This is a genomic window from Selenihalanaerobacter shriftii, assembly GCF_900167185.1.
In the GTDB taxonomy this organism is placed as follows: domain Bacteria; phylum Bacillota; class Halanaerobiia; order Halobacteroidales; family Acetohalobiaceae; genus Selenihalanaerobacter; species Selenihalanaerobacter shriftii.
On sequence record NZ_FUWM01000004.1, the window covers coordinates 1 to 210,663 of the forward strand.

Sequence of the window (210,663 nt, forward strand, 5' to 3'; positions counted from 1 at the left end):
AACTGTTGGTTTTCTTTGCGTAATTTAATTAGTTCTTTTTCTTGATCAGTTCTATTATCTTTTGCTTTAAATGAACCTGAATTCTTATAATTTTTTACCCATTTATGAACAGTTGATCTGGCAATATTATATTCTTTAACTACTTCACTTGGTTTTTTACCATTATTAACTAATGAAACTATTTGTTTTTTGAATTCATCATTATATCTTTTCGGCATGATATACCTCCATATTATTGATTTTATTTTACTATATTATATCATGTCCGAGAAATTTCTGTACAATTAATTATAACCGATCCATAGAGTCTTTTAACATTTCTTTTAAAGTAGGAATCTTTCCCCAGTTACTATATGTCCCTCCATTTGTAAAGTATGCTTTTTTATATGGAAATAACCTTGATATTATTGGCTTATAATATTTATTTATCGCTCTAGAAACTTTATTACTACCATATTCATCATAAAAACCTTCACCATACTTAACTCCACCAGTCTTTACTGTAAATATAAATTCTTTATCTGTTTTTGGATTGCAGTAAGCTATAGTTACATCGTTCTGGTCAATATGTCTTATCTTTTGAATCTCAAATTCTTCGTTATAAGCTTCTTCTAGGTAGTTTATAATCTCCTTTGATAGCTTTGGATAATCCTCCATAGGATAATTCGTTGAAGTATTACACCCACTTACTATTGTTAGTAATAGCAAAATGCTTATTACTAATAACACTTTTTTCTTGGTTTGCATCTTTTTCCTCCTCTTTACTTAAGCTTAAAATCTTAATATAACCACAAAATATTGTAGCTTTATTAAGACTTTAAACTGTGAAAGATTTTAATGATCTTAATTGTTAATTGTCAACTGTTAATTGTCAATTATCACTAGTCTGTGTCTAAATTGTTTCAATGTCTTAAATATAATCTGTTCTCTGCATTTAAAGTATAAGCCAAAAGGGGTAATCAAATTACCCCTTTCAACTTACTTAATTAACCTTACTCTGCAGCCGCATAGCCGCCTTCCATAGTTACTAATTCATTCTTATCCTTTTTCTGCTTAAGGAACAAATCGAATGTACCTATACCTTCAGTGTGACCAAAATTTTCTTCATAGTCGACTATAAAAGCATTAGGTAAAGTAACTTTTCGTACTACCTGATCTCCTGCTATTACCTCTAAAATAGCATTTCGATAAGCATCTGCTTTTTCAGCAGTTACTAAAGACCAATTTGCTACCTTCTGTGTGTCATCTGGTTCTCCTTCTACGGCTGTAATAATCTTGCCTTTTACCTTTAATTCCGTGCCAATATCTGTAGCTTTGGCATTAGAACCATCAGGTGAATCTGACTTATACGATGCCGTCGTAATATTGTCCTTTTCCAACAGAATAGTCTCACTTTGTCCTTCAATAGTTAATCTGAATCCCATGAAAATTCCCCCTTGTTAGGTTTTTTATTTATATCAATACACCTTAAGATGTATTAATATACTTTAATTAACTTAAAGACTTATATTTAAATGAAGTCTTTAATTTAACTGGCATTAGCACTTGTGCTTTTTGTAATATTAACTTCTAAATTCTTCACATTTCCATTGAAAGTAAGATCTAACTGACATGTATTGCTCTCTAAATCTATGTTATAACTTATATCATCACCATCTTGTAATATAGAATTTACATACCCAGCATTATTAACCCAATTACTCTTTTGACTCTTTGGATTATTACTAAAGAACTTAACAATCTTATCTTGTTTAAAGTCGCTGGTTTTAAATCTTAAAATCCTTTCTATATAAGTACTTACTAACGTTTTATAAATTGAATCAAATCCATACTCAGTCATCTCTAAGCTCCTAGCTTTATAAACAGTTAACCTTTTAATTTCTTTTCCATCTAACTGTGCATTTTCTGATGAAAATACAAAACCAAAATCATTTCTATTGATTGAATCCTTAATTGAATTTGTAAATCCAGTTATTTCTTTAGCTAATGTTGTAGCAACTTTTAAGTTGTTATCGCCACTTTCTATATCAAATCTAACTCCTGGATAATTTTTAGATACTTTTTTAAAGTTATCTCTTAAATATTCTGGGCATTGATAAGCTGCAACTATACCAGCTGCTACATAAGAAGCATCTATGTAAACACCTTCTAACCATAATTTTAATATATCTTCCTCTTCTTTAGATAAGATTGCTCCTCCATGCTCTGTCTTAGTCATCTTCCTATCTAAAACTACTCCAGATTTATTCTTTGGTATTACTGTAAAGTTTGGAATACAAGGGATTATATATTCACTATAATCCTGACGAGTTAATTTTTCAGTCTTGTCTATATATTTTTCTACTCCCTTAGTTGCCATATCATTAAATGTTGTCTCTTCATCTGCTTGAAAATTAAAGAATATCTGTATTTTATATTTCTTTGTTGTATCAAGAATAGCTGTTAATGATTCCATTGTCTTTCCTTCTTTTCTTTTGGTCTTATCTGTTCCTTTAAATCTAACTCTTCTAGTCTTTACTTGATTCGATCCTTCTAATTCTATTCCAGGAACTATCCCAAACCAAATTGTTTCAGAAAAGTTATTTTTAGCATTTACAGTATTTAAGAAAGTCTCTAATCTTGGTTTATTATTCGCCTTAACAAGCATATCTACTTTACAGTTACTAACTAATAACTTTGGAGTCATACCTCTATTTTTAGTATCATATTGCTCAAAAAACATTTTTACACCTAAAAGCTTCTCTACCAAAGGCTTAGCAGCCTTTACAAAATCATCTTTTGAGCTTTTATAAAACTCAAGATAATTATTATAATTCGCCACTTCTTTTTCAACATTAATATCTGTTGTTGGAGAAGATATAGGCGCAAAAGTTCTTACTACTAAATCCTTTACATAAGGAGTCGGAGTCTCAGTTATCACCTCATAGTCTTCTTCATATATTTCAATTAAATCATTTGTCTTCTTCTCATTTTGCACCGCCAATGCCGTCTCCTCTTCTTCTGGAGCTTCTAAAATTTTAAGCTCCCCTTGATTATCCATAGTAAGAATTCCAATCTCTATTGCTTCAGCTTCTGATTCTTCTTGACTTTCTCCTAATAAAAGTCTTGTCTTGATATCTTCAATTGCTAAAGGTAACATACCCAATACATTATTATAATTCTGACTTGCTTCTTCAAACTTTATATTTAATTTGTCTCCTAAATCTAATTTTTTAGGATCTTCATCATCAAGTTCTTCATGCTTACCGTATAGATAATTTATCTCCTTTCGCACCTGCTTGATATCTTCCATCACCTTCTTAGGAGAAATCATGTCTAAAATATTCTCAAATTTAAAGTCCACATTCTTACTTCCTTGACTCTTTTTAGTGTCTATTAATGTAAATAGCATCTTTAGAAAATCATTATTCTGATCCAATCCTATTTCTGTTATGCAATTCTCAGGTATTCCTTGTGGTTTTACTGACGTATACATTACCTTCTGATTTGCAGCGTTATAATAGGAATAAATTTTAGGACTAAATTTTTCAAGAAATTCCTCAAAGCTTTCAACTAATAAATGATCATTAATTTCATTTATTTTGTCATCGTCTAAACTTTCTACCCCCTTTACATCTCCTACTAAAGTAATTAAGTCTAATTTTTCAGGATTCACTTCTTCAAAAAGTATTGTCCTATTTGTTTGATTAATAATTTTAATCTCCTCCTTTCGAATTTTAAAATTTAAGTAAAATTATTTAATTCACTTAAATGAATTGTCAATTAAATCCATTTATACCCAATTCCCAATTAGTATAACATACGATTCTCAAAAAATTCTCAAATAACCATGATTACCAACCCATTTTCTAAAAATAATTTCCACAAAATTATTTTATTTAATAGCAAAATGTGTTAATTTAAACTAGATTAGGAAGTGATTATCGTTTTTTCTACATCTTTTTTACTTGTTATACTAAAAAAACTATATTATTTAAAAAAACATAAGTAATAACTTATAATAAAATAATATCTATTATATTTGTATATTTTAGAATATAAAAAGACCTACCACTAATTAGTGGTAGGTCTTAATCTTAATTATCTATTTAATTATTTGCTAATGCCCTAATGAAACTACCTACTCTTTGAATAAATTCATCTTTATTGTCTGAGATTAAATCTAAATTATCTTCTATCTTTTGAATAATAGCACTTCCTACAATAGCTCCATCGGCAAATTGACCAACCTCACTTACATGCTCTGGCTTAGAAATTCCAAAACCAACTGCTACTGGAATGGAGGTTAAGCTTTTAACCTTTTCTACAATTCCTTTAACTTCTTTAGCTACTTCTGTTCTAGCTCCTGTTGTCCCTGACGTCGATACAGCATAAATGAAACCAGAAGAAGCTTCAGCTACCTCTTTTAATCTCTTTTCAGTACTAATAGGAGTTACAAGTAAAATAATATTTAACTCAGTACTATATTCTCGTAATTCTTCATCTTCTCCTAGAGGCAAATCAGGAATAATTACTCCATCTACTCCTACTTCTTCACTCTTATTAACGAATTCTTCAACTCCATAACTAAAAACTGAATTATAGTATCCCATTAAAATTAATGGAATATCACTCTCCAATCTAATCTCCTCTACTAACTCAAAAATATCATTTAAATTAGTACCATGAGTTAAACTTCTTTTACCTGCTTTTTGAATTGTTGGTCCATCTGCTAAAGGAGTTGAGTAAGGAATCCCCAATTCAATAATGTCGGCACCCTTTCTTTCAGCCTCCAGCACTAATTCTTTAGTTAACTCCAGATTAGGATCTCCAGCCATAAGGAAAGGGATAAAAGCGCTCTGCTCCTTTTGTTTTAATCTATTAAAGGTAGCAGCTATCCTACCCATTTAAATTTCAACTCCTATTCTATCAGCTACAGTATATACATCTTTATCTCCACGTCCTGATAAGTTAACAATAATAATCTGATCCTTATCTAATTTCGGTGCTAACTTTTTAACCTGAGCTATAGCATGAGAACTTTCTAATGCAGGAATTATTCCTTCAACTTCCGAAAGTAATTGGAAGGCTTCCACTGCTTCCTCATCTGTAACTGCTACATATTCCGCTCGACCACTATCATTTAAATAACTATGCTCTGGACCAATACCTGGATAATCAAGTCCTGCTGAAATAGAATGTACTGGCATAATCTGCCCACCTTCATCTTGTAAAACATAGCTTTTAAAACCATGTATAATACCTTTATCACCTTTAGTTAAAGTAGCAGCATGTTTATCAGTATCAACACCTAAACCAGCTGCTTCTACTCCTATCATCTTGACATCTTCATCATCTACAAATGGATGGAAAAGTCCAATGGCATTACTTCCTCCCCCAACACAAGCCATTAAATAATCTGGTAGCCTTCCTTCAGCTTCAAGTATCTGATCTCTTGCCTCTTTCCCGATTACTGATTGAAAGTCACGAACCATTGTCGGATAAGGATGAGGGCCAACTGCTGAACCAAGTAAATAGAATGTGTCATCTATTCTTTCTACCCATTTTCTAATTGCAACATCAACCGCATCACTTAACGTAGCTGTTCCTTCAGTAACAGGAGTTACCTTAGCTCCTAACAATCTCATTCTAAATACATTTAAAGACTGTCGCTCCACATCTTCAGCACCCATAAATATCTCACAATCCATACCAAACATGGCAGCCACCGTCGCAGTTGCTACACCGTGTTGTCCAGCCCCGGTTTCAGCAATAACTTTTTCTTTCCCCATTCTATCTGCTAATAAAATTTGTCCTAAAGTATTATTAATCTTATGAGCTCCCATATGGTTAAGATCTTCTCGCTTAAGATAAATTTTAGCTCCACCTAACTTTTCAGTCAATCTCTCAGCATAATATAACGGATTAGCTCTCCCCACATACTGCTTCAAATAATACTCAAATTCTTCTATAAATTCTGGATCATCCTTATACTTTTCATAAGCTTCTTCTAATTCTTCTAAAGCTGGAATCAATAATTCCGGTACATACTGTCCTCCAAATTCACCAAAAACTCCCTTTTTACTTGCCATTGTTATTCCCCCTTATTTTAGTAAATACTTCCTCCACTTTTCCTAAATCCTTTAATCCCGGTGCCCGTTCTACACCGCTGCTAATATCAACTCCATAAGGACTTACCTCTTTAATCGCTGTACTTATATTCTTTGAATTTATTCCACCAGCTAAGATCACCGGCCCTAACTTTTTAGCCTCTAAAGCTAAATTCCAATTAAAAGTTTGACCGGTCCCTCCTAAATGATTTGGATCATAAGTGTCTAATAAATAACCATCTACATTATAGTTACTCAACTTCTCTAAATCTATCTCGTCTTTAATGCGAAAAGCCTTAATTATCTTCTGTTCTTCAAAGCATTGACAATACTGTGGGCTTTCATTACCATGAAACTGTAATGTGTCTAGGCCACAATATTTAGCAATCTCCTTAACCATCATCATCTCTTCATTAGCAAAAACTCCCACTGTATTAATAAAAGGTGGTAACTCATTAATAATCTCTTTTACCTGTGTTGGTTTTACCTGGCGTGGACTATTAGCAAATATAAAACCTAAACTATCAACACCTACCTTTGCAATCTGCTTTGCATCAGCTAGATTAGTAATTCCACAAATTTTAACTCTAGTCATCACCATCAACACTCTTTCCTAATAAACTACATACCTTCTCTTCTAAATTATCACTTCTCATTAACGACTCACCAACCAAAACTCCATCTATACCTGCAGTAATTAACCTTTCAATATCTTCTCTATTAGAAATACCACTTTCACTAATTAAGATTCTATCTTGAGGTACCAATTCTTTTAACTTTAAAGTCTGTTTTATATCAGTTGTGAAGTTCTTTAAGTTTCGGTTATTAATACCAATAATTTCAGCTCCTACTCTCGTAGCAGTCTCCAATTCCTTGGCAGTATGCACCTCTACTAAAGATGCCAATCCTAATCTTTTAGCTAAATCTAATAATTCTCTTAGCTTATTCTCAGTTAATATATTAACTATCAACAATATTGCATCTGCTCCAAAGACTTGTGCTTCATAGACTTGATAAGGATCAATAATAAAATCTTTTCGCAGCAAAGGTAATTCTGTAACTTTTCTTACTGCCTGTAAATAATCTAAACTACCTTGAAAGAACTTTTCATCAGTCAAGACAGAAATAGCTGCTGCTCCTTGTTGACTATATACTGTAGCTATCTCTATTGGATTAAAAGCCTCTTTAATTAACCCTTTAGAAGGCGAAGCCTGCTTAATCTCTGCAATCAAACCCACTTCTGGCGCAACTAAAGCTTCTTTGAAATCTATAATATCATTATGAGGTCTTAATCTTCCCTTTAATTCAGCTAATCCTATTATCTCTCTTCGTTTATTCAATTCTTCTCTAGTGTTAGCAACTATCTTCTTTAAGAACATTTAGAACACTTCTTTTGCTGAGAATGTTCAATTAATTGATTTAATTTAGCTAAAGCTGCTCCAGAATCTATTACTTCAGCTGCCAATTCTATTCCTTCTTCTAAGTTACTCACTTTATCTGTTACTAGGAAGGCAGCAGCACTATTTAATAAAATTATATCTCGTTTAGCTCCAGATTTACCTTTTAGAATATCTAGTGTAATTTGAGCATTCTCTTCAGCCTCTCCACCTTTAATTTCCTCTACTTCTGCAACTTTTAACCCATAATCTCTAGGGTTAATAGTAAAGTCCTCTACTTCTCCCTCTCTTAAATAACTGATCTTTGTCTCGCCTAAAATTGAAATCTCATCTAATCCCCCGGCTCCATGTACTACAAAAGCCTTCTCTACTCCTAAATTTCCTAATACTTTAGCTAATACTGAAGTTAACTTAGGATCATAAACACCTAAGACCTGTCGCTTAGCTCGAGCTGGATTAGTCAATGGACCTAAAATATTAAATATAGTTCTAGCTCCAACTTCTTTTCTAGGTTTAATAGCATGTTTCATAGCCTTATGAAAATTAGGAGCATATAAAAATCCAATACCTATTTCATCTACTAACTCAGCAACTTCTTTAGCTGTTAAATTCAAATTAACCCCTAACGATTCTAAAACATCTGCACTACCACTCTTACTAGAGACTGACCTATTTCCATGTTTAGCCACTGGCACTCCAGCACCAGCAACTACTAAAGCAGAGGTAGTTGAAATATTAAAAGTACCAACGCCATCGCCTCCAGTACCACATGTATCAACCATCATTGGTTGCTGCACTTCAATATTGGTTGCTTTTTGACGCATAACTTGAGCACAACCGGTAATCTCTTCGACTGTCTCTCCTTTCATTCGTAAAGCAGTTATAAAACTGGCTATTTGTGCTTCAGTTGCACTCCCAGTCATCACTAAACCCATAGCCTCTGCTGCTTGTTGTACACTTAAGTTTTCTTCTTCCATCACCTTTTTAATAAAACCTATCATTACTCTCATCTCCTCTCATCCTAATCTCTACTCTTCTCATCTCTACTACTTAGCTAATTCAATAGACCTTAACAAGGCTTGAGCTTTATTCAAAGTCTCTTGATACTCAGCTTCTGGATTAGAATCCGAAACGATTCCAGCTCCAGCCTGAACATAAACATCTTGATCTTTAAAGACCATAGTCCTAATCGTAATACAGCTATCTAGATTTCCATTAAAACTAAAATATCCAATGGCTCCAGCGTATGGACCTCTTTTGGTCGGTTCTAATTCATCTATAATCTCCATAGCTCTAATCTTAGGAGCACCAGAAACCGTACCTGCTGGAAAACAAGATCTTAAAGCATCAAAGTCACTTGCATCTTCTCTTAACTCACCTCTTACATTAGACACTAAATGCATTACATGCGAATACTTCTCTATCTCCATAAACTCATTTACTTCTACACTTCCAAACTTACTTACTCTGCCAACATCATTTCTGCCTAAATCAACTAACATAGTATGTTCTGCTCTTTCCTTCTGATCATTTAACATCTCTTTAGCTAATTGATTATCCTCTTTTGTATTTTTACCTCGAGGTCTAGTCCCAGCAATCGGACGATTCTCCACTACTCCATCATCTACCCTAACTAACATCTCTGGTGAAGAACCAATTAATTTAAGTTTATCAAAGTTTAAATAATACATATACGGTGAAGGATTCACTCTTCTTAAAGTCCGATAAACATCAAAAGCATCAGCTTCTGTTGTTGTCTTTAATCTTTGTGAAAGAACTACCTGAAATATATCCCCAGACTTTATATACTCTTTAGCTCTCTTAACTTTATCCATGAATTCTGCTTTAGTTAAATTAGATTCAATCTTTCTTTCACTTTGATCATTACCATTCTCCTCTTGACAATTATCATCATTACTTCTAGATAATCCATTTTCTAACTTAGCCTTAATTTTCTCTATCTTATTGACTGCTCTTTGGTACTCAACCTCTGGATCATCTTTAATCAAAGTATTAGCAACTATCTTGATCTTATGTTTAACATGATCAAAGATTAAAATAGTATCAGTTAAAGTGAAGATACTATCTGGCACATCTAACCCTGCTTTTGTCGATAACTCTATATCTTCAAAGGAAGTAATTAAATCATAGCCTAAATAACCGACAGCACCCCCAAAGAATCTTGGTAACCCTTCAATTTCTGCTAACTGATATCTTTCTAGTAGCTCTTTTAACTTATCTAAAGGATGCTCAGTAGTATATTCTTTAACTTCCTCACCCTCTTCTATCTGTACAACTCCATCTTGATAACTAAAGACTAAAAATGGTGACCCGCCTATAAAAGAGTAACGTCCTACATTCTCTCCACCTTCTACACTCTCTAATAAATAAGAATATTCACTATCGCCTAATTTCTTAAAAGCAGAAACCGGAGTCTCCATATCAGCTACTACTTCACAATAGATTGGAATTAAATTCCCCTCTTTCGACTTCTTAACAAATTCATCTTTGGTTGGATAATACACTTATATCTCCTGCTCTGAATTACTAGGCAGTAACTTTAAATTTCTAACCAACTTTTGAAAAGTAGGTAGATCTAATGACTGTTCCCCATCGCAGAGGGCTTGCTCTGGATTAGGATGTACCTCAACCATAACTCCATCTGCTCCAGCTATTACTCCGGCTTTAGCTAATGGAGTAACCAATTCACTATGTCCTGTAGCATGACTAGGATCAATAATTATTGGCAAATGACTCAACTGTCTAACTACTGGTACTGCACTAATATCTAGAATATTTCTTGTATACTCTTGAAAACCTCTAATTCCTCTTTCACAAAGGATTACCTGTTGATTCCCATTCCTTAAAATATATTCAGCAGCTAATAGCCATTCCTTAATAGTAGCTGTCATTCCTCTCTTTAAAAGAACCGGCATATCAACTTTACCAACTTCTCTTAATAAGGGATAGTGCTGCATATTTCTTGAACCAATCTGTAAAATATCAGCATATTCAGCGACTAAATCTATATCTCTCACATCCATGACTTCAGTAACTATTAATAACCCAGTCTCTTCTTTAACTTCTGCTAATAATTCTAATCCTTCTTTTCCTAAACCTTGAAAAGAATAAGGTGAAGTCCGTGGTTTAAAAACACCTCCACGCAATATTTCACCTCCGGATTCTTTTACTGTTCTAGCAGTAGTAAATATCTGCTCTCTATCCTCTACAGCACAAGGACCAGCCATAATCACTGGCTTTCCTGCACCAATCTTAACTCTATCAATCTCAACTATACTCTTACTTAGCTCTTCTTTTCTACCAGCTAAAGGATATAAATCTCTAGCAAGTTGACTCATCTCAGCTCAGCTCCTCTCTTCTTATTTCTCATCTCTTACTAAATCTATACTATAAAATCAAAAAAAGCCAGGCTCACTTGAGCCTGGCTTACATTCGTTAGCTAACATTAGGTTAATAATTAGTATTTAGTGATTAAATAATGAATAACTATAATTTCATAATTAATATCTTGACAATTAAATATTAATTATCCAACAATCCATAATTACTCATAATTTAATTATCAATCACTAATACTTAAACTAATTACTAACTCTGCTAAACTCATCTAGGCTCAACTCAACTAAACTCATCTCTATTCTCATATTAAATTTTAAAACTATATCAAATTCTAAACTCTATATCTAAGCTCAACTATCTAATCTAAATACTACATTTTAGCTAAATTCTCTAACTTCAATTAAGTAATCTATATTTAATAATTTAAATTCTTTATTCTCCTGATTCTACCTGTCCATGTTCCGTAATAATCTCTGCTTTACCACGAACTTTAATTGCTGATGTATGCTCAGTAAATTGAGCAATCATCACCTCACCTCGGTCTAACTTTTCTGTATGATGAAATTTTGTTTGCTGTCCTCGGGTTAAACCAATAATTGTTACTCCATTTTCTAGAGCTTTAATCATTATATAATCTTGCTTTCCTTCAATATTCATTATAAGCCCCCTTGATTACAACTTATTACTATTATAATAACTTACTATAATTAAAGTGTCAATAGTATTCTGGAAAATTCTCTATTTTTAATGGCAAAAAGATATTATTTTTCTTCTAATCTTATACTTCTCTTTTATCTAAAAACCAGATAGATAGAAAGCCCAATATGAATCCAACGAACTCCATCACACCGAGTTGATTTGGAATAACAGTTCTAATAGAGCCTAAAATCAATCCTGTTAAAAAGGCCATTAAAAATGAACGCCATTTAGCTAAAAGATAAGATAATAACCAAGAGAATCCTAATAACCCTACACCTACACCTCCACCAAAAGAGAATAAAACTAAAATGTCAAAGTTAATAATTGCTTGTAAAACATTCTGGTATAGACCTAACATAATTAAAAGAGTGCCACCACTAACTCCAGGTAATATCATTGCCACACTACCTATAGCACCACCCCAAAAGAACTTAAACAAAGAAATATCAGCTCTACTAACCACCGAATCAATATCTATTGAATAATGGTAAGCGATTATCAACCCTAAAATAAATAAAATTATAGTCTTTAAATTTAAATCTTCTATCTCTTTAGCAGTTACCTTACTTGAAGTAAGGATCAAACCTAATAAGAAAGCTACTGTAAATCCTGGCTGTAGCTCTAGCAAATTGACTATTACTTTAGAACCACCTATTACTCCAATAATAGCTCCAAATAATATCGGAATTAAAACCGTTAGATTTATCTTCTTAATACCATTTACCAACTGATCATATATTCCCAATATCAAAGCCATTGTTCCACCACTAATCCCTGGTAAAGTATTGGAAATGCCAATAGGTATCCCTTTAATTACTAACTCCCAAAATCGACTCATATATTCACCTCTACTATTAAATATCTTCTCAGATAACAATAATAATCTAATTAAAAAACTTCATCGAAAAATTCCTATCTATCAATCATCGAAAATTTGGTCTTTATATTTATCTTCTAAAAACTTTAATAATTTCTTTTCTTTTTGATAATCACTAATAGGTTTTGCCGGTGAACCGATAACTGTTAACCCTTCTTCTACCTCTCCTTCAAAAGGAACTACTGCACCAGAACCAATAGTAACTCCCGGTTCTATTCGAGCAGTATGAACAATAGCATTAGAACCAACCATTACATTTTTGCCTACTTTACCACCTACGATTGCTCCACTACCTACGAATGTACCATCATCTATTACCGTCGAAATCACCTGTCTATCACTAGGAGACTCTAAATTAGCTCTTTTTCTACCTACATTAAAGATTCTAGCTAAAGGACCAATTCTTATTTTATTTTTAATAGTAATATTGCTTTCTAAATTAGCCGCGGTACCAATCGAAACATTGTCACCAATCTTAACATCGCTTCTGATTGTTACATTTTCTTCAATATTAACATTATTACCAATTTGAACATTATCACCAATAATAGCTCCAGTACCAATATGGCAGTTATCGCCAATAGTAGTTCCTGTTCTAATAATTACTCCAGTACCTACAAATGTATTCTGACCTACTCTAACTCCTTCATGCAAAATAGCATTTCCTACTACTTGACTACCTTTATCTAAAAAGACTCCATCATATAATTCAGCTAAAGAACTAACACTAGCACCTTCTGAAAGAGTTACTTTCCGTACAGCCTTTTTTGCGACCTGATCCCTAAAATTAGATACTGGTAAAATAGTAATGATAGGGTCCATACAAATATTTTTTATTAAATCTAAAGTTTTATCTAACTTCTCCTTAGCAACTATAACTGCAAACTCAACTTTTCTGCCTTCTAACCCTCTAACTACTTTAACGGAATAATGAAGAGCGAATTCTGAAAATTTCTCTCTTAATCTATAACCTAGTGTGCCTCCGACTGTAATTATTACCTGATAATAATCTGCTTTATACTCTTCCACATATTTCCCTCCTATCTGACTATTAGCCCTATCTATTAGATTCATTTTTTGATTACATCTATTAGTTTATGAAATATCTACTTGCTGTTTTTCTTTATGCCGATGAGCTAATCTAGCCGAGGCCGCTGATGCAATTCCAGCTACAATATCATCTAAAAAGGTATTAACGTTTTCCGCACTATTATCTAATTCTTCAATAATTCCTGTCTTCTGCTTATCTAAAAAACCAAAACTAGTAACACCAATAGTCCCATAAATATTAGCAATAGTCATTGCTAAGCTTTCATCAATCCCATATAAAGGTTCATCACGTGTAATAATATTAGACAATGGTTCATCCAAGCTACCTTCTTCTGCTAATTTATCTAAAGCTACACCGGTTAGAATTGTATATTGAACCTCTCGTTTTTCAAATACCTTTTCCACACTAATTACACATTCTTCTAAAGTTAATTGTGGATTATAAGGTGACTGTAAATCATAAGCAATTTGTGCTATATCCTTTATTTGAACACCTCTTTCATTCAATAAATCAATTACTAACTCTTTCATAGTTCTCCCCTCCTTCGTAAAAACAGTAACAGTTGACAGTGTCAGATAATAACCTATTCCCTAATCTATAATTGCAACAACTAGCTTAATAAACTTATTAGCCGATTAGTTATTCACTATTATCAATAGTCTATGCAAATCTATGATAAAACGTAATTCTTTACTCCAGAAATTTTATCTAATTTTTGTTCTAATCTTTGATCCATTCTGACTGAAAATTTTTGAGCAGTAGATAGAAGAACTCTTTTTTGATTAACCTTAAGCACCATATAAACAGGGATATTTCCTTGAAAATCTTGTAATACTTCTGCTAATTTTTGTAATCCTTCTGAATTTATATCAACTATTTCTAAATATAATCGCTCCTTTATAGCTCCTTTTAACTTTTCACCAATCACTTTTACACTTTGTTCATCCTTATCTAACCTACCTTTAACTAAAAGAAATTCATTTAGACTTAATAACTCCTGAAATTGATTATATTTTTTAGGAAAGACTACTACTTCTACCTGACCTAATCTATCCTCAAGCTCTACAAAAGCCATTCTATTTCCATTCTTAGTTACAATCTGATTCAAATCACTAATGGTTCCAGCTACAATAACTTCTTCCCTATCATCGACTTCTTTAATATCTAAAGTAGAAAGAGGTTCATACTTTTGTAATAAACCCTGATATCTATCTATAGGATGACCAGATATATATAATCCTAAATACTCTTTCTCCATAGCTAATAACTCATCTTGACTATACTCAGGCTTCTCAGGTAATTCAAATCGTTTAGCAATAAATTCATCCTCACCTAAAAAGTCTGTAAAAGATTGTTGCCCGTTATCTTTTTCTTTTTGAATCCGCCGAAATTGTTCATATAAATCATCTAAAACTGTTAATAATTGAGATCGATAAGCATCAAAAGAGTCAAAAGCTCCAGCCTTAACCAAGCTTTCAATTACTCGTTGATTCACCTTACCTAAGGAAACCTTTTCATAAAAATCTATTATTGACTCAAAATATCCTAACTCTTCTCTAGCTTTAATTATCTCTTCAATTGCTTTCTCTCCCACATTCTTAACCGCTTCTAATCCAAATCTAATTTTTCCATCAACTACTGTGAACCTTACATCACTCTCATTTACATCAGGAGGCAAAACTTCAATCTCAATTCGCTTACATTCTTCAATATAACGAGCAATTTTATCACTATTACCCATTATGCTACTTAATAAAGCTGCCATAAATTCTACTGGATAATAATTTTTAAGATATGCTGTCTGATAAGAAACTAATGCATATGCAGCACTATGGGATTTATTAAATCCATAACCACCAAAATACTCCATTAAATCAAATAATTCATTGGCTAATTCTTCAGAATAACCATTTTCAATAGCTCCATCAATAAACTTCTGTCTATGTTTCCTTAATAATTCTGGCTTCTTTTTACCCATACCTCGTCGCAAAATATCAGCTTCACCAAGACTATATCCAGCTATTTCATTAGCAATTTTCATAACCTGTTCCTGATATAAGATAACTCCATAAGTTTTTTCTAAAATAGGCTGTAAATCTGGATGTGGATATTCTATTTCTGCTTCCCCGTGTCGCCGTTTAACAAAATCATCTACCATTCCACTTCCTAAAGGTCCCGGTCTTCCTAAAGCCAATAATGCAATTAAATCTTCAAATCTAGTTGGCTGCAAATCAACAATCAATCTTTGAAAAAGATTAGATTCAATTTGAAATAGTCCTTCGGTATTCCCTGTCTGTAATAATTCATAAGCTTTAATATCATCTATAGGAAATTCTGCTAAATCTAAATCCAATCCTTGAGTTCGTTTAATAATATCTAAAGCATTATTTATTACTGTTAATGTTCTTAAACCTAAAAAGTCCATCTTCAGCAAGCCAATCTCTTCTAAATTCTCCATTGGATATTGGGTGGTTACCTCACCTTTATTCTGTTGTAAAGGTGTATAAGCCGTTAATTCTTCCTTAGAAATAACTACTCCCGCCGCATGGGTAGAAGCATGCCGAGGGAGACCTTCTAATCTTCTTGCGTAATCTATTAATTGTTTAATCTCATTCTTACTCTGATATAATTCCTGTAATTCATCCGAAGAGTTCAATGCTCCTTCTAAGTCAGATCCAAAAGGAATTAATTTAGCTATTCTATCAACTTCTCCATAGGGTAAATCTAAGACTCTCCCTACATCTCTAATTACTGCCCTAGCTGCCATGGTTCCAAAAGTAATTATTTGAGCTACTTTATCTTGACCATACTTTTTTGTTACATAATTAATCACTTCATCTCGACGTTGATAACAAAAATCAATATCTATATCTGGCATGCTAACTCTAGCTGGATTAAGAAACCTTTCAAAAATCAATCCATATTCTAAAGGATCTAAATCTGTAATACCTAATAAATAAGAAACTAAACTTCCAGCCGCACTTCCTCGACCGGGTCCAACCATGATGCCTTCTTCTTTAGCATACTTAACAAAATCCCATACAATTAAGAAATAGGCTGGATACCCCATTTCTTCAATAATACTTAATTCATAATCTAGACGTTCTTTAACTTCTTGAGTTAACTCTCCGTATCGATCTCGAGCTCCAGCCAAACAAAGTTGTCGTAAATACGAAGTAATACTTTCCTCAACTGGCACCCCATAATGAGGTAAATAGATTTGATCAAAATCTAATTCCACATTACACCGCTGAGCAATATCTAATGTATTTTCAATAGCTTCAGGAATTTCTGAAAAGATTTCTGCCATCTCTTCACTATTCTTTAAATAAAATTGGTCATTAGGAAATTCCATTCTATCTTCATCATTTAAATTCTTCCCTGTTTGAATGCAAAGTAACACATCATGTACTTGAGCATCATCTTGATTAAGATAATGGACATCATTAGTAGCTATTAACGGTACCTCTAATTGCTTACTTAATTCAATTAAAGAATGATTTAAAATTTTTTCTTCTCTTAACCCTTGATCCTGCATCTCTAAATAAAAATTATCCTTACCAAAAATCTTTTGATAAGAAATTATATGATTTTTAACCTGTTCCTGTTGTTCATTTAATACTCCTTTAGCTACTTTTCCTGCTAAACAACCACTTAAACAGATTAAACCATCACTATACTTTTGTAATAATTCCTGATCAACTCGAGGTTTATAATAGAAACCTTCTAAATACCCTAAAGATGTTAACTTTAATAAATTTCTATATCCCTGATTATTTTTAGCTAGTAAAACAAGATGATAAGGATTATCATCCTTTTTCGGTTCTCGATTAAATCTACTTCTAGGAGCTACATAGACTTCTGAACCTATAATAGGTTTAATCCCAGCATCTTTTGCCGCCTTATAAAATTCTATTGCTCCATACATACATCCATGATCAGTAATAGCTAAGGCTGGCATTCCATAATCAACAGCCTTTTGTACTAATTCCTCAATTCTAGCTGCGCCATCTAAAAGACTATATTCTGTATGCACATGTAGATGGACAAAATTAGCCACTAACCAGCCCTCCCCTAAATCACACAATTATAAATATTATTTGCAATTTAACATTATATATCACTAATATCTATTCCTAACCTTCATTTAAGTCATACTTAAACCTCATATACCTACTTACTCTGCTTATATAATTATTCGAGTTAACCCTCTTAAATTCCTGCTTACATTAATTAGAAAGACTTATGTTCTAAATCTAAACTTTTATAAATATATATTACTAATAATTTGAGCAGGTGATATTATGCAAAGAATAATTATAGTCTTTTTTACTGCCTTAGGTGTTTTATTAGGTGGTGCATTAATTGGTGGTATCGGCGGTACATTAACTCATCAATCCCCAGTTAAAATTATGCTTAAACTAACCGAAGATATTAAATTATGGGCTGTAGCTACCGCAATTGGAGGTACCTTCTCTAATCTTAGAATTTTAGAAGGAGGTTTTGTAGAAGGTAAATTATCTCTAGTTGCCAAACAACTAATAATCCTAGTAGCAGCCTTTTTAGGAGCCCAATTAGGAATTTGGATTATTAATATCCTCACCGGAGGGCGATAAATATGGGGTTTAGATTCTTAAGTCTAACTAAAACCGACTTCTTTCGGTTATTATCAGCATTCTTATTAGGAATGATTTTAGGAGCACTAACTTTAAATTTAGTTACTGCTCAATATATAGATGACTTAATTTATGAAAATAAAGAATTAAATAATAGAATTAAAAGTAAAGACAATGAATTAAAAAAATTAGAAGAAAGTTTAACAAATAGAAAATGGAGGGTTGTTCAACGAATTAAAATCTTAGTAGAAACTGAAGAAAATAAACATGTAAAACAAGAGTTAGAATTAGAAATATATGAATTATTAAAAAGTATTATCGGCCGCCAAATGAGTAAAGTCGATGGAACTTTAATTAGTAATACAATTGACGACCGAATAATAGTCATTGAAGATGAAAATTATCAAATTAACTTAATCTGGTTACTATTACAAGAAGAAACCGTTGTTAAAATCAAAGCTATTCATTCTTAGTACCTAAAAATTCTGAAATTCTATCTAAAGCTATAGTCAATTCTTCCAAAGAAGTAGCATATGACAACCTTAAATAATTAGGCGCTCCAAAAGCAGAACCAGGCACCACCGCCACTTCTGCTTCGGTTAATAAAGCCTTAACTAATTTTTGATCATCTGTAATTTGAATGCCATTTATTTCTTCTCCAATTAATTTTGTAGCATTCACAAAGAGATAAAATGCTCCCTTTGGTATTTCTACTGATAAACCATTAATCTGATTAATTCTACTTACAACATAATCTCTTCTTTCTTGAAAAGCTTCCACCATTTGCTCTACAGGTTTTTGACTACCTATCAATGCTGCAACACTTGCCTTTTGAGCAATTGAATTAGGATTAGAAGTACTATGACTCTGCAACTTAGACATGGCATCTACTATTTCTTTATTAGCCGCCGTATAACCAATCCGCCACCCAGTCATAGCATAAGCTTTAGAAACACCATTTATTAAGATAGTTAAATCTTTGATTTTAGAATTAAGGCTAGCTATGCTAACTGGTTTTTCATCATAATATATCTGATTATAAATTTCATCAGCAATAATATAAATATTATTTTCCACAGCAATTTCAGCTATCTTCTCTAATTCTTCTTTATTATAAACAGCCCCTGTAGGATTAGAAGGTGTATTCAAGATTAGACCTCTAGTCTTATCAGTAATTAAACGTGATAAATCTTCTGGTCTTAATTTGAAATCATTTTCCTCCATTGTTTCTAAAATTACAGGTTTCCCTCCTGCTAAGTTAATCAGTTGCGGATAACTCACCCAATAAGGTGCAGGCAGAATAATTTCATCTCCTTCATCACTGATTGACTGGAGTGTATTATATAATGAATGTTTTGCTCCCGAGGAAACTATAATTTCTTCAGATTTATATTTTAAATTATTATTCTCTTCTAACTTCTCACAAATAGCCTCTTTTAACTCTAAAATCCCAGAACTAACTGTATAATTAGTAAACCCTTCTTCAATGGCTTTAATTGCTACTTCTTTAATGTGATCTGGTGTATCAAAGTCCGGTTCGCCAGCACCTAAACCAATAATATCAATCCCTTGTCTTTTTAATTCTTTGGCTTTAGAACTAATTGCTAAAGTTGGTGATGCATCTACTTCTCTTACTCGCTCTGCTAAGTACATTTATTTCCCCCCCTGGATTAATCAACATTATTAACCAATAGTCTTCCTGCCTTCAAAAGAAAAAAACTAAACTAATTTATGAAATTTGTTCAGAATCAAGATATAATAGATCTTTCTCAAACTGAGCATCATAAAGTCTTTTATAGACTCCATCTTGCTTTAATAATTCCTGATGGGTACCGACTTCTTTAATTTCCCCATCCTTAATTACTACTATCTTATCTGCTTTAATTATAGTTGACAATCTATGGGCAATTACAAAAGTAGTGCGATTTAAGTAAAGGTTTTCTAAAGCATTCTGTATCAAATTCTCTGACTCAGAATCTAAAGATGAGGTGGCCTCATCTAAAATTAAAATTTTAGGATCTTTTAATAAAACCATAGCAATAGCTATTCTTTGCTTTTGACCTCCTGAAAGTTTAACTCCCTTTTCACCAATTTGAGTCTCATATTCTTTAGAAAATTTGGTGATAAATTCATGAGCATTAGCTGCTTTAGCTGCTGCTGTTATATATTCATCACTCGCATCTTGACAACCATAAATTAAGTTTTCTTTAATTGTTCCACTAAATAAAATTGGGTCTTGTAATACAATTCCCATCTGTTCTCGTAAAGACTTTAAAGTAAATTCACAAATATCTCTACCATCAATCTCGATCTTACCAGAATTAACATCATAAAATCTAAGCAAAAGATTAACAATACTAGTCTTGCCTGCTCCACTAGGTCCAACTAATGCCACCATTTCACCTGAATTTACTCCTAAGTTAATATCATGTAATACTTCTTCATCAGATGCATAACTAAAATTGACATCATCAAAAACAATTCTTCCTCGACACTCAGTTATCTCTCTAGCATCAGGATTCTCTTTAACACCTATCTCAGTGTCTAATATCTCAAAGATCCTTTCTAGACTAGCCATCCCTTGCTGAATGATATTATTAAGCATAGTTAAGCGAACAATTGGCCTAAATAACATCTGAGTATATGTTAAAAAGGTTGCCAACTGCCCAACTGTGAGAGAATTATTAATCACTTCTGTTCCTCCATACCATAGAATAATTAAAATTGATAATCGGGAAGTAAAGTTAATGCTAGTATCTAATTTAGCATATAGACTACCTCGTTTAATATTTAAACGTTTATTCTCTCTAGCCTCTTCCATGAATTTATCTAGTTCATGTTCTTCATTAACAAAAGCTTTAACTATCTTAATTGCAGAAATAGATTCTTGTAAAACCCCACTCATACTTGCAAATTTTTGTTGAATCTTTTTATTTATTTCTCTTAGCCTACGACCTAATCTAGTAGTTATAAATAACATAATCGGAAATAAAGAGATTGTTAATAAAGTTAACCTCCAATTCATTAAAAATAAAAAGATAATAACTCCAATTATAGTTAATGATTGTTGAATTAATCTAGAAGAACCTGCTACTATCATTCTCTGTAAATCCTTAACATCATTAGTAACACGAGAAGCTACTTTTCCAGTTAAATTCTTTTCATAAAAATCTAATGATAATTTTTGTAAATGATTATGCAACTCTCCCCTAATTCTTAATAAAATCTTTTGGGAAATATTAAAAATTGCTCTAACTCGGTATAAATTTAATAAGCCCTTGATTATCAATAAACCAAGTGTACCAAAAATGATTAAATTCAACAAAGTAAAATCTTGCTGCGGCACTACTTTATCAATTACTAGCCTAATCATTTGTGGAATAATAGTAGAAATTATTGCTACTATTATCATGACGAAGACAACTTTAATTAATCCCTTTTTTTCCACCTTAAGATATTCATTAAAGAACCTTTTAAAGTCCTCCATACTATACGCTCCTTTTTACTTCTTTTGAGCCTTAATCCTTTGTTTAGAGTTCAAAATTTTCTTCCTAATCCTAATATTATCTGGGGTTATTTCCACATACTCATCATCAGTAATATATTCTAACGACTGCTCTAAACTTAAATCAGTAGGAGGTATTAATTGAATTGCTTCATCGGCAGAACCTGCTCGCATATTAGTTAATTTCTTTTCCTTACAGATATTAATATTTAAATCGTTCTCTCGAGCGTTGGCTCCAATAATCATTCCTTCATATACTTTAGTTCCTACATCAACAAAGATAGTTCCTCTTTCTTGAGCATTAAAAATACCAAATCTAGTCACTGTTCCGTCTTTATCAGCTAATAAAGAACCATGTTGTCGCCCAGGAATATCACCTTTATATGGAGCATAATGAGAAAAAGTATGATTGATTATCCCTTCTCCCTTAGTCAAAGTTAAAAATTCTGACCTAAAACCAATTAATCCTCGAGCTGGAATTTCAAACTCCAACCGAATTCTTTTTGAACTAAGGTGAGTCATATTCTGCATTTCACCTTTTCTTTGACCTATTTCCTCCATGATATTTCCCATGAATTTCTCTGGGATATCTATTAATAGCTCTTCAGTTGGCTCTAATTTTTGACCATCTTCCTCTTTCATTATTACTTGTGGTTTAGAAACCTGAAATTCATATCCTTCTCTGCGCATGGTCTCAATTAAAATTGATAAATGCAATTCACCTCTACCGGAAACCTGCCATGTATCTGGACTGTCAGTTTCTTGCACATTTAAGGCTACATTACTTTCTAACTCTTTGGATAATCTCCTCTTTAAATGACGAGATGTTAAGTAATCCCCCTCTAATCCTGCAAAAGGGCTGTCATTAGTAGTAAAATTCATAGTAACTGTCGGCTCTTCAATTTCAATGACCGGTAAAGGCTCTGGATCATTTACATCAGCAATTGTTTCACCAATATTTATCTCCTCTAAACCTGCAATAGCAACTATATCTCCTACTTTAGCTTCTTGAACCTCTTCTTTACCTAAACCATAATATTTATACAGAGTACTTATTCGGTCTCGAACGATACTCCCATCTGATCTACAAATAGATACTTCTCCTCCATTCTTTATCTTACCACGAGCAATTCTACCTACTGCTAACCTCCCTACATAATCATTATATTCAATTGTAGTCACCATCATCTGTAGTTTTGCCTCTATTTTTCCTTTAGGACCTGGTATTTCAGTAATTATTTCCTTAAATAAAGGATCTAATTTTTTTTCCTTCAACTTCCAATTCTTTTTTAGCAATCCCTTCTAGGGCTGATGCATAGATTACTGGAAATTCTAATTGTTCTTCTGAAGCCCCTAATTCAATAAATAAATCCAACACTTCATCTACTGCTTCATAAGCTCTAGAATTACTACGGTCTATTTTATTAATTACTACTATAGGTTTTAAATCTAAAGATAAAGCTTTTCGAAGAACAAACTTAGTTTGAGGCATAGGGCCCTCAAAAGCATCTACTACTAAAAGAACACCATCTACCATTTTTAGTATTCTCTCTACTTCTCCACCAAAGTCAGCATGTCCCGGGGTATCAACTATATTAATTCTAACTCCATCATATTCAACAGCAGTATTTTTAGATAAAATAGTAATACCTCGTTCTCTTTCTAAATCATTAGAATCCATTACTCTATTTTTTAACTGCTTTTGCTCATGAAAAATTCCACTCTGTTTTAACATCCCATCAACTAATGTCGTCTTTCCGTGGTCAACATGAGCTATAATTGCTATATTCCTAATACCTTCTCTAATATCCAATTCAATCATACACTCCTTTTATAGCTATTAAAAAGATTAACTTTAAATTTTTATTAATTTCATATTGCGATCTTTAAATGCAGCAATCTCTTTATAGCCTATATCTTTTATTAAATTTTTAGCCATATTTAAATTCTCCCCTACTCGCTTTGGAGAGTGAGCATCTGAACTTAATGTTACTGGAATTCCTAAATCGTAAGCTTTTTCTAATAATGCCCGACTAGGATACATCTTCCCAATCGGTTTATTAAGCCCATTTGTATTCACTTCAATACAAAGATTATTATCTGCAATTGTCTGCAAAGCTAATTCAGCATACTCTATAACATCTCGTCTCGGATGATAGTCAAAAACTTTAATTAAATCTAAATGTCCAATAATATCAAACAAATCAGAACCTGCTGCTTGATTAATAATTGAAAAGTACTTTGCATATAATTGATCAATATTCCAATTATCATATTCATTAGTATAATCTGGATGATCAAACATCCAATCATCAATATAATGTATAGAGCCTATTACATAATCTAAATCAAGTTTATTTAAAAAATTAAATATAGCTCCTTCATTACCAGGGGTATAATCCATCTCAATCCCAACTAACAAATCAACTTCTGAAAATTCTTCATTAATAATGCGAATATTATCAAACTTAAAATCTTTATGATAACGATTATGATCAGCTATCCCTAACTTCTTAACTCCTCTCTCTTTAGCCGACTTAGCAAATTTTCTTAGATTTTCTTTCGAATGATCTGCATCATCATGTCCAATTGGATGAGTATGATAATCTACTAACATCTTCTTCCCCCTAACTAATCTATTAATCTGCAAATAACTTAACCTTTAAGTCTCTCTGTCGAGGACTATCAAAATCACAAAAATTGCACAAATGCCATCTTGTAGGTCACTTTTTCTAACTAAAGCTTCAATTTTATTAGTTATGTCTATCATTGCCGTTCTTTCATTACTCATAATGGCTAACTCATACATCATTATATAACACCTCGTTACTATTTTAAACCAAAGTTCTAACTATTAATTCTTAATATAATATATTATTCCTGCACATTTAAAATTTTAACCCTTTTAAAGCTATAAATATACTAATTTCAATCAATTACTATAATTTTACAGGCACATTATGAATCCATCAACATAAACTTTAAGTATAATATGATAAATATACTAAATATTCGGAATGTAAATAATATTTATAATTTTCAGAAAATTCTTGACATTTTGAAAATTATGTATTATACTCTTTTATAACACCAATATCCTATTCTGTATTTTATTAACATTTGAGGAGGTGATAATTAAAAAGGTTTTTAGAGGTCGAATTTTAAGGAGTTTATGATTCTAATTCTTAAAGGAGGTTATAATATGGTTGATCATACTGCTGAAGAAATGTCTAATAATGATATTACTGAAGTAAGTCTTGATATAGACAATATATTATTAGCTACTGATGGTTCAAAATATTCAGTTAAAGCAACTAAAACCGCTATTGCTCTTGCTAAGTTAGTCAATGCCAAAGTTACTGCTACCTTTGTAGATACTGGCAAGGAAGATGCCTGGTTACCAGAAGAAAATTTACAAGAAGAAGTACAATTAGGCGTCCATCCAAGTGAAGCTGGCTTAGAAATAGCTAAAAAATTCGGGAAAAAAAATGGAGTTGAAGTAAGTACTACAGTATTAAAAGGTGGCGTAACTAAAGAAATAGTCTACTACGCTCGAAATCATGATATAGACTTAATAATAATTGGTGAGTCAGGTAGAACCGGATTAGCTAGAATTGCTTTAGGTAGTGTAGCTGAAAGCGTAACTAAAGCTTCTGATGTCCCTGTCTTAGTCAGTAAGTAGAAACTTTTAATAAGGAGGAGTTGATTATAATGGCAAATAGTGAAAAGAATGATATGTATGGAAAAGTCATTACTAAAGATGACTTAGAAGAGAGACCAAAAGTTGATAAGCTTATTAAGAAACAATGGAATCTTAGTTTCTCATTATCATTTATCGTGCTGTTTATTTCATTCATGATTCCTGTTTTAAATAAATATGCACCAAGTTTTATGGCAACTAAAGTTTTAGGCTTTAATCTCTATTACTTTGTTACTGCCTTTGCTATTTATCCATTTGTTTGGGCAATTACGATTTATTATACTAAGAAGTCAATTAGAATGGAAAAAGAAGAGCTAGTTGAGGTACTGGAACGTGGAAAAGACTTAGAGGAGGGGTTATAAATGGCTGAAATACCAATTATAGCAGTACTATTAGTGATTGGTTTGTTGGCTGTAGTCGTTGGCATTACTATCTTTTCGACCCGTTTTACTAGAACAACTTCTGATTTTTATGTAGCCGGTGAAGAAATCAGTGTTTTCCAAAATGCTTCTGCTATTTCTGGTGATTACTTGAGTGCAGCATCATTTTTAGGAGTTGCAGGTGCAGTTTTTCTAAACGGATTTGACGGTATTCTCTATGCATATGGTTTCTTCTTAGGTTATGTACTTCTATTAATGTTTATTGCCGGTCAATTAAAGAAGTTTGGAGAATATACTATACCAGACTTTGTTGAAGGCCGCTTTCATACAAAAACTGGTAGATTAATTGCCATTGTCTGTGTTATTATGATTTCCTTATTCTATGCTGCACCCCAAATGTTAGGTGTAGGAAATGTCTTAGGCTTATTATTAGGTATACCCTATACAGCAGCAGTTATAGGTGCAGGAGTCGTAATTACCCTCTACGTAGCATTTGGAGGTATGAAAGGAACTACTTTAAATCAGGTTATACAGTTTTGGGTACTATTCACAGCTATGGGATTACTAACAGTTATTGCCTTTGGTAAAGGCTTTAGTTATTCTGAAATTTTGCAGACTCTATCTACCCGAAGCGGAGAGATTACACTACCAGGCGGAATTACCCAAATGTTTAATGGAGCTGAATGGACTTCGCCAAATGGGTGGCTTAGCTTTAAGGACACTATGTCATTGTTAATTGCCCTTTGCTTTGGTACAGCTGGATTACCACATATTTTAGTTAGATTCTATACAAACCCTTCTGGTGCTAAAGCAAAATGGACAGTAATTGGAGTTTTAATATTAATTGGTTCATTCTATATTATTTCTCCATATGTTGGTACTGCTATGAGATATATCATGGTAGAAAAAAGTCATTTGTTAAAAGAGTATATGGCTAATGCGTTAGCCAAAAATGGTAAAAATCTAGCAGTTCCTATTAGTGCCTTTATCTTTGGCGGCCAGACATTATTAGGAATTACAATAGCAGGTGCAGTAGCTGCCGTACTATCAACAGTAAGTGGATTGCTTATGTCTTTAACTTCTGCTTTAGGTCATGACTTATATACAAGTTTAATCAATCCTGATGCATCTGAAGAACAGCAAGTTAAAGTAGCAAAAGGCTCTACATTAATCATGGGAGCTATTGTAACTACTCTAGGTGTCGCTGTTCAAGGTCAACAGATTGCTGTTTTAGTAGGATTAGCATTTGCTCTTGCAGCTAGTACTTTCTTCCCTATTTTAGCTTTAGGAATCTGGTGGAAAAGAGCAACTACTAAAGGCGCTATTGCAGGAATGCTTACAGGATTATTAAGTTCATTTATCTTAATTTTCCTTAAAGATGCATTCCCACCTATATTACAGTTTAATAATCCAGCTATGCTTACTATGGCCTTAGCTATCGTAGTTAATGTAGGTGTCTCTTTAGTAGATGGTAAGATTCCAGCAGATGTAAATGACTTTATGGAGTTAGTCCATGGTCCAGAAGAAGAAGCTGCTTAAAACTATATCTGTTAAACCCATCTAATTATATAGATTTGCCCCTTTTTTTAAAGTTGCCCCCTTTTTTATTAATCAGGCACCATAAGAAGTGGATGCAGTAGCACCTGATAATAAAAAATGTGGGGCTTTTTTTATTTGTTTAATCTCCCCTATCTTAACCCTTCCAATCCTAATAAAATAATAATTATTATGTCTAATATAAATAATTATTTAAACTTTATGAATATTATTTTCACTTAACATATATATTTTTTATAACAATATAAAATTCATATTACTCCTCTTCTCTCTATTTTACTTTTATTACCTCGATACCAAATATAATAATAAATAGGATTATCATGCTATTTTGTTTAACTTTTATAAATATTTAGAAAATTTAAACAAGTTTGCAGGAAAAATAAATACTATATAGAAATAATTTGAAGAAGAAACAATAAGAAAGGAGGTGAGTCAAATTAAAAATAAAATTGCAAATCCAGCTCCTTTAGGATTAGCAGGCTTTGCATTAACCACATTCGTACTCAGTTTTTACAATGCTGGAATTTTTCCAGCAGAAAGTAAAGCTATTGTCTTTCCACTAGCTTTATTCTATGGAGGCTTAGCTCAATTTATGGCTGGAATGTGGGAATTTAAAACAGGCAATACTTTTGGTGCTACTGCATTTACTTCTTATGGTGCCTGGTGGATGTTTTTTGCTTTACTTGAGTATTCTCTTACTTTAGGCTGGATAGAATTAGGTTCTCATGGAGCTACTGCTATAGGCTTAGTCTTAGCTGCTTGGGCATTCTTTACATTCTACCTATGGATAGCTACTTTTAAAATCAATAAAGCGACTTGGTTAATATTTTTAACCTTATGGGTTACATTTGCTTTACTTGCCCTGGGTGAACTAGTATCACCTCAGTTTGGGATCGCAGGTGGTTATCTAGGATTAGTATGTGCTTCAATAGCCTGGTATACTTCTGCAGCTGAAGTAATCAATGAAGTATCTGGTGAAGCAGTATTACCAATTGGGAATATTGTTACTAGTAATCAAGAATCTGCAGTTGGTGAAGAGACTGTAAATGCCTCGTAATAATTTATAAAAACATAAAACACTCCTTCTTATCCATTTAAATAAAAAAATATATTTAAAGAAGGAGTGTTTTTATATCATTTAAGTTACTAATTAATAAAGAATGTTGAAATTGAAGATACTTATTTAAATTTTATGAATATTGTTTCTAAATAACCTATATAATTCTTATAACATCATATTTTTTCACTAACACTACTATTTATCAAATATTTTAAATAATAACATTTATAATTTAAGGAGGTGATACTATGGTTGATCATACTGCTGAAGAATTAACTAATGAAGATATTACTATGGTGGATTTGAATATAAATAAAATATTATTAGCAACTGATGGTTCAAACTATTCAATAAAGGCAACTAAGTCTGCTGTCTCTCTAGCTAAAATATTCGATGCTGAAATTGATGCTGTCTTTGTAGACACTGGCAGACAAAAAGCACAGTTACCAGAAGAAAACTTAAGCGATAAAGTAACTTTAGGAATAGATCCTACTGAAGCTGGACTAACAGCAGCTAAAAAGTTTGGTGATGAAAACAATGTGAAAATAAATACAAAGGTATTAAGAGGTGGAGTTACTAAGCAAATAGTGAAGTATTCTAAAAACAATAAAATTGATTTAATTGTCTTAGGTGAATCTGGAAGGACTGGCTTAAAGAGAATTGCTCTAGGTAGTGTAGCTTTAAGTGTAACTAAAGCTGCTGATGTCCCTGTTTATGTAGCTAAATAAAATCTAATAAGGCCCTTCCTCAAATTGAAGAAGGGCTTTTTATTTTAATTATTCTTATCTGCTACTTTCATTTTTTCATTCTTCTTAACACTATATCGCTCATCCCGAGTATACATCTGTCTATCTACATAAGGAGTATGTAATAGTCTCTGTGATCTTTCACTATGAGGTTCACCTAAATACTCATCATATAACTGCTTAATATATGGATTTTCATGAGCAACTCTATGTTCCTTCTCTTCATCTGCCTTAAATAACCCTTCAGCACGTTTAACTCTATCACTGAACATCCTCATCCATTTATCTCTTCCAGAATATATCGGTTGTCCACCTCCACCAACACATCCTCCAGCAGGACAAGCCATTACTTCTACAAAATCATAATCAGCTTCTCCACTCATAATTTTATGAATTAATTTTCTAGCATTACTTGTACCTCTAGCTACTGCTACTTTAAGGCTTTTACCATCTTTTAAATCAATCTCAGCTTCTCTAAAATCATCGCTTCTTACACTTTCTAATTTAAAATCCTTTAATCTTTCTCCTGTGATCTTTTCGTAAGCAGTTCTTAATGCAGCTTCCATTACACCACCAGTTGAACCAAAAATTACTCCGGCTCCAGTTGCATATCCCATTGGATTATCATATTCTTCTTCTGGTAAGTTCGTAATATCTAATCCTACTTGTTTTATCATCTCGCCTAATTCACGAGTAGTCAACACAGCATCTACATCTCTAAAACCACTGGAATCCATCTCTGGTCTTTGTGATTCATATTTCTTAGCTACACAAGGCATAGTTGAAACACAGAAGATATCTTCAGGATCTATCCCAGCTCTTTCAGCATAATAAGATTTAGTTAAAGCTCCAAAAACTTGTTGTGGTGATTTACAACTAGAAAGATTATCTATCATAGACGGATAGTAAGTTTCACAGAACTTAACCCATCCTGGACAACAAGATGTGAATTGAGGTAAGTCTTTACCACTTTCTAATCGTTCCATCAATTCATAACTCTCTTCCATCACAACTACATCTGCTCCAAAACAGTCATCAAAAACTTTATCAAAACCTATTCGTCTTAAAGCAGTCACCAACTGTCCAGTAACTAAGCTTCCTATCTCCATTCCAAACATTTCTCCAATAGTTACTCTTATTGAAGGTGCTGTCTGAATCACCACATGTTTAGACTCATCTGCTAGGGCATCCCATACTTTCTGAGAATCATTCTGCTCATGTAAAGCACCAGTCGGGCAGACCATAATACACTGACCACATGTAATACATGGAGTATCCATTAAACTTTCATTATATGCTGGAGCAGCAACAGCTTTAAATCCTCTATCTATTACATCATAAATATGTACTTCTTGAATCTCACTACAAACACTTATACATCTTCTACATAGAATACATTTGCTCGGCTCACGAACCAGTGATGGTGAAAGGTCATCTACTGGAAATTCATTCCTTGCCCCATCAAAATCTATATCTCTAATACCATACTGTTTAGCTAAAGATTGTAATTCACAATTTTGATTAGCAGCACAGGTTAAACAATCGAAAGGATGGTCTGATAAAAAGAGCTCTAATACCTTCTTTCTTGCTTCTATAACCTGTGGAGTATTCGTTTTAACTTCTAACCCTTCACTAACCTTATATATACAAGCAGGTTGAAGTTTTTCTTCTCCTTTAATCTCTACCATACATACTCTACATGCACCTGGTTCATTTAAATCTTTCAAATAACAAAGTGTTGGTATATCAATATCAAGCTTGGCAGCAGCATCTATTATTGTTGCTCCCTCTTCTACTTCTACCTCTTGACCGTCAATCTTTACAGTAATCAACTTTTGACCTCCTCTCTAAACTTACCCTCTAGCAATTGCATCAAATGGACATTCTTCTTCACAAATCCCACAATCCTTACACTCTTCAGGATCTATCGTATAACCTTCCTCTTTACTTCCTTCTATGGTTGCGGCTGGACATTTTTTAGCACATAATCCACATGCTTTACATTTCTCCTCATCAATTGTGTAATCTAGTAAAGCTTCACATACACCGGCTGGACATCTCTTATCGAAAACATGAGCTTCATATTCCTCTCTAAAATAATTAAGAGTACTTAAAATAGGGTTAGGAGCTGATTGTCCCAAACCACACAAAGATGTTTTCTTAACTTCAACAGATAAAGCTTCTAATTTATCAAGAATATTAGACTCTGCTTCACCTTCAACTATTTTATTTAACATCTCTAATAATCTTTTGGTTCCGACTCGACCTGGTGTACACTTCCCACACGCTTCGTCTTGAGTAAAATCTAAATAATATCTAGCAACGTCAACCATACAAGTGTCTTCATCCATAACAATCAAACCACCAGAACCCATCATGGAACCAACTTCTATTAAAGTGTCATAATCTACAGAGATATCTAAATTTTCTTTAGGAATACATCCTCCAGATGGTCCACCTGTTTGAGCAGCTTTAAACTCTTTGCCTCCGGGGATTCCACCTCCTAATTCGAAGATGATTTCTCGTAAAGTAGTCCCCATAGGCACTTCGATTAATCCAGTATTATAAATGTCTCCTGCTAAAGCAAAGACCTTGGTTCCTGTGCTTTCTTCTGCACCTATATGGCTAAACCATTTACCTCCATTTAAAATTATTTGTGGAACATTTGCTAAAGTTTCAACATTATTAATTAAAGTCGGTTGATTCCATAATCCCTGATTAGCAGGATAAGGAGGCTTAGATCGAGGATCTCCCCTATCTCCTTGTACTGAATGAATTAAAGCTGTCTCTTCACCACAAACAAATGCTCCTGCTCCAACTCTAATCTCTAAATTAAAATTAAAACCTGTATCAAATATGTTTTTACCTAATAATCCTAATTTATTAGCTTCTTTAATGGCTTTTTCTAACCTTTCAACTGCTAATGGATATTCGGCTCTTATATAAACATAACCTTGCTCTGCTCCTATAACATAAGCTGCAATTGCTAATCCTTCAATTACACTATGAGGATCACCTTCTAATATACTTCTATCCATAAATGCTCCAGGATCACCTTCATCTGCATTACAAATTACATATTTAGGATTTCCTTCAGCTTTACGAGTAAACTCCCATTTAAGGCCAGTAGGAAAACCTCCCCCACCTCTACCTCTTAATTTTGAAGTCTTTACCTCTTCAATTATCTCTTGTGGGTTCATGTGAGTTAAAGCTTCCCCTAAAGCTCTATAACCATCTCTAGCAATATACTCTTCTATTTCATACGGTTCAATAAATCCACAGTTTTTTAAAGCAAGTCGTTGCTGGTATTTATAAAAACCCATATTTTCATACTCTGGAATTTTGCGTCCTGTATCTGGTTCTTCATAAAGTAAATCATCTATAATTTCACCATTAATTAAATGTTCCTGTACAATCTGCTGCACATCCTCTGGTTCCACCTGACAGTAGAAGATTCCCGTTGGAGCATCTTCTTGATAAATAACTACTATCGGGCCCTTTTCACAAAAGCCAAAGCATCCGGTTTTAGTTAGTTTAGTCTCTTCTTCTAAATTATTGTCTGCTAGCTGGTCTACCAAATTTTGATAAATATCTTCACTACCAGAAGAAAAGCAGCTAGTTCCTCCACAGACCAACATTTCTGTTTTGAGTGCCATCTTATTCCTCCTTCTATCGGTATTGATTTAGTAGATCAGAAACTTTATCTGGCTCTATTCTACCATGAACATCATCTCCTACAACAACTACTGGTGCCATTCCACATGCTCCTATACAGCGAGCAGTTTCTAAAGTGAATAAATTGTCTTCAGTCGTCTCTCCAGGCTCTATCTTTAATTCATCTTTTATTCTTTTTAAAACTTCTTCTGCACCTTTTACATAACATGCAGTTCCTGTACAGATTTCTATTGTATACTTTCCACGAGGAGTAGTAGAGAATAATGAATAGAAACTTACTACACTATAGACCTTACTAAAAGGAATATCTAACCCTGTAGCCACCCTAATCTGTATTTCCCGTGGTAGATATCCAACTATCTTTTGAACTTTATGTAAAACATTGATTAAAATTCCTTCTTCACCTTGATTTTCTTCTATAATCTTATCTATTTGATTCAATTCTTCATCACTTAATTTTGATTCTTCTGTCTTCTTATCTATTTGTTCTTCTGTAGTTGCCACTACTTCCACCTCCTTTTATGGTCAATGAATATTATCTCCACAATGAAACATTTTATACTATTTTACTTTTGAATAGTTATTAAATATAGAAAAACGCCAGTACTAATTTATAGTACTGACGCTCTGTTTAAATATTTAATATTTTATTTTTAATTACATTCTGAACATAAACCAAAAAACTCCATCCTATGATAGTCAATATCACATTCCATCTTCTCTTCAATACCTTGATTAATTTCAACATGAATCGGTTCATCAACATCTAAAACCCTACCGCATTTTAAACATGTAAAGTGATAATGATTCTCTGGATTACCATCAAATCTGCTATATGAGCTACCGTAATTCAGCTCCATAATCTTCCCCATCTCTTTTAATACATTTAGATTTCTATATACTGTTCCTAGACTAATATTGGGGATTTCTTCTTTAACTTGCTCATAAATCCAATCTGCAGTTGGGTGAGATGTAGTACTTCTTAAAACGTCTAATATCTTCTTTCTCTGCTTTGTCATTCTTCTTTTAGGTTTAGATTCATCCATATTTATCCACCTTTTTTATACTTATTCTTATAATTAATAATAGTAATAATTATTAATTAAATTATATCAGTTAATCTTTTAAGTGTCAAAAACTTAATATTTCTATTAATCATTTTATATTAATTTTTAAATATTTTTTTATTTAAAAGGAATTTTAAGTATTGACCAAGAATTATTTATTGTTGATGACTTAATTATTTTGTAATGTTACATATTTAACAGTATTAGATATTGAGTTTTTGATATAATAAAAATAAGCATTTATTGTAATGAATGTTTTTGGGAGGAGGTGACTGATTATAATGAAAGAACAAGTTGAAGCTGCATTAGATAAAGTTAGACCATCTTTACAGGCTGATGGTGGAGATGTTGAATTAGTTGAAATTGATGGTGGAGTTGTGAAAGTAAGATTAACTGGAGCTTGCGGTGGTTGCCCAATGTCTCAAATGACTCTTAAGAATGGTATTGAAAGAGTGCTTAAAGAAGAAGTTCCAGAAGTAGAATCTGTAGAATCTGTAGAATAATAAATCTTAAATAAATTATAGACCTTACTGATTTTTCAGTAAGGTCATCTCATTTTTTAAAAAATAATTTAATTTTTTTAAGTTTTCCCTTGACTCTAATCAAAAAATGATTTATAATTTATATTGTCGCTGTTGAAAAACAGTAGAAATTTGTCGGAGCGTGGCGCAGCCTGGTAGCGCACCTGGTTTGGGACCAGGGGGTCGAAGGTTCAAATCCTTTCGCTCCGACCATCTTTTTTAATAGTTGACAATTGACAGTTGATAATTAACAGTTACAAATGAGTTATAACGTTTGCATTAAAAGTAACTGTCAACTGTAAACTAAATATGGAGGGATGCCCGAGTTGGCCAAAGGGAGCAGACTGTAAATCTGCCGGCGATGCCTTCAGAGGTTCAAATCCTCTTCCCTCCACCATTTTATAACTATCAAGCTTTTATTTGATAGTATTTTTTATTTTATACATCCTAAAATTATTTAAATCGCTTTCTCTCTTAATTTATATTTTTGTACTTTTCCACTGGCCGTCAATGGATATTCATCTACAATCTTTATCTGTTTAGGTAATTTATGCCAAGAAATCTGATCTTTAAAGTAGTCAAAGAGTTCTTGAGAAGTTATTTCTTCTCCATCCTTTAATTGAACATAGGCCATTACTTCTTCACCATACTTTTCATCAGGAATTCCTACTACTTGCACATCTTTAACTTTAGAATACTGTCGCATAAACTCCTCAACTTCTCGCGGATATACATTCTCGCCTCCACGAATAATCATATCAGTAAGACGCCCTATAATCTCAAAATACCCATCTCGATCCATAATTGCTAAATCTCCTGTATGCAGCCAACCATCTTCATCGATAGTTTCCTTGGTAGCTTCAGGCATCTTATAATATCCTTTCATCACATGGAAACCACGAGTACACAATTCTCCTTCAACCCCTGGCCCCACCTCATGACCTGTCTCTGGATCAACAATTTTAACTTCTACATTAGGTAAAGGTTTACCAACAGTAGTAACTCTTTTTTCAATTGGGTCATTAACTCTAGTTTGTGTAATTACTGGTGAAGATTCCGTCTGACCATAGGCAATAGTAATATCATCTGCTCCCATTTCATAAATCACTTGTTTCATAACTGACATCGGACAACTAGAGCCTGCCATAATTCCTGTCCTTAAAGAGCTAAGATCATATTTCTCAAAATTAGGATCTTCTAATTCAGCAATAAACATTGTTGGCACTCCATGAACTGCCGTGCATTTCTCAGTTTCAATAGCATTTAAAACCGGCTCTGGTTTAAATTTAACTATTGGTACCATAGTTGCTCCTTTAGTTACACAGGTTAATGTTCCTAATACACAACCAAAACAATGGAAGAATGGTACTGGAATACATAAACGATCTTCATGAGTAAAGTTCATGCTTTCAGCTATATAATTAGCATCAGCTATAATATTAGCATGAGTAAGCATAACTCCTTTTGGAAATCCAGTAGTTCCTGAAGTATACTGCATATTAATTACATCATCAGGGTCAAGAGTAGCTTGGCGCTTTTTTAAATCAAAATCACTAACTTCTTTACCCATCTCCATAATATCATCCCAATGATACATACCAGCTGGCGCTTCTCCCTCCCCGATATAGATTACATGCTTAAGGTGAGGAAACTTTTCTGAATTTAACCCTCCTGGTTTAGAATTCTTTAATTCTGGACAAATTTCATATAAAATCTCTGAATAACTAGTTCTCATTCCTTCTGATAAGATTAAAGTTTTAGTATCAGAATGCTTTAAAAGATATTCCAATTCAGCAGCACGGTAATTTGTATTCACCGTAACTAAAACTCCTCCCATCTTACCGGTAGCAAATTGAGTAATCAACCATTCTGGGCGATTATTTGCCCAAACAGCTACATGATCACCTACCTCAATACCAAGTTCCATAAATCCTTTTGCAGCTTGGTTACATACATCTCTAAACTGTCGATAATTATACCTAATTCCTTCCTCTACATAAACCACAGCATCATTATCTCCGTACTTAGCTACTTGCTGATCTAACAATTCTCCAATAGTCATTTTTAATTCTTTATTCATAATTTTAATAATCCTCCTCGCTAATCCACTTCTCTCTAATTAAAATTAATTATTAAATTACTAAAAGTACTATAAATATAAAAACCCTTCCATCTCTAATCAATAGAGACGAAAGGTTATTTCGCGTTACCACTCTAATTATTCTACCATAATTAAACTAAGATAGAATCACTCTAACCTATTAACGAAAGGTATCCGATTAATCCTACTTCACTTCAGATTAACAACTCCAGGGTGAGTTCAAAAGTGCAGATGTCATCTCGCACCAACCGATGACTCTCTTAAAATCTGCCTTCTTCTTACTATTCCCTTTCTATGTCTTTAGACTTTTATTTAATTATATAGACCATAAAATATAAAAATCCTTCCATCTCTAATCAATAGAGACGAAAGGCTATTTCGCGTTACCACTCTAATTATTCTATCTTAATTAAACTAAGATAGAATCACTCTAACCTATTAACGGAAGGTATCCGGTTAAGCCTACTTCACTTCAGATTAACAACTCCAGGGTGAGTTCAAAAGTGCAGATATCATCTCGCACCAACCGATGACTCTCTTAAAATCTGCCTTCTTCTTACTAATCCCCTTCTATGTTTTCTATATTATATTTTAAATTTGTTAATATGAATTGTAGCATATTACTAAAGAATAGTCAAGGGTTTTCTGATTATTCTTTGAATTTATTTTTTAGATCCTTTTTTAGGTCGTAAATGTAATGGTAAGATATCTCTTTTATCTAAAACAATCTTATAATCATAAGCTGCTTGACTAAATTTTTGCTCTGCTTGATCAAGAGACATCCCCATTAAATTAACTTCTCTTAAATCACCTTCACCTATTTCTAATCGAATAAGATTATGTAAATAATGTACTGCTTGCTGCCTAAAGCCTAATAAACGAGCTCCTACTACATCCGTTGCCACCGGATCAGTTCCTGTTACTACTAAATCAGCATTAACAGGTTTTCCATTAGAAGGACCAGTACCTACCATGCCTTGATCGCCACTTAAAATTGTGAGATCAATAGGAATTAACTCTCCCATAGCAGTAATAAATTCATGTAAATATTCATGAATCCCTTTGCCAGCTTTCGGAAAGCCATGAAGTTCTGCTGGTGGCCACGCTAAAGCAATATTCTTAATTCCTAAAGAAACTGTTGCTTCTTCATGATGTTTAATTTGAGTATAAGAAATTAAAAAATCAGTTTCAATTAATAATTTATTTAGCTTTATATTATTAATTTTAGGATGATCTATTTCAAATTCTTCATAAGGTCCATAATTTAAATCAACAAACTCTATTCCTTCTTCATCAATAACCTGTTGATACCCTGTCTGCTTTATTACTTTAGTTGTTTCGGTTCCTCCTGATCCAGTAGCAACTACAATTCGAGCTGGTGACTCTTCTTTAATATATTGAATTAACTGCCGCAATGATTCAGGACCTATTACTGTTCCTGTCTCTGGAGTATTGGTATTGACCCAATTAGGGGTAATAGTCACTGTATCGTCTTGATTTATCTTCTGATTAATATTTAAGTCATCTAACAAATTTCGAATTACATCTCCTTCTAATCCTTCTCCAATGGCGACTTTACTTTCTTTTATTCTCCGTTCCCTTAACATAAAATAAATCCCTCCAGTTTAAGATAAATTAAGTAGTAATTAATTTAACCCAATCTGGAGGGAGAAATTCTAATTTTAATTTTTAACTTACCATTACTTGTATTAAGGCAATAATAATCATAACCGCCCCTGGAATGGCTGTAAGTAGATATACAGATTTAAATCTTGATTCAAAGTATTCCTTAGTTAATGCTAAACAAAGATGAATTGGTGATATTAAGTAACCAACAAAAGCAGTAGTAAATAATAAAGTGATATAAGCTCCTATAGCTTCAGGAGGCATAACCGGCATAAAGATTGGAATTAAAATTCCCATAGCTGCCATAGTCATTCCTGTTAGATATCCAGTAATTAACCCTAATACTGTTATCATTAAACTCAAAGGTAATCCTGTACTAGTTAAGAAATCTGCTACTCCATTAACAGCTCCACTACCTTCAACTACAGCTTTAAAAGCCATTACTCCAATAATTAAAACTGGCATCTTATAATTTACACCTTTAACCAAAAAGTCTTTAAGTCTTTTACTATATTCTTTTACAAAATTACCATCAGGCATGTTCTTACTAACTGCTATAAGTACGCCAGCAATAGTAGCTAAATAAAACGGTACTTTAAAAACAATAGCTAAAATTATAATAGTCAAAATAGGCAAAAAACTTATTAAAAACGTACTAAGATCTTGCATAGTATTATTTCTACCTTCTTTATTCTCTTCATTCTCCTGATGTGAACTATTAAAGAAGGCAAAATAAGCAGCAACCACTCCTCCTAACATAACTAAAGCATTATATTTAATAATAAAAATTTTCTCTACACTGAACATATCAGCCGTTAAGATCAATGCTCCATAAAGCGGATAAACAAACAAAAGAATATGTCTAAAGAATAAATTAATGGCTGTCTTGCGCCCTTTATCTAAGTCAATTCTATCTCCACTTTCATTCACCATTGGGGCCGAAAGAATAGCTCCTCCTGGAACTGCTAATGTTCCTATCAAAGCTGGTAGTAACATACTTAATATCTTACCATCCTTTACAAGAGAAATTAAAGCATCTATCATATTATTAAGATCCCCGGTCTCTTTTAAAATATAACCTAAACCACTAACCACCGTAACTACAATTATTAACTGCAATGCTACAGGTTCAACTACTGAATCGAATATGGTTATGCCTATCATCTTAATGCTCATTCCTGAGAATAAACCAGCAACTATTGATCCAATAATTAGGGATAATCCCATATTAACTTTTCTAGAATTTAATATTAAAATTGCTACAAATCCTAATAATACTCCTACTAACTCCACTATATCAACTCCTCTTTTTTATAAACTATAACTTATATCATTTATCCTTCATTTTATATATTATTTAGTCAAATGTCAACAATTATTTAAATATGTAATTCTATTCCATGTTGATTTTGTAACTCTTTTAAATCTTCTACAACTCCTTTAGTTAATGGGATTCCTTCTTGTAATCTATCTTTCTTTTTATATTCTTCAAGTTCTCCAGGTAAAAAGACTTCTTTAAATCTAATCCCTGGTTGTATTTTTTTAATTTCTCTAATCATTTGATCTACTTGACTCTTAAAAATATCAATAGAAATAAAGTCTGCTGGATTTATCACCCCTACAAAATGTCCTACCTTCTGTGGTTCTTCAAAATTATTATATAATGACTTAATCTGAGAGCTAAAACCCCCACCAGCTAAAATACCACTTAATACCTCTACTAAAATAGCCAAACTATATCCCTTAGCCCCACTCATAGGTAAGACTGCACCTTCTAGTGCCTCTTTTGGATTAGTAGTAGATTCTCCCTCAGAGTTTACTGCCCAATCTTCTGGAATATCTTCACCTTCTTTAGCAGCCAAAATAATATTTCCTCGGGCTACTTTACTGGTTGCTAAATCAATTATAATCGGCAGCTCTTGTTTAGTAGGGATTGCAGCAGAAATAGGGTTAGTTCCAAAGAATGGTTCTCCTCCACCGTAAGGCACCATATTCGGCTGTGAATTAGTAAAAGCTAAACCTATCATGTCATGTGCTAAAGCCTGCTTGGCATAGTAAGCAGCTGCCCCAAAATGATTGCTATCTTTAATAGCAACAAAGCCTGCTCCATTTGGACCTGCTATTTCAATCGCTTTCTTCATTCCTATGGTTCCATTAATCTGTCCTGGTCCGTTATCTCCGGACAAAATACCGGTTCCAAATGACTGTCTTACAAATTTAGGCCTCGGAGATGAATTCATTATACCTTTCTCTAAACGTTTAACATAAATAGGTAGTCGAGAAATCCCATGGGTATCTATTCCTCGTAAACTAGCATACATTAATGAATCAGCAAAAGTTTTAGCATTCTCCTCTGTAAGACCAACTTCTTGCAAAATACTTTCTGCAAATTCTCTTAAACCTCTAACATCAAGTTTAACAACCGACTCCTCACTTGTTTCATTCAAAACCTTTTACCTCCTTTCATCATATAATATTTATTTGTAATTACTTATTATTATAAATATGAGTATCATTTGGTTAATAGTAAAATAAATATTTCTCTAACTCAATAATAAAACAGCCAGTATACTTTATAAAGTATACTGGCTGTTTTAAAACCATATTAAATTCAGTTTTTAAAATATTAATTATTTATTTTCTAATTCAAACCTTTTGATCATATGATTAAAATATTATACTGAATTATTATTTTCTTTTCCATAATAACAAATTATTTTCTATACTTGATTCTAGTTTATCTCTATTATATAAAGAGCTAAGATAAGCCATAGTAGCTGTCTTCATTAAAAAATATTGTTGATTCCTTTCTAATTTGATTTTTAAATGAGTCACTAACTCTTTTAAAATATTCTCTGTTGTCTGTTTATCAACTAAAACTTCTAAAATATATTCTTCTACCTCTTCAATAACTTCTAAATTAGCCTCAACTAGTTCATCAATATTATCTATAGGCTTACCATGGGATGGAATATATGATTCATAATCACTATTTTTAAGAAAACTTAAAGTTTCTTTTTGACTATCTATATCAGTATAAAAAGGAATCTTATGTTTTCTTAAAACAGCTTTAGAAAAAATAGAATCTGCACAGAATAAAACATCCTCAATTTCAATACCAATTTGATTAGGAGAATGTCCTGACAATGGAATTGATTTCAGATTGGTATTGCCTATAGTTAATCTCTCTTTATCTCCATCCAGAATATTATCTACCTGTGAAGGTTTTGCCATCAAAAATTTGTTTTTTAGCTCTTCAATAGGACTGGCTCCTGAAAAAAGATAAAGAGGTTCTAAATAAGGTGCTTGTATAATGCCTGCTTCTATTTGAGGAGCATAAATTTCAACTCCTGTCTCTTCTTTTATATATGCATTACCACCACAATGATCAGCATGAGAATGTGTATTAATTATGGCTTGCACTTCAAATCCTTCCTTTTCTAGAATCTTTAATACTCTCTTTCCTACACTGTCATCAACACCGCTATCTATTAAGACTACACCTGTATCTGCCTCTATAACTCCTAAATTAGTCGGACTTGCTATATAGTTTACTCGTTCTTTAACTTGTTTTAATTCCATATTCTCACCTCATTATCATAATTTAAAAATTAACTGAAAACTACTTCTATTATTTATCAATACTAAAAAATTACCCTGAACCGAATTAAGATCCGATTCAGGGGAGATTTTACTCTGTCAAATAACAACTTACAATCTCTCCAAAGTAAAAAGTATGATAATCCTTTTTAGGATACCATTCTTCATCATAATCAAAATCTAATTTTGCTGCATCCATAACCTGCTTAAATTTAATCTCACATTCATAATGCAAATTACAACCACTAATAACTGGAGTATCTACTTTTTGACCTGCTAATGTATTTAAGTTGCATTCACTAAACTTATCATAATCTCTACCTGATTTAGTGCCACAGAATTTTAATTCCTCTTCCATTCCTTCATTTAAAGGAATACTAACCGTAAATTCATCTGCCTTTTCAATTAATTGAAAAGTATAACGAGACTTCCTAACCATTACCATCAAGATTGGTTTTCCCCAGATGTAACCAATACTCCCCCAACCAATTGTCATTGTATTGAGATCATCTGCAGACTTAACAGTTAGAAAGGCTCCTTTAGTTAAAGATTCTGTAGCCTCTTTAATATACTCATCATATGCAACTTTTTGCAAAAGAAAGCCTCCTTTACTCTCCATGTTTTTCTGCTAAAATTTCACCACCAACTCCAACATTATCAGCTTCCATCTCTTTAATCAATACTACAAATGCTTCTTCTGGTAACTCTATAACATTACTAGCAGTCTTAGTGAATGATTCAATTAACTCTTTCTTTTGTTCTTTAGTTAATTCAGGTCCATCTACAGTAATAATTGGCATATAAAATCACCTCCCATTATAATAATACTATTTCATTACTAATAAATAATTAACAATTTTTAATTATTTTCTATACTTTTACTAATAAAACCTGCAAAATAATATTTAAAAATAAAAAAGCCTAACTACTTTAAAATAGCTAGGCGGTAAATTTTAACCTTTATCCTTGGTTATTCTCGTCTTCAGTATTATTTGCATCATTACCATTCTCTTGGTTATCTAAACCATCAACAGTAATTTCACCATCTTCAGAAATGTTATGACAGTTGATACAATTCTTATCGTAATCTTCTGTATAATGTTCTCCTTCTATAAGGTGTGATTTATGAATTACAGTTTTAAAAGCAAGTTCTCCACTGGCATGACACTGCAAGCATTCTTCTAAACTACTGGCTTCCACATCAGGGTGTCCTTCAATATCTTTAATCTGATTTTGCAAATTATATTCTCCTTGATGACATCCAGCAGTACAACCACCTTCAGAGTTGTCCTGAGTTACTAATTGTAATTTCTCTTCTAATTCTGCTATTCTTTCCTGATTCTGTTGATTATTCTGCTGAGCTTCTGCTTGGTCTCCTGCCTGATCCTGAGTATTATCTTCAGTAGTATTCGGGTCATTTGTGTTTTGAGGCGATGCACAACCTACTACCGCAAATGCTAACATCGTTATTATAATAGCTATTACCAAACCTCGACTTAATAACTTATGACTCATTAATTTATCCCCCTTTAATTTAACTTTATTTAATCATTAGTCTGTAACAATTAGTGCTAAAGTATTCAACAAGGACATAAATTAATATATTAATTTTTTTATTGTATATAAGTCTTTATAGAGAGAATATAAAAAGTGACACTACCTGCTATTAATGTCAATAAAATCTTTACAAATAATTTAGGAATTATAAATATAACTGTTATTCCCATACTTATCCACAACATAGAAATAGCCAAAATTTTCGCTTTTAAAGGTATCCCTTTCCCTTCACGGTAATCCTTAATAAATCTGCCCAATAGTTTATTACTTAAAAGCCAATTATAAAATCTTTCTGAGCTTCTCGCATAGCATATAGCAGCAAGTAATAAAAAAGGAGTAGTAGGGATAACAGGTAATATTACTCCTATTATGCCAAGCAATACAGAAATACTTCCTATAATAATCAATAGAATTCTAACAAAATTCTTCATCGTCTCTCCTCTCACCTTAAGTTAAATCCCTAAACTCCAGTTGTCTTAAAGATTCATATAAAACAACACAGACTGAATTAGCTAAATTTAAGGAACGGGCATCTCCTATCATAGGAATTCTAATACAATTCTCACTATAATGTTCAGTAATTACATCAGGTAATCCAGCTGTTTCCTTCCCAAATACCAAAAAATCGTCTTCTTTATATTTTATCTCTGTATGAAATTTAGTAGCAAACTTAGTAGCAAAGTAAAAATTATGATCTGGATACTTCTCTTCTAACTCTTCAAAACTATCATAATAATGTACATCTAACATATCCCAATAATCTAACCCTGCTCTTCTTAAAGATTTCTCATCAGTAGAAAAGCCTAGAGGTCGAATTAAATGTAATGAAGCACCAGTGCACGCACAAGTCCTAGCAATATTACCGGTATTTGGTGGAATCTCTGGTTGATAAAGCACTATATTCACTAACCTTTACCTCCCTAATAATACAGTTCATTTAATTTTTTAAAATTAAATTTTATTCAATAATTGACCTGTTTCTTCTTCAGTATATACTTTGATTCCATTTCTTTTAAATAAAGCAGCTGTTATTCCGTCACCTTCTTTTAACTTTCCATCAAAATTACCAGAATATATTTGACAGCTACCACAAGAAGGACTTCTAGCCTTAAGCAGAGCTAGGTTAACTCCATTCATCTTAGCCTGTTGCAATGCTTGATATGCACCTTCAATAAAATCACTAGTTAAATCTCTTCCATGCTTATCTATTACTTTAGCCTGCCCATCTAATACATCATTTCCATCCCCTTCTTGAATCTCAGCTGGTGGGCGCGGAATAGGCAACTGTGCTAAACTTTCTGGGCAAATAGGAATCACCTGTATATTTTCAAATAACTTTAGTGCCTCTTCATTTTCATTGTTTTCGCCATTATATTTACAATCAAATCCTAATAAACAAGAACTAACTAAGAGCATAATTATACCCCTTTCAAAATTTACTCTCCACGGTTCTCCTCTTTAATCATTGTTGGTTTCCGTAAATCATTACACCCACATTCTTGTTTGGAGTCTATATCTCTTAAAGAATTTAATAAAATGTTTCCGATTACCTCCCCTTCATTATGAAAGAGATCACTTAATTCATCGTGAGTCCAATCTTCTACAATACCTTCAGCATAATTCACCACCAAATAAACTGCAGCATAACAAGCACCAATCTCTCTAGCTAAATAAACTTCTGGACACATAGTCTGACCTACAACATCAGCCCCAGCCTGCTTATACATCTGAATTTCAGCCGGACTTTCAAAATGTCGTCCTTCAGTAACTACATAATTCCCTCTATTAAATGCTCTACCAATAGTATTATCCTTAGATGCACCATATAGGGCTTGATGCAGGTCAGGACAGACGGCTTGCCTCATCATTAATAAATAACCTTGATTTAAATCTACATCTTTTCTTAAAGATTGATCTATATAATCAGTAGGGACAATTACATCTCTTGGTTCTAAAAGATGATTAATTGCTCCTACTCCACCTTCCGCAAATATTTTCTTGACTCCCGCCTGCATAAAGACCCAAAATATCTGTTGTGATGACTCACTACGACTTAAATCTTCTTGCCATTTTCTCCAACCATGCATCTTACAAGTAAGAACACGCTTTTCTCCTAATTGGAATAGTTTAAACTCCGGGCTCTTTCCATATGGAGTATCAAATATTAATCCTTTTTCTAGAATTTCAACATCATCAGCAGATAAGTCTTCAGGAAATCTTAAAGAGTAAGTACTAGAACCACCAATAATTGCATAATTAGCTTTTGGAATATTTTTAGCCATAATTAACACCTCTTTTTGTATATTGCTTAATCAATATAACTCTATACTTAATATTTTATATTCTATACTCATTTATTCCTTCCTTTAAAAATTATCAAATAATCAAACTTTTATTCACTGCTTTAGCTACTTTCTCTAAATCATCTATTAATAAAGCAAAATCACTTATAGTTAATGATTGCTCTCCATCACAAAGAGCTTCTGCTGGGTTAGGATGCATTTCTACAATAATACCATCAGCCCCTACACTAATCCCGGCTTTAGCTAAAGGGTTAACTAAGCTCCTTTTTCCTGTTCCATGACTTGGATCTATAATTACTGGTAAATTGGTCAACTCCTTTACTAAAGCAATTGCATTTAAATCTAAAGTATTTCGTGTAGCTGTCTCAAATGTTCTAATTCCTCTTTCACAGAGTATAACATCTGGATTACCATGAGAAATGATATATTCAGCTGATAATAACCATTCTTTAATAGTTGCTGCATAACCTCTTTTTAACATCACTGGTGTATCAACTTTTCCTAATTTCTTTAATAAACCATAATTCTGCATATTTCGAGAACCAATTTGCAGAATATCAGCATAATTATCTACTAACTCAATAGCTTCCGAATCTATTACCTCAGTAATTATTTTAAGTCCTTTTTTTTCTCGAGCTTCAGCTAATAACTTTAGCCCTTCTTCACCTAAACCTTGGAAACTATATGGTGAGGTGCGTGGTTTAAAGGCTCCACCTCTTAGTATTTGACCTCCATTCTTTTTAACTTCTTCTGCTGCCTTAAGTATCTGTTCTCTACTTTCCACTGCACAAGGTCCAGCCATTACTACTAATTCATTACTACCGATTTTTAACTCTCCTATCTTAACTTCTCCTTTATGATTCTTAACTTTTAAATCTTTTAACATTATTTATCCCTCCAATTTTAATATTTTTGATTTAATAATATAAAAAGCCTACCTTGTTCCTCGTTAGGACGAAACAAGATAGGCTAAATTTCGTGATACCACCCTAATTAGTTACGTAAAATTATAATGTAACTCACTAGTTTTAATTAACGGTCATTCCACCGATATAACTTACTGAATTTCAGTTATACAGCTCCAGAGCGAAATTTTAACTAAAGGTCTTTAGAGATGCTTACAGCCGATGACATCTCCTCTCTTAAAAGGATTTCCTTTAATCTACTTAACTCTTTCATAGCCTTTAAACCATATTTAATTTTAGAATAAATAAAAAAAGCTCTTCATTTCTGAATTCAGAAACGAAGAGCTTATTATTCGCGTTACCATTCTGATTAATTAATTATAGGTTATAGATAACCCTGCAATTAATTCACCTTACTTAAGATACGGGGGTAGACTACCCTTAATATCTCATCCCCTAGATAACGGAAGAATTCCGGCTGAGTCTACTTATATTTCAACTAGCAACTCCAGAGAGAACTTCAGCATTAAACTTTAGGCTAAGCTCCCACTAACCTTAGCTCGCTTTACTATCATTTAAAACCTACTTTTCTCCTTCATAGTCTTTTCTTTATCATATTTTTAATTATTATAACAGTTATCTACTATACTGTCAATAGAATAATATGGAATATTATAAATTATTACTTTAAAAGTTTATTAGCATCTTCTATAGCCTCAGTTGATTCTAATTGTTCATTAGAGCTCTCAACTTGATTATTAATATCTTCTAATAATATCTCTTTAGCTTCTATAATTCTACTTACATTCTCTTTTAATTGGTAAGAAGCTTCTGCTACTTCATCAGTTTGACTAGCAACTTCTTCAGTCGTAGCTGAAATTTCTTCTGTTGAAGCAGTCATCTCTTGATTTCCGGCTGCCTGTTCTTCTATCACCTTTACAATATTATTTACTGTTTCAGTTATCTCTTTGACTTCACTTTCTATTAAATTAAAAATACCTTGCACGTTATCATAAGTTTCTGCTTTCCTTTTATCCTGTTTGCCAACCATAATAGCTATGGTGGAATCGGCTGATTCTTTTATACCAGAAATAACTTTCTTTATATTTTCAGCAGTTTCTGCACTCATTTCAGCTAACTCACGTACCTCTTCTGCTACTACTGCAAAGCCTTGTCCTTTTTCTCCAGCTCTAGCTGCTTCTATAGCAGCATTTAAAGCTAATAAATTTGTCTGTTCAGTTATATCCATGATTCTACTAGACATTTCACTAATATCTTCTATTTTATTATTAAGAGCAAATATAGATTCTACACCTTGCTCTACTATATTATGTCCTTGCTCTACCCTACTACTAGCTTTTTCAACCTTATCATGCACTCCAGAAATCGAATCTAAGATATTCTGTGATTTACTAGATAGCTCTTCAACTGTACTTGAAATATTAACAATTGAACTTGAAACTTGATTAATAGCAGTCGCAACTTCATCAGTATTTTCATCCATAATTTCAACAAATTCAGAAGCATCATTTATAGAACTCTCTACTTCTTTAGCAGAATCTAACATTTCGTCTGTTCTTTCTTTCGATTTTTGGGCTTCATCCACAGCTGAATTAGTAGCATCCTTTATCTTGTTTACTACTGTATTTAAATTTTTATTAAGTATTAATCCTATTAATATTCCTATTAAGCCACATACTAAGCTAAATATAATTGTCTTCTGTTTAATAACTTGAACCTGTTTAGAGACATTGTCTATCTCTTGATTAACTTTATTCCAAGTCTTAGCTCCATTTTGTTTAGTCAATTCAGTAATTTTATTTCCTAATTTATTCATCTTATCATAATATTTAGGGTCATTACTTAAAGTATAATTTAAAAGAGCAGTCTCGTAATCTTTCCTTACTTTTAAGATATTATCCAATGCAGTTGTTAAATCTTTATCTTCAACTAACTCCTTCTCTTTTTTAACTAAGCTTTCTAATTCTTTAAGATTTTCTTTTACTACTTTTAATTCACCTTCTCCTACTAACCACTTATATATCCCTAATCTAGTCTCTACTGTCTTTTGTTCAATAGGAGCATTATTCTTAGCAATCGGAATTGCCCTCTCTTTAATATAAAAGACATCTTCTTGTATGCTACTTGTATTAAGATATACTAAATAACCATTAGCTACTATTGCAATGACAATAATTAAAAAAGCAAACTGCATTTTACGTGTAGCGCTGATATTAAAGGATTTCACATATCCTCCTCCTTTGTTGTTTTAATTTTTTTCTATCTTCTGCATATTACTTTATAATCATTATAATTAAGAGCCTCAACTTATACTGATCAAGTCAAGACTCTAATTATTAATTCTTTAAACTATTTTTGAATAGGTAAATTTGATTCTTCCCAACCTTCTATTCCCATAACTAAATCTTTAGCATTATATCCTAACACTTGTAATGCTTCTGTAACATAAGCTGCTCTAATCCCAGTCTTACAATAAGCCACTATTAATGTTTCTTTATTAGGTAACTGATCTAGGTTATCCATTACTGAACGAATAGGAATATTTACAGCTGTGGGAATATGTCCACTTTTATATTCCGCCGGCTCCCTTACATCTAATACAAATATATCCTTACCTGTCTTCAACTTGAAATTTACACCTCTAGCAAAAATTACATCAAAATCTTCAGGAATATTATTAAGATAATTTGTTAATTCTTTCTTCACCTGAGGTGAAGCAGCACTTGCCATACTTGAAAACGTGAAAATCATAACTATCACAAGAGTGACTAAAATTAATCTTTTTTTATGCACATCTTACACCTCCTTTCAAGTTCAACATTAAACAATTTATTTTAAAAACAAACATTTCTAGCTTCAATTTCTGATTTATTATTTTTATTTATGTTAATTTATTAATATTGTTCATAATATTATATATATTGAGTAAATATAACAAAAAAGCCTTCTTTCTTAAGAAAAAAATTTAAAAATATTTAATTAAAAGAATACAGGGAGTTGTAATTATCATGTAGAATAAATAAATATAAGAATAATACTCACAAAGGAGGAAGTTTATGTTCAATAATGCAAGTTTAAAAATCATATTGGTTGCTTTGTTATTAATTACTATTGGAAGTTTATCGATTTATAGTCCTATTATTCAAGCAGGAGATATTGGAGAGCAATTTTTAAAATTATTTGGGGTAGGTTTTGTAGTAGATAAATTTGCTAAACCACTCAATAGTTTTATTAATACACTCACCTTAAATAACGGAGTACAAATTAAGAATGCAACTAAAGTAGTTCCTATTGTTACTGTTGGTTCCGGCTCATATGTAGGAGCTGTTCAAGTCTCTGGACCATCTGAACAAGTTGCTAAGGTGAAAGCAGTTGCGCAACTAGAAGGTGATTTTAAAGATGGATCCTTTCGAATTAAGGCTTTAGTGCCAGTCAATACTAAGAATCCATTAAATCAAATAGATAGAATAGAAGGAGTAGGAATCACAGCATTAATAGATATTGGAATTTAAAGTACAAAAAGTCAACATGTTATCCACACTTCTAAATTAAATATAGTTTCCTATATAAAAAGAAAGTCAATAGGCAACCTGCTATATAAGCAATTAACTTATATAGCAGGTAGAAAATACTCAGGAACATGTTGACTACTTTTATTGATTGCAAAGTTTATTCTGTAACCTCTTCTATGCATTCATAAATTATATCTAACATATCTTGTAATTCTTTCTTTGTGCTACATAAAGATGGCATAAAGACTACTACACTACCTAAAGTTCGAATAATCATTCTTTTTTCTCTAGCCTTCATACAAACTTTAGCCCCTATTTTTTTCTGCCAGTCATATGGTTCTTTAGTTACTTTATCTTTAACTAACTCTATACCTATCATTAAACCTCTCTGTCGCAGATCACCTACATGATCTAATGCACCAAATTCCTCTAGCTTGTCTGCAACCTCTTTTATTTTAGGCTGAATCTTACCAATTACATCTTCATGTTCACAAGCGAACATCTTTCCGGTTCTACCAAAACTAACGGCTCAATTATTAAAGCAGCTATCTCATTATGATTCTCCTTTAATATATCTTCTAACAAACCTGTACTTAATTCCATGGGATCACGTTCATTTCCAATCATGATCGGGATAATTGCACTCTGACTAGGTACTAATTTATATCCTAAATCTGTTAAACCTGTTTTTAATAATCTGATATTTCCCCATAATTCCTCCAAAATTTCGCAATTATTTCCCAGGTAATCTAACGAGGCAAGACTCGCTGCTATAGTTCCAGGTGATAAAACTGTAGAATAAATAAATGTTCTTGCCTTTAAGATTAAAATGTTCAACTGTACCGGCTCCTTCTTTACCTAATACTCCAATACCATGAGCATCACCTACTGCTGTGGTAAGCACTCCTACATTAGCCATGTAACCGGTATTAAAGATAATTGCTGCTTCAGCACCTTTAAATTCTGCTACATTAGTTGCGGGTTTTATAAAGAATACCCGACCGCATTTTTACTCTCCTTACTTATTAAATTAATCCTAAGTCTTTAATCATTTGAATATCCTCTGTTGCTTCTCGGCCTTTAGTAGTTAAATAGTTACCAATTAATAATCCATTCACTCCTGCTAATACTCCTAGAGACTGTAAATCTCTTAAATTATCTTCACGACCTCCACCATATCTAATTAACTTATCCGGCAAAATAAATCTAAATATGGCTATAGTCTTTAAAATTTCTAATGGTTCCAATCTTTCATTATCTTCTAGAGGAGTTCCTTCTACTGGATTAAGAATATTAATCGGTACAGAATCTACGTCCAGCCTTTTTAATTCAAAAGCCATTTCAATTCTATCTGCAAAACTCTCACCTAAACCGATAATTCCACCACAACAGATTTCTAATCCTACTTCTTTGACATTAGCAACAGTCTCTACTCGTTCTTGATAATTATGAGTTGTACATATTTCTGAAAAATAACTCCGTGATGTTTCTAGATTATGATGATACCTATTTAATCCTGAACCTGCTAATTCTTCAGCTGCCTTCTTACTTAATGTTCCTAATGAAAGACAGACTTTTAAATCCGTCTCTTGATTCAATCGTTTAATTACTTTAATTAATTTCTGTACTTCACCGTCACTTATTACACCTTTACCACTAGTAACTATCCCAAAATGGTCTGCTCCCTGCTCTTCCTTCTTTTTAGCCTTTTCTATTATCTCATCCTCAAGTAACATTGAATAATCTGTTACCTCTACGTCATAATGAGCAGATTGAGCACAGAACTTACAATCCTCAGAACAGCTTCCGGATTTAGCATTAACAATAGAACAAAAGTCTATCTCTCCATCGGTAAATTTATCAGTTATCTTTTTAGACATGACAATTAAATCTAATATCTGGTTATCATTTACTTTACTTAACTCTTTTGCTTCTTCTACCGTTATATCTTCGCCCACCATTACTTTATCAAAGATTTCTTCTATTCTCTCCATATTATTAAACACTCCTCCTAAAGTTATGTTAACTATTTAATTAAATTGGTTGACAATAAAATTAAAAAATAATTGCAAATCAAAAGTTAATACTATTATATAAATAATTCCAGAGTATGTCAACCCAATATTAAAATGCGTTAACGCAAATTTGTACCTCTTCTTTAGTTAACAATTAACAATCAGTTTATAATTAAATCCTAATGCTACCTAGTTAATCGATTAATTGCTTTCTCTAACTCTCCAATTACTTCTTGGTCTTTCTCCTTATCCAAAGCCTTCTTTAATGCTTCTACTGCAATAACCTCACCTATCTCTCCTAATGCCCAAGCAGAGTGAGCTCTAACAATCGGCTTAGGGTCATTTAAACCTTCTATTAAATGAGGTACTGCTTTATCATCTTTTAAGTTACCTAAAATCACAGCAGCATTACGTTGAATGGACCGCTTACCCCGCCAATTCATAGGAGTAGGCATGAATTTTTCTTTATATTCTTTATTTGTTAATTTTAATAAAGATGGTAGATGAGGATAAGCTTCTATAGTCTGTGGTAAAAATTCTGGATGATTCCCGCTTTTTACTTCTTGATTATGGCAACAGACTTCTTGACAAGTATCACATCCCCATAATCTAGTCCCTATCTTCTTCCTATCCTTTTCATCAAGATAACCTTTACTTAAAGTAATGTAGCCTAAACATCTATTACTATCTAATGTATAATCATCTTTAAGTGCTCCCGTAGGACAGGATTCAATACATTCCCTACATTCTCCACATTCTTTCTCTAATTCAGAATCTATCTCTAATTCTAAGTTAGTAATAACTCCGCCTATAAAGATCCAAGAACCGTATTCTGGATTAATGATACTACAATTCTTCCCTTGCCAGCCAATTCCTGAACGCCGAGCTAAGGCTCGATCAACTGTCGGTCCAGTATCTACAAATTTTTTAGCTTGCACTTGATCTGATTTAGTATGTAAAAAATCTATTAATTGATCCAACTTATCTCCTAATACTCTATGATAATCTTGGCCCCAAGCAAATCTAGATAACTTGCCTCTTAAGCCTGAATTGGATTGCTCATCATCTTCTAATTCTACTTTATATGAAATAGCACAGACAATAACTGTCTTAGCTTTAGATATTACTTGCTTAGGGTCAGTAATTAATTCTAAATCATCATGAACAAATTTAGAAAGATACCCTTGCTCTTTTGCTTTCTTTAAGAATTCTCTAATTTCTAAAAAAGGCTCTGTATCTGTAATTCTAATATCATCTATCCCAATCTCTTTAGCATGTCTCTTAATTTCTTCTGTTAATGTCATCTTACCCCTCAATTCTACACCTATAATTCTATCTTCTACTCTATATCTTAGTTCCTTTCGGTGGTGTGAATCTCCTTTTGGATAATTCGTTATCAAGCATTAAAAGTCCTTGACTATCTTCAACTATTCTCTGCACCTTCTTCAATAAATTCTTTGCTTTATGCTCTTCTTCCACTTGTTCATCAACAAACCATTTTAAGAAACTGGCAGTAGCATATTCATGTTCATTTTGTGCACACTTTATCATCTTATATATCCGCTCAGTCATATATTCTTCATGGTCTACGACAGCCTTAAATGCTTCTTCAATAGACTCAAATTTACCTTTAGGCTGCTCAAAGGTACGGATTTGGATTTCTTCCCCTATCTTATCTATAAAATCAAAGTACTTCATGGCATGAAATCTTTCTTCTTTAGCTTGCTCTAAAAAAAAATGAGCAATGCCATCTAAGTCTTCCTTCCTAAAATAGGCAGCCAAGGCTATATAATAATGACTTGAATAAAACTCATACTTTAATTGTTCATTTAATTCATCAACTAATTTTTTCGATAACATATTTTATCTTCCCTCCTAATACACTATTTTTGAATTAATTATGTAAAAATCTTAAATTCACTCTTAATAATACTTTTCCCATCATCCTCAATTACTATTACAGTTCTATGGACTATATTGTAGAATCTGATTGGATAAAAAGGTATTAACCATTTAATCATGAATATAAAAAATACAGATAAAGTTCCATATAATTGCAAGGGAGGGCTAATGTAAGATGAATATTACTCAAGTAGATACTAACGAAAAACTAATTATCTTAGCAGGTACTCTAATCGATGGTACTGGCGAGGAACCGCAAGATAGCCAGGCAATAATTATTGAAGACCAACTAATTCAAAATATCATTCCCCAGAATAGATTAAATAATTACCCTAATATTAATGAGTATCAACAAATCGATTTAAATGATTTAACTATATTACCGGGATTGATTGACTCCCACGTTCATTTAGCTTTAGATGGAATAGATTTTAAGAAGACTACTGAAGAATGGGATTCACCAGCTAAAGTACAGAGTAGAATTGAAAAAGAATTAGCAAATACTTTAAACCATGGCATAGTGGCTATTAGAGACGGCGGTGATAAAGCAAAGATAGGTTTAGAAAGTAAGAAAAAAGTAAATCAAAATGAAATTGCAGGACCACAGATTATTGCCACTGGGCAGGCTGCATATAAGAAAGGCAATTATGGCTCGTTCTTAGGTCCTGGCATTAACTGTCGCAAGGGTATTCAATCAGAAATTAGTAGGCTTACTCAACTAGATATTGATCAATTAAAAGTATTGGTTTCAGGAATAGTCAGCTTTAGTGACTATGGCAAAGTAGGAGATGTTCAGTTTACTAACAAAGAATTAAAATATATAGTTGATTTAACACATCACTTAGGATTAGAAGTAATGGCTCATTCCAGCTCTAATGAAGCTGTAGAAGTCTCTATTGAAGCAGGAGTAGATACTTTAGAGCATGGTTATTTTCTAAGTGAAGAGTCATTAAAAAGATTAGCTGAAAAAGAAATCCCTTGGATTCCAACTGTTGTACCGGTTGCTAATCAATTAAAAGTGCCACAAGATTATTCAGAAGATGGATTAGATGTTATCAAACGCACTTATGAATTACAGTTGGAGATGATAGATAAAGCCGCAGAATTAGGGGTTAAACTAGGAATCGGTACTGATGCTGGAGCCTATCAAGTTCGCCATGGACTCTCTTATTATAGAGAGTTAGAATTATTTAATCAGACATCCCTAAGCCCTTTAGAAATCATTAAAGCAGCTACCTATAATAATGCTGAAATAATAGAGTTAAATGATGAATTAGGTAGTATAGAAATAGGAAAAAGAGCAAGCTTAATCGGGGTTAAGGATAATCCTTTAGAAAATTTATCTACTTTAAAGAAACCAGAAAGAGTTATTTATAGTCCAAATAATCAACAGGTTAAAAATGAGGAATTGCATGCATAGAACAAATATAACCCCTCAGAATTCTGAGGGGTTATTCTAATAACTTATTTTGTACTAAAAGTCTTACAATCTGTGTCCTGATGTCCATCATTTTGAATCTCAATTTTACCTGCATCACAAGCCTTCTGCTTATTATAAATACATTCTGTTACTTCACATCCTACTTTAGCCACTATTTCTCACCTCCAATTAGATATTCATCCGTTGAAAGTCACCGCAATTAGTATCATCGGTACCGTCTTTTGGTAACTCACCTTTAGTTACAGTAATCCCTTCTAATTTACATTTGTTAGGCTTACCATGATTATCACAGTTCTCAGCGTAACAGATAATTTCTGTCATGTTACCTCCTCCTTTACTTATACTTATCTTTCTTATATTATTCTTCAATTATATCTTTATATGCATTAAGTTCCTGAATAATTAAATGAAAGTTTAATGTTTTTTAATCAAATTTTGAACATGATTAATTGGTATAAGCCACTTTAAAATGGAGCAGACTGGAATAAATAAAAAATATAGTTAAGGCTGTTTTATGTTTGACCAGCGAGAGTTTAAAATAGCCCATATTTTCCTTTATGTAAGTCATCACGGAATTTGTGGGCGTTATCAATTAATTATGTGATAACCTTATTTTTCAAAAACTAAAAAGAGACCTTTAAAGCAGGCCTCTTTACATCCCAATTAATTATTCATCTTTGTCGGTCTTAGATTCTAATACCTCAAACTCTTTTTCAAGCTTTGTTAGCTCTTTCTTACCTTGATAAATACTAATCTCAGCTGTATATTTACCTGGAGTTAATTTCTTAGCTATTCCAGTGATTCGCTGATTCTTAAGCGGTAGAATCTCCTCTGTGCCTTCTGGCAAATTAAGTTTAACTCGTTCTACAAATTTATCTTCATTATCTTTAATTATCATCTTTGCTTCTGGACTACAGAATATATTTCCATTATTGAATAAATCTAAAGAAAGTAATTCTCCTTCCTTTATGGAACTAGTATGTAAACTTCTAGCTTGCACAGCATAACTATGATCTTTACCAACTACAATTGAAACTGGAACCTGCTTCTTAGTTAAAAGCTTCTTTGTCTCTGAATCATAGGCTTTTAAATTAATATTAGAATGATAACTACCATCTTCTACATTCCTAGGCACTGCTGTAGTCAATATTGCTCTACCTTTTCCTCTTCCTCGGAGAGTAAACTGTCTTCTACCTCGTAATTTTAACCATTCTAAAGCAGAATATTTATACTTCGATTCTACCTCACTACCGTCTACTACTACGACAGTATTTTCACCAATCTCACTATTCAATCTAATAATTTCACTCTTCCGCTGTCCTGGTTTAAGTTTTAAATTCAATTTCTTAGGCTCTACAGTGAAAGCACCGATTTCATCAGCACCTGGAAAATTGAAGTCTCCCTCTTTTATATCTAGCTGTTTAGACTTAATAATCTGACCATGGTCACCATATCTAAAGAAGACTCTTAAAGTATATTCACCAGATGTCAATCGTTTAGTAATCTCTCCTAAATAATCTACTTTGCTACCTGGGTGCATTCTAGTCTGACTATTTTTACGACTAGACTTACTCTCTAAAGTTATTCTTTCTACTAAGCGGCGCTTAGAATCACGAATAGTAGCTTCACCTAGGACTAAATAGTCCCAGGCTGATGGATTCTTTAGTCTTGCTTTGACAATTGGCTCTCCTTCTTTTCCAGAAGTCAGCTTTAAATCCTTTAGCTTTGCATCTGATCGTAACCCAGGCCTGTCTACTCTAATATTAAGGCGAACTGCATAACGAACCATAAATCTAATTCCATTCTTTTTCTGAGTAGTTTTTTGTGGTTCTACCATGATTACTACTGTATGAGAGCCTCCAGCATTAAAAGGTACTTTTACTCTACCAGAAACAGTTTGTTGCTGACCAGGATAAATTTTTACTTCATCATTCTCTAACTCTACCCACTTAGCAGCTAAAAAAGATTCTGTATCAGATTTTTGATAAGTAAGACTACCGTTAGTAAGTTGTACTGGCTGATATAATGAAAGTTTAACTAATTCTTCACTACCACTAGGAGTAAGATTTAAGGTGAATTCTTTAATATCACCAGGTTGCATACTCAAATCAATTACTAAAGGTTTTACACCAACAGCTAAGCCATTTTGAGTAAATATTAAAATAGTAATAATTATAATTATTATTTTTAGCATTAAAACATGCTCTGATTTTTCTTTCAATTTCATATAAACTGAACTAATATCCATAATTATCTCCCCCTACCTTATAGCCTATAATTATCTTAACTCTATTATGTTATTTACTTATCATATAAAGCTATAAATAAAATTTTGTTTGAGTTAATTATTATTCATTATAATCTTAAAAACTTACATAAATTGTTAGTTAAAATATTGTCATATATTTTATTAATAATACAAATTAATATTATTACTAACTATTCAGCTATTAATTTAAATACTAATGCTAAATGTAAACCTTTACATTAAACTTAAAAGCTAATAATGTCATTAGTTAAATTATATCTTATTTGAATTTTAATTTATTCACTTGCTGATAATATCATTTATATTAAAAGAAAGGCGAGATTTTAGTCTCGCCTTCTTAATATATCTAATATTTATAAAGTTTGTGGAGCTGCTACTGTCAATTGAAGATTAAATTCTTTGTCACCATCTGTTGCCTCTAATTCCCACCAGTCTTTATCTGTGAACCATTGAGCACCTAAATAAAGAGTATAATTATTGTTACCTGCATCAGAATTTAATTTACTAGTCCAACCATCACCATCATTTGCTCCAGACTTTACAAAAGAGTCATTTCCATTTTGAAAGTTTTGATTCTCATCAGCAAATGTCATATATGGTGAGACTATAGTATCTCCTCTATCGCCACCAGTCCATACTTTACCTTCAGGAACCATTCCTTGAAGTAACGAAGTCAACCCTTCTGTTGCAGTTATAGTTACAGGAGTATTAGACTTAACATTAAACGGAAAGAAATGACTTGGTCCATCACCATTATTATCTACATTCGGAGCTAAAAAAGTAAAATTATAACTAGCCTCATCAAAACCAATCTCTGCATATTCCTCAACTGTTAAGTCAACTCCAAGTACACTTTTATCTAACTGTTCAGCCGCCATAGAAACCACACTCATACCAAATACCAACATCATCGCTAATCCGAAAATCATTAATTTTTTCATTAATTTTCTCCTCCTCATTGGTTATAAATTACTCGCGGCCGGGTTCACCATTGGCTCCCTGCTACCCTATTGGTGACCAGTTAAAGGATAACACTTCTTCGCCTCCTCGATCGCTCGTTTTACTCTTGGCCGGTTTCATCACTAGCTCACTATCACTCCATTGATGACCAGTTAAGGAATGACAAGTCTTAGCTTCCAATGAGTAAGAAGTTTATACGTTCTTATATTTTATGTCCTTACCAACACGACCTGATATTAAAACAGTCCCTTTACTACTCCCCTTTAAGCAAATATCACCTCCTAATTAATATTACCTCGTAATTATTGAGAATAAAGACTCCTTACTAATTACGAAAACCTATTAAACTTTTAATATCAAAAATTTTAAATATAATTATCTATTTGTCAGTGTAAAATTGATCTTCCCTTTATATGTACCAGCAGTATGCTTCCAACCTACTTTTACCTTCAAAGAAATATCTGTATTAATCCCTCGTCTGTAATTGCTACCATTAATTATCATTTTTTCGTCCATTTTATTATAAGAATATTCTGAATCTCCTAATGCTAACAGAATATTTTTAGGCAAAATCTTGGCCTCATCATCACTATCACCTTGATAAATTAAAGGTTCAGTATTTATATTAAGAAGCCAATTATGATGATTTGCTTCAACTTTTAGCCTTGCCTTCTCCTCTGGTTTATAGATTCCAGGCCCGCTAGTAGCATTAATTTCAACATTATCTGGATATACACTCACATTTGTATAAGACCTTATATGTACTATGACTCTAATTGCCGGTGACTTTCCTGATTCTAGCCATCCTTTATAGGTCCCACTCGGTACCTTCCACCAGGCTTCCTTAGCTAACTTGAATTTAACTGTTGACTTTAAGTCATCATCATCTAAGAATTTAATAAAGTTATCTAAGGCATGATAATCAGACCATCCTGACATTTTGGCACGCAAATATTTAGGCGAAATTGAATTTCCCCTATTGTCTTGGAGCTCATTAACGATATAATATATTGATTTTGAATCAAATTTTCTCTCCTTCCTTCTTTCAAATCTTATCTTATGATTAGCACTGATATCAGCAGTCGGCTTAGTCTTAACATCAAATCTGATCTGTTGAGAAGTAACTCTAATATCTGCTGCTGCATTAACTGGTGATGTGCAAAGGATATACATTCCCAAAAAGAATAGTATCAAAAGCAATTTTACTTTATCTTTTTTAAATACAGAATTCATTAATATCCCTATTAACATTATGTTATTCCCCACTTACTTATTAAAATTATTTTGTTCTTTAACTAAATACTTCCATTAATTTTAGTTATACCACTATCTAATCATTTATAATGTGGATTATAAATTTGTGATTCACTGCACAATTGTATTATATTTACAATTATAGCATATAGTGTTAATTAATTCAATGCAATTAGAAAATAAATCCTAAATAAATTCTTTCGTCTTCTTCTATTTCTTCCCACAGTATCTGCATATCTAAGTTTGAAGACACTCTATATGTTATGCTAGCTTCAGCTGATTTATTACTCTCCATATTGATGTTTTTATACCAAATATTCCAGCTTGGTTGTCTAAGCTTTACCACCGTTTCTATGTATGAAAGAGATGTCTCTATGTTAGATTTACTATATATAATAGGTAAATAATGTACTTTAAAATCAATATTATTCTTCCAAGTTACTTGATCAGCAATTCCTAAATATAAATGAGGATCTGATTCCCCAATCCCTTTATTCTTTATATGACTAGCTAAGAATAATCCACTCTGATTCATAGAAAAATCTATCCCGGCTTTATATCTAAATTCACCATCATAATAATTAAGATCTGCACAGGCAAGATTACCATTTGGCATCCATTCTTTATACTTTAATCTTCCTCCTTGATCGCTAAAATAAACTCCCATTCTTTTATATGGTTTATTAACTTTAGTCTCTCTAGAGAATAATTTATTCATTCCTTTAATATTCCCCATAGAAAGCAAAGGAGATTTCTTTGATAAATCTTTTTGCGATATGACCTTAGTAGTTACATAAACAGCGAAATACTCCTTATGTTTAGTTGTGTCACTCTGTATTTCATTCGCCAAAATAGCTACAGGAGCTTTTGCAGATTCTCCTATCCAATTATTAAACTCTTCTTCGATTATTACTCCTGATTTACCTTTATACTTTAGCGTTCCTTCAGTAAGCACCTGATAATCATTCAGTCTAATTCTATTTGGCTTTAATTTAATTTCAAGAAATACATTTTCCTGTTCATAATCATTCTCTTCATCAGCCTTAATTATTTTTTCTTTTAACCTCACAGCTACTGGATTCTTACCTAGTGTTGTTAAGCTTGAATTATATCTTACCTTTGCTCTTTCTATATCTAATCCTCCTGTAATCTCAACAGCAGAGTTATCCTTTACTGCTTTTAAAACAGTATCACTGGTCATAATCTTCCATTCTTGATCTTTAGTTTTATCTGAATCAGTCGTTTTAAGACTAGCTTCAATATTATTTAACACTTTAGAATCTAATTCTATAAAATTAAGAGTATATTCAATAAGTGGTTCCTTTGCAGAATTAGCTTTAATCGGTGAGCGTAAGTCTTCAAGAGCTTCAACATTCAAATTAGCCATAAACAAACTTGAAATAAGTACAATGACGATTAGAAATTTTCGCAAACTAAATTCCTCCCTCTCCTACTTAATCACAGGAGTTACAAATACTAATAATTCTCTATCAGTCTTGCGCTCTTTCTTATTCTTAAAGAACCACCTTACAAGCGGTACATCTCCTAATACTGGCACTTTTTTATCTTGTGAATAATCGTTCTGCATAGTCATACCGGCTACAACAGCTGTCTGTCCACTTTTAAGCCTAAGAGTAGTAGAAACAGAGTTCTTCTTAACAAGAATATCTGGCCGAACCTCATTCACAAAATGACTAATCTGTGGAGTAATATTAAGTACTATCTTGTCTTCTCCTATAATATCAGCAGTTGCCCTTAATTTAACTCCTACTTCGATCTCTTCAGTTCGAGATGTAATATCATCATCCTCTGGAGTAATTAAGAGTGTTTCTTGGTCTCCTACAAATAATTCTGCAGTCTCTCCATCAGCTACTAAGACTCGAGGGTTTGCTTTAATTTTAGCTTTCTCTTCTTCTTCTAAAACCCTTAGTTCAGTCAATAATTTTCCATAATGATCAGTTTCTAGTACTAATAAATCATCTACTGAGTCATATTTACCTCTTTTAATACCTTGTTCTCCCTTATTATAGCTTAACAATTTAGTACCTATTTCTTTTACTTTTTTAGAATCAATTTCAGTAACAACTACCTTAATCTCAACTTGCTGTTGAGGCTTGTCTATTGCATCAATCAACTCATATATTCGTTTTTGTTCTCTGACAGGTGCATGAATTGTTAATACATTGCTCCTAGGACTTCCTTTAACATAGGATTTTAAAAATGAAGGTAAGATATCAAATACCTCTCTAACTGTTATATGTTTTAATTTTACTACTTTAATCTCACTTAAATCTTTAAATGTTGGATTCTTAGGAGTAGGTAATCCAACAAGATAGAAGTCATCTATCTTACGAAAGGTATATCCTCCTCCAATTAAAATTCTACGTAATGCTTTTTTGAGTGGTACCTCCTGCAAATCTGCAGTTACTACTCCATTCACAGTCTGATCAGGAATAATATCTACTCCAGTCTGTAAAGATATTTCATTTAAAGCTTCTCGTAAATCAGTTTCAAATAGAACCATGGTTACTAAAGGTTCTTTTTTCTTCTCTTTAGCATCCACACTTCCATTAATCTGCATCACAGGTATTATCATTAATAAGAAAATAACTAAAATGATAACTTGATTCTTTTGTATCTTCATATTATCCTCCTTATTCAGTCTAACGACATAATTTTATCATACGATAACTTAATCAATATTATAACATTACTTGCAATTTTTTACAATACGATTTACTAAAATAACTTGTGTTTTTTATTCTAAAATTATACCTTGACAAATAATATTAATTATGTTAAACTAAATTAGTTACATATCTTAAGGAGGAATTATTTTTATGAAAAAAGGAACTGTTAAGTGGTTTGATTCAGAAAAAGGTTATGGCTTTATTGAAGTACCGGGAGAAGACGATGTATTTGTACACTTCTCTGCAATTGAAGATGAAGGATTCAAGACTTTAGAAGAAGATCAAGAAGTAGAGTTTGATGTTGTAGAGGGAGATAGAGGACCTCAAGCTGAAAACGTAGTTAAGTTATAATCGTCTATTATTGCATAAGCAAATAATATAGATTATTCCTAAAAAGAGCCATTCGTTTAAACGAATGGCTCTTTTTTTATTTTCCTATTAAATCTTAGTCTAAATAATTTAAACTTTATAACTAAAAATTGCATTTATGAAGACTACTAATTTAGGGCAAATTAGTGATAGCAAGGAAAGAGAGGTGATAAAATGACAGTAGGTCAGAACCTACATCAAAGTTTAACTGCCTTAGAATCAGAAAAGGCTAATATGGAAAGTTATGCACTACAAACTCAAGATCAGATGGCCCAACAAATGTTTAATAATTGTGCTAATCAGCTTGACCAAGTAGTACAAGACTTAAAGAACCGAACTAATTATGTAGAAGGTGAAGAACCACAATTTAAAGTAAAACAACAACAGAATCAACAACAAAGCTAATTATCCTTTCATCAATAACTCCTCTCCTCTAAAACAAAAAGCAGTATAGAAGACATCCCCTAATCTTCTATACTGCCTTTATACTCATTAATTAAATTGACTACTTCTTATATAAAAACGATGAGCATAATAAACTAACCCAATTACACCTAATCCATAAATCATCATTACACCATATCCTAATCTTATTCCTAATAAATCATTAAGCATCCCCGTTAACCAATTAGCCAATATTATATTACCTAAACTTCCTGCAGTTAAGGTAGCTCCAATAATAACTGATAAATTCTCCTCAAAGATATCAAACATTGCTGCTTGTATGGTAGGAAAATTCATAGAAATAAAGAATCCAGTTATGGAAAAGAAGATAGCAAATGAATCTGGACCAATTAGCCCCAAAAAAATAGAGATAACAGTCGCCAATGTCGTTCCCATTACAAATTTTAAATAAGAGAACCTTTCTACAATTAAACTGGCTATTAATCTACCTAAAGTAAAAAGAATAAAGAAAACTGATAAATAAAAACTAATTTCCGATTTAGTTCTAAATTGAACATCATCTAAATAGACACCTAACCAACTAGAAAGACCAATTTCTAGTCCTACACTCAAGCCAAATGCTAACATGAAAATAATTACTCGTTTATCTTTTAAAACTGTTTTTAACTGTGTTTTCTTTGTATCCAAAGATTTTTTAGGATCTGGAAACTTACATACTAATGTAAATAAGAAGAGTAAAAAGATAAAAATTACTCCAAATGAATATGTAGCCTCCCAACCAAAACTAAATTCAAACACTATTCTTGCATAAATAGGTGCTAAAAAGCCGCCTATTCCAAAAAAGAGATGAAAAACATTCATCATCTTCCCTTTATTCTTAGTAAAAATCCTAGAAACTAAAGTATTAGAGCTTACATTTAATGTTCCCATACCAAAACCCATAATTACCATTGCTATACTCAATAAAGAATATTCATTAATAAAACTTACCATTATTAAAGCCATACTACTAAAAAAGAAACCTACAAAGAAGTTCCGTTTTAAACCAATCTTTTGGATTAAAAAACCTCCAATTGAAGTCGATAATATACTACCGAAAGCATAACTCGATAGAATAAATCCTAATTGAGAATAGTTAATATTATAATCATCTTGAATTAAAGGATTAACAACTCCTTTTAAGTTAATAATTATTCCAAAAACTAAAATAATAGCAAATGCATATCCTGTTAAAATTTTGCGGTCTTTTACCTCTTCCATTACTACTTCCTCCAGTCTAACTAAATACTTTGTAGATATTTGTTGCCACATACACTAATATACACTATCTAATTCAAAATTAAAAGAAATATCTTAAATTTCAAAAACACCATTGATATTTTTTGAACATATTGGTGAATAATGGTATAATAAATATAAGAAAGGGGGTATTCAAATTGGGACAAATATTTATAATCGCTAACCAAAAAGGAGGGGTAGGCAAAACCACCACTTCTTTAAATTTAGGTGCTGCTTTATCAGAACTTGGTAAAGAAGTACTTCTAATTGATCTAGACCCCCAAGGCGGTTTGACATTACATTGTGACTATGAACCCGATGAATTAGAAACTTCTATTTATGATGCTTTAAAAGATGAAGAGGTAACTGATGAAACTATCTTAGAAACTGAATTTGGCGCAGACCTTCTACCTGCTAATGTTGACTTAGCTGTTATTGAAATGGAATTAATTAATTCAGTAGCTAGAGAAAGACGCTTAACTGCTATCTTAAATCCTATTCGTGATAATTATGATATAGTAATTATAGATGGTCAACCATCTTTAGGTTTATTAACCCTAAACTCAATGACTGCCGCCGATCAAATAATTATTCCTATTGCCTGTGAATACTTAGCATTACGAGGGGTAGATGGTCTTATGAAAATGATCAAAAAAGTCCAAGGTCAATTAAATAGTAAACTAAGTATTAACGGTGTGCTACCAACTATGTTTGATCGGAGAACTAACCATACCGAAGCAATATTAAAACAGATTAAGACAAGATTTGAACCGGAAATTAAAGTATATGATCATACAGTTTATAGAAGTATTCGATTTGCTGAAGCCGCTGAAGAAAGAGAGCCTATTATCTATTATGCCAAAAATATTCCTGGGGCTGATGCCTACCGCAACCTAGGTAGAGAATTAATTAGAAACGGTAATATATAAGAAGCGGATTAGAGTTAAACCTAATCCGCCTCTTGATCATTATTGCATTCAAATATCTATTTACTCTTTAATTAACTTTAATGGTACTGGAGTAAATTCTTTAACTTCTTTATCATTAGCTACTTTTTTAGCAGTTTCAACAGCCATCTCACCCATTAAACCTGGTTTTTGAGCAATAGTTGCTGCTAATTTACCTTCTTTAACTGCTTTTCTAGCATCGTCGATAGCATCAAATCCAACTACTGTAATCTCATCTAACCTACCTGCTGCTTCAATAGCTTGAATAGCTCCTAAAGCCATAGAATCATTATGAGCAAAGACTGCATCAATATCACGATTTGCTTGTAAGATATTCTCCATAACAGTCATGCCTTTAGCTCTATTAAAGTCAGCTGCCTGACTAGCTATAACTTCAATATTCTCATATTTATCTACACCTTGGTTAAATCCTTTACCTCTATCACGAGCAGCTGATGTTCCTGGAATACCTTCTAATTCTACTACTTTTCCAGCTTTATCTAAGTCTTTAGCAACAAACTCTGCTGCCATTTCACCACCAGCTACGTTATCAGAAGCAATGTGAGAAATAACCTTACCACCATTAGCACCTCTATCTACTGTTATTACTGGAATATTAGCTTCATTAGCAGATTCAATAGCTGATATTACTGCATCTCCATCTACTGGATTAACTATTAATACATCTACTTGCTTCATGATTAAATCTTCAATACTACTTAATTGCTTAGCAGCATCATCTTGAGCATCTACTACTAATAATTTAATTCCTAATTCCTTAGCTTTCTTTTCTGCACCTTCCTTTAGATCAACAAAGAATGGATTATTCTGTGTTGAAACAGCAAATCCTACTTTTAAGCTATCTCCTTGATCTGCTCCTTGCTCTGGAGTATTTCCTTGACACCCCACTAAACCTATAGCCAATACCATAATTAAACCTAAAATTACTAACTTGTTCTTTAACATAAGTATCCTCCTTTAAGTATTTAATATTTAATAAATCTTAAAATTAATATGTTCTAATCCTTATTTAAAATTTCACCTCCTTAAAATACTATTTATTCTGTTGACTCCTACGATCTAAAAAGACAGCAATTAAAATTACTGCTCCTTTAGCCACTAACTGATAAAATGAAGAAACATTTAATAAATTTAATCCATTATTTAAGACACCGATAATTAAAGCACCAATAATTGTTCCAATGATTCCACCTTGTCCACCAGCAAGACTAGTTCCACCTAAAACTACAGCTGCTATGGCATCTAATTCATAACCTGACCCTGCTGTAGGTTGTGCAGAATTCAATCGTGCTGTTAAGATTACTCCACTAACTGCAGCTAAGAAACCACTAATAGCATAAACACCCGTTTTAACAACATCTGTATTAATTCCAGATAACTTTGCAGCCTCTTCATTTCCACCAATAGCATAAACATATCTTCCATAAGGAACTTTAGTTAAAATAATATAAGCAATTAATAATGCTAAAGCCATAATTATTACTGGAATCGGGATAGATGCTAAATAACCTGAACCTATAAATCTAAAAGTTTTATCAAATCCAGAAATAGGTCTACCCCCAGAATAGATTAAAGTTAAACCTCGAGCTATGGTCATCATACCTAAAGTCACTATAAAAGCTGGCATATCTGCTTTTGCAACCATTAGTCCATTTAATAGACCTAGTAAAGTTCCAACTAAAATTCCACCTATAATTGCTATAATCACACTAGATCCACCAGATAATAAGCCGCCTGTAACAGCAGCACTTAAAGCTAATACAGAACCTACTGATAAATCTATACCACCTGTTAAAATTACAAAAGTCATACCTAACGCCAAAATGGCATTAATAGAAACCTGTCTAGCTACATTTATTAAGTTATGAGTAGTTAAAAAATAATCACTAGCAAAAGACAGTGCTATTACTAAGCCAATTAAGCCTATACCAGATTTGAATTTATTAATAATGTCCATAGTTTTATTCCAGTGGGACTTGGCTGCTTTATTCTCCATATTGAACTCCTCCTGTTGCTAGTTTCATTACTTTTTCTTGATCAGCTTCTTTAGCTGCTATTTCTCCAGTAAGTCGATGTTCATGCATTACTAATATTCTATGGCTTAAATTTAGAATCTCTGGTAATTCAGATGATATTAAAATTACAGCTACACCTTGTTGAATTAACCGACTAATTAATTCATAAATCTCTTTTTTAGCTCCTACATCTATTCCTCGAGTAGGTTCATCTAAGATAACAATTTCGGGTTCAGTAGTTAATAATTTAGCTATTGCAACCTTCTGTTGATTACCCCCACTTAAATTTCTAACCTGCTGTTTAGCATGAGGAGTTTTAATCCTTAAATCCTGAATATAATTATTAGCCATCTGCTTTTCTTTCTTCTTATTTATAAATCCAATTTCTAAAAGATCATTGAGTACAGATAATGAAGTATTTTCTTGTACTGATAAGGATAATACTAAACCTTCTCCTTTACGATCCTCACTTAAATAGTAAATACCTGATTCAATAGCCTCTTTAGGTGATCGAATCTCTACTTTTTCACCTCTAAGATATATATCACCTTTTTGAATATTAAATAATCCGTATAAACTTTTAGCTAATTCTGTTCTTCCAGCCCCCATTAGACCAGCCACACCTATAACTTCTCCTTTATAAAGCTCAAACGAAACATTATCTACTTTCCCCGGAACGGTTAAGTCTTTAACTTCCAATATCTTATCAGATCTGTTTTCTTTTATTTCTGGAAATCTATCTTCAATCTTTCTTCCTACCATCATCTTAATTAATTCATCCTCATCAGTCTCATCAATCTTTACTTCTCCAGCATTTACTCCATCTCGTAAAACAGTTACTCTATCACAGATTTCAAAGATTTCTTCCATTCTATGAGAAATATAAACAATAGCAATTCCTTCTGCTCTCAATCTATCAATTAAATCAAATAATATATCTATTTCTTTTGGAGTTAGAGATGAAGTAGGCTCATCCATTACTAAAATATTAGCATCTTGAGATAAAGCTTTAGCTATCTCTACCATCTGCTGATTACCAATATTCAAATTTTTGATTTTACTTTTAGGATTAATATCTACTCCTAGTCTATCTATTATCTCTTTTGTATTTTGAATTAAACATTTAGTATCAACAAATAATCCTTTTACAGGCTCTCTTCCTAAGAATATATTTTCAGCTATTGTCAAATAAGGAACTAACTCTAATTCTTGATGAATTATTGCTAAACCCGCTTTTTGTGCTTCCTTAGGATTATCAAATTTAACCTCATTTCCTTTCAAATATATGGTGCCGGAATCGTTTTCATAGATACCATTTAGCACCTTCATCAATGTTGACTTACCAGCTCCATTTTCACCTAATAACGCATGGACTTCTCCTTTATAAAGCCTTAGATCAACATTATCAAGAGCTTTAACCCCTGGAAATGTTTTAGTGATTCCCTCCATTTCTAGGATTAATTCTTTCTTTCTCATTAAAAATCAACTCCAGATATTAGAATAATATTTGCATATGGAGTAGTCTCACCAGTTCTCACTATTCCTTTAGATTCTTCTGATTTTTTCTTGAATTTTTCATGATTATAGTACTCAACTGGAATATCATCTAAAATATCTAAAGTCTTTCTATAGAGTTTAGGACTTACTTCCTTCATTTCTTTAGCTACAATAGCTTTTTCAACTACTAATTCTTCTAATGTTACTTTTAAAGTGTCAAGAAACTTAGGAATTCCTTGAGTTAAAGCTAAGTCAATACGGTTAGCATCTGATGAAATAGGCAAGCCTGCATCACAAATCACTAATTTATCTGTATGTCCCATTTCAGCTACTAGTTTCGATAGGTTATTGTTTAAAATACCTTCTTTCTTCACTATTCAAGTCCCCTTTCTTGCTTAAATTCTTCTACATCTTCTATTGTTGGTAGAGAACTTTGGGCTCCTAATTTAGTTACTACTAAAGCTGCAACTTGATTTCCAAATTTAATCGCTTTTTCTTCACTCCAACCTTGCTGCAATCCATAAGCAAAGGCACCAGCAAATGAATCACCGGCTGCTGTAGTATCTACAGCTTCAACTTCAATGGCTTTATAATGCTCTTGTCGTCCTTTAGTATAAAGTATAATTCCATTCTTGCCTCTAGTAAGTAAGATAGTCCCTACTCCCCAATCTAAAAGCTGGTCAACTTGTTCTTGAGTAGTTGTTAAATTATAATCCTGTAATAATAACTCTAACTCACCTTCATTAGGCAATAAGTAGTCAATCTGTTCATAAATATCTTCTGGCAATTCCTGTGCCGGTGCTGGGTCCAATATTACTGTCGTTTGATATTGATGAGCAAGTTCTATAGTATGGACTATTGTTTTTAAAGGAATTTCCATCTGCAATAAAATAGCTTCTACCTCTTTAATCTCATCTTCTAATTTATCAATCATACTTGAAGATAATTTACTGTTAGCTCCAGAAACTACTATAATTCGATTATCCCCATCTTCTTCTACAGTTATAGCCGCTATACCAGTATTCTCTTCAACTCTAAATACATTATCCACATTTACTCCACCGGTCTTTAAGCTACTTAATAATTCATCTCCAAAATTATCATTTCCACAAGCTCCAATAAAACTAACACTTCCACCTAATTTACCAACTGCTAAAGCTTGGTTAGCTCCTTTTCCACCGGGAATTTGATCAAAATCCTTACCGATAATTGTCTCACCTTTATCCGGATAACGTCCTGTTTGGACTACTAAATCCATATTCATACTACCTATTACTAAAATATCACCATTAGACATTATCACTACACTCCCTTGTAGAATCTCTTTCAATCAATTTAGGTTGTAAGATTTCATCTTTCTTATCTATATTTTTTCGTTCTAACTCATCAATTAAAATTTCTGCTGCTTTCTTACCTAATTCATATTTAGGTTGTACCATAGTAGTTAAACCAGGTCTAATAACCGATGCAATATCAATATCATCATGACCCACAATCGAAATATCTTCCGGAATCTCTAATCCTAAATCATAAGCAGCACCATAAGCTCCAATAGCCATTAAGTCATTAGCTGCAAATATAGCAGTCGGTTGTGGTGGTTCTTTTAATAAAGATTTCATTAAATTATATCCAGATTCTTTACTATAATCCCCTTCTAAAATCCATTCTTCTTTATATGAAATTTCAGAACCATTAATTGCTTTTTTGAAACCTTTTAATCTATCTTGAGCCGTTTTAGTTCCAAGATCACCAGTAATATGAACTATTTGAGTATGACCTAACTGGATTAAATGTTCAGTTGCATTATAAGCAGATAGAACATTATCAATAGTTACTGATGGTAATTCAGAGTTGGGAACCTTTCTATCTATCTGAACTACAGGAAAATCATCTTCTTCCAATTTTTTTAATTCTTCCTTGTTTTCAATCGATAATGATAATAAGATACCATCAACTTGCTTACTCTTCATTAGTTTAATAGCTTCTTTTTCTGCTAAATGGTCATTATCAGTATTACAAAAAATAACTGAATAATCCATTTCTTTTGCTTTATCCTCTATACCTCTTGCTACTTCTGGAAAAAATGGATTACTGATATCAGGTATAATTAAACCAATAGTATATGTTTTCTGTAATACTAATCCTCTAGCAACACCGCTAGGCTTATAGCCTAATCTATCTATAACTTCTTTTACCTTCTCTTTAGTCTTAGAACTTACATCAGGTTTATCATTTAGTACTCTAGAAACTGTTGTAATTGAAACTCCTGATTCTTTTGCAATATCTTTAATTGTAACTCCCAATCGATTCACTCCTCATAACTACTAATTATATCTATTTAAATCAATACCTGAAAACGGTAACGAAAGCGCTTTCATATATATTATAAAATATTCTGAAAAATTAATCAAGGTAAATTCAAATATTTTTTAAAAGTTAAAATGATTTTTTAAATACAAAAAAGGCTCCTATTTATAAATAGGAGCCTTTTTATACTTAATATATAAGGGGTTTATATAATAAGGGTAAGGATTAATAAATTATATAAAGGGGAGGAGGCTATTAATTACCAGCCACCACGCATCATACCGGGTCCATATCTACCTCGCATGCCTGGTCCATAACCGCCCATCATACCTGGACCACCGCAAGGCATTCCAGATCCTCTATAGCCTGGATTACCATAGCCCGCATTACTATACTCTTTCATAGCTTCTAATCTGTTTAACATATAATCTGCTTGCTTTTGAGTAATAGCTCCTTGATCTAACTGTTGTTGGATATATTCCTTTTGAGCTTCATATTGTGCTTCATAGTCTCCATTTCCATTACCAAACCAACCGCCAAAGCCATAAGCCATAGCCATTGTTCCTAAAGAAAATACCAATGCTAGTGCTAACACTACTATTATTGTCTTCTTCATCTATATCACTCCTTTCTCATTTTATTTACCCTTCCGGGGTAAGCTATCTAACTCTTAATTATATTGTATAAGGAGAATATGAAAATATAATGAAGAAAATATGAAAAGTATATGAAATAACTCCTAAGGGGTACTTAGGATAAAATTATGCAGATTATTAATAACAACTTTTAATTATATGAATATAATATTTTAAAAGTTATAAAGGAGGTTATCAGAGTATGGGCAATGTTAAACAAGATAAACTTGAATTAAATCAAGTTAATGAAGAAGTTATAATTCACCAACAACCAGATGAAGTACCTCGAACCAGCTTACCACAAATTGGAGCACCGGCACCTGAATTTACAGCTATGTCTACCTTTGGTGAAGTATCACTGAGTGATTATAGAGGAGATTGGCTAGTCCTTTTTGCTCATCCCGGCGACTTTACTCCTGTCTGAACGACTGAATTTATTGCCTTTGCAGAGGCATACGATGAGTTTCAAGAGTTAGATGCTGAATTACTCGGCTTAAGCGTTGGTTCTATACCAACTCACCTAGCTTGGGTAGAAGATATTTATGAAAATACTGGAGTAAAAATCCCTTTTCCAGTTATTGCAGATGTTAATATGAGAATATCTGAACTTTATGGAATGATTTCTGAAGCAGAAAGTGCTACTTCTACTGTAAGACCAGTATTTATTATTGACCCTCAAGGCATATTACGAGCTATTATCTACTATCCTTTAGAATTAGGTAGATCCATTCCAGAAATACTAAGAGCAGTCAAAGGTCTCCAAACAGCAGACCGCTATGAAGCAGGTATACCTGCTAATTGGCAGCCTGGAGAACCTGTTGTTTTACCACCACCTTCAACTTATGATCAGCTTAGAGATAGAGTAGAAAATCCACCACCAGGTGTAGACTGTCTAACTTGGTATCTGTGTTACAGAGACCTTAATAATAGGAATAATAATAGAAGTAGAAATAGAAGTAGAGAGTAAATATGATTCACAGCTAAAAAAGCTCCATAAATATGGAGCTTTTTACTCTTTTAGATTTTGAATTTTTATTATCTTCTGATTTAATATGTATTAAATTAGTATTAGTAAAGTTTTATTTTGACTATATATTAAAATCTATAATTAATATTTAACCCTTTTAATTTATACAATATATAATTCTATCTTTACTTCCTAATCTTCTTACCTGAATATGTAAATTGATCTCGGTCCATATCCACATAATTTCCTCTTATATCATCTTCCTTGATTATACCTATTTTATTCCCACAATTCTTACAGAATAATTTATTATCTTTAATTTCTCCATCATATATTCTTTTAATTTTACTTTCCCAACATCTCAATACTTTTCCCTTACCTATCTTTTTATACTTAATTATCTTTGATTTACATTTGCCACATTTTATAGTTAAAATTAAAATCACCTCACTACTAAGGTCATACTTCTAAATTAAAATAATAACACTTACCCTTTAATCCGATTACATGGGTTTGGACAGTCTTTACATAATCTCTTATTACTCTTTAATTTAGACTCTCCTTTTATTTTTTTGATTAAATCCATCGCTTTCTTTATATCTGTTTCATCTCCTTTAATAGCCAAGGTTACTGCTCCATTCGAGTCTCCTATTCCCCCTGCAGCTATCTGTATCGCCTCTACTCCAAATAATATTTCTAAAGTTTCTAACTCAGTAATAATCTTTCCATAAGTCACTGGAATTAATCCCGTCTTCATTCCTAATGAATAATCAACTTTATCTATGCCAACCATTTTACTGGCCACTTCAACTGATGATATCCTCTTCTCTAAACCAACTGGTATGAGCAAAGATGATCCTCTAGCAACCAATATCCCTAACGCTCTTCCGATCGTTCCACCTTTTCGCTCTCCTGCTAACACTCCTGCTACTCCTTTATCATCAAAAGCATTAGCACCTTTAATAAAAATATCTTTATCAGTAAAATGTTCCATAAATTCAAGCCAATTCTGATCAGTTCTTTTCCCATTTTGTAAAGTAACAGGATTAATTCTCTTATTACTAGGAGTAACACAAGCAGCGCCTTTATCAACAATCCCTGCAGTATAATTTTCTTTTTCAAATTCATCTTCCACTAATTCCTCTGCTATATAACCGTTAGTAGTACCTCCAGCTATTATAACTTTACTACCATTCATAGCTTGTTGTACTTCTGATAGTTCTGCAATTCCTTTAGCAATTAATCGTTTTGATTCTGGTACTTTTAATGTAAATGTAGCTAACATTGATCTCCCTCCCAATATATAATGATATACCAATATTTTGTTCTATTCATTATATATAACTTATCAATAAATTGCAAAAAATTATAATAGATAGGGTAATTAATCTTCAATAACAATTTATTACTTATAATAACTATACTAACGCTAGTATAAAAATTTCTAACTTAGAAAAAATAAAAAAGATATATCAAAATAAATGGGAGGTGATTATAATGTCTAACATTAAATGTGCGATAGAAGAATGTCAATACAATGAAAGTGACTTATGCCAAGCTTCTACAATTCAAGTAAAAGCAGGAATGCAAGATCATGTAATCAGCACTTCGGATGACACTACATGCAAAACTTTCACCCCTAAAACAAATTTAAGTTAAATAATAATTATTCAAAGACTCCTGGTTTATTGCCAGGAGTCTCAACCTATAATCTTCATAATTTTTTTAATTTATAAATAGCAAATAAAATTGGTGGTAAAATTAATACATACATTATAGCAAAATAATTAGCTATACTACTATATTCAAAAACTTGCACAATATTTTGTGGAACTAACCCTAAAAAGTAAGGTGGAACCAAAGCCAAAGCAATTAAGAATTTTGGTTCTTTAAATTTTAATAAATTGGCTAAACCTAATCCTGCACCTACATAAACTGTAATCATAGTAGTAGTAAAACCTATTATAAACCACATAGCTACAAATGCTGAAATTAATCTTTCCGCAAAAGGTAATTGTATTTCTCGTATTAATGTCAAAGTAGGAAAAAGCATATTCTCTAATGGTGCTGCTCCAAAATATGATATGGCTAATATTATTGTTAATGAATATAATGCTATTACAAATACAATTGCTAATGAACTAATTTTAAAACATTCTTCTTTAGCTTTTTTATTTAATAATGGAAATATTATATATATGATTTCAACACCAATTAATGCAAATAAACCTGGTCCAAAGATAGCTTGTTTAAATAATTTTGTAATTGGAGTAGTATATAATATAGGTCTTAGTCTGCCATAATCCATATTGCCTCCTACTATATGTCCTCCTAACAAAAAAAGGAAAATTATTAATCCTGCAGGGGTTATTAATTGATTTAATCTAGCTATTGGTTCAATTCCATGTCTAGCAATATATAATAATAATGCTAATACAGTTACATAAATTATCTCTGTTGGAGTTCTTTCCAATAATAAAGGTTTAAGACCAAGAGCAAAAATAGGTAATACTGCACTTGTAATTAATAAGAAATAAATAAGTAAGCCTAAAGACAACAATTTCCCTATGAATTTACCGACAATCTTATCAATATAATCGATAAAAGTATCTTCAGGAAATGCTTGTCCAAGCTTAACTATGAAATACGTATCAATTATTACAATGGTACCTCCGATTAAGGGAACAATCCAACCATCTTGACTAACTCCTTTAATAGCAGTTCGAGGTAAAGTAACAATTCCAACCCCTATTAATACTCCAACTACTAACATGAACAATTGATATCTATCTATTCTATCATTAGTAATATCTAACATACTAACCTCCAATTTCATATCTATTATTACTTTATTATTAGTTATATTAAACAGTTATATTCTAAAACTATTATCTAGTTTATCCATTAACCACTATAAGTCATATATAATTGCCTTCCTCCTAAGTTCTATTTTTTAAATACCCTCCAGCATTTCTGTTTCTCTAGATAAATCTAATTCCAGAACTTTATCTACTATATTTTCATGTATATTAAATTGGTAATTGTTAACAACTATTTTCTATATTAAAAAGGTATTTAGCTATATTGTATATAAGTATAAACTAAAACCATAAAGATATTTATCATATTAAATTACAATAAATATGGAGGAAAATCAATGCGATTAATTAATGTGAAAAAATTAAAATCAGACATGGTATTAGCCAAACCAATAGTAATAAATGATAGAACATTATTAAACACAGGCCATAAAAACTTAGATAAATACAAAAATAAATTACTGAATTTTGGAATTAATCATGTTTATATTGATGATGAGTACTCAAAGGATATTGAAATTAATAATGTTATTTCTGATAAAACAAGAAACAAAAGCAAAAAAGCTATTAAAAGTGCAATGTCTAAAGTATCATTAAATAAGAAGTTTAATAGCGAAGAAATTAAAGATAATATTCGTTGTATGACAGAAGAAATAACAAATGACAACAGTATATTAACTAACTTAACAGATATTAAAACAATCGATGATTATACATTTGCACATTCAATAAATGTTAGTGTCATATCTTTAATGATTGGAAAAGCACTTCAATATAATCAAGATGAATTAGAAAAACTAGGTATTGGTGCTATATTACATGATATCGGCAAAGTGGCAATTTCTAAATCTATTTTAACAAAACCAGGAAAAATCACAGATGAAGAATTTAATCAAATAAAAAAACATCCAAAGCTTGGATATGATAAGTTAGGAGAATATTATGATATTACAGCTAGATCAAGAGTTGCAGTTTTAAGTCATCATGAAAGAATAGACGGCAGTGGTTATCCAAACAACAGAGAAGGCAATGATATATATGAATTCGCTCGGATTGTTGCTGTTGCAGATGTTTTTGATGCTTTAACTAGTCATAGATGTTATCGCAATAGATGGCCCGTTCATAAAGCAACTGATTTCATCATAGCGCAAACTAATACTCATTTTGATAAGAAAATTGTTGAAGCATTTTTAAGAAATGTTGCAATATACCCTAATGGAACTATTGTCTTATTAAGCAATGGTGAAAAAGGTATAGTTACTAGCCAGAATGGATCTTTTCCTCAAAGACCTAATATTAAAGTATTTAAAAATAAAGTTGGAAAAAATTGTTCTAAAAAAATAAACTTAATGGAAAAGTTAAATATAACCATAATTGAAACAGAGGAATAAAAAAATATTTTTCACAACTAATACTTAAAAACGTTTAATCTAATACTTATAATAATACTGTGATCAATATAGTAATTATAGTAAGTTGACTAGCAAAGATTAAACAACCAACTAATAATGCTTTAGGTCCTTGCTTAATTAAACTAGAAATTCTAATCTTTAATCCAATTCCAGCCATGGCAATAGTCAATAATATCTTACTTAAATCTTTTAAATACTTAACAACTGTTCCAGGTAGAATCTGTAATGTACCAATTATACTTAAAATAAAAAAGCCAATAATAAATGAGGGAATTTTAGCTTTACCTTTAGCTTCAGTCTTTTCATTCCCCATAAATAAGCTTAAAAATAATACCACTGGCCCTAATACTAAAATTCTTCCCATCTTAACAATAGTAGCTATCTTACCTACTGCATCACTTACAGAGAAACCAGCTGCAACCACTTGACCTGTAGCCTGTAGAGTACTACCAATCATCAATCCACTAGTCAGTTCATCCAACTTTAAAACGTAAGTTGTTATAAAAGGTAAAATAAATATCCCAAAAGTCCCTAATAAATTAACTACACTTACAGAAAGTCCAATCTCTTCTTCATCTTCACTTACAATAGGCGCTGCAGCTGCAATAGCTGAAGAACCACAGATTCCATTTCCTACTCCTAATAATAAACTAAATGATTTCGAAAGCCCTAATAATCTTCCTAATATAAAACCTATACTTACTGTACTAATAACCATAGTAACAATGATTAAAATTGATGAAAAACCTAACTGACTTAATACATCTAACTCTAATTTAAGCCCCATTAACATAATAGCTACAGCTAAAAGCTTTTTTTCAGCATATCTAATCCCTAAGTCATACTTATCATCTAATTTAAAAATATTTCCAATTATGAAGCCTAAAATAATCGCTAAAGTAACCCCACCTAAATTGGGAATCCAATTAGACAGATACCTTCCTAACATACCAATAATAACTGCTAAGACTAATCCTGGAGTTTTATCTTTAAAATTTACCATATTCTCTAGTCATCCTCTCTTATTAGGTATCTATCTATATTTTACTACTTATCACTACATTAGTAAAATAATATGATTTTATTAAGTATATAAGTAAATAGTTATGTATAGTATAAAAAAGACCTTTCTGTTAAGAAAGGCCTCCATTTAATACATTTCTTACTTATACATTTCAAAATAATCATTAACTGTTGGGAACTTACCTAACACAGCTGCCATAGCTGCTACATGAGCACTACCTAAATAAGTTTGAGAATCAGCTGGGCCGATTCGGGACTGATAATTACGAGTTGTAGTCGTTAAAGCAGTTGCACCAGAACCGATTCGACGCTTATTACCCATACATAATCCACAACCAGGCATAGTAATTGTTGCACCTGCAGCAGTCAACTTAGCTAAACTGCCATCCTGAGCTAACTCATTATAAATATCTCTGGAAGCTGGACAGACTACAAAGTTAACTTCATGTGGAACATGATGTCCTTCTACAATTCTAGCTGCTGCTCTAATACTTTCTAAGTCTCCTCCTACACAGCTACCGATAAAGACTTCATCTAACTCAGTACCAGCTACCTCTGCTAACGGGGCTACATTATCAGGATGATGCGGTTTAGCTACCAACGGTTCATCCACTTCACCTAATGGAATTTCAATTGTAGCTGCATATTCAGCCCCCTTATCAGCCTTTGGTAATACTGGATCTGATAAAAACTCTTCTATAGTATTAATAGTATCCTTAACCGATGGAGACTCCTCAACATCTGGTCGTGACTTTAAATATTCTAAGTTATCTTTAATAGTCTCTAAAGTAGTCTGATCAGATGGTACTGTACCTGCAGAAGCACTTCTTTCTGCTACAGCATTTGTTAATATATATCTTTCATTAGAATTTAAAAATTCTACACCTTCCATTTCAATGATTCGTCCATTATATATATCTTTACCTATAGTCTTTTCCGCATAAAGAACCAAAGTAGAAACTAAGTCCCGAGCTGTAATTCCTTCCTTCGGTTCTCCTTTAAAGACTACCCTTACTGACTCATCCATAGTTAAGTCCTGTTTACCATACTTCATAGCCCCAGCTACAATGTCCGATGCAGCAGGAAAAGAGACTCCTCTAGGAGTTCTAGTATGTGAATCTCCACCTACAACTACATCTGCAGGCAGTATAAAACGATTACCGATAGTATGGATAATACCTTCACCTGGTTCTAAGCAGACTCCACCCCGTTCAGTTACAAATTCATCAATAAACTTATGTCTATTTCTGTCTTCACTAGATGGACATTCACCTGTATGACAAAGTGATTGTACTACTGCTTCAGCCCCAAAATCTCCACCAGCCATAGATTGATATTCATCAAGAGTCATTGGGCCTGTCGTGTCTTGAGAATAAACAGCTCTAACTGCTACTGTAGCTGTCTCGCCTGGTAGAATAGTCTCTTTCCCATCTAATCTATTTAACCCTACAATTTTTTGTGCTAAAGTTTGCGGTGGATTTTCATCTTCTTGCTTAGCTCCTACTGGTAATTTGTTTTCATCAAAATCTATATTATTCTCTTTACAATATTGGGCAGCCCATTCTTGTAGTTCATTACCTGCATCAAAGTAAGTCATTCCTCCAGCAGCTATTTTATTTAATTTAAATTGAATCGGTAATTTAATATCTAATTCTTCTTCATCATTAATAATTAATTTTTCATTAGCTACATCTACTCTCAATTGATCTCCCTCTTTGATCGGATCGGTGTCACATTCAACCGGTAAGATACCAGAAGCCACTAATGAATTCTTAAAGATTGGGGCAAAGCTTTTTGCTACTACTACGCCGCCGGCTTTCATTTCTGGCTCACCTGTAACCGGTTCACCTAATACTTGTAACATAGTATAAGTAGCCGATTTTCGCGAAGAACCTTCTCCCAAAGCTGCACCTGCTACAAAGATAATATTATCATCTTCAATCTTTAATTCTTCTAAACGCTCTAAAAAATCTTCCTCATCTTCTCTACCATCCATAATAAATTGAGCGTGGCGTGGGTGATCTGTTCTACTATCAGCATTCTTAGAAGGACTTAAATGTCCAGTAGTAATATTGTTTCCTACTTTAATTGTAATTCCTTCATATATATCTTCTAAATCCCAACCTTGAGCAAACTTTCGTTCTGCCCAACTTTTAATAATATCTCGAGCTGCTTCATTATTAACAGCTAACTGGGCAACTTCTTTAAATTCAGACTCATTTACTAATACTGTTCCCTCTAAAACATCAGTCACTTTTTTAACAAATAAGTCTTCTGTTAATATATCTATTAGCTCAATAGTAGCTGCGCCACCTTTCATTTCTGCTAATAAATCTAAAGCTTCTTCTGGACTTAAATATTCTGATTCAAGCTCCCCTTTAACAACTTTAGCTAATCCTTTAGCTTTTTGATAAGAAGAAGGGAAAGTACCTCTTTTTACTTCTTCAGAAATTAACCTCAAAATTAACTCGTCCACTTGCTCTGTTTCAAAAACAATAAATTCTTCTTGATTTAAATTTCCAATTTCTAATCCAGCCATTAATCCTTCAACTTCTTTAGCTGTTAATGGTCTCGGTGGTAAATCATATGTCCTCTTTCTCTCTATTGCTTTCATTTTATAATTTTCTAAGATCTCGATTAGCTCAACTTTCTTCATACCTTATTACTCTCCTCCTCATGTACTATATTCATGTTATAATTATACATTACTTATTGAACTTTTACAAACCAAAAATAATATATAAAAGCCCGCCTTGTTTTTAAGACGGGCTTTTATAGTTATTAGAAAAATCAATAGTTAAATTTTAAGTATAATTAATTGGTAATAAATATATTGAACTTATTATCATTCTGCTTTATCTCTACTATCTCATAATTAGTTTCTTGACACCAAGACTTGATATCATTTCTAAAGTCTGGACCATCAACCACCACTTCTAAAATATCATCTTCTTTCAACTCTTTTGCCTTTTTCTCTAACTTCTTACCTATATCTAAACACTGCTCTCCACAAAGATTTAAAGTAATAATATCACCTACAGGTTCTCCAGTCTCATCAGTAACAATTTGACCATGTTCTACTTTATCTTTTAAACCACTTTCAGACCTTGCTTCTTTATCTTGATGAATCTCTGTATAAAGTCTATATCCTCCACTTAGATTTTTTACCTTATCAAACCCATTCTGTAATAAAATCCGAGACGCTATATAGGAACGTAACCCACTTCCACAATAAAGAATTAACTCTTTATCTTTAGGTAATTCATCTAATCTATTTCGAAATTCACTAAGAGGAATATTTATACTATTTTCAATACCTGCCATATCTTCAATAGACCCCATTCTATTCTCTGACGCTGACCTAGTATCTACTAATAGTTTGTCCTGCCAATCCAACTCATCTAACTCCCACCAATGGATAATATCTGTTATTTCTTTAAGAAGGTTACCAGCAACAAAACCAGCCATATTTACTGGATCTTTAGCTGAAGAATATGGCGGTGCATATGCTAACTCTAATTCTTGCAAGTCAAATACTGTCTTCTTAAATCTAAGTACTGTCGCTAAAACATCAATTCTTTTATCTACACCATCTAAACCAACAATCTGTGCTCCTAGTAATTCACCATCTTCTGGCTTAAATAAAACCTTTACAAACATTCTTAATCCGCCAGGATAATAACCAGCATGAGAACGAGAAATTGTAATAGAGGCTTGATAATCAATGCCTTCCTGTTGTAAACTCTCTTCATTCTTCCCAGTCGAAGCCACAGTACAATCAAAGACTTTCGCCACTGAACTACCTTGTGTTCCTGTAAACTTCTCTTTACGTCCTGCTAAATTATTAGCTACTATTCTACCTTGTTTATTAGCTGGTCCTGCCAAAGGTATATGAGTCCTATTTCCAGTAACATAATCTTTAACCTCAATAGCATCACCTAAAGCATATATATTCTCATCAGAGGTCTTCATATATTCATCAACTAAAATAGCACCGGTTTCACCTAACTCTAAATCTGCTTTTTCAGCTAATTCTACATTCGGCTTAACTCCAATGGCCATAATAATCATATCAGCGTCTAACTGCTTACCACTTTCTAAAACAACATCAGTCACATTACCTTTATCTTCAAAAGATTTTACTCCATCTTCTAAATAGAGTTTGATTCCTTGCTCTCGCATATGATTATGAAGAATAGATGCCATATCATAATCAATAGGTCCCATTACCTGGTCAGCTGCTTCTACTAAAGAAACATCTAAACCTTGATCATGTAAATTTTCTACCATTTCTATTCCAATGAATCCACCGCCAATTACTACGGCTTTCTCTGGATTTTTCTCATCTAAATACCCCTTAATCTCATCTGTATCTGGAATATTACGCAAAGTAAAAATCCGCTCATCCTCAATCCCTGGAATAGGTGGTTTGATCGGTTCTGCTCCTGGAGATAAAACCAGGTAATCATAATCCTCGACGTACTCTTCGTTATTAGTTAAATCTTTCACTTTAATCTCCTGTTTATTAGGATTAATATCAATTACTTCATTCTCTACTCTAACATCTATATTGAACCTATTTCCCATCTTCTTTGGAGTCTGTACTAATAATTTATCTCTTTTTTCAATGGTACCACCAATATAATATGGTAGTCCACAATTAGCAAAAGAGATATATTCTCCTCTTTCAAACATAATGATTTCTGCATCTTCATCCATTCTTCGTAGTCTAGCAGCTGTACTTGCTCCACCAGCTACACCACCAACTATTAATATTTTATTACTCATACATTCTTCCTCCTTTTCCATACTATAAATCATATCTTAAAATTTATTATTTACCATTTAAATAATATTATTATTCAAATAATGATTCTATTATTCTTTTAGCATCTTCATTAACTACTGAATAATTAACTTGAACCCCTTCTCTTTCACCCTTTATAATTCCTGCGCTCCTTAATTTAGCCAAATGTTGTGAAACTGTAGACTGTGGCATCTCCATACAATTTTGCAAATTAGAAACATTACTGCTTCCTATATTCAATAATCCCTTTACAATACATAATCTTGCTGGATGAGATAAAGCCTTTAAAATTTTTGTCTTCCTTTTCAACTCCTCCATATTAACCTTAATCTCTTGATATTTTGCCACTGATTCCCCTCCTAGCTTAATTCATATTATTATATAATAAACTCATTTTAATTAATCCCTTTATCTAAATATTAAAATATTTACATGCTTTTGTCAAGATTAATAAGATATATTTTCCATTAAACATATTTAAATTAATATATAATTAGGTCGTCCCCATTAATTGAGAACGACCTAAGTTTAAGGTGATAAACTATTTACTCTTTAGATAAACAAGTTCATATTTGAACCTTCAGCTTCATTAAGATAAGTTGCAACTCCTCCTAGGTCTACACCATCAATTAATTCTTCTTTTTTAATTCCTAATACATCCATAGACATTTGGCAAGCTACTAAATTAACTCCTGATAATTTAGCTTGACCAATTAATGCTTCTAAAGAATCTACATTCTTATTTTCCATTACTTTTCTCATCATTTTACGTCCCATACCCATCATATTCATCTTAGAAAGCCCTAATCTTTTACTTCCTCGTGGCATCATAGAACTGAACATTTTATCCATAAATCCTTTTTCTACATCTACATATTCATCTTTTCGTAGTACATTCAAGCCCCAAAAAGTGAAGAACATCGTTACCTCTTTGCCCATAGAAGCGGCACCATTAGCAATAATGAACGAAGCCAATACTCTATCTAAATCATCACTAAAGACTACCATTGTTTTATTATCTCCTACAGCCTTACCTAAGGATTCAGCTACTTCATTCTTCTCTCCTGCTTCTCCACCTTTTTTAATGAAAGCAATGAATTTATTTCCTTCTGTATCTAACTTTAATAAAGTATTACCTGTTGACTCACACCATGATTCAATGTCAGCACTGAAAGCTGGGTCAGTAGCTGATGCTTCTAAAATATCACCAGGATCTAATTCCTCCATTTTACGATAGACCTGCATAATCGGTCCTGGACATTGTAATCCACAAGCATCCACTTTAAATGTCTCTACATCACCTAAAGGTTCACCTGTCTCATCAGTTTCTATATCTCCATTCTCTCTAGCGATTAACTCATCTTTTCCTCTTTCCACATGCTCATTTTTTTGTTGCGATTCCTTCCCTTTAGTAGCCGAACCACTAGCAGAACCTGTAACATTACTAGGGTCATCTTTTCTAAACTCTTTGTCTTTTTGCACTTGTTTATATAATCGATAGCCACCACTTAAATTTCGTATGTCCTTAAATCCATTCTGTAATAAAATTCGAGTTGCTATATAGCCTCGTAAGCCTACTTGACAATATACAATAATTTCTTTGTCCTTTGGAATCTCATTTAATCTATCTCTTAAATCATTTAATGGAATATTTGTTGAACCATCAATTGCTCCTAAGTCATTCTCAACTTCTGTTCTAATATCCAACAAAAATGTATTATTTTCATCTAACTCATCTATTTCTGACCAATGAATAATATCCATTTCTCCATTAAGAATATTACCAGCAGTAAAACCAGCCATATTTACTGGATCTTTAGCCGAAGAATAAGGTGGAGCATATGCTAACTCTAATTCTTGTAAGTCAAATACTGTCTTTTTGAATCTAAGTGCTGTCGCTAAAACATCAATTCTCTTATCTACACCGTCTCGACCAACAATCTGTGCTCCTAATACTTCACCATCTTCTGGCTTAAATAAAATCTTTACGGTCATTGGAATAGCACCTGGATAATAACCTGCATGAGATTTAGACATTGTAAATGAAACTTCATAATCAATTCCTTCTTGTTCTAAGCTCTTTTCATTCTTCCCAGTCGAAGCCACAGTTAAATCAAAAATTTTAGCTACTGAGCTACCTTGCGTTCCTGTAAATTTATCTTTACGACCAGTTAAGTTATTAGCCACTATTCTACCTTGTTTATTAGCCGGTCCTGCTAGAGGAATATGAGTCTTATTTCCAGTTACATAATCTTTAACCTCAACAGCATCACCTAAAGCATATATATTTTCCTCTGATGTCTTCATATATTCATCAACTAAAATAGCACCAGTCTCACCTAGTTCTAAGCCCGCTTTTTTGGCTAATTCTACACTTGGTTTAACTCCAATAGCCATAATAATCATATCTGCTTCTAATTCTTTACCACTTTCTAAAATGACATCAGTCATATTATCGTTATCTTCAAAAGCCTTTACTCCATCTTCTAAGTAAAGCTTAACTTCTTTTTGACGCATATGATTATGAAGAATAGATGCCATTTCATAATCAATAGGTCCCATTACCTGGTCAGCTGCTTCTACTAAAGAAACATCTAAACCTTGATCATGTAAATTTTCCACCATTTCTAGGCCAATGAATCCACCACCAATTACTACTGCTTTCTCTGGATTCTTATCATCTAAATACTTTTTAATTGCATCTGTGTCTGGAATATTACGCAATGTGAAAATCCGCTCATTCTCAATCCCTGGAATAGATGGTTTAATCGGTTCAGCCCCTGGAGATAAGACCAAATAATCATAATCCTCGACATACTCTTCATCATTAGATAAATCTTTCACTTTAATTTCCTGTTCACTAGGATTAATATCAATTACTTCATTCTTTACTTTAATATCTATATTAAATCTAGCCCCCATCTTATCTGGAGTCTGTACTAATAATTTATCTCGTTCCTCAATAGTTCCCCCAATGTAATATGGTAATCCACAATTAGCAAAAGAGATATATTCTCCTCTTTCAAACATAATGATTTCTGCATCTTCATCCATTCTTCGTAGTCTAGCCGCTGTACTTGCTCCACCGGCTACACCACCAATTATTAATATCTTGTTAGACATTCTTCTGCCTCCTCTAAATTAACGAATTTAGTATAGTATAGGTCAATGAATTATAAAATTAATTATTTAATTATCTAAATCACTTATTAAAATAAAGCTTTAATTATTCATTTCCTCCCAATCCCTTTATATATTTATATATTATAATACTTAAATCTATTTGTCAAGATTTAAGTATCCATGTCGAAAAACTTTTTTACTTCTCTCCCTCTAACTTAGAGATAAGTGACTTAGGCAAACCTGCCTTACCATCTAAGAATTCAATCCCTAATAAGCGTCCTTCTCCATCAAAATCTAGAACTTTATCTTCAACTTTAATTGAATACTCCACTTCTCCTTCACAAATTTCTGCTAAATAAATATACCCTAAATCAGCTTCTTGATCATAAGTAACTTTTACTTTAAATTCTATTTCCATCATTATTAAGTTGCCTCCTAAATAAAAAAATATTATTTAAAACTTAAAAAAGGTCTAGGAATATCTTCCCAGACCTTTATATTACCTAATATTTAATTTTTCATTAATAACTACTTTAAGTATAATATTATATTATACTTACATTAGTTGCTTGTAGTCCTCGATCCCCATCTACTACATCAAACTCTACTTGTTGTCCTTCTTCTAAAGACTTAAATCCATCAGCTTCAATAGCTGAATAATGTACAAAAACATCATCTTCATCTGGTACTTCAATAAATCCATACCCTTTTTCATTACTAAACCACTTAACTGTTCCTGTTTTCATAAAACTTAATTCCTCCTAATTCTTTACCCTTACTGGGCATCTTTATATTTTATATAATGCAATCTTAGTGTACACATTATAAAATATAGTTATACATGCATAACTTAAGAATTTTTAACTATTTTGGCTACCGATTCAATATGATAGGTCTGGGGAAACATATCAACCGGCTGGATTACTTCTACTTTATAATCATCAGCAGTTAAAAACTTTAAATCTCTAGCTAAACTACTTGGATTACACGAAACATAGATAATCTTTTCAGGAGCTAATTCTAAAAATGCCTCTAAAACCTCTTGATGACATCCTTTTCGCGGGGGATCAACCACTACTACTTCTGGAGCTAAACCTTCTGCTCTCAATTTAGGTAAAACTTCTCTTACTTTACCTACTTCAAAATTACAATTATCTATTTGATTTAATTTAGCATTCTCTTTAGCATCTTTAATAGCTTGACTAACAACTTCAATGCCATATACTTCCTTAGCATCTTGAGCTAAATATAGTGAAATCGAACCTATTCCACAATAAGCATCAACTACCCTTTCTTCTTCAGTTAAATCTGCATACTTTAATACTTGGTCATAAAGTCTTTTAGCCTGTAAAGTATTAACTTGAAAGAAAGACTCAGCAGATATCTTATATCTAATATTACCTATGTAATCTATTATTTTATTTTTTCCTGCTAATAAACAAGTCTTATCTCCTAAAATAACATTAGTCTTTTGTTGATTAATATTTTGTTGAATACTAATTAATTCAGAAATCTCAGACATTAACTTCTGACTTATCTCCTGCTCATAAGGTAATCTGTCTCCATTTGTTACAAATACCAACATAGCTTGATTAGTACAGACTCCTACTCTTACAACTAAATGTCTTAATAATCCTTTATTAGTCTTTTCATTATAAATAGTAATCTCATAATCCTCAATTAATTCAATACTCTTCTTAATTATTCTATTTATCAACTGATGTTGAATCAAACATTCACTCATATCAATAATCTGATGACTACCTGCAGCATAAAAGCCAGTTATCACCTCTTCATCTTTTAACCCTAAAGGAAACTGGGCCTTATTTCGATAAAAATAAGGATTCTCCATCCCTATTACTGGTTTAATCTGCACCTCCTGTAAGTGCCCAATCCTTTCTACGGCATCCCTAACTATCTCTTGCTTATATTCTAATTGAGCTGGATAATTAATATGTTGTAGTTGACAACCACCACAAGCACTACTAACTTCACATTTTCCCGTTATTCTCTCATCAGCTGGCTCAATAATTTCAATAATCTTTGCTCGTGCATAATTTTTCTTAACTTTTGTAATTTCTATCTTAACCTTCTCTCCAGGAACCCCTTCTGAAATAAAAATAGCAAAACCATCTTTTCTACCTACTACATCACCACCATAAGCTAAATTTTCTAGTTCAATTATTACTTGTTCGCCTATTTTAACTGGTTTAGATTTGGACACTACCTACCCTCTCCTTTATTCTATTCCTAATTCTTCAAATAAATCTAGAGCATTCTTACCTAAAATTTTTACCCGTTCCATTAAACTTAAATCTAACTTTGATAACTGTCTCATCTCTTGTAAAGGGGATTTAATTGGAAAGTCTGATCCAAATAAAACCTTATCTATACCATGTCCTTTAATTATTTCTGTTGCTTCACTTGAAGATAAGAAGTCTAAAGCACTAGAAGTGTCAATATAAATATCTTTTCCAAATAGATATTTTTTAACCTCATTCCACATTTGATAACCACCTAAATGAGCAGCAATCACCCTTAAATCAGGAAAATCTTTTATAACCTGAGCAATCTTTTTAGGTGTACTATAATCACCATCTGGATCATCCACATCATCACCAACATGGAATAGGACTAAAAAATCACTTCCAATAGCTTCATAAATATCATATGCCTCTTCCGACAGAATATCAAACTGTTGAAAATCAGGATGTAACTTGATACCTTTAATTCCTGTTTCTTTAAGCCGAGCTAATTCTGACTTATAGCCTATAAACCTAGGATGAATCGTTCCAAACTTAATTAAATTATCATTATCGATCTGTAGTAACCAATTATTTACTGTTTTTACCTGTGCTGGCACAATCGCTGCTGTATGTAAGACTGCTTTATATAAATTTGCTTCTTCAACTTTTTTTACTAAACTATCTAAAGTTGCTGTATTACTTATCTCTAATTTATAATGATTTTCTAACTGTTCTATAGCTTTATCAGCAATTTCTTCTGGAAAAGCATGAGTGTGAAAATCTATTACTTTCATCTCCTCGACTCCTCTCCTAGTTAACTTTATATTATTAAATCATAACATTTTTAATTCTGATAATAATTTAAGCCCATTCTTAGTTAAAATTCTCCACTTATCCTCTAAACTTAAATCTAAATTTAAAATATTATTTATTTCTTCTCTTGGTGCTTTCATAGGATAATCTGAACCAAATAAAATCTTTTCTACACCATGAGCTTCTATTAGCTCACTACCTCTTTCTAATGAAATATATTGAAAGACACTAGAAGTGTCTAAATAAATATCTTTACCAATAATATGTTTTTCTGCTTCATCCCACATCCTATATCCACCTAAATGGCCTGCTATTACTTCTAATTCTGGAAAATCTTTTATAACCTGAGCCATCTTTTTAGGAGTACTATAATTATCTTCAGTAGGGTAAACATCATCGCCTACATGAAAAAGGACCAAAAATTCATCTCCAATTATCTCATATAAGTCATACATCTTCTTATCTGTTAAATCAAATTTTTGAAAATCTGGATGAAGCTTTATCCCTCTTATCTTTAATTCTTTTAATCTGTCTAATTCCCTTCTTATTTCGGGATATTCTGGATGTATTGTCCCAAATTTTATTATCTTTGAAGAGCTTACGTTTGCAACCCAATTATTAACTGACTCTACCTGATTAGCATTAGTTGCAGAAGCATGTAAAATCATTCTATATACATTAGCCTGTTCTGCTCTTACTAAAAGGTTATCTAAAGTTCCAGTATTATTTATATTTAGATTATAATGTGTTTCTAGCTGCTCTATTGCCTTCGCTGCTACTTTTTTAGGAAAAGCATGAGCATGAAAATCAATTATTTGCATAATTAATTTCTCCCTTCTCAATCTCAAATAGATCTATAAAATACTAACCCACAAATTAAAGCTAGCACTATCTAATAATTATTAGATAGTGCTAGCATAATTTTCATATTATGTTACAATTAATTTATATTTGTAGTATATTTAGAGTTTGTCTATTATTGCTTCTGTGATTTCAGTTGTACTAGCTTGACCACCTAAATCTCCAGTTAATATTTCACCTTCAGCTAAAACTTCAGCTACAGCTTTTTCAACATTATCAGCAGCCTCAGTTTCTTCTAAATGACGTAACATCAAAACCCCAGATAATAATAGAGCAACCGGATTAGCTTTATTCTCCCCTGCTATATCTGGAGCACTACCATGCACCGCCTCAAAGACAGCTATCTCATCACCGAGATTAGCTCCAGGAGTTAGTCCTAAACCACCGATCAGTCCAGCACAGAGGTCTGAGACTACATCTCCATATAGGTTAGGAAGCACTAATACATCATACTTCTCTGGATATTGTACTAACTGCATACACATATTATCCACAATACGGTCATCAAATTCTACTTCTGGATAGTCTTCAGCTACTTCTCTAGCAACTTCTAAGAAAAGACCATCACTTAACTTCATAATATTGGCTTTATGCACAGCAGTTACTTTCTCGCGATTATGTTTTTTAGCATATTCAAAAGCAGCCTTAACAATCCGCTTTGAAGCCTTTCTAGTAACTACTTTAATACTTTCTGCTGCATCATCTCCAACCATATGCTCAATACCAGCATATAATCCTTCTGTATTTTCTCTAAAAACTACTAAATCAATATCTTTAAACTTAGTAGGCGCTCCTTCAAAAGCTTTAGCTGGACGCAAATTAGTATATAAATCTAACTTTTTTCTAATAGCCACATTAACACTTCTAAAACCACTTCCGACGGGAGTAGTAATTGGGCCTTTTAATGCTACCTTATTCTTACGAATAGTATCTAAAACCTCATCAGGTAATGGAGTTCCATATTCATCCATTACTCCTTCTCCAGCATTTATTTCTTCCCACTTAATCTCTACTCCAGCAGCTTTTATAATTTCTTGTACTGCTTTTGAAACTTCAGGTCCGATTCCATCCCCTGGAATCAATGTTACAGTATGCATTATAATTCCTCCTCGACTTATCAATAGGTTGTATGAAAATTAGGAAGTCTTTTCTTGCTTCCACTCTTCTCCTACTTCTTCTTTATAATCTTCATAAATATATATCAATTCTTTATCAAATAAAGCCCTCTTATACTGCACAGCAGACTCTCTGACTCGTGATAAAACCTCTTCTGCTTCTTTATCCGTTAATTTAATACCATACTCTCTAAATTTATTAACGATAGCCTTCTTCCCAGAGTGTTTACCGATAATAATTTGTCTTTCTAAACCTACCTCTTCCGGAGTAAATACTTCATAAGTAGATGCATTCTTTAATACTCCATCAGCATGAATTCCAGATTCATGAGCAAACATATTAGTACCCACGATTGCCTTCCATGCTGGCAAGTCCCGAGCAGATGCTCGAGCAACATATTCAGAAAGTTGTCTAAAGTCTTCAGTAGTAAACTCCATCTTTACATCATATAAGTATTTTAAAGCCATAACTACTTCTTCTAAAGCAGCGTTTCCGGCCCTTTCACCTAAACCATTAACTGTAACTCCAAGGTAATTTGCTCCTGCTCTAACTCCAGCTAAACCATTAGCTGCTGCTAAACCGAAGTCATTATGAGTATGCATCTCTATGTCTATACCTACTTCATCAATGATATATTTAACTCGGTCGTGAATATCGAATGGTTCCATAATTCCTACAGTGTCACAATATCTTAATCTATCTGCTCCTGCTTCTTTAGCCTCTTTGGCAAACTTAATTAAGAACTCTCTATCACTCCGTGAAGCATCCTCAGCATTAACTGATACATATAGGTTATTCTTTTTAGCAAATTCTACTGCTTTTACCATATTAGAAAGCACCCAGTCTTTATCCTGCTTTAACTTATGCTCAATATGAATATCTGAAGTAGAAATTGAAATAGCTACTGCGTCTGCTCCACAATCTAAAGAAGCCTTAACATCAGAAACTACTGCCCGATTCCACGCCATAATACTAGCATCTAGTTCAGCATTGACTATTGTTTTAATGGATTCTTTTTCATCTCCACCCATTACAGGAATTCCAGCCTCAATCTGATCTACACCAATTTGATCTAACAATTTAGCAATCCTAATTTTTTCTCGATTTGCAAATACAACACCTGCAGTCTGTTCTCCATCACGTAAAGTAGTATCAACTATTTTTATTCCTTCCATCTAATCACTCCTCTTCTCTTCTTCTTAATTACTATACATTAAAGTGTATAATATTACAAAGATGGTATAAAGAAAGACTCTAAAGTATAATCTTTAGAGTCAATTTAAAACAAATTATATAACTAATTTATTTTAGCTCTGTACTCTTTAATTTTCTACCCCCATCAATACCCATACTTAATACATCCTATAGCTATATTATACAATCTAACTGGCTTTTTGTCAACCCTTATTACCTTTCCTAAGACCATCTCCCAACTTACAAATAATAAAAGTATTATTTGTATCATGATTTTTTATCCTAAATTATAAATATTAAGATTTTTATATAAATACAAAATAACCCTCTTAATCGTTATAATTAAGAGGGCTAAAATAGAATTAATTTAATTTTTCTCTTAACATTTCATTTGTTAATTGAGGATCAGCTTTACCTCTAGTCTCTTTCATAATCTGACCTACTAAATAACCGATAGCTTGATCTTTTCCACCTTGATAATCAGCTACTGCATCAGGATTTTCCTCTATTACTTTATCAACAATATTTCCTAATTCATCTTCATTACTAATCTGCTTTAATCCTTTTTCTTCCACAATAGTATCAGGAGCTTTACCTGTATTGAACATTTCTTCAAATACAGTTTTAGCTATTTTACTTGATATAGTATCGTCATCTAATAGCTTTAACATATTTGCTAAACCATCTGGATCTACTTTAGCTTCATCTATTTCTATGTCTTCTTCATTTAATAAACGCATTAAGTCTCCCATAATCCAATTACTAACACTCTTTGGATCATCATGCTTTTCTACTGTAGCTTCAAAGAAATCAGCAACCGATTTAGAATCAATTAAAACTTCAGCATCATATTCTGGTAGCCCAAATTCTGCTACAAATCTCTTTCTACGAACTGCTGGTAATTCTGGAATAGTCTCAGCAATATCTTCTAACCAAGCTTTATCCACTTCCATCGGAACTAAATCTGGTTCCGGAAAGTAACGATAATCATGAGCTTCCTCTTTACCTCTCATTGAGAATGTCCTCTCCTGATTAGCATCCCACATTCTAGTCTCTTGGACTACTTCTTCTCCAGAATCTAAAACCTTCTCTTGCCGCTTAATCTCATACTTTAGACCTTTTTCTATAGCCTTAAAAGAGTTCATATTCTTTAATTCTGTCTTAGTTCCTAACTCTTTAGCACCTTTTGGTTTGATAGAAGCATTCGCATCACACCTTAAAGAACCTTCGGCCATATTACAATTAGAGACCTCTAAATATTCCAAAATACTTTTTAATTTCTTAAGGTAAGCAATAGCTTGAGCAGGTGAATGAATATCTGGTTCTGTTACAATCTCAATTAAAGGAGTCCCTACTCTATTATAATCAACTAAACTATCTCCTGAATCTGAATGTACTAACTTTCCAGCATCTTCTTCCATATGAATGCGATTAATGCTAATTCTGACTGCTTCCTCATTATTCTCAGTCTCTACATCTATATATCCATCTGTACATAAAGGTAAATCAAATTGGGAAACCTGGTATGCCTTTGGTAAATCAGGATAAAAATAATTTTTACGATCAAATTTACTAAAAGTAGCAATATCACAGTTTAAAGCTAAGCCTGCTTTAACTGCATAATCTACAGCTTTCTTATTTAAAACTGGTAATACTCCTGGCAAACCTAAACAGACTGGGCAAGTGTGCACATTAGGTTCTGCCCCAAATTCATTACTACAACTACAGAAAATCTTAGTATCTGTATCTAATTGGGCATGTACCTCTAACCCAATAGTAATATCATAATCTTCTAGCATTCTCTACACCTCCACAATTAAATTACAGTTCTGGCCGCTGTCGGTGAAAATCTGTATTCTGTTCAAAAGCATAAGCTACTTGAATTAATTTTTCTTCAGCAAAATGATTACCTAAGAATTGTAGTCCAATAGGTAAACCTTCACTATCAAATCCACAAGGAATTGAAATACCTGGAATTCCAGCTAGATTTGCTGGGATTGTACATAAATCAGACATATACATCTGTAATGGATCATCACTCTTCTCTCCAATCTTAAATGCTGTTGATGGAGAAGTTGGTGAAATTATAACATCATAATCTTCGAATACTTTTTCAAAATCATCCTTAATTAATGTTCTAACCTTCTGTGCCTTAAGATAATAAGCATCATAATATCCAGAACTTAGAGCATAAGTTCCTAGCATAATTCTACGCTTAACCTCATCTCCAAACCCTTCACTACGAGTCTTCTTAAACATATCAATTAATCCATCAGCATTTTCAGAGCGATAACCATATCTAACTCCGTCATAACGAGCTAAATTTGAACTAGCCTCTGCTGGTGCTATTAAATAATAAGTCGGCAAAGCATACTCTGTATGTGGTAAAGAAACTTCCTCACAAGTAGCTCCTAATTCCTCTAATTTTTCAATAGCTGCTTCTACTGCTTCCTTCACCTCAGCATCTATTCCCTCACCAAAGTATTCTTTAGGAATTCCAATCTTCATTTCAGATACATCATCGACTAAAGCTTCAGTAAAGTCCGGTACTTCTCTATCAACCGAAGTGGAATCATGTGGGCCATGACCACAAATATAATTTAAAGCTAAAGCACAATCCGTCACATCTTTAGAAAATGGTCCAATTTGGTCTAATGAAGAAGCAAAAGCTACTAATCCATATCTAGACACAAATCCATAAGTAGGTTTCATTCCTACTACACCACATAACGCAGCTGGCTGTCTAATTGAACCACCAGTATCAGACCCTAAAGAGATAAGGGCTTCTCCGGCAGCAACCGCTGCTGCTGACCCTCCACTAGAACCTCCTGGTACTCTCTCTAAATCCCAAGGATTCTTAGTAGTAAAGAAACCAGAGTTCTCAGTAGAAGAACCCATAGCAAATTCATCTAAATTCGTCTTGCCAATCATAATAGTATCAGCATTATCTAATTTTTCAACTACTGTTGCATTATAAGGCGGCTTAAAGTTATGTAAGATATTTGAAGAACAAGTAGTCTTTATTCCTTCAGTACACATATTATCTTTAATAGCTACTGGTATTCCTGCTAAAGGACTTATTTCTTCACCATTAGCAAGCATTTCATCTACCTTTTTAGCTTTGTCCAATGCTACTTCTTTAGTTAAAGTCATATAAGCTTGTACATCATCTTCTATTTCTTCAATTCGTTCATAAATAGCTTCTACTACCTCTTGTGCGCTTGCTTCACCAGCTTTTAACTTCTCATGCAATTCATGAGCAGTTAATTCATAAAATTTCATTCCAGTCCCTCCTTAACCGATTTACTCTCCAGTTTCTATAACCTTAGGTACTTTAAATGACCCATCTTTCTTTTCTGGAGCATTCTCTAAAGCAATATCCCGATCTAATGACTCTTCTACAACATCTTCTCTAAAAACATTCTTAATCGGCAAAGCATGAGCTGTTGGTTCAACACCTTCAGTATCCAACTCATTTAGCTTGTCCGCATAATCTAAAATATCATTTAATTGATCTGTCATTTTTTCTTCTTCTTCTGTTGATAATTCTAACCTAGCTAACATAGCTACCTTCTCTACTGTAGCCTGGTCAATCTTCATTAACTTCACCACCCTTTCATATATACATCTAGATACCTTTTATCATTATAACATAGCCTGGGAATTGAAGCAACAATCTCTAATAATGGTTAATATAAAGTTAGTATATACAGTTATAAAGGAAATAATTACAAATAAAATGGTCAACATACCCTAATCTCACAAGATATATTGACCATCTAATTATATATTATTGGCTTATTGAGTAATTTATCTTCATATAATAAGTTTAAAGAAGTAATATTATTATATATTGGTTACTTTATCGTCTATATTATCTACTAAATCTTCACTGTCTTTAGCAATCTGTTCTAACATATCCTGTAAATGTGATACTGATTCTGCTACTTCTTCAAACTTAGAATTTATCTCTTCAGTAGAAGCCCAAATTTCTTCAGTAGAAGCACTTGTTTCCTCTGTCTTACTGGCTTGGTCTTCACTTGTTTCAATTACATCATCCATATTTTCAGTAATTAAGTTTGAAGCTTCAGAGATTGAATCAAAAATATCAACAATACTATTCTCATCAGATTCTTCAGTACCTATAGTAATTTCACGCATATTATGTGTAGCACCTTTTACTCCATTAATTATATCTTGGATTTTTTGCGTTGAGGTCGCACTCCTTTCAGCTAACTCTCTAATTTCATCAGCCACTACTGCAAAACCTCTACCTTGTTCTCCAGCCCGTGCTGCCTCAATTGCAGCATTTAAAGCTAATAGATTCGTCTGCTCAGTAATCTCCATAATTGTATTGGAAATTTCGCCAATCTGTTCAACTTTATTTTCTAAATTCTTCATGGATTCAATCGCATCATCTAAAATCCTATTACCATATTCAATCTTTTGATCTGTATTCTTAATTTCAGAAAATGTTTTTTCTCCTGCTGAATATATATCATGGGAACGATCAGATAATTCTTCAATAGTAGTAGAAACCTCTCCAATGACTTTACTGACCTCACCTATTGAATCTCTAGATTGATTAGTATTCTGATTAACTTGCGTCACACTCGCAGTTGCTTCTTGTAAGACTGTCTCTAAATGTTCAGCATTTTCATAAATATCTTTGATGATTTGACGAATAGTACTCAACATATAATTATAAGACTCACCTAATTCACCTATCTCATCTTCACTGTCAATTTCAATCTTCTGTGAGAAGTCTCCAGCTGCTACTGTCTGGCTAACTTCTACTAAATCTAGAATTGGTCCTGTAATTCTCTTAGCAAAGAAATTAATAATTAAACCAGCAATCAATAATAAGATGATACTAATCATAATCACCCTATTTCTAGATTCATTCATAGCTGCTGCAGTTTCATTGAAATCAAGACCTATCCTTAAAGCCATTCCATTATACGGAACTATTATTTCATAAATGTAATCATTCTTTAATTCCAATAACTGAGTCTTATATTCTCCATTTTTAATTACTTGCCCTAGCATACCTTGATTCTTTTTAACATAATTCTTTAATTCTGCCTTGAATTTTTTATAATTACTGCTACTCTCCGTTATTTGTAAGTTCTTATCTATAATTGTTATGTAAGAGATTGCTTCTTGGCTACTGACTTGGTCTATAATCTTTTGTAAACCTATTTTCTCATTCAGAGTAGTTAAAACACTAGCATCCATCCCTACTTGAACTATACCTGGTTTATCTAATCTACCGACTCCAACAAACTTAAATAAAGTATTATCTACATCACGAACCATAGCTTTTTGAGCTACCACTTTATCTGGATTATCTAATATCGCTCTAAATGGATAAGCTTGTGCCTCTGGATCATCTGGAAAAGTAAACCCTAATCCGTCTGTAAAATTAGTTAAAGTTACTGTTCCATTGCCATCAGTAATCCAAAATTCATCAATCCCAGTCTCTTTAGATAATTTAATTAGATCTTGATTATTAATATCACCTGCTGCTACTAAATTAGCTAATAATTTAGCTTCAGCTATCATATCTTGTTCTAATACATTTTCAGCTTGTTTATAAGCAGTTTCAGCATTCATACTACTAGTCTTAATTATATCTGCTAATACTTCACCTTGCCTTCTAAAATTAGCCATCGTTTCTGTATGGTTTTTATAAATAAGATAGCCAGAAATAGTTGTTACTACTAAGACTAAAATCACCATCATTAAAGCTACTAATTTAAATCTTAAATTAGAACGTAACTTCTCAACTAAATTCATACTTATTATCTCTCCTTACTTGATAAATAAAATTAATAAAACCCTACCCTCAATTAATAAAAGAGGGATAGGGTTAATCCACTTATAAACCTATCATCCCCTCCGGCAGTCTGACAATCATAGCATATATTATACCGTAGATTCAAGACTTTGCGACCTTACCTTTCGATAAGCGTGCTATTTTACCAGGGATATTTTAATTTATGTAAATTATATTTACTACTCATATGTAGTATTATTATACATATAGTCTAATTTTGTAGTAATTTGCCTTGTAATCTTAATTATATCAGTTGTCTCAAATACTGTCAAGGTAACATAAATTATCTTGATTAAATTATAATCCATTATATATAATAAAAAGAGGTAGCAATTAATCATTTTGTAATTTATTAATAAAGTTGCAAGGGGAAACTACAAAAAAGGGGGAGTTGCTACCTCTTTAAATTTATCATCTATTAAATTAATTTTAAGGGGTTAAAATTATTAATCAATGGTTATTTATTTCTACTTACTTATTTTCTGTTTTCTTATAAGGGATTCGTTTAGACGGTTCGAACTGACTTTTTGCCTCTTTTAAAATTTCTTCATACATACCAATGTTTCTATCTTCTAAATGATCAAAGATCATAGGGGATTTAGTACCGAAACTTACATTCTTAATAGGATCATTATCTAATTCGACAGCAATAATTTCTTCAACGCCTCGGGCTTGAGCTAATTTCTGTGCGATTGGACTTACAATCATACTATGACCAAAGTTATAATTATTACCAGCGTCAGGTCCGACAGCATTTACACCAATCATATATACATGATTGTCATATGCTCTAGCTTTATTTGTCATTTCCCAAATATCAAAGCTTCTTAATAAGGCTGATGGTCTAAGAATTACTTCTGCTCCTCTAACAGCTAACAATCTACTTAATTCTGGGAAATCACCATCATAACAAAGGATCATTCCAATCTTACCTAATTCAGTATCATATACTTTTGCCTCTCCACCCGGAGTAGCCCAGCCGCCTCCAGCTAATCTTTCTGTAGGGAAAGGATGAGTCTTACGATAAACTCCTACTACTTCGCCATCAGGTCCAATTAGAGCTGACGAATTATAAACAACACCTGGTTCTTCACCACATTCATAAGTTGGTAAAACAACATAAACTCCATGTTTTTTAGCAGCTTCTGCTACTGGATCAGTTACTTTACCTGGAATAGGACTTACTAATTCATATAACTCATCAGCTGACATAGCAGGATCAAATCCTGTAGTTATACTCTCAGGAAAAACGATCAATTCAGCTTCATATTCATCTACAGCTTTATCTATCCATTTAACAACCTTATTTAAATTAGCTTCTACATCATTAGGTTTAACAGCGATTTGTACACCTGCTGCTACAAAATTTTTCATATCTATTCACTCCTTAAATTATGCTATCTGATTAACAGCATCTTTATCAGCACAGATTTGTGTTCCAGTCTTACCTTCAATAGCTTCTAAAGCTTGGTCTAAAGAAGTAATAATAGCTCTCTCTCCACCATTCTTCACAAAGTCCACTACAGCTTGTACTTTAGGTCCCATGCTACCAGTACCAAAATGACCTTCTGCTTGGTATTCTTCCATCTCGGCGATAGTTAGTATACCTAAATTCTCTTGTTGTGGAGTACCAAAATTAATTGCTACATTTGGTACATCAGTTAAAATCATCAAAATATCAGCATCTACCTCTTCAGCTAATTTACGAGTAGCCAAGTCTTTATCAATAACTGCTTCAACACCAGATAGTTGTTCGTTCTCATCTTCAACTACTGGAATTCCTCCACCTCCAGAAGCTACAACAACATTGTCATTAGCAATTAATTCTTTGATAGATTCTGTTTCTACAATCTTTTGTGGTACAGGGGAAGCAACAACTTTTCTCCAGCCTCGTCCACTATCTTCTATCCAGTTTTCATCCTTTTCTTCCATAGCCTTTTTAGCTTCTTCTTCAGAATAAAAAGGACCAACTGGCTTAGTAGGATTTGCAAAAGCCTCATCGTCTTCATTAACAACTACCTGAGTTACTGTAGTAAGCACATTCTTATTAATATCTAATTCTCTAAAAACATTTCCTAAAGATTGTTGTACCATATAACCAATTTGTCCCTGAGTCTGTGCCCCACAAATTTCTAAAGGCATAGGTGGTACTTCATCACTACCAGCTTCATGCTGAATTAAAAGACTACCTACTTGCGGACCATTACCATGACTAACTACAACCTCATAGCCACTATCAATTAACTTAGCTATCTGTTCACAAGCATTCTTAACATTAGCTAACTGTTCATCAGCAGTGCCTTCCTGTCCAGCCTGTAAAATTGCGTTTCCTCCTAATGCTACTGCCACTCTCTTCTCCATTATTCAATCACCTTTCCAATTTATGATTTAATATTCTCAAAATTAATAGCCAAAATATATAATCTATTATTTAATTCAAAAGTTAAGTTTAAAAGAGACCAAGGAGGACTGAACTAAAAGATGTAATCCACCTTGGCCTTTTTTAATAGGACTCTAATTTATAGAATATCTTAATTGATTCTTACTCCATTCCGTCAAAAGCAACTACACGAGAAATACTAGATTCACCGTCTACCATTCTCCAAGGGAAACATCCAATAGTAGTTCTTTGATTTAATAATTCATCAATTTCTCCACCCATGTTCTCAACATGAATGATTCCTTCTGGGAATAATTTAGTGTGCATTAACTGACGACCTTCATCAGGGAAAATTTCAGTTAACGGCTTACCAAGCTTTTCTTCACACTCTTCAGCTAAGTCTGGTCTTAACTTACGAATAACTGTATTCATTGGGTGATCTGCAGAACCACAATCAACACCAACCCACTTAATTTCTTTCTCCATACACCATTCAGCAAATTCCATGTTAGGTCCAGGATGCTTGCACATATAAGCTTCTTCATCAGCTTCTTCCTTATTATATGCATAATGATGGTATCCTGTATGGATAATTAAAATATCACCTGTCTTAACTTCTACTCTTTCTTCGATCATTTCTGGAGTATAAATTCCATACTCTCCTACAGCATCGCTAACGTCAACTACTGCTGCTGGTCCAACTAAATCTTCTAAAGGAATACTAGCAATATCTCTACCAGCAGTCCAGAAATGGCGCTCTCCGTCTAAGTGAGTACCAACATGGTTACTAGTTCTAATAATTTGACCATTTACCCTTTCAGTAGATAGTCTTTTGAAATACTTCATTTCAAATGGTTCATAAGTTGGCCAAGGTGGTGTAGAAGTACTTAATGGTTGAGTTAAATCATACATTTTCATTATAAATCGCCCCTTTTAAATTTTTTAGTTTTTATTTATAGATTATTAGGGGAAGATCCTAAAATCTATCCCCTAATCTAATCCGCATAGTAATTAAACCACTTCTATCTTTGGTCTATCTCCATCTAAAAGTTCATCAATAACTTCTTCATTATGCTCTCCTAATTCAGGAGCCCGTGGCTTAGAATCTTCTTCAGGTAAATTAGTCATCTTAATTGGATTACCAGCTACTGCCATGTCTTCTTCATACCCATCTAAGTCAAGTAACATATTCCTAGCTTGTACTTGTGGATAATCGAATAACTTATCAACAGTATTAATAGGGCTAGTCGGTACTCCATGATTATCAATTATCTCTACCCATTCATCAACAGTCTTTTTAGCTAACTCTTCACCTAAGACTTCATTTAATTCCTCGATGTTATCTGATCTATCAGCATTAGTCTTAAAGCGAGAATCATCTATTAAATCTTCACGGCCAATTGCTTCACATAACTTGCCCCATAGAGTATCATTCCCAGCTGCAATTACAAACCAACCATCCTTAGCTTCGAAAGCCTGGAAAGGAGTAATAGATGGATGACGTGCTCCTAATGGCTTTGGTGCTTCACCGCTCACCATATACCGAGCAATTGCATTTTCTAAAATAGCAACCTGACCATCTAACATAGCTACATCTACTTTTTGACCTTCACCAGTTGTATTTCTCTGATGTAAAGCAGATACAATACCTGTAGCAGTAAACATTCCAGCTACTATATCACCAACAGATACTCCAACTCTAACCGGTGATCCATCTGGTTCTCCAGTAATGCTCATTACACCACTAGCAGCTTGAACGATCATATCATATGCTGCTTTTTTAGAATCTGGACCACTATGACCAAATCCTGAAGTGGCAGCATAGATTATTTCGGGATTAATCTCTTTTAAAGTTTCATATCCTAATCCTAGCTTCTCCATAGTTCCAGGTCGAAAGTTCTCAGTTACAACATCAACCTTTTCTACTAACCGTTTAAATATTTCTATATCTTTCTCATTTTTTAGATTCAAAGATATACTTCTTTTACCACTATTTAAACTAGCAAAGTAAGCACTCTCCTCACCGTCTTCAAAGAATGGCCCAAAACTTCTAGCATCATCTCCAACGCCTGGGCGTTCAACTTTAATTACATCGGCTCCTAAGTTTGCTAGCATCATTGTACAATATGGTCCTGCTAGCACTCGAGTTAAATCTAAAACCTTAACTCCCTCTAATGGCTTACTCATTACTTACACCTCCCGAGTATTATATTAATTTAAAATTAACCTCTATATTTCTTAGCAAAAGCTCTTAAAGCATCTTCAAAACAGTTCTTCGGAGGATCTACTAAACCAGCACCAACCTGTCCAACTCCTGGATCCTTATGAGCAATTCCAGTATTAATTGTTGGTAGGATTCCAGTTTCTACAACCTTACGAACATCAATTCCTGTAGCTGTTCCTCTAAAGCCCATACTTGGAATAGTGAATGTATCATTTTCCTCTACACTAATTTCATACATAGACTTAGTGAAGTTAACTGCATCTTCAGGTGTGCCGCCTACAAAACCAACGATTGCTGGTGCAGCCGCCATAGCGAATCCACCAATTGCAGCAGTTTCAGAAATTGTACTGTCTCCAATATCTGGGTTAGCATCGTCAGTGCTATAACCTGGGAAGAATAATCCATCAATTACCTGAGCTTCTCCTGTAAACCATTCTTCTTCTAGTCCACTAATTCTAATTCCGAATTCAACACCATTTCTAGCCATAGCAGTAATAATTGTACTTCCTTCAATACCATGAGCTGCATCCATAGTAGCCTTGCATGCTGGCATTGAAATATTTAAATAAAAGTGTTCATTATCTGCCATGAAGTTAATCATATCTTTAATAGTATCGTTATCTATATCAGTTTGTAATAAATATGGAGTGATCTCTCTAATGAATAATGCACTACCAGCTTTATTACGGTTGTGACACTCATCACCCATATGAATAGCTTGAGAAGTCATATTTTTAACGTTAATTCCGTCTTCCATTAAACTTAAAGCTTCTTTAAGTGCAGGAGCTAAAGTATTTTCAATCCACTTTAACTTTTCAATTACTTCTTCACTATAGGCACCATATCTTAATACTTTACCTAAACCTTCGTTAATTGTACAGAATGCTTTATTTCCTTGATCTTGATTTTCAACAACATATACTGGCATAGAAGCAGAAGTAACTCCAGCCATCGGTCCTACAGCTTGGTGGTGGTGGCAAGGATCAAAAGTAATCTCACCAGAACCAGCTAATTCAACTGCTTCATCTTCGTCTTCAGCTAATCCTTCATAAATCAATGCTCCAATTACAGCACCTTTCATTGGTCCACACATATTTTCCCATTCTACCGGTGGTCCAGCGTGAAGGATAGTCTTTTTAGTCATTTCTGGAATTACATCCCCAGCTGTCTTAATATCAACTAATACAGGTTCTGCATTTTGCATTCTTTCAACTGCTTTTGCATTTGCTTCTTTAATACTAATACTCATTAATATAACCTCCTTGAAATTTACAGTTTAATTTAAATTTATATTTTAAAAATTTAGTCTCAAAAAGAATTAATCCATTAATGAATCTAATAGTGAAGCTAGTTCAGTATCTCCCCCTGCTGGAGGTTCCCAATCCATCTGAACTACATCAACACCTTCTTCTTTTAAACTTTCTGCGAAAGAATCTAAACCAATATTAATAACTTTTAATTTCTGGTTAAAAAGTTCTAAAATCTTCTCTTCCACAACCTTCACCACCTTTCTTAGGAGAAATGAATATATAGTTAATTTAGTTAATTTCCTGAACAATTTTAGCTGCTAATCTAGCTGCCTGTGCATTACTAGGCATTACAATAGCGCCAACTTCTTCTAACTTTGCCGTCTGTTCTTCTAAATCTTGTGGGTCATTTGCTGTTCCACAAACAGATACAATTGTAGTTAAGTGTCCACCGCGAGCTTCAGCTTTTTCTTTAGCTTCTTTAATAGCTTCTGCTAATTCTCCAGCTGGATTCTCATGAGAACCATAACCTAACACAACATCTGCTAATAAGATGGCCATTTCTTCATCTTCAGCCTCTACTTCTACTCTTTCTACTCGAGTAAATGGTTCAATCATAGGATGAGGTCTGCCTTGAGTAAACTCATCTTCTCCTAAGTCAAGAGCAGTATTTTCTTGACTCTTAGTATTATCTTCAAGTACCCATTCAGGCTTTAAAGGAATGTTAGAATAAAGTGCATCCAATTCATCTGCTAAGATTAACATCGATTCATCACATAATGTTCCACCTGTATAAAGTCCTCTTAAATATTTCTGTGCATCACTATATTTTGCAGTCTCTTCTTCAACAATCTTAGCTACTTCTTCTTCTGGAATAGTGAATTCTTTAGCTTCATACTCTTCACCTTCACTTAAAGCTACTGCTTTTAATGCAGCTTCCTCTAAATTACTGCTATAAATAGCTTTAGTATCAGCAAATAAATCTTCATTTCCACCTAAGAAGTTCACTACAACTGGCTTATCAATTTCATCAACCTCTGCTAAAATCTTTTTAACAACTTCATCAGCAGGTGGTTTAGAAACTAATACAATAACTTCAGTACTATCGTCAGCAGCTAATGCTTTTAATCCTTTTAGCATCTCTCTACCGCCAACTTCTGTGGATAAGTCTCTTCCTCCAGTACCAATTACTTGAGAAACTCCTAATCCACTTTTATCGATTATTGTACTAACTTCTTGAGCTCCTGTTCCGGAAGCTGCTACTAAACCAATATTACCTTCACTAACTACATTAGAGAATGCTAAAGGTTTATTATTAATAACAGCAGTACCACAATCAGGCCCCATAAGTAGTAATCCTTTTTCAGCTGCCAATTCTTTTAGTTCAATCTCTTCTTCTACTGGAACATTGTCACTAAATAACATTACATGTAAACCTTTATTTAATGCCTTTTCTGCTTCTTTCTTAGCGTAATCTCCTGGTACAGAGACAATAGCTAAGTTAGCACCTGGCATAGCATCTAAAGCTGAATCTAAAGTACGTGGTCTATAATCTTCATCTCCACCTGCACTTGCTTTAGCTTCTAATGCTTCTGTAACAGAATTCAATGCTTCCTCTGCAAGTTCATCTGTATCAGCTTCAATAGCAACCACCATATCCTTTGGTGAAGCATTATCAGCCTCTTCAGTTAAAAGCCCTACATTTTCTAATAATTCTTTGTTATGAGGAGTAGCCATTACTACTACTGCCTCAGTCATTCCTTCCATACCCTTGATATCTTTAGAAATTGACATCAAAGTTACAGAATCATAATAATTATTTTCATCAATTACAACTTTTTTAGCCATTTAACTTCCTCCTTATCTTCGTTAAAAGAATAATTTATTTGTAATTACCATCTAACATATTTAATAAAATATATCCCCCAGTTAAAATACCTGTTGCTATATCAGTTCCAGATGTACTACCTCGGGATAAAAGCTGTAATGTACTACAAAAAACCTCTTCATCCCCACCCAAAAATAAAGCATTAATTAAACTCAAAATAACTTCTGAAACCTTTCCTTCAAGGATATATTTTAAAGTTGACTTACTAACTAATGTTGTCCTACTTTCAGCTGCATCTAACAATCTATTCTTTAATTCTAAATCAATATAATCTATATTTATCCTTGCTTCAATAATCTGTAGCATAGTATAAAAACCAACTAAGAAATCATCTCCAGCCGGAGTTAGTCCTGGACCTAATCCTATTAAATCTTGTGAACTTTTAATTATCTGTTCTTTATTGTTATCCAAAGTAGCTTGAATTAAATTGGTTATTATAGGAAAGGCTTTTCTTGAAACTGGATTCAATGATTTATTTAGTTTCTGCTGATTCATTTCCTCTGGTACTATTACCTGTGGTAATAACGCGCCAATTTCACCTACGCCAGCAGTCTCTCCTTCTCTAGAGAGAATCTCTATAAAGAATTGGAGATTTTCTTTGAACTTAGATATATTTTCAATAAAAGAATCAAATTTTAAGTTACCATCCCAAGTTTTACTTCCATCTACTTCTATTTGAAATCGTTTCCTTTTAAATTTAATAACTTTAGGAGTCAACTTCACTTCTTCTCTAGGCTTAATTCCAAAACTTGTTAAGTCAAGCATTTGAGAAGATTCTAATACTAAATTATTTGGTGCATTTGAATTAATAGTAGATATAGAAACTAATTCTCCAGTTTCTAACTCTAAATTAACCACTTTTTTAAAAACACTTTCTACTTGCGCCAACAAAGCTTGATGAGTTACTAATTTTCTTTTGAAATCTGAACCAATCCTTAAGCTTTGTAGTCTCATTATAATCTTCCCTACTAAATTATTTTTTATTCGATAGCTTATACTATTCTATGACATACTCTGAAAAGTTTCGACACTTTTCAGATGCCTCTATATAATATATTCTATCTTACTACCTTGACTCCCTTTATAAACAAATTATGATCATCAATCAAATATATTGTTGATATTTCACAATGAGACTCTTGTAAACTACTATTATATGTAATATCAAATATAAATAATAATAATATAATTATTTATTATCTTCTTCAGTATCTAATTTCTACTATTTTTCGACATTTGCCTTTGTGAAGATACTATAAAAATATTCTATGTAATTATGTATATTTTATAAATTGCGGTTTTTTTAATTTATTTATAATTCAATAACTACAATTACTAAATAAAAAAGCTGTCCCTAAAAACATCTAGAGACAACTCTATAAACAATATTATATCCAATTATAACTATATCTCCTTAACCAGCTAAAATTTTATTTAAATTCCTTCTTTATTAAAATTCATTAACTTTAAACCTATCTCTAAATTAAGCCTTTGCTCTCTATCATCTAAATCCACATCCATTATCTTTTGAATACGCTCTACTCTATATAAAACACTATTGTAATGTAAAAATAAATTGTCAGCCATCTTCTTGAGATTACCATTACAAATAAAATACTGTTCTAAAGTATCAACAAATTCTGTATTATTCTTTTGATCATATTCAACTAATGAACGAATAGTATCACTTATAAATGAGTCAATCTCATCTGATTCAAGATTATATAATAATCTATAAATTCCTAAATCATCAAAGAAAACAATATTACTATCTCGTTTAATAACATTAACTACTTTAAGAACACTTTTAGCTTCTTCATAGCTATCTTGTAAACGCTTTATATCATCATAATAATTCCCTACTCCTACTATTAATTCTTGTTTAACTAACCTATCCGTTATCCTTAGTAGCTCTTGCACAAATTCTGTAATTTGATCCTGTAATTTTTCTAAAGTTGTCTGCTGCTCTTCTACAGTTTTATCTACATCTATATCCACAGGATATAATAGAATGATGTTTGATCCTCTATCTCCTAAGATCACTTCAGGATACTTGTTTTTTAAATATAAATTTAGCTCTGATAAAACTGTAGACTTTAATTCCTGAAAAGTTTTCTGACAATTATTAATCGATCTTTGATTTGCTGTTAAGTCAAATAATATCACTGTATAATTCTTATTTAAATCCCAACCGATTGAATTTGCTCGTTCCATAACTGTTATCCGTGAATCAAATTTACCAGAAGTGATATCATATAATAATTCATTACGATATTTTCGTTCAACTTCAAAAATTGCTTGTTGATTAACCATTTCTAAAGCAGCTACAGTTGCAGAGCGCTCTATGGCCATTAAATCTACTTTTTTTAATTTTTGATTTACTTCCCAAACAAAAATATGACCTCTTAATTTACGTCCTCCCATAATAGGAATTGACATCTGATATAAATCATTATCATTCATCTCAATTTCTGTTCTTTTAAAACGCCCTACTAATTTATCTTTTTTGATTAATTCCTTATCTAAATAATTACTGCCAAGTTCATCACCTTTAGGTATAATATCAGAAAGATTCATTTTCTCTTCTTTACATGGTGAAAAAGATAAAATTTTAAATTTAGGATCAACAATTGCAACAGGACTATTAATTAATTGGGATAAAGTACCTGTTATCTCAGATATTCCTCCACCATCCAAAACTACATCCATTAAATGACTATGCATATCAAAGGACATCTTTAAAAAACTGGCCTGTTCATTCAAAATTTCACTTAAAACAGTCTCCATTATTTCTGAAAACGAAACTTCATAAGGTAATTCCAATAAAGGAAAACCTAATTCATCAGCTTGTTTAACCATCATTTCTGGTATTTCTTCTATATACCGCCCAGGTTTAATTCCTAAACCAGCTAAGTTACTATCATCCAATTTTGGAATAAGAGTAGATAATAATTTAAAATCATCTCGCATTGAATAAGTTGTCGTAATCAAAAACTCGCCTTCTTTAACCCAATCTAAAATATCTGGAACTTCCATTACATTAATATACTTAATAGTATTATCAAGACCTTGTTGACCTGCTATTACTTTAACATCTTTTAATGGGTTTAATTCTAAAGCTTCTCTAACTGTAATCCCTATCTCTTTTGGCATATCTATTCCCTCCTCTGATCCTTAAAAATAGAATTAATCTTTGAATTCGATTAAATTTTTCGACAATTTTTTACTTGACCCTTAGTTTATTATATTTTACTATGAATATCAATAATCCTTTGTAATAATTGTACAAAGATATCTTTTTTTATTTTAAACAAAGAATAATATAATTATATATTAATTTATTTTTAAAATTAATTCCTGCTTAAAAAATAATAATACCTGCCTATATAGGCAGGTATTATTAAAAAAGAGGGAGAGAAAACTTTTATTTTCTTGTATGTTATTCATTTCACAATTAATTATACCATGCTTCATATAATTTGTAAATATATATTTAAGATAAAACATCCCCTTACTTAATAAATTATTAAGCAAGAGGATGTATAGAATATATCTTTATTACTTTAAGGCATTATAATTATGAATTAAGCAAGACCTCTTTCTTCATCAGTACCAGGAACAACATTATCTAAAACTAAAGTTATAATTGCTGTTACTGCCATACCAGTGCTTCCAATAGTATTAACAACTTCAGCTATTACTTTAGCATTTGGAAGCTCTAATGGATTATTGCCAAAGTAAACTGGAAGACTTAGGCCCATGAATAATGCAAAACCAACGATCATTTGGTTTCTTTGAGAATTCATGTCTGCTTTCATTAAAGTACTAAGACCTACTGCAGCAATTAAACCAAATAATGCGCAATAAACTCCACCTACTACTGGACTTGGAATGGTAGCTACTAAAGCACCTACCTTAGCAAATAACCCTAAGCCAATTAAAAGGATAGCTGCTACAATTGCTACATATCTACTTGCTACTTTAGTAAGTCCTACTCAACCAATATTTTCAGTATAACTACTATTAGCAAATCCACCAAATAATCCAGCTAAAAAACAACCGATACCTTCAGAACCAATTCCTTTATTAATCTGCTTAGTAGTCGGTTTTGGTGCACCTGACACATCAGCCATAGAGAAGTAATCTCCAAAAGATTCAATTGTTGATGCTAAATATGCAGCAAACATCGCTAAGATATAAGATATCTTAAACTTTGGTACTCCCCACGGAAGAATTAAAGTTTTAATATCTCTAAACCATGGTGCATTCCTCACTGGAGCAAAGTCTACATAGCCAGGTGCTCCTGCTTCTATAATCCCTGTTAAAGACCCCGCTAATGCTACAAGATACCCAATAACTACTGCAATTAAAATTGGGAATAAGCTAAGTTTTTTGTTCTTACTCATTAAAGAGAAATATAATACAGTAACAATCACTATAATAGAAATTGCCCAGTTTCCTCCAGCTTGTGGTGCTCCTGCTTCATATAATCCTAAACCGATTAACGTAATAGTCGGTCCAATCACTATTGGACTAATGAACTTTCTTAGGAGTCCCATTAAACCAGAATAACCTATAATTGCCTCAACTACAGCCCCGGCCATAATAGCTCCAGAAATATAAGCCATAGTCCCTGGTCCACCAGCATCAGTTGACGCAATTATCGCTAAACATGGAGCAATAAACGAGAAAGATGTTCCTTGAATAATTGGTAAACCTGTACCAATACTAACTTGAAGTAAAGTTGCTACACCAGCTGCAATAAAACAAGCACTAACTAAAACAGCCATCTGCACCGGATTCATACCTAATTGAGGCCCTAATAATAATGGTACAGCTACTGTTGCTCCAAACATTGTTAAGATTGTTTGAAGACTTAATCCTAATGCTTTAGAAAAAGGTTTTGGCACATCATCTAAACCATAAATAATTCCCTTTTTATTAGTATTTTCATCTGCTTGTACTGCCATTTTAATATAACCCCCTCTTGGTTGTTGGTTAATATGTTTCCTTAAAGTTAAATCAGATTATTCTTTTGCAACTTTTATGCTTCAAATCCTCCTTTCATTATAAATAAATTTTATAATTACAAAATTTATTAAACCCTTTATTTACTAAAATTTATTTTTTAAAATTTTCCGACAACTTTTACATAACAATTGATTAGGGTTATTGCTCCCTGATTTAAATAATATTACTAAATCAAGGAGCAATTAACTTTATTTATAAGAAACTTTAATTACTTCCTTCTTTTTCTTTTAATGCATTTAAAATCTTTTCTGGAGTAATTGGTAAGTCTTTGATTCTAATACCAATCGCATCATAAACTGCATTAGCAATAGCAGGGGCAGCCGGAATCATTGCTGGTTCAGCCACTCCACGGGCTCCAAACGGACCATGCTCTAATGCATTCTCTACTATATTAGTTTCGATATTTGGTATATCCATAGCAGTTGGAATCTTATAGTCAACAAAAGATTTGTTTAGAAGCTTACCTCCATCATATACAAACTCTTCAAATAGAGCTGTACCAAAACCTTGGACTAATCCACCCTCTAACTGTCCTTCTACTAATTCTGGATTGATTGCCGTACCTACATCGAAAGTAGAAATCATATTTAATACTTCCACTTGACCTGTCTTTGTGTCTACTTCAACTTCAGCAGCATGACAACCATAAGTCCAGTGATTTACAGTTCTACCTTGACCATTTTCATCAAGATTACTCACATCTTCTGGAATATATACGCCACGACCGATTACCTGTCCACCTCTACCGCTTCCATCTGCATACTGTAGACCAATAGCATATTTACTAATTGGAGCTTGTTTGTCAGTATTCTCTGGATCAGTAGTATCAAAGATAATACAATCTTCCATGTCTAAATCATCTATATCTACTCCTAAGTCCTCAGATGCATAATCAAATAATTGCTCTCTAGCATCTTCAGCAGCATTGATGATAGCATTTCCTACTGAGAATGTAGTTCTACTACCTACTGTCTGCCACTCATAAGGAGTATAATCAGTATTTGGAGTTGAAACATTAATAGCATCTATAGAAACTCCTAATGCATCGGCAGCCATCTGAGCTAAAGCAGTATAAGCTCCCTGACCGATATCAGTAGCAGTGATTAATAAGTTAATAGAACCATCTGCTAAAACCTGAATAAGTGCACTAGATGCTGCATTTGGAGGTGTAGAAGGTCCTTTATAACCTCCAGCAATACCTTTTCCTCTAATTTTATTAGGATTTTCTGTATCCTCTGTTTCATCTAACTTAATCTGTTCAGCAGTTAATTCTAAAGTTTCACTATATCCTACATTTGATAATTCTTCACCAGTTACATTCTTAGAACCATCTTTAAGAGCATTCTTCAATCTCATTTCTAAAGGAGTAAAACCTAAATCTTCAGCAATATTCTCTATATGCTGTTCAATACCCCAGTGAATCTCACACATACCAAAACCACGATAAGCACCTGTCACTGGTCTATTAGTATAAACACAATAGGAGTCACCTTTTACATTTGGGATCTCATAAGGACCGGCACAAGAATAACCTCCAGTCTTACTTACGTTTACTGTATAATCGTTATATGCTCCACCATCCCAAATATACTCTATCTCTTGAGCAATGATATCTCCATCTTCTTTTACGCCTGTTTTATATCTAGCAACAAGCCCTGGTCGAGCGGTTGCACATTCAAACTCTTCAGCACGAGTATAAGTGATCTTTACCGGGCGACCTGGTACCGATTTAGATAAAGCTACAGCAATTGGAGTCTCTGGATTTAAACCAGCTTTACCACCAAATCCACCACCAATCGGTACAGAATCAACTCTAATTTGATTTAGTGGTTTTTCAAAAACTACTCCCACTAATTCTCGTAAAGCATCTGGTGACTGCGCACTAGACCAGATATTTAATTTTCCATTTAATTGAGATTGAGCAACACTAACGTGAGTCTCAATTGGAACGTGTTGTACCATTGGTACTTCAAACTCTTCTTCATAAATGTGATCAGCCTCTTTAAAAGCTTTATCAGTATTCCCTTTTCTTAACTTAAAATGATTACTGATATTACTATCCTTAACCGGATGGATAAAGTCAGCATGACCATAATCATTAATATTTTCATGGATTAAAAGATCTTTTTCTTCCAGTGATTCTTTTGGATCAACAAGAGATGGTAATTCTTCATATTTTACTTCAATTGATTGTAATGCTCTCTGAGCAGTCTCTAATGTTTCAGCAGCTACTGCAGCCACTGCATCACCAATAAACCTTACTTTATCTATAGCTAATACAGTTCTATCTCCAATATATAACCCTGTTACATTTGGGAAATCCTTTCCTGTAATTACTGCTTTAACTCCTGGTAGAGCTTCTGCTCTAGAAGTATCAATACTTATAATTTTAGCATGCTCATAAGGACTTCTTAATACTTTTCCGTATAACATATTGCTCATCTTTAAATCATCTGTATATTTAGCTGAACCAGTTACCTTTTCAATTCCATCTTTTCGCTTAACATTTGTTCCTACTACTTTCCCCATAACTATGCCACCCTCCTTACTGAAATTTAATTAATTTTCTCTGCAACAGCTTTAATAGCTTCTATAATCTTTGTATATCCTGTGCAACGACACAAGTTTCCAGCAATAGCTTCTCTAATTTCAAAATCTGTTGGATTAGGATTTCTTCTTAACAATGCCTCAGTAGACATAATCATACCTGGCGTACAATATCCACATTGTAAGGCAGAATATTCAATAAATGTTTCTTGGATTACACTAAGCCCACTTCCACTAGCTAAGCCTTCAATAGTTTCAATCTCTTTGCCATCTGCTTCTACTGCAAACATCATGCAAGCATTAACTGCTTTGCCGTCAAGAAGAACTGTACAAGCACCACATTCTCCTTCTGCACAACCTTCTTTAGCACCAGTTAAATCCATATCTTCTCTAATAAAAGTTAATAATGTTTGGTTTGGTGCAACTTCATACTCCCTAACTTCACCATTAACAGTAAACTTTATCTTTTGCTTCATAATCAATTTCCCTCCTCAAATTGAAAGGTTAATTTATCCTAATTTATCTACAACTTCTTCAATTCCTCTTTTAGTCTGAACCTCTATCATATTCTCTCGATATTCTTTAGTTCCTCTTAAGTCAGTAATTGGAGAAACTAATTCTGCCGCTTTCTTAGCAGCTTCATCAATTATTTCATCAGTAATTTCATCAGTATTTAAGATTTCTTCAACTTCAGTTGATCTAAATGGTGTAGGAGCTACAGCACCTAAAGCTACCTTAAAGTTATAACCTGAATCATCTTTTTGTCCAACTACAGCTACACCTATAATAGCTAAGTCTACAGCTTTTCTACGAGAATGTTTTACATACTTACCAGCTTGATTGACTTTAGGTTTGCAAATTTGAATTTCTGTTACAATTTCACCATCTTCTAAAATAGTCTGTCCCGGTCCTACAAAGAAATCTTCTGCTGTTACACTTCTACAGCCTGTTACGCCTACAATCTTAATCTCAGCATCTAAAGCTAATAAAGAAGTAAGCGTGTCCGCGGATGGAGAAGCATTACAAACATTACCTCCAATAGTAGCTCTATTTCTAATCTGATACGAACCTACAGTACGAGCTGCATTAGCTAAAATTTCCCAATGCTCTCTTACTACTCCAGATTCAGCTATCATATTCAATTTAGTAGCTGCACCTATTCTTAACACTTCTTTTCCTTCATCATAAGTTATCTTGTCAATTCCCTCTAATGCCTTAATATCAACGACATGCTTTGGTTCTAAACCTTTTTCCTGCATAGCAACAATTAAATCAGTCCCACCTGCTAATACTTTAGCATTTTCACCATGAGCCTTTAAAAGCGAACATACTTCTTCAACACTCACGGGTTTAAAGTACTCAAAATTCTTGATCATTTCTAGGCACCTCCTAGCTTTTTTCTTCAATTTAATTGGTTTTTTATAATAGCAACAATTCAATTATTTAAATAACTATTAAAATAATTGAACATTTATTAAAGCTATTACTCCTACTTTTAATCAATTCAAATTACTTATGTTTGTGATGTGAATTGATTAAATTTCACACAACAAATGAACTAAATTTCAGACAATTGATACATAAATCTTTAACAATAATAATTAAACAAAACTCTCAAACCAATTTTGTGATTTATCTACATCAATTGTCATTATCCGTTCCTCAGTATCAAAATTCGTCTTAAATCCACTCAATGCCTTTGTAATTATACCCTAAAAATAAAATAATCAATTTATTGTATATTACTAAATCACTTATTATACTATCATATTCGACAAAATTCTACAATGGAAATTATTTATTTTCCAAAAGAACACGCAGGATAACGACAGACATCACATTGTAAACATAACCCACCATGCGCCATTTCAATAATATCTTCTCTCATTACCCGTTCTTTAGTTAAGATTCTAGGAAACACCAAATCAAAAACTGTAGATTTATTATACATACCACAAGCCGGGATTCCTAAAATTGGTATTTCATCAAGGTAAGCTAACATAAACATAGAACCTGGTAGTACTGGTGCCCCATAAGTCTCTATTTTAGCCCCTGTCTTTTTAATTCCTACTGGTGTTACATCATCAGGATCTACAGACATACCGCCACCAGTAACTACCACATCTGCCCCTTTTTCAATTAAATCAAAAATCTCTTCTTTAATTAATTCTGGATCATCTGGGGCATAATTAACCCCTAAAACACCTGCATTTAAATCATTAATTTTTTGTCTAAAAACAGGAGCAAATTTGTCTTCTATTTCACCAGAATAGACTTCACTTCCAGTAATTATGATACCTACCTTTAACTGATGAAAAGAATTAACTGACATTATATCTCCTGTGATTTTTTCACAAGCAGCCTCAACCTGATCAATCTTTTTAGATTCGATAACTAAAGGATTTATTCTTGTCCCAGCAAGATTCTGTCCCTCTTCAACAGTTGTATTATTATGCAGAGTAGCTAAAATAAGATCATCAAAACTATTTATTTCTCTTAAAGCTTCTTCATTAACTTTAAGTACCCCAGCATTTTTAGCTACCAAATTCATCTTCCCTTCACTAGGGCCAACGAGTTTAATATTTTCTCCCTGTACTGCTTTAGCAATCCGCTCAGCTGCCTCTTCCTCATGACATTGATCTTCTCCAAGTTCAAAAGAATAAATATGATTCTTACCCATACTCTTTAACACTGGAATATCTTCTTCCTTAATTATATGACCTTTCTCAAACTTAACTCCCTTAAATTCACCAGGAATTATTTGAGTCATATCATGTCCTAAAACCATGCCTACTGCCTCTTTAACCGGTACCTTCTTCATTAGACCACCTCATTTTCATCTTAAAATAATTTTTTAAAAATTCTATTACCCTCTGCTTAAAGATAAAATTGACGTTACCACTGCTCCACCAATAGCTCGAGCTTTATCAGAAATAGTATAACAATTATCTTTAATACTTCTAGGGTCTACATCACCTAATTTAACTCCTTCTTTAACCTTAATACCTGATTTTAATAAACCTCTAATTACTCCATTAATCTTAGATTCTATAACCATGTCTCCTACGTAACCAAATATCTCTCCTACTGATATCTCATCTCCAATCTTTCTAGGCGAAGTAAATTTACCATTATCTGGGCTTTTGAACACTCTCTTCTTACTATAGCCTTTTATTTTTCCAGGAAGTCCAGTATTAGGTTTAGTTTGTCCTTTATAAATAATTCTACCCAAATCATGCCCTCTAGCTGTCTCAATTACTGCATCGACATCCTTTTTAGCTGTAAATCCTGGACCTAAACCAATAACAATTTCAGCATCATTAATCTGAGTACCTAAATTCTTTTTAGCCATAATAGCATCTACTACAACATCTGGCTTAAAATAATTAATTATTTCAGCTTTAGGATCCACAATAACTGGAACCTGACTTCTTTCAAGAATCTTTTCTATTTTATCAAAATCTTCTGTTTTTTTCGCTATGATATTCTCTACCTTATATTCACCTTGATAAACTGCTTCAGCTAAAGAGACTGTTCTTCTAACTACTAAAGGTTCTTCAACTTCAGTAGCTACTACCTGAAACCCAGCTTGGTATAGATTGTAAATCACACCAGTAGCTAAATCACCAGCTCCTCTAACCACTACTTTAGTATCTGATAACACTCTTATCAACTCCTATTAAAATTCTCAACTATTCATAGTATTTAACAATTTTTCATAATCTTCTTCAGTATCAATATCAAAAACAACCCCTTGGTCTTTTACTTCTATCCCTCTACTCTGAGTGCGATATTTATGAAGTAAAGGCCTAGCCCCTTGGTCTCCATCCATCTCTAACATATCTATCTTCAATTTCGAATCAAAAATAACTGGGTTACCTCTTTGTCCTTTATATTCTGGCCAAACAATCAATTCTTTTCCATATTTAAATTCAGTAATTAATTGATTAAGGGTATTTACTTCAACTAATGGTTGATCTCCTAGCATACAGAGAATTCCTGTGCAATCTTCCTCAATAGAATTTAAACCTCTAACCAAGGAAGTACTCTGGCCTGCTTTATAGTATGGATTATAAACTATTTTAATATTTAGGCTGGTCAATAAAGGCCTTATTTCATCATCATAATGACCAAGCACAACTACTATTTCATCAACATTAGCCATTATAAGATTATCAACAACTCTCTCTATAATTGTTTCTTCACCTAAAGATAATAACTGTTTAGGCCTACCTAACCTAGTCGACATACCGGCTGCTAAAACTATGGCTGAAATCATGATTTCACAACCTTAACTACTGGTTTTTTAGATTTAACTGCAGTCAAAACTACTTTTTCTATTCCTGCTTTAACTAAACGCTTTGCCATTTTCAATGCAAAATCATATCTAAGTGGAGTATCAACTTGGTTAATTAAAGGAATTACTCTATAATTTTGTTGTTGATTTAATAAAGAATAACCAGAATCGTTTAATAAGATTTCAACTATGATTTCAACAGTTATAGGCTGACCTAAATGGAGTTGAGGGTTAATCTTTCTTAATAGAGAGGCACGATGCAAATTTTGAGGGGTTAAATCTTTTCCAACTATTCTACTACCAATAACCGGTAGTAATAAATCAGTTTTGGAAGGAAGAATAGGTTCTTGTTGGTTGGGAATCTTAAAATCTTTACAAGCGGCTCCATCTGCTTCTACAATAATAGTTGTATCTAAATCTGTTAATCTATTAATCCAATCAGGGTCTATCCCTGATAACTTACCATTACTAGTAAGTTCTTTAGCAATTGTTACTAAAGATGCTTCTTCTCTATTTATTTTATCTATTAAAACGGTTAAATCTCTACCGATAATTAACTTTTCAGTCTCAGTAGAGCTTGGTTTCAAAATTTTAGTTGTAGTTGTTGTAATTATTTTATCTTGAGATCTTTGCTTTAATTCTTGAGCTAGTCTAAACATAGTGGAAGTTTTTCCACCTGCACCTACTAGAGAAATTATATCTCCAGCTTCTACTTCTAAAACTTTAGTTAACATAGAATCAATCCTTAATCCAATTTAAAATCTAATTTAGATTAAACTTGAATTGCCTCAATAAAGACTTCCATCCTTCCACCACAAACCATGCCTTCTTCAGCAGCTACATCATTAGATAACTTATTAGTATGGACTAAAGAATCCAATTGACCATTAATGATATCCAAGGCTTTTTGTCTTACTTCAGCTTCACCACATCCACCACCAATAGTTCCTACTGTACGACCATCTGGTAAGACAACCATCTTAGAACCTGCTTTTCTTGGAGTAGAACCACTGGTATCAATAATAGTTGCTAAAGCTAAAGTGTCATGTCCTCCTTGATAATCTGCTAAAAGCTCTATAGCTTCTTCACCAATTAGAGTATTACTTTGATCTCCAGTTCGTCTAATCTTAATTATTTCAGCTAGGATACTAATCCCAATTTCCTCTGGAGTTTCAGAGCCTATATCTAACCCAATTGGAGCATTAATTTGGTCTATTTCATTTCCACTATAGTCCTCTTCTTTTAATCTATTGAATATAGAGTATACTCTTCTCTTACTTCCTAACATTCCTATATATTTAGCTTTGGATTTGATTACTTGTTTTAAACAAGTATAATCATGTTGATGTCCTCTAGTGGCGATTACAATATAGTCTGCTTCATTAATTTCTATTTCAGCTGATACATTTTCAAAAGCAGTACAAATTACTCTCTTAACCTCTGGAAAAAGTTTTTGATTAGCAAATGATGGACGATCATCAACCACTATTAATTTAAAATCTAACTTCTTAGCGAATTCATATAAAGACTGTCCAACATGCCCACCACCAAATAATATTAATCGGGGATTAGGGAGATAAGGTTCGACTACAAATTCTATACTCCCTTTACTCTCTTCTAGTTCTAGATCAAGATTTTCAATTTGACCACTCTCTAAAGAACTTGAAGTATAGTCTGTTAATTTATCTAATTCATCATTAGATAAAGCGTCAGTAGGTAAATTAGTTAAATAATTACCGTTATCTTTAACTAATAATTTATTACCTACTAATTTAGAATCTGAAGCTTTAGTAATAGTACTTAAAGCTACTCTCTCCTTCGCTTCCACACTAGTTAATAATTCCTTAAAAATATTAACTGTCATAACCTTATCCCCCTATTTTAATAATCTATTTAAAGCCTAATACAACTTAACTCATTTTCATTATACAATATTTCGCGACAAATTCAAACAATAAATGAAAATCATTTGCTAAGCATTACTATCCTACTAAAGATAATAATACTCCTGCCGCTACTGCTGAACCAATTACTCCAGCCACATTAGGCCCCATAGCATGCATTAATAGAAAGTTTTTTGGATTTTCTTCTTGACCAACAGTCTGTACTACTCGAGCTGCCATAGGTACAGCAGAAACTCCAGCTGAACCAATTAATGGGTTCACTTCACCATTAGTTAATTTAGACATTAGTTTACCGAATAGTGTTCCTGTAGCAGTTCCAACTGAAAAAGCAACTAATCCTAAAACAATAATCTGAATAGTGTCAACTGTTAAGAATTTATCAGCACTAGCTGTAGCACCTACTGTTAAACCTAAAAAGATAGTTACAATATTAGTTAATGAATTTTGAGCTGTATCTAAAATACGATCTACAACTCCACTTTCTTTCATTAAGTTACCAAACATTAACATTCCTAATAATGGTATAGCTGATGGTAAGAATAACCCTACTAAAGCAATTACAATTATTGGGAAAACAATTTTCTCTGTTTGAGTAACTTTTCTTAACTGTTTCATTTCAATCTTTCGTTCTTCTTCAGTAGTTAAAGCCTTCATAATTGGCGGTTGAATAATCGGTACTAAAGCCATATATGAATATGCTGCAATTGCTATCGGTCCTAATAAATGTGGCGCTAATTTAGATGTTAAGAAGATAGCTGTAGGTCCATCTGCACCACCAATAATTCCAATAGAACCTGCTTCTGGAAGTGTAAATCCTAAAGCAATCGCTCCTAGTAATGTTCCAAAGATTCCAAATTGAGCCGCTGCTCCTAAAAGTAATGTTTTAGGGTTAGCTAAAGCCGGCCCAAAATCAGTCATAGCTCCTACCCCCATAAAGATTAAAGGAGGATATATCCCTAACTTAACACCATAATAAAGATAATATAGTAATCCACCTTTCTCCATTAACCCACCTAAAGGTAAATTAACCATTAATAATCCAAAACTCATAGGCACTAAGAGAAGAGGTTCATATTCTTTCTTGATAGCTAAATAGAATAAAATTCCTGCAACTATAATCATAATTGCTTGTTTATAACCTAAATTGGCATATCCTGTTGAACTTAAAAATTGTAATATTTTAGCTCCCAATTTCTCTTCCTCCTTTCTTAGTTAATTACTACCATTGCGTCTCCTTCGTTAACTGATTCTCCTTCTTTAACTTCAATAGAACTAACTGTTCCACTTACATTAGCTTGAATTTTATTTTCCATCTTCATAGCTTCTAAGATCAATACTACATCTTCAGAGTTAACTGTGTCTCCCTCACTAACTAAAACTTCCGTTACTACTCCTGGTAACGGTGCTGTTATATCACCAGAGCCACCCGCAGATTGTGATTCTTGTTTAGGCTGTGTAGGTGCAGAGTTAGTCTTTGGCTGAGTAGTCGTTTTGGCCTTAACTGGCTCAGTCTTTGTAATCTTTCTTTCTCCACCTTCCATTTCTTCAACCTCTACTTCATATTCTTCGTTATCTACTACTATTTTAAATTTACGCATTCTTTAGAGCACCTCCGCTATTATAATTTCTTAATCTATTCTGTCTCTTTAATTTTACATTACTTATTTTTCTACTCTTAGCTACATTTGACTGGTTTGCTAATAAACTTTGTCTACCACTTAGCTTCCAATTAGTTCCTGCTGGTTTAATAGATGTAATAACATAATCGCTCTCCTCTGCCATTAAATAGGAAGTAACAGCAGCACTAATAGCAGCTACCTTAGCTGCAGTAAGTCCTTTTGTAGATTCTGCTTCATTACTTACTGTTTCATTTTTGGTAACCTCTGCATTAGCCTCTACTTCCTCATCTTCATTCTTCTTTTTAAAAAAATAACCTGTCTCCTCATGAAAAAGCTTTTCAATAACTTTAATTACTACACCTAGAGCACTTAATGTGAATATCACTGCCAACATTCCTATTAAGCTTATCTCTAATCCTGTTCCAAAATTTTCCATCTTTCTCCCCCCTCTTATTTCTTAAAAATTAGTTTACAAAAATTTATTGAGTAATTAAATTAGCCTTTTAAGATTAATTGATAACTAACTTTTTAGAAAATAGAAAACTTTAATATCACGCATCTAACATAATACCAAAAATAATCAAACTTTGATATGGAAAGTTTAGTTATTAATTCCCTATCTTACTATAATGGCATGTTACCATGTTTTCTTTCAGGCCTATCAACCCTTTTACTACGCAACATCTGTAAAGCATTAGCTAATTTTATAGTAGTTTCTTCAAATTTAATTACATCATTAACAATTCCTCTTTGAGCTGCTACATAAGGATTAGCAAACTTATCTCGATATTCTGCAACCTTTTGCTCTAATAATTCCTCAGAATTCTCTGCGTTATTAATCTCTTTACGATAAATAATATTTGCAGCACCACTTGGTCCCATAACTGCTATTTCAGCTGTAGGCCAAGCAAATACTAAGTCTGCATCCATAGACTTACTACACATTGCAATATATCCTCCACCATAAGCTTTTCTTGTTACTAGAGTAACCTTTGGCACTGTAGCCTCTGTATAAGCATATAACATTTTAGCACCATGACGGATAATTCCATTATACTCTTGAGAAATTCCTGGCAAGAATCCTGGCACATCAACTAATGTAATCAATGGTATATTATAAGAATCACACATTCTGATAAATCTAGCAGCTTTATCTGATGCATTAATATCAAGACATCCTGCTTTATACTTAGGTTGATTGGCTATGATTCCCACTGATTGTCCATTAATTCTAGCTAAACCAACTACGATATTTTTAGCATAATCTGCTTGAACTTCAAAGAAAGTACCCGCATCAATAATCTCATTAATAACTTCTTTCATATCATAAGCTTCATTTGGATTTCCTGGTACAATATCTTCTAGTTGAGTATTCTTTTGTAAATCAGCAACATACCCTTCTATTTCAGGTGGTTCTTCCATGTTATTAGCTGGTAAATAACTTAATAACTCTCTAATTTGCATTAAGCATTCTTCTTCATTCTGAGTTGCAAAATGAGCTACACCACTTAATTGACCATGTGCTCCAACACCACCTAAGTCTTCTGCAGAAACTTCTTCACCTGTTACTGATTTAATTACACTAGGTCCAGTTAAAAACATCTTACTTGTATTTTCAACCATAAAGATAAAATCAGTTAAAGCCGGTGAATAAACAGCACCTCCAGCACAAGGACCTAAAATCACTGAAATTTGTGGCACAACTCCTGACATAAGAGCATTTCGCTTAAATATCTCACCAAAACCATTTAATGCCTCTACTCCTTCTTGAATTCTAGCTCCTCCAGAATCATTTAGAGCAATAAAAGGAGCTCCCATTTCCTTAGCCATATCCATCACTTTACAGATTTTCTCTGCATGAGCCGCTCCTAATGAACCTCCCATTACTGTGAAATCCTGAGCAAAAAGATATACTAATCTGCCATCAATAGTTCCATATCCAGTCACAACTCCATCTCCAACAGCTTTTTTACCTTCCATACCATGCTCTGCATAACGCGGTTCTACAAAAGGATTAATTTCAACAAAACTATTATCATCTAGTAAAAAATCAATCCTTTCTCTAGCTGTCATTTTACCTTTCTTATGTTGTTTCTTTATCCGTTCTGGTCCTCCGCCTTGACGAGCTTCCTCTTTTCTCTTTTGTAATTCATCTAATTTTTCCTTATTTCCCATTACTCTATCACTCCTAAACTAATAGTTTTAATATCTAGAGTTTAACAATTGTTTCTAATCTTACTTACACTTATTCTTCACAATTTGTTATAAGATTTATACTTATTACCTCTACATTTAACGACAATATATTTACATCTGTTATGTAATACTTTCTTCTCTAAGACAGTCCTTTCCTCTGTTATTTATTTATGAAGCATTGTATGATCTTTTGTAGTATTTACCCAAAATAAAAAACCGTCTATTTCTGGCATGCCACTTAAACCAGAAAAGACGGCTAAAATTTTAAAGTTAATCTACTTTAAACCACTAATCCTTCTACCTTTATATCAACCCTTAATACTGTTACTCCAGTACTATCTTCAAGTAATTTTTTAATATTTAATTGTAATTCATGGGCTACCTCATGTAACATTAAACCATATTCCAGAATTAATCTAATTGAAATTTCAGTACCAGCTTCATTCTGATTAACTTTAATTTTTTTTATTCTATCAACACGCAGATCTTGTTCTAATGTATATTCTACCAAGTCAGTCATAACTCGATCAGCAATTAATAACTTACCATAATAGCTAAATTTAGGTCTAACTATAGTCTTCTCCGCTGTAATTTCATCATTCTTATTAGAAAATAATAATTCTAAAGATTCCATTAAGTAACCAGAAAAGTTAGGCTTAACTTCGACATTAGGCACAGGTATCACATGCTTCCCTTCCTTTTGCCGTTGCTGCTTAGCCATCTCCATTTCTTCAGGTGAAGCAATATCCTCAATTCTAATTATTTCCGTAGGATCTACTAAATCTAAAGCCTCAATAATTCTATAAATCATTTTATCAGAAGTACCTAAGATTAATATACTAGGCACATCAGAACTATGAATGATACTCTTAATTTCTCTAGCATGCTCTTCTTCTATAAAAATAGCTCTTTTTACAGCTTTAATCTTGTTATCTTCCTGTTTAGCAGATTTTCCACCTATCACTTTACTACCTTTAATTAAAAGTCCATCGTCTATAATGTAATCTATATTATTACCATACGCTACCATCCGCGCTCGATGACTCTTACCAGTTCCACTCGAACCTACTAATGCATATACATCCATTCTCCCACCTCAGATAATTAATAAATATTACTCTTTACTTATTATATCTCGGTTCTGTTACATAATTCATTAAAACAAACCAACCAGCAGCCATTGCACTTCCAGCTAAAGTAAATGCCGTAAAGTAACCAAATAGATCAACTAATAAACCACCAGACATTGTAATTATAGTTACTGCTATTCCTGCTAATGAATTAGTTACTCCTACATAAGTAGAGACTTCTTCTTGAGGACAAAATTCAGGGATAATATTTAATAAAGAGATTCTATTAGCACCTAAAGCAAATCCACTAAATACGAATACTAAATAAAAGAAGGTAACATTCTTAGCTAAAATAGCTGTAACTATGGCTAAAATATTCAACACAGCTCCCCATTCTAAGACTATTTTATGACCTTTTTTATCACCTACCCAACCCCAAAATAGATATGCAAGAGCTTGAGAAGATAATAGAATTGTTGTAAAGTAACCAACAATTTTATCACTAACTCCTAGAAGATCAATTCCTGCTGCCGTATATAAACCATTTGCCATCCAGAAAAATTGAATCAAGATATTTGCTATTAAATAATTACGATAATTATCATCTTGTTTAATTAATTTCGGTAATGCACTAAAGTATTCCTTCAAACTCTTTTTCTCATTATTTATTGGATAAACCGGTTCTTTAGAACCCCAAACAAAAGTATAAGAAATAGTCGTTCCTATAAATGCAAGTCCAAATAAATAAACAAAATTTAAAGGAAAAGCATACTCTTTTAATATCCATCCAGCTGCCAGTGCTCCTAAAATCCCTAATATTCTACCTATAAAACTTCTAGTGCCAAAGAATTTGCCCCGCTTATCAGTTGGTATTATCTTAGAGATAAAACCAAACCAAATTGGTGTAAAGAAACCAGAAGAAAACGCATAGATAGTAAAGAAAATAAAGAAACCTATTAATAACATAGTTTCTGATTGATCAGCCAGAAAAAAAGTGCTTAAAGCCATCCCTAACCAAGCAATACGTTGTAAACTTCCTATAAGTAATACATACTTTTTCTTCTTTTTCTTACCTTCTACTAACTTTGCAGAAATAATTTGAGGAATATAGTTTCCTAAACGATCAATTCCAACAATTAAACTAACTAAAAAAGTTACGTTAGTTAACTTTTTAATAAACAACGGTAAAATTGTCTGCATGGAAACAAAACTTTTTCCGAAAGCAAAGAAAGCTCCATCTAGCGTATTTAAAGTAAAGTTTCTTTTAAAATTCTGCTCTACTTTTTGATTAAATTCTTTTAAGTCTTCATCTGATGCCTGTCCTGCATTATCCTGTCGTGCCATTTTTAACTACTGCCTCCATTCTTTATAATATGCTCTAACTATTTTAAAATTATTATTACTTCATATTTCTTCACTATATCCTTCATGCCTTTGTTGAATGTTTACAATTAACCCTCGGTTATATACTAATTTAGTTACATACAGGAGGATGTGGTTAAAAATATAGTTATTCTATTATTAAACTAATTCACCTAGCCTAAAAATCAAGGCTAGGTGAAGAATTTTAAGCAAGACTGGTTACAATGTTATGTGAAATTCTTAATTCCATTTGTGATTAATCTACACTTATCTCTAACTTTTCTAGAAATCATGGCTTAAATTCAGTTCAGCATAATCATTGTTGTCAAATTGACCAAAAGTAGTATCTTCATCTCCATTAAATATCTTATAATTAAATGTAATACTTGTATTATCTTCTACCACAAATTCTATTTCATTATTTAACATATAATCGTGATCTTCTAAATTATAAACAAAGCTCACTTCTGGTAATATTGTTTCATATTTAAATGAATCTGACACTTTAAAAACTAGCATATTAGTAAAATAGTCTCCATCTTCATCATACTCAATATCTAATGGATTATCTTCTATCTTATCATCATCTAAGATTAATTCACTCTTTAATTGAGCATTTACATTTATATTATGTAAAGGTAAATCCCTATCTCCACCAATTAGCCAAGCAATTTTATTATTATGCACCTCTGGATTGTCGCCATCAGTGTCATCAGTTAAGTAATAAGCTAATTCAGCTCGTGAATTAATCCCAGCAATTACTGAACTAAACTCTGTTCCAAATACATCTACTTCATCATAATGTGGATCTATTTCTTTTAATTGGACCTGAATAGTATTTGCACTATCCACTGTGGGGCTCATTAATTCTTGCTTAATTGCTGCTATTGCCTGGTTATTCATACTTGGAGTTCGTAACCTTCCATGATAATAGGAAACCCCATAATCATAACCGCTTTTAGAATTAGTATATCTAATTCCAAATTGACCGTCATCTGAATCATTATATTCCGGCATTTCCACTGCTTCTTTCACTTGTGATTCCGTAGCAAATGGAGACTTTATTAATGTTGATTTCAACACCATCATACCAGCCATATCACTTGTAACCCAATCGCCTTCATTAGGAATTTGATTAGGTCCAAACTCTGGAGTATAAACTACTTCTAAGGTGCCCAAACCTAGATAATAATTTAATTTTATCATCTCTTCACCTAATTTACGATCTAAGTAATCCTGGTTTACAAAATCTATTAAGTCTTCACCATTTAAGTTGTCTACAACATGTAATTTATCACCTTTACCCCAAACAACTTTCTTCTTCCCTAGCTCAATCTCATGTGTATCGTAATAAAATCTAACAAAAGCTTCTTCAACAATGTCAGAAGCATCACCATCATCACTAAAATTAAACTTACCCTCAAAATCATAATTAGCAGCTTCATATCCTAAATCTAATTCTAATGCTGCTGATTTATCAGTATCATCTTCATGGATGAAATCTCTATAATCTAATTCTATAGTCCCACCTATATCCCAAGTTGAACTACTACCAAAACTATTACTATTTTCTCCAAATGAACTCTCAAACCCAGCATCACTGAAACTACTCTCTTCTGTAGAAGAACTATTACCTTCATCAAAAGCACTTTCAGCCGCTAAAATATTTGTTGAAAAGACTAAGGTCATAAGTAATACTAATACCCCAACCATTACTCGCTTACTCATAATCCCCCTCCTCTCTCAATAAAAAGTAACTCATAGCTTTAACCCTGATCCTAACACTGTCACTGCCACAGACATTCATAACTAACATTCTTATCTTCCAGTTTTTAAGAATCTTTGTGTGAATCTAGCAGAAGATATTCTCTTGTTATACTCTATATAAGGATTTCCTGACTTATTGCGTTTAATATATAACCTTGTAGAATGACCTGTCTCTTTATCCTCCATAATAGTACTGAATATAGTCCAAATTCCATTTACCTTCTTAATATTCTGCTTTACTTTAAGTAACTTTTGAACCTCTCCTGTCTGCTTACTGTACATTTCAATTTTAACTGGTATAGAATGTTTCTTTGTTATCCAAGAAATTCTTTTAGCATATTGGGAAGCTTCCATATCTTTAGGAACTGACTTTACTACATAACATTCATACTTTCCTAATTTCTCTGTTCGTAATAATTTATGATCATCCTCTGCTACCTCTCTAGTCTCCATATCATCATAAGTAAAATCAGATCCCATAAAAGAACTATCTCCTTCAGAAGATGAAATTCTTCTTACTCGACCTAATGCCGGCAAGTATATCCATTTGTCATCATCACGATTAGCATTCTCTATTTGTAAAAATCTCGTACCTTTTACTGCTGCTGGTGCCTTAAATTCCATAACTGTCTTCATTAAATCTTTTTCTTGATTATAAATCTCACCCCAAACTTCAATAACTCTTCTTTTAACCTCTCCATCCTTTTCTATTAAATCCATACCCATTAAAGCATGCATTGAATCTCCTGTAGCTCTATCATCTACTTTCTGCATTACCTCTTTTCCGTTCATCGCCAATACATTCATACTCATACTTAAAACTAAAATCAATACTAATCCCACAGTTATCTTCTTCATAACTAAATTACCTCCTTTTATTTATAAACTCTCAATTTAATTAACCACTATAATTAGTATCATTTACACTATTACCAAATCCACCTTGCTTCGTCACAAACTTAGGTTGGAATAAATTAAGCAATACTGGTAAAACTGTCATAGAAGCAAGAGAGGATGTAACCATAGTTACACTTACTAATAACCCTAAATTAACCAGCGGTATAAAGTTAGAAAATAGAAGTACAGCAAATCCAGCTGCTACAGAAATCGCATTAAAGATAATAGCTTTCCCAGCTGTAGTTAAAGTATTGTGAGTCACTACTGTTAAATCATTACTTCTTTTCCTTTCATAACTATAAGCTGATAAAAAGTGAACAGTATAGTCAACTCCAATTCCAATAGCTATCGAGGCAACCATTGAAGTTCCTACATCCAGCTTAATTCCTGCAAAACCCATAATTCCAAAGTTAATCAGCAATGAAAATGCTAACGGAATTATACCAAATATCCCCGCTACAAATGACCTATAAGAAATTGTTACAATTAAGAAGACAATTACCAAAGAAACTATTATACTTAATATCTGACTTGAAACTATTAAATTATTAACAGCCAATGACATATTCACATGACCTGCTACTGAAGTTTTATAACCTTCTGGGAAATTAGTCTCTACATATTGGTTAATATCTTTTTGAATCTTTTTAGCCACTATATTGCTTCCAGTCTTTAATTGTAACATCATTCTAGCCTTAGATGGCTCTAATTGATCATTAATATAATCATCTAGGCTTCCTGAATATAATAACAGATATTGAGAAACTAAATTCTTTAAACCTTTCTTTGTTTTGGCTGGATATTTAGTCGGATCATATGGTACCTCGTTATATGCCTCTCCTTTATAATTCAACTCTTTATTTATAGACTGTACTAATTCTTCTCCAGTTAAATTCAATCTTTTTGCTTTTACTAATGACTTATTTAATAAAGTAATTAAATCCTTCTCTGATATATTACGGTTAGAAGGAGCTTTTTCAAAACTACCCTGTTGATTAGTATTAGCTTCATTCTTTTTATTAGAGTTTATAGTGCTTTCTTGCCCAAAGTCACTTGTGGTCTCCTTACCAAAACTACTTGTAGTCTCTTCTCCAAAGTTACTTGTAGTCTCCTCATCAAAGTTACTCGTAGTTTCCTTTCCAAAATCACTTGTACTCTCTTCTCCAAAGCTGCCAGTAGTCTCATTACCAAAGTTACTTGTAGTTTCATTACTAATCACTGAATCCTGTTTAGAATCTTCCATTTCTTCTTGAGGATAATGCATAACTTTATTCATACGTTTAATAAAATTAGCAAAAGAAGTTACCTTCCCTACTTCTTTATGATTCCTCTTTAAATAACCACCTAAATCATCCATAGCTTTTAATACATCTGGATCAGTTAAACTACCTTTACCTTTACCTTTACCTTCTCCTTCAACTAAAACATTAAGTATATTGGTACCACTAAAATGATTATTAATAAATTTATCAGCTTTTCTAATATCTGTAGTCTCTTTAAACATTTCCACCATTATACTATCAGTTACTATCTGCGACATTCCTACTGCTGAAAGAATAATAATTACTAATATTAATGTCAAAAAGCCGATCCTATTCTGAGCCAGATAATCATATAAACTAGTTGTAATCTTATTTAATATACTTTCTTTATCTGTAGAATTCTTACTATAGCTTGATTTCTTATGTCTTACAATAAGTATAGCAGGTATTAAAGTAATCGCTACTATTAATGCTGTAGCAACTCCAATAGCAGTAAAAATACCAAAATCTCTAATAGGAACTATATTACTCGTAGCTAATGAACCAAATCCTGCTATTGTTGTAATTCCTGCTAAAAATACAGGCTTCCCTACTTTACTAACAGTCTCTAATACTATCTCTGTATGCTCTATCTCTGTTAATTCTGCTTCTTTCCGACTTCGAATATCGTCATAATAATGACTAATTATATGTATACCATAAGTGCTACCAACAGCTACTAACAATACTGGTATAACTGTTGAGACCATTGTTAAGTTTATGCCTAACATAGCCATAATTCCTAAAGACCAGACTGTACTTATTAATACAGTCATTATCGGCATAACTACTCCACCTATGTTTTTAAATGAAAGAAATAATGCGATTAATACTACAAGTATAACGAAAGGAATTAATCTCTTCACATCACTCTGCATATTCTTCCCCATCAACACATTAACTGCTGGGGTTCCTGCCACATACATTTCTAAATTACTCTTTTTATATTTCTTTAATTTATCTTTAACTTTAAAATAGACTGCTTCTTTTTCCTTGATAGTAAGTCCTGGATTCAATTTAATCATGAGTTGAGTAGCCTTAAAATCACTTGAATAAAAGTTATTTTTATAAAGGTCCCAAGAAATCAATTTTCTCTTTAAATCAAATAACTTCTGTCTATTTTCAGGAACTTTCTTAGCTAATTCAGCAACTTTCATTCCTTCTGAAGTTCCATCAATGTAATCAGTATTTGTAATAGAATCGATTTCATCTACATGCTTTATCATTTCAAATTCATCTGTCATCTTTTTAACTAAAGCTACATTCTCTTTTGTAAAAATAGTACCCCGCTTTACATTAATAGCCACTACTATTCTATCTGAACTACCATAAATCTTCTCCATCTCATCATTAGCAACCCTAGCCGGATGGTCTTGAGGTAAAAATATCTCAAATTCATTATTTATCTTTAGCTTAGGAAGTTGAGTAGCAAAAAATCCAGTTATGATCAGGATTACTAATATAACTATCCAAGAATGTTTAAAAATTTTCCTCATATGTTCCCCTCCTCGTACTCATTAGCTTCTTTCTTATTCATTCTTAACCTTATTAAACATCTTCTCTAAATTCTTTAAAATAACATCTACTTCTTTCTCTGGTATATCTTCTGTAATTAAAGTAAACCAACTCTGATATGTATTGCTAATTATTGATTTTATACTATTAGCTTTATCATTAAGATGTACTATGTATACTCTCTTATCTTCTGATGATTTCTTTCTTATAATGTAATCTTTATCAACAAGCTGCTTAATGACCCTAGAAATTGTTGCTTTATCTAATCCCATATCTATTGCTATTTCATCTTGATTAATTCCATCTCCTTCACTATATAAATACATAAGTAAGCTAGCTTCACTGCTATTTAAATTATAGCTCGTCAATCTCTCTGAAATATATTTTCTATTATGTTTATATATCTTCGATAACCACTTACCAATAGGATAATTCAAACTCATACTTCCACCTCTTTAAATTTCGTTGTTATTGCAACTATTATTCTAACATATAAATCTTACATATTCAACTGTTTTTTCCCTTATATGGATACTTATCAAAAAAACAAAGTAGAATGATTAGTATATGTTAACCTAGGCATTCTACCTTCTAATAATTTCTTATAAATTTATTTTGCTTTTCTATACTTATTAATTTATTATATTTAATATTATTCTAAATCAATTGATTCTAATATTTCAGTAAACTCTTCATCATTAAGAATTTGAGTGCCTAATTCCTGCGCTTTATCAAGTTTAGAACCAGCACGCTCACCAGCGATTAAAATATCCGTATTGCCACTTACACTACTAGTTACCTTACCACCTAATACTTTAACTTTATCCTTAGCTTCACTACGCGTCAGATCTGGTAATGATCCAGTAATAACTACTGTCTTATCTACAAAGATATTTTCTTCTTGGTTATCATCTAATATTTCTATACTATCATGAGTTGGCTCTAGACCAGCATCTAACATGCGTTGAATACTATTCCGTACATTTTCATCTTTAAAGAAATCAACTATCCCTTTAGCTACAACCTCACCAACCCCATTTATTTCTAACAAATCTTCTCTCTCAACCAACATTATTTGATCTAAAGATTGGAATTCATCTGCCAATAACTCAGCAGTATTCTTACCTACATTAGGAATTCCTATTCCATAAATAAATGACCCTAAATTAACATCCTTACTCGCCTCTATAGCATCTAATAAATTCTGTGCTTTCTTTTCACCAAACCTGTCTAGTTCTAATAATTCATCATAATTTAAATAATAGAGATCAGCTATATCCCTTAAATCTAACTCTTCGTACAATAGAGATGCTGTTTTATCACTAAAGGTTTCAACTTCCATAGCATCACGGCTAGCAAAATGAGACAACCTAGAAACTAATTGGGGTTTACAAGAAAGAGAATTGGGACAGAAAAGATGTACTCCTTCTTGAACTAATTCACTACCACAGGTCGGACACTCTTCTGGTTTAATAATCGGTTCTACATTATTCTCTTCTTCATCTTCTTCTATTTCTACTCTCCCCATAATCTCAGGAATAACATCATTAGAACGCCGCAGCCATACTCTACAACCTTTAGCTACATCTTTACGTTGAATATCATCCCAATTATTTAAAGTAGCCTTCTGAATCGTAGCTCCTTCAATGTCTACCGGTTCCAAAATAGCTACTGGAGTTAATTTTCCAGTTCTTCCAACTTGCCATTTAATATCTTTAAGCGTAGTAGTCACTTCTTTAGCCGCAAATTTATAAGCTATAGCCCATCGCGGTGCTTTAGCTGTATATCCTAGAACTTCTCTAGTATATAAATCATTAATCTTAACTACCATACCATCTATTAAGTAATCCAATTCTTCTAAATCATTTTCAACTCGTTCCATCTCCTCTATGACATCTTCAATCTTATTAAAGGTTTTAACATAATCATTGACCATAAATTTATTATCACGCAAAAATTTCAAAACCTCTAGATGATTATCAAACTCTACCCCCTCATAATAGCCTATATTATAAAAGAAAGCATCTAGATTACGTTTAGCAGTTACTTTAGGGTCTAAATTTCTTAATGCTCCAGCTGCTGCATTTCGGGCATTTTTAAGAGGAGTCTCTGCTTCTTCATTATATTCTTCTAATACCGATAATCGCATAATTCCTTCCCCTTGTACTTCTAGCCTTCCTGCTTGGAATGGAATCGTTAAAGGAATAGTCTTAATTGTCTTTACTTGCTCTAAAATACCCTCACCGACTTCACCATTACCTCGAGTAGCGGCTTGAACTAATTCACCATTATCATATGTAAGATTAATTGTTAAACCATCAAATTTATACTCAACAACATATTCAGGCTTAGGTAAGATTTCTTCTGCATTTTCTGCATTATAATTGGCAACTAGCTTCTTTACTCTACGATCCCAATCCCGTAATTCCTCTCCACTCTGCGCTTTATCTAAACTCCATAATTTAGCAAGATGTCGATGTGATTCAAATCCATCTAAAGGTTTACCACCAATTCTTTGAGTTGGAGAATTCGGTAATCTTTCACCAGTCTCTTCTTCCAATTCTACCAATCTATCATAAAGTCTATCATATTCTTTATCACTAATTAATGGCTGATCTAAAACATAATAATGATAATTATATTCATTTAATTTCTCAACCAGTTCTTTCATTTCTTCTAACAATCTTTTTTGATCTTCCATCTTAATCACCTCTTAAAATATTGTAACATTAATTAAAGAGGTTGTCTAGATAACTAACTTACTTATAAACCCCTCTCAATAAGCTGCATCAAAAATTGCAACAACTTCTTCTTCAGTTGCCTTTCTTGGATTAGTTAAACTAGTAGTGTCTTTTAAAGCATTTTCTGCTAACAACTCAAAGTCCTCTGGTCGCACCTCTGTTTTTAAGTCTCTTAACCGCTGAGGGATATCAATATCTGTAGATAAAGTAATAATTGCATCAATAGCCTTATTAGCAGCTTCTCTAACTGATAAACCTGTAATATTCTCCCCCATTGCTTCTGCAATATTAGCTAATCTTTGAGGATCTGCAATTAAATTGAATCTTTCTACATGCGGAAGTAAAATAGCATTACAAACTCCATGAGTTAAATCATAAAATCCACCTAATTGATGTGACATAGCATGTACTAAACCAAGTGAAGCATTATTAAATGCCATCCCTGCTAAGAATTGAGCATATGCCATCTTATCTCTAGCTTCTAATCTCTCACCATTCGCTACTGCTTGTCTTAAATTCTGCGATATTAATTTAATAGACATTAAAGCTGCGGCATCAGTCAATGGTGAAGCAGAAGTGGACATATATGCTTCAATAGCATGAGTTAAAGCATCCATTCCTGTCTCTGCTGTCAATGCCGGCGGTTTCTTCATCATTAAAAGCGGATCATTAATAGCTACATTTGGAGTTAGCTTCCAATCAACAATAGACATCTTAACATATCTTTCTTCATCAGTGATAATGCAAAAATGTGTCATTTCACTAGCAGTTCCAGCAGTGGTATTTACAGATACTAAAGGCATTGTAGGTTCTGTTGCTTGATTAGTGCCTTCATAATGATTAATTATACCTCCATTGGTAGCAACTAAAGAAATAGCTTTTGCACAATCATGAGCGCTTCCTCCCCCTATAGATACTAGAATATCACACTCCTTTATCTCTAATATATCTAATCCATCTTCTACATTTTCAACCGTTGGATTAGGTTTAACTCCATCAAAAATTTCGGTTTCTATATTAGCAGCTTTAATATAATCTACCACTTGATTTACAATCCCAATTTTAATCAATTTTTTATCTGTTACAATTAAAGCTTTTGAACCTTTTAATTCTTTTATCTGTTCTCCTATTCTTTCAACTGCCCTTACTCCCATTAAAGTAACTGGTGGCATATAATATTCATAAACTTTCTCCGTTGCAGAATCTTTCTCTGTTGCAGAAACTTTCTTCATTACAGACACCTCCTCTTTTTATTTTATGAATTTACTTATTATATATACAAACTAAAAAATAACTAATTACTATTTTGCATTAATGATATAATATGATATTATTATATATAATAACTAATTACTTATGAGGTGTATATAATGACTTTGAGAGCTCTAGAAATTTTTATAACTGTTTGTGAAACTGGTAGTATGTCAGCTGCAGCTAGAAAATTATATATGACTCAACCAGCTATTAGCCAGACTATTTTAGGATTAGAAGATAAGCTTAATGTAAGACTCTTTGACCGAATAAAGAAAAGACTTATCTTAACTCATGCCGGTGAAATTTTTCTAAGATATAGCAAAAGAATTGTAAATCTGATCAATGAAGCTGAAAATGCCATGACAGATATTGCAAATCTCAAACTAGGTCAACTTCGGATTGGAGCTAGTATGACCATAGGAACATACTTACTCCCTGATATCATTAGTGCATTTAATAAAAAACATCAAGATGTCGAACTACCTTTTATAATCGATAATACAAAAATTATAAGAAAAATGATCCTTAATAATGAAATAGATATTGCTTTTATTGAAGGACCGATCAATTCAAATGATATTATTATTGAACCTTTCTTTGATGATGAACTATATCTAGTATGTTCTATAAGACATGAGTGGGCTAATAAAGACTCAATTTCTTCAGAAAAAATCAGGAATGAATCTTTTATTATGAGGGAAAAAGGGAGTGGAACTAGGGAGGTTATCGAAAATACTTTAAAACAATTTAATCTTTCATATGAAATAAAACATGTATTGAATAATATAGATGCAATTAAAAAAGCTATAGAAGCTAATATGGGTATTTCAATTCTACCTAAAATAGCAATTAAAAAAGAAATTGTTGAAGGAAAATTAGCGAAAATAAAATTAGATAATATCAAATTCAAAAGAAAATTCAAAATAATATATCATAAAGATAAATATCACTCACCACTTTTTAACAAATTTATAGATTACATAAAATCATCCACACAAAACTTCAAATAAATTATTTAAAAACATAAAATAAAAAGAGCTCCTGTTAATTAACAGGGGCTCTTTTGTTTACTCGTCATCTGAATCAGTAATTGCTTTAGCCTCTGTTTCAACTTCTTTCGTTGCTGATTTAAATTCACTAATAGCTTTCCCAAGTGTATTTCCTATCTCAGGTAATTTACTAGGACCAAAAATCACCAAAGAAATAATTAAAATCAGAATTAATTCTGTAGGTCCTAATCCAAACATATTTGTGGCCTCCTAGTCTAATTAAAATTATTTATGAGCATCTTCATGACAATCTGTACAATCCATCTTACCTCTTGTATTTTCTAACATACTGCCCTTAGTATGACAATTCATACATGCTTTAGCTTCTGCTGGAATCTCATATGTTGGAGCAAAACTGCCAGCTAATTGTGCATTAAGTAATTCAGCTGCTTTAGCTGCTACATCTCCAGCTAATCTACCACAACGATCAGCTCTTTCCTTAGAAAAAGCTTTTTTACCTGATTCTTCACACCAATTAGTAACTGAAGCGTGACATAAAGGAGATCCGGCCACACTCTGCGTCTGGTCAGAGCTTTTCTTTCTCGGTAAAGGCGTCTCACTATACCAACCAAATAATTCACTTACTAAGCCCATTGTAGTTTTCCTTCTACCATATACTAATGAAATAGCTGCTCCACCGCCATTCGGTGCTCCACAAAGTGTAGCCCAACCTGCTCCTCCACCGGCTCCAAACCATAAAACTTGAGAAGGAACATTACTAAACGGCTCACCTAATTCTTCAGTTATAGCTCTAAAAGTAGACTCACCACAATGATTCCCTTCATGATAATAAGCTGTTGCTTTTTTTCTTATCTTTTCAACATCTAATTTTTCAGTAAAATACTGCTTCCAAGGATATTCTGGTAAACTCCCAGCTTCTGCTTCCTTACTTGATAAGCCTAATCCTGCAGTCATAGCCATAGCCCCTGCTGCAAACCCACCTGCATTAGCTAAAAACTTTCTTCTTGACATGTTCTGCTTTTCTTCTGTCATAACTTACCCCTCCTATTTTTATTAAGCTATAGTAAAAATTTAAACAATTAACATTATTACTTAGATAGTAGTGATTTCTTCTATCACTCCTTTCTAATTTATTTAACTTTTTAAGTACTATTTTTCACAAATGTTTCAATAAATCAAGTCACATATAACGAAATAACCTCTCCTCTAATTAAACACTTAAAATTTCTTTCTTTTATATAATTCTATTTCTATTATCTTCCATCTATTAATCACTCTTTAGCAACACTCTATAACCATAAGTTATAACTAGTAGCATAAAAAAGGCTAGAGGGAATCCCTCTAGCCTTTTTGTTTTATTGAATTTAGATTTTAGTTTCACTTATTCTTTATACAATCTTGCTCCTATTTATTATTAGGGGATAGGACCAAAATTAACTGGGGTATAACATGTCAGTTTAATTAAAAATTATTACTCATGTGGATTATCATGACACTCTAAACAATCCATCTTACCTCTTGTGTTCTCTAACATACTATCTTTAGTATGACAGCCCATACATTCTTGAGCTTCTTCTGGAATTTCATATACAGGTGCAAAGTTACCTTTAAGCTGAGCATTAAGTAATTCTGCTGCTTTAGCTGCTACATCACCAGCTAATCTACCACAACGAGCAGCTCTTTCTTCAGAGAAAGCTTTCTTACCAGATGCTTCACACCAATTAGTAACCGAAGCATGGCAAATTGGAGTACCAGCTACACTTTTTGCCTGATCACTACTCTCTTTTCTAGGTAAAGGTGTTTCACTATACCAGCCAAATAATTCACTTACTAAGCCCATTGTAGTCTTACTTCTACCAAATATTAATGAAAAAGCTGCACCAGAACCATTTACTGTTCCACAAAGTGTAGCCCAGCCTGCTCCTCCACCTGCTCCAAACCACATAACTTGCGAAGGAACATTACTAAATGGTTCACCTAATTCTTCAATTATTGCTCTAAAAGTAGACTCACCACAATGATTTCCTTGACCATAATATTTTGTTGCTTTTCTTCTTATCTTTTCAACATCTAACTTCTCAGTAAAATACTGCTTCCAAGGATATTCTGGTAAACTCCCAGCTTCTGCTTCCTTACTTGATAAGCCTAATCCTGCACCCATAGCCATAGCTCCTGCTGCAAAACCTCCTGCATTAGCTAAAAACTTCCGTCTGGACATATTCTTCTTTTCTTCTGTCATAACTTACCCCTCCTATTTTTTATTTAACCCTTATTGATTATAACCTTACTTCTTTTAACTATAAAGTAAATATTTAATAGCTTTCTCCTATCTACAATTCCACCTCCTTTTTTAACTCCACTCTTAATTGTGAAAGTGTATGCTTTCACTAAGTTTATGAATTAAAAAAAATTATTCTTCAGAATCCTCAATAGATTTAACTCCACTCTCTATCTCTTTGGTAGCTGATTTAAATTCCTTAACTCCATTACCTATGGCTTGTCCAATTTCTGGTAGTTTACTAGGCCCAAAAATTACTAAAGCTATGACTAAAATTAAAATTAATTCTGTAGGTCCTAATCCAAACATATTTATCCCCCCTTTTAAATATATCAAGTTAAAACTTATTTCCCTTTAACTATCCAGGCTCAATGATACCATAAATACTAATTTTAAATAAATATATGCGATTAATGACTAATAATTACTGTCTATACTTAATAACTTATATATATATTGATTTTCTCCTCTATTCTAGTTATTACTATCTATTATGATGGTATAACTAAATATTATTTCTTATTTATTATACTGATATAACTAAAATAAATATGAATAAACGTAAAAAAAGCTAGAGGCATATATGCCTCTAGCTTTAATATGTACTATTGTTTATGATTGATCTTCAGTATCTTCAATGGATTTAACTCCATTCTCTATCTCTTTGGTAGCTGATTTAAATTCCTTAACTCCATTACCTATAGCTTGTCCAATCTCTGGTAATTTGCTAGGTCCAAAGATTACTAAAGCTATAACTAAAATTAAAATTAATTCTGTAGGTCCTAATCCAAACATATGTTATTCCTCCTAATCTATTAGTCTAACATATGAGCATCTTCATGGCACGACTCACAGTCCATCTTACCGTGTGTAAATCCACCCGCTTCAAAGTCACTCTTCATGCTGTGACAACCAGTACATTTCTCTGCTACACCTGGTAAAGCATATTCTCGATTAAATTTGCCATCAATAAGCTTAGCATTTAATAATTCTGCTGTTTTAGCTGCTACATCACCAGCAAGTCTAGCGCAACGCTTTCCTCTTGCTTTAGAACCAGTAGCATTTCCTGATTTTCTAGACCATTTAGTGACAGAAACGTGACAAAGTGGAGAACCAGATACACTCTTTGTCTGTCCGCTATTCTTCTTAAATGGTAAAGGTTCAGTACTATACCAAGCCATTAATTCATCTAATAAACCTACTGTATCCTTCTTAGATCTTCCTAATATTAATGAAACGACCGCAGATGTACCAAGTAATGTTCCGCAAGTAGTTCCCCATAATGATACACCACCAAGTCCAAACCACATAGTCTGTGTAGGAATTTCATTAAAAGGGAAACCTAATGCTTCAGTTAATGCAGCAAATGTAGACTCACCACAGTGCATCCCTGTTAGATAATTTTTATATGCTTTTTCTCTAATAGCTTCTGGATCTAATTTTTTGTAATATTCTCTCCATGAACCATTATACTCTGGTAATCCTTCTAATCCATCTGATGCATTTGCATCTGATAAATTTACCCCTGCTGTTAATGCCATTGCTCCTGCTGCAACTCCACCTGCTTTAGCTAGAAAATCTCTTCTAGACACTTTTTCTTCTGACATTATTTATACACCCCTTAATTTTAAATATTATATTCCTCTTAATCCTATCCCCTTATTACTCAATTTCACTTATAACAACCTTAGGATTATAGTTAGCTTTCTTTCTAACCACCTCCTTTCATTATAAAAAAATGAATTTCACTATGAAATAATGGTCTTAGTGAAAATAAGCAAATATATTTTTTATTATCTATTTAACGTTGAATATTGCTCTATAGATAATAATATGTTAAATTGTTTTTAACCAATACTAAATATCATGTACTTAATAATTTAGATATAAATCAAAATTCTCCTTTATCTTTTACAAAAAAAATATTAATTTTACTAAATAACCAATATGTACTAATTATTAAATACTCACAACTAATTATTAATTAATATCTACCTTAAATAAAAAAAGCAGACCTTGATAAAAGTCTGCTTTAAACAAAAATATTAAATTATAAATTCCAAGAATAATATACTTATATTATAAAAGTTCTAATAATCTTGCTTCCAATATAAACCCCTATTATTAAAAACAAAGTAAAGATCCACCCATGCAAAGACATCGATGCTATTCCTGTAAGCATAGAACCAATATTACAGCCTCCAGCTATTCGTGCACCATACCCCATCAAAATTCCACCAAATAGTGCAGTTAATCCCTGCTTCCATTTATAAATCGGTCGTATTCTAAATTGATTTGCTAATAAAATAGATAGAAGAGCACCTGCTACAATACCTAAATTCAGAATTGCACCTTGATATTTCAGTAAATAAGATATAATTTCTTGTCCTTGTAAAGTATTACTTATATAAGACCACTGCAAAACATCTATCCCAACTACCTCTAAACCCTTAGCTCCAAGTAAAGTAAAAGTTGTAGTAACACCCCATGGCTTATCATTCAAAACAAAGATTATAATATTTAATATAGCTAACAGAATGCCACCTAACCAGTAAGGCCAATTATTATTTAATAAAGAAAAGTTTTCATCATCTAACTTCATTATCTTATATCTCCTCTATACTTTCAACTTTTAGTTACCTTTAGTTACCTTTAGTTCCCAAATGCCTGGTGCTAATTCATCTACTTCAAAAATATAATCTTTTTCTTCACACCAATCCATAAGATTTCTTACAGCTTGAGTATGATCAACTTTAATAAATAATCTACTACCATCATCTAAATTTTTAACTTTATCTTCTGTCTTTAATAAAGGTACTGGACATACTTCCCCTAATAATTCTAAAGATATTTTTTCACCCATTCATATTCACCTCTAAATATTATTATTTATACTTATCTAACCACTTTGTATAAAGATAAATTAAAACTAAAAATATTAGTTGTAAAATTATTGCTTTAAACCATCCTAAATACTTTGGAAAAAAAACGGGTTCCATTATAAGCTGACTTCTCCACCAGTCCAGATGTCCAACAGCAATAGTACTACCAATAATTAAGCCAACAATCACTAATATAAACGTGACTGTTCCTTCACCCATTTTTACTAAACTGCTACATGCACACCCTCCAGCTAAAGACATTCCTAAGCCAAATAATAATCCACCAACTACTGTAAATATTCCCCAAGGTAATATTCTACCTATTATTTGATGATAATTAGTAAAAAATAAGTATTGATGTACTGCAAATCCTACAGTAGAAATTCCTAATAAAATAATTATTGCCTTTACTAATTTGGTATCCTTAAATAATATTAAGTTCAAAAAACCCCCAGCAAAACAAAAATTAGCCCGCTGAAGAACAAAGCCTATTAACAAACCAATAATCCAAAATAAACCTATTCTTACAGATAACTGAAGAAGATTCAGCTCAATTACTACTGCTATAATTAAAATAATCATAAATCCAATTAACTGCTCTTTCTTATTTTTATCCATATTTATCCCTTCTTTATATTAATATGAAATAATAAGCAGGAATATTAATGCTTTTAGTTGAAAAAGTTACTTAGATGAACTTTAATATAAATAAAATCTTAAAATAAAAGGTGATCTAAATGAAAATTTATCAATTCAAAATTTTTAATACAGTAACTCAAGTCAAAAGTTTTTCTAAAGCTGCTAATCTATTATATTTAAGCCAACCTGCTATCAGCAAACATATTAAATCAATGGAAGAATATTACGGAACAAGACTATTTAATAGAACAAGTCAAGGTGTTAATCTAACTAAAGCAGGTAGAACAGTTTATGAATATGGTAAAAAACTCTTAGAAACCCATGATAATTTAGAAAAAGAAATAGATAAACACCTAAATCTAGAAAATCTAAATTTAATAGTTGGAGCAAGTGTAACTCCTGGTGAATATTTACTCCCATGTACGATTTGGACTTTTAAAGATAAACACCCAAAAATTGATATTCAATTAAAAGTTAACCACACAGAAGAAATAATTCAAGAAGTACTAAATAATAAAGTTAGTATAGGCATTGTAGAAGGTGAAGTCCCACCTGAAACTAACTTAAATACTAAAAAAATCATGTATGATGAATTAAAATTTATAGCATCACCACTAAAATTTAAAAAAGATATTATCTCATTAGAAGAATTAAAAGAATCACCTTTAATCTTGCTTAATGAAAGCTTTGGTATTAGACAAAAATTTAATCAATTTATAGATTCAAACAATCTAAAAATAGATGACTTAAATATTATTACTGAAATGGATAGTATAACAGCTATAAAATCAGCAGTAGAATCTGGATTAGGAGTATCAATTGTTTCTCACTCATCCATCAAAAAAGAAATTTATCAAGATATAATAAAAACATTCGATATTAATAATACTTCAAAAGATAAACTAAGAGTCAAATTTAAATTAATTCACCAAAACCAAACAGATCAACCAAATATCATTACCCGCTTCATTACATTTTTAAGTATTCAAAATGAACAAATCTTCTGTTAGTAGTATAAAATTCATCACATAATAAAGTACTATTATTTATATATTTTTATATTTAAATGAATTTTCCTCTTTTCTAACCTAAATTTACAAATATAATCCTAAAATTATTTAATTTTTAAAGATTAAAAAGGCTACTTTATTCATGAATAAAGTAGCCTTAATGTTTTATAATGCTTTATAATGCCTTATATTCTTTTAATCCTATTAATTAGTTAACATCTTAGATAGGATTGGAATTATCTGCTTTTTCCTGGACATAACTCCAGTTAAATATACACCTATCTCTCTATCCTCACTAACAAAACTGCGTTTAACTAAAGATCCAGCCTGCTTGTTAAATAATAATAGACTGCCTTCATTTAAAATATCAGTTACCATTAAAAAGATATAATTCAAACTTTTTTCTTCCTTTAACTTCTGTAAAGCAGTTAGAATCTGCATATCTTGTTTCTTAAATTCTTCTAAATCCATAATTTCAATTTGACCTACACCAATCTTAACTTCATTGAAAGCATATTCTTTAAAATCATTTAAAATCAATTCTCTAGGTTCTAATTTATTTAGGACCGAACCTGCTTTAAAGATTGATCTACCAATTTTTTCTATATCCTCATCAATAATTTCTGCTAAATTATTAGCTACTTCTCTATCAACCAAAGTACAAGTCGGAGATCTAAAGATAACTGTATCTGACAGAATCGCTGCTAATAAAATCCCTGCTATCTCCTCTGACAATGCAATTCCATATTCAGAATAAAGTTTAGCAACTATAGTAGCTGTACTACCTACTGGTTCATTTCTAACTAAAATAGGCTCTAAAGTCTCTAAATCACCTAATCGATGATGATCAATAACCTCTAATAAAGTTGCCTCCGCAATACCTTCAACAGCCTGACTCTTTTCATTATGATCGACTAAAATAACTTCCTTAGTCTCTAAGTCGATTAAGTTTCGAGCGGAAACTAAACCTAACAATCTATTCTGTCGGTCAATTACTGGATAACTTCGATGGGCAGAATTAAGAATATCTTCCCTAACATTATCTACTAATTCATTAGGATAAAAGCTCTCGACTTCTATACTCATCACTTTAGAAACAGGAATACTCATATTAATCAATCTAGCCGCTGCAAAAGTATCATGAGGGACCTTAATAATTGTAATCTCTTTTTTAGTAGCCAAATCCTTAATTTCAGTCTTTACTTCTAAATCGCCTGTAACTATTAAACAAGAGATATCAGCTTCTAAAGCAACACGTTGTGCTTTAACTCGATTACCTAATAAGACTATATCTCCTGAACTAATATAACTCCGCATGGTTTCAGCATCCATAGCCCCGGTAATGATATTACCGGTTACTTCTGCACTTATATCTTGTTGGTCAATAATTACTTCTCCTTCTAAAGTATGAATTATATTCTCTAAAGAAGTCGGTACCTCTCGTAATGACTCAACGGCTAACTCCTCTAAATATCTATGGGCAATATCGCCTGCTGTTACTATTCCTAATAATTCATTTATTTCATTAATAACCGGAACTACTTTAATCTCTTCCTGTTCTAATAATTCTCCTACTTCTTTAATAGGTGTATTAGGAGCAACCGTTTTTAAATTATTTCGGTTCATAATATCACTGACTCTAGTATATACATCTGTTACTAATTCTGGTGCTTGCACATTAAAATAATCTAACACAAATTTCGTCTCAGGATTTATTCCTCCACACCTAGCAGCAGCAACTTTTTCTCCTAATTCCTGTTTGAATTTAGCATAGGCAATAGCCGAACAGATTGAATCAGTATCTGGATTCTGATGACCAATGACTATTTTCTCTTTTGACATTCTACTACTCACTCTCCTGCTGTAATTATTGATCTTTATTTAATCATTAATTAACTTTCTTTAAAGGAGCATAAGCAACCAATAGCTTTTTAATACCTTCGTTTGGAAAGGCAATAGCCACCTGTTCATCTGCACCACTTCTATCAATACTTACTACCCTGCCAATACCCCATTTGGAATGCTTTACTTGATCCCCTACAGAATATTCGCCATTATTGTCATCACTACTTTTAGTACTAGTATTTTTAGTCTTCATTTCTTTAGATTTAGTACCTGAATCACACAACTTTTTAGGGAGTTCTTCTAAAAATCTGGATGGCGGTTTATAAGAACTTCTACCATAAATCTTTCTAGAGGAAGCATGGGTTAAATATAATTTCTGCTCTGCTCTAGTAATTCCTACATAACAAAGTCTTCTTTCTTCTTCAATATCTGCCGTAGATTCTAAAGAACGAGAATGGGGGAAAATACCTTCTTCCATACCACTTAAAAATACTACTGGAAATTCCAAACCTTTTGCACTATGTAAAGTCATCATTACTACGGCAGCAGCATCTTCATCTAAAGTATCTAAATCTGAAATTAAAGCTACTTCTTCTAAGAAGCCACCTAGACTAGCATCCTCATTCTTCTCTACATATTCTTCTATAACAGTAAATAATTCTTTAATATTCTCGATTCGATTCCGAGCTTGATCAGTTCCTTCTTTCCTTAAATCTTCTAAATAACCAATTTCCGTTAATAACTCCTCTGCTAACTCTAAAGCATTAATCTCATCTGCTCGCTGTCTTAAATAAGAAATCATCTCTCCAAACTTCTGTACTTTCCCAGTAAATCTGCTACTAATAGAATTAATCTCATCAACTCTTTGTACCGAATCATATAAACTACAGTCTTTCTGCTCAGCAAAATTACTTAGTCGTTCAAGTGTCGTTGCCCCTATACCTCTTTTAGGTACATTAATTATTCTCTGTAGACTAATATTATCAGCTGGATTATATAGTAACCTTAAATAACCCAAAATATCTTTAATCTCTTTACGATCATAGAATTTTAAGCCACCTACAATTCGATATGGGATTCCTTCTTTCATAAAGATTTCTTCTAAAACACGAGATTGAGCATTAGTCCGATAGAGAACAGTGAAATCATCATAGCTTAAATTTTCTTTAGCAATTCTCTGCATAATTTCTTTGCTAATATATACTGCCTCTTCCTTTCCTGTATAGGCTCGATGAATAGTTATTGCATCTCCAGAATCATTATCAGTCCATAATTTTTTAGGCTTTCTTCCTTGATTATTACGAACCACTTGAAAAGCTGCATCTAATATCTTCTTAGTAGAACGATAATTTTGCTCTAATTTAATTACTTTAGTGTCAGGATAATCCTTTTCAAAGTTTAAAATATTACTAATATCCGCTCCTCTAAATCCATAAATCCCTTGGTCATCATCTCCTACTACACAGATGTTTTGATGTTTCTTAGCCAATAAATTTATTAATTTATATTGAGCATGATTAACATCTTGATACTCATCAACTAATATATATTGAAGTCTTTCTCGATAATAATCTAATACTAATTCATAATCTCTAAATAACTCCACTGTTTTCATGATTAAGTCATCAAAATCTAAAGCATTATTATCCTTTAATCGTTGTTGATACTTTTCATAAGCATCTCCAATAATTCGTTCAAAATAACTACCCACTCGTTCTTGATAAGTCTTTACATCTATTAATTCATTCTTAGCATCACTAATTTGATTTAAGACAGAACGAGGCTCAAACTGTTTAGTATCTAAATTTAACTCATTCTTAATAATATCCTTAATCAATGCTCGCTGATCTGTAGTATCATAAATAACAAAATTTGAATTATAACCTAGTTTACCAATTTCTCTTCTTAAGATGCGTACTGCAATCGAATGAAAAGTACTCATCCAAACTTCTCTACTATCCTGAGAGATTAACTCTTCTATCCGTTCTTTCATCTCAGTAGCTGCCTTATTAGTAAAAGTAACTGCTAAAATATTATAAGGGTCTACCCCAATTTCTTGAATTAAATAAGCAATCCGTCTTGTTAATACTCTTGTCTTTCCACTACCTGCCCCGGCTAAAACCAATAAAGGTCCATCTACATGTTTTACTGCTTCCTCTTGTTGAGGATTTAAGTCAGATAAAATATTCATTCTAAAGTCCTCCTTTTAACTGATATAATTATAACTAATAATCAAGAATATGTCTAATCTATTTAGTTCTATTTTGGAGTATTCTTTCATAAATTTATTTAATAGAAGAAAGGAGTTTATAACATGAAAAGAATTATTTTAATCTTATTTGTTATTGCATTCTGTAGCGGCATCTCTATTAGCCTTATCTTTGCTCCTAAATCTGCAACTCAACCTGAAAATCTTAAAATTCCTGATCTAACTTTAAAAACTAATACTGGTAAGAAGATTAATCTTAGCAAAAATATAAATACTAAGACCATCCTTCTTTTCTGGCTACCTAAGTCTCTAAGTTGTCAAAAACAGCTGCAAACTCTTCAGAAAATTCAAAATGAATATTCTGATTCAGTCTTAATCTATGGAGTTTCTATTGGTACTATTGAAAAAGAAGCAGTTGAAGAAATAAAAATAGAGAATAGTATCACCTATCCTCTATTAATTGATAAAGATGCCAAATTATCAGAAGAATTATTAATCAGTGCTATCCCTACTTTAATTTTCATCAATAACCAAGGAATAATGGTTGAAAAGCATGTCGGCTTAATGGATATACCTGAGTTAAAAAAGAATTTGAACTCTATAGCACAGCAACCTAATAAATAATTTTTAACTAAACCAAGTATAAAATTTTAACCCTATATACAGCGCTGCCCCTCCTACCATATAAAGCCATCCTACTACTTGAGCAAATCTTTTCTCTCGTTCTAAATCATCTTCATCTAAATTATGAGTTTCATAAAAAGCAGAATAAGCCCCAATGCTAACTACTAACACAGCTGGCAAAGGGGTATAAACACTGACTAAATATTCTACGAAAAACTTTAAGTAATTTGATACTACTGACAAATCAATCACCTTCTTTACTTTACTTAACTAATCCTATTCTTCTAATCTTAACTTCTGGTTCAACTCTTACTTTAACACCTGCAAACTCTTTATGCCAATTCTTTTTAACCTTCTTCCAAACTTTAGGTTCATGACGGCGTAATTGTTCTCCAAATCCAAAAAAATCTGTTTGAAATTCTTGCTGTGCCTTATCAATCACTTGCATAGTATTTTTTTTAATATGTTCTTCTATATTCTTTTCTAGCTTTTTAATATATTGATCATTCATAAGATTAACCTTACTTTGTATTTCTACTATATTACCTTCAAGTTTAATTTCAACTTTGAAAGTAATCTTTTCTTTCTTTACAATAGGCTTTATTCTTATATTAAGGCCGTTAGATTCATAAACAGCTTTATTCCCTTCTTTAAGACCAGGAATAATTATTTCTCCCTGCCCAGTAGCATTTTTAACTCGTAAAGCAGATTGAGTTTCTAACTCCCCTAACCACCCTACCATCTTCTCACCTCTAAAAATAGCACTTCCACATACCTTAACATCCTTTTCCCCTGTGACTATCCTAGGTACTAATGAACCAGCTCCAGTATGTATATTAATCATAAATTCCCCTAAAGTAATTGGACTAACTCTCGAACATTTAACTTTATTCTCTACAATCATGGATATGTAAGAACTCGTGACCTGTTCAACCGGAGTATTAAGTGCTAAAATTTCTTCAACATTCTCTGGACAAACAAAAACATTTACTCTTCTTTGTACTTCATTGTCTCTTTCAAAAAAATCTAATAAATCTTGTACACCTTCTCTGGCCAAAGATTCTTTTATAATCATACTCTTTAAATGCCCTAAATAGACTCGACGATTAGAACGAGAGGCAAACTGTTGGCAAGCTTCTAAAACAGTGTCAGCATTGGTACTTACAATCCAAGTCGGTTCACCATTACCTCCACCTTCACCTCCAACTAAATTACGTACAATAGGGGCTTCAATAGTAACTTTTAATTGATCTTGTCTTCTTTCTGCTCTTGTTATCACCTCTCTAAATGACGGTTTTGCTATCTCTTCTACCTTATCTTGAATTTCTTTATCATTAGGTCGAATTATTCCTTCATCTCTTAATTTCTTTCTTGCCTTCTCCTCTAAATCATTTAACACCTCTTCTATAGATTTAGGTTGACTTATTCCTACTCCAAAAACAAATAATCTTTCTTCTATTTCTGTTCGGTCCCAACATCCTGTTACTATAGTAGTTAATAAGATTATTATTATTCCAAGTAATATATACTTATATATTTGCCTCATCTTTAACCCCTCACTTTAATCATTATCCTCTTCTCCCCATTTATTATTTTCCCGTTCTATATCCTGTCGATTAGGGTCTTGAGGAGCTAATTCCTTAGGTCTTGTGGTCATTAAATGGGTTGGTGCCCTAATAAAATCATCCTTCCAATCAGAGAATCTATAAGGAGCTAATGGACTTAAATAAGGGACACCAAAACTCTTTAAAGTAACTAAATGAATTAATATAGCTAAAACTCCTAACATCATACCATAAAGTCCAAGTACAGCAGCTAAAATCATAAATCCAAATCTTATAAATCTTATGGACAATGAAACATTATAACTAGGAGTTATAAATGAAGCAATAGCCGTAATCGCCACTACAATAACCATAATTGGACTAGCGACCTTAGCCGAAACTGCTGCCTGTCCAATTACTAATCCCCCAACAATACCTATAGTCTGTCCAATAGGCCCTGGTAATCTAATACCAGCTTCTCTTAATAATTCAATAGTTACTTCCATAACTCCCGCCTCTATAAAAGCAGGAAAAGGTACCCCCTCTCTAGTTGCTGCAACGCTCATCATCAATTCAGTAGGAATCATCCCTGGATGAAACGAGGTTAAAGCTATAAAAAGTGCTGGTGCTAAAGCAGATATAAAAATAGAAGTAAATCTTAAAATACGAATAGCGCTCATTACTAACCAACGCTCATTATAATCCTCTGGTGATTGATATAATTGACTAAAAGTAACCGGAACTAGTAAGACCATAGGTGTATTGTCGACTAAAATTGCTACTCTACCTTCTAATAAAGATCCAACCACCTTGTCTGGCCGTTCTGTAACTTGAATCTGCGGGAAAGGAGAATAATGGCTATCTTCTATTAGTTGCTCTATATAACCAGTTTCTAAAATTTGATCAATATCTATAGTATCTAAACGGGCCTTCACTTCATTAATAATTTCTTTATTAGCTATCCCTTTTACATAAGCTAAAGCTACATCTGTCTTAGTCCTCCTGCCAATTTTAGTAGATTGAATCTTTAAATTAGGGTCTCTAATTCTCCTTCTTATTAAGACTGTATTCATCCTAATAGTTTCAGTGAAACCATCTCTAGGTCCCCGAATGACTGACTCAGTTGCAGGCTCTTGAATTCCCCTACTTGGCCAACCTCTAGCACTAATAATTAAAGCTTGATCATCACCATCAAAGAAAAGAGCTGTCTCACCTGATAATATAGATAATACTACATCATCGAAATTTTCTGCTTTACTCACTGATTCAGCAGAAAGCACAAAGCTTTCAACAGTCTGAGCCAAATTGCTTTTATTAATCTCTACATCCGGATCTGTCTCTCTAATTCTATGCATTAATGGAGTTAAGACTTGCTCATTAAGAAGAGCCTTACTAATCATTCCATCTACATAAACCATTAAAGCTTTTAAATCACTTCTTCCGGCAATATTAAATTCCTTAATGGTAATATCACCATTATCACCTAATAAGTTATCTAAATACTCTTTATTTTTATCTAATTTCTTATGTAATTTAGGTGCTGGATCGGCTTCTTTTTCAGTTATATCACGATTAAATAAGCTTTTAAATTGATCCTTTATATCCTTCCACATCTAAGCCCCTCCATCTAATATAATAGTAGTTTAATTTAAAATATAGCCTAAAATTAGTATGCATAATCCACCAAAAAATATGCAAAAAAAGAACCCTTTCAGTAATAAACCGAAAGGGTTAAACTATATTTATCTTAAATTATTTATTTAAAAGGTCTCTACCAATAACTACTCCTGAAGCAGAAGCTTGGATTAATCCTCGAGTAATACCAGCACCATCTCCAGCTACATATAAATTTTCAACCTTGGTTTCTAAAGAATCATCAACCTTTAACCTAGAAGAATAGAACTTAACTTCTACTCCATATAATAAAGTATGACGGGAATATATACCTGGAGCAACCTTGTCTAACGCCTCTAACATCTCTACAATGGCCGTCATATGTCGATAAGGCAATACTAAGCTTAAATCTCCTGGCGTAGCTTCTTTAAAAGTTGGCTCTACTAAACCACGCTGTATTCTACTCTCTGTAGATCTTCGTCCACTTAAAAAATCACCTAACCTTTGGACTAAGATTCCTCCGCCTAGCAAATTAGCTAATTTAGCTATATCTTTACCATAAGTAATCGGTTCTTTAAACGGTTCAGTAAAACTTTTACTAACTAAAAGTGCAAAGTTAGTATTTTCTGTTTTTATTTCAGCATGACTATGTCCGTTAACTGTAATTAAACCGTTATTATTTTCATTTACTACTTCACCATTTGGACACATACAAAAAGTTCTAACTTTATCATCAAAAGTAGGAGTATGATAAATGAATTTAGATTCATAAATTACATCTGTCAAGTTTTCTAAAACTGCTGCAGGCACCTCTACTCTAACACCAATATCTACAGGATTAATGGCCATATTTATATCTAACTTTTCAGCTTCTTTGCTTAACCATTCAGAGTTTTCTCTTCCTGGTGCTACTACTACTGCTCCTGCTTGAATTTGCTGTCCGTTTTTTAGCTTAACCCCTGTAGCCTTACCATTATTGACCAATAAATCAGTTACTCTAACTCCAATCTGGACTTCTACTCCATTATCTATAAGATACTCTTTCATCTTAGATAACACTTTTCTACTATACCCCGTTCCTAAGTGTCTAATCCTAGATGGAACAAACTTCAACTCCGCTTGAATAGCTTGATGATTAATCTCATCTAAAACTTCTGGAGAAGCTCCATATACTTTTTCTGGGGCACCAAACTTTAAATATTCTTCATCTACATAGCTAATTAACTCTGATAACCTATCTTTTCCTATATAATCTGCTAAATTACCTCCTACATTTGTAGATAAAGTTAATTTACCATCACTAAAAGCTCCAGCTCCCCCCCAGCCACAAACAATAGAACAATTATTACAAGAGATACAATTTAAATCCTTATCTTTAGCTGGACAACTGCGTTTATCGATATCTTCTCCTTTTTCCAAAATTAAAATATCTAAATCTGCTTCTTCCTTGATTACTTCTAAAGCAGTAAAAATCCCAGCTGGACCAGCTCCTACAATAATTAGATCATAACTTTCTAGTAAATCTGCCATCAATTCCACTCCTTTTAGTTAAATTGATTCACTCCCTTGGCTATTATTCTAGTCAAACCTTAAAACTCCTTCATATTTTAAGGTTTAAATGGTGACATACTATTAGCTCTTTTAATCAACTTAACTAGATATATATATAACATTAATACAGTGATAGCAACACCGCCCATGGATATAAAATTCCCTACTACTAAAAAATCATAAATCCCATGCAGTAAAGCAACTTGAATTAAACCAATCGAAATCAGTCTAATCTCTGAACCTCTTCCCATTTTAGCTAAACCTAAATAGTATCCCGCTATCCCCGAAAATGATGCGTGAACTAATGTAGTTATAAATGCTCGTACAACTCCTACCTTATATCCAAATACAACTGTATAAAGCAAATTTTCAACTACTGCAAATCCTAACCCTGCACTAATTGAATAAATAATACCATCCATTACTTCATTAAATTCTTCAGATTTATATAATCCATACCAAACAACAATAAGTTTAAAAAATTCTTCAGTTAACCCAACCACTACAGTTGTTAATATAAATAACTTAATTAAACTAGCACTATTATTTATCTGATTAGCAAAAGGTAGTTCAATTAATCCAACAGGTATTACTGCTAAAGCTCCATACATAAATGCCTTAATAATTAATCCTACAGGCTCTGGTTCATATTTATCTTGGCGATAAAAGAAATAAACCCATAATATCCCTGGTACTAAAGAGACTAATAGTAATAAAAGAACTCTAATATTGCTCCACCTCTCTTGAGATAAAAATATAACGGCAATATTGCCGTTATATTTTTATCTATTCTATTTCTGATTTTAAAGTGTCATCATTATTATCCACATGCTCCTCACTAACATCTTCAACTTTATAATCTATTCCTGATTCAAAAATCACTTGATCTCCCGAGTTTAAAGAATAATATTCTGATCGCTTAACTCCATTAACCATAATTCTTTCAGTATATTCTGGCGGTATATCTAATACTCTTTTTAAACTACCAATAGTCATATTATCTCTTAAAATCATATCTACTGTTGTATCCTGATTTTGTACGTTAGCAAGATCATTAATTGCTAATTCAATTCTCATATTTATCCACTCCTCTTTTATCTGCTATATCTGCTATAATAATTTTAATTAGTCTTATTATATCCAGATATCCAAAAAATATTTCAGCTATTCTTAAATAAGCATCTAAAGAGTGGAACTATATCATATGAAATTATTCGCTAACTACCAACTTTCTCCGACGATTTTTAATCTGTTGTTGCAAAACAAAATTAGAGATTTGATCCTCTACTTTACTGCTTAATATATCAAACTTAATCCCTATTTCATACTCATCGCCCTTTTTTAGTACTCTTACTACTTCTCCTAAAATTTCAAAATCATTTTCGTTTAATCTAAATCTCAAATCTATAACTAATTCTTCTAATAATTTAATATCTGATTTAAAACAAATTCCTCCACCACTAATATCTATCATCTGTCCATGCCCTTTCTTATCTTCTAAATGAGTTAAATTTTCACCTTGATAACTTACTGGACTAAATTCAATCTCTGTTTGATATTCTACCCGTACAAATTGTCTTCGTTGATAATTTTGAATTTTGTTAGGTAATTTTAATTTAATTAAAGGCATCTCTACACTCACAATTTCAGTATTAAAATAATAAATTCCTTGAGCATTATCTATGTAAACCATCTGAACCAATTTACCACTTGTTAAGTCTAAGTCATTTGATAATTGAACTATTAATCTTTCATTTTTAATTTCAAGGATTTGACATCTAATAGTATCAGATAAATCACTAAAATCAACAGCTGGTTTTCTAAAATTTAATTTTTTATTTACCAAGTGGTTGATATCCATATGTCTCCACATCCTTTTAAGCAGATTGCCTTATTAATCATTCTATCATAAAATTACATAATTTTCAATATATGAAAATCATGCCCGCTCACCTATATTTTTATCACTCATGCTTTTTTTACTTATATTTTTATCACTTATACTTTCTTCACTATCTTTTACTCTATCCCAAGCCGTTTCATGTAAATAATAAATCAAAATCTTAGCAATTATTTCTAACGAAGCTACTGAACCAGCTATCTCCATTTCACCAGTCAAAAAATATACAATTGAAACAGTAGTGAATGACGCTGTAATTCGCCAAGTAATACTCTTTAACACTCTTCTTAACTTATTACTCATTCCTAATTACCTCCAACTTTTATCAGTTTACAGTTGACGGTTGACAGTTAATTCATTATTGTCACTATTAACTTTCTTCTGATCTTTTATTTTCTCTTGAAATTCAATACCGTCTTCTATCAAACCTTCAATTACAAATTCTCTTAATTCAAAAACTCTTTAAACAGGTTTTTCATCCAGCTTAAAAACCAAAGCTCCTTACAGGCAAAGCCTGACGTGAATAATTTCTGCTGTAAACCTATGATATCCTCTGCTTTTAATTCGGATGTCTTTTCTGGGTTTCACTGTCAACTGTTATCTGTAAACTGTCAACTAATTTTAAAACCTTTTCTACTGATTCTGCTACTGTTAACTCTTCTGTATCTATCACTACATCTGGATCCTCTGGTTCTTCGTACGGTGAAGAAATCCCAGTAAAATTCTCTATCTCACCTTGCTTAGCTTTCTCATACAACCCTTTCGGATCTCTTTTAACACAAACTTCTATATTAGCTTTAACATATATCTCTATAAAATTCTCTTCTCCTATCTTCTTCTTAGCAAAGTCTCGCATACTTTTAAATGGCGAGATAAAAGAAGCCAATGTAATTAAACCAGCATCTTTAAATAAAGTTGCTACTTCAGTTATCCTGCGAATATTCTCATCTCTATCTTCTTTAATAAATCCAAGATCAGAGTTTAATCCATATCTAATATTATCACCGTCTAATCTATAAAGCACTTTACCTTGTTTAATTAATTCCTTTTCTACTTCTACAGCGATAGTCGATTTACCTGACCCAGAAAGCCCCGTAAACCAAACTACTAACCCCTGCTGTCCAATGTTCCTACACCTATCTTCATATGTCACTTCACCTTCATGCCAAATTATATTATTTTCTGATACCCAGTTTTCTTCATCTTCTAAAGCATTTTGAATTATTCCTCCACCGGCTATTTCATAATTATCTATTATAACAAACCTACTGGTTTCAGCTATCTCATTGATTAAATCAAAAGCTATTGCTTTCTCTAATTTTAATATGCATTCAGCCACATCATGTCTTTCTATTTCATTCTTATCTTCATTTTGACTTAGCTTAGAAGCATCAATCACTCTTACTACTTTTTCTATTTTAGCCTTTACTTTAGTGGTTCCTAATTTCAAATAATAATCTTTCTGTTTTTTCATTGAGTTCTTGCCTAACCAGAAGAGATTTACTTTAATTCTAGAAGTAGCTTGAGGTCTAGATTGGCCAGCTAAAGTAGCTACCTCCCCTCTTGTAATATATATCTGTTCTTCTAAAGTAAATCCCGTGGCATATCCTACACTAACACTTTCCTTAGGATCTTCATTAAATGCTTCAATTGATTTCACTTTACCTCTCTTCCCTGAGGGATAAAATACAATTTCATCTCCAATCTTTATCTGTCCAGACTCTATTGTTCCAGCTATAATTCGTCGATCATCTCCACCTTTGGTAAATTTATAAATATCTTGTATAGGCATTCTAAATGGTTTATCTCCTGGAAGTTTCTCGCCATTAAAGCTATCTAAAACTTCTAATATCGTCTCTCCTTGATACCACTTTGTTCTCTTAGATAAATTTGCTATATTGTCTCCTCTCATACCACTAACAGGAATAAAAGAAATCGGTTTTATATTTATCTGATGTAAAAATTCAGTATATTCTTCTACTATTTCTTGAAATATTTGTTGATTATAGCCAACCAAATCCATCTTATTAATTAAAACAGCAACCTGTTTAATTCCTAACATAGATAACATATATCCATGTCGTCTTGAATTCTCCCTAACACCTTCATCGGCATCTATGACTAATAAAGAGGCTTCAGCTCTAGCAGCTCCTGTAACCATGTTTTTCAGAAATTCAATATGTCCAGGAGCATCAATAATAATATATCTCCGCTTATCAGTCTCAAAAAAACACCTAGCTGAATCTATAGTAATTCCTTGAGACTGTTCATCTTTTAAAGCATCTAACAAAAATGCATACTCAAATGGCTTAGAATTACGTCGACAAGTCTCCTTTACTTGCTGTAATTTACCTTCTGGTAATGAATCAGTGTCGGCTAATAATCTGCCAATAATTGTACTCTTCCCATGATCTACATGACCAGCAATCACTATGCTTAAATCTTCCTTTTGCCTTTCTAACACTTTAGCCATTAGCAACTCTCTCCTCTATTATTTTTAGTATTCAGTGTCAGGTAACAGTGTCAGAAATCATGATGCTGACACAGACACTGTTAACTGCTTATTGTTACATGTAGCCTTCTTTACGAAGTTCTTCTAGTCCTCAGTCAGCCTAAAAATCGAAGCTGGCTATGGTGTAACAATATCATTTCTCTTTCATGTATTTGACTGTTTATTTTTACATATATCCCTCTTTACGAAGTTCTTCTAATCCTCCGCCATCCTCTTTGTCCTGTTCTCTACCTGCTCTTTCTGCTATATTAGCAAATTTACCAAACTTTAATTCTTTAACTATCTCATCTACTGTACTAGCTGTAGATTTAACAGGTTTAGTACAAGGATAGCAACCTAAAGACCTATATCTCGTTCCATCTCCTTGATCAAAGTACAATGAAACTACAGGTATTCTCTCCCGTTTAATATACTCCCAAATATCTAATTCCGTCCAATCTAATAATGGATGGATTCTGACATGAGTTTCTGGAGCAAAATCTGTTTTATATTGCTTCCAAAATTCAGGAGGTTGATCACCGATATCCCAATCATTATTTTGATCTCTCGGTGAAAAGTATCTTTCTTTAGAACGAGTACCTTCCTCATCAGCTCTTACTCCAACGATTACCCCAGTATAAGGTTCTTTGTTCTCATCACTTTCATACTGCCCTGTATTGTGATTCATCCTATATCTAGTCCATTTACCATTTAAAGTATTTTTCAAACCTGCTGTCTTCAATTTTCTGCAACAATCTAATCTAGTAGTATTATCATCAGGAAAAGTCTGCTTCTTCATTAATGCCTTTTCATTTTGACCATAAATCATATCCAACTCCCATTTTCTAGCTAATCGATCCCTATGTTCAATCATTTCTGGTATTTTATAATTAGTGTCTATATGTACCAATGGAATAGGTACATGACCAAAGAACGCTTTTCTAGCTAGCCACAATAAAACCGTACTATCCTTACCAATAGACCATAACATACATAAATTTTTAAATTCACTGTATGCCTCTCGTAGAATATGAATACTTTTAGTTTCTAACTTATCTAAATGATCCACATTTATACCTCCTTTACATTTTTGACACTTATAACAAGCCACTTATAAGTATTATAATAATTCCCTTATATCATTATGTCTAAATGCGCCAATATATGATAAGATGGTATCCTCTATTATACTTATGCAGGAGAGATTAAATTGTGAATAAAAAAAGCAGATTATGATTAATCATAATCTGCTTAACTAGGTAATGTTTTTAATTTTAAGTTTATTAATTAATTATTTAATTCAGTAATACTAGAATCATCACCACAAATAGGACATCTCGGATTAGCTTTAAGTTCTACTTTTCTAAACGAAGCATGTAGAGCATCATATATTAATAATTTACTGAACAGAAGCTCACCAATACCCAACAAGTATTTTATAGCCTCTGTAGCTTGTAAAGTACCAATAGTACCAGCAACTGCTCCCAATACCCCTATCTCCTTATCCGCAGAAATCCTACCTTGTTTAGAAGATTCAGGGAAAATACAACGATAACATGGCCCCTTCCCAGGAATAATCACCATAACTTGTCCTTCAAACCCCAAAACTCCTGCCTCTATTAATGGAATATTATTCGATACACACGCATCATTTATTAAATATCTACTTGCAAAATTATCAACACAATTAATCACAATATCATATCTCATAACTAAATCTTCTACATTATCTGTCTTTAAAGAAGCCTGATAAGTAATAATATCTAAATTGGGATTTAAAGCTTTTAAACTCTTCTCAGCTGAATCAACTTTAAAACTACCTATATTACTAGTGCTATGTAGAATTTGTCTTTGTAAATTACTAAGCTCTATCTCATCAAAATCAATAATTCCAATACACCCTATCCCAACAGCAGCCAAATAGTAAGCTACTGGTGAACCTAAACCTCCAGCCCCTACTATTAAAACACTTGATTCTTTTAATTTCTGTTGACCTTCCTGACCTATTTCATCTAAGATAATATGTCTATCATATCTCTGTAATTCCTCACTACTAAGATCATAGTTAGACATTATAACCCTCCTACATAAATTATTAACTCAAACTCTTACTGTTAATATACTTAACAGTAAATATATTATATAATACTCATTAAAATTAACCAATACATTTTTTAAATAGATTTTTACTACTATTAACATATTATCCACAACTTAAAAAAATATAGCTTCATTTAAATAAGAAACCCCTCTTCTATTAAGAAGAGGGGCTAAATAATTCTAAAAAGTTGCAACAATAGATCCTTTATATTTCTCTTGAATGAACTTCTTAACTGGTTTAGAAGTTAAGGCATCAGCCAATTTATTTAGTGCTTCATTATCTTTATCTTCCATTTTAACTGCTAATACATTAGCATATGGTGACTCACTACCCTCCATAATAATTGCATCTTTAGTAGGTACTAAATCAGCTTCTAAAGCGTAGTTAGTATTGATTACAGCTGCTGTTACATCAGGTAATACTCGTGGCAATTGAGCAGCTGCTATTTCTTCAAACTTTAAGTTCTTAGGATTTTCCACAATATCCACTGGAGTTGCCTTTAAACCAGCATCCTTATCTAACTTTATTAAGCCATGTTCAGCTAATAAGAGTAACGAACGACCTTCATTAGTAACATCATTAGGTAAAGCAATAGTTGCTCCATCTTCAATCTCATCTAAAGAACTAATCTTTTTTGAATAAAGTCCCATTGGTTCAATATGAACCTTAGCTATATAAGTAAGATCTAAATCTCTTTCTTCTTTAAAATCATTTAGATAAGGTACATGTTGAAAGAAATTAGCATCTATACTACCGTCAGCTAAAGCAATATTAGGTGTTACATAATCAGTAAATTCTTTTATTTCTAATTCAATACCTTCCTTAGCTAATATTGGTTTAATTTTTTCTAATATTTCAGTATGAGGTACTGGAGTTGCTCCCACAGTTAATGTTGTCTTCTCTGCTCCTACTTCTTTTTGCGCACCTTGATTACCACCACAACCTGCTGCCAAACCAACTACAACTAATAATACAATTGAAATTAAAAATTTCTTATTCCTAAACATTAATACTCACTCCTCATTACTTAATTATTTTAATTTATATATTTGAAATTAGATATTTTAAATTAATCAGTTTGTTAAGCTGACTTATCTAACCTTCCTGCTAATAAGTTTCCAGTTGATTGAATTAACTGGACTAAAACAACTAAGATAACTACTGTCTGTAACATAATATCTCCTTGAAAACGCTGGTAACCATATCTAACGGCTATATCTCCTAATCCACCACCACCAATTGCTCCTACAATTGCTGAGTAACCGATTAAACTAATAACCGCCAAAGTTAAGCCTAAAATTAATGAAGGTAAAGCTTCTGGGATTAAAACCTTACTAATAATCTCCCAAGGAGTAGCTCCCATAGATTCTGCAGCCTCTATTACTCCTGAATCGACTTCTTTTAAAGCATTTTCCACAATTCGCCCTATAAACGGTATAGCTGCTACTGCTAAAGGTACAATAGCGGCGGTAGTTCCGATAGAAGTTCCTACTACGAGTCTAGTAAAAGGAATAATAGCTACCATTAAAATAATAAATGGAATCGAACGGGCAATATTTATAATTGAACCTAAAACAAAATTAATTTTCTTATTCTCTAAAATATTATCTGGTTCTGTAACAACTACACTAACCCCTAGAGGCATTCCAAAAATACTGGCAATAGTCATAGAAACTATAACCATATATAATGTTTCCTGCAACCCTCCCCACAACAAATCTAAATTACTAGCTAATTGCTCTAACAGACTCATCACTTCTAACCACCTCCACTTGTAAACCTTCTTCATGTAAATAATTAACCGCTTGCTTTATTTGAAAATTATTTCCTGTTAATTCGATTAAGAGAATGCCAAAAGAAGTCTCTTGAATTTTATCAATATTTCCATATAGAATATTAGCATCTATGTCAAATTCTTTAATAATTGTAGAAAAAGTAGGCTCTTTTACTACCTCACCAACAAAAGAAACTTTGATTAGCTTACCTGATTTTGATTCTAACACACTACTTCTTTGATAAAACTCTTCAGGAATATCAGCATTAATTACACTCTGCACAAATCGTTTTGTAGTTTCATGCTTAGGATCAGTGAAGACTTGAATAGTCTCCCCCTCTTCAATAATATAACCTTTTTCTAAAACTGCAACCCTATCACAAATCTGCTTTATAACTTCCATTTCATGAGTGATTAATACAATAGTAATTCCTAACTTTTCATTAATATCTTTTAATAAATCTAAAATAGAATCTGTAGTCTCAGGATCTAATGATGAAGTTGCCTCATCACATAATAATAATTTAGGTTCGTTGGCTAAAGCCCTAGCTACTCCCACTCTCTGTTGTTGACCTCCACTTAACTGTGCAGGATAATTATTAGCTTTATCAGCTAACCCTACTAAATCTAATAATTCATTAACTTTATTTTTAATATCTGACTTACTAACACCTGCTAATTCTAATGGAAAAGCCACATTATCTGCAACTGTCCTACTCTGCAAAAGATTAAAACCTTGAAATATCATACCAATCTTTTTCCTAGCTTGTCGCAATTCTTTAGTATTTAATTTTGTTAAATCTTGACCATTTACAATCACTTGACCTTCTGTAGGTTCTTCTAATAAATTCAAGCATCTAATGAAACTGCTTTTCCCAGCTCCACTAGGACCGATAATTCCAAAAATATCTCCTGACTTAATTTCAAAATTAACATTCTTTAATGCAACTACTTGCCCTTCTTCACTACTATATACTTTACTCAAACCTTTAATCTTAATCATCATTATCACCTTTCTCATTTCACTACTATTTAAAATAATATTCTCTGAATTAAAAAAACCTCTTCTCAAAGAGAAGAGGTTGATTATTCTAACCACTCTTCTCATCTTCCAGCATTTTTGCTGCAGGATTTGGCACCGCTATAGTATTGCGAACTTATACTACCGGTTGCCGGGCTTCATCGGGCCAGTCCCTCCACCTCTCTTGATAAGAGTCTATTATTAAGTTACTAACATAATATCATGGCCTAAAAGTTTTGTCAAGAATCATTTGCAAAATTTGATTATAAATTATTCTTCTTTAAAAAAGATCAGTGCTTAAATATCTTTCACCTGTATCTGGAGCAATAACTACTACCTTCTGCTTACTATCCAATTCATCTGCTACTTTTAAAGCTGCAGCCACAGCTGCTCCAGAAGAAATACCGGCTAAAACCCCTTCCTTTTGGGCTAAACTTCGAGCTGTCTTCTTTGCTTCCTCATCAGTTATCTTCATAGCATCATCTATAAGATTAGTATTTAACACATCTGGAATAAATCCAGCACCAATCCCTTGAATTCCATGAGGACCAGGGTCTTCACCAGCAATAACTGCAGATGTCTTAGGTTCTACTGCATAAACTTTAATATCTTCTAATTCTTCTTTTAATACTTCTCCTACTCCTGTTATTGTTCCTCCAGTACCTACTCCAGCTACAAATGCATCAATATCTCTATCCATAGCTTCCAAAATTTCTTGAGCAGTATTATTACGATGAATTTCAGGATTAGCAGAATTATTAAATTGTTGTGGCATAAAGTATTCATCATGTTCTGCTACTAATTCTTCTGCTTTTCGAATAGCTCCAGGCATTCCTTCAGACCCAGGAGTTAACACCAATTTAGCTCCATAAGCACTAAGTAAGTTTCTGCGTTCTTGACTCATTGACTCAGGCATAGTTAAAATAACATTATATCCTTTTGCATTTCCAGCCAAAGCAAGCCCTATACCTGTATTACCGCTAGTCGGTTCCACAATAGTCCCGCCAGAATTTAATTTGCCAGATGCTTCTGCAGATTCAATCATACTTAAACCTATTCTATCTTTAATACTTCCTCCTGGGTTAAAAGATTCTAATTTTACATAAATATCAGCACTATTTTCCGGTACAATTCTATTCAACTTTACTATCGGAGTATCACCTATTAATTCTGTTATATCTTCTACTTTTTTCATGATTATACCCTCCTAATTTTAATTCCAACTAAGCCACTAGGTTTATGTGTATTCATGATTTTACCAGAACTTAGATTACTTGTCAAGAAACTTTATAAAGAGTCTAAAGGAAGTTGAAATCGTTTAGTTGGAATAACTTCAAAAATGACTCTATAATCTGAACCTAACCTCTTCTTAACCCTCTTCTCTATTAATCTAAAAAAGTACTCATCTGTCCCTTTAGGGGTATAAATAAATAACTCTACTGTCTTACCCTGAACTCCTATTTCTAACAAATTCGTTTCTAATTCATCACCAAAGCTTTCTCTATATACTTTGCGTACAATATCTTCAGGTTGTTCCTTAATCATACGTTGATAAGTCATCCAAGATAGCGGCAAGCTTAAAATAATAGTTACCACTATAATTATTATTAAGCTCTTTTTAATTAATTTTTGGGCTTTAAATTCATACCATATCTGTGGTTTCAACCCTTTAAAATAAAAAATCCCCATGATAGCAAGAATTAAAGCTAAATAATTACCAACTAAAAGTAAAGTAGCACCTCCTACCATGGTCAAATTCCCTAGCGAAATCCCAATTCCCATAGTACACATTACTGGAATTAAAGCTGCTGCAATTACCACCCCAACAATCTGAGCCCTAACTCCTGAAATTAAGGAGTAAGCACCTGCACTACCTGCTGCTAAAGCAACCAAGAGATCAGCTACTGTTGGAAACATTCTGCCTTTTAATGCCGAGTTAATAGCTACATTAGGTACTATACTTCCCATTATAAGTCCGACCACTACTGCTATTAAGAGTACCGTTGATTCCGATATTATTCCTTTAACTATTAATTTAAAATTACCTAATACAATCCCCATAGAAATAGCCACAATCGGTCCAAAGACTGGCGCAATAATCATCGAACCTACAATGACAGGGATATTATTTAAAATCAAACCTAATGAAGCTATTATTGCTGCCATTATTGCTAAAAAAATAAAATGATCATTTACTGTTGAATTGTTTTGAGCATATGTCACTAAAGATTCTCGATTAGCCTTAAAAGAAGACTCTTTTTCTTTTGCTTTATTTCTAGGAATTACTGTATCTGGTGTGAAGATAATCATACTTCTATCCTCATTTTCATCAAAGTTAAATTTTTCAGTAAGATTATCTAAGACTGTATCAGCATTCCCATATAACAAACTTATGATTAGTAAATCACCAGTTTCCGACGAAATTAATTTGTAATCTTCAATATCTATACCTAAATTATTTAATAGTTTGACTGCTTCTTTTCCTTCTTCTGACTGGAAGGTGGCCTGAACTATTTGCATAAAAAAACCTCCCTATATCAAGCTACTAAATCATTCTTTAGTATGGTTAATTAGGGAGAAATTTATCAATCCTACTCAGTTTTATCTAGCCTATCTAAAATCAATTTATAACCTCCTGGGCCATAATTCAAACATCTCTTTACTCTACTTATAGTAGCCGTACTAGCTCCTGTCATGTCAGCAATTTTATCATAAGTAGCACCTTGATTTAACATTTTAGCTACTTCTAATCTCTGTCCTAATGCTTTAATCTCATTAACTGTAAATATATCTTCGAAGAATTTATAAGCCTCTTCTATTGTGTCTAAAGCTAAAATGGCTGTAAATAGCTGATCAGTAAATTCATCCTTTAAATGTGAATTCACATAAATCCCCCCTAAAATATAATTCTTTATCTACATTATAACGGATTTTATAAAAGAATGTCAACACTTTAAAGCATTAAAGTATATAGAAGTAAATTATCGCGCACAATCTTCTACCTCATCTCGAATTAAATCAATAGCATGGGGTAAAGCTGATAAGACAACCTCTAAACATTCATTAACAGCTTTGGGACTACCTGGAAGATTAATAATTAAAGTTTTATCAGCTATTCCAGCTATAGCCCTAGATAACATCGCTCTGTTTGTAACTTTTAAACTTTCCATCCGCATTGCCTCAGCTATACCAGGTACCTCTTTATCAATTAACTCCAATGTAGCATCTGGAGTTACATCCCTAGGTCCAAGTCCTGTGCCACCAGTAGTCAAGAGTAGTTCAACACCTTCTTGAGTCATCATTTCTAACATCTTGCATTTTAATAACTCTTTTTCATCAGGTACAATTTGATAACTAACTACTTTACCATCTATCTCTGCTACCATATCTTGAATCACCTGACCACTTTTATCTTCTCTTTCTCCTTTAGAACCTTTATCACTAGCAGTAATTACTCCTACCTTAATCATTTTGTATCACCTCAATTGAGTCACCAGGCTCTATTTTACCACCTTTAATTACCTTCGCAAAAATTCCTTCTTTAGGCATTACACAGTCCCCAGCCTGATGATAAATAGCACAACGATCATGACACTCCTTACCGTGTTGAGTAATCTCTAAAACTACTCTATCACCTATTCTTATCTGACTACCCAGTTTCAGTGCCAATAAATCTATTCCTTTAGTGGTAATATTCTCTGCAAAATCTCCAGCACTAACATCTAACCCTTTTTCAAGCATCTTGTCTATACTTTCTTGAGCTAAAAGACTAACTTGGCGATGCCAATCTCCAGCATGAGCATCTCCTACTATTCCGTGTTCCTCTTTTAAAATAGCTGAATCTACATTATTTTTCTGTTCACCTTTATTTTCACTAATAGAAATCGCAAAAACTTTTGCCATCATCCTCACTCCTTATTTTTCAATCTCTCTTACAAAGTCACCACTTTGTCCACCAGATTTTTTAAGTAATCGAATCTCTTGGATTTCCATAGCTTTATCTACTGACTTACACATATCATAAATAGTTAAAGCTGCTGTAGAAACTGCCGTTAAAGCCTCCATTTCTACTCCTGTTTGAGAGTTAATTTTAACCTCAGCTATGATTCGAATATAATTATTGTCTTCATTAACCTCAAAATCCAAATCAACTCCAGTTATATTTAAAGGATGACACATAGGAATAATCTCACTGGTTTTTTTAGCATTCATAATCCCAGCAATCTGAGCTACTCCTAACACATCACCCTTTTTAATCTTTGCTTGTTGAATTCTATTAATAGTTGTCGAAGATGTATAGACTTTCCCTTCAGCAACAGCTTTTCTCTCTGTTGATACCTTATTACTTACATCTACCATTCTGGCTCTACCAGATTCATTAAAATGAGTAAACTCTGCTTTTTCTTTACCCATATATTATCCTCCTATCTGTGACATCTGTCTTTGATTAAGATCAAAATCATCATCTGCATTAATTCCTAATCCTTTTTCAGGTTTAGCAAATATAGCATCTCTAATTATATCTTTTAATTCCTTTTGTGTTACCCCATTTCGCAATTCTTTTTTAATATTAAGCTCATTATCAGAATGTAAACAAGGTTTTAAAAAACCATCTGCTGTTAATCTAATTCTATTACATTCACTACAATAATGATCTGAAATCGGACTAATAAATCCAATCTTCCCTTTAGCATTAGGGAATTGATAATACTTAGCTGGACCATTCCCCTTGATTTCACTAGTCGAAATTAAATTATCTAACTTAATTAATCTTTCTTTAATATCAGAAATAGAGATATATTTTTCTTCTGCCCAATTATAACTTTCCCCTAAGGGCATTAATTCTATAAATCTAACTATTAATTGATTATCTAACGTTAATTTAGCAAAATCCTCTATTTCATTATCATTAATTCCTTTAATTGGTACTACATTTAATTTTAATGGAGTTAGACCTACCCTCTGTGCTTCCTCAATACCCAAAAGCACTTGGGATAGTTCTGAACTAGAACGACTTATCTCATTAAATTTCTCATCCTTTAAAGTGTCTAAACTAATATTAACTCTATCTAATCCAGCCTTTACTAAATCTTCAGCATACTTAGCCAATAGAACCCCATTAGTAGTTAAAGACAAATCCTCTATGCCTAATCCCTTAATTTCTCTAATGAAATTTACCAATCCTTTTCTTACTAATGGTTCTCCTCCTGTTAGTCTAACTTTCTTCACTCCCAATTCATTAGCTGACTTAATTATTTTATATAATTCCTCATACCGTAAAATTTCTTTATGGTTCTTTAAGTCTATTCCGCCTTCAGGCATACAATAGAAACAACGTAAATTACAACGATCGGTAACTGATACTCGTAGATAATTTATCTTTCTTTTATATTTATCTTGCATTAGTCAGCACCTACTTCCTATATATAATTTCACCTGTTTTTTCAATATCATAACCAGCTATTACTGTTAGTCTATCTTTAAACTCTGTAGATTTAATTACTTCTAATAATAATTGGAACTTATCTGTTTTAAATTCAAACTCAGTTATTACTAAATCTATATTTGCTCTGCCTAAAGGAATAAAACCTAAACCAAATAAATTAGCTACTCCTTGGCTAACGATTCCTACGTCTACCATTTCTTCTTTAATTAAATTAGCAACACCTAATCCAGTATTCTCTGTTCTTTTGTATCCATCTATAAGTTTATCATTGATATTTATTTTTTGCAATTTATTGTCGAATAATTCCCTCTCTATCGTCTCTTTTGGCCTATTTATAAATAATATATTATCTTGAACTAAATCTTCTAAAGAATTAAACCTTTCGCCATTATTAGTTTTAAAAGCTAATCCTAAGTTAGCTTTTATTAAATTAATAATTATAATTTGTTGTATTTCATTTGTGATTATTTCTCTATTCTTCCCCTCCTTATCACAAATTGATTTAAAAATAGACAGATTAGTTGACTGCTCTTTTAAAGCATCTAGACTGGAACTATTATCTAATTGTTTAAGATGAAGTTCTAACTTATCTTGTGATAATTTAGCCTGATCTTTTAATAGATCAAAAACAATCCCTTTCTCACCAGTCAACAATAAATTTTTCTTATAATCTACTTCTCCTTTTATTTCTACATTTACATTTGTATTCTTCCTCAATCCCTGACTTAAAACCGGTACTCTAATAAATCCATCAGACTTCATAACTGAATTAATCACTCCAGCTCCTCTTGAAAGAGGAACTGCTTTTAATACTTCATTTATTTCCGTTAATTTTACTCTTATAAATTCTTCTTGTCCTAATTTAGAAACTAAATTTTGTGTTAATTCTGCCTCTATTGTCAACGGTTGATTAACAGGAAGACCTAAAAATTTGTTGACTAATGGTTTAACAAATAATAAAGAACCTAAATAAGCAGAAACTGGATATCCTGGAATTCCTACAACTATTTTTTCATCAACTATTCCTGTCATTAACGGCTTACCAGGTTTAATGGCTACCCCATGAAAGAGCAACTCACCTAAATCTTCAATTATACGTGAAGTATAATCTTCACTTCCAGCTGAAGAACCAGCAATAATTAAGACTAAATCATACTTTTGACTTAAATATTTAACCTCTTCTCTAATTAAATTAAAGTCATCCTTTACTTTATCAATTCTAATAGGCTTTCCGCCCCATTTTCTAATTTGATTAGCTATCACTCTAGAATTGTATTCAATAATCTTACCAGACTTTAATTGACTGCCAGGCTCTATTAACTCAGAACCTGTTGGCAAAATAGCTACTTCTGGCTGCTTTTTGACTTCTATTTCAGTTATCCCTGCTCCTAAAAGTCCACCAATCTCAGCTGGATCTATCTGAGTATTAGCTGATAATATTAATTCAGAAGCAATAATATCTTCACCTATATTTCTAACATGCTGCCACGGAGTAGCCGCTTTGGTAATCTCTATAGTAGATGCGTTAATTTGATTTACATCTTCAATCATAATAACTCCATTACATTCCTTTGGAATAGGATCACCAGTATCTACAAAAAAAGCATCTTCCCCAATAATTAATTCCTTAGAGTTTCTATCACTGACTCCAAAGGTAACCTCGACATCAACAGCTACTCCATCCATAGCTGAGGCATAATAATGAGGAGAAGCGTTTTGAGCAAAAACAGCCTTAGCATTAACTCTGCCTAAAGCTTCTTCTACAGGTATCACCTCTGTTATAGTTTCTGACATCTGATAATTATTATCAAAATTATCTAAAACTTTTTCCAAAGCTTCATCTAAAGGAATCTTATCTAAATAAATATTTCTTTTCTGCATATTAGCCTCTCACCTCTTTTGGACAATCACTTAAATAACTCTACTTCTACAACTTCACCTACTGATAATCCTTCACGGGATAAAGGTATTTTCACTAATCCATCCGCTTCTACCATAGTCATTATCAAACTCGATCCACCACGAACTGGAATAGCTAATAAATTACCATCCTTCTCCTTTAATTTAACTCGCAAATAATCTTCTCTTCCTGGAGCTGAACTAAGGTTTTGATTGAATTTGGCCTTAACTTTAATTTTATCATCTATAATCCCCAGACCTTCTTCAATATATGGTGCTACAAATTTCTTAAAGATAACCATAACTGAAACAGGATGTCCTGGTAAACCATAAATTGGAGTATCCTCTAGCATAGTAAAAATCGTAGGTTTCCCAGGTTTAACAGCCACCCCATGAATTAATACTCCATTGCTACCTAATTCATCTAAAACTTCATAAGTTACATCCCTAGTTCCAACTGAACTTCCACCAGAAATAAGTATAAAATCCACTTCATTTCTCAACTTTTCGATAGCCGCTTTAAGACTTTGATAATCATCTTTAATAATTCTGGTTGTAACCGGAACAGCACCAATTTGTTCAATCAATGAACTCAAAGAATAAGTATTAATGTCTCTGGTCTGTCCCAACTTTAGTTTTTCATCTAATCTAATCAATTCATCGCCAGTAGAGATAATCCCCACTTTTAGCTTTTTATATACTTCTACTTGCTTAATACCTAATCCAGCTAAAGCACCTATATCTTGCGAGCGTAATTGATGATTTTTAGGTAATACTCTCTGACCTGCTTCAATATCACTGCCCTTATATATGATATTCTCACCAGGTGAAACAGAACTGTAAATTTTAACCCGATTATCTTTAAGTTCAGTATCTTCTACCATTATCACTGCATTGGCTCCTGAGGGCATCATCCCTCCAGTTGAGATATTAGCAGCCTGTCCACTTTCTATCGTAACAGTTGGCTCCTTCCCCATCTCTACTTTTCCAATTAGCTCTAAAGACTGTGGTTTCTCTTCACTAACACCAAATGTATCTTGACCCTGAAGAGCATAACCATCCATAATCGACTTAGTAAATGCAGGCAAATCTTCGGGAGCCATAACATCTTCAGCAAGTACACGATTCAAACTTTCAGTAACATCTATATTCTCTTTTGCTTTATAAATACCAATCTTCTTTTGAATAATCTTATGTGCTTCTATAGAAGTAATTAAATTAAAAAAATCCATAACAAAACTCCCTTCTATCTAAATAATACTTAATAAAACCTTAAAATTCAAGATAACCAAACTCACCTATCTACATTTAATATATTACTAAAAACAGCCTAATTGACAATCTATTAATTTAATATTCAATTGGTTAATAACTTTCCCTACTTCTTTATTTGTAACCCCTAAATCCTTAGCAATTTTTTGTGCTACTACACATTTTAAAGAATTATTAACCACCTTTTCTTTAACCTTCTCTTCAATTAAATTGATTACTTTTTTTGAAGACAAAATACTCCCCCTCTCAAAAATATACTTCCTCTAGTTATATAATTATTTCACGATTTAACAGTAAATCCCTTGTAATTTATGAAGAAGATAATCAATATAATTTATTCCATATAATATCATTAAGGGGTAACACATAATGTGCTACCCCTTAAATCTATCTATTAACTTCATAAATTAACTATACTTTTAATAAATTTATTCTTAAATATTAAGCTTCACCATTAATTATTTTCTCAACATCATCATAGATATTTCCTGGCATATCCATATGAGAAGTGAAAGCACCATAACCTGCATCCCAGAAGTATAACTCCATTCTCCACATTTGACCAAACTGAGAAACTTTAATAATGTCACCATCTTGATAAACTAAAACTGGAATAGGAAATGCTCCTGCATGATCAATACCTGGAAACTTATTCTTATCTGATTTTGCTCTTGACATAGAATCAATCTCTATAGCTTCTACCTCGGTTCCTGGTTGAGTGATTCCATAAAATCTAGCATTTTCTCCAATATCAATACTACATATTAATCTCCAGTTTAAACCATTGTTCTTGATATTAGCCTCTAACTCCTTACACGCTTTATTAAAGGCTGCTGCTGCGTCACCATCAATTGCTATCTCTTTATTAGCATGTAAACTCTCTTTAAAGTTTCTCCACTTAGTCATTGCTTTAGCCATTCCATCACCATTATATCCATCTAAATCATCACCATCTCTAATAGGACCAATCTTTTCTATAGCTACTTTCCCATTAACTCCTTTAATAATATTAATTAAGTTATCCTTAACTTCAACTGCTTTCTTTACTAAAGCTTCTTTATTTTCAATTTCTGCTGGTTCACCTAAGAAAACTCTTGCTGTAGTCTCAGGATTAACAAGATTAATATTAACTTTTCCTTTAGCTTCGTATACATTTACCTTTAACACTGCTGCTGGCATACTAGAAGCTGGCGCTTGTTTTGCAATTAAATCTGTATATTCGGGAGCATTTATAACATATGTACGTGCTTTTTGTTGGAAACCATCTTTACTTGAAGATTTCATATCCCATTTTCCTACTATTTTATAGCTACTGTTTGTCATAGCTTTTTCAAAGTTAGCAGTAGCAGTTGCTAAGTCATCATTAGTCTCCAATACCTTAACATACATTGCCAAATCTTCAGCAGCTGCTACATTACTAACCAAAGCCACTAAAGTAAACATCATTACTAATAAAATAACCCTTCTATCCAAACTTTTTAACATTAATACTAACCCCCCTAAAGTTTCATATGACTATTTAAGCAATTTGCCTTATACTACTCTTCATTACATAATTAAATATATCCCTCCTTCCTAAATTTAAAATAAATTTAGAAGATTAAGTAGAATAATTGGAGATAATATATTTCCTTCAATTAATTGTGAAAAACATCCTTTTCACAATTAACCCCCTACCCTTCGGAGTGGGCAATTTAATTATACACTATATTCCAGTTACTGTCAAATACATTTTGCTAATATAGTCATTATATGGAAGAAAATTATATGCTCCTATTATAAACAAAAAATCCTTTTTCAAATGAAAAGAGGCCACTTTTTCAGTGGCCTCCGATATCGTGGTGATTTTTTTATATACTTTATTTACATATATATATATCGTGCTAAAAATAATAATGCTAATATATAGATTACTGGGTGAATTTCATCAGATTTACCTGCAATTAATTTAACAATCGGGTAAATAATAATTCCAGCAGCAATTCCTTCAGCGATACTGAAAGCGAAAGGCATCATAATAATTGTCATGAAAGCAGGAAATGCTTCAGTAAAATCATCAAAATCTATATCAGTAATAGCTCCCATCATTAATACTCCAACAATAATTAAAGCAGGAGCAGTAGCTGCAGACGGTACTAACAATACTAATGGAGAAATTATTAATGAAGCTAGAAAAAGAATTGCCACCGTCACAGCAGTTAATCCTGTTCTCCCACCCTCCATTATACCAGCAGTACTTTCAACATAAGTAGTTACTGTACTAGTTCCTAAAATCGAACCAAAAGTAGTTCCTAATGAATCAGCCATTAATGCTTTACCAACTCGAGGTAAATTACCATCTTCATCTAACATGCCTGCCCGAGCGCCAGTTCCTACTAAAGTACCAATAGTATCAAATAAGTCAACAAATGTAAAAGCTAGGATTACATTTAGAATACCGAAATTCTTTAATTCTGGCAGTCCCTTTTTAAAAGCACCAAAAGTTTCTAGATTAATATGTAAATCAAATGGAGAAAAACCTTCTTTAATCTCTACAATTCCCATTGGAATTCCAATTATAGTAGTAATTATAATACCAATTAAAATAGCTCCTTTAATTCTCCTTGCCATTAAAATACCAATAATGGCTAATCCAATCAGAGCTAGAAGTGTATCTGGAGCAGCTAATTTTTCAGTTAAACCAATTAAAGTTGCTTCATTAGAAACAATAATATTAGCATTTTTTAAACCAATTAAGGCTATAAATAACCCAATACCAGCACTAACTGCCTTCTTTAAAGAAATAGGAATAGCATTAACTATAGCAGTTCTAATCCCGGTAATAGTAATTGCAATAAAGAAAATACCAGAAATAAAGACAGCAGCCAGGGCCGCTTGCCAACTTAAACCCATTCCCAATACTACTGTGTAAGCAAAGAAAGCATTTAATCCCATACCTGGTGCTAACGCAAATGGATAATTAGCATATAACCCCATAATCAAAGTAGCAAATGCCGCAGAAATAACTGTAGCAGCCATTACAGCCTCAAAAGGCATTCCGGCATCTTTAAGGATAAGTGGATTCACAATAATAATATAAGCCATAGTCATAAATGTCGTTAATCCTGCTAAAATTTCAGTCTTAACTGTAGTATTATTTTCCTTTAACTTAAAAAATCTTTCTAAAAAACCTCCAGTATCTAGATCTTGTTTTTTACTTTCCATAAAATAATTCTCCTCCTAATTCATTGATCATATTTTTATTATATTGTGATTATACGTATATTATAGCATTATTCCTCTGAAACGTCAATGTATATCCTAATATTTTAAACTTTATCATTGATAATGTTCGTGTTTACTCCCATTCAATGGTTGCTGGAGGTTTAGAAGTTATATCGTAAACCACTCTATTTACTTCCTCAACTTCATTAGTTATTCTAGTTGATATTTCTGCTAATACTTCATGAGGAATTCTTGCCCAGTCAGCCGTCATCGCATCTTTACTCTTGACTGCTCTTAAACCAATAGTATAACTATAGGTTCTTCCATCACCCATAACACCTACACTACGCATTGACGGTAAAACTGCAAAATACTGCCAAATTTCTCGATCCAAATCAGCCTTTTTAATCTCTTCCCGTAAAATTGCATCAGCTTCTTGTAAGACTTCTACTTTCTCTACAGACACTTCTCTTAAAACTCTAATACCTAAACCAGGACCAGGAAAAGGTTGACGCCAAACAATCTCTTCTGGTAACCCTAATTCCTCTCCTACTTCTCTAACTTCATCTTTAAAGATATTATGCAACGGTTCAATTAATTCAAATTCCATATCTTCTGGCAGACCACCTACATTATGATGGCTCTTAATTGTAGCTGAATCATCTGTTCCTCCACTTTCAATCACATCAGAATAAATTGTCCCTTGAACTAAGTATTTAGCATTTCCTAAACGTTGAGCTTCTTCTTCAAACACCTTAATAAATTCATTACCAATTACCTTTCTCTTTTCTTCAGGATCAGCTACTCCAACTAATTTGTTAAAGAATCTATCTTTAGCATCAACATATACTAAGTTCATATCAAATTCTTCACCAAAAGTTTCTTGTACCTCTTGAGCTTCTCCTTTTCTTAATAATCCATGATCAACAAAGATACATGTCAACTGTTCACCAATAGCTTGATCAACTAAAGTAGCAGCTACTGAAGAATCAACCCCTCCAGATAAACCACAGATTACCTCTGCATCCCCTACTTCATTCTTTATCTGTAATATCTGATCTTCTATAAAATTAGTGGTTGTCCAATTGCCAACACAATCACAGACTTGAAATAAAAAGTTTTTAATTATCTCATTACCACGAGGTGTATGTACTACTTCAGGATGAAACTGAACTCCATAAAGGTTACGTTCAAGATTACCAATAGCTGCTACTGGAGAATTATCAGTATGTCCAATCACACTAAATCCTTTTGGCAGTTTAGTTACTCGATCTCCATGACTCATCCAACATTCTATAGCACTTCCTAATCCAGCTAACAATTTCTCCTCTTGATCTATAATTAATTCTGCTTTACCATATTCTCTATGATCAGCAGATTCAACCTGACCTTCTGATAATAAGTGACTCATTAGCTGCATCCCATAACAAATGCCTAAAACAGGAACTCCTAAATCAAATATTTCTTGATCAACATAAGGAGCATCCTCACTATATACACTAGCTGGGCCACCGGAAAGAATAATTCCCTGTGGATCTAATTCCTTAATCTTTTTAATTGAAGTACTATATGGTAATAACTCAGAATAAACATTATGCTCTCTTACCCTTCTAGCAATCAATTGACTATATTGTCCTCCAAAATCTAAAACTATAACTAATTCTTCTTCATTTTTTCTAACCATTTAATTCCCTCCTAGCAATTATTATAATTCGAACTATAGATAAAAATATTCATAAATAAAAAAATCCCAAATTATAATTTGGGATAGTAACTATAATTTGGAAAGATAGAAATATATATAGTTATCATGCTACCCCGTAGTCGGCCAGTTTTCGGCTAGCCGGTAGAAACTATCAAGCCTTATTCTTGAAATTATACGCGATTTTTTGATAATATTATTTAGTTCTATTGGTAGTATAAATTAGATCTTAATCATTGTCAAGTTAATCAAGTCTTTCTGTTAATAAAAACAAAAAGACTCCCCTTGAAAAACTCAAGAGGAGTCTTTAAAAATCTATTAATTATTTGGACGAATGAATTACATCATTCCTGGCATTCCACCGCCCATTCCACCCATACCGCCTGGCATTCCGCCACCAGCAGGAGCTCCACCATCATCATCTTCATCATCACTTGCTACTAAAGTTTCAGTAGTCAATAACATTGCAGCAGCACTAGCAGCATTCTGAATAGCAGAACGAGCTACCTTAGCTGGATCTACAATTCCACTTTCAATCATATTTACAAACTCACCATTATAGGCATCAAAACCAATACCTAAATCTTTAGACTTAGCTTTTTCTACAATTACAGAACCTTCATACCCAGAATTATCAGCAATTAATCTGATTGGAGCTTCCAATGCACGACGAACAATATCTGCACCTGTAGCTTCATCTCCTTCTAAGTCTAAATCTTCTAATGCAGGTAGAATATCAATTAATAATGTTCCACCTCCAGAAACTATTCCTTCTTCAACTGCAGCACGAGTAGCATTTAATGCATCCTCCATGCGTAACTTCTTCTCTTTTAACTCAGTTTCAGTAGCAGCACCAACCTTAATTACTGCAACTCCACCAGCTAATTTAGCTAATCTTTCTTCTAATTTTTCTCTATCAAAATCAGAACTTGTATTTTCAATTTGACGACGAATCTGATCTACACGCTGCTTAATATTAGTCTCATCTCCAGCTCCGTCAACAATAGTAGTATCATCTTTAGTGATAGTTATATTTCTTGCTTGCCCTAACATATCAAGAGTTGTATTTTCTAATTGTAAACCTTTCTCTTCAGTAACTACTGTTCCACCAGTTAACACAGCAATATCTTCTAACATTGATTTGCGACGATCTCCAAATCCTGGTGCTTTAACAGATACACATTCAAAAGTTCCTCGAATCTTATTTACAACTAATGTAGCTAAAGCTTCACCTTCTACATCTTCACCAATAATTAATAATTTTTTGCCTTGCTGTGCTACTTTTTCTAATAAAGGTAGAATATCTTGAATACTACTAATCTTTTGATCAGTTAATAAGATATATGGGTCATCTAAGTTAGCTTTCATTTCTTCAGTGTCAGTTACCATATATGGAGATAAGTATCCTCTATCAAACTGCATACCTTCAACTACTTCTAAGCTAGTACCCATAGTTCTAGACTCTTCAACAGAGATAACTCCGTCTTTGCCTACCTTTTCCATAGCATCCGCAATTAATTCACCTACTTCTTTATCAGCAGCAGAAATAGCAGCTACTTGAGCAATTGATTCTCTATCTTCAATAGATTTACTTACATTTTGAATCTCTTCTACAGCTTTATTTACTGCCTTTTCAATTCCTTTTTTAAGAATCATTGGGTTAGCACCAGCAGCTACATTCTTCATTCCTTCTTTAATAATTGCTTGAGCTAAGACTGTTGCAGTAGTAGTTCCATCTCCAGCAACATCATTAGTCTTAGTTGCAACTTCTTTTACAGTTTGAGCTCCCATATCTTCAAAACGATCTTTAACCTCAATCTCTTTAGCAATAGTTACACCGTCATTAGTAATTAATGGAGCACCAAACCCTTGCTCTAAAACAACATTACGACCTTTTGGTCCTAATGTAACTTTAACAGCATCAGCTAATGCATTCACACCATCTTCTAAAGCTCTTCTTGCCTCTTCACCAAACTTTAGTTTTTTTGCCATTATGTACATAACCTCCTTAATATTTTACTCAACCGATTATATTTTTACCTTGTTTACAATAAACGCACAAGGACATTACTCAATTACAGCTAAAACATCTTTCTCGCTAATTACTAAATATTCTTCACCTTCAAATTCAATCTCTGTTCCGGCATACTTACCATAGATCACTCGATCTCCAGTAGTTACATCTAAGTCTACTCTATCACCATTATCTAACTTCTTACCCTCACCTACAGCAACAATCTCACCTTCCTGCGGCTTTTCTTTGGCACTCTCAGGTAATACAATACCACTCTCAGTAGTTTCTTCTTTTTCTTCCAACGCTTTCATAACTACTCGATCACCTAAAGGTTTAATTCCCATTGCCAAGACCTCCTTTATGTATTTAAAGTTTTTATTATTAGCACTCACTCTTATCGAGTGCTAATCATTCCATTAATAATAATACATAAGTCTCCACCTAAAATCAAGTTGTATTTAAGGTTATTAAAGCTAATTACTGTGTATTATATTAAATTAGCTACTAATTACTTCGATTATCTCACTGAATATCCTTTTTTATCTGGAGGTATATTAAAAACATCTCAGATAAATCATATTATAAAAGTAATTTCCTCTCCTCACTATATAGTTTTTATTGACATTAACTGCAAAATCATATATTATTGTTAGCAAAATTACTAATTTATATTCATAATCATTAAAAAAATTAAATGGAGGTGCACTTTAATGAAGCAAAAAGAAGAAAACAATCGAATTGTCATTACAGTTTTAGGAGAAGATAAAGTGGGAATTGTTGCTAAAATGACTACTGTATTAGCTGATTATGAAGCAAACATAATTGATATTAGCCAAACTCTACTTCAAGATTTATTTTCTATGATTATGTTAGTTGATATCTCTGATATAGATATCTCTCTTGAAGAGCTTCAAGCTAAATTAGAAGCAGCAGGTAAAGAATTAGAACTAGAGGTTATGGCCCAACATGAAGATATTTTCCGATACATGCATCGAGTTTAATTTAGAGTGTTAGTGATAGTTTCTAACTGTCTTTACTGTCACTGACCACTGGCACTGGCAACTGAACAAAAAAAGGAGAGAAAATTATGCTTATTAATCCTAATGAAATCATCGAAACAATTAAAATGATTAAAATGGAGAATTTCGATATTAGAACCGTTACTATGGGAATTAACCTTAGAGATTGTGCTGATAAAGATATTAACAAATTAAATCAAAATATATACAATAAGATAACTACTTATGCGAAAGATTTAGTAGGAACAGTAGAAAAGATGGAAGTTAAGTATGGAGTTCCTATTGTAAATAAAAGAATTTCAGTTACGCCTATTTCTATTGTAGCAGCAGCCTGTGAAGAAAAAGATTATAGTAGTATAGCTAAGACCATGGATAAAGCTGCTAAAGAAGTTGGAGTAGACTTTATTGGCGGTTTCTCTGGATTGGTACATAAGGGCTATACTAAAGGAGAACAGAACTTAATTAAATCGATTCCCAAGGCATTAAGTCAAACAGATAGAGTCTGTTCTTCTATCAATGTAGCTACAACTAATGCTGGGATTAATATGGATGCTGTATTAGAAATGGGAGAAGTAATAAAAGAAACTGCAGAATTGACTAAAGATAATGATGCAATCGGTTGTGCCAAATTGGTCGTCTTCGCTAATGTTCCAGAAGATAATCCTTTCATGGCAGGAGCTTTTCATGGGGTAGGTGAGCCAGAAGCAGTAATTAATGTAGGAGTTAGTGGGCCAGGAGTTGTTAAGAATGCAGTAGATGTCATTCCTGATGTTAATTTCGATAAATTAGCTACAACTATTAAACAAACTGCTTTTAAAATCACTAGAATGGGAGAGTTAATCGGAAATAAAGTTTCGGAAGCTTTGGATATTCCTTTTGGAATTGTTGATCTTTCCTTAGCTCCTACTCCTGCTATCGGTGATAGTATAGCTAATATCTTAGAAAGTATGGGTTTAGAAAGATGTGGTACTCATGGAACTACTGCAGCTTTAGCCCTTTTAAATGATGCCGTTAAAAAAGGTGGGGCTATGGCTTCTTCTCATGTTGGAGGATTAAGTGGAGCATTTATCCCTGTAAGTGAAGACCAAGGCATGATAGAAGCTGCTGAAGTCGGCGCCTTAAGTCTAAGCAAACTAGAAGCCATGACTTCAGTCTGTTCAGTAGGATTAGATATGATTGCTGTCCCAGGTTCCACTACTAAAGAAACCTTAGCAGCAATTATTGCAGACGAAATGGCAATCGGTATGATTAATAAGAAAACAACAGCTGTAAGAATCATTCCTGTTCCAGGTAAGGATGTAGGTGATGACGTAGAATTTGGGGGGTTATTAGGTAGAGCACCTATTATGGATGTTAATCAGTTTAGCTCTAATAAGTTTGTACAACGTGGAGGTAGAATTCCTGCACCTATCCAAGCATTAAACAACTAATAAATTATAACTTAATTAAAGTATCTTAGTCAGCCAATATTGACTGGCTAAGATACTTTAAACTAAAGTTACTAAACAGTTAACTACTTCTTCTAAATTTTCATAATGCTTCCCAACTAAATCATATCCCCAATTATTAAATGGATTTTCAGGGAGTAAAATCAGATCAGCACTTTTAATTTCTGAAACATTTCCATTAAAAGCTACTAAAAAATCATCTACTACTAGTAACCCGGCAGCCATAATGCTTCCGCCAAAATACCTATTCTTAACTGATATAACTTTAATGTCAACTTCAGCTAATATGCCATCTAAAAACTCATCAATCCCTAAATCAACCACATTTTTAGCTAGTTTAGAAGTGAAAATTAGAACTTTATTAGCTGAACTTTTTGTAATTATTTCTTTTACCTTATTTAATCTACTTAAAGAAATATCATAATCTAAAACTATACCTGAACTTTCATTAGCCTGTTTATTTAATTCAGTTTCTTTTATTTCCCCATCCCTCTCATATTTAATCTCTGGAAAGCCAGATTTTAATAATCTATTAAATGCCTCTACTCTCGTCTTTACTTCGGTTTGATTAATACTTAGAATCTGATCACCTTTTCTTAATCCAGCATTAGCAGCCGATGAGTCAGTAATTACTCCTTGCAAGTTAACATTTAAGTCTTGGATCAACGGTGGCTCAACTGTAATAGGCACTTTATACTTTTGATTTAATTGATCAATATAATCAATTAAATCCGTCCATAAATTCAAATCAAACTGTAACTTAGCCGGTGTCAGCTTAGTATATCCAGGTAAAAATATTCTTACTGTTTTAGCTTGATTATCATCCAAAAATTTAATTGCTTCTTCAATATCATCCCAATTGCTAATCATAGGCATAGCCACAATACTACCATGATAAGGTATTTTAAATTTGGCTAAATTACGAACTCCTTCTAAAACTATCTCTCCACTCTTATCAGCCATTAATCTTTTCCTTAAAACTGGATTGGCACTATTTAAAGAAAGATTTAGTTCTATTAAATCTAAATTATCTATTAATTTAATCTTATCTAAATCCAAATAAGAACCATTAGTAGTAATTTGAATTACTGTTTGGGGAAAACGTTTTCGTAAATAAGTTAAAATCTGTATAATATTAGGATTACTAAAAGGCTCTCCTTCTATAATTCTAGTAATAGATTCTCCAATTACTATCTTTTGTTCAGGGTTTAAAAAATCAGATATTCCCTTAATTTGTTCTAAAGTTCGATGACCACAATTAAAGACTTCAATCCCAGCTGGATTATATTGGTGACTACAAAAAAGGCAATTAAAGTTACAAGCCGAGGTAACTGGCAATATATTTCTTTCTTGAGCTGATAAAATAATTAATTGTTCAGATGAATACTCCATCTAGTTCCCTCCCTACCTTCTACTTCAACTTTAAATTAGGTTCAGCATTTAGACTATATTCTGTTCTATCCCCTTGCTGCCAACGGTAATATCCTACACTGGCAATCATAGCAGCATTATCTGTACATAATTTAGGTGGAGGAAAATAGAGATCTACCTTTAAATCATCTAATTTTGTCTTTAGTTCAGCTCTTAATTGATGATTAGAAGCAACGCCTCCGGCTAAAATTACATCCTTAACTCCAGTCTCTTTAACGGCTTTAACTACCTTCGTAACTAGAATATCTACTACTGCTTGTTGGAAACTAGCTGCTAAATTAACTTCATCTATCTCTTCACCACGCTGCTTTTGATTATTAATATAATTTAAAACTGCTGTCTTAAGTCCACTAAAACTAAAATCATAATTACTAGCATTAATCAAAGGTCTAGGTAACTCAATTGCCGTACTATCTCCATCCTTAGCTAACTTATCTATAATTGGACCACCTGGATAACCTAATTCCAAAACCCTAGCTACCTTATCAAAAGCTTCTCCTGCAGCATCATCTCTTGTTCTACCTAGAATTTCATATTCGCCTAAACCTTTAAAATATAATAAATCAGTATGTCCCCCAGATACAGTCAGACATACTAATGGTGGTTTCAAATTTTGATAAGCAATAAAATTAGAATAGATATGACCTTCAATATGATTAATAGCTATTAAAGGAATATGTTGAGAATATGCTATTCCTTTAGCTGCAGCTATCCCTACTAATAACCCCCCTACTAACCCAGGACCATAGGTCACAGCCACTGCAGAAAGATCTTCAAACTCAATATCTGCTTCTATTAAAGCCTCTTCAATAACTGGATTTATTAATTCTATATGTTTTCTAGAAGCTATTTCTGGTACTACACCACCGAATTTTCGATGCCAATCTACTTGCGAAGCAATAATATTCGATAATATCTTTCTACCATCTTTAACTACTGCCACTGATGTCTCATCACATGATGATTCAATTCCTAAAATCAAACCATTCTCCATATTAATCTAACCCCTTAATCCTTCATTGATTTAGAATCTTCCACATAATCACTGCATCTTCTTTATTATCTTGATAATAATTCTTTCTAACCCCTGCTTCTATAAAACCATAATCTTTATATAATTCCCGACCAGGATGATTAGAAACTCTAACCTCTAAAGTAATTTTATCTAGCCCTTGATTTGCAAATTTAACAAAAAGTTCAGATAACATAAGTCTAGCTATTCCTTTTCGTCGATAGGTAGATTCAACTGCTAAAGTGGTAATATGAGCTTCATTTAAAATAATCCAAACCCCTACATAGCCTAATACATCCTCTTTTCTCTTCGCTACTAAATACTCAGCATACTGATTTTCTATTAATTCTTTTTTAAAAGCAGCAATAGACCAGGGGGAGCTAAAGGACTCCTTTTCAATCTCTAAAACCTGGTCTAAATCTGCCACTTGCATAGGCTCTATAATTAATTTCATGATTCTTTCTTAACCTTTCTCTCCCAATCGATTTCAGCTTGAGCTCTTTTAAGATAGTTAGGGCTTATATCCATAAGTTCATGCTGAGATCCTGCTTTTAATTTAAGCGATCCTATTCTACCTAAGACTGCACCTCTAGGTAAATCATAATGATTGGGAATAAATATTGCTTGCTCTCCTAATATCTCTTCAATAGTCTCTTGATATACTTTAGTAGCTGGTCCTATAAATATTACTTTATTACTTAATTCCTGCAAAATAATTTTAGCTAGTTCCTTAACTTCTAACATCTGATCTTTACTTGCTTTCTTCTTTAATCCTAATTTATCAACTTCATGATACAAAGCAGTATAAACTCGATTTCTTCTAGCATCTATTATCGGACATATATATTCATCAATATATACCAATTCATTAGCTAAGATATCTAATGTTGAAAGACTTATAATTGGAATTTCTAATGACTGAGCTAGACTCTTAGCCGTAGCTAATCCAATCCGAATCCCTGTAAAAGATCCAGGCCCAATCCCAACTACTATTCCATCTAAATCATCTACCGTTACACCTACATCATCCATCAAACTAATAATTTGAGGCATAAGCCGCTGAGAATGTGTTTTAGCTAAGTTTAAATTATATTCAGCTACTAAACCCTCATCATTATGTATACTAATAGCTCCTACTGATGTGGAACTATCTAGAGCTAAAATCAACATTCTCTTTCAACTCCGTAACTAATCCAATATATTTATTAGCCTGTGGAATAATCTTAATCTTCCTTGAATTTTCTTCCCCTTTAATTGTTATGTTAAGATAATTATCTGGCATTAATGAGCCAGACTTATCTGGCCACTCAATGATTGTAATTCCATCTCCATATAGATACTCTTCAAAGCCAATATCATATAATTCTCTATAATCAGATATCCGATATAGATCTATATGATAAGCTGGTAATTCACCTTGATACTCATTAACTAAAGTATATGTAGGGCTTGTTACTTCTTCATTTACACCTATCCCTTTTAATATCCCTTTAGCTAAGTAAGTCTTCCCGGCACCTAAATCTCCTTGTAAACAGATTATATCACCATTTGCAAGTAATTCTCCAAGCTTTTCTCCTAGTTCAACTGTCTCTTCTGGACTCGCGGTTGATAAAGTTAACATTTTGCCCACTCCTTTTATCCAGATAAACTTATTTTTATATTAATCACTTAATTTATCTTTTATACAAAATTAATTGCTTATTTAACATGTTTTAAAGATTTGACCACTAATAAAGTAATTAGAATAGCCACAATTATCTCTGGTAAACCATGCCCCAATGCTATTACCTTTGCTTGTGCCATTGGTAAAAGACCTCTCCAAGCTGCTAAACCTAATACCCCAATAGTATTAGTTAAAGTACCAATAGCAGCAGCTATCCCAATAGCTATTGATTCTTTAGTAGAGAATAGTTTATAGCTATAACCGGCTAAAATACCAATTAAAACCCGAGGTATGATTGCAACTAAAGGATCAGCGACAAATGGACTAGCTTGCCTTAGGAAACTAGATAGACCAAAAATCAAGCCAACTAAACTCCCTACTAGAGGCCCCTCTACAATAGCCCCAATAATTACTGGTATATGCATAGTAGTTGCAGCTACACCAAGTGGGGTAGGTACTAATCCTAGAGGCGTCTGTCCTAATACAATAGATATAGCACTCAAGGTCCCTACAATTGTAATTGTACGTGTTTCTACCTTCATTATTATTCTTAACCTCCATATAATCATCTAAAACTTACTCTTTACCTCTAATTCACACCTTCACATAAAGCCTTCATTTCTTTTAAAATGTCTGCTTTATTTTGTTGGAAATAATCATTATCAAAATTATTAATTATATTTTTTACTTCTTGATAATTTTGCATTACACTCTGTATTAAACCTAGATTAAAATAAGCATCACCATAATAAGAATTCTTTTCTAATGCCATCTGGTACATTTCTACTGCTGATTTCAACTTGCCTTTTTGCCTCAACTGATCCCCTTGGATTTTATACTTTTGACCATAAACTTCAGAATTATTCTCTTCTGCTTTTATCCTTTGTAATTCATTAATTACTCTACTAGCTTTATTTACTAGACTACTTAATTTTTGATCTGGATTAAACCTTTTGATATACTCAATATCTGCCTCAGCCTTATCAAATTCTTCGGTAATAATATGAGCAATAGCTAAATTATAAACTACTTCCAAATTTCCAGCATTCTTTTCTTTAGCTTTTTGCCATAATTCAATAGCCTCCCCTAACTTTCCATTCTTTAATTTTAATACTCCAAGATCTCTATAAACCCAAGAGTATTGGTATAACTTTAACGCCTGATTATACTCATCCATAGCTAACTCATAATTATCCTGTTCTTTATATAGCTTAGCTAATTTAGCATGAAGTTCTGCAACTAATTTTTTAGTCCAACTATCTATTGAATTACTAAATTCCTGAATACCTTGTTGATAAGTTGCTACAGCTAAATTATCTAGATTGTATTTAGTAAATAGACTACCTAATTTAATATAATCATTTAACTTTAGAGATTTAGTTTCTAGAATTCGCCCCCAAATTTCAAGAGCTTTATCCTTCTTTCCAACCTCCCAATATGATTTACCTAACTTAACCTTAAGAGCAAACTGCTCAGACTTTAATTTTAAAGCTATATTATAATTCTGGATAGCTTTTTTATAATCTTGCCAGCGATAATAGAAATCCGCTATTTTTTCATAGTTTAACCAACTCTTATCAATTCTAATGGTTACTTTATATAATTCCTCTGCTAATCTATGTTTTCCAATTGCTTCATAACATTCAGCTAATTTAATATACCCCCAAATATCTTTAGGAGCTACTTGAATAGCCTTCTGATATCTATGAGCTGCTTTATTATACTTTTTAGATTCTAAGTATAAATTACCAGAATAAATTTGGTATTCAGGCTTGTTAGGATTCAATTTAATTAACTTGTTTAAAGTATTCTGTGCGTTTCTTAACATTGTTTCTGTAAAAGAAGAACGTCTATATGTCCAGAATAACCTTTCTAAATATTGCTCATTAGTAGGTTCTAAACTAACTGCTCTTTCTAAAGAATTTCTTGCCTTACTTATTTGCTGCAGTTGCAAGTTCAATTCTCCTAACATAAAATGTAGTTCACTATTTTGATAATCTAAGATTAATGCTTCGTTAACCATATCTATAGATTCCTTATACTTTCCTTGTTCACGATAAATTTCTGCTAATTTTTTATAATACTTTATCTTCTTTTTAATTTTAATGGCATCTAATAACGTATTAATTGCCTTATCAGTTTCTAAAACCTGATAATAAAGTTTAGCCAATTTATATCTGCTTTCTGTATCCTTATGATTTTTATCTATAATCTTCTTCAACTTATCTATTTCTTGCCTAGCCTGATAAGCAAAACCTATAGAAAAATCACTATTATTTAAACCACTATTTACTACCCAATTCTGATAATTAATTTCTAAAAGTTTTTTACCATTATTATCTTCTACTACAATTAAATTAGGCAACCAAACATCCTCTACTAGCTCTCTATACCCATTATAATTAATAGTAGCCACTAATTGATTAGCTCCATTAAATATTTCAATTCTATTAATAAGCATTTTTTCTTTATCTATCCATAAAACCTGTTTCGAAAACACATTACTTAATTCTAATAAATATATTGACCTATTATGTAATTTAGCTTCACCAAGCAACTTTAACTTATAAAGATCTTCTAAATTTGCTAAAGGCTCTAAATAATCCCTCTGCCCACTTAATAATAATCCATTCTGTAATAAAGAATAGTCTGGCGGCAAATAAATCCATGGTAAAGCATTTAATAAACGACCTTCCTCAGTACCTTGAACTTTACCAAAAGTATAAGAATTATCTGTTAAAGACCTTTGTTGATTCTTCATTAAATTCGTTTGATAAGTAACTTCTTTTTTCTCCAAAAATACTTTTGACACTAAAGCACCTTTAAAATCCTTAATTCGATCAAAATAACTTACCACTTCTTTAATTATTTCCTCAGCTGTTTTCCCTTTAGCATTATTTCGATATTCAAATGATAGATCTTCATTAGATACTTGATATGTCTGATCAATTGAATTCTCAGCCAAAGTCGCTAAACTAAATGTTACACAGATTAGCAAAATAGTAATTAAGATTAGTAAATTCCGCCGCAAATTTGACACCTTCCTTACTTAAGTTAAAGATCTCTTAACTATTTATTCTATATTGAAATATCTTCTCCTTTATTACTATAATAATTTAATATTATTTCAATAAAAGTAATTACCCCTAACTTTAATGCAGCTTCATCAAAGTCGAATTTGGGATTGTGGCCAGGATAAGCCCGATCAGGAAATTTACCAGCACCTAATCGATAGAATACACCTGGTACCTGTTGACAATAATAAGCAAAATCCTCTGCCCCCATAGAAGTTTTATCTACTCTTTTAATCTTTTCAATTCCTGGAATCAAACCAAAGATATCTTCCAACTTATTTGACGCACTTCTATTATTAATTAATACTGGATAGCCAAATTCATAATCTAAATTATAATCTGCACCATGGCTAATAGTAATACCTTTAATTATTTGTTCAATCTGAGATGGTAATTCTTCACGAAGCTTAGGATCAGTAGTTCTTACTGTCCCTTTTAATCTTACCCGATCGGCAATTACATTATGTCTATATCCCCCCTCAATCTTTCCTAGAGAAATAACCGCAGCATCTTGGGGGTCTAACTTCCTACTAACTATGGTCTGCAATGAGGTAACTATCTCTGAAGCAACTACTATGGCATCTACTGTTTGATGAGGAGCGGCTCCATGCCCACCTTCCCCTATAACAAGCAAATCTATTTGGTCTGCAGCTGCTGCAAAAGGACCACTTTTAATATCTATTGTCCCCGTAGGAGAATTAGTATTTAAATGTAAACCAAATATACTATCTACTCCTTCTAAAACACCTGCCTGAATCATAGGCAAAGCTCCTCCTGGCCCTTCTTCAGCTGGTTGAAAGATAAACCGCACATTTGTTCTTAATAATTCTCGAAATTGGTCTAACACCACCGCTGCTCCTAATAACATAGCAACATGACCGTCATGACCACAAGCATGCATAACTCCTTCAATCTGCGATGCATAATCTGTATCATTCTGTTCTTGAATGGGCAAAGCATCCATATCCGCTCTTAAAGCAATAGTCGGTAAATTGTCACTAATATGTAAATCTGCTATAACTCCTGTTTTTGCAACCTCTGTTCTTAATTCTAAATTAGTTTCCCTTAAGACATTAATTATCTTTACAGCCGTTTTATATTCTTCAAAACCTAACTCCGGTTCTTGATGAATAGCTCTTCTCCAAATTATTAAATCATTCTCTAAATTATTAATAGCACTTTGAATCTTATCATTCATAATACCCCCCCTTTTTACTAATTAATAAATAACTAAAAAAAAGCTATTAATCTGCTCAAGATTAATAGCCGCCCCAATAATACTATCTAGTTATAAATCTATTAAACCAACACTAATCTCTAATGCTTGATTTACTTCACTAACTATTTCTTCATCTAAGTGTGTAATCTGTCGTTGTAATCTTTTCTTATCAATCGTTCTAATCTGTTCCAGAAGAATCACCGAATCTTTCTCTAAATTATACTTACTTGCATCTATTGCCACATGAGTCGGTAATTTAGCTTTATCAATTTTAGAAGTAATGGCTGCTACTATTACTGTTGGACTATACTTATTGCCAATGTCATTTTGGATTATTAATACTGGTCTCACTCCACCTTGTTCTGAGCCAACCACTGGATTCAAATCCGCATAAAAGACATCTCCTCTTTTAATAGCCACGGTTATTCACACTCCGCTATACTGGCTTCATATTTCTTGAAATCCTTATTTTCTATCTCTATATTATCTTCTGCTAATTTTAAATTAATCTCGCCCATCTTTAAGTATCCTTGTTTCATTGATCTTCTAATCTCGTTTTTTCTTAATTCTGTAATATATAGCTTCATGGCTTCCCTTACAAATTCACTACGATTTTGATTCTTCTTTTGAGCAACTCCATCTACCTCTTCCAACAAGCTATCTGGCAAACTAATCATTACCCTTTTTAGATTAGTCAAATCTAAAGCACCTCCAGCAAATATAACTTAATTAATAGTAGTATATGTGAGCGAAATCAATAATGTTAAATATAATTTATTGAAAACTTTATATATTTTATTCATCATTAGTTTCTACAACTTAGACCATAATATTCATTTGCTTTAATGTATATAAGTTCTTTTGAAAAAAATCATTTATGAAAATGGAGTAAAAGAGACGTATTTAATACGTCTCTTTTCTGTAATTAAACAATCATTCTTTCTTTATACCATTTCATAAGCTTCTTTTTCTGCCTTTAAGCCTTCTTCTGCTAACCTTAAATTAATCTTACCCATTTGAAAATAGCCTTTTTTCATTTTTATCTTTAAATCCTCTTTACTATCTTTGTCTGAATTAGCATTTTTATCTAGCCTTAAAGTTTGACAATTAATCATTTAGTAATCCCACCTCTTAAAGATAGTAACAAATATAATAACATGTAATATAATTATATCCTACTTCTAATATGAATGTCAATAGAAGGTAACCATTTATATACTCAAAACTATGAAGTAATTTATGGTAGGATTACTAATTTATTAAAAACTACAACTCATAATAGTAACAATGCTTCCTTACATATTCTATTAAATTTTTATAAATTTCATTAGATCCAATAGTAACTGAATCTCCAACCATAATTAACTTTCGTTTAGCTCTAGTTAAAGAGACATTTAACCTCCGTAAATCCCTTAAAAATCCAATGTTGCCATATTGATTACTTCTTACAAATGATAAAATCACTAATTCTTTCTCTCTGCCTTGAAAACCATCTACAGTATTTACTTCTAACTCATTTAAGTCTACTTTCTTATTAATTAATTCCACTTGATCTTTATATGGAGCAATCACTGCCATATCTTGCAAACTTAAATTGAGTTTGGTAGCCTCCTCTACAATTTCAACAATTAAATCAGCCTCAATAGGGTTTTCAAATGAATTAGAGTCATTTTTAGAACGTTCTGGAGCCTTCATTCCTTTAGTATCAAAAAATACAACCGGTTCATCAAAAATCAACGCCTTTTCTGCTGGTCTATCTCCTTTTATTTGTAGTATATCTAAATCAACTAAAGTATGATCCTCCACTTTTGAAGTGCTTTCTAAAAAACCATCATAAAATTCACTATTAGAAAACTCCATAATCGAATTATTCATTCGATATTGTACTTTTAACATTTGCTTGATTCCATCATCATATAAAGCAATTAATCTCTCAAATAAAGAACGATTTAAGCCATCTTGTTTTGCTTTTTTACTAAGAATTGTCGGCGGTAATTGCTTATGATCTCCAGCTAAAATAACCCTTTTAGCTTTAGTTAATGGGATCAAGACTGCTGGTTCAGTAGCTTGTGTAGCCTCATCAACAACTAAAAGATCGAACTTAAATTCATCTAATACTTCAGCTCCAGCAGTAGAATTAGTAGTACAAACTACATCAGCATTACTTAATAATTCTTTTATCGCCTCATCTTCTAATTCTTCAATCATTTCAAATAATTCATCTATTTTCTCTTGAATTTTTAACCATTCTGCCATCTCTTCTATCTTATTAGCAGATACTCCTCTAAAGCTAGAATTATCTTTAGCTTTATTTAAAATCTGTTGATCACTCATACCTCTTCTCCAGCGACCACTAGGATGAGTTAAGTCATCCTGTTTATCTAATAAATCATAAGCTTCACTTCTTAATTCAGCCGCTTCTTTATACTTAGGGTGATTTTCAATAAGATAATCCAAAGTATGTTCTCTTAAAACTGGAGTTACTCGAACTGGATGACCTACTCGAACTACATTAACATTCTCTCGCACCAATCTTTCTACTAAATTATCAACTGCTGTATTTGAATCAGCCGTTGCTAAGATATTCTTTTCCGGTGCAATAGCTTGTCTAATAATTTCAATAGTTGTCATCGTCTTTCCTGTACCTGGAGGACCATGAATCAAAAAGAAGTCTTTGGCTTTTAGTGCTTGTCTAACAGCTTCTCTTTGTGAGTCATTTAATGCTTGATTCTTAAATTCTATCTCTTCTTCAATATCTGTAAACTCTATATTATCTATGCCTAAGAATTTATCACGTAATTCTGCTAATCTCCCTGAATTATCTTCTATTTGTGAAGTCGCATCTAACATTCTTTGAAAAGTAATATCATTTACATATAAATCAGCTCTTAATCCCTCATCATAGACAAACTTAGTAACCGGTTGTTCAAATACAACTGTAATAGAATATTTAGTCTTTCCAGCTACTGTTCCAGTAGGATTATCATCCCTCAAAGGTTGATTCTTACTTAGCATTACTAAATCGCCAATATTTATTTCATTGTCCGGCAATTCTTCACCACGATGTTGCCTCATAAATTTAACTAATCTTTTGCCTCCAAAAACTTCACCTTCATCTCTACCTCGCAAATGAAGAATTGCTCTACCTTTTTGCTCTCTTTCATAACCAGTTAAATTCTTAATCTCTAATTCATGTCGCCTCATTTCAGCCTTACGTTCCATTTGAATTAACCGTTTGAATTTAGACACATAATCATTAATCTTCTTGATCTTATCTCTAGCGCCATCATTAACATAAACTTTAACAGTAATTCCCGCTACTTGATTCTGATCCATCATTTCTACGACTTTATCAACTATATCATCTTCTACTTCAACTACCGCTCTTCCATCTATAAAATCTATTTTTCCAATTTTATTTCCATCCATCTTTACCTCATTAGTAAAAGCACCTACAATATCTCCAGGCCCTACGTATTGAGGTAAATTTTCAACAACTATATTAACCATATAAAATATCACCTCCAAAAATAGCACCCTGGACAGGGTGCTATTCATCCACTAAAAATTATATCAAAAAGCCTTTAGATAGTCAAAACCTTATATTAACTTTATTACATTATCTACCAAACTTTTTATCCCAGTGTCAATATTAGAAATAGATTCAGCTAACATATACGCTGGAGTAGTAACGATTTTTAAATCTTCATCAACTACTACTTCACTTACTTTTGATTCAATATGAACAGCATTCAATTCCTCTTGAATATACTGTGCAACTTCACAATCCTTTCCGACAGTCAATCTAGGTGTATAATCTGTATCAACTAAAGCTCTCGCTACTACTAATGGAGAGATACAGATAGCTCCTACTGGTTTACCTAAATCAATCATTTCTTCTATTAAATTTTGAACTTGAGGATTAATTTTACAATTTTCTTGAATAAAAGCATAATTAGTCAAATTTTTAATAGCACCAGCCCCGCCTGGTAAAATTATAGCATCTAACTCATTTTTATTTACTGTATCTAAAGATTGAATATCACCACGAGTAATCCTGGCAGCCTCTACTAACAGATCCCTATTTTCTCGTTCTATCTCTTCTTGATTAAGATGATCAATCACCTGTGACTGCAGTATATTGGGCGCCAATGGAATTATTTCTTGTCCAGCCTTATCTAGATGTAATAAAGTTAAAACGGCTTCATGAATTTCTGAACCATCATGAACACCACAACCACTTAATACCACACCAACTTTCGCCACTTTACTTACCTCCTTCTTTAGCTAATACATCTACTAAATCAGCCCTACTCACAATCCCTACTAACTTTTCTCCATCTAAAACCGGAACCCGATTAATGCCTTCTTCAACCATTATAGTAGCTATCTCTTCTATAGATATATCTGAATCAACTGTAATAGCCTCTTTACTCATTATATCTTCTACTCTAGTCCCTATCATCTTCGTAAACTCTTCTTCAAAATTCTTTAAACTTTCTAAATAAATAACACTATCTAATAAATATATATAATCTGGAAAATGCAACTTCTTATCGCGTACAATTAAATCCTGTTCCGAAACAACTCCTACTAATTTTTCATTATCATCAACTACTGGTAAACCACTAATTTCATTTTCACTCAAAATCCTAGCTACATCTTTAATTGTTTCCTTAGGATGAACAGTAATCACACCTTCAGTCATTACATCTTTTGCTAACATATTTTATCACTCCTCTAAGTATTTAAAAGCATTTGAAAGTCCCTTAATCAAGTCTCCTGCTAATAAAGTATATGTAGTCTCTTCTTCTAACTTTAAATCTCCAGTTAATCCATGTAAAAAAACTCCTAATGTAGCTGCTTGATCTGCACTTAATCCTTGAGCGATTAATCCAGTAATTATCCCAGTTAATACATCACCACTACCAGCAGTAGCCATACCTGAATTACCATTTGAATTAATATATACTCTTCCTTTCGCGGTAGCTACTACTGTAGCTGCCCCTTTTAATACTAATGTCACGTTTAAGTCTTGAGCTGTTTGAAGAGTCACCTGTACGCGATTTGCTTGAATTTCATCAATTGACTTCCCAGTTAATCTAGCCATTTCACCAGGATGAGGTGTTAAAACTGTTGGTTTACTTCTATTTGTCAGTATTCCTAAATCTTCAATTACATTTAAACCATCCGCATCTATTACTAGCGGGATTTCTATCTTGTTTAGCATATCATGGATGATATAACTTATTTCTTCGCTTTGTGATAAGCCTGGGCCTACTGCCATAACATCTGCTGCTTTAGATAATTCCATAATCTTAGTTAATGAATTCAAACTCAAACAACATTCTCTATTTTCAGTTAAAGGTACAGTCATTACTTCTGTTAATTTTGTCTCTAAAATTGAATTTAGACTCTCAGGCATACCTAAAGTCACAATACCAGCTCCAGATTTTAAAGTGGCTAAACCACTTAATTTAGCTGCCCCAGTCATTCCCTTAGAACCTGCAATTACTACAGCATGACCAAAAGTACCTTTATGCCCAAAACAATTCCTTCTTGGTAATAGCTGTTGAGCTAAATTAGGAGTAATTAATTCCTTATTAATATGTTCAGATTCTATAACTTCTTCTGGTATACTAATATCGGCTACCTCTAATTCCCCAACATAGTTACGACCAGGATAGAGTAATAAGCCTAATTTCGGCAACGCAAAAGTAACTGTTCTATCTGCTTTAACAGCTATTCCATGTGCTTGACCGGTATCAGCATTTAGCCCAGATGGAATATCTATAGCTAAAACTTGTGAAGTAGAATTATTAATTATACTAATTAAGTCTGGGGCTAACCCTCTTAATTCACCTTCAATACCAGTTCCCAATACACCGTCTATTATCAGATCAACATTTTTACATTTTTTGTTAAATCTTTTTAAATCTGATTTATTCTTTAATTCTACTATTTTAAAATCTAGCTTATGTAAAACACTTAAATTAATCTTAGCATCTCCACTTACATCTTGGACATCCCCTAATAAGTAAACTTTTACCTTAATTCCTATATTACTTAATAAACGAGCGACTACAAAGCCGTCACCACCATTATTCCCTTTTCCTGCTACTACTATTACCTGAGGGTCTGAAATATTAGACAATATATCTACAGCTGCATCTGTAACTGCTTGACCAGCATTCTCCATTAAAACTACACCAGGAATTCCTACTTCTTCTATAGTTATTCTATCTAATTCCTGCATTTCACTAGCAGTAACTAATCGCATCATACCCCTCCTAAAATATCTATTAAACTGTTTTTGAAGCCATTGCTTGAGCCACAGCATATTCGTCCGTATGAGAAAGACTGATTAATAATTTTTTAATACCTAAACTCTGGGCTATTTTTTTAGCTTTATCATGTAATTTAACTTCCGGTTTTCCTAATTCATCTTTGATTATCTCAATATCTGTCCACTTCATATTTCTTAATCCTGTGCCTAATGCTTTTACTATAGCTTCTTTGGCTGCAAATCGAGCTGCAAAATGGATTGCTGCATTATTACTTTTTAAACAATAATCTACTTCCCCATCTGTAAAAATCTTTTCTTTAAAACGTTCATCATGTTTTTTCAAACTTTGTTCAATTCTCTTTACTTCTACTATATCTACACCTATGCCATAAATCATCTTAATTACTCCTCTTTATAAATTTACTCTACTGCCTACTCATCAATAGTTTCTAATACTAATAATTATTATGCTAACTAATTTATTAATTAATTCTTTAAATATAGAATGAATCCTTTTTATATTACTAAAAAATGGGTATAAAAATAAAAAAACCTACGATCTAAAATTTAGACCGTAGGTTAGTTAACCTTATTCTACTGTCACACTCTTAGCTAGATTCCGAGGTTGGTCTACATCACAACCTCTTTCTACAGCTACATGATAAGCTAATAATTGTAAAGGAACTACTGTTAAAATAGAAGTTAATAATTCTTCAGTTGTTGGGATTTCAATAGTATGATCTAAAGATTTAAAAACTTCATCTTCATCAGATAATACTATCCCTGTTACCGAAGCTTCTCTAGCCTGCACCTCTTTAATATTACTTAACATTTTATCCACAACAGAATTTTGAGTCGCTAAAGCTATGACCGGAACTCCTTCTTCAATTAATGCTAAAGTCCCATGCTTTAATTCTCCTGCTGCATAAGATTCAGCATGAATATAAGAAATTTCTTTTAACTTTAAAGCACCTTCTAAAGCCACTGCATAATCTAGGCTACGACCAATAAAGAAAGCATTTTCATATTCAGCATAATCACTAGCAAATCTCTTAATCTCACTTTCACTATCTTTAATAATCTGAGCCACTTGATTAGGTAGTTGTTTTAAAGCTTTAATTAATCTTTTAATCTCTTCCTCAGATATAGTCTCTTTAAGTTGAGCTAAATAGATTGTTAAGAGATAAAAAACTATTAACATATTAATATAAGCCTTAGTAGAAGCCACAGCAATTTCTGGGCCAGCATGAATATAAATTACTTCATCTGCCTCTCGTGGAATCGTACTACCAACCACATTACTAATTGCTATTACCTTAGCCCCTCTATCCTGTGCCTCTCTTAAAGCCGCCAACGTGTCCGCCGTTTCTCCTGATTGACTAACAACTATTACTAAAGTCTTATCATTGACTAATGGATTTCTATATCTAAATTCAGAAGCAATATCTACTTCAACTGGAATCCTAACTAGATCTTCAATTAAATATTTAGCAACTAAACCTGAATGATAAGCTGTACCACAAGCCACAATATAGATTCGTTCATAATTATTAATTTCATCTGCTGCAAGATTCAATTCATCTAAAATTACTTGACTATTACCATTACTTAACCTACCACTAATTGCTCTTCGTAAGGACTCTGGTTGTTCATGAATCTCTTTTAACATGAAATGATCATACCCAGCTTTTTCAGCCATACCAGGATCCCAATCAACTGTGAAAATTTCTTTATTAATTAATTCTCCATTAACAGTTAATACCTTTACTCCTTCTTTAGTAATAACTGCCATCTCCTCATCATCTAAGATATAAACCTGATTAGTATGCTTTAAAATAGCTGGAATATCAGAAGCAACAAAATACTCACCATGTTTTAGCCCAACAATTAAGGGACTATCCTGCCTAACAGCCACTAACTTTTCTGGTTCATTAGCCGTTAAAGCTACAAAAGCATAAGAACCTTCCAATTCCTCTATTACCTCTTGAATCGTTCTTCCTAAATCACCATTATAATACTCCTCGATTAAGTGAACAATTACTTCTGTATCAGTCTCTGATCTAAATTGATGTCCCTGACTTTGTAATCGCTCCTTTAAAGATAAATAATTCTCAATAATACCATTATGAACCACTACAAATTTCCCATTACAGCTAGTGTGCGGATGAGAATTTGGGATTGAAGGTTTACCATGAGTTGCCCAACGAGTATGTCCAATCCCAATCTTCCCTTTAGGATCTTCCTTAGCAACTAATTCTTCTAAGTTTTCTAACTTTCCTACTTGCTTATATATATTAATATCCCCTTCATGATAAAGTGCAATACCTGCTGAATCATAACCACGATATTCTAATTTATTTAAACCATCCGTCAAAATAGAACTTGCCGTTTCTTCTCCTATATAACCGACAATTCCACACATATATGGTTAAGCCTCCATATTCTATTTATTATTTGTTAGTTTAACTCCCGTTACTCCTATGGTCTCCTATAGGGTTTAAACAGTTAATTAAGGTAGCTAACTCTACCTAGAGGCATCCGCCGAAAACTCGATCACCTCTTCCTCGTCAACTTAGATTTAACTAAGTTCGGGCGCTATAATTATTAATTGACAATTAAAAAATTCACATAACCTCATAATCAATTTATCAACTAATTCAATTCTTCCCTAATTACATCTGCTATTTCATTTGCTAATTCTTCTAACTGTGCCTTCTCTTTTCCTTCTACCATAACTCTAATGACAGGTTCTGTACCTGATGCTCTAACGAAGACACGACCATCATTGCCTAGCTGAGCTTCTACTTCTTTGATAACAGTTTGAATCTCTTGATTAGTCTCCCACTCTCCCTTCTTTTTTACTTTTACATTTACTAATAACTGTGGGAAAGGTCTCATTACTTTAGCTAATTCTGATAATGATTTTTCAGTTTCAACCATAACCTTAATTAACTGAAGAGCTGTCATTATACCATCACCGGTAGTATTATAATCTAGGAAGATAATATGACCTGATTTCTCCCCTCCTAATTTATAACCTTGATCTAACATCTCAGCTAATACATATCGATCTCCATTCCTAGTAGTTACTACTTTTCCACCTAATTCAGTTAAGGATTCATGCAAACCTAAGTTACTATATTTAGTAGCTACTATAGTTTCTTTCGGTAACTCACCTTTTTCAATCAAATGTCGACCACAAATAGCCATAATTAGGTCACCATCTATTATATTTCCATTTTCATCAGTAGCAATAGTACGGTCAGCATCACCGTCATGAGCGATTCCTAAATCAGCTTGTTGCTCTATAACTATCTTCTGTAATCGCTCTGGATGAGTAGAACCACTATTAACATTAATATTAGTACCATCAGGTTCATGATTTAATGCTACAACATCCGCCCCTAATTCTTCTAATACCTTTGGAGCTAATTCTGAAGCAGCTCCATTAGCAGTATCTACAACTACTTTCATTCCAGAAAAGTCTATATTTATTATTTCCTTAGCATATTCTAAATAAGATACTAAAGGATCAAGCAATTCTTTAACTCTTCCAACCTCTAATCCAGTTGGTTGTGGTAATCTGTCTAACTTATTAAATATTATTTCTTCAATTTCATCTTCTATTTGATCTGAAAGTTTAAATCCATCATTCTTAAAGAACTTAATCCCATTATCAGCTACAGGATTATGTGAAGCCGAAATCATAATTCCACCATCAACATCTGATTTTTTTGTTAAATAAGATACCACTGGTGTAGGTACAACTCCTACTTTTAAAACATCAGCACCTATAGAATTAATTCCAGCTATTAAAGCTGCTTCTAACATGTCTCCTGAAATCCTAGTATCTTTTCCAATTAAGATAGTAGGCCGCTTAATATCTTTAGTTAATCTATAAGTACCTGCTTTTCCTAATTTATAAACTAATTCGGGAGTTAATTTTTGATTAGCAACTCCTCTTACTCCATCAGTTCCAAATAATCTTCCCATCCTTTCACCCCTTTTTAATATACCACACTTTATTATATGTTAATTTAAACACAAATGTCAATTCCAAAAGATAACAAACTAATAATCTATTTTGTAATTGTATTAACTAGGCTCCCAATCCCTTCAATTTTAACTTCTATTTTATCACTCAGCTTTACTTCACCTACTCCTGGTGGAGTTCCAGTAGCAATTACATCACCAGGGTTTAAGGTCATAATCTGTGAAATAAAGCTAATAATCTCTTTTATGCTAAAGATCATTTGAGATGTATTAGAATCCTGCTTAAGTGAATCATTTTGATATAACTGAATCTTTAATTCATTAGGGTTTATATCATTTACAATAACTGGCCCTAATGGTGAAAAAGTATCAAAAGACTTAGCCCTAGTCCATTGCCCATCCTTAGTCTGTAAATCTCTTGCTGTTACATCATTAAAACAAGTATAACCTAATATGTAATCTTCTACTTCTTCAATAGTTAAATCTTTAGCTTCTTTTTTCATAACTACAGCTATTTCTGCCTCATAATCTACTTGACTACTCATCTGTGGATAATTAATTTCATCCTCCGGTCCAATTACTGAAGTAGACGGTTTCATAAATATTACAGGTTCTTCTGGTAATTCCATATTAAGCTCTTTGGCATGATCTAAATAATTCAAACCTACACAAATTATTTTACTAGGTTGACAAGGAGTTAATAATTCTACATTTGCTAAATCATAATACTCCTCAGTTAATTCATAATCTGTCTTAATATCACCTTGAATAGCTCTTATTTTATCATTTTCATTTAAAATTCCCAATTGAATTTTTGCATCCTTTCTAAATCTAACAAACTTCACGCTTCTCACCTGCTTTCCATTTATTAGTATTGGAAACTAATAAGTGTATTAATCACTAACTAATGAACAGTTGTTATTTTATCTATATATTTTCATGCCTTTTAAATTTGCAAACTTGTCCAATCTAAAGTTCAAAGCTGACTGTGAACTTATGCAAATTTATATCTTTTAGTTTGAAAGCTTAGTACTTGGTTACATTTAGTATAATTTTACTATATTTAGATTGAAAATTAAAGATAATTCAATAGAAATTAATAAAAACATTAAAAAAGCAGAGTATTTTACCCTGCTTCTTTTTCATATTATTATTTAAATTGCAATTTCATATATACATTAATTGTTTTCCTTGAGCTTGATCCCATATTCTATGCTGTCTCTTACAGCCTGTAAAAATCAACAGGCTGACGTGAATGAGATTTATCTGCTATCCTCTAAATATATACTTTAATTGTCTCCTTTTAGCTTGATCCCATATTCAATGCTATCTACGAGAGCCTGCCAACTTGCTTCAATGATATTAGTGGAAGCACCAACAGTTCCCCAGCTCTCATGACCGTCACTCGATTCTATTAATACTCTAACCTTAGCAGCAGTTCCATCATTACCATCTAGTACCCGTACTTTATAATCGATTAAATGAATTTCTTCTAAAACAGGATAAAACTCTATTAAAGCTTTTCTTAAAGCACTATCTAAAGCATTAACTGGACCACCGCCTTCGGCTGCTGTATGAACCATTTGATTATTAACTTTAACTTTAATAGTTGCTTCTGAATTAGGAGTTAATCCTTCGGTTTTTTCTGTAATTATTCTACATCCTTCTAATTCAAATAATTTTTGATAAGTCCCCATTGCCTTTTTCATTAAAATTTCAAAGGAAGCCTCTGCCCCTTCAAATTGATAGCCTTGGTGTTCTAATGTTTTAATCTTATCTAATACTTGAGTGATTTCTTCAGTATCTTTATCTAACTCAATCCCAAACTCTTGAGCTTTGTAAATTAAGTTGCTCTTACCAGATAATTCTGAAACTAATACTTTACGAGAGTTACCAACTATTTCTGGTTTTAGATGTTCATAAGTTTCAGGATTTCGCATTAGTGCACTAACATGAATACCACCTTTATGTGCAAAAGCACTATCTCCTACATAAGGCTTATGTGCTGGTGGATTTAGATTAGCCACTTCACTAATATATCTTGATACTTCTGTCAATTTAGCTAATTGCTCATCAGTAACAACATCAATTCCTTTTTTTAATTTCAAATTTGGTATTAGAGAACTCAAATTAGCATTTCCACAACGTTCTCCATAACCATTTATAGTTCCTTGCACTTGACTAACACCAGTCTGTAATGCTACTAAAGAATTAGCCACTGCCACATCAGAATCATTATGAGCATGAATTCCTAATGGTAAATCAACTTTAGACTTAACTTCTTCAATTATTTCCTTAAGTTTTAAAGGCAAGGTTCCACCATTAGTATCACAAAGAATTATTGTGTCGGCACCACCATCAACTGCAGCTTGTAAAGTCTTTAAAGTATATTCTTTATTATTAAGATAAGCATCGAAAAAGTGTTCTGCATCATAAAATACAGTTAGTCCTTGCTCTTTAAGATAACTAATAGTATCTTCAATCATTGCTAAATTCTCATCCAAGGTGGTTTCTAAAGCATCTGTCACATGTAAATCCCAACTCTTACCGAATATTGTAACAATTTCAACACCTGATGCCACAATGGCCTTAACATTAGCATCATCTTTTACTTCAACTCCAGGTTTTCTAGTACTACCAAAGGCTGTTATCTTAGCATTCTTTAATGAAAGTTCCTGTACCTTTTGAAAATAATCTATATCCTTAGGATTAGAACCTGGCCATCCTCCTTCTATATAATCCACACCTAAATCATCTAAGCGTTCAGTAACCTTTAATTTATCATCTGTTGAATAAGATATTCCTTCTCTTTGTGTCCCGTCACGTAAGGTTGTATCATATAATTTAACCATATTAACACCTCTCTTCCCACAACAAAATCTAACATAATCGTCATAATAAACTGAAAAATAATGTTCATACCCAGCCTACAATAAGGCTAGATATTATATGCAAAATTAATCTTTATTCATAACTTATAATAAATTACTGATATAATCTCCAGCTTCAGCAGTCGATAAATCGCCACCCATATCAGCAGTTACTTTATTATCTTCTAAAGCCTGTTTAATAGCATCTTCAATTCTAGCTGCCTCTTCTGAATGACCTAAAACTTCAACCATCATTTGAGCTGCTAAAATAGCTGCTATTGGATTAGCAATATTTTGCCCAGCAATATCTGGAGCTGAACCATGAACAGGTTCAAACATAGAAACACCATCAGGATTGATATTACCAGAAACCGCCAATCCCATGCCACCTTGTAATTCAGCACCTAAATCAGTAATTATATCTCCAAACATATTACAAGTAACTACTACATCAAAGTCCTCCGGATTACGCACCATCTTCATTGTCATAGCATCTACTAACATATGATCAGGCTCTACATCTGAATACTCTGGTGCTACATCATCAAATGCTCTCTGCCAAAGACTATGGGCATAAGTTAAAACATTCCTTTTATCGCAAACAGTTAACTTCTTAGCTTCATCTCTCTGTTGAGTATATTCAAATGCATATCTAATAACTCGTTCTACTCCTTTGCGAGTGTTAACCATCTCTTGAGTAGCTACTTCATCTGGGGTATCCTTCTTTAAAACTCCTCCAAATCCAGCATAAAGCCCTTCTGTGTTTTCTCTAACTACTACAAAATTAATATCTTCACCTTGTGTATCTTTAAGCGGAGTAAACTTCTCATCCAATAACTTAATAGGCCTTAGATTAACATACTGATCAAAAGAGAAACGTAAATCAAGTAAGATTCCTTTTTCTAAAACTCCAGGCTCTACTCGTGGATCACCAACTGCTCCTAGATAAATAGCATCAAAATCTGCTAATTCTTCTTTAACTTCATCAGTTACTAACTCTCCTGTCTCTAAGTAGTGATCTGCACCTAAATTAAAATCTTCAAACTTAAAATCTAAATCAGAACTATCTGCCAAGGCCTTTAAGACTTTAACTCCTTCTGTTGTTACTTCAGGACCGATTCCATCACCAGGAATTACTGCTATTTTATACATTATTTCTCCACCTTCTTTGCAACATATTTAATTAATCCACCAGATTCTATGATCTCTTGCATAAATTCAGGAAAAGGTTCTGCCTGATAAACCTCATCTTTAGTTAAATTCTTAATCTCACCAGATTCAACCTCTACTTCTACTTGGTCTCCCTCTTCAATACCTTCTACAGCATCTTCAGATTCTAAAATAGGAAGACCAATATTAATTGAATTCCTATAAAAAATTCGGGCAAATGATTTAGCAATTACACAAGAAACTCCAGATGCTTTGATTGCCAAGGGAGCATGTTCTCTAGAGCTACCACATCCAAAGTTCTTCTCAGCTACTATTACATCTCCTTCTGTCATCTTATCTACAAAATCTTCATCCAAATCTTCTAAGCAATACTTTGCCAATTCAGATGGATCAGAAGTATTTAAATAACGAGCTGGAATAATTACATCTGTGTCTATATCATCTCCATATTTCCATGTCTGACCTTTCAATTTCATCTACATTACCTCCTCAGGACTTACAATTTTACCTTTAAGTGCTGATGCTGCTGCTACTGCTGGATTAGAAAGATAAACTTCACTTTCTGGATGACCCATTCTTCCTACAAAGTTTCGATTAGTAGTAGCAATAGCTCTTTCACCTTTAGCTAATATCCCCATATGTCCTCCTAAGCAAGGACCACAAGTTGGAGTACTAACTGCCGCTCCAGCATCAATAAGGATTTCAATTAATCCTTCTTTCATAGCCTGCTTATAAATCTCTTGTGTTCCTGGGAAGATAATTAACCTTACATTATCTGCTTTTCTTTTACCCTCTAATACTTTAGCTGCTAACCTTAAATCTTCTATTCTACCATTAGTACATGAACCAATTACTGCTTGATCTATCTCAATATCCCCTACTTCACTGATTCCTCTTGTATTTTCAGGTAAATGTGGAAAAGCTACCTGTGGTTCTATTTTACTAACATCATACTCAATTACTTCATCATATTCGGCATCTTCATCACTCTTATATAATTTATAATCTCGTTGCGCCCTTTCTTCTACATAATCAATTGTAGTTTGATCTGGCTCAATTAAACCACATTTTCCTCCTGCTTCAATAGCCATATTCGACATAGTAAATCTATGATCCATAGATAAATTTTCAATTATTTCTCCAGTAAACTCCATAGCTTTATAAAGAGCGCCATCTACTCCGATATCTCCAATAGTATAAAGAATTAAATCTTTACCTCCAACCCACTCATTCAATTCACCTTCATACACGAACTTAATGGTTTCTGGCACCTTAAACCAAGCTTCACCAGTAGCCATACCAGCAGCCATATCCGTACTACCTACACCAGTAGCAAAAGCTCCCAATGCACCATAAGTACAAGTATGAGAGTCAGCTCCAATTACTACATCCCCTGGTAATACTAACCCTTTTTCAGGTAGAAGGCAATGCTCAATTCCCATCTCACCAATTTCAAAATAATTAACAATCTCTTTATCATGAGCAAATTCTCTAATAAATTTACACTGTTCAGCTGAATTAATATCTTTATTTGGAGCAAAATGATCTGGGACAATTACTACACGTTCCTGATCAAAAACTCCATCTACTCCTATCTTATCAAACTCTTTAATGGCCACAGGAGTAGTTACATCATTACCTAATACAATATCTAACTTAGCATTTATTAATTCACCTGGCTTAACCTTCTCTTTGCCAGCATGGTCAGCCAAAATCTTTTCTACGATTGTCATCCCCATTAAGCATCACCCTTACTTTCTATTAATTCTTTATTTTCATATAGAATCTTATTGACTGCATTCATATACGCTTTAGCACTAGCTTCAATCACATCTATACTAACCCCTCGCCCAATAAATAAATCATCTTTATATTTTAATTTAACTATTACTTCTCCTAATGCATCCTTACCACTGGTAATCGCATCTATTGCATAACTTTCTAAATTACAATCTAAACCTGTAATTCGGTCAATAGTTCTATAAATAACATCGATTGGTCCACCTTCACAATAAGCTGACTCAGTAATGACATCATCATTCAGCTTTACTCTTACAGTAGCTGTTGGAAATACTTGATTCCCATTAGTAACCTGAATCGCTATTAATTCATAAGCCTGCGGAATAGTATGGATCTCATCTTCTACCAAAGCTTCTAAATCTCTATCCGTAATTTTTTTCTTTTTATCTGCTAATTCTTTAAATCGCTTAAACGTCCTATTTAGATTTTCTCCTTCTAACTTATAGCCTAATTCTGTTAACCTCTCCTTAAAAGCATGGCGACCTGAATGCTTACCTAAAACTATCTTATTCTCACTCAAACCGATTATTTGAGCGTCCATGATTTCATAAGTTGTTCTCTCTTTTATAACACCATCCTGATGGATACCTGCTTCATGTGCAAAAGCATTCTTTCCTACAATAGCTTTATTAGGCTGTACTGACATTCCAGTAAGAGAACTAACTAATTTACTAGTCTTATAAATCTCTTTTAAAGTAATATCTGATAATTCATCATAATAATCTTGTCTAGTATTTAACGCCATTACTACTTCTTCTAAAGCAGTATTCCCAGCTCTTTCACCTATACCATTAACAGCACATTCTACCTGCTCAGCTCCATTTTCTACAGCAGCTAATGAATTAGCTACTGCCATACCTAAGTCATTATGGCAATGAACACTAATAGTTACCTCATTTATATTAGACACATTTTCTCTTATATACTTAATTAATTTTCCGAATTCCTGAGGAGTAGCATATCCTACAGTATCTGGTATATTTATTACTGTTGCTCCTGCTTCTATCACAGCTGTAAAGAGCTTACAAAGAAAATCTTTATCACTTCGAAATGCATCTTCAGCAGAAAATTCTATATCCTTCACATACCCCTTAGCATATTCCACAGCTTCTACTGCTGATTCTAATACTTCCTCTGGAGTCTTTTTAAGTTTATACTCCATATGAATATCTGAAGTAGCTATAAATGTATGAATTCTCGGCTTATCAGAAAACTTCAATGCCTCCCAAGCTCGATCAATATCTCGTTTAGTAGCTCGAGCCAGCCCAGTAATAACTGGCCCTTCTACTTCCTTAGCTATAGCTCTCACCGCTGCAAAATCCCCATCTGAAGCTATAGGAAATCCTGCTTCTATTACATCAACATTTAATTTAGCTAACTGATGAGCAATCTCTAATTTTTCTTCAATATTTAAGCTAACACCTGGAGATTGCTCTCCGTCTCTTAATGTCGTATCAAATATCTTAACTTTACCCATTAACGATCCCTCCGGAACCCTATTTATTTATCATTACTCTTCAATCCATTCCATCATATCTCTTAATTTCTTACCAACTTTTTCAATCTTATGATTAGCATCTATCTCTTTTCTCTTTAAATAAGCTGGACGGCCTACTTGATTTTCTAATAACCATCTCTTAGCAAACTCACCATTCTGAATATTATTTAATAAATCTTTCATAGCTGATCTAGATTCTTCATTAATAACCTTCTTTCCAGCAATTAAGTCACCATACTCTGCTGTATCCGAAATAGAATCTCTCATTGTTGCAATTCCACCTTCATACATTAAGTCAACGATTAATTTCAATTCATGTAAACATTCAAAATATGCTATCTCTGGTTGATACCCGGCTTCAACTAAGGTATCAAATCCAGCTCGAACTAATTCAGTTGCTCCTCCACAAAGTACTGCTTGTTCACCGAAGAGATCCGTTTCTGTTTCTTCTTTGAATGTCGTTTCAATTACACCGGCACGAGTTCCACCAACACCTTTAGCATGTGCTAAAGCCAATTCTTTTGCATTTCCAGTTGCATCTTGATATACAGCAATTAAACAAGGTACCCCTGCTCCTTCAGCGTAGACTCTTCTAACTAAATGTCCTGGACCTTTAGGAGCAACCATATAAACATCTACATTTTCTGGTGGAACAACTTGATCAAAATGAATATTAAATCCATGAGAGAAGACTAGTGTATTGCCTTCTTCTAAATGTGGTTCTACATCATTATAGTATACTTGTTTCTGTACTTCATCTGGTAATAAAATTTGAATTACATCTGCTTCTTTTGCTACTTCTTCAGCTGATTTTGGATTAAATCCATCCTCTACAGCTTGCTCATAATTAGCAGTACCTTCTAATTCTGAAACAACAACATCTAATCCAGCATCTCTCATATTCTGTGCCTGAGCATGACCTTGACTACCATACCCAATTACCGCAATCTTCTTTCCTTCTAAATAACTTAAGTCTGCATCTTTCTCATAATACATTTTCATTAAAATCATCTCCCTAAATTTATTTTATCGCATAAATTGGATTTTTATTATATATAAGTCACCTTAAAAACGTAGATAATTATACTCCTCAATAGGTTCAATTGATAACTCCTACTTTTCTCATTTAGCCTAAAGTTCAAGGCTGACTGTGATATTATGTTATCTCTTACTTTTATAGAAGTATTTGTGCTTATTGATATTATTACTCTCTATTGATAGCCTCTATTTCTCTCATCCAGTCTAAAACCCAGACTGGCTGTGAATTAAGATATCCTTTATCCCTGTAGAAATCTTTATGCTTATTGATAATTTTGATTTTCAATTGATATCTTCTACTTCTCTCCTCTAGCCATGGCTATCTTACCGGTTCGTACTAATTCTAAAATACCAAAAGGTCTTAATAACTCTTCAATAGCATTTACCTTTTCCTCATTACCAGTAACTTCAACTACTATTGAGTCAGAGGCTACATCTACTATCTTACCCCTAAAGATATCTACTACCTGCATTATTTCAGATCTAGTATTTGAACCTGCCTTTACTTTTATTAATGCTAAATCTCTATCTATAGATGGATCTTTAGTAATATCACTTACCTTATAAACATCTATTAATTTATTTAATTGTTTAGTTACCTGTTCTAAGACTTGGTTAGTACCTGCTACTACAATAGTAATTCTTGAAACTGTAGGGTCATCAGTGGTACCTACTGATAGACTATCTATATTAAATCCCCTTCTACTGAAAAGACTTGCAATCCTAGCTAAAACTCCTGACTTATTAGCAACTAATACTGAAACTGTATGTTTCATTATTCATCCCCTCCTACTAACATATTATCGATTCTTCCTCCAGGAGGCACCATTGGAAATACATTGTTTTCTTTTTCAATTATAAAGTCTAAAACAACAGGTTTATCACTAGCTATAGCCTTTTCTAAAGCTGGTTTGATCTCTTCAACTTTAGCTACTCTAATTCCTAAAGCTCCAAACGACTCAGCTAACTTAACAAAATCAGGCACCATCTCCGGACAATCTTCTCCAGGCGATGAACAATCATCAGGACAACTCTTTCTCTTCTTTAAACAAGTAGCTGAATAACGTTGTTCATAGAACATTTCCTGCCATTGTCTAACCATTCCTAAATAATTATTATTTAGAATAGCTATATTGACTGGTAATTCATAATGTACAGCAGTAGCTAACTCTTGTAGATTCATTTGAAAACTACCATCACCAGCTATGCAGAAAGTAGTCTCCTCTGGATGACCTAACTGTACTCCTAAAACTGCTGGGAAACCATATCCCATTGTTCCTAAACCTCCAGATGACATAAAGCTCCTCGGTTTAGTGTATTTATAATATTGTGCAGCCCACATTTGGTTCTGTCCTACTTCAGTAGTAATAAAAGCTTCTCCATTTGTCAATTCATCGATTTGATTAATTATCTTTTTAGGAGTCAAAATATCGTCATCTGAATCTTGTTCTATAATTGACTCTTCTTTCCATTTTTTTACTCTTCCTAACCAATCTTTATTTTCTTGTTCATCGACCTTTTTATTCAATTCATTTAATACTTGTTTAACATCACCTACTATCGGAATATCTACTAATACTCTTTTAGATATCTCAGCAGGATCAATATCGATATGAATAATCTTTGCATCCTCAGCAAAAGTTTCTAATTTACCAGTGACTCGGTCATCAAATCTAGACCCAATAGCAATTAATAAGTCTGATTCAGAAACTGCATGATTAGCCTGTTCAGTCCCATGCATCCCCAACATTCCTAAAGATAATTCATTGGTTTCAGGAAAAGCCCCTAGTCCCATTAAAGTTGTAGTTGTAGGAATCTGAGCTTTCTTAGCTAATTCCTGTAACTTTTCAGCAGCTCCACTGGCAATTGCTCCTCCTCCAGCATAGATTACTGGTTTTTCAGCTTCATTAATTAATTCTGCTGCTTCTTTAATTTGTAAATCATGTCCAGTATAATTTGGTTTATAACCTGTTAAGTTAACTTCTTTTGGATATTCAAACTCCATTTTTTCAATCTGAATATCCTTTGGCAGATCAATTAAAACTGGACCTGGCCTTCCTGTAGTTGCAATATGAAAAGCTTCTTTAATAATTCGTGGTAACTCCTCTAAATCCTGTACTAAATAATTATGTTTAGTAATTGGTAAGGTTATTCCCGTTATATCTGCCTCTTGAAAGGCATCAGTTCCTAACATATTAGTAGGAACCTGTCCGGTAAAAGCAACTATTGGTACTGAATCCATATAAGCAGTTGCCAATCCCGTTACTAAATTAGTTCCACCTGGACCAGAAGTAGCAATACAAACTCCAGGTTTCCCAGTACTTCGAGCATATCCATCAGCAGCATGAATTGCACCTTGCTCATGTCTAGTTAAAATGTGCTCAACATCTGCCTTATATAATTCATCATAGATAGGTAAGACAGCGCCACCTGGATAACCAAAAATCTTCTCTACTTTTTCTTCTAATAAAGACTTAACAAATATCTTTGCTCCTGTAAATTGCATTTTAAATTTCACCCCTTTTAAAGAATGTATTAATTATTTTTGAAATTTATACTAGCTTATTTAAGCTAGTATAAATATAAAAAACCCTGGACCTAAGTAGTCCAGAGCTTTAATTCTAAAGGGAAAAGTAACTATAAGTTACTTAAATAGTTAATTATATCTATAATTAACCTATTATTAACTAAATTTTGGTATAGTATCCCTTAATATGCTACTTAGCTTCTGACTACTCGTATTTTTAGTATTTATTAATACTCTACTCTTATCAAAATTTCTAATAACTGAATTCTACTCATCTACTTATTTACACTTCTTAACTACTTATCTGTTTCAAACTTACCTATACTAATTAATCTAATACTAAAGAATCTAACTCAACTAAAAAAACCTCTCATCCAGATTAACATTCTCAATTAATCGGGACGAGAGGTTATACTCCTCACGTGGTACCACCCTAATACACTATTATTTTACAATAATAGCCTCAATAAGTACTTACCTACTCAAAAGAATGAGTACGTTCCATACTCCAGCACATGATAACGGGTACTGTAATACCGGTATAACCTACTTGACATAAATTTCAGCTCTACAACTCCAAGGAGATATTCAACAGTTTATTCTATCCTGGCTCTCACCAAATCCAGTTCGCTGTAAATAGAATTTAAACTATTTACTGATCCTCTTCATCGTCTTTAATTCTTCAGGGTATCTTTAATTTTATGTATTATCTAGTATAAATCATATCTAATACATTGTCAAGAATTTTTTAAAATTAATCATACCCTTTCAGTTATACAGTTTAAGGGCGAGAAAAATAATTGATTTAATCTCGGTTCTCAGCTCTCCCGATTCTCTGTAATTTAATCAACTATTTTATTCCCTATCATTACTTTTAAAATTATTTATTGCTTCATTGTAAAATTAACTTGAACTAATAAAAAATTAATAAAAAAATGCCCATAGTGGACCAAACTGTAATATAATTAAATCACCACAAAATAAAAACATTACAGGAGGGTGCACACTATGGACTACTTAAATAATACACCAAAATCTCGAAAAAATAAACACCTAAATGCTTATGAGCGTGGTCAAATTGCATTATTACATTCCGAAGGAATGTCTGCTTATGCTATTGCAAAACGCTTAGGTAGAGCTTCTAATACGATTAGAAACGAGTTAAAGCGTGGCACAGTTTCTCAAATTAAAG

Annotated in this window: 195 protein-coding genes, 2 tRNA genes, 2 pseudogenes, 4 riboswitches and 5 other annotated features; of the genes and pseudogenes, 24 read left to right on the forward strand and 175 right to left on the reverse strand. The window is 32.6% G+C overall.

The features are described from left to right. From B5D41_RS01375 to B5D41_RS01450, 16 genes are all read right to left on the reverse strand, one after another. The coding region (locus B5D41_RS01375) for a transposase (RefSeq protein WP_143555632.1) at nt 1-218 on the reverse strand (218 nt) is incomplete at its 3' end. 70 nt (nt 219-288) lie between these two features. After that, entirely contained in the window at nt 289-747 is a 459-nt protein-coding gene (locus B5D41_RS01380) for a hypothetical protein (RefSeq protein WP_078808814.1), read from the reverse strand. A gap of 245 nt (nt 748-992) precedes the next feature. Then, nucleotides 993-1,424, reverse strand: a complete 432-nt coding sequence (locus B5D41_RS01385; protein ID WP_078808815.1) for a membrane-associated protease 1 — start codon at nt 1,422-1,424, stop codon at nt 993-995. A 104-nt stretch (nt 1,425-1,528) separates the two neighbouring features. After that, on the reverse strand, nt 1,529-3,700 hold the full coding sequence (locus tag B5D41_RS01390) for a transcriptional regulator (RefSeq protein ID WP_078808816.1): 2,172 nt from the start codon (nt 3,698-3,700) through the stop codon (nt 1,529-1,531). 388 nt (nt 3,701-4,088) lie between these two features. Beyond that, entirely contained in the window at nt 4,089-4,886 is a 798-nt protein-coding gene (trpA, locus tag B5D41_RS01395; RefSeq protein ID WP_078808817.1) for a tryptophan synthase subunit alpha, read from the reverse strand. Continuing rightward, nucleotides 4,887-6,071 (reverse strand): tryptophan synthase subunit beta, encoded by a 1,185-nt coding sequence (gene trpB / locus B5D41_RS01400; protein WP_078808818.1) that lies wholly within the window; start codon nt 6,069-6,071, stop codon nt 4,887-4,889. Continuing rightward, the gene (locus B5D41_RS01405) at nt 6,061-6,684 is read right to left on the reverse strand and encodes a phosphoribosylanthranilate isomerase (RefSeq protein WP_143555633.1); all 624 of its coding nucleotides are present in this window, start codon (nt 6,682-6,684) and stop codon (nt 6,061-6,063) included. Before B5D41_RS01405 ends, trpB begins: the two co-directional genes overlap by 11 nt. Continuing rightward, a complete protein-coding gene (gene trpC / locus B5D41_RS01410; RefSeq protein ID WP_078808820.1) occupies nt 6,677-7,468 on the reverse strand; it encodes an indole-3-glycerol phosphate synthase TrpC in 792 nt (263 codons plus the stop codon). The genes B5D41_RS01405 and trpC overlap by 8 nt, the downstream gene beginning before the upstream one ends. Further along, nucleotides 7,459-8,487 (reverse strand): anthranilate phosphoribosyltransferase, encoded by a 1,029-nt coding sequence (gene trpD, locus B5D41_RS01415; RefSeq protein ID WP_078808821.1) that lies wholly within the window; start codon nt 8,485-8,487, stop codon nt 7,459-7,461. Before trpD ends, trpC begins: the two co-directional genes overlap by 10 nt. A gap of 45 nt (nt 8,488-8,532) precedes the next feature. After that, entirely contained in the window at nt 8,533-10,011 is a 1,479-nt protein-coding gene (gene trpE, locus B5D41_RS01420; protein ID WP_078808822.1) for an anthranilate synthase component I, read from the reverse strand. Continuing rightward, nucleotides 10,012-10,845, reverse strand: coding sequence for a 3-deoxy-7-phosphoheptulonate synthase (gene aroF / locus B5D41_RS01425; protein ID WP_078808823.1), 834 nt, complete (start codon nt 10,843-10,845; stop codon nt 10,012-10,014). 433 nt (nt 10,846-11,278) lie between these two features. Continuing rightward, the gene (gene mtrB, locus B5D41_RS01430) at nt 11,279-11,503 is read right to left on the reverse strand and encodes a trp RNA-binding attenuation protein MtrB (RefSeq protein WP_078808824.1); all 225 of its coding nucleotides are present in this window, start codon (nt 11,501-11,503) and stop codon (nt 11,279-11,281) included. A 121-nt stretch (nt 11,504-11,624) separates the two neighbouring features. Beyond that, on the reverse strand, nt 11,625-12,383 hold the full coding sequence (locus B5D41_RS01435) for a DUF368 domain-containing protein (protein ID WP_078808825.1): 759 nt from the start codon (nt 12,381-12,383) through the stop codon (nt 11,625-11,627). Between the two features lie 81 nt (nt 12,384-12,464). Further along, a complete protein-coding gene (locus B5D41_RS01440) occupies nt 12,465-13,451 on the reverse strand; it encodes a DapH/DapD/GlmU-related protein (protein ID WP_078808826.1) in 987 nt (328 codons plus the stop codon). 66 nt (nt 13,452-13,517) lie between these two features. Further along, on the reverse strand, nt 13,518-14,003 hold the full coding sequence (locus B5D41_RS01445; protein WP_078808827.1) for a phosphatidylglycerophosphatase A family protein: 486 nt from the start codon (nt 14,001-14,003) through the stop codon (nt 13,518-13,520). 140 nt (nt 14,004-14,143) lie between these two features. Further along, nucleotides 14,144-17,533 carry a DNA polymerase III subunit alpha gene (locus B5D41_RS01450; protein ID WP_078808828.1) on the reverse strand — a complete coding sequence of 1,130 codons (3,390 nt, stop codon included), beginning with the start codon at nt 17,531-17,533 and terminating at the stop codon, nt 14,144-14,146. A gap of 244 nt (nt 17,534-17,777) precedes the next feature. On the opposite strand from B5D41_RS01450, the gene B5D41_RS01455 reads away from it, so the two are divergent. Both B5D41_RS01455 and B5D41_RS01460 read left to right on the forward strand, forming a co-directional pair. Beyond that, nucleotides 17,778-18,089: a YtrH family sporulation protein gene (locus tag B5D41_RS01455; protein WP_078808829.1), complete on the forward strand. Its 312-nt coding sequence runs from the start codon at nt 17,778-17,780 to the stop codon at nt 18,087-18,089. A gap of 2 nt (nt 18,090-18,091) precedes the next feature. Then, nucleotides 18,092-18,562: a sporulation membrane protein YtrI gene (locus tag B5D41_RS01460; protein WP_078808830.1), complete on the forward strand. Its 471-nt coding sequence runs from the start codon at nt 18,092-18,094 to the stop codon at nt 18,560-18,562. Here the strand turns inward: B5D41_RS01460 and B5D41_RS01465 are convergent. The 4 genes and pseudogenes from B5D41_RS01465 to B5D41_RS01480 all read right to left on the reverse strand — a co-directional run bounded on the left by B5D41_RS01465 (nt 18,549) and on the right by B5D41_RS01480 (nt 24,211). Then, nucleotides 18,549-19,742 (reverse strand): pyridoxal phosphate-dependent aminotransferase, encoded by a 1,194-nt coding sequence (locus B5D41_RS01465; RefSeq protein ID WP_078808831.1) that lies wholly within the window; start codon nt 19,740-19,742, stop codon nt 18,549-18,551. The genes B5D41_RS01460 and B5D41_RS01465 overlap by 14 nt on opposite strands. A gap of 76 nt (nt 19,743-19,818) precedes the next feature. Further along, nucleotides 19,819-21,576 (reverse strand): ABC transporter ATP-binding protein, encoded by a 1,758-nt coding sequence (locus tag B5D41_RS01470; RefSeq protein WP_078808832.1) that lies wholly within the window; start codon nt 21,574-21,576, stop codon nt 19,819-19,821. Between the two features lie 15 nt (nt 21,577-21,591). Continuing rightward, nucleotides 21,592-23,416 (reverse strand): annotated as a pseudogene (gene typA / locus B5D41_RS01475) (translational GTPase TypA). Between the two features lie 33 nt (nt 23,417-23,449). Continuing rightward, nucleotides 23,450-24,211 carry a histidinol-phosphatase HisJ family protein gene (locus tag B5D41_RS01480; protein ID WP_078808833.1) on the reverse strand — a complete coding sequence of 254 codons (762 nt, stop codon included), beginning with the start codon at nt 24,209-24,211 and terminating at the stop codon, nt 23,450-23,452. A 585-nt stretch (nt 24,212-24,796) separates the two neighbouring features. Between B5D41_RS01480 and B5D41_RS01485 the strand changes: the two genes are divergently transcribed. The 5 genes from B5D41_RS01485 (at nt 24,797) to B5D41_RS01505 (ending at nt 29,022) form a co-directional block, all read left to right on the forward strand. Beyond that, complete coding sequence (locus tag B5D41_RS01485) at nt 24,797-25,276, forward strand: universal stress protein (protein ID WP_159442865.1); 480 nt, start codon at nt 24,797-24,799, stop codon at nt 25,274-25,276. Nucleotides 25,277-25,305: 29 nt separating this feature from the next. Further along, entirely contained in the window at nt 25,306-25,656 is a 351-nt protein-coding gene (locus tag B5D41_RS01490; protein WP_078808835.1) for a DUF485 domain-containing protein, read from the forward strand. Next, nucleotides 25,657-27,213, forward strand: coding sequence for a solute symporter family protein (locus B5D41_RS01495; protein WP_078808836.1), 1,557 nt, complete (start codon nt 25,657-25,659; stop codon nt 27,211-27,213). Nucleotides 27,214-27,661: 448 nt separating this feature from the next. Next, on the forward strand, nt 27,662-28,291 hold the full coding sequence (locus tag B5D41_RS01500) for an acetate uptake transporter (protein ID WP_234983863.1): 630 nt from the start codon (nt 27,662-27,664) through the stop codon (nt 28,289-28,291). A 251-nt stretch (nt 28,292-28,542) separates the two neighbouring features. Further along, nucleotides 28,543-29,022: a universal stress protein gene (locus B5D41_RS01505; RefSeq protein WP_078808837.1), complete on the forward strand. Its 480-nt coding sequence runs from the start codon at nt 28,543-28,545 to the stop codon at nt 29,020-29,022. Nucleotides 29,023-29,066: 44 nt separating this feature from the next. Here B5D41_RS01505 and B5D41_RS01510 read toward each other — a convergent pair whose 3' ends face one another. The 4 genes from B5D41_RS01510 to B5D41_RS01525 form a co-directional block, all read right to left on the reverse strand. Beyond that, on the reverse strand, nt 29,067-30,872 hold the full coding sequence (locus tag B5D41_RS01510; RefSeq protein ID WP_078808838.1) for an NADH-dependent [FeFe] hydrogenase, group A6: 1,806 nt from the start codon (nt 30,870-30,872) through the stop codon (nt 29,067-29,069). Nucleotides 30,873-30,893: 21 nt separating this feature from the next. Then, complete coding sequence (nuoF, locus tag B5D41_RS01515; RefSeq protein WP_078808839.1) at nt 30,894-32,696, reverse strand: NADH-quinone oxidoreductase subunit NuoF; 1,803 nt, start codon at nt 32,694-32,696, stop codon at nt 30,894-30,896. Nucleotides 32,697-32,709: 13 nt separating this feature from the next. Beyond that, nucleotides 32,710-33,219 (reverse strand): NADH-quinone oxidoreductase subunit NuoE, encoded by a 510-nt coding sequence (gene nuoE / locus B5D41_RS01520; RefSeq protein WP_234983864.1) that lies wholly within the window; start codon nt 33,217-33,219, stop codon nt 32,710-32,712. 149 nt (nt 33,220-33,368) lie between these two features. Beyond that, the gene (locus B5D41_RS01525) at nt 33,369-33,761 is read right to left on the reverse strand and encodes a Fur family transcriptional regulator (protein ID WP_078808840.1); all 393 of its coding nucleotides are present in this window, start codon (nt 33,759-33,761) and stop codon (nt 33,369-33,371) included. A 302-nt stretch (nt 33,762-34,063) separates the two neighbouring features. Here B5D41_RS01525 and B5D41_RS01530 point away from each other — a divergent pair, with 302 nt between their 5' ends. The 3 genes from B5D41_RS01530 to B5D41_RS01540 all read left to right on the forward strand — a co-directional run bounded on the left by B5D41_RS01530 (nt 34,064) and on the right by B5D41_RS01540 (nt 34,700). Beyond that, a complete protein-coding gene (locus tag B5D41_RS01530) occupies nt 34,064-34,285 on the forward strand; it encodes a NifU family protein (protein WP_078808841.1) in 222 nt (73 codons plus the stop codon). Between the two features lie 154 nt (nt 34,286-34,439). Beyond that, nucleotides 34,440-34,516: transfer RNA gene (locus tag B5D41_RS01535), tRNA-Pro, on the forward strand. A gap of 98 nt (nt 34,517-34,614) precedes the next feature. Further along, nucleotides 34,615-34,700: transfer RNA gene (locus B5D41_RS01540), tRNA-Tyr, on the forward strand. Between the two features lie 60 nt (nt 34,701-34,760). On the opposite strand, the gene B5D41_RS01545 is transcribed toward B5D41_RS01540, so the two are convergent. The 15 genes from B5D41_RS01545 to B5D41_RS01615 form a co-directional block, all read right to left on the reverse strand. Next, nucleotides 34,761-36,383, reverse strand: a complete 1,623-nt coding sequence (locus tag B5D41_RS01545) for an AMP-binding protein (protein ID WP_078808842.1) — start codon at nt 36,381-36,383, stop codon at nt 34,761-34,763. Nucleotides 36,384-36,484: 101 nt separating this feature from the next. Continuing rightward, nucleotides 36,485-36,708: a binding site (T-box leader), on the reverse strand. A gap of 54 nt (nt 36,709-36,762) precedes the next feature. Next, nucleotides 36,763-36,986, reverse strand: a binding site (T-box leader). A gap of 80 nt (nt 36,987-37,066) precedes the next feature. Next, complete coding sequence (locus B5D41_RS01550) at nt 37,067-38,011, reverse strand: DUF362 domain-containing protein (protein WP_078808843.1); 945 nt, start codon at nt 38,009-38,011, stop codon at nt 37,067-37,069. 82 nt (nt 38,012-38,093) lie between these two features. Beyond that, on the reverse strand, nt 38,094-39,323 hold the full coding sequence (locus B5D41_RS01555; protein WP_078808844.1) for a DUF401 family protein: 1,230 nt from the start codon (nt 39,321-39,323) through the stop codon (nt 38,094-38,096). An 86-nt stretch (nt 39,324-39,409) separates the two neighbouring features. After that, nucleotides 39,410-40,477, reverse strand: coding sequence for an Ldh family oxidoreductase (locus B5D41_RS01560; protein ID WP_078808845.1), 1,068 nt, complete (start codon nt 40,475-40,477; stop codon nt 39,410-39,412). Nucleotides 40,478-40,718: 241 nt separating this feature from the next. Next, the gene (locus tag B5D41_RS01565; RefSeq protein ID WP_078808846.1) at nt 40,719-41,612 is read right to left on the reverse strand and encodes an MBL fold metallo-hydrolase; all 894 of its coding nucleotides are present in this window, start codon (nt 41,610-41,612) and stop codon (nt 40,719-40,721) included. Nucleotides 41,613-41,721: 109 nt separating this feature from the next. After that, nucleotides 41,722-42,225 (reverse strand): flavin reductase family protein, encoded by a 504-nt coding sequence (locus B5D41_RS01570; RefSeq protein WP_200806393.1) that lies wholly within the window; start codon nt 42,223-42,225, stop codon nt 41,722-41,724. Between the two features lie 13 nt (nt 42,226-42,238). Then, the gene (gene dmpI / locus B5D41_RS01575; RefSeq protein ID WP_078808848.1) at nt 42,239-42,430 is read right to left on the reverse strand and encodes a 4-oxalocrotonate tautomerase DmpI; all 192 of its coding nucleotides are present in this window, start codon (nt 42,428-42,430) and stop codon (nt 42,239-42,241) included. 160 nt (nt 42,431-42,590) lie between these two features. Continuing rightward, on the reverse strand, nt 42,591-43,145 hold the full coding sequence (locus tag B5D41_RS01580; protein WP_078808849.1) for a hypothetical protein: 555 nt from the start codon (nt 43,143-43,145) through the stop codon (nt 42,591-42,593). A gap of 98 nt (nt 43,146-43,243) precedes the next feature. Next, nucleotides 43,244-43,618, reverse strand: coding sequence for a YbaN family protein (locus B5D41_RS01585; RefSeq protein WP_078808850.1), 375 nt, complete (start codon nt 43,616-43,618; stop codon nt 43,244-43,246). A gap of 16 nt (nt 43,619-43,634) precedes the next feature. Beyond that, the gene (trmL, locus tag B5D41_RS01590) at nt 43,635-44,093 is read right to left on the reverse strand and encodes a tRNA (uridine(34)/cytosine(34)/5-carboxymethylaminomethyluridine(34)-2'-O)-methyltransferase TrmL (protein WP_078808851.1); all 459 of its coding nucleotides are present in this window, start codon (nt 44,091-44,093) and stop codon (nt 43,635-43,637) included. Nucleotides 44,094-44,138: 45 nt separating this feature from the next. Continuing rightward, nucleotides 44,139-44,603 carry a 2-thiouracil desulfurase family protein gene (locus tag B5D41_RS01595; RefSeq protein ID WP_078808852.1) on the reverse strand — a complete coding sequence of 155 codons (465 nt, stop codon included), beginning with the start codon at nt 44,601-44,603 and terminating at the stop codon, nt 44,139-44,141. 20 nt (nt 44,604-44,623) lie between these two features. Next, on the reverse strand, nt 44,624-45,469 hold the full coding sequence (locus B5D41_RS01600; protein WP_078808853.1) for an MTAP family purine nucleoside phosphorylase: 846 nt from the start codon (nt 45,467-45,469) through the stop codon (nt 44,624-44,626). Nucleotides 45,470-45,563: 94 nt separating this feature from the next. After that, complete coding sequence (gene aroF, locus B5D41_RS01605) at nt 45,564-46,376, reverse strand: 3-deoxy-7-phosphoheptulonate synthase (protein WP_078808854.1); 813 nt, start codon at nt 46,374-46,376, stop codon at nt 45,564-45,566. Between the two features lie 61 nt (nt 46,377-46,437). Continuing rightward, nucleotides 46,438-46,678: a binding site (T-box leader), on the reverse strand. 47 nt (nt 46,679-46,725) lie between these two features. Continuing rightward, nucleotides 46,726-47,003: a binding site (T-box leader), on the reverse strand. A gap of 74 nt (nt 47,004-47,077) precedes the next feature. Then, on the reverse strand, nt 47,078-48,643 hold the full coding sequence (locus tag B5D41_RS01610) for a methyl-accepting chemotaxis protein (RefSeq protein WP_078808855.1): 1,566 nt from the start codon (nt 48,641-48,643) through the stop codon (nt 47,078-47,080). Between the two features lie 122 nt (nt 48,644-48,765). Continuing rightward, nucleotides 48,766-49,209, reverse strand: a complete 444-nt coding sequence (locus B5D41_RS01615) for a rhodanese-like domain-containing protein (protein ID WP_078808856.1) — start codon at nt 49,207-49,209, stop codon at nt 48,766-48,768. A gap of 263 nt (nt 49,210-49,472) precedes the next feature. Between B5D41_RS01615 and B5D41_RS01620 the strand changes: the two genes are divergently transcribed. After that, a complete protein-coding gene (locus B5D41_RS01620; RefSeq protein WP_078808857.1) occupies nt 49,473-49,928 on the forward strand; it encodes a hypothetical protein in 456 nt (151 codons plus the stop codon). 157 nt (nt 49,929-50,085) lie between these two features. Here B5D41_RS01620 and B5D41_RS01625 read toward each other — a convergent pair whose 3' ends face one another. From B5D41_RS01625 to B5D41_RS01645, 5 genes are all read right to left on the reverse strand, one after another. Further along, nucleotides 50,086-50,430, reverse strand: coding sequence for an aminotransferase class III-fold pyridoxal phosphate-dependent enzyme (locus B5D41_RS01625; RefSeq protein ID WP_078808858.1), 345 nt, complete (start codon nt 50,428-50,430; stop codon nt 50,086-50,088). Beyond that, a complete protein-coding gene (locus B5D41_RS01630) occupies nt 50,403-50,765 on the reverse strand; it encodes an aminotransferase class I/II-fold pyridoxal phosphate-dependent enzyme (protein ID WP_078808859.1) in 363 nt (120 codons plus the stop codon). Before B5D41_RS01630 ends, B5D41_RS01625 begins: the two co-directional genes overlap by 28 nt. Before the next feature lie 188 nt (nt 50,766-50,953). After that, entirely contained in the window at nt 50,954-51,922 is a 969-nt protein-coding gene (gene bioB / locus B5D41_RS01635; protein ID WP_078808860.1) for a biotin synthase BioB, read from the reverse strand. A gap of 206 nt (nt 51,923-52,128) precedes the next feature. Beyond that, nucleotides 52,129-53,247, reverse strand: coding sequence for a tRNA epoxyqueuosine(34) reductase QueG (gene queG, locus B5D41_RS01640; RefSeq protein ID WP_078808861.1), 1,119 nt, complete (start codon nt 53,245-53,247; stop codon nt 52,129-52,131). 40 nt (nt 53,248-53,287) lie between these two features. Beyond that, nucleotides 53,288-53,803: a ferritin gene (locus tag B5D41_RS01645; protein WP_078808862.1), complete on the reverse strand. Its 516-nt coding sequence runs from the start codon at nt 53,801-53,803 to the stop codon at nt 53,288-53,290. A gap of 217 nt (nt 53,804-54,020) precedes the next feature. Between B5D41_RS01645 and B5D41_RS01650 the strand changes: the two genes are divergently transcribed. Next, entirely contained in the window at nt 54,021-55,265 is a 1,245-nt protein-coding gene (locus B5D41_RS01650; RefSeq protein WP_078808863.1) for an amidohydrolase family protein, read from the forward strand. A 44-nt stretch (nt 55,266-55,309) separates the two neighbouring features. Here the strand turns inward: B5D41_RS01650 and B5D41_RS01655 are convergent, their stop codons facing one another. The 7 genes from B5D41_RS01655 to B5D41_RS01685 all read right to left on the reverse strand — a co-directional run bounded on the left by B5D41_RS01655 (nt 55,310) and on the right by B5D41_RS01685 (nt 62,413). Next, nucleotides 55,310-55,438 carry a DUF1540 domain-containing protein gene (locus B5D41_RS01655; RefSeq protein WP_159442866.1) on the reverse strand — a complete coding sequence of 43 codons (129 nt, stop codon included), beginning with the start codon at nt 55,436-55,438 and terminating at the stop codon, nt 55,310-55,312. A gap of 16 nt (nt 55,439-55,454) precedes the next feature. Continuing rightward, entirely contained in the window at nt 55,455-55,607 is a 153-nt protein-coding gene (locus tag B5D41_RS01660; RefSeq protein WP_078808865.1) for a DUF1540 domain-containing protein, read from the reverse strand. Nucleotides 55,608-55,953: 346 nt separating this feature from the next. Beyond that, nucleotides 55,954-57,534 carry a COG1470 family protein gene (locus B5D41_RS01665; RefSeq protein ID WP_078808866.1) on the reverse strand — a complete coding sequence of 527 codons (1,581 nt, stop codon included), beginning with the start codon at nt 57,532-57,534 and terminating at the stop codon, nt 55,954-55,956. Nucleotides 57,535-57,908: 374 nt separating this feature from the next. Further along, a complete protein-coding gene (locus tag B5D41_RS01670) occupies nt 57,909-58,496 on the reverse strand; it encodes a hypothetical protein (protein WP_078808867.1) in 588 nt (195 codons plus the stop codon). 119 nt (nt 58,497-58,615) lie between these two features. Next, a riboswitch (cyclic di-GMP riboswitch) is annotated at nt 58,616-58,702 on the reverse strand. 188 nt (nt 58,703-58,890) lie between these two features. Further along, nucleotides 58,891-59,766: a hypothetical protein gene (locus B5D41_RS01675; RefSeq protein ID WP_078808868.1), complete on the reverse strand. Its 876-nt coding sequence runs from the start codon at nt 59,764-59,766 to the stop codon at nt 58,891-58,893. Nucleotides 59,767-59,941: 175 nt separating this feature from the next. Then, on the reverse strand, nt 59,942-61,201 hold the full coding sequence (locus B5D41_RS01680) for a hypothetical protein (protein WP_078808869.1): 1,260 nt from the start codon (nt 61,199-61,201) through the stop codon (nt 59,942-59,944). Between the two features lie 18 nt (nt 61,202-61,219). Further along, nucleotides 61,220-62,413, reverse strand: coding sequence for a type II secretion system protein GspD (locus tag B5D41_RS01685; RefSeq protein ID WP_078808870.1), 1,194 nt, complete (start codon nt 62,411-62,413; stop codon nt 61,220-61,222). 196 nt (nt 62,414-62,609) lie between these two features. Here B5D41_RS01685 and B5D41_RS01690 point away from each other — a divergent pair, with 196 nt between their 5' ends. Continuing rightward, nucleotides 62,610-62,810, forward strand: coding sequence for a cold-shock protein (locus B5D41_RS01690; protein WP_078808871.1), 201 nt, complete (start codon nt 62,610-62,612; stop codon nt 62,808-62,810). A 192-nt stretch (nt 62,811-63,002) separates the two neighbouring features. Next, nucleotides 63,003-63,233 carry a DUF1657 domain-containing protein gene (locus tag B5D41_RS01695; protein WP_078808872.1) on the forward strand — a complete coding sequence of 77 codons (231 nt, stop codon included), beginning with the start codon at nt 63,003-63,005 and terminating at the stop codon, nt 63,231-63,233. Between the two features lie 87 nt (nt 63,234-63,320). On the opposite strand, the gene B5D41_RS01700 is transcribed toward B5D41_RS01695, so the two are convergent. Continuing rightward, entirely contained in the window at nt 63,321-64,493 is a 1,173-nt protein-coding gene (locus B5D41_RS01700; RefSeq protein WP_078808873.1) for an MFS transporter, read from the reverse strand. Between the two features lie 176 nt (nt 64,494-64,669). Between B5D41_RS01700 and B5D41_RS01705 the strand changes: the two genes are divergently transcribed. Then, the gene (locus B5D41_RS01705; RefSeq protein WP_159442867.1) at nt 64,670-65,440 is read left to right on the forward strand and encodes a ParA family protein; all 771 of its coding nucleotides are present in this window, start codon (nt 64,670-64,672) and stop codon (nt 65,438-65,440) included. Between the two features lie 60 nt (nt 65,441-65,500). Here B5D41_RS01705 and rbsB read toward each other — a convergent pair whose 3' ends face one another. From rbsB to B5D41_RS01740, 7 genes are all read right to left on the reverse strand, one after another. Continuing rightward, nucleotides 65,501-66,424: a ribose ABC transporter substrate-binding protein RbsB gene (rbsB, locus tag B5D41_RS01710; protein ID WP_078808875.1), complete on the reverse strand. Its 924-nt coding sequence runs from the start codon at nt 66,422-66,424 to the stop codon at nt 65,501-65,503. Between the two features lie 88 nt (nt 66,425-66,512). Next, complete coding sequence (locus B5D41_RS01715) at nt 66,513-67,475, reverse strand: ABC transporter permease (RefSeq protein ID WP_078808876.1); 963 nt, start codon at nt 67,473-67,475, stop codon at nt 66,513-66,515. Beyond that, nucleotides 67,465-68,970, reverse strand: a complete 1,506-nt coding sequence (locus B5D41_RS01720) for a sugar ABC transporter ATP-binding protein (RefSeq protein ID WP_078808877.1) — start codon at nt 68,968-68,970, stop codon at nt 67,465-67,467. The genes B5D41_RS01715 and B5D41_RS01720 overlap by 11 nt, the downstream gene beginning before the upstream one ends. Then, on the reverse strand, nt 68,970-69,365 hold the full coding sequence (gene rbsD / locus B5D41_RS01725) for a D-ribose pyranase (protein WP_078808878.1): 396 nt from the start codon (nt 69,363-69,365) through the stop codon (nt 68,970-68,972). The genes B5D41_RS01720 and rbsD overlap by 1 nt, the downstream gene beginning before the upstream one ends. After that, nucleotides 69,365-70,288 (reverse strand): ribokinase, encoded by a 924-nt coding sequence (gene rbsK, locus B5D41_RS01730; protein WP_078808879.1) that lies wholly within the window; start codon nt 70,286-70,288, stop codon nt 69,365-69,367. Before rbsK ends, rbsD begins: the two co-directional genes overlap by 1 nt. Then, nucleotides 70,281-71,303, reverse strand: coding sequence for a LacI family DNA-binding transcriptional regulator (locus B5D41_RS01735; RefSeq protein WP_234983865.1), 1,023 nt, complete (start codon nt 71,301-71,303; stop codon nt 70,281-70,283). Before B5D41_RS01735 ends, rbsK begins: the two co-directional genes overlap by 8 nt. 254 nt (nt 71,304-71,557) lie before the next feature. After that, nucleotides 71,558-71,914, reverse strand: coding sequence for a hypothetical protein (locus B5D41_RS01740; protein ID WP_078808881.1), 357 nt, complete (start codon nt 71,912-71,914; stop codon nt 71,558-71,560). A 278-nt stretch (nt 71,915-72,192) separates the two neighbouring features. Between B5D41_RS01740 and B5D41_RS01745 the strand changes: the two genes are divergently transcribed. Next, nucleotides 72,193-72,900 (forward strand): peroxiredoxin, encoded by a 708-nt coding sequence (locus B5D41_RS01745; protein ID WP_407695258.1) that lies wholly within the window; start codon nt 72,193-72,195, stop codon nt 72,898-72,900. A gap of 185 nt (nt 72,901-73,085) precedes the next feature. Here the strand turns inward: B5D41_RS01745 and B5D41_RS01750 are convergent, their stop codons facing one another. Next, a complete protein-coding gene (locus B5D41_RS01750; protein ID WP_234983866.1) occupies nt 73,086-73,265 on the reverse strand; it encodes a hypothetical protein in 180 nt (59 codons plus the stop codon). Between the two features lie 122 nt (nt 73,266-73,387). After that, nucleotides 73,388-74,185: a hypothetical protein gene (locus B5D41_RS01755; RefSeq protein ID WP_078808883.1), complete on the reverse strand. Its 798-nt coding sequence runs from the start codon at nt 74,183-74,185 to the stop codon at nt 73,388-73,390. 212 nt (nt 74,186-74,397) lie between these two features. Between B5D41_RS01755 and B5D41_RS01760 the strand changes: the two genes are divergently transcribed. Beyond that, complete coding sequence (locus tag B5D41_RS01760) at nt 74,398-74,559, forward strand: DUF1540 domain-containing protein (RefSeq protein WP_078808884.1); 162 nt, start codon at nt 74,398-74,400, stop codon at nt 74,557-74,559. Nucleotides 74,560-74,614: 55 nt separating this feature from the next. On the opposite strand, the gene B5D41_RS01765 is transcribed toward B5D41_RS01760, so the two are convergent. Further along, complete coding sequence (locus B5D41_RS01765; RefSeq protein WP_159442868.1) at nt 74,615-75,718, reverse strand: GerAB/ArcD/ProY family transporter; 1,104 nt, start codon at nt 75,716-75,718, stop codon at nt 74,615-74,617. 339 nt (nt 75,719-76,057) lie between these two features. On the opposite strand from B5D41_RS01765, the gene B5D41_RS01770 reads away from it, so the two are divergent. Continuing rightward, a complete protein-coding gene (locus tag B5D41_RS01770) occupies nt 76,058-77,110 on the forward strand; it encodes an HD-GYP domain-containing protein (RefSeq protein ID WP_078808886.1) in 1,053 nt (350 codons plus the stop codon). A 46-nt stretch (nt 77,111-77,156) separates the two neighbouring features. Here the strand turns inward: B5D41_RS01770 and B5D41_RS01775 are convergent, their stop codons facing one another. The 46 genes and pseudogenes from B5D41_RS01775 to B5D41_RS02000 form a co-directional block, all read right to left on the reverse strand. Continuing rightward, a complete protein-coding gene (locus B5D41_RS01775) occupies nt 77,157-78,134 on the reverse strand; it encodes a YeiH family protein (RefSeq protein ID WP_078808887.1) in 978 nt (325 codons plus the stop codon). Nucleotides 78,135-78,293: 159 nt separating this feature from the next. Continuing rightward, complete coding sequence (locus B5D41_RS01780) at nt 78,294-80,810, reverse strand: bifunctional aconitate hydratase 2/2-methylisocitrate dehydratase (protein ID WP_078808888.1); 2,517 nt, start codon at nt 80,808-80,810, stop codon at nt 78,294-78,296. Nucleotides 80,811-80,968: 158 nt separating this feature from the next. Further along, nucleotides 80,969-82,942: a CoA-disulfide reductase gene (locus B5D41_RS01785; RefSeq protein WP_078808889.1), complete on the reverse strand. Its 1,974-nt coding sequence runs from the start codon at nt 82,940-82,942 to the stop codon at nt 80,969-80,971. 70 nt (nt 82,943-83,012) lie between these two features. After that, entirely contained in the window at nt 83,013-83,279 is a 267-nt protein-coding gene (locus B5D41_RS01790) for an ArsR/SmtB family transcription factor (protein ID WP_078809010.1), read from the reverse strand. 234 nt (nt 83,280-83,513) lie between these two features. Then, a complete protein-coding gene (locus tag B5D41_RS01795; RefSeq protein WP_078808890.1) occupies nt 83,514-86,084 on the reverse strand; it encodes a CoA-disulfide reductase in 2,571 nt (856 codons plus the stop codon). Between the two features lie 196 nt (nt 86,085-86,280). Next, the gene (locus B5D41_RS01800) at nt 86,281-86,505 is read right to left on the reverse strand and encodes a DUF2283 domain-containing protein (protein ID WP_078808891.1); all 225 of its coding nucleotides are present in this window, start codon (nt 86,503-86,505) and stop codon (nt 86,281-86,283) included. Between the two features lie 124 nt (nt 86,506-86,629). Further along, complete coding sequence (locus B5D41_RS01805; protein ID WP_078808892.1) at nt 86,630-86,830, reverse strand: cold-shock protein; 201 nt, start codon at nt 86,828-86,830, stop codon at nt 86,630-86,632. Nucleotides 86,831-86,934: 104 nt separating this feature from the next. Beyond that, the gene (gene rlmD / locus B5D41_RS01810; RefSeq protein ID WP_078808893.1) at nt 86,935-88,308 is read right to left on the reverse strand and encodes a 23S rRNA (uracil(1939)-C(5))-methyltransferase RlmD; all 1,374 of its coding nucleotides are present in this window, start codon (nt 88,306-88,308) and stop codon (nt 86,935-86,937) included. 15 nt (nt 88,309-88,323) lie between these two features. Further along, nucleotides 88,324-89,124: an amidohydrolase family protein gene (locus B5D41_RS01815; RefSeq protein WP_078808894.1), complete on the reverse strand. Its 801-nt coding sequence runs from the start codon at nt 89,122-89,124 to the stop codon at nt 88,324-88,326. 39 nt (nt 89,125-89,163) lie between these two features. Then, entirely contained in the window at nt 89,164-89,964 is an 801-nt protein-coding gene (locus B5D41_RS01820) for an amidohydrolase family protein (protein ID WP_078808895.1), read from the reverse strand. Nucleotides 89,965-90,105: 141 nt separating this feature from the next. Continuing rightward, nucleotides 90,106-91,101, reverse strand: a complete 996-nt coding sequence (locus B5D41_RS01825) for an isocitrate dehydrogenase (NAD(+)) (protein WP_200806394.1) — start codon at nt 91,099-91,101, stop codon at nt 90,106-90,108. Between the two features lie 39 nt (nt 91,102-91,140). Next, the gene (nifV, locus tag B5D41_RS01830) at nt 91,141-92,295 is read right to left on the reverse strand and encodes a homocitrate synthase (RefSeq protein WP_078808896.1); all 1,155 of its coding nucleotides are present in this window, start codon (nt 92,293-92,295) and stop codon (nt 91,141-91,143) included. A gap of 381 nt (nt 92,296-92,676) precedes the next feature. Beyond that, nucleotides 92,677-94,113 (reverse strand): Asp-tRNA(Asn)/Glu-tRNA(Gln) amidotransferase subunit GatB, encoded by a 1,437-nt coding sequence (gatB, locus tag B5D41_RS01835; protein WP_078808897.1) that lies wholly within the window; start codon nt 94,111-94,113, stop codon nt 92,677-92,679. Between the two features lie 22 nt (nt 94,114-94,135). Beyond that, complete coding sequence (gene gatA / locus B5D41_RS01840; protein ID WP_078808898.1) at nt 94,136-95,596, reverse strand: Asp-tRNA(Asn)/Glu-tRNA(Gln) amidotransferase subunit GatA; 1,461 nt, start codon at nt 95,594-95,596, stop codon at nt 94,136-94,138. Nucleotides 95,597-95,617: 21 nt separating this feature from the next. After that, nucleotides 95,618-95,914, reverse strand: a complete 297-nt coding sequence (gene gatC / locus B5D41_RS01845; protein WP_078808899.1) for an Asp-tRNA(Asn)/Glu-tRNA(Gln) amidotransferase subunit GatC — start codon at nt 95,912-95,914, stop codon at nt 95,618-95,620. A 246-nt stretch (nt 95,915-96,160) separates the two neighbouring features. Beyond that, a complete protein-coding gene (locus B5D41_RS01850; RefSeq protein WP_078808900.1) occupies nt 96,161-98,113 on the reverse strand; it encodes a methyl-accepting chemotaxis protein in 1,953 nt (650 codons plus the stop codon). A gap of 101 nt (nt 98,114-98,214) precedes the next feature. Then, nucleotides 98,215-98,302: riboswitch (cyclic di-GMP riboswitch) on the reverse strand. Nucleotides 98,303-98,624: 322 nt separating this feature from the next. After that, nucleotides 98,625-99,527, reverse strand: coding sequence for a carbon-nitrogen hydrolase family protein (locus B5D41_RS01855; protein WP_078808901.1), 903 nt, complete (start codon nt 99,525-99,527; stop codon nt 98,625-98,627). An 18-nt stretch (nt 99,528-99,545) separates the two neighbouring features. Then, nucleotides 99,546-100,514: a carbamate kinase gene (gene arcC, locus B5D41_RS01860; protein ID WP_078808902.1), complete on the reverse strand. Its 969-nt coding sequence runs from the start codon at nt 100,512-100,514 to the stop codon at nt 99,546-99,548. A gap of 181 nt (nt 100,515-100,695) precedes the next feature. Further along, on the reverse strand, nt 100,696-101,451 hold the full coding sequence (locus B5D41_RS01865) for a cyclase family protein (protein WP_078808903.1): 756 nt from the start codon (nt 101,449-101,451) through the stop codon (nt 100,696-100,698). Between the two features lie 93 nt (nt 101,452-101,544). Then, nucleotides 101,545-102,720, reverse strand: coding sequence for a CaiB/BaiF CoA transferase family protein (locus B5D41_RS01870; protein ID WP_078808904.1), 1,176 nt, complete (start codon nt 102,718-102,720; stop codon nt 101,545-101,547). A 35-nt stretch (nt 102,721-102,755) separates the two neighbouring features. Continuing rightward, nucleotides 102,756-104,006 carry a YlbE family protein gene (locus tag B5D41_RS01875; protein WP_200806395.1) on the reverse strand — a complete coding sequence of 417 codons (1,251 nt, stop codon included), beginning with the start codon at nt 104,004-104,006 and terminating at the stop codon, nt 102,756-102,758. Between the two features lie 69 nt (nt 104,007-104,075). Continuing rightward, nucleotides 104,076-104,252 (reverse strand): hypothetical protein, encoded by a 177-nt coding sequence (locus tag B5D41_RS14210; RefSeq protein ID WP_200806396.1) that lies wholly within the window; start codon nt 104,250-104,252, stop codon nt 104,076-104,078. 43 nt (nt 104,253-104,295) lie between these two features. Beyond that, on the reverse strand, nt 104,296-105,852 hold the full coding sequence (gene fdrA / locus B5D41_RS01880; RefSeq protein ID WP_078808905.1) for an acyl-CoA synthetase FdrA: 1,557 nt from the start codon (nt 105,850-105,852) through the stop codon (nt 104,296-104,298). A 34-nt stretch (nt 105,853-105,886) separates the two neighbouring features. Then, nucleotides 105,887-106,846, reverse strand: a complete 960-nt coding sequence (locus B5D41_RS01885; RefSeq protein WP_078808906.1) for an oxamate carbamoyltransferase subunit AllH family protein — start codon at nt 106,844-106,846, stop codon at nt 105,887-105,889. 480 nt (nt 106,847-107,326) lie between these two features. Further along, complete coding sequence (locus tag B5D41_RS01890; protein ID WP_078808907.1) at nt 107,327-109,045, reverse strand: PucR family transcriptional regulator ligand-binding domain-containing protein; 1,719 nt, start codon at nt 109,043-109,045, stop codon at nt 107,327-107,329. Between the two features lie 431 nt (nt 109,046-109,476). Next, a pseudogene (locus B5D41_RS14325) lies at nt 109,477-110,862 on the reverse strand (uracil-xanthine permease family protein). 265 nt (nt 110,863-111,127) lie between these two features. Continuing rightward, entirely contained in the window at nt 111,128-113,452 is a 2,325-nt protein-coding gene (locus B5D41_RS01905) for a xanthine dehydrogenase family protein molybdopterin-binding subunit (protein WP_078808910.1), read from the reverse strand. A gap of 26 nt (nt 113,453-113,478) precedes the next feature. After that, nucleotides 113,479-113,946, reverse strand: coding sequence for a (2Fe-2S)-binding protein (locus B5D41_RS01910; protein ID WP_078808911.1), 468 nt, complete (start codon nt 113,944-113,946; stop codon nt 113,479-113,481). A gap of 33 nt (nt 113,947-113,979) precedes the next feature. After that, the gene (locus B5D41_RS01915; RefSeq protein ID WP_078808912.1) at nt 113,980-114,846 is read right to left on the reverse strand and encodes an FAD binding domain-containing protein; all 867 of its coding nucleotides are present in this window, start codon (nt 114,844-114,846) and stop codon (nt 113,980-113,982) included. A gap of 422 nt (nt 114,847-115,268) precedes the next feature. Beyond that, entirely contained in the window at nt 115,269-116,291 is a 1,023-nt protein-coding gene (locus B5D41_RS01920) for a molybdopterin-binding protein (RefSeq protein WP_078808913.1), read from the reverse strand. A 45-nt stretch (nt 116,292-116,336) separates the two neighbouring features. Continuing rightward, on the reverse strand, nt 116,337-117,134 hold the full coding sequence (yqeB, locus tag B5D41_RS01925; protein ID WP_143555635.1) for a selenium-dependent molybdenum cofactor biosynthesis protein YqeB: 798 nt from the start codon (nt 117,132-117,134) through the stop codon (nt 116,337-116,339). Between the two features lie 24 nt (nt 117,135-117,158). Further along, the gene (mocA, locus tag B5D41_RS01930; protein WP_078808915.1) at nt 117,159-117,749 is read right to left on the reverse strand and encodes a molybdenum cofactor cytidylyltransferase; all 591 of its coding nucleotides are present in this window, start codon (nt 117,747-117,749) and stop codon (nt 117,159-117,161) included. Further along, nucleotides 117,746-118,501, reverse strand: a complete 756-nt coding sequence (gene yqeC / locus B5D41_RS01935) for a selenium cofactor biosynthesis protein YqeC (RefSeq protein ID WP_078808916.1) — start codon at nt 118,499-118,501, stop codon at nt 117,746-117,748. Before yqeC ends, mocA begins: the two co-directional genes overlap by 4 nt. 38 nt (nt 118,502-118,539) lie before the next feature. Beyond that, a complete protein-coding gene (locus B5D41_RS01940; RefSeq protein ID WP_078808917.1) occupies nt 118,540-119,631 on the reverse strand; it encodes an XdhC family protein in 1,092 nt (363 codons plus the stop codon). 118 nt (nt 119,632-119,749) lie between these two features. After that, the gene (locus B5D41_RS01945) at nt 119,750-120,862 is read right to left on the reverse strand and encodes a sodium ion-translocating decarboxylase subunit beta (protein WP_143555636.1); all 1,113 of its coding nucleotides are present in this window, start codon (nt 120,860-120,862) and stop codon (nt 119,750-119,752) included. A 17-nt stretch (nt 120,863-120,879) separates the two neighbouring features. After that, the gene (locus B5D41_RS01950; RefSeq protein ID WP_078808918.1) at nt 120,880-121,269 is read right to left on the reverse strand and encodes a biotin/lipoyl-containing protein; all 390 of its coding nucleotides are present in this window, start codon (nt 121,267-121,269) and stop codon (nt 120,880-120,882) included. Continuing rightward, nucleotides 121,262-121,726, reverse strand: coding sequence for an OadG family protein (locus tag B5D41_RS01955; protein ID WP_078808919.1), 465 nt, complete (start codon nt 121,724-121,726; stop codon nt 121,262-121,264). The genes B5D41_RS01950 and B5D41_RS01955 overlap by 8 nt, the downstream gene beginning before the upstream one ends. A gap of 188 nt (nt 121,727-121,914) precedes the next feature. Beyond that, nucleotides 121,915-123,465: an acyl-CoA carboxylase subunit beta gene (locus tag B5D41_RS01960; RefSeq protein WP_078808921.1), complete on the reverse strand. Its 1,551-nt coding sequence runs from the start codon at nt 123,463-123,465 to the stop codon at nt 121,915-121,917. A 301-nt stretch (nt 123,466-123,766) separates the two neighbouring features. Beyond that, nucleotides 123,767-124,573: an Asp23/Gls24 family envelope stress response protein gene (locus tag B5D41_RS01965; RefSeq protein ID WP_078808922.1), complete on the reverse strand. Its 807-nt coding sequence runs from the start codon at nt 124,571-124,573 to the stop codon at nt 123,767-123,769. 34 nt (nt 124,574-124,607) lie between these two features. Then, nucleotides 124,608-125,900, reverse strand: coding sequence for an MFS transporter (locus B5D41_RS01970; protein ID WP_078808923.1), 1,293 nt, complete (start codon nt 125,898-125,900; stop codon nt 124,608-124,610). Nucleotides 125,901-126,200: 300 nt separating this feature from the next. Then, entirely contained in the window at nt 126,201-127,646 is a 1,446-nt protein-coding gene (locus tag B5D41_RS01975; protein ID WP_078808925.1) for a hypothetical protein, read from the reverse strand. Nucleotides 127,647-127,736: 90 nt separating this feature from the next. After that, complete coding sequence (locus B5D41_RS01980) at nt 127,737-128,543, reverse strand: outer membrane lipoprotein-sorting protein (RefSeq protein WP_078808926.1); 807 nt, start codon at nt 128,541-128,543, stop codon at nt 127,737-127,739. A gap of 40 nt (nt 128,544-128,583) precedes the next feature. Then, nucleotides 128,584-131,379 (reverse strand): efflux RND transporter permease subunit, encoded by a 2,796-nt coding sequence (locus B5D41_RS01985; RefSeq protein ID WP_078808927.1) that lies wholly within the window; start codon nt 131,377-131,379, stop codon nt 128,584-128,586. Nucleotides 131,380-131,412: 33 nt separating this feature from the next. Then, the gene (locus tag B5D41_RS01990) at nt 131,413-131,841 is read right to left on the reverse strand and encodes a MarR family winged helix-turn-helix transcriptional regulator (protein ID WP_078808928.1); all 429 of its coding nucleotides are present in this window, start codon (nt 131,839-131,841) and stop codon (nt 131,413-131,415) included. A gap of 209 nt (nt 131,842-132,050) precedes the next feature. Continuing rightward, nucleotides 132,051-134,099 carry an NAD-dependent DNA ligase LigA gene (gene ligA, locus B5D41_RS01995; protein WP_078808929.1) on the reverse strand — a complete coding sequence of 683 codons (2,049 nt, stop codon included), beginning with the start codon at nt 134,097-134,099 and terminating at the stop codon, nt 132,051-132,053. Nucleotides 134,100-134,174: 75 nt separating this feature from the next. Next, a complete protein-coding gene (locus B5D41_RS02000) occupies nt 134,175-135,371 on the reverse strand; it encodes an iron-containing alcohol dehydrogenase (RefSeq protein WP_078808930.1) in 1,197 nt (398 codons plus the stop codon). A gap of 138 nt (nt 135,372-135,509) precedes the next feature. On the opposite strand from B5D41_RS02000, the gene B5D41_RS02005 reads away from it, so the two are divergent. After that, nucleotides 135,510-136,403, forward strand: a complete 894-nt coding sequence (locus B5D41_RS02005; RefSeq protein ID WP_078808932.1) for a selenium metabolism-associated LysR family transcriptional regulator — start codon at nt 135,510-135,512, stop codon at nt 136,401-136,403. A gap of 57 nt (nt 136,404-136,460) precedes the next feature. Here B5D41_RS02005 and tatA read toward each other — a convergent pair whose 3' ends face one another. The 9 genes from tatA to B5D41_RS02050 all read right to left on the reverse strand — a co-directional run bounded on the left by tatA (nt 136,461) and on the right by B5D41_RS02050 (nt 142,181). Beyond that, nucleotides 136,461-136,640, reverse strand: coding sequence for a twin-arginine translocase TatA/TatE family subunit (gene tatA, locus B5D41_RS02010; RefSeq protein WP_078808934.1), 180 nt, complete (start codon nt 136,638-136,640; stop codon nt 136,461-136,463). A gap of 27 nt (nt 136,641-136,667) precedes the next feature. Continuing rightward, on the reverse strand, nt 136,668-137,435 hold the full coding sequence (locus tag B5D41_RS02015; protein WP_078808935.1) for a C-GCAxxG-C-C family protein: 768 nt from the start codon (nt 137,433-137,435) through the stop codon (nt 136,668-136,670). Between the two features lie 439 nt (nt 137,436-137,874). Then, nucleotides 137,875-138,642, reverse strand: coding sequence for a C-GCAxxG-C-C family protein (locus B5D41_RS02020; RefSeq protein WP_078808936.1), 768 nt, complete (start codon nt 138,640-138,642; stop codon nt 137,875-137,877). 171 nt (nt 138,643-138,813) lie between these two features. Then, nucleotides 138,814-138,990, reverse strand: a complete 177-nt coding sequence (locus B5D41_RS02025; protein ID WP_078808937.1) for a twin-arginine translocase TatA/TatE family subunit — start codon at nt 138,988-138,990, stop codon at nt 138,814-138,816. Between the two features lie 303 nt (nt 138,991-139,293). Continuing rightward, nucleotides 139,294-139,476, reverse strand: a complete 183-nt coding sequence (locus tag B5D41_RS02030) for a twin-arginine translocase TatA/TatE family subunit (protein ID WP_078808938.1) — start codon at nt 139,474-139,476, stop codon at nt 139,294-139,296. A 20-nt stretch (nt 139,477-139,496) separates the two neighbouring features. Continuing rightward, on the reverse strand, nt 139,497-140,288 hold the full coding sequence (locus B5D41_RS02035) for a C-GCAxxG-C-C family protein (protein ID WP_078808939.1): 792 nt from the start codon (nt 140,286-140,288) through the stop codon (nt 139,497-139,499). A gap of 467 nt (nt 140,289-140,755) precedes the next feature. Next, nucleotides 140,756-141,283: a YeeE/YedE thiosulfate transporter family protein gene (locus B5D41_RS02040; RefSeq protein ID WP_078808941.1), complete on the reverse strand. Its 528-nt coding sequence runs from the start codon at nt 141,281-141,283 to the stop codon at nt 140,756-140,758. 30 nt (nt 141,284-141,313) lie between these two features. Next, a complete protein-coding gene (locus B5D41_RS02045; protein ID WP_078808943.1) occupies nt 141,314-141,544 on the reverse strand; it encodes a sulfurtransferase TusA family protein in 231 nt (76 codons plus the stop codon). A gap of 22 nt (nt 141,545-141,566) precedes the next feature. Continuing rightward, entirely contained in the window at nt 141,567-142,181 is a 615-nt protein-coding gene (locus B5D41_RS02050; protein ID WP_078808944.1) for a YeeE/YedE thiosulfate transporter family protein, read from the reverse strand. Nucleotides 142,182-142,300: 119 nt separating this feature from the next. Between B5D41_RS02050 and B5D41_RS02055 the strand changes: the two genes are divergently transcribed. Next, on the forward strand, nt 142,301-143,212 hold the full coding sequence (locus B5D41_RS02055) for a LysR family transcriptional regulator (protein WP_078808946.1): 912 nt from the start codon (nt 142,301-142,303) through the stop codon (nt 143,210-143,212). A 204-nt stretch (nt 143,213-143,416) separates the two neighbouring features. On the opposite strand, the gene B5D41_RS02060 is transcribed toward B5D41_RS02055, so the two are convergent. Further along, nucleotides 143,417-145,054: a putative manganese-dependent inorganic diphosphatase gene (locus tag B5D41_RS02060; RefSeq protein ID WP_078808948.1), complete on the reverse strand. Its 1,638-nt coding sequence runs from the start codon at nt 145,052-145,054 to the stop codon at nt 143,417-143,419. A gap of 46 nt (nt 145,055-145,100) precedes the next feature. After that, nucleotides 145,101-147,248, reverse strand: coding sequence for a DNA helicase PcrA (pcrA, locus tag B5D41_RS02065; RefSeq protein WP_078808950.1), 2,148 nt, complete (start codon nt 147,246-147,248; stop codon nt 145,101-145,103). Nucleotides 147,249-147,371: 123 nt separating this feature from the next. Here pcrA and B5D41_RS02070 point away from each other — a divergent pair, with 123 nt between their 5' ends. Further along, nucleotides 147,372-147,890, forward strand: a complete 519-nt coding sequence (locus B5D41_RS02070) for a TlpA family protein disulfide reductase (RefSeq protein WP_078808951.1) — start codon at nt 147,372-147,374, stop codon at nt 147,888-147,890. Nucleotides 147,891-147,893: 3 nt separating this feature from the next. Here the strand turns inward: B5D41_RS02070 and B5D41_RS02075 are convergent, their stop codons facing one another. The 29 genes from B5D41_RS02075 to groES form a co-directional block, all read right to left on the reverse strand. Then, nucleotides 147,894-148,133, reverse strand: coding sequence for a CLC_0170 family protein (locus tag B5D41_RS02075; protein WP_078808952.1), 240 nt, complete (start codon nt 148,131-148,133; stop codon nt 147,894-147,896). 19 nt (nt 148,134-148,152) lie between these two features. After that, entirely contained in the window at nt 148,153-149,436 is a 1,284-nt protein-coding gene (locus B5D41_RS02080; RefSeq protein ID WP_078808953.1) for a Ger(x)C family spore germination protein, read from the reverse strand. A gap of 15 nt (nt 149,437-149,451) precedes the next feature. After that, nucleotides 149,452-151,047: a spore germination protein gene (locus B5D41_RS02085; RefSeq protein ID WP_078808954.1), complete on the reverse strand. Its 1,596-nt coding sequence runs from the start codon at nt 151,045-151,047 to the stop codon at nt 149,452-149,454. Nucleotides 151,048-151,186: 139 nt separating this feature from the next. After that, nucleotides 151,187-152,578, reverse strand: coding sequence for an NAD(P)/FAD-dependent oxidoreductase (locus B5D41_RS02090; protein ID WP_078808955.1), 1,392 nt, complete (start codon nt 152,576-152,578; stop codon nt 151,187-151,189). A 77-nt stretch (nt 152,579-152,655) separates the two neighbouring features. Beyond that, entirely contained in the window at nt 152,656-153,366 is a 711-nt protein-coding gene (locus tag B5D41_RS02095) for a PrsW family intramembrane metalloprotease (RefSeq protein ID WP_327292405.1), read from the reverse strand. A gap of 19 nt (nt 153,367-153,385) precedes the next feature. Continuing rightward, the gene (locus B5D41_RS02100; protein WP_078808957.1) at nt 153,386-153,676 is read right to left on the reverse strand and encodes a hypothetical protein; all 291 of its coding nucleotides are present in this window, start codon (nt 153,674-153,676) and stop codon (nt 153,386-153,388) included. Between the two features lie 133 nt (nt 153,677-153,809). After that, nucleotides 153,810-154,460: a flagellar brake protein gene (locus B5D41_RS02105; RefSeq protein WP_159442869.1), complete on the reverse strand. Its 651-nt coding sequence runs from the start codon at nt 154,458-154,460 to the stop codon at nt 153,810-153,812. Between the two features lie 78 nt (nt 154,461-154,538). Continuing rightward, the gene (locus B5D41_RS02110; protein ID WP_078808959.1) at nt 154,539-154,802 is read right to left on the reverse strand and encodes a DUF2061 domain-containing protein; all 264 of its coding nucleotides are present in this window, start codon (nt 154,800-154,802) and stop codon (nt 154,539-154,541) included. Nucleotides 154,803-155,058: 256 nt separating this feature from the next. Next, nucleotides 155,059-156,972 carry an adenylyl-sulfate kinase gene (cysC, locus tag B5D41_RS14515; RefSeq protein ID WP_078808960.1) on the reverse strand — a complete coding sequence of 638 codons (1,914 nt, stop codon included), beginning with the start codon at nt 156,970-156,972 and terminating at the stop codon, nt 155,059-155,061. A gap of 205 nt (nt 156,973-157,177) precedes the next feature. Then, on the reverse strand, nt 157,178-158,059 hold the full coding sequence (gene cysD / locus B5D41_RS02120; protein WP_078808961.1) for a sulfate adenylyltransferase subunit CysD: 882 nt from the start codon (nt 158,057-158,059) through the stop codon (nt 157,178-157,180). Nucleotides 158,060-158,277: 218 nt separating this feature from the next. Then, nucleotides 158,278-159,063, reverse strand: coding sequence for a HesA/MoeB/ThiF family protein (locus B5D41_RS02125; protein ID WP_078808962.1), 786 nt, complete (start codon nt 159,061-159,063; stop codon nt 158,278-158,280). Between the two features lie 207 nt (nt 159,064-159,270). Next, a complete protein-coding gene (locus B5D41_RS02130; RefSeq protein WP_078808963.1) occupies nt 159,271-160,098 on the reverse strand; it encodes a MetQ/NlpA family ABC transporter substrate-binding protein in 828 nt (275 codons plus the stop codon). 74 nt (nt 160,099-160,172) lie between these two features. Beyond that, nucleotides 160,173-160,844 (reverse strand): methionine ABC transporter permease, encoded by a 672-nt coding sequence (locus B5D41_RS02135; RefSeq protein WP_078808964.1) that lies wholly within the window; start codon nt 160,842-160,844, stop codon nt 160,173-160,175. Continuing rightward, nucleotides 160,819-161,868: a methionine ABC transporter ATP-binding protein gene (locus tag B5D41_RS02140; RefSeq protein ID WP_078809013.1), complete on the reverse strand. Its 1,050-nt coding sequence runs from the start codon at nt 161,866-161,868 to the stop codon at nt 160,819-160,821. Before B5D41_RS02140 ends, B5D41_RS02135 begins: the two co-directional genes overlap by 26 nt. Nucleotides 161,869-161,966: 98 nt before the next feature. Then, nucleotides 161,967-162,080, reverse strand: a riboswitch (SAM riboswitch). Between the two features lie 86 nt (nt 162,081-162,166). Then, complete coding sequence (cysK, locus tag B5D41_RS02145) at nt 162,167-163,081, reverse strand: cysteine synthase A (protein WP_078808965.1); 915 nt, start codon at nt 163,079-163,081, stop codon at nt 162,167-162,169. Nucleotides 163,082-163,173: 92 nt separating this feature from the next. Next, the gene (locus B5D41_RS02150) at nt 163,174-164,406 is read right to left on the reverse strand and encodes a TIGR00341 family protein (protein ID WP_078808966.1); all 1,233 of its coding nucleotides are present in this window, start codon (nt 164,404-164,406) and stop codon (nt 163,174-163,176) included. A gap of 71 nt (nt 164,407-164,477) precedes the next feature. Further along, nucleotides 164,478-164,771, reverse strand: coding sequence for a YerC/YecD family TrpR-related protein (locus tag B5D41_RS02155; RefSeq protein WP_078808967.1), 294 nt, complete (start codon nt 164,769-164,771; stop codon nt 164,478-164,480). 96 nt (nt 164,772-164,867) lie between these two features. Then, nucleotides 164,868-165,356 (reverse strand): MogA/MoaB family molybdenum cofactor biosynthesis protein, encoded by a 489-nt coding sequence (locus B5D41_RS02160; RefSeq protein WP_078808968.1) that lies wholly within the window; start codon nt 165,354-165,356, stop codon nt 164,868-164,870. Then, nucleotides 165,349-165,792 carry an MOSC domain-containing protein gene (locus tag B5D41_RS02165; RefSeq protein WP_078808969.1) on the reverse strand — a complete coding sequence of 148 codons (444 nt, stop codon included), beginning with the start codon at nt 165,790-165,792 and terminating at the stop codon, nt 165,349-165,351. The genes B5D41_RS02160 and B5D41_RS02165 overlap by 8 nt, the downstream gene beginning before the upstream one ends. A 9-nt stretch (nt 165,793-165,801) precedes the next feature. Beyond that, entirely contained in the window at nt 165,802-166,299 is a 498-nt protein-coding gene (gene moaC, locus B5D41_RS02170; RefSeq protein ID WP_078808970.1) for a cyclic pyranopterin monophosphate synthase MoaC, read from the reverse strand. Between the two features lie 3 nt (nt 166,300-166,302). Next, nucleotides 166,303-167,289, reverse strand: coding sequence for a GTP 3',8-cyclase MoaA (moaA, locus tag B5D41_RS02175; RefSeq protein WP_078808971.1), 987 nt, complete (start codon nt 167,287-167,289; stop codon nt 166,303-166,305). A 10-nt stretch (nt 167,290-167,299) separates the two neighbouring features. Further along, entirely contained in the window at nt 167,300-169,213 is a 1,914-nt protein-coding gene (locus B5D41_RS02180) for a molybdopterin biosynthesis protein (RefSeq protein WP_078808972.1), read from the reverse strand. A 26-nt stretch (nt 169,214-169,239) separates the two neighbouring features. After that, nucleotides 169,240-170,463: a molybdopterin molybdotransferase MoeA gene (locus B5D41_RS02185; protein WP_078808973.1), complete on the reverse strand. Its 1,224-nt coding sequence runs from the start codon at nt 170,461-170,463 to the stop codon at nt 169,240-169,242. Between the two features lie 87 nt (nt 170,464-170,550). Next, nucleotides 170,551-170,736, reverse strand: a complete 186-nt coding sequence (locus tag B5D41_RS02190) for a hypothetical protein (protein WP_078808974.1) — start codon at nt 170,734-170,736, stop codon at nt 170,551-170,553. A gap of 208 nt (nt 170,737-170,944) precedes the next feature. After that, the gene (locus tag B5D41_RS02195) at nt 170,945-171,988 is read right to left on the reverse strand and encodes a hypothetical protein (protein WP_078808975.1); all 1,044 of its coding nucleotides are present in this window, start codon (nt 171,986-171,988) and stop codon (nt 170,945-170,947) included. Between the two features lie 378 nt (nt 171,989-172,366). Continuing rightward, nucleotides 172,367-173,707 carry an NCS2 family permease gene (locus B5D41_RS02200; RefSeq protein ID WP_078808976.1) on the reverse strand — a complete coding sequence of 447 codons (1,341 nt, stop codon included), beginning with the start codon at nt 173,705-173,707 and terminating at the stop codon, nt 172,367-172,369. Between the two features lie 133 nt (nt 173,708-173,840). Further along, nucleotides 173,841-175,391 (reverse strand): glutamine-hydrolyzing GMP synthase, encoded by a 1,551-nt coding sequence (guaA, locus tag B5D41_RS02205; protein ID WP_078808977.1) that lies wholly within the window; start codon nt 175,389-175,391, stop codon nt 173,841-173,843. A gap of 117 nt (nt 175,392-175,508) precedes the next feature. Then, nucleotides 175,509-175,610: riboswitch (purine riboswitch) on the reverse strand. 138 nt (nt 175,611-175,748) lie between these two features. Then, complete coding sequence (groL, locus tag B5D41_RS02210; protein WP_078808978.1) at nt 175,749-177,401, reverse strand: chaperonin GroEL; 1,653 nt, start codon at nt 177,399-177,401, stop codon at nt 175,749-175,751. A 75-nt stretch (nt 177,402-177,476) separates the two neighbouring features. Then, nucleotides 177,477-177,767, reverse strand: a complete 291-nt coding sequence (gene groES / locus B5D41_RS02215; RefSeq protein WP_078808979.1) for a co-chaperone GroES — start codon at nt 177,765-177,767, stop codon at nt 177,477-177,479. Nucleotides 177,768-178,133: 366 nt separating this feature from the next. On the opposite strand from groES, the gene B5D41_RS02220 reads away from it, so the two are divergent. Together B5D41_RS02220 and B5D41_RS02225 are read left to right on the forward strand one after the other, a co-directional pair. Beyond that, entirely contained in the window at nt 178,134-178,424 is a 291-nt protein-coding gene (locus B5D41_RS02220) for an ACT domain-containing protein (RefSeq protein WP_078808980.1), read from the forward strand. A gap of 86 nt (nt 178,425-178,510) precedes the next feature. Beyond that, nucleotides 178,511-179,872, forward strand: a complete 1,362-nt coding sequence (locus B5D41_RS02225; RefSeq protein ID WP_078808981.1) for a PFL family protein — start codon at nt 178,511-178,513, stop codon at nt 179,870-179,872. 57 nt (nt 179,873-179,929) lie between these two features. On the opposite strand, the gene B5D41_RS02230 is transcribed toward B5D41_RS02225, so the two are convergent. The 27 genes from B5D41_RS02230 to ilvB all read right to left on the reverse strand — a co-directional run bounded on the left by B5D41_RS02230 (nt 179,930) and on the right by ilvB (nt 209,450). Beyond that, entirely contained in the window at nt 179,930-181,282 is a 1,353-nt protein-coding gene (locus tag B5D41_RS02230) for a DUF512 domain-containing protein (protein ID WP_078808982.1), read from the reverse strand. A 19-nt stretch (nt 181,283-181,301) separates the two neighbouring features. Continuing rightward, on the reverse strand, nt 181,302-182,315 hold the full coding sequence (gene tsaD / locus B5D41_RS02235) for a tRNA (adenosine(37)-N6)-threonylcarbamoyltransferase complex transferase subunit TsaD (protein WP_078808983.1): 1,014 nt from the start codon (nt 182,313-182,315) through the stop codon (nt 181,302-181,304). A gap of 22 nt (nt 182,316-182,337) precedes the next feature. After that, nucleotides 182,338-182,787 carry a ribosomal protein S18-alanine N-acetyltransferase gene (rimI, locus tag B5D41_RS02240; protein WP_078808984.1) on the reverse strand — a complete coding sequence of 150 codons (450 nt, stop codon included), beginning with the start codon at nt 182,785-182,787 and terminating at the stop codon, nt 182,338-182,340. Next, a complete protein-coding gene (tsaB, locus tag B5D41_RS02245) occupies nt 182,784-183,503 on the reverse strand; it encodes a tRNA (adenosine(37)-N6)-threonylcarbamoyltransferase complex dimerization subunit type 1 TsaB (RefSeq protein ID WP_078808985.1) in 720 nt (239 codons plus the stop codon). Before tsaB ends, rimI begins: the two co-directional genes overlap by 4 nt. Continuing rightward, on the reverse strand, nt 183,481-183,954 hold the full coding sequence (gene tsaE, locus B5D41_RS02250) for a tRNA (adenosine(37)-N6)-threonylcarbamoyltransferase complex ATPase subunit type 1 TsaE (protein WP_078808986.1): 474 nt from the start codon (nt 183,952-183,954) through the stop codon (nt 183,481-183,483). The genes tsaB and tsaE overlap by 23 nt, the downstream gene beginning before the upstream one ends. A gap of 77 nt (nt 183,955-184,031) precedes the next feature. Beyond that, complete coding sequence (locus B5D41_RS02255; RefSeq protein ID WP_143555637.1) at nt 184,032-184,538, reverse strand: ECF transporter S component; 507 nt, start codon at nt 184,536-184,538, stop codon at nt 184,032-184,034. A 47-nt stretch (nt 184,539-184,585) separates the two neighbouring features. Then, nucleotides 184,586-187,027 carry a tetratricopeptide repeat protein gene (locus B5D41_RS02260; RefSeq protein WP_078808988.1) on the reverse strand — a complete coding sequence of 814 codons (2,442 nt, stop codon included), beginning with the start codon at nt 187,025-187,027 and terminating at the stop codon, nt 184,586-184,588. 47 nt (nt 187,028-187,074) lie between these two features. Continuing rightward, nucleotides 187,075-188,268 carry a M20 metallopeptidase family protein gene (locus B5D41_RS02265; RefSeq protein WP_078808989.1) on the reverse strand — a complete coding sequence of 398 codons (1,194 nt, stop codon included), beginning with the start codon at nt 188,266-188,268 and terminating at the stop codon, nt 187,075-187,077. Between the two features lie 90 nt (nt 188,269-188,358). Then, nucleotides 188,359-188,709, reverse strand: coding sequence for a type II toxin-antitoxin system PemK/MazF family toxin (locus B5D41_RS02270; RefSeq protein ID WP_078808990.1), 351 nt, complete (start codon nt 188,707-188,709; stop codon nt 188,359-188,361). 2 nt (nt 188,710-188,711) lie between these two features. After that, on the reverse strand, nt 188,712-188,987 hold the full coding sequence (locus tag B5D41_RS02275; protein ID WP_143555638.1) for a CopG family ribbon-helix-helix protein: 276 nt from the start codon (nt 188,985-188,987) through the stop codon (nt 188,712-188,714). A gap of 246 nt (nt 188,988-189,233) precedes the next feature. Then, nucleotides 189,234-189,404, reverse strand: a complete 171-nt coding sequence (locus B5D41_RS14215; RefSeq protein WP_200806397.1) for a hypothetical protein — start codon at nt 189,402-189,404, stop codon at nt 189,234-189,236. 151 nt (nt 189,405-189,555) lie between these two features. Continuing rightward, nucleotides 189,556-191,799 carry an IGHMBP2 family helicase gene (locus B5D41_RS02280; RefSeq protein ID WP_078808991.1) on the reverse strand — a complete coding sequence of 748 codons (2,244 nt, stop codon included), beginning with the start codon at nt 191,797-191,799 and terminating at the stop codon, nt 189,556-189,558. A 90-nt stretch (nt 191,800-191,889) separates the two neighbouring features. Further along, nucleotides 191,890-192,555: an isoprenoid biosynthesis glyoxalase ElbB gene (elbB, locus tag B5D41_RS02285; RefSeq protein ID WP_078808992.1), complete on the reverse strand. Its 666-nt coding sequence runs from the start codon at nt 192,553-192,555 to the stop codon at nt 191,890-191,892. A 1-nt stretch (nt 192,556) separates the two neighbouring features. Continuing rightward, on the reverse strand, nt 192,557-193,015 hold the full coding sequence (locus tag B5D41_RS02290; RefSeq protein WP_078808993.1) for a CBS domain-containing protein: 459 nt from the start codon (nt 193,013-193,015) through the stop codon (nt 192,557-192,559). 6 nt (nt 193,016-193,021) lie between these two features. After that, on the reverse strand, nt 193,022-194,569 hold the full coding sequence (locus B5D41_RS02295) for an NAD(P)H-hydrate dehydratase (RefSeq protein ID WP_078808994.1): 1,548 nt from the start codon (nt 194,567-194,569) through the stop codon (nt 193,022-193,024). Nucleotides 194,570-194,591: 22 nt separating this feature from the next. After that, nucleotides 194,592-194,972, reverse strand: coding sequence for a holo-ACP synthase (acpS, locus tag B5D41_RS02300; protein ID WP_078808995.1), 381 nt, complete (start codon nt 194,970-194,972; stop codon nt 194,592-194,594). 192 nt (nt 194,973-195,164) lie between these two features. After that, complete coding sequence (glmS, locus tag B5D41_RS02305) at nt 195,165-196,997, reverse strand: glutamine--fructose-6-phosphate transaminase (isomerizing) (protein ID WP_078808996.1); 1,833 nt, start codon at nt 196,995-196,997, stop codon at nt 195,165-195,167. 230 nt (nt 196,998-197,227) lie between these two features. Further along, nucleotides 197,228-198,568, reverse strand: coding sequence for a phosphoglucosamine mutase (gene glmM / locus B5D41_RS02310; RefSeq protein ID WP_078808997.1), 1,341 nt, complete (start codon nt 198,566-198,568; stop codon nt 197,228-197,230). Between the two features lie 86 nt (nt 198,569-198,654). Continuing rightward, nucleotides 198,655-199,413, reverse strand: coding sequence for a fumarylacetoacetate hydrolase family protein (locus tag B5D41_RS02315; RefSeq protein ID WP_078808998.1), 759 nt, complete (start codon nt 199,411-199,413; stop codon nt 198,655-198,657). Between the two features lie 444 nt (nt 199,414-199,857). Next, a complete protein-coding gene (cimA, locus tag B5D41_RS02320) occupies nt 199,858-201,420 on the reverse strand; it encodes a citramalate synthase (protein ID WP_078808999.1) in 1,563 nt (520 codons plus the stop codon). A gap of 123 nt (nt 201,421-201,543) precedes the next feature. Continuing rightward, complete coding sequence (locus B5D41_RS02325) at nt 201,544-202,590, reverse strand: 3-isopropylmalate dehydrogenase (protein WP_078809000.1); 1,047 nt, start codon at nt 202,588-202,590, stop codon at nt 201,544-201,546. Then, on the reverse strand, nt 202,590-203,084 hold the full coding sequence (gene leuD / locus B5D41_RS02330) for a 3-isopropylmalate dehydratase small subunit (protein WP_078809001.1): 495 nt from the start codon (nt 203,082-203,084) through the stop codon (nt 202,590-202,592). Before leuD ends, B5D41_RS02325 begins: the two co-directional genes overlap by 1 nt. After that, nucleotides 203,085-204,347, reverse strand: coding sequence for a 3-isopropylmalate dehydratase large subunit (leuC, locus tag B5D41_RS02335; RefSeq protein ID WP_078809002.1), 1,263 nt, complete (start codon nt 204,345-204,347; stop codon nt 203,085-203,087). Further along, nucleotides 204,347-205,885, reverse strand: a complete 1,539-nt coding sequence (locus tag B5D41_RS02340) for a 2-isopropylmalate synthase (protein WP_078809003.1) — start codon at nt 205,883-205,885, stop codon at nt 204,347-204,349. Before B5D41_RS02340 ends, leuC begins: the two co-directional genes overlap by 1 nt. A 33-nt stretch (nt 205,886-205,918) precedes the next feature. Next, nucleotides 205,919-206,908 (reverse strand): ketol-acid reductoisomerase, encoded by a 990-nt coding sequence (gene ilvC, locus B5D41_RS02345; protein WP_143555639.1) that lies wholly within the window; start codon nt 206,906-206,908, stop codon nt 205,919-205,921. A gap of 332 nt (nt 206,909-207,240) precedes the next feature. Further along, nucleotides 207,241-207,720, reverse strand: a complete 480-nt coding sequence (gene ilvN, locus B5D41_RS02350; protein ID WP_078809005.1) for an acetolactate synthase small subunit — start codon at nt 207,718-207,720, stop codon at nt 207,241-207,243. Then, nucleotides 207,720-209,450 carry a biosynthetic-type acetolactate synthase large subunit gene (gene ilvB / locus B5D41_RS02355; RefSeq protein WP_078809006.1) on the reverse strand — a complete coding sequence of 577 codons (1,731 nt, stop codon included), beginning with the start codon at nt 209,448-209,450 and terminating at the stop codon, nt 207,720-207,722. Before ilvB ends, ilvN begins: the two co-directional genes overlap by 1 nt. Before the next feature lie 415 nt (nt 209,451-209,865). Next, nucleotides 209,866-210,149 (reverse strand) — a binding site (T-box leader). A gap of 330 nt (nt 210,150-210,479) precedes the next feature. On the opposite strand from ilvB, the gene B5D41_RS02360 reads away from it, so the two are divergent. Further along, nucleotides 210,480-210,663: helix-turn-helix domain-containing protein (locus tag B5D41_RS02360; protein WP_143555640.1), on the forward strand; the 184-nt coding region annotated here is incomplete at its 3' end.

Coding starts and splice junctions, on each gene's coding strand:
- B5D41_RS01380 (WP_078808814.1), bottom strand. CDS start 747: ATGCAAACCAAGAAAAAAGTGTTATTAGTAATAAGCATTTTGCTATTA.
- B5D41_RS01385 (WP_078808815.1), bottom strand. CDS start 1,424: ATGGGATTCAGATTAACTATTGAAGGACAAAGTGAGACTATTCTGTTG.
- trpA (WP_078808817.1), bottom strand. CDS start 4,886: ATGGGTAGGATAGCTGCTACCTTTAATAGATTAAAACAAAAGGAGCAG.
- trpB (WP_078808818.1), bottom strand. CDS start 6,071: ATGGCAAGTAAAAAGGGAGTTTTTGGTGAATTTGGAGGACAGTATGTA.
- B5D41_RS01405 (WP_143555633.1), bottom strand. CDS start 6,684: ATGACTAGAGTTAAAATTTGTGGAATTACTAATCTAGCTGATGCAAAG.
- trpC (WP_078808820.1), bottom strand. CDS start 7,468: ATGTTCTTAAAGAAGATAGTTGCTAACACTAGAGAAGAATTGAATAAA.
- trpD (WP_078808821.1), bottom strand. CDS start 8,487: ATGATAGGTTTTATTAAAAAGGTGATGGAAGAAGAAAACTTAAGTGTA.
- aroF (WP_078808823.1), bottom strand. CDS start 10,845: ATGAGTCAACTTGCTAGAGATTTATATCCTTTAGCTGGTAGAAAAGAA.
- mtrB (WP_078808824.1), bottom strand. CDS start 11,503: ATGAATATTGAAGGAAAGCAAGATTATATAATGATTAAAGCTCTAGAA.
- B5D41_RS01435 (WP_078808825.1), bottom strand. CDS start 12,383: ATGAGTCGATTTTGGGAGTTAGTAATTAAAGGGATACCTATTGGCATT.
- B5D41_RS01445 (WP_078808827.1), bottom strand. CDS start 14,003: ATGAAAGAGTTAGTAATTGATTTATTGAATGAAAGAGGTGTTCAAATA.
- B5D41_RS01455 (WP_078808829.1), top strand. CDS start 17,778: ATGCAAAGAATAATTATAGTCTTTTTTACTGCCTTAGGTGTTTTATTA.
- B5D41_RS01460 (WP_078808830.1), top strand. CDS start 18,092: ATGGGGTTTAGATTCTTAAGTCTAACTAAAACCGACTTCTTTCGGTTA.
- B5D41_RS01465 (WP_078808831.1), bottom strand. CDS start 19,742: ATGTACTTAGCAGAGCGAGTAAGAGAAGTAGATGCATCACCAACTTTA.
- B5D41_RS01470 (WP_078808832.1), bottom strand. CDS start 21,576: ATGGAGGACTTTAAAAGGTTCTTTAATGAATATCTTAAGGTGGAAAAA.
- B5D41_RS01480 (WP_078808833.1), bottom strand. CDS start 24,211: ATGTTAGTAGATTATCATACTCATCCAATTGGACATGATGATGCAGAT.
- B5D41_RS01485 (WP_159442865.1), top strand. CDS start 24,797: ATGGTTGATCATACTGCTGAAGAAATGTCTAATAATGATATTACTGAA.
- B5D41_RS01490 (WP_078808835.1), top strand. CDS start 25,306: ATGGCAAATAGTGAAAAGAATGATATGTATGGAAAAGTCATTACTAAA.
- B5D41_RS01495 (WP_078808836.1), top strand. CDS start 25,657: ATGGCTGAAATACCAATTATAGCAGTACTATTAGTGATTGGTTTGTTG.
- B5D41_RS01505 (WP_078808837.1), top strand. CDS start 28,543: ATGGTTGATCATACTGCTGAAGAATTAACTAATGAAGATATTACTATG.
- nuoF (WP_078808839.1), bottom strand. CDS start 32,696: ATGGCACTCAAAACAGAAATGTTGGTCTGTGGAGGAACTAGCTGCTTT.
- B5D41_RS01525 (WP_078808840.1), bottom strand. CDS start 33,761: ATGGATGAATCTAAACCTAAAAGAAGAATGACAAAGCAGAGAAAGAAG.
- B5D41_RS01530 (WP_078808841.1), top strand. CDS start 34,064: ATGAAAGAACAAGTTGAAGCTGCATTAGATAAAGTTAGACCATCTTTA.
- B5D41_RS01545 (WP_078808842.1), bottom strand. CDS start 36,383: ATGAATAAAGAATTAAAAATGACTATTGGAGAATTGTTAGATCAGCAA.
- B5D41_RS01550 (WP_078808843.1), bottom strand. CDS start 38,011: ATGTTAAGGGAACGGAGAATAAAAGAAAGTAAAGTCGCCATTGGAGAA.
- B5D41_RS01565 (WP_078808846.1), bottom strand. CDS start 41,612: ATGGAATTAAAACAAGTTAAAGAACGAGTAAACTATATAGCAAGTCCG.
- dmpI (WP_078808848.1), bottom strand. CDS start 42,430: ATGCCAATTATTACTGTAGATGGACCTGAATTAACTAAAGAACAAAAG.
- B5D41_RS01580 (WP_078808849.1), bottom strand. CDS start 43,145: ATGAGTCATAAGTTATTAAGTCGAGGTTTGGTAATAGCTATTATAATA.
- B5D41_RS01585 (WP_078808850.1), bottom strand. CDS start 43,618: ATGAAGAATTTTGTTAGAATTCTATTGATTATTATAGGAAGTATTTCT.
- B5D41_RS01595 (WP_078808852.1), bottom strand. CDS start 44,603: ATGCTCTTAGTTAGTTCTTGTTTATTAGGATTTGATTGTAAATATAAT.
- B5D41_RS01600 (WP_078808853.1), bottom strand. CDS start 45,469: ATGGCTAAAAATATTCCAAAAGCTAATTATGCAATTATTGGTGGTTCT.
- aroF (WP_078808854.1), bottom strand. CDS start 46,376: ATGTTAAAAGATTTAAAAGTTAAGAATCATAAAGGAGAAGTTAAGATA.
- B5D41_RS01620 (WP_078808857.1), top strand. CDS start 49,473: ATGTTCAATAATGCAAGTTTAAAAATCATATTGGTTGCTTTGTTATTA.
- B5D41_RS01625 (WP_078808858.1), bottom strand. CDS start 50,430: ATGTTCGCTTGTGAACATGAAGATGTAATTGGTAAGATTCAGCCTAAA.
- bioB (WP_078808860.1), bottom strand. CDS start 51,922: ATGGAGAGAATAGAAGAAATCTTTGATAAAGTAATGGTGGGCGAAGAT.
- queG (WP_078808861.1), bottom strand. CDS start 53,247: ATGACATTAACAGAAGAAATTAAGAGACATGCTAAAGAGATTGGGATA.
- B5D41_RS01645 (WP_078808862.1), bottom strand. CDS start 53,803: ATGTTATCGAAAAAATTAGTTGATGAATTAAATGAACAATTAAAGTAT.
- B5D41_RS01650 (WP_078808863.1), top strand. CDS start 54,021: ATGAATATTACTCAAGTAGATACTAACGAAAAACTAATTATCTTAGCA.
- B5D41_RS01660 (WP_078808865.1), bottom strand. CDS start 55,607: ATGACAGAAATTATCTGTTACGCTGAGAACTGTGATAATCATGGTAAG.
- B5D41_RS01665 (WP_078808866.1), bottom strand. CDS start 57,534: ATGGATATTAGTTCAGTTTATATGAAATTGAAAGAAAAATCAGAGCAT.
- B5D41_RS01670 (WP_078808867.1), bottom strand. CDS start 58,496: ATGAAAAAATTAATGATTTTCGGATTAGCGATGATGTTGGTATTTGGT.
- B5D41_RS01675 (WP_078808868.1), bottom strand. CDS start 59,766: ATGTTAATAGGGATATTAATGAATTCTGTATTTAAAAAAGATAAAGTA.
- B5D41_RS01685 (WP_078808870.1), bottom strand. CDS start 62,413: ATGAAGATACAAAAGAATCAAGTTATCATTTTAGTTATTTTCTTATTA.
- B5D41_RS01690 (WP_078808871.1), top strand. CDS start 62,610: ATGAAAAAAGGAACTGTTAAGTGGTTTGATTCAGAAAAAGGTTATGGC.
- B5D41_RS01695 (WP_078808872.1), top strand. CDS start 63,003: ATGACAGTAGGTCAGAACCTACATCAAAGTTTAACTGCCTTAGAATCA.
- B5D41_RS01700 (WP_078808873.1), bottom strand. CDS start 64,493: ATGGAAGAGGTAAAAGACCGCAAAATTTTAACAGGATATGCATTTGCT.
- rbsB (WP_078808875.1), bottom strand. CDS start 66,424: ATGTTAAAGAACAAGTTAGTAATTTTAGGTTTAATTATGGTATTGGCT.
- B5D41_RS01715 (WP_078808876.1), bottom strand. CDS start 67,475: ATGGAGAATAAAGCAGCCAAGTCCCACTGGAATAAAACTATGGACATT.
- B5D41_RS01720 (WP_078808877.1), bottom strand. CDS start 68,970: ATGAGAAAGAAAGAATTAATCCTAGAAATGGAGGGAATCACTAAAACA.
- rbsK (WP_078808879.1), bottom strand. CDS start 70,288: ATGTCTAATGGTGATATTTTAGTAATAGGTAGTATGAATATGGATTTA.
- B5D41_RS01740 (WP_078808881.1), bottom strand. CDS start 71,914: ATGAAGAAGACAATAATAGTAGTGTTAGCACTAGCATTGGTATTTTCT.
- B5D41_RS01755 (WP_078808883.1), bottom strand. CDS start 74,185: ATGTTAGCTACATTTACATTAAAAGTACCAGAATCAAAACGATTAATT.
- B5D41_RS01760 (WP_078808884.1), top strand. CDS start 74,398: ATGTCTAACATTAAATGTGCGATAGAAGAATGTCAATACAATGAAAGT.
- B5D41_RS01765 (WP_159442868.1), bottom strand. CDS start 75,718: ATGTTAGATATTACTAATGATAGAATAGATAGATATCAATTGTTCATG.
- B5D41_RS01770 (WP_078808886.1), top strand. CDS start 76,058: ATGCGATTAATTAATGTGAAAAAATTAAAATCAGACATGGTATTAGCC.
- B5D41_RS01775 (WP_078808887.1), bottom strand. CDS start 78,134: ATGGTAAATTTTAAAGATAAAACTCCAGGATTAGTCTTAGCAGTTATT.
- B5D41_RS01780 (WP_078808888.1), bottom strand. CDS start 80,810: ATGAAGAAAGTTGAGCTAATCGAGATCTTAGAAAATTATAAAATGAAA.
- B5D41_RS01785 (WP_078808889.1), bottom strand. CDS start 82,942: ATGAGTAATAAAATATTAATAGTTGGTGGTGTAGCTGGTGGAGCAAGT.
- B5D41_RS01790 (WP_078809010.1), bottom strand. CDS start 83,279: ATGGAGGAGTTGAAAAGGAAGACAAAAATTTTAAAGGCTTTATCTCAT.
- B5D41_RS01795 (WP_078808890.1), bottom strand. CDS start 86,084: ATGTCTAACAAGATATTAATAATTGGTGGTGTAGCCGGTGGAGCAAGT.
- B5D41_RS01800 (WP_078808891.1), bottom strand. CDS start 86,505: ATGATGGAAATAGAATTTAAAGTAAAAGTTACTTATGATCAAGAAGCT.
- B5D41_RS01805 (WP_078808892.1), bottom strand. CDS start 86,830: ATGAAAACAGGAACAGTTAAGTGGTTTAGTAATGAAAAAGGGTATGGA.
- B5D41_RS01815 (WP_078808894.1), bottom strand. CDS start 89,124: ATGAAAGTAATAGATTTTCACACTCATGCTTTTCCAGAAGAAATTGCT.
- B5D41_RS01820 (WP_078808895.1), bottom strand. CDS start 89,964: ATGCAAATAATTGATTTTCATGCTCATGCTTTTCCTAAAAAAGTAGCA.
- B5D41_RS01825 (WP_200806394.1), bottom strand. CDS start 91,101: ATGCATACTGTAACATTGATTCCAGGGGATGGAATCGGACCTGAAGTT.
- nifV (WP_078808896.1), bottom strand. CDS start 92,295: ATGGAAGGAATAAAAATAGTTGATACTACTTTACGTGATGGAGAACAG.
- gatB (WP_078808897.1), bottom strand. CDS start 94,113: ATGCTAGAAGATTATGATATTACTATTGGGTTAGAGGTACATGCCCAA.
- gatA (WP_078808898.1), bottom strand. CDS start 95,596: ATGAAATTTTATGAATTAACTGCTCATGAATTGCATGAGAAGTTAAAA.
- gatC (WP_078808899.1), bottom strand. CDS start 95,914: ATGAAGATTGACCAGGCTACAGTAGAGAAGGTAGCTATGTTAGCTAGG.
- B5D41_RS01850 (WP_078808900.1), bottom strand. CDS start 98,113: ATGAATTTAGTTGAGAAGTTACGTTCTAATTTAAGATTTAAATTAGTA.
- B5D41_RS01855 (WP_078808901.1), bottom strand. CDS start 99,527: ATGAAAAATTTTGTAGCAGCAGGTGTACAAATCGCTGTTAAACCTAAT.
- arcC (WP_078808902.1), bottom strand. CDS start 100,514: ATGGAGAAGAGAGTGGCAGTAGCATTAGGAGGAAACGCAATTTTACAG.
- B5D41_RS01865 (WP_078808903.1), bottom strand. CDS start 101,451: ATGAAAATGTATGATTTAACTCAACCATTAAGTACTTCTACACCACCT.
- B5D41_RS01870 (WP_078808904.1), bottom strand. CDS start 102,720: ATGAGTAAGCCATTAGAGGGAGTTAAGGTTTTAGATTTAACTCGAGTG.
- B5D41_RS01875 (WP_200806395.1), bottom strand. CDS start 104,006: ATGAGTATTAGTATTAAAGAAGCAAATGCAAAAGCAGTTGAAAGAATG.
- fdrA (WP_078808905.1), bottom strand. CDS start 105,852: ATGGCTAAAAAAGTTGTAATTGATGAAAATAATTATTATGATTCTGTA.
- B5D41_RS01885 (WP_078808906.1), bottom strand. CDS start 106,846: ATGAGACTACAAAGCTTAAGGATTGGTTCAGATTTCAAAAGAAAATTA.
- B5D41_RS01890 (WP_078808907.1), bottom strand. CDS start 109,045: ATGCCAAAAGAGATAGGGATTACAGTTAGAGAAGCTTTAGAATTAAAC.
- B5D41_RS01905 (WP_078808910.1), bottom strand. CDS start 113,452: ATGGGGAAAGTAGTAGGAACAAATGTTAAGCGAAAAGATGGAATTGAA.
- B5D41_RS01910 (WP_078808911.1), bottom strand. CDS start 113,946: ATGAAGCAAAAGATAAAGTTTACTGTTAATGGTGAAGTTAGGGAGTAT.
- B5D41_RS01915 (WP_078808912.1), bottom strand. CDS start 114,846: ATGATCAAGAATTTTGAGTACTTTAAACCCGTGAGTGTTGAAGAAGTA.
- B5D41_RS01920 (WP_078808913.1), bottom strand. CDS start 116,291: ATGAAGAAGGTACCGGTTAAAGAGGCAGTAGGCATGGTTTTAGGACAT.
- mocA (WP_078808915.1), bottom strand. CDS start 117,749: ATGATTTCAGCCATAGTTTTAGCAGCCGGTATGTCGACTAGGTTAGGT.
- yqeC (WP_078808916.1), bottom strand. CDS start 118,501: ATGTTAACTAAAGTTTTAGAAGTAGAAGCTGGAGATATAATTTCTCTA.
- B5D41_RS01940 (WP_078808917.1), bottom strand. CDS start 119,631: ATGACAGTTAATATTTTTAAGGAATTATTAACTAGTGTGGAAGCGAAG.
- B5D41_RS01950 (WP_078808918.1), bottom strand. CDS start 121,269: ATGCGTAAATTTAAAATAGTAGTAGATAACGAAGAATATGAAGTAGAG.
- B5D41_RS01955 (WP_078808919.1), bottom strand. CDS start 121,726: ATGGAAAATTTTGGAACAGGATTAGAGATAAGCTTAATAGGAATGTTG.
- B5D41_RS01960 (WP_078808921.1), bottom strand. CDS start 123,465: ATGGGAAATAAGGAAAAATTAGATGAATTACAAAAGAGAAAAGAGGAA.
- B5D41_RS01965 (WP_078808922.1), bottom strand. CDS start 124,573: ATGGATGTATATGCATTAGTAGGTTCGAGTGGAACTGGTAAGAGTCAT.
- B5D41_RS01970 (WP_078808923.1), bottom strand. CDS start 125,900: ATGGCACGACAGGATAATGCAGGACAGGCATCAGATGAAGACTTAAAA.
- B5D41_RS01975 (WP_078808925.1), bottom strand. CDS start 127,646: ATGAGTAAGCGAGTAATGGTTGGGGTATTAGTATTACTTATGACCTTA.
- B5D41_RS01980 (WP_078808926.1), bottom strand. CDS start 128,543: ATGAAGAAGATAACTGTGGGATTAGTATTGATTTTAGTTTTAAGTATG.
- B5D41_RS01985 (WP_078808927.1), bottom strand. CDS start 131,379: ATGAGGAAAATTTTTAAACATTCTTGGATAGTTATATTAGTAATCCTG.
- B5D41_RS01990 (WP_078808928.1), bottom strand. CDS start 131,841: ATGAGTTTGAATTATCCTATTGGTAAGTGGTTATCGAAGATATATAAA.
- ligA (WP_078808929.1), bottom strand. CDS start 134,099: ATGGAAGATCAAAAAAGATTGTTAGAAGAAATGAAAGAACTGGTTGAG.
- B5D41_RS02000 (WP_078808930.1), bottom strand. CDS start 135,371: ATGAAGAAAGTTTCTGCAACAGAGAAAGATTCTGCAACGGAGAAAGTT.
- B5D41_RS02005 (WP_078808932.1), top strand. CDS start 135,510: ATGACTTTGAGAGCTCTAGAAATTTTTATAACTGTTTGTGAAACTGGT.
- tatA (WP_078808934.1), bottom strand. CDS start 136,640: ATGTTTGGATTAGGACCTACAGAATTAATTCTGATTTTAATTATTTCT.
- B5D41_RS02015 (WP_078808935.1), bottom strand. CDS start 137,435: ATGACAGAAGAAAAGCAGAACATGTCAAGAAGAAAGTTTTTAGCTAAT.
- B5D41_RS02020 (WP_078808936.1), bottom strand. CDS start 138,642: ATGACAGAAGAAAAGAAGAATATGTCCAGACGGAAGTTTTTAGCTAAT.
- B5D41_RS02025 (WP_078808937.1), bottom strand. CDS start 138,990: ATGTTTGGATTAGGACCTACAGAATTAATTTTAATTTTAGTCATAGCT.
- B5D41_RS02030 (WP_078808938.1), bottom strand. CDS start 139,476: ATGTTTGGATTAGGACCTACAGAATTAATTTTAATTTTAGTTATAGCT.
- B5D41_RS02035 (WP_078808939.1), bottom strand. CDS start 140,288: ATGTCAGAAGAAAAAGTGTCTAGAAGAGATTTTCTAGCTAAAGCAGGT.
- B5D41_RS02040 (WP_078808941.1), bottom strand. CDS start 141,283: ATGAAGTTAGATGATGAAAACTTTTCTTTATTAAATAATAATTGGCCT.
- B5D41_RS02045 (WP_078808943.1), bottom strand. CDS start 141,544: ATGGGTGAAAAAATATCTTTAGAATTATTAGGGGAAGTATGTCCAGTA.
- B5D41_RS02050 (WP_078808944.1), bottom strand. CDS start 142,181: ATGGATAAAAATAAGAAAGAGCAGTTAATTGGATTTATGATTATTTTA.
- B5D41_RS02055 (WP_078808946.1), top strand. CDS start 142,301: ATGAAAATTTATCAATTCAAAATTTTTAATACAGTAACTCAAGTCAAA.
- B5D41_RS02060 (WP_078808948.1), bottom strand. CDS start 145,054: ATGTCAAAAGAGAAAATAGTCATTGGTCATCAGAATCCAGATACTGAT.
- pcrA (WP_078808950.1), bottom strand. CDS start 147,248: ATGAATATTTTATCTGACTTAAATCCTCAACAAGAGGAAGCAGTAAAA.
- B5D41_RS02070 (WP_078808951.1), top strand. CDS start 147,372: ATGAAAAGAATTATTTTAATCTTATTTGTTATTGCATTCTGTAGCGGC.
- B5D41_RS02080 (WP_078808953.1), bottom strand. CDS start 149,436: ATGAGGCAAATATATAAGTATATATTACTTGGAATAATAATAATCTTA.
- B5D41_RS02085 (WP_078808954.1), bottom strand. CDS start 151,047: ATGTGGAAGGATATAAAGGATCAATTTAAAAGCTTATTTAATCGTGAT.
- B5D41_RS02090 (WP_078808955.1), bottom strand. CDS start 152,578: ATGGCAGATTTACTAGAAAGTTATGATCTAATTATTGTAGGAGCTGGT.
- B5D41_RS02100 (WP_078808957.1), bottom strand. CDS start 153,676: ATGAGAATTGAATTAGCAATTAATGATCTTGCTAACGTACAAAATCAG.
- B5D41_RS02105 (WP_159442869.1), bottom strand. CDS start 154,460: ATGGATATCAACCACTTGGTAAATAAAAAATTAAATTTTAGAAAACCA.
- B5D41_RS02110 (WP_078808959.1), bottom strand. CDS start 154,802: ATGAGTAATAAGTTAAGAAGAGTGTTAAAGAGTATTACTTGGCGAATT.
- cysC (WP_078808960.1), bottom strand. CDS start 156,972: ATGGCTAAAGTGTTAGAAAGGCAAAAGGAAGATTTAAGCATAGTGATT.
- B5D41_RS02125 (WP_078808962.1), bottom strand. CDS start 159,063: ATGTCTAACTATGATCTTAGTAGTGAGGAATTACAGAGATATGATAGA.
- B5D41_RS02130 (WP_078808963.1), bottom strand. CDS start 160,098: ATGTTTAGGAATAAGAAATTTTTAATTTCAATTGTATTATTAGTTGTA.
- B5D41_RS02135 (WP_078808964.1), bottom strand. CDS start 160,844: ATGAGTCTGTTAGAGCAATTAGCTAGTAATTTAGATTTGTTGTGGGGA.
- B5D41_RS02140 (WP_078809013.1), bottom strand. CDS start 161,868: ATGATTAAGATTAAAGGTTTGAGTAAAGTATATAGTAGTGAAGAAGGG.
- cysK (WP_078808965.1), bottom strand. CDS start 163,081: ATGAAAAAAGTAGAAGATATAACAGAATTAATAGGTGATACTCCGATA.
- B5D41_RS02150 (WP_078808966.1), bottom strand. CDS start 164,406: ATGCAAATAGTTCAGGCCACCTTCCAGTCAGAAGAAGGAAAAGAAGCA.
- B5D41_RS02160 (WP_078808968.1), bottom strand. CDS start 165,356: ATGATTAAGGTAGGAGTAATTACTGCTAGTGATAAAGGTTCTAAAGGA.
- B5D41_RS02165 (WP_078808969.1), bottom strand. CDS start 165,792: ATGATGGCAAAAGTTTTTGCGATTTCTATTAGTGAAAATAAAGGTGAA.
- moaC (WP_078808970.1), bottom strand. CDS start 166,299: ATGGGTAAAGAAAAAGCAGAGTTTACTCATTTTAATGAATCTGGTAGA.
- moaA (WP_078808971.1), bottom strand. CDS start 167,289: ATGCAAGATAAATATAAAAGAAAGATAAATTATCTACGAGTATCAGTT.
- B5D41_RS02180 (WP_078808972.1), bottom strand. CDS start 169,213: ATGCAGAAAAGAAATATTTATTTAGATAAGATTCCTTTAGATGAAGCT.
- B5D41_RS02185 (WP_078808973.1), bottom strand. CDS start 170,463: ATGGATTTTTTTAATTTAATTACTTCTATAGAAGCACATAAGATTATT.
- B5D41_RS02195 (WP_078808975.1), bottom strand. CDS start 171,988: ATGTTAAAAAGTTTGGATAGAAGGGTTATTTTATTAGTAATGATGTTT.
- B5D41_RS02200 (WP_078808976.1), bottom strand. CDS start 173,707: ATGGAAAGTAAAAAACAAGATCTAGATACTGGAGGTTTTTTAGAAAGA.
- guaA (WP_078808977.1), bottom strand. CDS start 175,391: ATGGTTAGAAAAAATGAAGAAGAATTAGTTATAGTTTTAGATTTTGGA.
- groL (WP_078808978.1), bottom strand. CDS start 177,401: ATGGCAAAAAAACTAAAGTTTGGTGAAGAGGCAAGAAGAGCTTTAGAA.
- groES (WP_078808979.1), bottom strand. CDS start 177,767: ATGGGAATTAAACCTTTAGGTGATCGAGTAGTTATGAAAGCGTTGGAA.
- B5D41_RS02220 (WP_078808980.1), top strand. CDS start 178,134: ATGAAGCAAAAAGAAGAAAACAATCGAATTGTCATTACAGTTTTAGGA.
- B5D41_RS02225 (WP_078808981.1), top strand. CDS start 178,511: ATGCTTATTAATCCTAATGAAATCATCGAAACAATTAAAATGATTAAA.
- B5D41_RS02230 (WP_078808982.1), bottom strand. CDS start 181,282: ATGGAGTATTCATCTGAACAATTAATTATTTTATCAGCTCAAGAAAGA.
- tsaD (WP_078808983.1), bottom strand. CDS start 182,315: ATGGAGAATGGTTTGATTTTAGGAATTGAATCATCATGTGATGAGACA.
- rimI (WP_078808984.1), bottom strand. CDS start 182,787: ATGAAATTAATTATAGAGCCTATGCAAGTGGCAGATTTAGACCAGGTT.
- tsaB (WP_078808985.1), bottom strand. CDS start 183,503: ATGTTGATTTTAGCTCTAGATAGTTCCACATCAGTAGGAGCTATTAGT.
- tsaE (WP_078808986.1), bottom strand. CDS start 183,954: ATGTTAACTTTATCAACCGCGAGTCCAGAAGAGACAGTTGAACTAGGA.
- B5D41_RS02255 (WP_143555637.1), bottom strand. CDS start 184,538: ATGAAGGTAGAAACACGTACAATTACAATTGTAGGGACCTTGAGTGCT.
- B5D41_RS02265 (WP_078808989.1), bottom strand. CDS start 188,268: ATGAATGATAAGATTCAAAGTGCTATTAATAATTTAGAGAATGATTTA.
- B5D41_RS14215 (WP_200806397.1), bottom strand. CDS start 189,404: ATGATTAATTGTCAAACTTTAAGGCTAGATAAAAATGCTAATTCAGAC.
- B5D41_RS02280 (WP_078808991.1), bottom strand. CDS start 191,799: ATGGTTAATATAGTTGTTGAAAATTTACCTCAATACGTAGGGCCTGGA.
- B5D41_RS02290 (WP_078808993.1), bottom strand. CDS start 193,015: ATGTTAGCAAAAGATGTAATGACTGAAGGTGTGATTACTGTTCATCCT.
- B5D41_RS02295 (WP_078808994.1), bottom strand. CDS start 194,569: ATGCGATTAGTTACTGCTAGTGAAATGCAGGAATTAGATAGAATAACT.
- acpS (WP_078808995.1), bottom strand. CDS start 194,972: ATGATTTATGGCATAGGTGTAGATATAGTAGAAGTAAAGAGAATTGAA.
- glmS (WP_078808996.1), bottom strand. CDS start 196,997: ATGTGTGGAATTGTCGGTTATATAGGAGAAGAAACGGCAAGTTCTATT.
- glmM (WP_078808997.1), bottom strand. CDS start 198,568: ATGGGAAGATTATTTGGAACTGATGGAGTAAGAGGAGTTGCTAATCAA.
- cimA (WP_078808999.1), bottom strand. CDS start 201,420: ATGGTTAAATTATATGATACAACCTTACGTGACGGGACACAAAGAGAA.
- B5D41_RS02325 (WP_078809000.1), bottom strand. CDS start 202,590: ATGTATAAAATAGCAGTAATTCCTGGTGATGGAATCGGTCCTGAAGTA.
- leuD (WP_078809001.1), bottom strand. CDS start 203,084: ATGAAATTGAAAGGTCAGACATGGAAATATGGAGATGATATAGACACA.
- leuC (WP_078809002.1), bottom strand. CDS start 204,347: ATGGGGATGACAATCGTAGAAAAGATTTTGGCTGACCATGCTGGCAAA.
- B5D41_RS02340 (WP_078809003.1), bottom strand. CDS start 205,885: ATGGGTAAAGTTAAGATATTTGATACGACATTAAGAGACGGAGAGCAA.
- ilvC (WP_143555639.1), bottom strand. CDS start 206,908: ATGAAAATGTATTATGAGAAAGATGCAGACTTAAGTTATTTAGAAGGA.
- ilvN (WP_078809005.1), bottom strand. CDS start 207,720: ATGAAACATACAGTTTCAGTATTAGTTGCTAATAAGTCAGGAGTTTTA.
- ilvB (WP_078809006.1), bottom strand. CDS start 209,450: ATGCAATTTACAGGAGCAAAGATATTTGTTAAGTCTTTATTAGAAGAA.